Genomic DNA, 219,647 nt, shown 5'->3' with positions numbered 1-219,647 from the left:
GGAAGTCGGGGTTGTAGAGCTTGGAGGCGTAACGCGTGCCGTAGTCGCACAGGATCGTCACGATCGTGTGCCCCGGCCCCAACTCACGCGCCATCTTCATCGCGCCCGCGATGTTGATGCCCGACGAGCCGCCCATGCAGAGCCCCTCGTCGCGCAGCAGGTCGAACACGATGGGCAGCGCCTCCTCGTCCGTGACCTGGTAGGCGAAGTCCGGCACGAACCCCTCGAGGTTGGCGGTGATCCGCCCCTGCCCGATGCCTTCCGTGATCGAGCCGCCCTCGGACTTCAGCTCGCCGTGGGCGTAGAAGTTGAAGAGCGCCGCGCCCATCGGGTCCGCGATGCCGCACTTCACGCCCTTGGGCTGCAGCGCCATGCCCACCCCGGCCGCCGTGCCGCCCGAGCCCACCGCGCAGATGAACCCGTCCACCTGCCCCTGCGTCTGCAGGAAGATCTCCGGCCCCGTCCCGTCGACATGGGCCTGCCGATTGGCGACGTTGTCGAACTGGTTGGCCCAGATCGCGCCGTTCGGCTCCGTCTCGGCCAGCTTCTCGGCCAGCCGCCCGGAGTAGCGGACGTAGTTGTCCGAGTCGCGGTAGGGCTTGGCCGGCACCTCCACCAGCGTCGCGCCCGCCAGCCGAATCATGTCCTTCTTCTCTTGGCTCTGCGTCTCGGGGATGACGATGACCGTCTTGAACCCCATCGACGCGCCGACCAGAGCGAGCCCGATCCCCGTGTTGCCCGCCGTGCCCTCCACGATGGTCCCGCCGGGCTTCAGCTTGCCCGACGCCACGGCGTCCCGGATGATCCACAGCGCGGCGCGGTCCTTCACGGACTGGCCGGGGTTCAGGAACTCGCACTTGCCGAGGATCTCGCAGCCCGTCGCCTCCGAGGCGGCGTTCAGGCGGATCAGGGGCGTGTTGCCGATGGCCTCGGCGAGGTTGGCGTGGACCTGCATGGGGGCCTCCGGGCTCTTGCCCGCCCCGGATACGCGGGCGGCGCGACGGGGGCAAACGCGAAGGCGCGTCAGCGGGGATTGAGGCCCGCGCGCTCCAGCGCGATCCATTGCAGCGACAGCACCAGCGGCGCGTTCCCCACCGCCCCCGTCGGGATCATCGCAAGCGCCTCGTCCACCCCCAGCAGGCGGACGCGGATATCCTCGGACTCGTGCTCCAGCCCGCCGGTCCCCGCCACCTCGTCGGGCAGGTCGCACGGCGCGACGAAGGACCAGATCACCTGCGCCAGCCCGCCGGGCGACGGGTAGTTCCGCGACACCAGCCGCAACCCGTCCTCGGATAGGTCCACCCCCGCCTCCTCGCGGGCCTCGCGCACGGCGGTGGCCTCGGGGGCCTCGCCGAAGTCGATCAGGCCGGCGATCGGCTCGATCAGCCACGGGTCGGGATCGCCCTTCGCCAACGCGCCGACGCGCAGCTGCTCGACCACCAGCACCCTGTTGCGCGCGCGGTCCCACGGCAGCACGGCGGCGGCGTCCGTGACCGCCGAGATGGCGCGCTCGACCCTCCCGCTGCGCCCGCCCGCGTGGGTGGCGTGGTCCAGCGTCCAGACCTCGACGCGGTGGAAGCCGTCGAACGGATGGCGGACCTCGTGGACCGCGACGTCCTCCGCCGTCAGGGCGGCCCCCGCCGAGGCGCGGGGACGGGCGGCCGCGAGCTGCTCGTCCCAGCCCCGCGCGCGCACCACCCCGAGGCGGCGCCGCAGCCCGTCGAGGGGGGCCCCGATCGCGCGCATGATCTCGGCCGCGGCGGCGTGGGTTCCCTGCCCCACGGCGCCCCGCCACTCGTCCAGCGACCAAGGTGCGCCCGAGCCCTCCGCCCCGTCGCGGTAGGTGTCGGCGACCCCGCCGCTCGTCTCCACCGGAAGGCGCGCCAGCCCGAACACGGTCTCGTACCAGTCGAGCCGCGCGAGCGCAGCCCCGTCCAGCGGTTCGGTCAGGACGCCCTCGCACACGCCGCCCGGCAGCAGGACGGGCCAGTCCCCCGCCGCGGCCCGCTCGACGTGCCAGCCGCGCAGCGAGGCGGGCGCGACGGCGACCGCGCGTCCCGCCACGCGGGTCAGGAGGTCGGGCCAGAGCAGCGTGCCGTAGAGGAAGAGGCGCGGTCCCGCCGTCAGTGCCAGATCCGTCCCACCGCCCATGTCGTCATCCCCACCACGAGTCCGCCCCCGAAGATCGTCGCGAGCATCGGCTGGTTCGAGACATAGGCGAGATCCTCGACGAGGAAGGCCATCCACGCCTCCATCGCCATGTAGGGTTCGGTGTAGACCGACTTGAGCGACTTGAGGATCATCGTCCAGAACGAGTTGAGTACGAGGCAGAGGGCCGTCACGGTCACCGCCGCCCCGATCCCGGCGGTCGCGCAGACGCCGAACCGCTCGCCCTTGCCGATCTCGCCGGAGGCGGTCTTGCCGAGCATGAACCACCCGACGAGCGCGCCGCCGACGACGGCCAGCAGCGTGATCCCCCCCGTCTTGGCGTTCTCGTAAAGCACCGCCCACGTCAGCACTTGGATCGCGCCCCATGCGAGGGCGGCGAGGAGGATGGCGGCGGCGAGGCGCGCAGGGGTTGGCATGGAACGGACTCCGGGCGGATACGCGAACCGGTCCGGTCTGCCCCCGGAACGTGGCGAAAGGACGGCTACTCGGCGGCGGCCCGGGCGGAATACGCCTCCAATGCCCGCTCGCGGCCCGCCTTTAGGTCCACCACGGGATCGGGATACCGGTCGGACGGGGACAGGCCCCACGACCGCGGGATCGCCTCGAAGAAGGCGAGCGCGTCGTCCGGGGCATTGGACGCGCGGCTCTCGCGGGGGGCGCCGGACAGCTCGGCCACCCAGCGCCGGCGGTAGCGACCCTCGGGGTCGAACTTCTCCGCCTGCGTGTCGGGGTTGAAGACCCGGAAGAACGGCGCCGCGTCCGGCCCCGACCCGGCGGTCCACTGCCAGCCCATCGCGTTTGACGCCGGGTCCCAGTCGATCAGGCAGTCCGCGAACCAGTCCAGCCCGACCTTCCAGTGGGTCATCATGTGCTTGGTCAGCAGCGAGGCCACCAGCATCCGCGCCCGGTTGTGCATCGTCCCCGAGGCGTAGAGCTGCCGCATCGCGGCATCGACCACCTCGATCCCCGTCCGTCCCCGCCGCCATGCCTCGGCATCCTCGTTGTCGCCCCGCCATGGAAAGGCGTCCCACTCCTCCTTCCAGTTGTCGGAGGTCAGGCGCGGCGTGTGGTAGGCGAGGTGGTGGGCGAAGTCGCGCCAGACCAGTTCCTTCACGAAGGTCTCGGCCCCCGCCTTCCCCTCCTCGTGCGCGCGCCAGCCCGCGAACCAGCACTCGCGCGCGCTGATCTCGCCATAGGTCAGGTTCTCCGACAGGCCCGAGGTGCCCTCGTCCGCCAGCATGTCCCGCGCGTCGGCGTAGTCGGCCACGGGGCCGTCGCAGAACTCCACCAGCCGCGCCCGCGCCTCCAGCTCCCCGATGCGGGCGTAGCGCTCGACCACCTCCGCGCCGCGGACCATGCGGGCGGCCAGCTTCCAGCCCGTCAGGTCGTCCGACGCGGGCCACGCGGATGGGGCCTCCAGTGCCTCGACCGGGGCGAGCGGCGCGTCGAGGTCGCGGTCGCGCACCGCGCGCCAGAACGGCGTGAAGACCTTGTAGAAGCCGCCCGTCTTGCTCTCGACCTCCCACGGCTCGAACAGAGTGTGGCCGTGGAAGGACTTGGCCTCGATCCCGTCCTCCTTCAGCGCCGCCTTCACGCCCTCGTCGCGCGCCTTCTCGTCGGCCACGTAGAGGCGGTTCCACACGACCGTGTCCGCCCCGGTCTCCTCGATCAGAGCGCGCAGCGTGGGCAGCGCGTCGCCCCGGCGCAGGATCAGGCGCGAGCCGATCTCCTCCATGCGCTTGGCGTGGACCTCCAGCGAGCGTCCCATCCGCCACGACGGCGCCGCCCCCCAGCCCGCCATGCACTCGTCGAGAACGTAGACGGGGATCACCGGGCGCCCCTGCGCGGCGGCCCACGCCATCGCGGGATTGTCGGTCAGCCGCAGGTCGCGGCGCTGCCACAGGAGGATCGGTGCTGTCATGGCGCGCGACCTAGCGCGCGGCGCCGGAACGGAAACGGGGCCCCGCAGGGCCCCGCTCCGCCGGGTCGGGCGCAGGTCACTCGGCGGCGACGACGCCCTCCTTCTTGGCCTTCCGCTCGGAGGCGAGGCCCATGGCGATGGCCACCACGAGCACCACGAGGATACCGCAGAACAGGAACCCGGTAGAGATCACCATCGCCTGCAGCGACTGCAGCCCTTGCGTCCCCGCCGCGCCCAGCAGCAGCACGGCCGCCACCGCGCCCTCGAACACGCACCAGAACACCCGCTGGATGACCGGCGCGTCGACCTTGCCTCCGGCGGTGATCGTGTCGATCACCAGCGACCCGGAGTCCGAGGACGTCACGAAGAACACCACCACCAGCACGATCGCCAGCGTCGAGGTGATCGCCGCCAAGGGCAGCTCCCCCAGCATCGCGTAGAGCGCGATCTCCGGCTTGTAGGACGCGATCACGTTCTGGAACACGCTCGACGCCTCGCCCCCCTCGGCCACCTGGCTGATCGCCGTGCCGCCGAAGGTCGCCATCCAGAACACGCAGACGAGCGACGGGATCAGCAGGACGCAGACCACGAACTCGCGCACCGTCCGCCCGCGCGAGACGCGCGCGATGAACATGCCGACGAAGGGCGACCACGAGATCCACCACGCCCAGTAGAACGTGGTCCAGCCGTGCAGGAAGCCCGTGTCCTCGCGCCCGAACGGGTTGGACAGCGGCACGATCTCGCGCCCGTAGGCCATCAGCCCGCCGGCGAAGTCGCGGAGGATGTCGCCCGTCGGCCCGACGAGGAACACGAACAGCAGCAGCAGGGCCGCGAGGACCATGTTGAACTCCGACAGGACCTTCACGCCCCCGTCGAGGCCGCGCACCACCGAGACCAGCGCGATCAGCGTGATGACCGCGATGATGACCGCCAGCAGCGCCGACGAGTCGTTCGCCGTCTCCACGTTGCCCCACAGGAACCCGAGGAAGTTGCGCGTGCCGTCCTCAGGCACGCCGTCGCCGAACACCTCCGTCAGGCCCGAGGCCACCTGCGTGGCGCCGATCCCGAGCGAGGTGGCGAGGCCGAACAGCGTCGCGAACGCCGCGATCGTGTCGATCAGGTTGCCCCAGAAGCCCCAGACCCGCTCGCCGAGGATCGGGTAGAAGGCCGAACGCAGCGTCAGCGGCAGGCCCTTGTTGTAGGCGAAGAGCGCCAAGGCCAGCGCCACGATCGCGTAGATCGCCCACGGGTGCAGGCCCCAGTGGAAGATCGTCGCGGCCATCGCCATCTCGCGCGCGGCTTGGATCGTGGCGGCGTCCTGCACCTGCCCCTCGACCACGCCCAAGGGGCCGCCCAGCGGATTGTCGCCCCACGGCGTGCCGAAGTAGTAGACCGGCTCCAGCACCCCGAAGAACATCAAGCCGATGCCCATCCCGGCGGCGAACAGCATCGCCAGCCACGCGGGGTAGGTGTAGTCCGGCGTCGCCTCCGAGCCGCCGAGCCGCACGTTGCCCCACGGCGTCACGATCAGCAGGAGCGAGAAGACGACGAACAGGTTCGCCGACATCAGGAAGAACCAGTCGAACTCGCTCTTCACGAAGTTGCGGATGGCGGTGAACGTCTCCTGCGACCAGTCGGGGGCGAGCAGCGCGAGGATCACGAAGCCCACCACCATCGCGGCGGAGACGAGGAAGACCGGGTTGTGGAAATCGAGGGCGAAGGGCCCGACCTTCGTCTCGAGGTTGTCCTGCCCGATCTCGTATTCGGTCTCGATGGGGGCCGCGTGGCCCTCGGGGTCCGGGATGCCGGTCCCGTCCTCCACGTCGTTGCGTATGTCGGTCATTCCGATGGCCTCCCTGCCATGCTCCCTCGCGGGAGCGTGACACGAGACTGGCATACCAGAGGGGTTCGGGCGACTCCTTTGCGCCCGACTCCGACGTCCCGGGCCCCGCCCGCCGCCAACGGGCGGGCGGACGGATCAGATGTCGACGACCACCCGGCCCCGCACCTGCCCCTGCAGGATGTCCGCGCCCAGCCTCGGCAGGTCCTCCAAGGTCGCGGGCACGACCATCGCCTCCAGCTTGTCCATCGGCAGCAGCTCCGCCAGCCGCGCCCACGCCCGGACCCGGTTCTCGTAGGGCTGCATCACGCTGTCGATGCCCAGCAGGTTCACCCCGCGCAGCAGGAACGGGATCACCGTCGCCGGCAGGTTCGCCCCCCCGGCGAGTCCCACCGCCGCGACCGAGGCCCCGTACTGCATCTGGCCCAGCACGCGGGCGAGCATGGCGCCGCCCACCGCGTCGACGCAGCCGCCCCACGTCTCCGACTCGAGCGGGCGCTTGACCGTCTCGGCCAAGTCCCCGCGCGCGACGATCTGCGTGGCGCCTAGCGACCGCAGGTAGTCCTCCTGCTCCGGGCGCCCGGTCACTGCCGCCACCTCGCGTCCCATCGCCGCCAGTAGCGCCACGGCCACCGAGCCTACGCCGCCCGCCGCGCCCGTCACCAGAACGGGGCCATCCTTCAGCCCTTGGTCCTCCAGCGCCTGCACCGCCAGCATCGAGGTGAAGCCCGCCGTGCCCACCGCCATCGCCTGCCGCGTCGTCAGCCCCTCGGGCAGCGGCACAAGCCAGTCCGCCTTCACCCGCGCCTTCTCGGCGTAGCCGCCCCACCGCGCCTCTCCCACGCGCCAGCCGGTCAGCACGACCTTGTCACCCGGCGCGTAGCGGTCGTCGTCCGTCGTCTCCACGGTGCCGGCGAAGTCGATCCCCGGCACGTGCGGATAGCTCCGCACTAGCCCGCCCCCCGGTCCGATGCACAGCCCGTCCTTGTAGTTCACCGTCGAATGCTCGACCCGGACGGTGACGTCCCCCTCGGGGAGCCGGTCCTCGGCGATGTCCTGCACGGCGGCGGAGGTGGTGCCGTCCTCGGCCTTCTCGACGATCAGTGCGCGCATGGGGGCTCCTCGGATGCGTGGCGCCGCCCGGCGGGCGGCCGTCCCGTCGGCTACCACGACCGGCCCGGAATTCCAGCGCCGCGCGTTCCCTGCCCTAGTCGCGGTCCATCAGCGCGCGGTTGCCCACGGAGAAGCGGACGTCCTGGTGCCACTCCGTGATGACCCAGCGCCCGTCCCCGGCCTCCCGCAGCCGATGCAGGTACATGCCGTGCTGCACGAAGGTCCGGTCGCCCGGCTCGTCGGCGCGGTAGTGGTGGGCCACGAAGTTGGTCCGCACCGCCGCGCCGTCCGCGTCGAACACCACCGACGCCACGGAGTAGAGGTGCAGCGTCTCGTCGTACTTCTCGAACTCGCCCTTTGCGTTCGCGACGATCGCCTTGCGCGGCAGCTTCAGGTCCGGCGTCTCGCCCACGCGCGGGTCGAGGTCCATCAGCACGCGGTCGTCGAGGCAGGCCTCGAACATGTCCCAGTCCCGGAGGTCGATCCCGAGGCCGAACCGCTTGATGACGTCCTCGACGGCGAGGCGGGTGGCGGGGTCGGCGGGGCGCATCGCGGGGGCGTCGTCGGGCATCGGCAGGATCTCCAAGGCAACTGCGGACTGGTCGGCGAGCTAGCGGGCGCGCCGCCGCGGGCCACCCTCCCCCCTCCGCACGGCCGGAGCGACGCTCCTAGCGCCAGAACCGATCCCGCAGCTTGGCCGCCTTGGGGCCGTCCTGCGTATGGACGACCACCTCGCGGCCCGCGTCCCAGCGCCGGTCCACCATGCCGATCGCCACGCCGCAGCCGAACTCCTGGCTCCACACGGCGGAGGTGACGACGCCGCAGCGCTCCCCGTCCGCCGTGACCGGCCAGCGCCGGTCGCAACCGGGCACCGGCCCCTCCATCTCGACCGCCATCAGCCGCCGGTCCGACACGTGCTCCTTCAGCGCGGGGCCCCCGATGCAGTCGTGGCGCTGCACGAACTTGCCCAAGCCCACCTCGAAGGGGGTATCCCGCTCGTCCATGTCGTTGCCGTAGGACAGCATCCCGCCCTCGATGCGCTCGATCGTGTTCGGGCAGCCCGCGCGCACGTCCAGGTCGGCGCCCGCGTCGAACAGGTCGTTCCACAGCGCCGCCGCGTCGGCCTCGGACTCGACGTAGACCTCGAATCCGCCCTGCTTGGAGTAGCCGGTCCGGCTGACGATCATCTCGCCGTCGCGGAACGGGAACCGCCCGTGCCGGAAGAAGCGCAGGTCGCGCACGCCGTCCCCGAACACCCGCGCCGCCAGCTCGTCCGACAGCGGCCCTTGGATCGCCAAGGGCTGCACCTCGGCCTCGAACACCCGCAGGCCGTAGCCGCCCGCCTCGGCCATGCCCGCGATCCACAGCCGCAACTCCCCGTCCGCGAGGCTGACCCACCACGTGTCCGCGCGGGGCTTCAGCGCGACGGGATCGTTCAGCATCCCGCCGTCGTGGTTGCAGATCGGGACGTAGGCGCACTGGTTCAGGTCCAGCTGCGTCAGGTCGCGCGGCGTCAGCCGCTGCATCAGCGTGTCGGCGTCCGGGCCCGTGATCTCCACCTGCCGCTCGCAGGCCACGTCCCAGACCTGCACCGCCCGCTTGAGGTGGGCGCAGTCCACCTCCGGGCTGACGAACACCGCGGGCAGCAGCATCCGATTGTAGATCGTGTAGGCCGAGCATCCGGCGGCGTCCGTGGCGGACGTCCACCACGTGCGACGGGTGCGGTTGGAACGGGCGAGCGCGGTCATGGGCGGTCTCCGGGCATGAGAGGGGGGACGGGGGTCAGCCCCTGCCCGGCCCCGCCCGCTGCCGGTCCGACCGCCATGCCGTCACATCGCTCATGGCGCGGCATGTAGCGCCGCCGCCGCCGCCGTCCCCTCCAGATTCCGACCCTTCCGCCGCGTCAGGCGGCGTCGGGATCGGGCATGACGAACAGGTCCGTGTCCGGCACCCCCGCGCCCATCGCGGTCAGCATCGCGTGGACCTGCCCTCGGTGGTGCGTGCCGTGGTTGAACATGTGCGTCACGCACAGCGCCATCGGCTTGGTCACCTCGCGGCCTAGCGCGCCTGAATGCCACGTCAGGTCGGCGTCGAGCTCGGCCTGCGCGCACCGCGCCGCCCACGCCGTCATGGCGGCGTCCGTCTCCGCGCGCATCGTGGCCCAATCTTCGACGGTCGCGAGCCAGCCCGCGCTGTCGGCGATGCCCCCCGGCGGCTTCGGCAGGTCCGTCCACCGGCAGAGCCAGATGCGGTCGCCCCAGACGACGTGGCTCAGCGTCGCCAGCACCGACCCGAAGAACGCGCCGCGCTCCGCCCGCAGGTCCGCCTCCGGCAGTTCGCGCACGACCCCGGCCTGATTGCCGTTCTGCCACGCGCCGTAACGCGCCATCATACGCACCCAGTCCGGCGTGATCATGCTCTCACTTCTCCGTCGGCGCAGGGGTCAGCGCGGGATCTCCGGCCCCGACCAGTCGATCTGGCAGATCTCGGCCGACCGCCCCTCGAAGTCCCACACGCGCCCGTAGGCCCGCACGCGCCCCTTCGTCGCCGTGGCCACGGTGATGTCCGGTCCCATCCAGTACTCGGTGTTGGTCGCCACGATGTCCTCGCCCTCGCGCTTGCCCTTCACCGGCACGACCTCGCCCGCGATCTTCTTGCCCACGGTCAGGCGGCGCGTCTTGCCCTCGTTCTCGTAGCGGACGTGCTCGCGCTCGGCCCCGAGGAACTCCGACACGAGCACCTTGAACAGCCCCGTCGTCCCCCGCGCGCGCCCCGAGAAGATCTCGATCAGGCCTAGATACGCCCCGTGCGACGCCCGGTCGTCGATGAACGCCGCCGCCTTCCAGCCGCCCCGCGCCATCATCCCCGGAATCTCCAAGAGCAGCCCGACGTTCAGCCCCGACAGGTCTTCGTCGCCGTAATGGCCCTCGTCGATCCGCACGCCCGACCACGCCTGGCACATGCCCTCAGTCGGCGGATGCTTTCCGAGGCTCACCACGCAGGGGCAGAACACCGTGCAGTTGCAGTTGAGCACGAGCTCGCCCTTGATGCTCCACGGCGTCTGCGCGCTATTCAGCGGCTTGGCCATGGAGTGCCGCGACGACACCACCGGCGCGCTGATCTTCACCCGTTCGTTCATGCGATCCCTCCGATCATCCACCCGGCGCCCGCCACGCAGGCCACCGCCATCCCGCGCGAGAGCATCGGCCCCGCGCTCAACTTCTCCGCCGTCATCAACACCGTGGCCAGCGCCATGAACCCGAGCGACATCAAGCCGCCCACCAGCCCCAGCGCCATCAGCGCCCAGCAGCAGCCGAGGCAGACCGCGCCCAGCCGCAGGCCCATCCGCCACGGCCCCTCGTCCCAATGGCTCATCAGGAACGTCACCGGCTGGCGGCACTTCGACAGGCACGCCGCCTTCAGCGCGCTCACCTGATACCCCGCCGCCAGCAGCAGCAGCGCCGCCCCCAGCCACGCCGCGTCTAGCGCCCCGAGCGAGGACAGCGACAACTGCACCGCCGTCGCCACCCCGGCGAAGCCGATCCACACCGCCGAATACCCCGCCACGACCTTCCAGCCGTCGCGCGCGCCCGGCACCATGTCGTAGGCCGCGAGGGTCGGCACCGCCGTGGGCAGCATCATCGCCGCCCCCATCAGCACCCAGAGCGCCAGCACGCCGCCCGGCCCCGCATCCGCCGCCACCGCCCGGCACACGTCCGCCAGCCACGCCGCGCCCCCGGCGGATCCCTCCGGCACCGACGCCCAGAGCAGCGCCCACGCCCCGAGGATCGCGCCGTAGAGCGCCCACCAGTGGCCGCGTCGCAGATGGGACAGTCGCTCCATGCCGCCTCCCCGCGCCATGCGTTTCGCCACGGATGCCCGCGCGGCGGGCGCGCGGCAAGGGAAAGCCGGAACCCGGACGACGTGCCGCGCGCCCGACCTTGCGGCAACCGGGCCCGCGTCATAGCGAATGGGCCATACGACCCGTCAGAGGTCCAACCGGGAGACCACCATGACCATCCGCACCCTGCTGCTCGCCGGCACGGCGACCGCGCTCGCCCTGCCGGCCTTCGCCCAGTCGCTCACCGTGTCCGAGTATTCCGGCTACGAGCTGCCCGAGTATCACCAGACCTACATCGAGGCCCACGGCGGCTCGCCCGACTTCGCCTTCCACGGCGACGAGGAGGAGGCGTTCCAGAAGCTGTCCTCCGGCTTCACCGAGCCCGGCCTGACCCACATCTGCGCGGGCTCCGTGACCAAGTTCGCCGAGTCGGGCATCGTCGAGCCGTGGGACACCGCGCGCATCCCCAACTGGGAGAACATCTCTTCCGACCTCGTCGGCCAGGACGTCGCGCGCGGAGGCGAGGTCTACTTCGTCCCCACGGACTACGGCTCGACCGCGACCGCCTACAACACCGAGGAGGTCCCCGCCGAGGACGTGGCCACGCTGAACGTGTTCACCGACGCCAAGTACGCGGGCCGCATGACGATCCCCGACAACGTCGACGACGCCTATGCGCTGGCCTACCTCGCCACGGGCACGACGGACTGGACCTCGGCCACCGACGAGCAGTTCCAAGCCGCCTCCGACTGGCTGCGCCAGGCTCACCCGAACCTGCGCACCTACTGGCAGGACCCGGCCGAACTCGCGCAGCTGATGCAGTCGGGCGAGGTGCTGATCTCGTGGGCGTGGAACGAGACCTACCCGACGCTCGTGGACGAGGGCTTCCCCGTGGGCTTCGAGCGCGAGGCCGCCGAGGGCTCGTCGCTCTGGCTCTGCGGCTACGTCAACATGGCGGAGAGCACGTCCGACGAGGATCTCGTCTACGACTACATCAACGCGATCCTCGACCCATCGGCGACCGTGCCGCTCATGGAGAACGGCTTCGGCCACTCCAACGCGGCGGCCATGGCCGAGCAGATCACCGATGAGGACCGCGTCGCGGGGGGCCTCGGCGACATCGACGCCCCCGTGCTCGCGCAGCTGCCCATGGACGGGCGCCTGCGCGAGCGGCAGGCCGCCGAGTTCGAGCGCATCAAGGCCGGATTCTGAGGCCGCGGCGGGGCCGTCCTCCGGGCGGCCCCGCCCCCACCCGTCAGAGCGCCTTCGTCACCACCAGCAGCACGATCCCCGCGATCAGCACCGCCCCCGCGGGCAGGGCCGCGCGCGCGACCGGGTCGGCCTCGAGGCCGCCATCCCACGCCCGCCGCCGCAGCCGCCCGGTCAGCGCGCCGTGCAGCCCCGACAGGACCAGCACGAGCGCGATCTTCGCGCCCATCCACGCCTCGTCGAACCATCCGCCCCGCGTCGCGAGCACCAAGCCGAACCCCCACGCCGCCAGCATCGCGGGCGTCGTGACGCGCCGGTCGAACCGCTTGAGCGCGTCCAGGGCGCCCGCCGCCGGGAAGCGCAGGGCCATCGCCGCGACCGCCATCCCCGCGACCCAGACCATCACCGACAGGATGTGGGCCGCCTTCGCCAAATCGTAGGCCGTCACGCCGCCCCCTCCGCCATCCGCCGGAGCCATCGCTCGTTCCACAGCCCCGCGAAGGGGACGAACGCCCCGGCGATCAGCCGCGCCGCGCCGCCGCCACCCACGATCCCCTCGGCCCACGACCGGATCACCATCCACGCGAACAGCAGGAACGCCGCGCCGTGGACCGGCCCCATCACCTGCGTCCCGACGGGCCATCCGGCGAGGTGCTTCAGCGGGACCGCGACGGCCATCAGCAGGATCAGCGTCGCGCCCTCGGCCAAGGTGGCGAGGCGCAGTTCCCCGAGGCCGGTCATTCGACGTCCCGCAGCAGCGCCTCGACCCGGGCCACGCGCCGGTCGAGATCGCGGGTGCGCTCGTCGAGGCCGTCCAGCCGCGCCGACGCCTCGCCCTCTCGCGCCGCGACGCGCCGGTCGCGCAGGTACTGCGCCGCGTACTTCATCGCGAAGATCGCGACGATCGCCGCGAGGATGATCAAGGTCAGGGTGAACATCCGCGTTCCCGGATCGTGCATCTCAGTCTCCATCGGTGGCGCGCCCAGTGGCGACCGTCGGCGCGGCGCCGGCGATCACCTCGGGGGACAGGGTTTCCTCGAACGGCACGAGCCGGAAGAAGTTGGCCGACTTGCCGTTCTCCGCCGTGCCGATCTCGCCCGCGACGATCCCGGCATCCTCGAGCTTGCGGAGGTGCATCTTCAGCAGCGGGCGGCTGATGCCCGCCGCCCGCGCGAGCTCGCTGACGTAGCGGGCCTCGGCACGGTGCAGCTCGGCGACGATCCACAGGCGGACGGGGTTCGCCAAGGCGCGCAGGCGCAGGAGGAGTCGGTCGGCGTCGCTCATGCTGCGCGCAGCGTTGCGTCAGCTTTTTCTTACATGCAACGTTTTTCTTTCGAAGGCCGGCGGACCGGCACCGCCCGCATGCACGGGGGGCGACCGGGGGCACGGGAGGCGCCCCCAGCGGACGGTTGGTCCGAATTGATCCAAGCCCTTGCGCTCGCCGAAAGAATCCGACCTCCCGCCTCTGTCCTAAACCTCTCGCGCCGCGGCCCTCTTGATCGGCCCGCCGCGCTCGCCTACCTCTAGGACGTCCCTTCGGGGACTATGGCGATAAACGCGCTCGCAATAGACGGCTCGGACCCGGGGGCGGTACCCGGCGGCTCCACCAAGACCTCCCCGTTGTTGGCGGGACCTGTGGGGCCGAAACAGGATCGACGGACGTTCAAAGGGGTTAGCTTTCGCTCGGCGGGGTGCCACCGTATCGGCCCGTAAAGTATAGTTGCCAACAACAACCATGCTCCGGTGGCGATGGCCGCGTAAGCGGTCGGATCTACCGAAACCTTAAGTCCCTGGGCTTTGCAGCTCAGGGCGGGGTCCGCAGGCACCTGGCAACAGAAGCCTGCACTTCCCCCCTTTCCGCCGCCCCGACCGCCACCTGAGGCTTGCGGCGCGTCCGGCTCGGTGACACCCTCCCCCCGAGGGGGTGCCCGAATGACCGACGAGACGACCGAGGACGGCGCGGGTAGCGAGATCGACTACGGGTCGATGATGCACGACGCGATGCGCGGTCTGATCCGGCGCGTCCTCGACGGCATCGCGGCGGACGGCCTGCCAGGCACGCACCACTTCTTCATCTCCTTCGACACCACCCACCCCGAGGTCGCGATCGCGGACTGGCTGCGCGAGCGCTACCCGACCGAGATGACCATCGTGCTGCAGCACTGGTTCGAGGGGCTGGAGGTTCGCGACGACGGCTTCTCCGTCACGCTCAACTTCGGCGACGCCCCCGAGCCGCTGGTGATCCCCTTCGACGCGCTGCTCACCTTCGTCGACCCTTCGGTCGAGTTCGGCCTGCGCTTCGAATCGCGGCATCCGGGCGACGACCCCGACGCGCCGGAGGACGACGCCGACGCGCCCGACGCGCCCCCCGAGGAGGCGCCGCCGGTCGGCGGCGGAGGCGGGGGCGCCGAGGTCGTGAGCCTCGACCGCTTCCGCAAGTGACGTTGCCCCCCGCCGGGCGCGCGCGTAACACGCGCCCGTCAGGACGGAGGGACCCATGACCGAGACGCGCACCGAGACCGACAGCTTCGGCCCGCTGGAGGTTCCCGCCGACAAGTACTGGGGCGCGCAGACGCAGCGCTCCATCCTCAACTTCCCCATCGGGTGGGAGCGCCAGCCCGTCGCCATCGTCCGCGCGCTGGGCGCGATCAAGAAGGCGGCCGCCATCGTCAACGAGGGGTTCGGCGACCTCGACGCGGAGCGTTCGAAAGCGATCCAGCAGGCCGCCTCCGAGGTGATCGAGGGCCGGTTCGACGACAACTTCCCGCTGGTCGTCTGGCAGACCGGCTCGGGCACGCAGTCGAACATGAACGCCAACGAGGTCATCGCGAACCGCGCGATCGAGATCATGGGCGGGACCATCGGCTCCAAGGATCCGGTCCACCCGAACGACCACTGCAACATGGGTCAGTCGTCCAACGACACCTTCCCCACCGCGATGCACGTGGCCATCGGCACGATGGCCCGCGACGTCCTGCTACCGGGCCTGCGCCACCTCCACGCGGCGCTGGCGCAGAAGTCCGGGGACTTCGCCGACATCATCAAGATCGGGCGCACCCACACCCAGGACGCCACGCCGCTCACCCTCGGGCAGGAGTTCGGCGGCTACGCCCATCAGGTCGCGAAGGGGATCGAGCGGGTCGAGGCCTGCCTGCCGGACATCTACGAGCTGGCGCAGGGCGGCACGGCCGTCGGCACGGGGCTGAACACCCGCAAGGGCTTCGCCGAGAAGGTCGCCGCCGAGATCGCCGACATCACCGGCCTGCCCTTCGTCACCGCCCCCAACAAGTTCGAGGCGTTGGCCGCCCACGACGCGATGGTGATGTTCTCCGGCGCGCTCAAGACCGTGGCCGCCTCGCTCTTCAAGATCGCCAACGACATGCGGCTCCTGGGCTCCGGCCCCCGCTCGGGCCTCGGCGAGCTGATCCTGCCCGAGAACGAGCCCGGCTCGTCCATCATGCCGGGCAAGGTGAACCCGACCCAGGCCGAGGCGCTGACGATGGTCTGCGCCCACGTCATGGGCAACGACGCCGCCGTGGGCTTCGCCGGCAGCCAAGGCCACTTTGAGCTGAACGTCTACAACCCGATGATGTCCTACAACGTCCTGCAGTCCATGCAGCTCTTGGGCGACGCGGCGCGCAGCTTCACCGACAACATGGTCGTGGGCACGCAGGCCAACGTCGAGCGGATCGACAAGCTGATGAAGGAGTCGCTGATGCTGGTGACGGCGCTGGCCCCTACCATCGGCTACGACAACGCTACCAAGGTGGCGAAGACCGCGCACAGGAACGGGACCACGCTGAAGGAGGAGGCGCTGGCCCTCGGCCTCGTGGACGAGGAGACCTTCGACCGCGTGGTCCGGCCCGAACTGATGATCGGGCCGAAGTGACGGGCAAGGTCGTCAACCTCCGCGCGGTCCGCAAGGACCGCGCACGGGCGGATCGGCGGGCGGAGGGCGACGCCAACGCCGCGCGCCACGGGCGCAGCCGGGCGCAGAAGGCTGCCGAGGACGCCGATCGCGCGCGCGTCGAGCGGAACCTCGACCAGCACGAGCGCGAATAGTGGACGCCCGCCCCCGCAAGCGCTCCCTGACCCTGCACGGCCACCGCACGAGCGTCTCGATGGAGGACGCCTTCTGGGAGGCGTTCGCCCGGATGGCCGAGGCGGAGGGCCTGTCGCTCAACGCGCTGGCCGCGCGCATCGACCGGGAGCGGGGGGTGACGGCAGGGCTGGCCAGCGCGATCCGGGTGGCGGTGCTGCGCTGGACGGAAACGGGGCGTTAAGGGGTTCCGCGCAACGGTGGGCGCATGGACGATGCCTACCTCCTCCCGCCCTTCGCCGCGGAGTTCATCCGCCAGTTGTTCGACTCCAAGGCCGCCCGCGAGGGGGCGGTCATCCGCCGGAAGGCGCGCACGGTTGATCGGGTCGTCGGACGCGAGCCCTTCGTGGCCGAGATGAAGCGACGGGGCTACGGCGTCGTCGAGAACGCGGGCCAGTACGTGATTTTCTGCAACCGCGAGCCGCTCCGGCGCCTCGCCTGACAGTTGACGAACCCTTGGCAAGGGTTCGGCCTCCGGAGGCTTTCGAAGCCTCCGAACGCGAAGTCCTTCCATGACTTCGAATCAGCGGCTCACCGGCTAGCGTCCAGCACCGCCTCTACCGCCTCGCGCGGCACCTCCGCCGTGACGAAGGCCTCTCCGATCCCGCGCGCCAGCACGAAGCGCAGCCGCCCGTCGAGCACCTTCTTGTCCTGCGCCATCAACTCCACGAGAGCCCCCGCGCCGGGCAGCTCGCCCGGCACGTCGCGCAGGTCGCGCGGCAAGCCCATCGCGTCGAGATGGGCGCGCACGCGGCTCGGCTCCTCTTGGCTGCACAGGCCCAGCCGCGCCGAGAGGTCGAAGGCCAGCGCGCATCCCACCGCCACCCCCTCGCCGTGGAGCAGGCGGTCCGAGTAGCCGGTCGCCGCCTCCAGCGCGTGGCCGAACGTGTGGCCGAGGTTCAGCAGCGCGCGGTCGCCCGCCTCCATTTCGTCGCGAGCCACGATGTCGGCCTTCATCCGCACCGAGCGACGCACCGCCTCGGCCCGCAGCGCGGGGTCGGCGGCCAGCCCGGAGCCGTTCGTCTCCAGCCACGCGAAGAAGTCCGCGTCGCCCAGCAGGCCGTACTTGGCCACCTCGCCGTAGCCCGCGCGGAAGTCGCGCGGGGCCAGCGTCTCCAGCGCGCCCGTGTCGCAGAGGACCAGCGACGGCTGGTGGAACGCGCCCACGAGGTTCTTGCCGTGCCGTGTGTTGATCCCGGTCTTGCCGCCCACGGACGAGTCGACCTGGGCCAGCAGCGAGGTCGGCACCTGCACGAAGCGCAGCCCGCGCAGCACCAGCGCCGCCGCCGCCCCCGCGAGGTCGCCGATCACGCCGCCGCCCAAGGCCAGCACCACGTCCGCCCGCTCGGGGCGCTGATCGAGGATCCACTCGACCGTACGCCGCAGCCCCTCCCACGACTTCGTCCCCTCGCCCGGCTCCAGCACGAGCGCGGGGGCCCCCACGTCGCCCAGCCCCGTGCGCAGGCGGTCCAGCCAGAGGTCGGCGACCGTCGTCTCCGTCACTACGAGGACGCGGCCCCGGCGCAGGAGCGGCGCGACATGCGCGCCGGCCGCGTCGATCAGGCCCAGCCCGACGTGCACGTCGTAGGACCGCGCGCCCAGATCCACCCGGACGACGCTCATGCCAGCGCCTCCGCCCCGGCCAGCGCGTCGATCACCCGGTCCACCATGCCCTCCACCGTCACCTCCCCGTCCGAATCCACCACCACCGCGGCCGTGCCGTAGACCGGCGCGCGCTCCCGCGTCATCGCCTCCAGCGCGGCGCGCGCGTCCGGCCGGGCGAGGAGCGGGCGTCCCGCCTTGCCCTTCACCCGCGGCCACAGCACCTCGGGCGCGGCGCGCAGCCAGACCGACACCGCCGTCGCGGCCACCGTCTCCCGCGTGGCCTCCGACAGGAAGGCCCCGCCCCCGGTCGAGACGACGCCCGGCCCCTCGGCGAGCAGGCGGGCGATCACCTCGGACTCGCGGTCGCGGAAGAAGGCCTCGCCGTCGCGGGCGAAGATCTCGGCGACCGACATGCGGGCGGCGTCCTCGATGGCATGGTCGCTGTCGCGGAAGGGCACCTGCAGGCGCTCGGCCAAGGCCTGCCCCACGGCGGTCTTGCCCGATCCCATCATCCCCACCAGAACCACCGGTCGCCGCAACGCAGCATGCGTCCGGGGCGGCGCGCTGTCGCCGGTTGCCCCCATGCCCGCGTCCTGCCCTGTTGCGCCGGGGATTGCCAACGTTATCTCCGCACCGCATCACCGACGGGCCGGGCCGACGACCCGGGGAGGGAACCGATCCATGCTGCGCGCCTTGTTCTACCTGCTGATCCTCGTCGCATTGGCCGCGGTCGCGCTGTTCGGCTACTCCTACACGCTCGACCCGGCGGTGGAGCCGACTACCGAGACCATCACCATCGAGGCCGGATGATCCGCGCGGGCGCGTCCCTCGCCGCATGGATGGCGCTCGCCGCGCCCGCCGCCGCGCAGGGTGCGCCCGACTCGGCGATCCCGTGGCTCAGCGACTCGCTGCGCGCGAAGCCCGTCGCCCGCCCCGGCCCGGCGGAACCGGGAACGTCCGTGCGGACGGAGACCGCCATCACGACGACCTCGCTCGACGCGCCGCGCCGCGACGGGACGGGCCTGCTGCCCCCGGACCTGTCCGGGCTGCCCGCCGACACGTGGCTCGGGTCGGACCCCGCCGCGCTGGTCGCGGGGATCGGGGCACTGCCGCGGGACATGCCCGGGCCGCTGCGCGCGGTGATGACGAACCTCCTCCTCTCGGAGCTGGAGCCGCCCGCCGGCACCCCGCCCGACTCGCTCTTCCTCGCGCGGGTCGACGCGCTGCTGCGGATGGGGGCGCTGGAGGAGGCGCAGGCGCTGCTCGAGCGGGCCGGGCCAACCGAGCGGGACAGCTTCAGGCGCTACTTCGACGTGGCGCTGCTGACCGGCGTCGACGAGCCCGCCTGCGCGGCGATGGACGCCGATCCCGACCTCTCGCCCACCCTGCCCGCGCGGATCTTCTGCCTGACGCGCGGCGGCGACTGGGCGGCGGCGATGCTGGCGCTCGACACGGCCGCCGCGCTGTCGCTCATGGACCCCGACGAGGAGCGGCTCGTCGCGCGCTTCCTCGATCCCGAACTCTTCGAGGGCGAGGCGCCGCCCCCGGTGCCCGACCCTTTGACGCCGCTCGCCTTCCGCCTGCTCGACGGTATCGGCGAAAGGCCCGCCACGGCGGGGCTGCCCATCGCCTTCGCGGTGGCCGACCTGCGCGCCGAAGCCGGCTGGAAGCGGCAGATCGAGGCCGCCGAGCGGCTGACCCGGACGGGGGCGCTGGACCCGGCGCGCCTCGCCGACCTCTACCTCGAACGGCGGCCCTCGGCCTCGGGCGGGCTGTGGGAGCGGGCGGCGGCGGTCGGCGGGCTCGACGCGGCTCTGGCGGGGTCGGGCGACCTCGCGCAGGCGCTGTCGATCGCAGTGGAGCGCATGGCCGAGGCCGATCTGCTCGGATGGCTCGGCGCGGCCTATGGCGGCGCGGTGGGCGCGGCGGACGTCCCGCCCGACGCGATGGCCGACGCGATGCGGCTCGCCCTCCTCTCGGACCGGCCGGCCGCGCGCGCCCTCGTCTCCGAGGAGGCGCTGCCCGGCGATGCCCCGGCCGACCTCGCGCTGGCCTACGCCTTGGCGCGCGGCGAGGCGGCCCCCGCGGACGGCCCCTTGGCGCAGGCGGTGGTGGAGGGCCTGACCGGCCCGCTGGCGCCGGAGCAGGCCGAGATGGCCGCGGCGCGGCGGAGCGGGGAGATGCTGCTCGACGCCGCGCGCGCGATGGCCGATGGGGCCGAGGCGCCGCCGGGCGCGATCACGGGGGCGCTCCATGCGCTGCGGGCGGCGGGGCTCGACGTGGCGGCGCGACGGCTAGCGATGCACCTGCTGCTGACGTGACCGACGCGGGCCTGATCGAGCGCTTCCTCGAGGCGCAGGCGGCGGAGCGGGGCGCGGCGCTCAACTCGCTGCTCGCCTACCGGCGCGACCTGACCGCCTTCGCCGACCATCTCGCCGCGGCGGGCGGCGCCCTGCTCGCGGTGGACAAGCCCGCGATCGAGCGCTTCCTCGTCGCCTGCGAGGCCGAGGGGCTGGCCGCCTCGACCCGCGCGCGGCGGCTGTCCGCGATCCGGGGGCTCACGCGCTTCATGCACGAGGAGGGGCTGCGGCCCGACGACCCGGCCATCAAGCTGCGGGGGCCGACCAAGCCCAAGGCGCTGCCCAAGACGCTGTCGGAGGCGGAGGTGGAGGCGCTGCTCGCGGCGGCGGGGACGACCGCGCCGTCCGAGGAGGGCCGCCTGCGGGACTCCTGCCTGATGCAACTGCTCTACGCGACGGGGATGCGGGTGACCGAGCTCGTCTCCCTCCCCGTCTCGGCGGCGCGGGGCGATCCCCGGATGCTCCTCGTGAGGGGCAAGGGCGGGAAGGAGCGGATGGTCCCGCTCTCCGCACAAGCGCGGGCCGCCCTCGCGGCGTGGCTGCGGGCCCGCGATGCCGCCGACGACGCGGCGCGCGCGGAGGGACGCCCCGGCTCGGCGCGCCTGTTCCCCTCTCGCGGCAAGGCGGGCCACGTCACTCGGGCGTGGTTCCACGGTCGGCTCAAGACCTTCGCGGCCCGCGCCGGCGTGGAGCCGTCCAAGGTCAGCCCCCACGTGCTCCGCCATGCCTTCGCCACGCATCTCCTGCAGGGTGGGGCGGACCTGAGGGCGATACAGGCCATGCTTGGCCATGCGGACATCTCCACCACGGAGATCTACACGCACGTCCTGGAGTCGCGGCTGAGGGACCTCGTCCTCACGCACCACCCTCTGGCCGGTCCCTGAACGAGCGAAAGGCCGCCCGATGGGCGGCCCTCCTCGTCGATGCTGCTCGGATCAGGCGGCGCGGCCGCGCATCCGGGCGACCTCCTCGGGCGTGCGCGCGGTGTCGTAGGCGCGCAGGGTCCCGGCGTAGGTCGTGTCGCGGCGCCATTCCGCCCCGGTCGTCGTGCCGGCCGGCTCGATCAGCGCGGGGTCGTAGTCGGGGCGCCCGCGATACTCGGCCTCGTAGGCGTCGAAGTCGATCGCGTGGGCCGTCGTGTCGGGGTGGCGCATGATGTCGGTCACGGCCGAGACGTGGTCGTCGTCCACGTCGGCGGAGACGATGAAGTGCCCCTCGCGGATCGCCTGCTGATAGGTCCGCTTGTCGGCGTCGGGCACGTGCAGCGAATCCGCGTGGCGGATCGCGTCGTCGCTCCGCCGCGTGCCCTCGGCCAGCGGGGCCGGGTCGTCGGGCAGGATCGTCACGGAGGCACCGGATTCGCCGAGCGCCTTGATCTTGTCGCGCACGGTCGCGGCGATGGCATGGGTCCGGAAGATGGCGGTCACGGTCTTCGTCATGTCGTCCTCGCTTGGGTTTGGGTGGAGCGCCGGAGGCGGTCCGATGCGGGGCAAACGGGCACACCCGGGGGTTGGGTTCCGATCCCCCCCGCCGGACCCGGCGGTCGCCCGCCGACGCGGGCAACCCTTTGGAACAAAGGACGATCGCGGCGGTTCTGGGAGCATCGGACCTGCAACCGAAAGGCAACTCCCATGGCCAACAGCCAAGACTTCCGCGACCCGAAGGTCACCGACCACAAATCTGGCTCCAACTGGATCCTCTGGGCCGCCCTCGCCCTCGTCGCGCTGCTTGCGCTGGCGTGGCTTCTGGGCTGGTTCGGCACCGATGACGTGGCCGTCGCGCCCGCCGCGGACGACGCCGTGATCGTCACCGAGGAGGCGGACACCGCCGTCGTCACCACGACCGCCCCCGAGGCGATCGAGGACACGTCGGCGACCACCACCGCGCCGCTGGCGACCGACGGCGACACCGAGCTCGTCCCCGTCGTCCCGATCGAGAACTGAGTCCCGCCGGGGCGCGCGCTTGAACGGCGCGCGCCCCACCCCCATACGGCGGGGATGGACACAACCGTCACCGCCATGACCGCCGGGGCCGCATGGGGCATCGCCCTGTCGATCCTCGTGCTGCTCGCCCTCTCCGCCTTCTTCTCCGGCTCCGAGACCGCGCTCACCGCCGCCTCGCGCGGCAAGCTGCGCGCCCGCGCCGACAAGGGCGAGACCGGGGCCGCCCGCGCCCTCACCGTGACCGAGGACAACGAGCGCCTGATCGGCTCGGTCCTGCTGGGCAACAACATCGTCAACATCCTCGCCGCCTCGCTGGCGACCGCGCTGTTCACCGCGCTGTTCGGCGAGGGGGGCGTCGCGATCGCCACGCTGGTGATGACCGCGCTCGTGCTGATCTTCGCCGAGGTGCTGCCCAAGACCTACGCCATCACGAACCCCGAGCGCGCCGCCTCGCTCGTCGCGCCCGTGATCGCCGTCGTGGTCCGGGTATTCGCCCCCGTCGTGTCCGCCGTGCGCCTCCTGGTGCGGGCGGTGCTGCGCGTGTTCGGCGTCGACACCGACCCCGACGCCGCCGTGATGCACCCGCGCGAGGAGATCGCCGGCGCGCTGGCGATCGGAGCCGAGTCTGGCACCGTCGAGAAGGAGGACCGGGACCGGCTCCTCGGCGCGCTCGACCTCGCGGAGCGGACCGTGGAGGAGATCATGCTCCACCGCTCCGACATCGAGATGCTGGACGCGAACGCCGCCCCCGACGCGATCCTCGACCAGTGCCTCGCCTCGCCCCACACCCGCCTGCCCGTGTTCGAGGGCGAGCGCGAGAACGTCATCGGCCTCGTCCACGCCAAGGACCTGCTGCGCGCCGTCGACCGCCTCGTGCGGGCCGAGGGCGGCGGCGTCGAGGGGATCGCGGAGTTCGACGTCCGCGCCGTGATGGCCGAACCCTACTTCGTTCCCGAGACCACGACGCTCGACGATCAGATGCGCCAGTTCCTCGCCCGGCGCGCGCACTTCGCGCTGGTGATCGACGAGTACGGCGCGCTGCAGGGCCTGCTGACGCTGGAGGACATCCTCGAGGAGATCGTGGGCGAGATCGCCGACGAGTTCGACGAGGAGGAGACGCCGCGCCTCGAGCCGGACGCCGACGGCGCGTTCTCCGTGGACGGCGCGATGACGATCCGCGACCTCAACCGCGCGACCGACTGGTCCCTGCCCGACGAGGAGGCGAACACGGTCGCGGGCCTCGTGATCCACGAGGCGCAGACGATCCCCACGGTCGGGCAGGTGTTCAGCTTCCACGGCTTCCGGTTCGAGGTGACCGAGCGCGAGGCGAACCGGATCAGCGGGCTGCGCATCCGCCCCTTGGGCTGACGCGGGGGATCGGCGCGCGGCGGCTAGATCGCGAGCGGGCGGCGCGCTACCTGCCCCCCGAGGAGGAGCGACCATGCCCGACACCCGCACCGGAGGCTGCCTCTGCGGCGCCGTCACCTACCGCGCGGCGGGGCCGTTCCGGCCCGTCGTCGCCTGCCACTGCGGACAGTGCCGGCGGACCACCGGAAACTACGTCGCCGCGACCTCCGCGCCCCGCGGCGGCGTGACGGTCGAGGGCGAGGTGCGCTGGTTCGCGTCGTCCGCGGCGGCGCGGCGCGGGTTCTGCCCCGCCTGCGGGTCGAACCTGTTCTGGGACGGGCCGGGGGCGAACCTGTCGATCATGGCGGGGACGCTGGACGACGCCTCGGGCCTCGGGCTCGCCGGGCACATCTTCACGGACGGCAAGGGCGCGTGGGTCGACCTGCCCGCCGACGCGCGGACCGCGCCCGGGCGCGACGAGGCCCTGACCACGATGGTGTCCGCATGATCTTCACCGTCGCCATCGACGGCCCCGCCGCCTCCGGCAAGGGCACCGTCGCCCGCGCCGTCGCCGCGCGCTTCGGCTTCGCGCATCTCGACACCGGGCTGCTTTACCGCGCGGTGGGCCGCGCGACGCTGGAGGGGGCCGATGCCGTCGCGGCGGCGCGCGCGCTCGACCCCGACGACCTCGGCGATCCCGGCGGCCTGCGCGGCGCGGAGGTCGCCGCCGCCGCGTCCCGCGTCGCGGCGATACCGGAGGTGCGCGCCGCCCTCGTGGACTTCCAACGCCGCTTCGCCCGCCGCGCGGGGGGCGCGGTGGTGGACGGTCGGGACATCTGCTCGGTCATCTGCCCCGAGGCGGAGGTGCAGCTCTACGTGACGGCCGATCCGCGCATCCGCGCCGAGCGGCGCCACGCGGAGCTGTCGGCCAAGGGCGACCCGCGCGACTTCGAGGCGGTGCTGGAGGACGTGCTCGCCCGCGATGCCCGCGACATGGGGCGCGCCGACGCGCCGCTGACCAAGGCGGACCGGGCCGTGGAGCTCGACACGTCGCGGATGTCCGTGGAGGAGGCCGTGGGCGCGGCGGTCGCGATCGTCGGCTCCGCCCTGCCCGCATCGTGAGCGGCACCGTCGGCGCGCTGGTCCTTCTGCTGCCGTGGACGCTCCGCGCGGGGCCGACGTGGCGCCTCTGGGCTTTCGCCGCCGTCCTCTACCCCGCGGGCACGGCCCTTTCTGCGGCCCTCGTGCTGGCGCTGCCCGGCCTGTCGCTGGCGATCCCGCTGGAGCGGGTGGTCCTCGCCGCCGGGCTGGCCGGCCTCGTCGCATTGGCGTTGTGGGCCAAGGGCAGGGACGGTCCGGCACCCGCCTTCTGGATGGCCCATCTCGGGCTGGTCGCCGCGCTCGTCGCGGGCGGGTTCTCCGCGCAGGCGGAGGTGCTCCGCTTCGTCGGAACGATGGGCCTGCTGCTCGGCGCGCTCGGGGCCGCGATGACGGTCTGGCACCGGTCGTAACGGGCTCGTACATGGCGCGGCCCGGGGGGCGCCGGTTAGGCTCGCGCGCATGATCCGCCTCGCCCTCCTCCTCGCCGCCCTCGCCACGCCCGCGTGGGCCGAGGACATGACCCTCCCGCGCCTCGCCGAGATCCTCGGCCGGCTGGACCCGGAGGCCGAGCGGGCAGGACCCGCCGTGCGCCTGACCGTCGAGGACGTCCCCGTCCTCGTCGTCACCGACCCCCGGGCGGACCGGATGCGGGCCATGGTGCCGATTCGGTCGGTCGAGGGGCTGTCGGCGGAGGAGCTCACGCGGCTCCTGCAGGCGAACTTCGATTCGGTCCTCGATGCGCGCTACGCCGTGGCGGAGGGGCGGCTGTGGGCGGTGTTCATCCACCCGCTCTCGCCCCTGCGGGACGACCAGCTGGTCTCGGGCGTGGGGCAAGCGGTGAACGCGGCGCTGACCTACGGGACGACCTTCACCTCGGGCGAGATGCAGTTCGGGCGCGGCGACAGCCGGGGCGAGCAGCGCAAGCTCTTGGACCGCCTGCAGGAGCGTGGCCGGGACATCTAGGGGAATTCCGCCGAATCCCTTGCGGGACCAAACCGGGAACGGCAGCATGGGGGCATGACCGGATCCACCATCACCTGCCCGTCCTGCGGCGAGGCCGTCTCGCTGGAGGACCGCATCGCGGGCCAGCTCCGCACCCAGATCGAGGCCGAGATGGCCGCGCAGGCCGAGGCATTGGCGCAGAAGGCGGCGCGCGCCGCGACCGAGGAGGCGGAGCGCGCGGGCGCCGCGCGGCTCGCCGAGGCGCAGGCGGCGGCGCAGGCCGAGCGGGCGCGCCTCGCCGCCGTCGAGGCGGAGGCGAAGGCGCGGGCCACCGAGCTGGAGGCCGCCAAGCGGACCGCCGAGGAGGCCCGCGCCGCCCAGGTCGAGGCGATCCGCAAGGAGCGCGCCTTGGCCGAGCGGCAGGCGGCGATGGACCTGGAGGTCGAGAAGCGCCTGTCGGAGATGCTGGGCGCCGAGCGCACCAAGCTGGCCGAGCGGGCGCAGGAGACCGTCGACATCCGCCTGCGCGAGGACCGCGAGCAGCGCGCGCAGGAGATCGCGCAGAAGGACGAGGAGTTGCGCGCCCTCAAGGAGCAGATCGAGACGCTGAAGCGCCGCTCCGACAAGTCCTCGCAGCAGCTGCTGGGAGAGGCGGCCGAGATCGTGCTGGAGGCCCGGCTGGGCGAGGCGTTCCCCTCCGACGCCATCGCGCCGGTCGAGAAGGGGATGCGCGGCGCCGACTGCACCCAGACCGTCGCGGGGGCCGGCGCGATCCTGTGGGAGAGCAAGCACACCCAGCACTGGCAGCCCACGTGGCTGCCCAAGCTGCGCGAGAACCAGCGCACCTGCGGGGCGGAGGTGGCGGTGATCGTGTCGCGTGCCCTGCCCCCCGAGATCGAGACCTTCGGAACCGTGGACGGCGTCTGGGTCGCGGCGCCCGCCTATGCCGTACCCTTGGCGATGGCGCTGCGCGGCGGGCTGGTCGAGGTGGCGCGGGCCAAGGCGATGCAGGCGGGTCGTGCGACGAACGCCGAGCGGGTGTTCGATTACCTGACCGGAACCGGCTTCCGCCAGCGGGTCGAGGCCATCCTCGAGCATTTCGGCTCGATGCAGGCCGACCTCGACAAGGAGAAGCGCGCGATGCAGCGCGTCTGGGACAAGCGCGCCAAGCAGATCGAGGGCGTGATGACCGCGACCGTGGGCATGTACGGCGACATCCAAGGAATCGGCGGCAGCGCGGTGCCCGAGATTCCGGCGCTCGACTTGGATTTGCTGGGGGAGTGACGGGCGCGGGGACCACCCGTCCCGCCGGGGCCGTCGCGGCACGAGGCGAGCCCGCCTAGCCCGGAGGGCGGCGGCGGTCCCGTCCTGTCCGCGGTCGCGGAGCTTCGGGACCCCGGCGTGGCCTGGCCGAGGGCGGGGACGCCCGGTCCTGGACGGGGCGTGGATCAGGAGAAGCGCGCGCCCAACCCCTCCATCAGCGACCGGAACGCCGGGAAGGACGTGGCGACCGGCCCGGAATCGTCCACCGTGATCGCCCGCTTCGCCGCCATGGAGGCGACGAGGAACGACATCGCGACGCGGTGGTCGAGATGCACCGCCACAGTCGCGCCGCCCTCGACGCCGCCGGGGCCGCGCCCGTCGACCTCCCACCAGTCGTCCCCGTCGCGCACGGTCACGCCGCAGGCCTGCAGCCCGTCCGCCATCGCCGCGATCCGGTCGCTCTCCTTCACCCGCAGTTCCGCCACGCCCCGCATGACCGTCGTGCCGGACGCATTGGCGGCGACGACCGAGAGGATCGGATACTCGTCTATCATCGACGCCGCCCTCTCGGGGGGCACCTCGATCCCCCGCAGGTCGGGCGAGAACCGCGCGCGCAGGTCGGCGCAGGGCTCCCCCCCCTCCTCGCGCACGTTCTCGTAGGTCAGGTCCGCGCCCATGTCGCGCAGCGTCTCGAACAGCCCCGCCCGCGTAGGGTTCAGCCCGATGTTCGGCACCAGCACGTCCGAGCCCGGCACGATCAGCGCCGCGCAGACCGGGAAGGCCGCCGAGGACGGGTCGCGCGGCACGGCGATGGTCTGCGGGGTCAGGTCGGGCTGCCCGCGCAGCGTGATCACGTTCGCATCGCCCTCGATCCCGACCTCAAGGTCGGCACCGAAGCCCTTGAGCATCCGCTCGGAATGGTCCCGCGTGGCCTCGCGCTCCACGACCACGGTCTCGCCCGGCGCGGCCAGCCCGGCGAGCAGGACGGCCGACTTCACCTGCGCCGAGGGCACGGGCACCTCGTAGCGCACCGGCACCGGGTCGGACGCGCCCACCACGGTCATCGGCAGCCGCCCGCCCGACCGCCCGTGGGCGGCGGCCCCGAACAGCGCCAGCGGGTCCGTCACCCGCGCCATCGGGCGCTTCCGCAGGCTGCCGTCGCCCGTGTAGGTCACCGCGAACCCGTGCGTCGCCGCCGCCCCCATGATGAGGCGGACGCTGGTGCCCGAGTTGCCGCAGTCGATTACGTCCTCCGGCTCGAGGAACCCGCCGACGCCCACGCCGTGCACCGACCAGACGTCGCCCCGCTTCTCCACGGTCGCCCCGAAGGCCCGCATCGCGGCGGCGGTGGCCATCACGTCCTCGCCCTCCAAGAGCCCCGTCACCTGCGTCTCCCCCACCGCCATCGCGCCGAGGATGAGCGAGCGATGCGAGATCGACTTGTCGCCGGGGACGTGCGCGGCGCCGGTCAGGGCGCCGGCGGTGGCGGAGAGGGGCGTGGCGGGTCCGTGTGACATGGCCGCTCCCCTGCCCCCGCGCCGCGACATCCGCAACCGTTGCGCGCCCCGCGCGGACGGCTATGTGCTCCGGATGCCGAACCGCCGCCGCTTCCTCTCGCTCGCGGGCCTCGCCGGCCTCGCGGGCGCCGCCGCCTGCGCCGTCCGCGGCGAGCGCGCCTCCGCCAACCCCTACTACCAAGGCCCCGTCACGGACCATTTCGACGGGACCCGGTTCTTCAACCCCGACGGCATGGACCCGCGGGGCTTCGGCGACCTGCTCCGCTGGCAGCTGGGCGGCGGCAAGGCGACGTGGCCCGAGGGCGTCGCGGTCCGGCAGGCCGCCCCCGCCGCCGAGGTCTCGGACCTGCGCGTCACGATGGTCGGTCACGCCTCGATGCTGCTGCAGGTGGCGGGGCGGAACCTGCTGCTGGACCCGGTGTGGTCCAAGCGGGTCTCGCCGCTCTCCTTCGCCGGTCCCGCCCGCGTGACAGCACCGGGCATCGCCTTCGATACGCTGCCCCGCATCGACGCGGTGCTGGTCTCGCACAACCACTACGACCATCTCGACGTCGAGACGCTGGACCGACTGCACGCACGCTTCGGGATGCCGATCCTCGTGCCCTTGGGCAACGACGCCATCATCCGCGACCGCACGCCCGGCGCCGACGTCCGCACCGCCGACTGGAGCGAGGCGCTAGAGGTGGCGGGCCTGACCGTCCGCCTCGCGCCCTGCCACCACTGGTCGGCCCGGGGCGCGCGCGACCGTAGCATGGCGCTCTGGGCCGCGTTCCTGGTCGAGACGCCGGTGGGCCGGGTGTTCCACGTGGGCGACACCGGCTTCGACGGGGGACGCCCCTATCGCGGCCTCCCCGAGACGCGCCTCGCGATCCTGCCCATCGGCGCCTACGCGCCCCGCTGGTTCATGGAGCCGCAGCATCAGGACCCGGCGCAGGCGGTGGAGGGCTTCGCGCTCTCGGGCGCGCGGCACGCGGTCGGCCACCATTGGGGGACGTTCCAGCTGACGAACGAGGCGCGCGACGAGCCGCCCGCCCTCCTGCGCCGCGCGCTCGACGCGAAGGGCATCGACCCCGCCCGCTTCCGCCCGCTCGCGCCGGGCGAGGCGTGGGACGTGCCCGCTTGAGGCGACCCGCCCTCCACCACGGCCCGCCCTCGGACCATTTCGACGGGCGCCGCTTCTTCAACCCGTCGGGGCCGTCCCATCCCCCGCTGCGCGTCTCGCTGCGCTGGCTCGCCACGCGGCGCCGGGCGGCGTGGCCCCGGACGGTGGAGGTCGCGCCCGCCATGCCCGACGCCGCCGTCGCGGACCTGCGCGTCACGTTCGTCGGCCACGCGACGGTGCTGGTGCAGGCCCCCGGCCTGAACGTGCTGCTGGATCCCGTCTGGTCCGAGCGGGTCGGCCCCCGGGGCATCGGCCCCCGCCGCCACCATGCGCCCGGCATCCGGTTCGTGGACCTGCCGAAGATCGACCTCGTCGTCGTGACGCACGCCCATTGGGACCACATGGACGCCCCAACCCTCGCCCGCCTGCGCGACGGCCACGCCCCGCGGGTCGTCGCACCACTCGGCTGCGACGCGGTTCTGGCCCGCGAGGTGCCGGGCCTGCGCGTCGAGACGCTCGACTGGCATGGGACCGCCGACGGCGTGACCGCCCTGCCCTGCCGCCACTGGTCCGAGCGCTGGGGCGGCGACCGCGACCTGACGCTCTGGGCCTCGTTCCTGATCGACACGCCCGCCGGTCCCGTCTTCCTGATGGGCGACACCGGCTACGACGGCGGGCGCCCCTACGACCTGCCCGCCCGCCCCCGCCTCGCGGCGATCCCGATCGGCGCCTACGCGCCCCGCTGGCACATGGAGCACGAGCACCAGGATCCCGACGACGCCGTGCGCGGGTTCCTGCGCTGCGGGGCCGACCATGCCGTCGGCATCCACTGGGGCTGCTTCCGCATGACGGACGAGGCGCGCGAGGATCCGCCAGCCGCGCTCGCGGCGGCCAAGGCCGCCCACGGCGTCGCGCCCGACCGCTTCCGCGCGCTCCGGCCCGGCGAGGCGTGGGACGTCCCGCCCTGACGGCGCACCCGTGGCCGAGGTCGCCCCGTGCGTATTTGCGGAACGAAGAAGGCCCCCATGCCTCTGCGGTCACGTGGTGCCGGTGCATGGGGGCGGAAGCCCGAGGCTTCTCCGTTCGCGGTCATCGGCTCGCCAGCCTGTACCGCCCGGCCATCTCGGACCCCAAAGCGTGAACGGAAGGTTTCCGCGCCCTTCTTCGTTCCCGAAATACGCCGGGGGGCCGCGCGGCCCGCGCGGCGGGGGCGGAGCCCCCTGCCCCGTCAGCCCTCGCGCGCGAAGGTCAGGTAGTGGGGGACGCGCCCCTCCCGCACGGCCTTGGCCTCGTAGCGGGTGCGGGTCCAGTCGGCCCAAGGGCGGCGCCAGTCGTCGGCCCGCTCCGCCGTCCAGCGGAACCCGGCGCGCGGCACCTCGAGCAGCGTCTGCCGCACGTAGTCCTCGATGTCCGTCGCCACGCGCAGCTCCGCCCCCGGGCGCATCGCCCGCGCCAGCGGCGCCAGATGCTCCGGCGTCACGAAACGTCGGCGGTGGTGGCGCGCCTTGGGCCACGGGTCGGGGTAGAGGAGGAAGGCGCGTCCCAGCGCCCCCTCGGGCAGCACGTCCATCAGGTCGCGCGCGTCGCCCGCGTGGACGCGGACGTTGCCGCGGAGTGCCTCGCGCAGCTTGCCCAGCAGGGAGGCCACGCCGTTCATGTAGGGCTCGCACCCGATGATCGTGACGTCGGGGTGGAGGGCGGCCTGATGCACGAGGTGCTCGCCCGAGCCGAAGCCCACCTCCAGCCACGTCTCGCCGTCCAAGCGCAGCGGCGTCCGGTCGGGGTTCTCCTCCCAGCCAACCGCGCCCGGCGACAGGGCGGCGAGGTCCTCCACGAGGTAGCGCTGGTGCGAGTCCTTGAGGTGCTTGCCCTTTGTCCGCCCGTAGAAGTTGCGGTGCGGGCGGCTCACTTGAACGCCCCCGGCTGGACCTCGCGCGCCATCGCGTCGAGCACGGCGTTCACGAAGCCCGCCTCCTTGCCCTCCGGGAAGAAGGCGCGGGCGACCTCGACGTATTCCACGATCACCACCTTCGGCGGCGCTTCCTTCGCCACGAACTCCGCCCCGGCGGCGCGGAACAGCGCGCGCAGTACCGGGTCGATGCGCTTGATCGGCCAGCGGTCGGCCAGCGCCCGGTCGGTGGTCTGGTCGATCCGGGCCTGATGCGACACCGCGCCTTCGAGGATCGCCCGGAACGTGTCGACATGAGCCTCCGAGAACTCGACCCCGTCGACCTCCATGCCCAGCCGGTGGTCCTCGAACTCGACGCGCACGGCGTCGAGCGACTGGCCCATCGCCTCCATCTGGTAGAGCGCCTGCACCGCGTAGAGGCGGGCGGCGGAGCGCATCCGGCGGCGGAGCGCGCGGGCGTCGTCGGGGTTCGTGTTCGGCATGGGCGCGCAGGTAGGCGGGGCGCGGGGTGGGGTCAACGGGTCGCGAAGAACGAGACGCCGAACCGCTGGAACGGCCCGTCAGGGGTGGTCACGAACGGCTCGGGCGTGGTGCCCACGACCGCGTGGAGCCGCCCGAAGGGATCGGGCAGCGGGTCGAGGTCGAGCGCCGCGCCGATCTCCCGCGCCGCGTCCGGGTCGAAGGGCCCCGCGGGCAGGCCATACGCAGCGCGCGCGGCCACCCACGCGGCGCGGGCCTCGGCCACGTCGGGCAGGGCCGTGTAGCGCAGCGCGTCGTGAAGGCCGCCGACGCCCAGCCCCGCCGCCAGCACAGTTGCGAGGTCCAGCCCGACGACCGCCGCCTCGCCCTCGCTCGACAGGAGGGCGACCGCGCCCGAGGCGAGGCGCACATAGGCCCCACCGGACGAGTCGCCGCCGATGTGCACCGGGTCCGGGTCCACGACCGTGACGTCGTCGAACAGGAGCGCGCCTGCGGGACGCGGCTCCATCTCGACATGGTGGAGCATCTCGTCCCAGAGCCCCGCCGCGTCGAGCCGGGCGATGGCCTCGTCGAAGGTCACGCGACCGTCGGCCCGTCGGGCTTGGCCGCGGCGTCGTGGCGGAACCCGCCGGGGCGGAAGCCCAGCCCCTTCTCGGCCTTACCCATCGACCGCTGCAGCGCGATCAGGTGCAGCGCCGCCGCCGCCGCGCCCCCGGCGGTGTCGAGGCGCCCGGCATCAGCCCGCTCCTCGGCCTGCTCCATGTTCTCGACGGTGATGATGCCGTTGCCGATGCAGGCCCCCGCGAGGCCCAAGGTCGCGATGGCGCGCGCGCTCTCGTTCACGACCACGTCGTAGTGGGACGTCCGTCCCCGGATCACGCAGCCCAAGGCGACGTAGCCGTCGTAGTCGCCCTGCCGGTGGGCGATGCCGATGGCGGTGGGGATCTCGAGCGAGCCGGGCATCTCGACGGTCTCGTGGGTGGCGCCCGCCCCCTCGATCACCGCGCGGGCCGAGGCCAACTGCTGCGCCGCGATGGCCCCGTAATAGGGCGCGATCACGATCAGCAACTTGGTCGACTCCTCGAAGCGCGGAAGGTCGAGGACGTTGTCGCTGTGGCCGGCCATGGGTCGTCTCCTGTTCGCTGTCGTCCCCGGGCTCGGCCCGGGAATCTCTCTGGCCGGAGGTCCCGGGGCGCACCCGGGGAGGGCGGCCCTAGTCCTTCGGGATGGGGCGCGTGCCCGTGATGGTCAGACCGTAGGCGTCGAGGCCCACGACCTTCGGCTTGCCGGAGTTGGTGAGCAACTCGATCTCGTGCAGGCCGAGTGCCGCGAGGATCTGCGCGCCCAGCCCGTAGCGCCGCAGCGTCTCGGGCGAGACGCCGCCGGTGCCCAGCTTCATCTCCGTGTCGCGCAGCAGGACCACGACGCCGCGCCCCTCCTCGGCCACGATGCCCATCGCGCGGGCGAGGTCGCTGTCGCCGAGGCCCAGCACGTCCTCCAAGGGGTCCAGCGCGTGCATCCGCGTCAGCACCGGCGCCGGCGTGGACAGGTCGCCCATCGTCAGCACCACGTGCTCGGACCCCTGCGTGGCGTCTGTGAACACCCGCATCCGCCAGCGCCCGCCGTGGCGCGAGGCGACCTCCCGGCTCTCGGTCTCGCGCACGAGGTTGTCGTGGCGGCGGCGGTAGGAGATCAAGTCGCTGATCGTGCCGATCTTCAGCCCGTGGCGCTGCGCGAAGGCCACGAGGTCCGGCAGGCGCGCCATCTCCCCGTCCTCCTTCATGATCTCGCAGATCACCCCCGCCGGGATCAGCCCCGCCAGCCGCGCGATGTCGGTCGCCGCCTCCGTGTGCCCCGCCCGGACCAGCACGCCGCCGTCGCGGGCGCGCAGCGGGAAGACGTGGCCCGGCGTGGCGATGTCGGACGCGCCCTTGGACGCGTCGATGGCCACCGCGACCGTGCGCGCCCGGTCATGGGCCGAGATGCCGGTGGACACCCCCTCGCGCGCCTCGATCGAGACGGTGAAGGCCGTCTCGTGGCGCGAGGAGTTGTTGGACGCCATCAGCGGCAGGCCCAGCGCGTCGATCCGCTCGCCCGGCAGCGTCAGGCAGATCAGGCCGCGCCCGTGGGTCGCCATGAAGTTGATCGCGTCGGGCGTCGCCATCTGCGCCGGGATCACGAGGTCGCCCTCGTTCTCGCGGTCCTCGTGGTCCACCAGCACGAACATGCGCCCGTTGCGCGCGTCCTCGAGGATGTCCTCGATGGGGGAGATCACGTCCGAATGGTCGCGCTCGACCGGCCCGGGGGCCTCGAAGGGGATGGGGTCTGCCATGGCCTGCCTCCTACGCCCGCCACGCGCCCCGCGCCACCCGGCGACGCGCACGGCGACTGTGCGTCACTTCGTCTGCATGTCCCGGATCATCGCCATCATCGCGCGCGCCGGGGCCACCCGGCCCACCGTGTTGAGCATGAGCGCCAGCTTGCGGTCGTTGATGACCTCCAGCTTGCCCGCCATCGCGCCGTCGTAGCCGACCTTGGCCACGTCGGCTGGGGTCGCACCCGACTTGGTCAGCTTGGTCCCCTCGAGATCGGCGCGCGCGGCGAAGCCGGTCTCGACGTAGCCCGGGGCCAGCACGGTCACGGTCACGCCCTTGGGCCGCAGCTCCGCGTCCAGCGCGAAGGAGAAGGAGCGCACAAAGGCCTTCGTGGCGAAGTAGGTCGCCTGCAGCGGCCCCGGCATGTGCCCCGCCGTGGAGCCGACGTTGAGGATGCGGCCCCTGCCCCGGTTGGCCATGTCCCCCCCGACCGCATGGCACAGCGCCATGACGGCCTTCACGTTCAGGTCCACCATGGCGAGGTCGTCGTCGAGGGGCCGGTCCACGAACTCTCCCCGCCCGCCGAAGCCGGCGTTGTTCACCAGCAGGTCCACCTCCCGCCCCTCGGCGGCGGCGGTCGTCGCGGCGAGGCCCTCCGGCGTGCCGAGGTCGGCGGCGACGGTATCGACGCCGACGCCCTTCGCCTCCAGCTCGGCCTTCAGGTCGGCGAGCTCGGCCGCGCGGCGGGCCACGAGCAGGAGGTCGCCCCCCTTCGACGCGTGCAGTTCGGCGAGGGCGCGTCCGATGCCGGAGGTGGCGCCGGTGACGAGGGCGAGGTTGGGCATGGGCGTCTCCTTCGGCCTCTAGGTCGGGACGCCGGGCGACCCCTGCAAGCTCAGCCGCCGAAATACGCCTCGCGCGAGACCCAGCCCGCCGCGCGGGCGGCGGCGCACCATTCGCGCTCGACGGCGGTGGCGCCGACCATCACGACCCCGTCGCGCGGCAGGGCGCGGGCCGCGAGGACGCCGTCGAGGCGGCGGCGCATCGCCCCCCACGTGTCGGTGAAGGGCGGGGCGCGGGCGGCCCAGTCGAGCGGCGGCGGCGCGTCGTCGGGGAGCGGGAGATGGACGAGCACGCCGCGCTCCGCCGCGACCCCCGCGAGCTTCTCCAGCGCCGCCGGGGCCGGCGCGGGCCGCATGTCGAGCGCGTTGGACGAGAACAGCAGCGCGATCACGTCGCGCCCCGTGGTGGCCCGGATCGACGCGTAGGTCTTGTAGGGGAGGCCCAATGCTGCAGCGCGGCGAACCCGCATGCGGACGATCTCGATCGGCAGGCGCGGCGCGACGAGGTCGGCGCGGGCGCGGCGCCAGAGGTGAAGCCGGCCCGCGTAGCCGTCGGGGTCGTGGTTGGAGTTGTGGCCGATGCCGTGGGTCATATGCCGACGTTGCGCCGGCCGCGGCGCAGGAGCAAGCTTCGCGCATGGAGCTTCCGATCACCGACAGGCGCGTCACGCTGCGGCGGCTCGCGCCGGGCGACCTCGACTCCTTCCTCGCCTACCGCACCGACCCGGCGGTGGTGGGGCTGCAGTCGCACGGGGACATGACGCCAGCGGGGGCGGAGGCGATGCTGGCGGACGACGGCGCGCTCCTCGCGCCGGGGCGGTGGACGCAGATCGCCGTCGAGGTGGAGGGGCGGCTGGTCGGCGACATGGGGCTGCACCCGGCGCACGGGGCCGTGGAGATGGGGATCACGCTGGCGGCGGAGGCGCATGGCAGCGGCATCGCGCGGGCCGCCGTGGCGCTCGCGGCCGGATGGGTCTGGGCAGCGACGGACGCGGCGCGGATCGTGGCCATCACCGATCGGCACAACGGGGCCGCCCTCGCGGTGCTGGACCGGATGGGGTGGCGCGAGGCGGAGGTGGAGGCCGCCTTCGCCGTCGATCCTGCGACCGAACGGTCCTTCGTCCTCGACCGTCCACGCGTCTAGCCCCTCGTCCCGGGGGGGCGTGCCATCCCGGTGGGGCAATCGCGCTCCGGGCGGGCCGGGCGGCGTCAGGCGAGCCAGCCGACGCCGGCCCGCGCGCCCGCTTCCGCCGCCGCCCGATCCGCGTAGCCCCCGCGCGGCGGATGGAGCCTGCGCCAGCCGTGGGCGTCCTCGGGATCGCGGCGGCACTCGGCCCACGCCCACCCCTCGCCGCGGATCAGGTCGACGCAGCGGTCGCCGGTGGCGTCCTCGAGGGACGCCTCGACGACGCCCCTCACCCGAACTCCCGCAGGCGGGCGACGTAGCGGGCCAGCGTGTCGATCTCGAGGTTCACCCGGTCGCCGACCCCGCGCTCGCCCCACGTGGTCACGTCGCGGGTGTGGGGGATCAGGTTGACGCCGAAGCGCTCGCCCTCGACCTCGTTCACCGTGAGCGACGTGCCGTTGAGCGCGACGGAGCCCTTGGGCGCCACGAACCGCGCGAGGGCCTCCGGCGCCTCGAACACGAGCCGCAGGGAATCCCCCTCGGGCCGCGCCTCGACGATCCGCGCCACGCCGTCCACGTGCCCCGAGACGATGTGGCCGCCTAGCTCGTCGCCGACCCTGAGCGCACGCTCGAGGTTCACGCGCCGCCCCTCCGCCCAGTCGCCCAAGCTCGTCTTGGACAGGCTTTCGGCGGAGACGTCCACGTCGAACCATCCGCGCCCCCCGTCCCGTCCCCGGTCCACGACCGTCAGGCAGCACCCGTCGCAGGCGATGGACGCGCCGAGGTCGATCCCGTCGGGGTCGTAGCCCGTCCCGATGCGCGCTCGCAGGTCGCCGCGCCGCTCCAAGGCGCGGACGGTGCCGATGTCGGTGACGATGCCGGTGAACATGGGCGCATCTCCTTCGCGGCCCGGCCTAGCGGGACGCCGCCGAGGGGTCCAGCCGCCGCAATCGCGCCGCAATGCCGCCTTCCCTCCGCCCGGCGCCGTGGAAACAATGGCGCGGTCGCAAGGAGTCCGCCCGGATGCGCGAGCCACGCCGCATGATGTTCCTCCAAGGGCCGCACGGGCCCTTCTTCGCCCAGCTGGCGCGCTTGATGCGCGCGGCGGGGGCCGAGGTGCTCCGCGTGGGCTTCAACGCGGGCGACGCGGCGTTCTGGCCGGACCGCGCCACCTACGTCCCCTTCCGCGGGACGCCCGAGGCGTGGGCCGCCGAGGCGGGGGACCTCATGGACGCGCGACGGATCACGGACCTCGTGCTCTATGGCGACACCCGCCCCGTCCACGCGGCCGCGGTCTCGGCCGCGAAGGCGCGCGGCATCGCCGTGCACGTCTTCGAGGAAGGCTACCTCCGCCCGTGGTGGGTGTCCTACGAGCGCGGCGGCGCGAACGCCCATTCCCGGCTGATGGACCGCACCGTGCCGGAGATGCGGGCCGCGCTCGAGGCGCTCGACCTCGACCTGCCCGACCCGCCGGCCCATTGGGGGGACATGCGCCACCACGTGTTCTACGGCGCGCTCTACCATGCCTTCGTGCTCCTGGGCCGGGGCTATCCGAACTTCCGCCCCCACCGGGGCGTCTCGGTGGTGCGCGAGACGCGGCTCTACCTGCGCCGCCTCGTGACCATGCCGTTCACCGCCCTGTCGCGCCGGATCGCCCAGCGCCGCGTGACCCATGGCGGGTTCCCCTATCACCTGTGCCTGCTGCAGCTCGCCCACGACGCGAGCTTCACCGAGCACTCCGGCTACGCGCGAATCGAGGATTTCCTCTCCGAGGTCGTCGCCGCCTTCGCCGAGGGCGCGCCGCCCCACCACCATCTGGTGTTCAAGGCCCACCCCCTAGAGGACGGGCGCGCGAACGTGCGGGCCGCGATCCGCGACCTCACAGCGCGTCACGGGCTCGGCGGACGGGTGCACTACTTGCGGGGCGGCAAGCTCGGCGGCCTCCTCGACGAGGCGCGCAGCGCGGTGACCGTCAACTCGACGGCCGCCCAGCAGGCGCTGTGGCGCGGGCTTCCGGTCAAGGCGACGGGGCGCTCGGTCTACTCCAAGCCCGAGTTCGTCAGCGACCAGCCCCTCCCGGCGTTCTTCGCGGACCCCGCGCGCCCCGACAGCCGCGCCTACCGGGCCTACCGGCACTACCTCCTCGAGACGTCGCAGATCGCGGGCGGCTTCTACTCGGCCCGCGGGCGTCGCCAATTGTTGCGACAAGTGGGCGACATGATGCTCTCGGGACACGATCCCTACGACGCGCTGGACGCAGGGACTCCCGCGCCGCGACGGATGTTGAAGCTGGTGGGCGGCTAGGCCTACCGAAACGATGACGCGAGAGGCGGGATCAACCCGCCCGAGCAGAGGCAGAGGCGGCGCGACCGCGCCGGGACGAGCATGGCACGACTACTCAACACCACCGCGCTTGTCGCGCTGGTGGCGGCGACCGCCGCCTGCGACATCCTTCCCCGCTCGGGGCCGACCAAGCGCGAGATCTTCGCCGGATCGGTCATGCGCGAGGGCGACGCCTTCGTGGTCGACGTCAACGCCCGCGTGACGGCGGCGACCGCGATCACCCCGTCCCTTGGCTTCAGCCACGCGTTCCAGAACGCGGGCCTGCTCGGCCCGGACACGATCCGGCCCGGCGACTCCCTCGGGCTGGTGATCTACGAGAACGTGGAGGACGGCCTGCTGACCAGCGCGGGCGCCTCCGCCTCGCTGATCGACGAGGTCCAGGTCGACAGCGCGGGCTTCATCTTCGTCCCCTACGCGGGCCGCATCCGCGCGGCGGGCAACACGCCCGAGGGGCTGCGCCGGGTCATCACCCAGCGCCTCGACGAGCAGACGCCCGATCCGCAGGTGCTCGTCCGCCGTGTGGCGGGCGACGGCGCAACGGTCACGGTCGTCGGCCTCGCGGGCGGGCAAGGCGTGGTTCCGGTCTCGCGTCCGACGCGGATGCTGTCCTCCATCATCGCGGCGGCCGGCGGCGTCGCCGCGCCGCCCGAGGTCGTGAAGGTGACCGTGGTCCGGGGCGGCCGGAAGGAGTCGGTCTGGTTCAGCGACCTGTTCCACGACCCCCGCATGGACATCGCGGTGCGCGACGGAGACAAGGTCTTCCTCGAGCGCGACACCCGCGCCTTCTCGGTGCTCGGCGCCACGAACCAGCAGACCCGGCTGGAGTTCGAGACCCAGACGCTCTCGGCCATCGAGGCCATCGCGCAGGTCGGCGGCCTCTCGGCGCAGTTCGCCAACCCGACGGGCGTGTTCGTCTTCCGCAACGAGCCGGAGGCGGTGGCCCGCCGGGTGATGGGCCGCGACGACCTGATCGGCACGCAGCGCGTCGTCTACGTGCTCGACCTGACCGAGCCCAACGGCATGTTCGAGGCGCGCGACTTCCTGATCCGCGACGGCGACACCCTCTACGTCACCGAGGCGCCGATCGTCGCGTTCAACCGCACCGTTTCGGCCGCGCTCGGCACGCTGGGCGGCGCGACGCAGGGGGCGGCGGCGCTCGGCGTGCGCTGACATGCGCACCGCCCGCTTCGTTTCGGGCGGATTCCTCGACACGCGCATCCGCCGCATCGCGTGGCTCTCGGGCATCGACCTTCGCACCGGCCTCCCGCGTACGGGCGAGGCCGTCGCCGCGTGGGGCCATGCCGGCACCTCCCGCCGGGCCGAGGCGGTCGCCGCGCGGACGGGCGCGGAGATCCTGCGGTTCGAGGACGCTTGGCTGCGCTCCCTGCATCCGGGCCGCGCGCGCCCGAAGGAGCCGACGCTCGGCCTCTTGGTCGACCGGCGCTGCCACTTCGACGCGCGGGGGCCGTCCGACCTCGAGGACCTGCTCGCCCACCACCCGTTCGACGACGGCGACCTGATCGGGCGCGCCCGCGCGGCCATGGACGAGATGGTGCGCGCCAAGGTCACGAAATACGCGGCCACCGCCGGCGAAGCCCCCGCGCCCGGCTACGTGCTGCTGATCGACCAGACGAGCGGGGACGCGTCGATCGCGCTCGGCGGCGCGTCCGCCGCGACCTTCGGCACGATGCTCGCCACCGCGCGGGAGGAGCATCCCCACGCCCGGCTGCTGATCAAGACCCACCCGGAGACGGCGCGCGGCCACCGCGCGGGGCACTTCGCGGCCCCCCTGCCTCCGGACGTCGAGCTCTGGGACGCGCCGACGGCGCCCGCCGACCTCTTCGCGGGGGCGGTCGCGGTCTATTGCGTGACGTCGCAACTCGGATTCGAGGCGATCCTGCACGGTCACAGGCCGGTGGTGCTCGGCCAGCCCTTCTACGCGGGCTGGGGCCTCACGGACGACCGCAGGCCGGTCGACCGGCGCACGCGCCACCTCACCCGCGCGCAGCTCTTCGCCGGGGCGATGGTCCTCTACCCGAAATGGTACGACGCCCACCGCGACGAGCTCTGCGGCCCGGTGGAGGCGGTGCGCGCGCTGGAGGCGCGGGCGCGGGCGTGGCGCGAGGACCGCGACGGCTGGTCCGCGCCGGGGACGCGCCTGTGGAAGCGGCCCCACGTGAAGCGGTTCCTGTCGGGGCGGGTGTCGTTCGGCGCGGGGCGTCGGCCATTGGTCTGGGGCGACCGGGACGGGCCGGACGGGGCCGTGCGGATGGAGGACGGCTTCCTGCGGTCCAAGGGGCTGGGAGCAGACCTCGTGCCGCCGCTGTCGCTCGTGCTGGACGGGGCCGGGATGTACTACGACCCGACGCGGGGCTCGGACCTCGAGGCCTGCGTGATCGCCGCCTCCAAGCGACCGCCGGAGGCGCTGGCGCGGGCGCGGGCCCTGCGGTCGGCGGTAATCAAGGCGGGCCTGTCCAAGTACAACCTCGCGGGGGACGTGCCCGATCTGCCGGCGGACTACATCCTCGTGCCCGGGCAGGTCGCGGACGACGCGTCCATGCGGCACGGCGCGCCGGGGACCACGAACGAGGGGCTGCTGCGGGCGGCGCGGGCCGCGTTCCCCGAGGCCGTGCTCGTCTACAAGCCGCATCCGGACGTCGAGGCGGGCCTGCGCGACGGGGCCATCGACGCGGGCGACGCGGACCTCGTGGCGGCGGGCGCGCCCGCCGTTCCGCTGATCGCCGGCGCGGCGCGGGTGTGGACGGCCACGTCGCTGATGGGGTTCGAGGCCCTGATGCGCGGCGTGCCGGTGTCGTGCGTCGGCACGCCGTTCTACGCGGGCTGGGGGCTCACGGACGACCGCGGTCCGGTGCCCGCGCGGCGGCGGGCGGCGCGGCCGTCCTTGGACGCCTTGGTTCACGCGGCGCTGATCGCTTACCCGCGCTACTTCGATCCTGTGACGCGGACGGCCTGCCCGCCCGAGGTGGCGGTCGACCGCCTCGCGCATGGCCCCCTGCCCTGTCCGGGTCCGGCGAACCGCGGGCTCGCGAAGCTGCAGGGGGCGTTCGCGAGCGTGCCCTTCTGGCGATAGCCGCAGCGCCCGTCCCTAGACCCCGATCAGCCGCGCGGCCGTGTCGCCGTCGAGATCGGCCATCGCACCGGTCCAGACGTCGCGCCCCCGCTCGAGCACCACCGCGCGGTCGGCCACCCGCGACAGCTCCTTCAGCGACTTGTCCACGAGGAGGATCGCCAGGCCCTCGCCGCGCAGCCGGGCCACCGCGTCCCAGATCTCGGCCCGGACGAGCGGGGCCAGCCCCTCCGTCGCCTCGTCGAGGACGAGGAGGCGCGGGTTCGTCGCCAAGGCGCGCCCGATGGCGAGCATCTGCTGCTCCCCGCCCGACAGCGTCCCCGCGCGCTGGCCCATGCGCTCGCCGAGGCGGGGGAACAGGTCGGCCACCGCGTCCGCGTCCCACGGGCCGGGGCGGGCCACGCAGCGGAGGTTCTCCGCCACCGTCAGGCCGCCGAAGCAGCGCCGCCCCTCGGGCACCAGCCCGAGGCCGAGCCGCGCCGCCCGGTGCGAGGGCAGCCGGTGGAGGTCGCGCCCGGCGAACGCCAGCCGCCCCCGCGACGGCATCATCCGGCAGATCGCGCGGATGGTGGTCGTCTTGCCCATGCCGTTGCGGCCCATGAGGGCGACGGCCTCGCCCTCGGCCACCGCGAGGGTGACGCCGAAGAGCGCGGGGACCGGCCCGTAGGCGGCGGTGAGGCCCTCGACCGCGAGCATCAGCCGTCCCCGAGATAGGCCGCGCGCACGTCCGCGTCGGCGCGGATGGCGGACGGCGTCCCGGTGGCGATCGCGCGGCCCGCGACGAGCACGGTGATGCGGTCGGCGAGGGCGAAGACCGCGTCCATGTCGTGCTCGACGAGGAGGATGGGCGCCTCGGCGCGCAGCCCGTCGAGCAGAGGGGTGAGGCGGCGGGTGCCCTCCGCGCCGAGGCCCGCCATCGGCTCGTCCATGAGGAAGAGCCGCGGGCGCTGCGCGAGGGCCACGGCCACCTCGAGCTGGCGGCGCTGGCCGTGGGACAGGTCGGAGGCGGGGGTGCCGCGCGCCGCAAGGCCCACCCGGTCGAGGGCGGCGCGGGCCGCGTCGCGCAGCGCCGCGTTGCGGGCGGTGCGGTGCCGGAGGCCCCCGTCCCGGCCGAGCGCGCCAAGCATGACGTTCTCCTCCGCCGTGGCCTCAAGGGCGAGCGCGGAGACTTGGAACGTGCGGGCCAGCCCCGCCTTGGCGCGGCGCGCGACGGACCAGCGGGTGACGTCCGCGCCGTTCAGGCGGACGGTGCCCGCGTCGGGCGCGAGCGCGCCGGAGATCTGGGCGATGAGGGTCGACTTGCCCGCGCCGTTCGGCCCGATGACCGCGTGGATCTCGCCCGCCCTGACGTCGATCGACACGCCGTCCGAGGCGAGGAGCGCGCCGAACCGCTTGGTCAGCCCGTCGGCGGCGAGCACCTCAGACATGCGGCCCCGCCCGGCCCGTCAGGAGGCCGACCACCCCGCCCCGCGCGAAGAGCACGATGCCGAGCAGGATCGCGCCCAGCCAGACCAGCCAGAACTCGGTGAGGCCGCCGAGCCAGTGCTCCAGCGCGACGAAGAGCGCCGCGCCGATCACCGGCCCCGCCAAGCGGCCGGTGCCGCCCAGCACGATCAGCACGATCAGCTCGCCGGAGAGCTGCCACGAGAACATGCTGGGCGACACGAAGCGGTTGAGGTCGGCGAAGAGCGCGCCCGCGAGGCCCGTCAGCGCCCCGGACAACACGAAGGCCGCGAGCTTGAGGCGGCGCGGGGAAAGGCCCGCCGCCTCGACGCGGGCGGGGGCTTGGCGGGCGGCGTCGAGGGCGAGGCCGAAGCCGCTCGCGCGCAGGCGCCACTGCAGGGCGACCGCGAGGAGGAGGACCGCGCAGCAGAGCGCGAAGAACTGGATCGGGACCAAGGTGTTCAGGCCGGGGAAGCCGTTGCGGACGTAGATCGAGAGGCCGTCCTCCCCCCCGTAGGCCGTCCACGAGATCGCGAAGTAGAAGGCCATCTGCCCGAAGGCCAAGGTGATCATGATGAAGTAGATGCCGCTCGTGCGCAGGCTGAGCAGGCCGATCAGCCACGCGACGAGGGCCGACGCGGCGGTGGCGACCAGCCAGATGAGGGGCATCGACCGGGTGCCCGCGATGGTGAGCGGGCCGATCTCCAAGGGGGCGTAGGTCTGGGCGTGGAACGCGAGGATGCCCATCGCGTATCCGCCGATGCCGAAGAACACCGCGTGTCCGAGGGACACCAGCCCGCCGATGCCCAGCGCGACGTTGAGGCCCACCGCGGCCAGCGCGAGGATCGCGGCCCGGGTGGCGAGCGTGATCGTGAAGGGCTCGTCCGCCGCCCACGCCCACAGCGCCACGGCGGGCAGGAGCGCGAGCGCCGCCGCGGTGACCCATCCCTCCGGAAGCCTCATGCGGGGCGCCCGAACAGGCCGGCGGGACGCCAGATCAGCACGGCGGCCATCAGGAGGTAGACGGACATCGAGGCGAGGGCCGAGCCCGCTTGGGTCGCGGCGCCGTTCTCCATGAAGAGGGCCAGGAGGTCCGGCAGCAGCAGGCCGCCCAGCGTGTCGGTCAGCCCCACCAGCAGGGCGCCGACGAAGGCGCCCCGGATCGAGCCGATGCCGCCGATGACGATCACCACGAAGGCGAGGATGAGGACCGGCTCGCCCATCCCGACCTGCACCGACTGGATCGCCCCGACGAGGGCGCCCGCGAGCCCCGCGAGCGCCGCGCCCAGCGCGAAGACCACCGTGTAGAGGGTGCGGATGTCGACGCCCAAGGCGGCGACCATCTCGCGGTCCTCGGCACCCGCCCTGATCCGGAGGCCGAGGCGGGTCCGCGTCGTCAGCCACCAGAGGCCGACCGCGACGGCGAGGCCCGCCCCGATGAGGGCGAGCCGGTAGCGCGGGTATTCGATACCGCCGGGCAGCGTGACGGGACCGGAGAGCGCGGCGGGGATGTCGAGGAAGAGCGGGAAGGAGCCGAAGGCCCAGCGCGTGCCCTCGGAGAAGATGAGGATGAGGGCGAAGGTGGCGAGCACCTGGTCGAGATGGGCCGCGCGGTAGAGGCGGCGGATCACCGCGACCTCCACCAGCGCGCCCGCCGCGGCGGCGGCGGCGAGGGCGGCTGCGAGGCCGAGGGCGAAGCTGCCCGTCGCGCCCGCCACGGCGGCGGCGGCGAAGGCCCCGATCATGTAGAGCGAGCCGTGCGCGAGGTTGATGAGGCCCATCACCCCGAAGATGAGCGTGAGCCCGGCCGCCATCAGGAACAGCATGACGCCGAACTGCAGGCCGTTGAGGACCTGCTCGATGAGGAGGATGGGGGTCACGGGGCCGGCGGGGCCCCCGCCCGGAGGCGGGGGCCGGAGATCACATCCCGCACTCGGCGGCGTAGGCGTCGGAATGGTCCTCCAGCGCGGGGCCGATCAGGCGGTTGGTGAACACGTCGCCCTCCTGCACCACCTCGCGGGCGTAGATCGTCTGGACCGGGTGGTGGTTCGGGCCGAAGGCGAAGTCGCCGCGCACACTCTGGAAGTCGGCGGCGCGCAGCGCCTCGCGGAAGGCGTCGGCGTCCGAGACGTCCGCCGCGTCCAGAGCCGACAGCAGGAGGTTCGCGGTGTCGTAGCCTTGGGAGGCGTAGAGCGACGGCAGGCGCCCGTAGGCGGCCTCGAACGCCTCCACGAACTCGGCGTTGCCGGGCACGTCGAGGTCCTTGTTCCACTGGGACGTGTTCACCACGCCCAACGCGGCCTCGCCCACGGCCTGCAGGATGCCCTGGTCGAAGGAGAAGGCGGGCCCCACCACGGGGATGTCCACGCCCGAGTCGGCGTATTGCTTCAGGAAGCTGATCCCCATCCCGCCCGGCAGGAAGAAGAACACGCTGTCGGCGCCCGACGCCCTGATCTGCGCGATCTCGGCGGCGTAGTCGGTCTGGCCCAGCTGCGTATAGACCTCGTCCGCGATCCCGCCCTCGAAGAAGCGCTTGTAGCCCGTGAGCGCGTCCTGCCCCGCGGGGTAGTTCGGCGCGAGGATGAAGGAGTTGGCGTAGCCCGCCTCGTTGGCGTAGGCGCCCGCCGCCTCGTGCAGGTTGTCGTTCTGCCACGCGACGTTGAAGTAGTTCTCGTGGCAGCCCCGCCCCGCCATCGCGGACGGCCCGGCGTTGGGCGACAGGTAGAACTTGCCCTGCGCGGTGGCCGACGGGATCACCGCCATCGCGAGGTTCGAGAAGATGATGCCGGTCAGCACGTCGACGCGCTCGGACTGGATCATCTCGTCGGCGAGCTGCACCGCCACGTCCGGCTTGCGCTGGTCGTCGCGGATCACGACCTCCACGTCGTCGCGCCCCGACCGCTCGATGGCGAGCATGAAGCCGTCGCGCACGTCGATCCCGAGGCCCGCGCCCCCGCCCGACAGCGTGGTGATCATGCCGACCTTGGTGTCGGCGGCGGCCGCCGTGGCCGCCAGCGCGGCGAGCGCCGTCGCGCACAGGAATCGCGTCATGGGTCGTCCCTCCCTCTGTCCCTCGCGGGTTTGTGCGACGGGCCGGGACGGAAGGGAAGAGGCCGGCGGTCAGTCGACGAGCGCGCCCTTCGCGCCGATGACGCGGGCGGCGAGGGCCGCCCCGGCGCGGATGGCGGGCGCGGCCCCCTGCCCCGCGCGCCGCGCCGCGAGGTAGCCCGCGTTGAAGCTGTCCCCCGCCGCCGTGCTGTCGACGACCTCCGCCGGGGGGCACGGAACGGTCAGGTCCGCCCCGTCCACGTAGGCCAGCACCGGCGCGCCACCGTCCTTCACCACCACCTCCCCCGCGCCGAGGGACCGGTAGCGGGCGAGCGTCGCGGCGGGGTTGGCGTCGCCGAACCACGTCGCCTCGTCCTCGTGCGACGGCAGCACGACGTCCGAGACCTCCGCCGCCTCGGAGACCGCGGCGCGCATCGCGTCGGACGAGGGCCAGAGCGCGGGCCGCAGGTTCGGGTCGAACGCCACGCGCGCGCCCCCCGCGCGGGCGCGGGCGACCTCCGCCAGCAGGGCGGCGCGGGCCGCGCCTGCGAGGATGCCCAGCGTGATCCCCGAGAGGTAGAGCACGTCGGCCCCGGCGAAGGCGACGCGCAGCCGGGCCGGATCGTCGGCGAGGCGGCGGGCGGCGGACTGGCCGCGCCAGTAGGTGAAGGACCGCTCCCCGTCGCGGAGCGCGATGCGATAGAGGCCCACCGTCGCATCGTCGCGGCGCAGGACATGGGCGGTCCCGACCCCCGCCGCCGCCATGAAGGCCAGCATGTCGTCCGACAGCGCGTCCCGCCCGACCGCCGAGACGAAGCCCACCGGCTCGTCCAGCCGGGCGAGGTACCACGCCGTGTTGAAGGTGTCCCCCGCGAAGCCCTCGCGCAGGCGGCCCGGCCCGTCGGGGGACAGCTCGACCATGCACTCCCCGACGCAGAGGATCACGGGCGGAGCCCCAGGATCGCCCGCGCCTCGTCCGTCGTCGCGGGCCGCCGCCCGTGCCGGGCGGCGATCCCGACCGCCCGCTCCACGAGCGCCGCGTTCGACGGTGCCAGCGTCTCGCGGTCCATGCGCACGTTGTCCTCCAGCCCCGTCCGCAGATGCCCGCCCGCCTCCGCCGCCCAGTCGTTCAGCACGGCCTGCCCCGCCCCGATCCCCGCGGCGCACCAAGGCGCGTCGCCGAACAGGTGCCGCTTGGCCGTCAGCATCGCGTCGAAGGCCACCCGGTCCACCGGCATGGCGTTCCGAACGCCCATGACGAACTGGCAGTAGGGTCGCGCGGGCAGGCGCCCGTCCGCGTGCATCGCGGCCGCCTGATAGAGGTGGGAGAGGTCGAAGCACTCGATCTCGGGCACGACGTCGTGGGCGACCATCTCAGCGGCCAGCCAGTCCACGAGATCGGGCGGGTTCTCGTAGACGCGGGTCGGGAAATTGTTCGACCCCACCGACAGCGAGCACATGTCCGGGCGCAGCGGGATCATCCCGCCCCGTTCCCGCCCCGCCCCCGTGCGCCCGCCGGTCGAGAGCTGCACCACCATGCCGGGGCAGGCCTCCTCGATGCCCGCCTTGAGGTCGGCGAACCGGCCCGGATCGGCGGTTGGCGCGCCGTCGTCGTCGCGGACGTGGCAATGGGCGATGGCCGCGCCCGCCTCGAAGGCCTCGACCGTGCTATCGATCTGCTCGGCCACGGTGATGGGGACCGCCGGATTGTCGGACTTCCGCGGCAGGGATCCGGTGATCGCCACGCAGACGATCGCGGGTGTCATCCCGCCCTCCCGGAGAACATCGGCCCGCCGCGCCAGCGGGGGAAGCCGTAGCCGTTGATCATCACCACGTCGATGTCGTCCGCCGACCGCGCGATGCCCTCGGCCAGCACCGCCTCGGCCTCGGCGCGCATGGCGGCGAGCAGGCCGTCGACGATCTCCGCGTCCGTGAAGCGGCGCGGCGTGAGGCCCGCGTCCGCCCGCGCCGCGTCGAGGACGCGCGCGACGGTCTCGGATTCCACGGCCCTGCCCTCGGCGTAGTCGTACCACCCCGCCCCCGCCTTGCGCCCGAGGCGGCCCATCTCGCAGAGCCGGTCCGGCCCGTCGAAGTACCGCTCCCCCGGATCGCGCGTCGCCGCGCGGCGCTTCCGCATGGCCCATGCGATGTCGAGCCCGGCGAGGTCCTGCACCTCGAAGAGGCCCATCCGCCATCCGTGACCGCGCATCGCCGCGTCGACCTGCGCGGGCGCCGCCCCGTCGGCGACCATGAACTCCGCGGCCCGGCGGTAGGCCGCCATGATGCGGTTGCCGACGAACCCGTCGCAGACCCCGGCGGGCACCGCGATCTTGCCCAGCCGCTTGGCCAAGGCGAACCCGGTGGCGACCACGTCCGGGGCGCAGCCGTCGGGGATGACGACCTCCAGCAGCTTCATGACGTGGGCGGGCGAGAAGAAGTGAAGGCCGATGACGCGTTCGGGCACGCGGGCACGCGCCGCCAGCGCGTCGAGGTCGAGATAGGAGGTGTTGGAGGCGAGGATGGCGTCGTCGCGGACCACGGCCTCGACGCTCGACAGCACCCCGGCCTTCACCTCCATGTCCTCGAACACCGCCTCGATCACGAGGTCGGCGGGGGCGAGGGCCGCAGGATCGGTCGCCACCGCGAGCGCGTCGCGGAGCGCGGCGTGGCGCGCCGCGTCGACGAGGCCCCGCCGGTGGCTGTCCGCGAGGATGCCCTCGATCCGGCCCCGCCCCGCCTCCGCCGCCGCGTCGTCGCGCTCGAGCAGCGTCACGTGCAGGCCGCGCAGCAGGCAGGCGCTCGCGATGCCCGCGCCCATCGTCCCGCCGCCGACGACGCCCACCCGGTCCACGGGGCGGGGGTCCACGCCCTTCAGCTCGGGCAGCTTCGACGCCGCGCGCTCGGCTAAGAACACGTGGCGCAGCGCGGCGCTCTGCGGATCGTCCCTCAGGCGGACGAAGGCGGCGCGCTCGGCGGCAAGGGCGTCGTCCGCCCCGAGCCGCACCGCCCGGTCCACCGCCTCGGCTGCGGCGCGGGGGGCATGGACGGGGCCGGCCTCGGCCACAGCCCGCGCCACCCGATCCGGCCAGTCGTCGGACGCCGGCAGGGGCGCGCGCGCGGCCAACGGGACGGGGCGCGGGGCATCGGCGGCGCGCTCGGCCATCGCGGTCGCCGCCGCGTCGAGGTCGCCCTCGGCCACCGCGTCCACGAGGCCCAGCGCCGCGGCCTCCGTCGCGTCCACCGGCCGCCCGCCCGCGCAGAGGCCGAGGGCGGCGGCGGGGTCGATCAGGCGCGGCGCGCGCACCGTGCCGCCCGCCCCGGGGATCAGCCCGAGGTTCACCTCGGGGAACCCGAGCTTGGTGCCCGGCGCCGCGATCCGATGGGCGCAGCCGAGTGCGATCTCCAGCCCCCCGCCCAGCACCGTGCCGTGCAGCGCGGCGACCCACGGCTTCGCCGCCCCCTCCAGCGCGAGGACCACGTCGGGGAGGTGCGGCTCCCGGGGCGGCTGGCCGAACTCGCGGACGTCGGCCCCGGCCGTGAACGTCCGGCCCGCCGCGCGCAGCACGACGGCGGCGACCGCGCCGTCCGCCTCCGTCGCCGCCACGGCCTCCACCAGCCCGCGCCGCACCGCGTGCGAGGCGGCGTTGATCGGGGGGTTGTCGATGGTGACCCGCGCGATGCGGCCGGCGCGCTCGATGGTGACGGTCATGGAGCCTCCTCGGATCGCGCGTACCCTGCCCGCCCGGAGGCGGCGGCGGAAGACCGGAAGAGGGGAAAATGGCTGGGGTGGTAGGATTCGAACCTACGGTACACGGTACCAAAAACCGCTGCCTTACCGCTTGGCTACACCCCAACGCGGGGTGCGGGATAGACGGGGGCGCGGCGGGGCGCAAGCCCCTCGCGGCCCCTCCCGCGACCGGCTAGGGCGGGCCCATGTGGGACGTGATCGTTCTGGGCGGCGGGGCCGCCGGGCTCTACGCCGGGATCGAGGCGGCGCGACGCGGGCGGCGGGTGCTCGTGATCGAGGGCAACCGGCATCCCGGCGAGAAGATCCGCATCTCCGGCGGGGGGCGCTGCAACTTCACGAATCTCGGGATCTCGCGCGCGACGATCTCGGAGAGGTTCCTGTCGGAGAACCCCCGCTTCGCGCTCTCGGCGCTGTCGCGGCACCCGGCGCGCGCCTTCCTCGACCGGCTGGAGGCCGCGGGCATCGAATGGACGGAGAAGGCGCTCGGCCAGCTGTTCTGCGCGGGCTCGGCGCGAGAGGTGGTTGACTGGCTGGTGTCCGACCTGCGGGGCGCGGGCGCGGAACTGCGCCCGTCCACGACGGTCGGGGACGTGACGCGCGCCGAGGGCGGGTTCGCCGTCGCGACGTCCGGCGGGACCGAGCGCGCGGCCAAGGTGATCGTGGCCTTGGGCGGCAAGCCGATCCCCAAGATGGGCGCGACGGACCGTGGCCTGCGGATCGCGCGGGCGTTCGGCCTGCCCGTCGTCGACACCCGCGCGGCCCTCGTCCCGCTCACCTTCGAGGGCGGCCTGCGCGAAGAGATGGCGGCCTTGGCGGGCGCGTCCGTGGAGGGCGCGGTGCGCGCGGACGGGCCGGCCTTCGCGGACGGGCTGCTCTTCACGCACCGGGGCCTGTCGGGGCCGTCCGTGCTGCAGGCGTCGTCCTACTGGCGCGAGGGGGCGCCGGTGGAGGTGGACCTCGCCCACGGGACCGACCTCGCGGACGCGCTGGCCGCCCAGCGGCAGGCGGGGGGGCGCATGGGGGTGGCGACCGCGCTGGCGCGGCACATGCCGGAGCGGTTGGCGAAGGCCGTGATCGCGCGGGCCGGCATCGCCGGCAACCTCGCCGACCAGTCGAACGCCAAGCTCTCCGCGTTGGAGCGCGCGGCGCGGGCGTGGACCGTCCAGCCGTCGGGGTCGGAGGGCTACCGCACGGCGGAGGTCATGCGGGGCGGCGTGGCGACGGACGCGCTGGACCCGCGGACGCTGGAGGCGCGGTCCGTGCCCGGCCTGCACTTCGTGGGCGAGGTGGTGGACGTGACCGGCTGGCTGGGGGGCTACAACTTCCAGTGGGCGTGGGCCTCGGGCTGGGCGGCGGGACAGGCGGTCTAGCCCCCTGCCTCTTCGGGCGTCCGCCGTCGCGTCAGTACGGCAGCGGCCACGCCTTGTGCACCTCGTCCACCGCCGCGACGGTCTCGTCGGACAGGTCGACATCCACCGCCTTCAGCCCGTGCTGCAACTGCGCCAGCGTCGTCGCCCCGAGGATGGCCGAGCAGGCGAAGGGGCGGTGCCGCAGCCACGCCAGCGACAGGTGCACCGGATCGACCCCGTGGTCCGCCGCGAGCCGCAGGTAGGCGTCCACGGCCCCCTCGACCCGGTCGGACATGCGTCCGCCCAAGCCGCCGTTGATCGAGCGGCGCGACCCCTCGGGCACCGCGCCGCCTTGGTACTTGCCCGTCAGCAGGCCCGCCGCCAGCGGCGAGAAGGCGAGCATGGTGATCTCCTCGTGGACCATGCATTCCGCGAGGTCCGTGTCCGCGAGGCGGCAGAGCAGCGAGTACTCGTTCTGGATCGACACGGGACGCGCGGGCCCGTCCCCGGCGGCGTCGCACCAGCGCGCCATGCCCCATGCGGATTCGTTGGACGTGCCGAAGGCCCGGATCGTGCCGCGCTCGACCTCCCGCTCCAACGCGCCCACGCAGTCCGCAAGGTTCTGGACGACCTCCGCCTTTCGCGAGGCGCCGTCCCCGGTCGGCGCGTAGGTCCAGTTCTTGCGGAACATGTAGGAGCCCCGGTTGGGCCAGTGGAACTGGTAGAGGTCGATCGCCTCGACCTGCAGCCGCTTCAGAGACCCCTCGATCGCGCCGGGGATCGTCTCGGCGGTGATCGCCTCCCCCCCGCGCACCACGCCGCCCTCGCCCGCGTGCTTGGTCGCGATGCGCAGCTTGCCCGCGTTCCCCGCCGCGACCCAGTCGCCGATGATCTCCTCGGTCCGGCCCGCCGTCTCGGCCAGCATCGGGTTGACCGGATAGACCTCGGCCGCGTCGAGCCACGTGACCCCCGCCTCCACGGCGAGGTCCATCTGCGCGTGGGCGTCCTCGGGCGGGGTCTGGGCGCCGTAGGTCATGGTGCCGAGCATGATCTCGGTGATCGTGTCGTGGCGGCCGAGGGGAACGGTGCGCATGTCGCGGCTCCTTGGTGGCGGGCGCCGGGGGCTCTGCCCCCGGACCCCCGGGATATTTGCGGCAAGAGGAAGGGGCGTCAGAGGTCCAGCGTCAGCCAGACGGGCACGTGGTCCGACGGCTTGTCGCGCCCGCGCAGCTCCGCTTGGATCGTCACGTCGCGCATCCGGTCCGCCACGGCGGGCGAGAGCAGGAAGTGGTCGATGCGGATGCCGTCGTTCCGCTCCCACGCGCCCTTGGTGTAGTCCCAGAAGGTGAAGTGGTGCGGCGCGGGCGTGCGCGCCCGCAGCGCGTCCGTCAGCCCGAGGTTCACGATCCGCCGATAGGCGCCGCGCGTCTGCGGCAGGGCCAGCGCGTCGTCGTGCCAGCGCGCGGGCTGCAGCGCGTCGCGGTCGTCGGGGATGACGTTGAAGTCGCCGGTCATCAGGAACGGCGTCTCCTCGGCCAACAGTTCGCGCGCGCGCGCCTCCAGCCGCGCCATCCAGCCCAGCTTGTAGTCGTATTTCGGCCCCGGCGCCGGGTTGCCGTTGGGCAGGTAGAGCCCGCAGACCCGCACCGCGTCGCGCTCGCCGATCGCCGTCGCCTCGATGTAGCGCGCCTGCTCGTCCGCGTCGTCGCCCGGCAGGCCGCGCGTCACGTCGTCCAGCTCCACGCGGGACAGGAGCGCGACCCCGTTGAAGCCCTTCTGCCCGTGGGTGTGGATCGAGTAGCCCGTCCCGTCGATCAGCTCCTCGGTCGGGAAGGCCTCGTCGGTGGACTTGATCTCCTGCAGGACGGCCACGTCGGGCGCGTCCTCCTCCAGCCAGCGGCGCACGGTCTGGAGACGGGCCTTGATCCCGTTCACGTTCCACGTCGCGATCTTCATGGGGCGGTCTTCATCGGGCGGGGCGCGCGGTCGGGGTCATCCCCCTCCCCTACGGAGCGCGCGCCGCGATGTCAGCCCCGCTCGACCGCCAAGAGCGCCAGCATCCCGGCGAGGTCGGCCCCGCGCGCGGGCGGCGCGGCGCGCTGCGCCTCCAGCGCGGCGAGCAGCAGCGCCGCCTCGTCCGCCGCCCAGTCCAGCACCTCCGCGTCGGCGGGCGCCCGGCTGGCGCGGAGCGAGCGGAGCAGGTCGGCCATGCGGTCCGCCTCCGCGCGCAGGTCGTCGGAGGGGCGCGTGGCGGCCACCTCCAGCGCGGCGGCCCACGCGGCGGCGTCGCGCGCGATGGGCACCCAACGGTGCCAGCGGCCGGGCACCTCGCCCGCCTCCGCGGGCGGCGCGGCGCGCACGATCACCGGACGCGGCGCGAAGCGGGTCTCGCCCGCGGTCATCTCGATGTTCTCCAGCACGACGCGCCCGTCCGGCTCCGGCAGGACGGACCACGCCGCGACCATGCCGAGCTGCAGCGCCATCGCGCCGAGCCCCGCCATCCGCAGCGGCGCGAGGCGGGCCGGGCCGGGCCGCGCGGCGAGGCCCGCCCGCGCGGCGACCGCCGCGCGGCGCCCGCGCCCCACGAGGCGGCGGAGGTCGGCGCGGATGTCGGCTTCGGTGACGGGGTCGGACATGGGGGCCTCCGGATCGGTTGCCGGACACCTGCCGCCTTCAGATGGCGGATATGGGGCGGCCCTCGCGCATTCGCGTGGAATCGCCGCCTCGGCTCAGAGCGAGAAGGACACCCCGCAGCCGCAGGAGGACGAAGCGTTCGGGTTCTCGATGGTGAAGCGCGCGCCGATCAGCTCCTCGGTGAAGTCGATCGTCGCGCCGCCGAGGAACGGCAGCGACACCTCGTCGATCACCACGCACTCGCCCTGCCCCTCCAGCCTGAGGTCCGTCGTCTCCGGCTCGCCGAGGTCGATGCTGTACTGGAAGCCCGAGCAGCCCCCGCCCTCCACCGCGACGCGCAGGGCCTTGCCCTGCGCGGCCGCGCCGATCTCGGACAGGCGCTCGAAGGCGCGGGGAGTGACCTTGGGGGGCAGCGTGGACAGGTCCATGACGGGTCTCCGGGCACGGGGTAACATTCCGGCGTGGCGTCGATATATGGAGGAGAGGGCCGACCGCCAAGGGAGCGCACATGACCACCGCCCCCCGCAGCGACGCACGGACGGACGTCCGGTCCGGCACGCGCGTGCCCGGCGCCGCGCCCGCGCCCTCGCCGTCCTTCGCGCCCTACGCCTGCGACCCCTTGGCCACCCGCGGCCGCCTGCACCCCGAGGAGGAGAGCCGCCACCGCTCCCCGTTCCAGCGCGACCGCGACCGGATCATCCATTCCAGCGCGTTCCGCCGCCTCAAGCACAAGACGCAGGTCTTCATCGAGCACGAGGGCGACTACTTCCGCACCCGCCTGACCCACTCCATCGAGGTGGCGCAGGTCGCGCGGACCATCGCGGGGCACCTGGGCCTCAACGTCGCCCTGGCCGAGGCCGTGGCGCTGGCCCACGACCTCGGCCACCCGCCCTTCGGCCACACGGGCGAGGAGGCGCTGGACCGGCTGATGCAGCCCCATGGCGGCTTCGACCACAACGCGCAGGCCATCCGCATCGTCACATCGCTGGAGCGGCACTACGCCAGCTTCGACGGGCTGAACCTCACGTGGGAGACGCTCGAGGGCATCGCCAAGCACAACGGCCCCGTCCCCGAGCCCGCGCACTACGCGCTGCAGGACTACGCGGCGTGGCACGACCTCGAACTCTCGACCCATGCCTCCGCCGAGGCGCAGGTCGCCGCGCTGTCGGACGACATCGCCTACAACCACCACGACCTCCACGACGGGCTGCGCGCCGAGCTGTTCTCCACGGCCGAGCTGTCGGAGCTGCCCGTCCTCGACCGCTGCTTCGCCGAGGTGGACCGCACCTATCCCGGCCTCGACCTCTACCGCCGCCGCCACGAGGCGCTGCGCCGCTTCTTCGGGGTGCTGGTCGAGGACGTGATCGCGGTGACCGAGCGGAACCTCGCGGCCCTCGCCCCCGGCTCGGCCGAGGACGTGCGCCATGCGGGCCGCGCGATGGCACGGTTCTCCGACGGGCTGTGGGCCGACCTTCACGTCATCCGCCGCTTCCTGTTCGAGCGCATGTACCGCGCGCCCGACGTCGTGGCGATGCGCAAGCGGGCGACGCGCGTGGTGGACGAGCTCTTCCCCTATCTCTGCGCCCATCCCGCCGACCTGCCGAAGCAGTGGCGCAAGGACATCGACGCCGCCGACGGCGACACGGCCATCGCGCGGCTGGTGTCGGACTACATCGCCGGGATGACGGACCGCTTCGCGATCCAGACGCACGAGCGGCTGATCGGCGGGATCGAGGGGTTCGACGCCTGACCGCCCCCCCGCCCTTCACGCTTCCTTAACCGCTCGCCCTGATCACCCTTCCTGCGCGCACCGGGGGAGACCCCGGACAGGATCATGACGGACCCCGACGAGCATCGAGAGATGTCGCCTCGTCGGCCGGCCTCGAAGACGACCAGGCCACCTCAGCGTGGCAGGGCAGCAAGGTTCGTCCGTCCCCACCCCGGACAACGGGACGGGACGCGGCGCCGATCTTCCTTCCCCCACGGGGGACCGAGAGAGCGAGGGACGCGCCCGCGCGCCCCGCCCGAGGATCACACCCGTGCCAGCACCCGCGCCCACGACCGCATCCCCTTGTGGAAGCTGTCGAGGTCGTACTTCTCGTTGGGCGAGTGGATGCGGTCGTCGTCCTTGGCCCAGCCAGCCAGCATCGATTCCATCCCCAACTCCTCGCGGAAGTGCCCCGCGATGGGGATCGAGCCACCCATACCGGTGAACACCGCCGCGTCGCCCCACTCCTCCGACAAGGCCTCGCGCGCCGCGTCGAAGAGCGGGTGCGAGGTGTCCATCGCCGAGGCGGGCGAGGCGCCGTGCCCGTGGAACTCCACCCGGCAGTCGGCCGGGATCTGCGCCATCACCCAGTCGCGGAACGACTCGCGCAGGCGGTGCGGATCCTGTCCCGCCACGAGGCGGAACGACACCTTGGCCGACGCCTGCGCGGGCAGCACCGTCTTGAACCCCGCGCCGGTGTAGCCGCCGAGGATGCCGTTGATCTCCGCCGTGGGCCGCGACCAGATCATCTCCAGCGGCATCCGCCCCCGCTCCCCCGCCGGATCGGCGAGGCCCACCTCGCCGAGGAACGCCTCCGCCGCGAAGCCGAGATCCTGCCACGCCTTCTTCCGCTCCGGCTCCAGTTCGGGGACGCCGTCGTAGAAGCCCGGCACCCGCACGCGCCCTTCCGCGTCGTGCAGCCCGCCGAGGATCCGCGTCAGCACGCGGATCGGGTTCATCGCGATCCCGCCGTAGCTGCCCGAGTGCAGGTCGCGGTTCGCCCCGTGGATCACGATCTCCTCGCCCAGCAGCCCGCGCAGGGACGTCGCGATCGCGGGCACCCGGTCGTCGTAGAGGCCGGTGTCGCAGATGAGGGCGAGGTCGGCGCGCAGCTCGGCGGCGTTCTCCCGCAGGAACGGCACCAGCGAGGGCGAGCCCGACTCCTCCTCGCCCTCCAGGAGGATCGTCAGCCTGCAGGGCGGCGCGCCGTGCACCGCGATCCACGCCCGCAGCGCCTCGACGAAGGTCATCAACTGGCCCTTGTCGTCCGACGCGCCGCGCGCCCGGATCGCCCCGTCCTCCACCACCGGGTCGAACGGGTCGCGGCGCCACAGGTCGAGCGGGTCCACCGGCTGCACGTCGTAGTGCCCGTAGAACAGCAGGTGCGGTCCCTCCCCGCCCGGCGGCCCGTCCGCATGGGCCACCACCATCGGGCGTCCCGGTGTGTCCCGGCGCGAGGCGTCCAGCCCCATCGAGGCGAGGTCGGCCACCATCCAGTCGGCGGCGGCCGTGCAGGCGTCGGCATAGGCGGGATCGGTCGAGATCGAGGGGATGCGGAGCAGCTCCGACAGACGCTCGAGGGCGGCGGGCATCTGGTCGTCGAGGCGGTCGAGGACGGGGGCGGCGCGGTCGGTCATGGGATCTCCTGCTTTGCCGCCACGGTGGCCCGCGCCGCGCCCGGCGTCCAGCCGCGCCGCCCCGACTCCCCTTCCGCCGATCCTTGCGACATAACGGCCCCTGTGACATGCGCGTCGCCCGACCTATTTGCCCGGCACGCCACGACGAAGGACGCCCCATGACGGACCGCACCGCCGCGCTCGACGCCGCCCTCCAGCGGCTGCACGACGAAGGCCGCTACCGGACCTTCATCGACATCGAGCGGCGGCGCGGCCAGTTCCCCCACGCGACGTGGACGCGCCCCGACGGGACCGAGCGCGAGATCACCGTCTGGTGCGGGAACGACTACCTCGGGATGGGCCAGCACCCCGTCGTGCTGGGGGCGATGCACGACGCGCTCGACGCGACCGGCGCGGGCTCGGGGGGGACGCGGAACATCTCGGGCACGACCGTCTTCCACAAGGCGCTGGAGGTTGAGCTGGCCGACCTCCACGACAAGGAGGCGGCGCTGCTGTTCACCTCGGCCTACATCGCCAACGACGCGACGCTGAGCACGCTGCCCAAGCTCTTCCCCGGCCTCATCATCTACTCCGACGCGCTCAACCACGCCTCGATGATCGAGGGCGTGCGCCGCAACGGCGGCGCCAAGCGGGTGTTCCGGCACAACGACGTGGCCCACCTGCGCGAGCTGATGGCCGCCGACGACCCCGCCGCGCCCAAGCTGGTCGCCTTCGAATCGGTCTACTCGATGGACGGCGACTTCGGCCCGATCGAGGCGATCTGCGACGCGGCGGAGGAGTTCGGCGCGCTGACCTACATCGACGAGGTCCACGCGGTCGGCATGTACGGCCCGCGCGGCGGCGGCGTGACAGAGCGCGACCGCCTCACCCACCGGATCGACCTGATCAACGGGACGCTCGCCAAGGCCTACGGCGTGATGGGCGGCTACGTGGCCGCGAGCGCCAAGATGTGCGACGCCATCAGGAGTTACGCGCCGGGCTTCATCTTCACGACGTCGCTCCCCCCCGCCGTCGCGGCGGGCGCGGCGGCGAGCGTGCGGCACCTCAAGTCCGACCAGACCCTGCGCGACCTGCATCAGGAGCGGGCGTCCGTGCTGAAAACCCGGTTCAAGATGCTGGGCCTGCCCGTGATCGACCACGGAAGCCACATCGTCCCCGTGATGGTGGGCGACCCGGTCCACACCAAGCGCATCTCGGACATGCTGCTCGAGGATCATGGCATCTACGTGCAGCCGATCAACTACCCCACCGTGCCCCGCGGGACCGAGCGCCTGCGATTCACGCCTTCGCCCGTGCACGGCCCGCAGATGATCGACGGGCTGGTCCGCGCGATGGATTCGCTCTGGAGCCACTGCGGCATCAACCGGGCCGAGCTCGCGGGCTGACCCGCCCCCCGCGCCCGCGGCGCGGGCCGGGCCGCGCGGATTCGCGCCAATTCCCGCCTTAACCCCCCGTAGCATCTTTCCGTGCATTGTGGCCGCCGCGATGCTAGCGTAGCGCCAAGGCAGTGGAACGCCGTGGGGGAAGCGGGGTTCGAATCCGACGGGCGCACCCGGAAACCGGGGCACGCGGCGGGGAAAGGACGGGGCAGGTCCATGTTCGGACGCGGAAAGATTCGCACAAACGAACCGACGTCGACGGAGCGCGGCTACGACAGCTACGCGATGCGCCTCGGCGACGAGCTGCGCGGCGAGCGCGCCACCTTGGGCAAGTCGCTCATGGACGTGCAGCGCGAGCTCCGGATCAAGGCGTCCTACATCGCCGCCATCGAGAACACGGACCTCTCGGCCTTCGACTCCCCCTCCTTCATCGCGGGCTACGTGCGGTCCTACGCACGCTACCTCGGCCTCGACCAAGAGATCGTCTTCGCCCGCTTCTGCGAGGAGTCGGGCTTCGACGGCATCCGCTCGCTCAAGCCGATGGAGCGCGAGGTGCGCGTCAAGGAGGACCCGTTCGGCGTCATGGCCACGCCGTCCTTCGTCAAGGCCGCCGCGGGCAGCCGCCCCGCCGCCGACCCCTTGGGCGGCGTCGGCAACCCCTTCGCCCGCCGCGCCACCCCCGTGTTCGCCGGGTTCGAGCCGGGCGCGCTCGGCTCGCTGGCCGTGATGGCGCTGCTGATCGGCGGCATCGGCTACGGCGGCTGGACCGTGGTGCAGCAGGTGCAGCGCGTCTCCGTCGCCCCCGTCGAGACCGCGCCGACCCTCGTAGCCGAGCTCGACCCGCTGCAGCCCGCCTCCGCCGAGACCGCCGATTCGGCGGGCGTGACCCCGCCGACGGACGACGCGCTGGCGCGGCTCTACCGGCCCCGCGTCCTCGAGACGCCGATCCTGACCGAGCGCGACGCGCCGATCTCGACCATCACGCCGGGCACGATCGGCGCCCTCGCCTCCGCCGTGCCGCGCCCCGACCCCGCCGATCCCCGCACCGGGGCCGAGGCGCAGATCGCCGCCGTCGGCGAGGCGAACGCCGCGCCCGACCTCGCGTCCTCCGTGGACGCCGCCTTGGCCGCCGCGCTGGGCGTCGAGGCCCCGGCGACCGAGGGCCCCGCGCAGCCCGTGCTCTCCACCCGCCCCGAGCAGGTGGTCCTCGTGGCCGTGCGCGAGACGTGGGTCCGCGTCCGCGACGCGGGCGGCGCGACCCTGTTCGAAGGGGTGATGCAGGCAGGCGACACGTTCGACGTCCCCGTCGAGGAGACGCCGCCGACGCTGCGCACCGGCAACTCCGGCGCGCTCTACATGTCCGTCGCGGGCCAGACCTACGGTCCCGTCGCCCCCGGCCCGCAGGTCGTCTCGAACGTGGCCTTGGCCGCCGACACGGTGCAGGCGGACTTCGCGGTCGCCGACCTCGCCTCCGACGCCGACCTCGAGCGCGTGGTGGCCGAGCTCGCGCCCGCCCCCGCCCTGCCCGGGGCCGAGGTCGCCCCGACCGAGTGACGGCTCCCTGAAGCTCCGGTTGTAAGCCCCGCGCCCCCGGCCTAGGTCGAGGGCGCAGCACCGGAGGTTCCCATGTCGCTCCACGCCATCCGCCCTTGGCGCCAGATCGACCGCCGCCCCTCGCGCAAGATCATGGTCGGCGACGTGCCCGTGGGCGGCGACGCTCCGATCTCCGTGCAGACCATGACGAACACGGTCACCACCGACGTGGCCGGGACGATCGCGCAGGTGAACGCCTGCGCCGAGGCGGGCGCCGACATCGTCCGCATCTCCGTCCCCGACGAGGCGTCCTCGGCCGCCCTGAAGGAGATCGTGCCCGAGGTGTCCGTGCCGATCGTGGCCGACATCCACTTTCACTACCGCCGCGGCATCGAGGCGGCGGAGGCGGGCGCGGCCTGCCTGCGGATCAACCCCGGCAACATCGGCTCGGCGGACCGGGTGAAGGAAGTGATCGCCGCTGCCCGCGACCACGGCTGCTCCATCCGCATCGGCGTCAACGCTGGCTCGCTGGAGAAGCACCTGCTTGAGAAGTACGGCGAGCCCTGCCCCGAGGCGATGATCGAGTCCGGCCTCGATCACATCCGCATCCTGCAGGACAACGACTTCCACGAGTTCAAGATCTCCTGCAAGGCCAGCGACGTGTTCCTCGCGGCCGCCGCCTACCAAGGGCTGGCCGAGGCGACGGACGCGCCCATTCACCTCGGCATCACCGAGGCGGGGGGCCTGACCTCCGGCACGATCAAGTCGGCCATCGGGTTGGGCAACCTGCTCTGGATGGGGATCGGCGACACGATCCGCGTCTCGCTCTCGGCCGATCCGGTCGAGGAGGTGAAGGTCGGCTACGAGATCCTGAAGTCGTTGGGCCTGCGCCACCGGGGCGTCAACATCATCTCCTGCCCCTCCTGCGCCCGTCAGGGCTTCGACGTCATCAAGACCGTCGAGACGCTGGAGAAGCGGCTGGAGCACATCAAGACGCCGATGTCGCTCTCGATCATCGGCTGCGTGGTGAACGGGCCGGGCGAGGCGCTGATGACCGACGTCGGCTTCACCGGCGGCGGCAACGGCAACGGGATGGTCTATCTGGCCGGCAAGCAGTCGCACCGCATGTCGAACGAGCAGATGGTCGACCACATCGTCGAGCAGGTGGAGGCCAAGGCCGCCGCCCTGGAGGCCGAGCAGGCCGCGGAGAAGACCGCCGCCGAGTGACGCCCGTGGCCCGCGCGATCATGATCCAAGGCGCCGGCTCCAACGTCGGCAAGTCCGTCCTCGTGGCCGGTCTGTGCCGCCATTTCGCGCGGGCCGGGCTGCGGGTGCGCCCTTTCAAGCCGCAGAACATGTCCAACAACGCCGCCGTCACCGCGGACGGTGGCGAGATCGGGCGGGCGCAGGCGACGCAGGCGCTGGCCTGCGGCGTTCCGCCGGTCACGGACATGAACCCCGTGCTGCTCAAGCCCGAGACCGAGACCGGCAGCCAAGTGATCGTGCAGGGCCGCCGCGTGGCGACCGTGCGGGCGCGGAACTACTTCAAGATGAAGCCGCAACTCCTTGATGCCGCGTTGCAATCCTTCTCGCGCCTCTGCGCCGGCGCCGACCTCGTGATCGTCGAGGGGGCGGGCAGCCCGGCCGAGATCAACCTGCGCGCGGGCGACATCGCGAACATGGGCTTCGCCGAGGCCGCCGACCTGCCCGTCGTGCTGGCGGGCGACATCGACCGCGGCGGCGTGATCGCGCAGCTCGTCGGGACGCACGCGGTGCTCCCGCCGCGGGACCGGGACCGGATCGAGGCGTTCCTCGTCAACAAGTTCCGCGGCGACGTCTCGCTCTTCGCGGACGGCGCGGCGGCCATCGCCGGGCGCACCGGCTGGCACGACCTCGGGACGGTGCCGTGGTTCGCGGACGCATGGCGCCTGCCCGCCGAGGACGGGCTCGACATCGCGTCCACGCGGCGGGACGGCGCGTTCCGGGTCGTCGTCCCCCGGCTGGGCCGGATCGCCAACTTCGACGACCTCGACCCGCTCTCCGCCGACCCCGCCGTCTCGGTCGAGATCGTCGAGCCGGGGCGCCCCCTCCCGGTCTGCGACCTCGTCCTGATCCCCGGCAGCAAGTCCACCCTCGCCGACCTCGCAGCGTTCCGGGCGGAGGGCTGGGACGTCGACCTCGCGGGGCACGTGCGCCGGGGCGGTCATGTCATGGGGCTGTGCGGCGGCTACCAGATGCTGGGCCGGACGGTGTCGGACCCGGACGGGATCGAGGGACCGCCCGCTTCCGCGCCCGGCCTCGGCCTGCTCGACGTCGAGACGGTGATGCGGCCCGAGAAGCGGGTGCGGCTGTCGGACGGGCACGCGGACGGCCGCCCCGTCTCGGGCTACGAGATCCATCTCGGCGCGACGACCGGGCCGGACCGGGCGCGGGCATGGGCCGACGTGGGCGACGCGGCCGCGTCGCCGGACGGGCGGGTGCGGGGGTGCTACCTGCACGGGCTGTTCGGGGCGGACGGGTTCCGGCAGGCCTACCTCGCGCGGCTCGGGGCGGCGGCGACGGCGTTCGATCACGGCGCCTCCGTCGAGCGGACGCTGGACGCGCTGGCCGACCATCTCGCGGCGGCGCTGGACCTCGACGCGCTCGGCGGGATCGCGCGCGCGCCCGTCATCCGATAACCGCGACACATCCGCTGGTTGCGCGCCCGCCCCGCCCTGCTAGCCTGACGCCCATCGCACATCTGGGGGTCTTCACCATGCGCCGTCTGCTTCTCGCCCTGCCGTTCCTCTTCGCCACGCCCGCCCTCGCCGCCACCTGCGGCAACGACGCCTCCGGGTTCGAGCGCTGGAAGCAGGAGTTCGCCGCGGAGGCGCAGCGGGCGGGGATCGGGCAGCGCGGCCTGCAGGCGCTGGCCAACGCCTCCTACAGCCAAGGCACGATCAACGCCGACCGCAACCAGCGCGGCGTGCGCTACGCGCTGAACGACTTCATCCGCATCCGCCTCGGCTCGCTCGACAGCTTCGCCGCGCAGGCGCAGCGCCGGGTCGACCAGAACCGCAACCTCTTCAACGCGCTGGAGCAGCGCTACGGCGTGCCCGCCGGCATCCTCGCCTCGATCTGGGGAATGGAGACGGGCTTCGGCAACAACATGGGCTCGACGCCCGTGGTCTCGTCGATCACGACGGTCGCCTACGACTGCCGCCGCTCGGGGTTCTTCACCCCGCACGCCTTGGCCGCGCTGCAGATGGTCGATCGCGGGATGCTCTCGGCCAACCAGCGGGGCGCGTTCCACGGCGAGCTGGGCCACACGCAGTTCCTGCCGGGCAACGCGATGCGCTACGGGCAGGACATCAACGGGGGCGGCGTCAACTTCTACGACGCGGCGGACGCGCTGGCCTCGACGGCCAACTTCCTGCGCCAGAAGGGCTGGCAGCCGGGGCAGCCCTTCGGTCAGGGGACGCGCAACTTCCGCGTCCTGAACGAGTGGAACGCGGCCACGGTCTACCAGCAGGCCATCGCCTTGGCGGCCGAGCGCATCCGCTGAGGACAGCGAGCCCATCGCCCGAAGCGATGGGCTGACCCGACCTCGAGTAGCCCGCAGGGCGGGAGGCCAAAGGGTCGCGTACGGGCGGCGGGACTCGAACCCGCAAGGCACTGGGCCGGGCGATTTTAAGTCGCCTGCGTCTACCGGTTCCGCCACGCCCGCATGAGGGCGTGGCTACGGCGCGCGCCGTCCGAGGTCTAGAGTTCGATGCCGGAGGGGCGCTCGCCCGGCCGTCCCGGATCACGGTCGGGATCGAACAGCCCCGTCTCTGGGTCGAGCGACAGGATGCCCCGCTCCGCGAGCCACGGGTTGAGGTCGAGCGCGCGCCGGACGTCGGCCTGCGCCTCCTCGAACCGCTCGAGCTCGACCAAGGTCAGCGCACGCCCGGTGAGCGCGCCGAGGTGGCGGGGGTCCAGCGCGAGGGCGCGGTCGAGGTCCTCGAGCGCCGCCTCGTGCAGCCCGGCGAGGAAGGCGGCGAAGGCCCGCTGGTTCCAGCCCTCCGCGTAGTCGGGGCAGTAGTCCGTCAGCATCCCCAGCGTCGCGCGGCTGCCCAGCAGGTCGAAGGCCTCGCGCTGCCGCATCCCCCGGTCGAGGAGCGCCTGCGCCCGCTCGTCGGGGGCCTGCAGCCAGAGCGCCCAGAGGCGCCCCGACCCGTCCCGCGCCGCCGCAGCGTTGGGCGCGAGGGCGAGGTCGTCGTAGATCGGGTCCGCCGCCGAGAGGTCGGCGGCCGGGGGGCAGTCGGCCCCTGCGGGGGCGGCGAGGACGAGGAGGAGGGCGAGGCGACGCATGGGCGGGATGGTGCGTCCCCCGCCCGCCCGGTCAAGCCCCGCGCCCGGTCTCGGCCTGCAGCGTGTCGATGCGCTTCGACGCCTCCGCCTTGGTGAGGTCGGGGTCGAACGGCTCGCCCGCCTCCTCGCTCAGGGTCTTGAGGTAGGACGCCTGCGCGCCGGTCATGGCCTCGTCGCCTGTCGTCCAGTCGTCGGGATCCTTGTCGGCGTTGCCCGGTGCGTCCTGCTTCGGCGTGTCGATGGTCATGGTGTTCCCCTTTCGGTCCATGATGCCACAACTTCGCCGCATTCCGGATGTTCCCCTCATGTTCACACGAACGGGAGGCGAACATGGCCCATATGACAATTTTCTTCCTCGCGATGACCTTGGGCGGCGCGTTGGCCGTGGGCGTGGTCGCCTAGGCCGGCTGGATCAGGTCCCAGCGGTTGCCCCACGGGTCGCGCCACACGGCGACGGTGCCGTAGGCCTCGCGGCGCGGAACCTCCTCGAAGGTGCCGCCCGCCGCCTCGATCCGCATGGCGTCGCGGGCGAAGTCGTCAGTCTGGAGGAACAGGCCGACGCGCCCGCCGAACTGGTTGCCGATGGCGGCCCGCTGGTCCCCCTCGGCGCGGGCGAACAGGAGGTCCGAGCCCCCCTCGGGCCGGACGGTGACCCAGCGCTTGCGCCCTTGCTCCTCGTCCGCCGTGCAGGTCCAGCCGAGGCCATCGACGAAGAAGCGCAGCGCCTCGTCGTAGTCGGGGACGAGCAGCGCGACGAGGGCGAGCCTCACCGCGTGCCCGCGAACCGCGCCTGCCATTCCTCGCGCTGCGCGTCGTCGATCTTTGCGAAGAGGACGTCGGGCACCGTGAATCCGTGGCCGGGCTTCAGCGCTTCGAGGTCGATGGCGTCGGGCCACGCGGGCTCCGTCCCCATCGCCGCATGCATGGAAGCGGCGGCGTCGGGGATGAAGGGCGCCGAAAGGGTCGCGTAGAGCGGGATGAGGTTGAGCGCCGTGCGCGCGTGCATGGCGGCGGCCGCCGGGTCGGTCTTGAAGGCCGTCCACGGGGCGGTCTGCTGGAGGTACTCGTTGCCCGCGACCCAGAGGCCGCGCAGCGCCGTCGCCGCCTTGCGGATCTCGATCGCGTCCATGTGGCGCTGATACTCCGCGACGCCGGTGGTCAGGCGCTCCACCAACGCGGCCTCCGCGTCGCCCGGCGTCCCGCCCTCGGGCAGGGCCGCCGCATCGCCGTCGCCGAACTTGGAACGGGTGAACTTGGTGATCCGGCTAACGAAGTTGCCCAGCACGTTGGCGAGGTCGCTGTTCACGGAGGCTTGGAAGTCCTCCCACGTGAACTCGCTGTCGGACGACTCGGGCGCGTGGGACAGCAGCCACCAGCGCCAGTAGTCGGCAGGCAGGATGGACAGCGCTTGGTCCATGAAGACGCCGCGCCCCTGCGAGGTGGAGAACTGGCCGCCGTCGTAGTTGAGGTAGTTGAACGACTTGAGGTAGTCGACGCGCTTCCACGGCTCGCCCGACCCGATCAGCGTGGCGGGGAAGGAGAGCGTGTGGAACGGCACGTTGTCCTTGCCCATGAACTGCACGTAGCGGACGTCGTCCGCGCCCGCGTCCGTGCGCCACCAGCGGCGCCAGTCGGCCTCCGCCAGCCCGTTCGCCTCGGCCCATTCGCCCGCGCAGGCGATGTACTCGATGGGCGCGTCGAACCAGACGTAGAAGACCTTGCCCTCCATGCCGGGCCAGTCCGCCTCGCCCCGCTTGACCGGGATGCCCCAGTCGAGGTCGCGGGTGATGCCCCGGTCCTGCAGCCCTTCGCCGTCGTTGAGCCACTTCTTGGCGATGGAGGTGGTCAGCACCGGCCACTCCTCCTGCCCATCGATCCACGCCTCCAGCTCGCCGCGCAGCTTGGACTGGAGCAGGTGGAGGTGCTTCGTCTCGCGCACCTCGAGGTCGGTCGAGCCCGAGATGGCCGAGCGCGGCTCGATCAGGTCGGTGGGGTCGAGCTGCTTGGTGCAGTTCTCGCACTGGTCGCCGCGTGCGCGGTCGTAGCCGCAGTTGGGGCACGTCCCCTCGACGTAGCGGTCGGGCAGGAAGCGCCCGTCGGCGTTGGAGTAGACCTGCCGCTCGCTGCGCTCCTCGATGTATCCGTTGGCGTCGAGCGCGCCCGCGAAGTGCTGCGTCAGCGCGTGGTTCTGGGGGCTGGACGACCGCCCGAAATGGTCGAAGGACAGCCGGAACCCGTCCGCCAGTTCCTTCTGCACCGCCCACATCCGCGCGCAGTAATCGGCCACCGGCTCGCCCGCCTTGGCGGCGGCCAGCTCGGCGGGCGTACCGTGCTCGTCCGTGGCGCACAGGAACAGCACCTCGTCCCCCCGGGCCCGGCGGTAGCGCGCGTAGAGGTCGGCGGGCAGTTGGCTGCCCACGAGGTTCCCGAGATGCTTGATCCCGTTGATGTAGGGGATCGCGCTGGTGATGAGGGTGCGGGGCATGGCGGTCTCCGGGCGGTCGGCGCGCAGATAGGCCCCCCACGCGAGGACGCGCAACCGCCTCCCTCATCTTGGCGGAAATACCTCGGGGGTGCGGGGGCGGCGCACCCGCCGGTCGGACGCCGTCAGGCGTCCGACCCCGTCAGGTGAACTGCTCGCGCAACAGCCGCTCCTCCAGCCCGTGGCCCGGATCGAAGAGCAGGCGGTGGCAGACGGCAGGCTCGGTCGCCACCTCCACCCGCACCACGTCGCGCACGCTCGTGCCGTCCGCCTCGGCCATCATCGGGCGCTTCTCCACGTCCAGCACGTCGAACCGGACGCGCGCGGCGCGGGGCAGCAGCGCGCCGCGCCAGCGGCGGGGGCGGAAGGCCGCCACCGCCGTCAGGGCCAGCACCTCCGAGCCGATGGGCAGGATTGGGCCGTGGGCCGAGTAGTTGTAGGCGGTGGAGCCGGCCGGCGTCGCCACCAGCGCGCCGTCGCAGACCAGTTCCTCCATGCGGACCTTGCCGTCCACCGCGATCCGCAGGCGCGCGGCCTGCGGCCCGGTCCGCAGCAGGTTCACCTCGTTGATGGCCAGCGCCTCGACCTCGGTGCCGTCGGTGCGGGTGGCGTGCATCTTGAGCGGGTTGGTCACCGCCTCCTCGGCCGCGTCGAGCCGCCAGAGCAGGTCGTCCTCGGCATACTCGTTCATCAGGAAGCCGACGGTGCCGCGGTTCATGCCGTAGGTCGGCGCGTCGAGCGCCTGCGTCGCGTGCAGCGTCTCGAGCATGAAGCCGTCGCCGCCGAGCGCCACGACGATGTCCGCTTCTTCGGGGGCGCACTGGCCGTAGCGGTTGGAGAGGCGCGTTAAAGCCACCTGCGCGGCGGGGGCGCGGGAGGCGACGAAGGCGATGCGGCGGTGGGGCATTCGGCCTCCGGCGTGGTCTGCGCGCGACGGTGACGGGGGCGTCCCGGGATGGCAAGCCGAGTCGCGCCGCCCCACGCCTGCGTCGGTTTCGCCGCTTTTCGTCCGGCGGTGCGGGGCGTATGGGGCGCCGACCCCTGCCCCCCGGAGGCCCGCCATGAACGCCCCCCACCGCCAGCCCGGCTTCTTCACCCGCTCGCTCGCCGAGACCGATCCCGAGATCGCCCGCGCCACGGCGCAGGAGCTGGAGCGCCAGCGCGACGAGATCGAACTGATCGCGTCCGAGAACATCGTCTCCCGCGCCGTGATGGAGGCGCAGGGCGGCGTGATGACCAACAAGTACGCCGAAGGGTATCCGGGGCGGCGCTACTACGGCGGGTGCCAATACGTCGACGTGGCCGAGGAGTTGGCGATCGAGCGGGCCAAGACGCTCTTCGGCTGCGGCTACGCCAACGTGCAGCCGAACTCCGGCTCCCAAGCGAACCAAGGCGTGTTCACCGCGCTGCTGAAGCCGGGCGACACCATCCTCGGCATGTCGCTCGACGCGGGCGGGCACCTGACCCACGGGGCGCGGCCGAACCAGTCGGGTAAGTGGTTCAACGCGGTGCAGTACGGGGTGCGCGAGGACGACCTGCGCCTCGACTACGACCAGGTCGCCGCGCTGGCCGCCGAGCACAGGCCGCAGATGATCATCGCGGGCGGCTCGGCCATCCCGCGGCAGATCGACTTCGCCCGGATGCGCGAGATCGCCGATTCGGTGGGCGCCTACCTGCTGGCGGACGTGGCGCATTTCGCGGGGCTGATCGCGGCGGGCCACTACCCCTCGCCCTTCCCCCACGCCCACGCGGTGACCACGACGACCCACAAGACGCTGCGCGGCCCGCGCGGTGGCATGATCCTGACCGACGACGAGGCGCTGGCGAAGAAGTTCAACTCGGCCATCTTCCCCGGAATCCAAGGCGGCCCCCTGATGCACGTCATCGCCGCCAAGGCGGTGGCCTTCGGCGAGGGGCTGGCGCCCGAGTTCAGGGACTATCAGGCGCAGGTCATCTCCAACGCCCAAGCGCTGGCGGACGAGCTCATGCAGGGCGGGCTCGACATCGTCACCGGCGGCACCGACTGCCACGTGATGCTGGTGGACCTGCGCCCCAAGGGCGTGAAGGGCAACGCGACCGAGGCCGCCCTCGGGCGCGCCCACATCACCTGCAACAAGAACGGCATCCCCTTCGACGACGAGAAGCCGACCGTCACCTCTGGCATCCGGCTGGGCACCCCCGCCGGCACGACGCGCGGGTTCGGGGAAGAGGAGTTCCGCGAGGTGGGGCGCCTGATCTGCGAGGTCGTGGACGGGCTGGCCGCGAACGGGGCCGAGGGGAACGCCGACGTCGAGGCCTCCGTGCGCGAGCGGGCGACGGCGCTCTGCCGCCGCTTCCCGATCTACCCGGATCTCTGAGCCGGATGGACGGCGCGCGGGCGCGGCCCTAGGGTCGCGCCCGATGCGCGCCCTCGCCCTCCTCCTGCTCCCGCTCGCCGCCTGCTCGGACCTCCCGCCGCCGTCGATCCCCGCCGATTCCGCCGCCTTGGCCGGCCCGCCGCCGTCGCTCGTGCCGCTGGACGACGTCCTCGGCGCCGCCGACCGGCCGATCCGCGCGGCCTCCGTGGGGGCGGAGCTCGACGCCCGCGTCGCGCGGGTGAAGGCGCGCGCGCCGCAGGCGCCGCGCAACGCCGACCTGGTCCGCCGGGCGGTCAGGCTGCAGCGCCGCCTGCCCCCCTTGCCCCCCGAGAGCGACCTCGCCGCGCGCGGCGAACGGCTGCGCGCGCGGGCGGACGCGTTGCGGGCCGCGCCGCTCTGACGACGACCGGGGGACGGGGAGCCCCCGCCCCTTCGCGGCGGCACGACCGCGGCCTCCGCGCTCGTCCCGTGCCGCCCCCACGCGGCGGGGCGCGCGTTGCGCCCGCCCCGCCCCCGCGATAGCCCGTCCGGGCCATCACGGGGGACCACGCCATGACCACGCTTCGACTGGGGATCGCCGGGCTCGGGACCGTCGGCGCGGGCGTCGTGCTGATCGTGCAGGCGCGGGGCGACCTGCTGGCGGCGCGCTGCGGGCGGCGGATCGAGATCGCCGCCGTCTCGGCGCGCTCGCGCGACCGCGACCGGGGCGTGGACCTGTCCGGCTACGCCTGGGAGGACGACCCGGTCGCGCTCGCAAAGCGCGGCGACGTGGACGTGTTCGTCGAGCTGATGGGCGGATCGGACGGACCGGCGAAGGCCTCCGTCGAGGCGGCCCTCGCGGCCGGCAAGCCCGTGGTCACGGCGAACAAGGCGATGCTGGCGCTGCACGGGCAGGCGCTGGCGGAGGCGGCGGAGGCGGCGGGCGTCCCGCTGCGCTTCGAGGCGGCCGTGGCGGGGGCCATCCCCTGCGTGAAGGCGTTGGCCGAGGGGATGGCGGGCAACCGGGTCACGCGGGTGATGGGCGTGATGAACGGCACCTGCAACTACATCCTGACCCGCATGGAGGCCGAAGGCCTGCCCTACGACGAGGTGTTCGAGGAGGCCCGCGCGCTGGGCTACCTCGAGGCGGACCCCACGCTCGACGTGGGAGGGATCGACGCGGGCCACAAGCTGGCGCTGCTGTCGGCCATCGCATTCGGGACGCGGGTCGATTTCGACGGGGTGGAGCTGCAGGGGATCGAGCGCGTCTCGATCGACGACATCCGCCGCGCGCGCGACATGGGCTACCGCATCAAGCTGCTCGGCGTGGCGGAGGCGGTGGGCGACGGGGTCGCGCAGTCGATGCGCCCGACGCTGGTGCCCGCCGACTCGCCCTTGGGGGCCTTGGAAGGCGCGACCAACATGGTGGTGATCGAGGGCGACGCGGCCGGCCAGATCGTCCTGCGCGGGGCGGGGGCGGGCGCGGGGCCGACGGCCAGCGCGGTGATGGCGGACGTGATGGACGTCGCGCGGGGCCACGCGCTTCCGCCCTTCGGCCAGCCCGCGGCCGGATTGGCCGCTGCGAGCCGGGCGGTCGGCGGGACGGATCACGCGCACTACCTGCGCCTCTCGCTGCGCGACGAGCCGGGGGCGCTGGCGCGCGTGGCCACGGTGCTGGGGGAGGCGGGCATCTCCATCGACCGGATGCGCCAGTACGACCACCCCGGCGCCGACGCGCCCGTCCTGATCGTCACCCATCCCTGCGCGGCCGACGCGCTGGCCCGTGCGCTGGCGGGGCTGGAGGGGACCGGCGTCGTCACCGAGGCGCCCGTCGCGCTGCAGATCCAAGAGGTCTGAGATGGCCGATCCCGCCATCCCCTACGCCCCCGCCCCGACCCGCTACGACACGATGCCCTACCGGCGCTGCGGGCGCTCGGGCCTGACCCTGCCCGCGGTCTCGCTGGGGCTGTGGCACAACTTCGGGGACGACGCGCCCCACGCGACCAAGCGCGCGATCTGCCGGACCGCCTTCGACGCGGGCATCACCCATTTCGACCTCGCCAACAACTACGGCCCCGAGCCGGGCAGCGCCGAGCGCGCCTTCGGCGAGATCCTCCGCACCGACTTCCGCGGGCACCGGGACGAGCTCGTCATCTCGTCCAAGGCGGGCTACCGCATGTGGCCCGGACCCTACGGCGAGATGGGGAGCCGCAAGTACCTGATCGCGTCCTGCGACGCCTCGCTGCGGCGGCTGGGCGTGGACTACGTCGACATCTTCTACTCCCACCGCTTCGACCCCGACACGCCCTTGGAGGAGACGATGGGCGCGCTCGACGCGATCGTCCGGTCGGGCAAGGCGCTCTACGTCGGCATCTCAAGCTACAACGCCCGGCGGACGCGGGAGGCGGCGGCGATCCTGCGGGACCTCGGCACGCCCTGCGTGATCCATCAGCCGTCCTACAACATGCTCAACCGGTGGGTGGAGCGCGACGCGCTGCTCGACACGCTGGACGAGGCGGGGATCGGCTCGATCGCCTTCACGCCTCTCGCGCAGGGCCTGCTGACCAAGAAGTACCTCGGCGGCATCCCCGAGGGCAGCCGGGCGGCGCAGAACAAGTCGCTCGACCCGCGCACGGTGATGGACGGGATGATCGAGGCGCTGCGCGGCCTCGACGCGCTGGCGTCGGACCGGGGGCAGACGCTGGCGCAGATGGCCATCGCGTGGGTGCTGCGCGGCGGGCGCGTGACCTCCGCCCTGATCGGCGCGTCGCGTCCCGAGCAGGTGACGGACTGCGCGGGCGCGACGGCCAAGCTCGCGTTCTCCGAGGACGAGCTGGCGCGGATCGACGCGCTGACGTGCGAGTCGGGGCTGAACCTCTGGGCCACGTCCTCCGAGGGGGTGTGAGGGCACGTTAGCGCAACCGCCGGTTGCCCCCCCTCCCCCCGGCGTCTAGGCCGACGGCGATCCCCCACGGCGTCCGGAGAGCGACATGGCCAAGACCGACTTCAACGACCGGATGCTGTCGCTGGGCCTCGCCCGCGTGTCGGAGGCGGCGGCGCTCGCCTCGGCCTCGCTGATCGGGCGCGGCGACGAGAAGGCGGCGGACCAAGCGGCGGTCAACGCGATGCGCGACCAGCTCAACCTGCTCGACATCCGCGGCACCGTCGTCATCGGCGAGGGGGAGCGCGACGAGGCGCCCATGCTCTACATCGGCGAGGAGGTGGGCGGCGGGCATGGCGGCGACACGGCCCCGGAGGTCGACATCGCGCTCGACCCGCTGGAGGGCACGACGCTCACGGCCAAGGACATGCCGAACGCGCTCACCGTGATCGCCATGGCCCCGCGCCATTCGCTGCTCCACGCCCCTGACGTCTACATGGACAAGCTCGCCATCGGCCCCGGCTACCGTCCCGGCGTCGTGACGATGGACATGGATCCCGCTGAGCGGGTCAACGCGCTCGCCGCCGCAAAGGGCTGCTCGACCCACGACATCACCGTCTGCGTGCTGGAGCGCCCGCGCCACGAGGCGATGATCGAGGAGTTGCGCACCACCGACTGCGCCATTCGCCTGATCACGGACGGGGACGTGGCGGGCGTGATCCACTGCGCCGAGGCGCAGAAGACCGGGATCGACATGTACATGGGCTCCGGCGGGGCGCCCGAGGGCGTGCTCGCGGCGGCGGCGCTCAAGTGCATGGGCGGGCAGATGTGGGGGCGCCTGACCTTCCGCGACGACGACGAGCGCGGGCGTGCCGCCAAGGCGGGCATCACCAACCTCGACCGGGTCTACACCCGCGACGACATGGTGACCTCGGACGTGATCTTCGCGGCGACGGGCGTCACGGACGGCTCGATCCTGCCGGGCATCCGGCGCGAGCCGGGCTACCTGACCGCCGAGACCATCCTGATGCGCTCCAAGACCGGCAGCGTCCGGCGCATGACCTACCGCAACCCGACCTGACGCCTTGCCGCCCCCGCCGCCGCCCGGCTAGGGGCGGCGCATGGGGGACGCGTATCTCGGGGTGACGCGCTCGGCCACGGGCCGGGCGTGGGTGGGGCTGGACCCCGCGCAGGAGCGGCTGGCCGAGGCGATCGCGCAAGGCGGCCATCCCCATGTGCTCGCCCGCCACCTCGCCCGGCGTGGCGTGACGGCGGAGGGGGCCGCGGGCTTCCTCGATCCGAAGCTGCGCGACCTGCTGCCCGACCCGACCACCTTCCTCGACATGGACCGCGCCGCGGCCCGGCTGGTGGCGGCGGTGACCCGGCGCGAGCGGATCGCGGTGTTCGCCGACTATGACGTGGACGGCGGCGCCTCGGCCGCGCTTCTGATCTGGTGGCTGCGGCACTTCGGGCGGGAGGCCACGCTCTACGTGCCCGACCGGCTGTCGGAGGGATACGGCCCCAACGCGCCCGCGATGGCCGGGCTGGCTTCCGCGCACGACCTGATCCTCTGCGTCGACTGCGGGACCGTCGCCCACGAGGCGCTGGCCGCCGCCGCGGGCGCGGACGTGATCGTGCTGGACCACCATCTCGGGCAGGAGACGCTGCCGGACGTCCACGCCGTGGTGAACCCGTGCCGCGTCGACGAGGGCGGCGAGCACGCGCATCTCTGTGCCGCCGCCGTGGTGTTCCTCTGCCTCGTGCAAGCCAACCGGCGGCTGCGCGACGACGGCATGGCGGGGCCGGATCCGATGGCGATGCTGGACCTCGTTGCCTTGGCGACGGTCGCGGACGTGGCGCCGTTGGTGGGGGTGAACCGGGCGCTGGTGCGCGCGGGGCTGCAGGTGCTGGGGCGGCGGGCGCGGCCGGGGCTGGTCGCGCTGGCGGACGTGGCGCGGATGGACGGGCCTCCGTCGGCCTACCACCTCGGCTACCTCTTGGGGCCGCGCATCAACGCGGGCGGGCGCATCGGGGCGAGCGACCTCGGGGCCCGGCTGCTCTCGACCGCGGACGCGTCCGAGGCGGCGGCGCTGGCGGCACGGCTCGACGGCCTGAACCGGGAGCGGCGCGCGATGGAGGCGCGGATCACCGAGGAGGCGCTGGCGCAGGCGGAGGCGCGGGAGGGTCCGCTGGCTTGGGCCGCGGGCGAGGGCTGGCACCCCGGCGTCGTCGGCATCGTCGCGTCCCGGATGAAGGAGCGGACCGGCAAGCCGTCCGTCGTGATCGGCCTCGGCACCGAGGGCATGGCGACGGGGTCGGCGCGGTCGGTGGCGGGCGTCGACATCGGTGCTGCGGTGCAGCGTCTCGCGGCCGAGGGGCTCTTGGCGAAGGGTGGGGGCCACAGGATGGCGGCGGGCCTGTCGGTCCCCGTCGCGGGCGTGGGGGCGGCGATGGCGCGGCTCGAGGCGCTCGTCGCGCGGCAGGGGCCGTCGGACGGTCCCGCGCTGGCGGTCGACGCGACGCTGATGCCCCGGGCGGCGACCCGCGACCTCGTGGCGGCCCTGCAGGCGGCGGGGCCGTTCGGGCAGGGCGCCTCCGCGCCGCGCTTCGCCTTCCCGGCCCTGCGGGTCCGTCATCACCGCGCCGTCGGGGACGGGCACCTGAAGCTGGACCTGACGGACGGCGCGGCGCGGCTGGAGGGGATCGCGTTCCGCGCCGGGGGCAACGGGATCGCCGCGATGGTGGAGCGGGCGGCGGGGGCGCCGCTCCACGTCGCCGGTCGGCTGGAGATCAACCGGTGGCAGGGGCGCGAGACCGTCCAGGTCAGCGTCGAGGACGTCGCCCTGCCGGGCGACGGGGCCGCCTGACGGGGTGCGGCCGGGGGGTAAAAAACCGGTTGCGGCCTCTGGCCCCCTGCCCTAGAGAGCGCCTCACCGGCGGGCCCCGTTCGTCTATCGGTTAGGACGCCAGGTTTTCAACCTGGAAAGAGGGGTTCGATTCCCCTACGGGGTACCATCTTCCACAGCAGAGACAGGTGCTTGCGGCACGCCGGTTCCCCCTCGCAGGGGACGCTGCCGAGGGGCGGGCGGACCTTGCGTCCGTGCGTCGGCACCCCGTCCGGGACGCGTCGCCACCGCGATGGACCCGACGCCGCCGCGGTCCGTGATCGTTCGGGATGATTGGAGACAGGGCCCGCATCCGGCGGAAGCCCGTCCCCTAGGTCCACGACGGGACGGTCGCCTGCACCTCGCGCCTCGGAACGCCGAACGCCCCGGCCATCGCCTGCGGTCCGGCGTGGATGGATCGGGGGGCGGGGCATCGTCATCCGACCCGTAGGCAATCCGCCCTACCCGCCGACCGCTGCGGATCCCGCGCGCGGCAGGGACGCGGCGCGCGCGCCGTAGGCGTAGCCGTCGGGCGCGGCGGCGGGGAGGTCGCCCTCCTCCTCCTCGTCGCAGCGCGCGGCGCCCCATGCCGCGACCTCCACCTGCGACAGCAGGCCGTCCTCGGCGAGGCGGTGCAGCCTGCCCCGGAGGCGGGCGGCGACGGTGGCGACGGCGCCGTCCTCGCCGTCGGCGACGACGAGGAGCAGCCCATCGGGCGTGTCAAGGATCGTGTCCCGGTCCCGGAGGCTGCGGGCGGCCATCTCGCGCAGCCGCTCCCGCGTCTGGGCGCCCGGCTCGGCGGTGGAGATGCGCACGAACCCGAAGGCGGTGGAGTCCATCGCCCCCGTGAGCGCGGCGGCGATGGCGGACGCCTCCCCGGGCGCGGCGGGCTTGCGCGAGGTCCAGTCGGACGCGCGCGTGCCCCCGGTGGCGAGCCGCTCCAGCTCGCCGCGGACGAGGGCCTGCGCCTCGCACATGAAGAGCAGCTCGACGGACGGGTCGACGGGCGAGAAGTCGGTCGCGTCGAGGCCGTGGTCGCGCACCGTGCGGGCGAGGCGCACGCCCGGCGACAGGTGCAGCAGGGCGCCGCCCTGCGGCAGGGTCACCAGCACCGCGCGCAGCGGGACCGGGCGCCGCCCCTCGCCCGCGCCCAGCAGCTCCACCTGCAGGGCGCGACCCGCAAGCGGCGCGAAGGAGTCGGGCGTGGAGGCCGCGTAGGGGCGACAGAAGCGCAGCACCTCCTCCATCGGGCGCTTGGCGAGGGATCGCCCCGCGATCTTCTCGAGGGCGGGCCCGGCGTGGAGCACGTCGCCCTCCTCGTCGAGGACGAGGTGCATCGGCATCAGCCGGTCCGCGCCCGCGCGGCCGAGCCGCAACCCCATCATGCTCATGCAGCACCTCCCAGTGCGAAGCCCTTCGGGTCTTGGAATCCCTCGTCGAGCAGGCGGATCGAGAGCATCTCGACCCAGAAGCCCCGCGCCTCGCGCCGCCCCTCGTGGGCGACGACCGCGAGGGCGCCGTAGTCGTCCGCCAAGGCGCGCAGCACGCCGACGATGACCGATCCCGCCCCCTTGAGCGGCCAAGTCGACGCGACGCGGTAGCGCCCCTCCCCCTGCTCGACCAAGGAGAGTTCGGGCAGGTCGAGGTCGGGCACGGCCATGCGCGCGCGCTCGGGCACGTCGTCGAGCGAGTAGAGGAGGTCGGGGAAGGTCGGGCCGGTGAAGCGGAAGAGGCGGCGCACCGCCTCGTTCGCGGGGTCGGTGCAGAGCCACGTCCCCATGTCCTCCAGGAGGTCGGAGGGCGCGCGGCCGGTATGGGAGGCCGCCGCCGCGAGGAGCGCGGTCATCACCCGGTCCGGATAGGGCCGCATGGCGATGATGCCGTCGGGCGGGAGGTTGGCCGCCGCGGCGATCGCGGCCCAGCCGTCGGCCCCGCGGGTGGCGCGGAGGTACCCCTCGGCGGTCTTGAGGATGGTGCCGTGCATCGGAGGCCCCGACTCGTTGCTGTCGGACCCTCCCTCGCAGCCAAAGCTTACCGGGACGTGAACGCTAAAAGTCGGTCGGTGCCCCGCCCTCCTCCTTGCGCTTGGCGACGAAGGCGGCCAGCTCCTCGCGGACGGCCGCGTCCATCGCGGGCGGCTCGAAGGCCTCGAGGATGCGGCGCGACAGGGCGTAGGCCCGCTCGGCGGTCCAGACGCCGCCCGCCGCGTCCCACGCCTCCCAGTTGCGCCAGTCCGACACGAACGGCTGGTAGAAGGCCGTCTGGTACCGCTCCTGGGTGTGCTGCGTGCCGAAGTAGTGGCCGTCCGGCCCGACGTCGCGGATCGCGTCGATGGCGATGTCGTCCGGCGTCGTGGCCCATGTCGCGGGCTCGAAGTAGCGCTGGATCTGCTGGATCACCTCGCAGTCCATGACGAACTTCTCGGGGCTCGCGATCAGCCCGCCCTCCAGCCAGCCCGCCGCGTGGTAGACGACGTTGGTCCCCGACTGCACGGCGGCCCAGAGCGAGTGGCCGGTCTCCCACATCGCCTGCCCGTCCGGCACGTTGGCCGCGCACACGCCCGAGGAGCGGACCGGCAGGCCGTAGAACCGCGCCATCTGGCCGGTCATCTGGGTGGCGCGCATGTACTCGGGCGTGCCGAAGGCGGGGGCGCCGGACTTCATGTCGACGTTGGAGGTGAACGTCCCGATGACCACCGGCGCGCCGGGGTTCACGCATTGCAGCAGCGCGATGGCGGCCAGCCCCTCGGCCAGCGAGAGCGTGACGGCGCCCGACATGGTGACGGGCGCCATCGCGCCGGCCAGCGTGAAGGGCGTCACGATCACCGGCTGGTTGCGGCGGGCGTGGATCATCGCGCCCTCCAGCATCGGGAAGTCGTGCTTGAGCGGCGAGACGGAGTTGATGTTGGTGTACATGTGCGGCTCGGAGTCGAACTCCTCCCGCGTGAGGCCGCCCGCGATGCGGGTCATCTCCATCACGTCCTCCACCCGCTCGCGGCCCAGCGAGTAGGCATGCACGACCTTGTCGGTCAGCGTCAGCTTCTCGAACAGGCAGTCGAGGTGGCGGACGGAGGCGTGGACGTCGATCGGCTCGACCGGGTAGCCGCCCGCGAAGTGGATGCAGTTGAAGTGCTGCGTCAGCTTGATGAGGTCGACGTAGCGCTCCATCGAGCCGGATTGCTTGGGCGTGTGGACGTCCCAGTAGTTGGGCGGGCTCGACACGTTGCCGAAGGCCATCCAGTTCCCGCCGATCCGCAGGGCGCGCTCGGGGTTGCGCGGCGTGATCGTGAACTCCGCCGGGCAATGGGCGAGCTGCGCCATCAGGAAGTCCTCGTCCATGCGGACGTTGGTCCCCTCCACCCGGCATCCCGCGCGGCGCAGCACGTCGCAGGCCTCGGGGTTCAGGAACTCAATCCCGATCTCCTGCAGGATGCGGACCACGCCCGCATGGATCGCCTGCACGCCGTCGGCGTCCAGCGGCTCGGCCGGGCGGTCGGGGTTGCGGGGCTGGGACCACGGCATCTGCTCGTGCACGGCGGTGCCCGCCCGTTCGGCGTGGCCGCGGCGTCCGCCCGCGCGGCGGCGGCGGGGGGTGTCGTCGGTGTCCTTCATGGGCGCCTCCCTCGCGCCCAGAGTGCGGGGCGGCGGGCACCTGTAGATGGCGGGAGACGACCGGAGAGGTCGCTTTCAGGCGTTGGCGGAGAGCCAGCCGGGCAGCGCGGTCACGTCGTCGAGCACCGCGCGGGCGTGGGGCTCGAGGTCCGCGCGCGACAGTGTGCCGGTGAGGACGCCCACGGCGGGCATGCCCGCGCGGCGCGCGGCCTCCATGTCGGTCATGCCGTCGCCCACGACGAGGATCTCTGACGGATCGAGGCGCCGCTCGCGCGCGAAGGTCAGCGCGCCCGCGGGGTCGGGCTTCGGCCCCGCGACGTCGTAGCCGACGATCCGGACGAACAGGTCGCGCAGGCCCATGTGGCCGAGGTGGTGCGCGGCCTCGGCGGTGGTGGCGTTGGTCAGGATGCCCATGGTCCAGCCATCGGCGTGCAGCGCGGCGAGGGCGGCGTCGGCGCCGGGGACGCGCACCTGCTCCACCGCACGGGCCCGGTCCTCCACCCATTCGGCGAGGCGGTCGGCGGACCATCCCACGCGGGGCGCGAGGCGCTGGACGTGCTGCGCGTTCGACTGGGTGACGAAGGGGCCGTGGTCGTCGATGCGGTCGCGGGCGAGGTCGTAGCCCAGCGCCTCGGCCACGGCCTGCGGCGCGGTCCCCGCATCGTCGGCGAGGGCGTGGACGGCGTCGCGCAGCCAGTCGGTCCACGTCGCGCGGAAGTCGGTGAGCGTCCCGTCCTTGTCGAAGAGAATCGCGCGGATCATGGGGCGGGTGGTGACAGGCCCGGCCGCCGGGGGGAAGTCAGTCGACCGCCACGGCGCCCAGCACCGCGCCCGGCGCGCCGTCCGGACCGACGGCTTGGGCGACGACGACGCGCGCGAGCCCGTCGCGCGCGGGCGGCAAATCCATCGTGCCCCCCTCCCCGTCCCACGCGCCGAGATCGACGATCCCGCGCACGATCCGGTGGTAGGTCATGTCGCGCCCGGCGTTCTCGCCGTGGAGGATGGCCACCTCGGCGGAGGGGCGCACCTCGTAGAGGGTCAGCCGCCCCCCGCCCTCGGCCGGCTGGACGGTGAGGCGGTCGCCCTCGGCCGAGAGGAGGTCGGGGGTCGCGCCCGAATGCGCGACGATCGTGTCGGCCAGACCCATCCCGTCCGGCCCCGCCACCGTGTCCGACCCGCCGATCACGAACTGGGGCGTGAACACCATGTTCGAGTCGAAGGCAGCCGCGTAGGCGCGCTGGCGATCGGAGAAGGCGGGGTCGGCGAAGGTGTCGGCCCAGCCGATCCAGTCCCAGTAGTCGACGTGGAAGGCCAGCGCGACGACGTCGTCCCGATCCGCGATCTCGCCCATCAGCGCGTCCGCGGGCGGGCAGGACGAGCAGCCCTGCGAGGTGAAGAGCTCGACCACCACCGGATCGGCGAGGGCGGGGGCCGCGCCGGCGAGGGCGGCGAGCGCGAGGGCGAGGAGGGTCGGTCGCATGGATGGCCTTTGTCGGTCTGCCCCCTGCACCTAGTCGCGGCCGCCCCGCGGTTCCAATCACCTCCGGGTGAGAGCCGGACGACCTCGCGTCAGGCCCAGCGCCCGACCCGGTCGACATAGGCGCGGCCCTCGGCCCCGAACGCGTCGATCAGGAGCGCCTCCTCGGGGGCGGCGAAGCGCCGGTCGAGGACGTAGGCGAGCGCCGCGACCGGCAGCGTCGCCGCGAGCGGGCCGAGCCAGAGCGCGTAGCCCAGCGCGAGGCCCATCAGGCCGAGGTAGATCGGGTTGCGCGTGAAGGCGTACGGCCCGCCGGTGATGAGCGCGGTGGGCCGGTGGTGCGGCTCGATGGGCGTGCGCAGCCGGAGGAACGGCAGCGCCGCCCACGCGATCAGGCCCAGCGCGAACGCGACCTCCAGCGCGCCGAGCACGCGCCCGGCCGCGCCGAGGTCGGCGGCCGGCAGCAGGCGCGCGAGGAGCGCGGACATGGCCATCGTCCCCAGCGTCCAGAGCGGCGGGAGGTCCGGGAAGCCGCGCAGGTGGTCCGCGAGGGCCACGGACTCAGGGCTTCACGATCGCGTAGCCCGCCGGGGCCTCGCCCCGCGCGACCCGCTCCTCGTAGCGGGCCCGGTGGACGGCGAGCTGCGGCTCCCACGGGTACTGGCGATCCTCGGCGGCGGGAATCCACGTCAGCACCCCTCCCTTGCGCCACGGGTCGAGCACGAGGCCCTCCATCATGGCGGCCCCGCGCGCCGAGACGATCACCGAGGAGTGCTCGATGCGGAAGGCGCGGTCGTAGTTGGCGATGCCGCGGTGGAGGGTCATCGACCGGAGGTCCAGCCGCTCCAAGGCGGTCTCGAGATCCTCCGCCCAGTGCCAGCACAGGCCGCGCGGCTTGCGGCCGGTATTGACCTTCGCGTTGTGGACGAGGGCGGCATCCTCGATCCCGTAGGCGAGCGCGAGGCGGTGGGTCTCCGCGATGGCGAGGTCGGCGACCCGGCGCGCCTCGGCGGGATCGACGCCCGGGCCCAGCGCCGCGAGGGCAAGCGACAGCGTGGCCACGTCCCGCGCCGTCCCGCGCGGCGGCGGCCCGCCTCGGGCGGAGTTCACGCAGGCGGCCATCGGCAGGGCGGCGAGGGAGAGCAGGGCGGTGCGGCGGGTGGTGATCATCGGGGCTTCCGTTCGGCTGGGCCAGACATAGACCGGCGACCCTCTCCGGGCGAGCCGCCTCTGCACTGGGTCGGACGGCCGGAGCCGGGATCGGGCACCTGCTCCTCGCGGCGCTGGCCGTGGAGGTGGTCGTCGACGCCTTCCTGATCCCCGGCATGGCCCCGCGGCATCGGAACGCGTTGCGCCTCCCGATCCCGAACGCGGTCGCGTGGGGACCGTGAGGCCGAACGGGACGGGGGCGGAACCCAGACGGTCCCGCCCCCCTCGCCCCGCCTACGCGGTGGTCACTCGGCGGCCATCGGCGCCTTGGCGAGGTCGCGCAGCACGTAGTGCAGCACGCCGCCATGCTTGATGTACTCGATCTCCACCTCGGTATCGATCCGGCACTTCAGCGTGACGTCCTTGGTGCTGCCGTCGCCGTAGGTGATCGTCGCCTGCACCTCCTGCAGCGGCTTCACGTCCGACAGCCCGGCGATGTCGAAGGTCTCGTCGCCCTTGAGCCCCAGCGACTTCCGCGTATCGCCGCCCGTGAACTCGAACGGGATGACGCCCATGCCGACGAGGTTGGAGCGGTGGATGCGCTCGAAGCTCTCGGCGATGACCGCCTTGACGCCCAGCAGCGCCGTGCCCTTGGCCGCCCAGTCGCGGGACGAGCCCGCGCCGTACTGCTCGCCGCCCACGACCACGAGGGGGACGCCCTGCTCCTGCCACGCCATCGCGGCGTCGAAGATGGACGTCTGCTGTCCGTCCGGCCCGAGGGTGTAGCCGCCCTCGACCCCGTCGAGCATCTCGTTCTTGATGCGGATGTTGGCGAAGGTGCCGCGCATCATGATCTCGTGGTTGCCGCGCCGCGAGCCGTAGGAGTTGAACTCCCGCGGGGGCACCTGGCGGTCGAGCAGGTACTGTCCGGCGGGCGACGTCTCCTTGAAGGAGCCCGCCGGCGAGATGTGGTCGGTGGTGATCATGTCGCCCAGCAGCGCCAGCACCTTGGCCCCGCGCACGTCCTCGATGGTCCCCGCCTCCGACGACATGCCTTGGAAGTAGGGCGGGTTCTGCACGTAGGTGGACGAGGCGGGCCAGTCGTAGGTCTCCTGCTCCGTCACCTCGACGGCCTGCCACTTCTCGTCGCCCGCGAAGACGTCGGCGTACTTCTCCTGGAACGCCGCGCGGGTGACCGTCGCCTCGACCAGCTCCGCGATCTCGGCCTGCGAGGGCCAGATGTCCTTGAGGTAGACGGGCTGTCCGTCCTTGCCGGTGCCGAGCGGCTCCTTGGTGATGTCGACGTTCATGTCGCCCACCAGCGCGTAGGCCACCACGAGGGGCGGCGAGGCGAGGTAGTTGGCGCGCACGTCGGGGCTGATGCGGCCCTCGAAGTTGCGGTTGCCCGACAGGACCGAGGTGGCGACGATGTCGTTGTCGTTGATCGCCTTGGAGATCTCGGGGAGCAGCGGGCCGGAGTTGCCGATGCAGGTCGTGCAGCCGTAGCCCACGAGGTTGAACCCGATGGCGTCGAGGTCGTCCTGAAGGTTCGCCGCCTCGAGATAGGCGGACACGACCTGGCTGCCCGGCGCGAGCGAGGTCTTGACCCACGGCTTGCGCGTCAGCCCCTTCTCCCGCGCCTTGCGCGCCACCAGCCCCGCGCCGATCATCACGTAGGGGTTCGACGTGTTGGTGCAGGACGTGATCGACGCGATGACGATCGAGCCGTCGTGGATCTGGCTGCGGTCCGCGTCGCCGCCCGCCACGAGGCCCTTCATGTGGAAGCCCTCGTCGCCGGGGATGTCGACCGGCTCGGGCGCGCCGCCCTCGCCCTCCCAGCGCATCTCGGCCTTGGGGTTGGCGTCCTTGCCGGCGCGCAGGCCCTTGATGTACTGGCCGAACGCCTTGAACGCGTCGGTGAGCGCGATGAAGTCCTGCGGGCGCTTCGGCCCCGAGATGGCGGGCACGATGGTCCCCATGTCGAGATGCAGCGTGTCGGTGTAGACCGGCGCGTAGTCGTCGCCCCGCCACATGCCGTTGGCCTTGGCGTAGGCCTCGACCAGCGCGATGCGCGCCTCCTCGCGGCCCGTGGTCCGCAGGTAGCGCAGCGTCTCGCCGTCGATCGGGAAGAAGCCGCAGGTGGCGCCATATTCCGGCGCCATGTTGGCGATGGTCGCGCGGTCGGCCAGCGGCAGGTTGTCGAGCCCCGCGCCGTAGAACTCCACGAACTTGCCCACCACGCCCTTCTCGCGCAGCATCTCCACGACCTTGAGCACGAGGTCGGTGCCGGTCGTGCCCTCGACCATCTTGCCCGTCAACTCGAAGCCCACGACCTCGGGGATGAGCATCGAGATCGGCTGGCCCAGCATCGCGGCCTCGGCCTCGATGCCGCCGACGCCCCAGCCCAGCACGGCGGCGCCGTTGACCATCGTGGTGTGGCTGTCCGTGCCGACCAGCGTGTCCGGGTAGGCCACCTCGGCGCCCGACTGGTCGCTGTCGGTCCAGACCGTCTGCGCGAGGTACTCGAGGTTCACCTGGTGGCAGATGCCCGTCCCCGGCGGCACCACGCGGAAGTTGTCGAACGCGGTCTGGCCCCACTTCAGGAACTGGTAGCGCTCCATGTTGCGCTCGTACTCGCGGTCCACGTTCATCTGGAACGCGCGCGGGTTGCCGAACTCGTCGATCATCACCGAGTGGTCGATCACGAGGTCGACGGGGTTGAGCGGGTTGATCTTCTGCGCGTCGCCGCCGAGGCCGACGATCCCGTCGCGCATCGCCGCGAGGTCCACGACCGCGGGCACGCCGGTGAAGTCCTGCATCAGCACGCGGGCCGGGCGGTAGGCGATCTCGCGAGGGTTCCGGCCACCCTTGGCCGCCCATTCCGCGAAGGCCTTGATGTCGTCGGTGCTGACCGTGCGGCCCCCGTCCTCGAAGCGGAGCATGTTCTCCAGCACGACCTTCAGCGCGGCGGGCAGCTTCGAGAAATCGCCCAAGCCCGCCTCGGAGGCGGCGTCGATGGAGTAGTAGGCGATCTCGCTGCCGCCGGATGAGAGCGTGCGGCGGGTCTTGGCGGTGTCGGTTCCGACTTGGGTCGTCATGGGGCTTCTCCGCGAATGGGGTCTGGCTGCGCCGTCCCTACGCCCGTCGCGCCCGCGACGCAACGGTATGCGGTGGCATACCGGCGCGCGGATCGTCGCGGGCTGGCCCCGACCGATCCGCCGCGTCACAAGGCGCGCATGGAATGGGGCTGCCACGATCTTACCTGCCGCCGGGGCGAGGCCGTGGTGCTGGAGCGCGTTACGCTCGCCCTCCGTGCCGGCGAGGCGATCGTGCTGCGCGGCCCGAACGGCTCGGGCAAGACGACGCTGCTGCGGACGCTCGCGGGGCTGACGCCGCCGGTCGCGGGGACGGTGGGGTTCGGGGCGGACCTCGTGGCCTATGGCGGCCATGCGGACGGGCTGAAGGACCAACTCACCGTGTCCGAGAACCTGCGGGTCTGGGCCGACCTCTACGGCACCGGGCGGGACGGGGCCGAACGGGCGGCGGCGGCCTACGATCTCGCCCCCCTCGCCGAGCGCCGGGCGGCCGACCTGTCCGCCGGGCAGCGGCGGCGCGCGTCGCTCGCGCGCATGGTCGCCACGGGGCGGCCCGTCTGGCTGCTCGACGAGCCCACCGTGTCGCTGGACGCCGCGCAGGTCGCGCGGTTCGCGGCGGCGGTGCGCGCGCATCTGGAGGCGGGCGGCGCGGCGGTGATCGCCACGCATATCGACCTCGGGCTGGGCGCCGTGCGGGAAGTGGACGTGAGCGCCTTCGCGGCCCGCCGCGCGGTCGCGGTCGCGCACGACCCCTTCGCCGAGGCCGTGGAGTGAGCCCATGCTGACGCTCCTCCACCGCGACCTCCGCCTCGCGCTGCGCGCGGGCGGCGGGTTCGGGCAGGCGCTCGGGTTCTACCTGATCGTCGCCACCCTCGTCCCCCTCGGCGTCGGCCCGGATCGCGCGACGCTGGCCCCCACGGCGCCCGGCATCCTCTGGCTCGGCGCGCTGCTGGCCTGCCTGCTCTCCCTCGACCGGGTCTTCGCGCTGGACCGGGAGGACGGCACGCTCGACGGCCTCGTCCCCGCCCCTCTGCCCTTGGAGGCCGCCGCCACCGCCAAGGCCGCCGCCCACTGGCTGACGACCGCCCTTCCCCTCGTCGTCGTCGCGCCGGGGCTGGGCCTGCTGCTCTCGCTGCCCGCGCAGGCGATGCCGTGGCTCGCGGCGGCGCTGCTGGCCGGCACTCCGGCGCTGTCGTGGATCGGCACCTTCGGCGCGGCGCTGACCGTGGGCCTCAAGCGCGGCTCGCTGCTGCTCTCGCTCCTCGTGCTGCCGCTCTACGTGCCCACGCTCGTCTTCGGCGCCGACGCGGTGCGCCGCGCGGCGCAGGGGCTGGACCCGGCGCAGCCGCTCCTGCTGACGGCGGCCATCTCGCTGGGCTGCGTGGCGCTCCTGCCCTTCGCCACGGCCGCCGCGCTCCGGATCAACCTGCGGTGATCGGGCGCGGGTGGACGGCACCGGCCCGCCCCCATATCCATCCGCGCATGAGCCTGAGCGATCGCATCTGGGCGTGGGCCAACCCGCGCAAGTTCATGGCCCTTTCGGGGGCGATCCTGCCGTGGGCATGGGGCCTCGCCGCCCTGTGCCTCGGGGTCGGCCTGATCTGGGGCTTCGCCTTCACGCCCGACGACTTCCGCATGGGGTCGTCGGTCAAGATCATCTACGTCCACGTCCCGACCGCCTTCATCGCCATCAACGCGTGGTTCATGATGCTGCTGGCCTCGCTCGTCTGGCTGGTCCGCCGCCACCACGTCAGCGCGCTGGCCGCCCGCGCCGCCGCCCCCGTGGGCCTGGTCATGACCGTGGCCGCGCTGGCCACGGGCGCCATCTGGGGCAAGCCGATGTGGGGCACCTACTGGGCATGGGACCCGCGCCTGACGTCCTTCCTGATCCTCGCGCTGTTCTACGTGGGCTACATCGCGCTGTGGGAGGCGGTGGAGAGCCCCGACGCCGCCGCCGACCTGACCTCGGTCCTGTGCCTCGTGGGCAGCGTCTTCGCCGTGCTGTCGCGCTACGCCGCGCAGTTCTGGAACCAAGGCCTGCACCAAGGCGCGTCGCTGTCGCTGGATGCCGAGGAAAACGTGGCCGACGTGTTCTGGCAGCCGCTCGTCCTAACGCTCGTGGGCTTCGGCGCGCTCTTCGTGGCGCTCGTCCTGCAGCGCACCCGCACGGAGATCCGCGTCCGCCGCCTGCACTCGCTCAAGGCCCGCGCCCGGGCGGAGGCGCCCGCATGATCGACCTCGGGAAGTACGCCTTCGACGTCTGGCTCGCCTACGCGGTCTCGCTGGGCCTCGTGGGCGGCCTGGTCGTCCAGACGGTCCTGCGCGCCCGCGCGGTCAAGCGGCGCCTGGGGGAGGCCGAGGAATGAGGTGGCTCGCCCTCCTGCCGCTGGCGATCTTCGCGGGGCTGGCCGGGTTCTTCCTGTCGGGCCTGTTCCGCGAGAACCCCGACGCCCTGCCCTCCGCGCTGATCGGGACGCCCGCGCCCTCCGTCGCGGCGCTGACCGAGCTGCCGGGCCGCGCGTCCCTGACCGACGCCGTGCTGGCCGACGGCGAGGTGAAGCTCGTGAACTTCTGGGCGTCGTGGTGCGTGCCCTGCCGAGCCGAGCACCCGCAGCTCGAGGCGCTGGCCGCCGAGGTCCCGGTCTACGGCGTGAACTACAAGGACGCGCCCGCCGACGCGGTGGCCTTCCTCGAGGAGCTGGGCGACCCCTTCGCCGCCATCGGCGTGGACGCCACGGCGCGGACGGGCATCGAGTGGGGGCTCTACGGCGTGCCCGAGACCTTCGTGGTGGACGGCGACGGGGTGGTCCGCCTGCGCTTCGCGGGGCCCATCACCGAGAGCGTGGTCGAGGACACGATCCGCCCGGCGGTCGAGGCCGCGCGGTAGCGGACCCTTCCCAAGGGTCCGCCTCCCGAAATCCTACGAGGATTTCACCCCTCGTCTCTCGAACGGCGCCAGCACGACCCCCTCCGCCTCCAGCCCCGCCCGCACGCTGCGCGCGATGGCCAAGGCCGTCGGCCCGTCGCCGTGCAGGCAGATCGAATCGCAGGCCGCCTCGACGAACGCCCCCGTCCGCGTCACGACGCCGCCGCGCGACACGAACTCCACCATCCGCGCCGCCGCCTCCTCCGGATCCTCGACCATCGCGCCGGGGGTGCCCCGCCGCACGAGGGTCAGATCATCTTCATAGCCCCTGTCGGCGAAGATCTCGCCCGCCCACGGCAGGCCCAGCCGCTCGACCGCGCGCTGCTGCGCCGTGCCCGCGAGGACGAGCATGATGACCTCCGGCGGCGCCGCGTGGACGGCCGCGTCGTAGCAGCGAATCGCAAGCTCCTCGTCCTCCGAGGCCATGTTCGCCAGCGCGCCGTGCAGCTTGACGTGCCGCACCTGCGCCCCCGCCCAGCCCGCGACCCCGACGCTCGCGCCGACCTGCCACGCCACCAGCCGCCCCGCCTCCATCGGCGAGAGCGGGATGCGCCGCCGCCCGAAGCCCTGCAGGTCCGCGAAGCCCGGGTGCGCGCCGATGCCCACCCCCTTCTCGACGGCCATCCGCATGGTCCGGTCCATCACGTCCGGGTCGCCCGCATGGGCGCCGCAGGCGATGTTGGCCGAGGTCACGACCCCGAGGATCGCGGCGTCGTCGCCCATAGTCCACGGGCCGAACCCCTCGCCCATGTCCGCGTTCAGATCGACCCTCATGGCTCCCCCCACACCCCGTCGATGAGTTGGTAGCCCAGCAGGTCGGGCATGTCGCGGGGGTCGCGGACGAGCGGCTCGGTGCGGGGCGGCGGGGGCGTGGCGGCCAGCGCCTCGGCCCGGGTGACGAACCGCAGGCGGAGCGGCGCGCCCGGCGCGGCCTGCATCGCGCGGGGCAGGTCGGCGGGGATCACCGTCCCGATCCGGGGATAGCCCCCCGTCGTCTGGCATTCCGGCCCGAGGACGTAGGGCTCCCCCGCGCCGGTCATCTGCACGTCCCCGGCGCGCACGAAGTCCGACAGCAGCGTGAGCTGCCCCTCCGTGGCGAAGCCGTCCCCGCCGGAAAGCTTGATCCCCTGCCGGTTGCCGCGCGCGTCGCGGACGAAGGGCGTGGCCTCCAGCCGCGCGCGCGCCTCGCGCGGGAAGAGCCCCGTCTGCGGTCCGGGCAGGAGCCGCAGCTCGCCCCCGCCGAGCCGGCCCGCCGCGCCCTCGGCCAGCCGCGCCGCCGGACGGGGCGCGGCCGTCCCGACCTCCAGCCGGTCCCCCGCATTGAGCGCGCGCCCGATCCCCGCGATCAGATGGGCGCCGCGTCCGCCCATCACCTCCGGCGCGGCGATCCCGCCCGCGACGGCGAGATAGGTCCATGCGCCCCGCCCCGTGGGCCGCACCTGCACCTCCGCCCCGTCGGGCAGGTCGTGCGCCGCCTCCATCGCCAGCGCCCGGCCCTCCACCGTCACCGCCGCCGGCGCGCCCAGCACCGCGACCCGCATTCCCGCATGGAGACGCACCGTCAGCGGCGCGGGCGCGCTCTCGATCACTGCCCCCGGTCCGACCAGCGCCTCCGCCTCGTCCAGCGCCCGCAGGTCCGCCGCCCCGCCGGCGGCCAGCCCCCGCGCGAGGTGGCCGGGGCGGCCCCGGTCCTGCACCGTCGTCAAGGGGCCGGAGGCGAGGATCTCGATCACCCGACGGCCTCCACCTCGGCGCCGCCGAGGCGGCGCGCGTCCTCCGCCGCCCGGGCGTCCACCTCGTCCGGCGGCATCGCCCAGAGCCGCACCTCGTCCCCCGCCGCCAAGGCGACCGGCGCCTCGCGGTCGAGGTCGAAGGGCCGGAACCCCGTCCGCGCGACCTGCCGCCACCCGGTCGGCGCGCGCGTCCCGAACAGCACCATCTGGCGCACGGCGAGCACCAGCGCCCCCGGCTCCACCTCGGGCGTGAGCCCCGTCTGCCGCGGCAGGTCCCACTCGGGCGGCAGGATGCCGAGATAGGGCATCCCCGGCGCGAAGCCGAGCGCGAGCACCCGCATCGGCGCCGCCGCCAAGGCGTCCGCCGCCGCCCGCTCGTCCAGCCCCGCGGCGCGCGCGACCTCGCCCAGCTGCGGCCCGTCCGCGCCCCCGATGGCGCAGGGCAGGCGCCACAGCCGCCGGGGCGGCGGGTCGCCCCCGCCCCAGTCCCGCGCGGCCAGCCGCTCCCGGAGCGCCGCCTCCACCGCCTCCGCCGCCGCGGGATCGGACAGGCGCACGAGCACAGAGCCGAGCGACGGTGCCGTCTCCGCCACCCCGCCGGGCGGCGCGTCCTCCAAGGCGGCGCGGAACGCCACGCAGGCCCGGTTGGCCCGGTCCTCCAACCGGTCGGAGAACCGCACGAGGAGGGCGTCGAGGCCGAGGGGGTCGATGCGCGGAAAGCCCATTCCTGCGGGGTCGCAAGCCCCTCGCGTCCCGTCAACCGTGCGCTTGCGAATGGACCCCTGCCATGCCACGCCCGGCCCATGCGGCTGGGCTACACCACCACGACCGAGCGGGGCGCGCTCGACCCGCTCCTCGCGCGGCTGGCCGACGAGGCGGGCCGCGCGGGCCTGCGCCTCGCGGGGGTGGTGCAGGTCAACCGCGAGCGGCCCGGCGCGCGCTGCGACATGGACGTGCGCGTGCTGCCCGACGGGCCGCAGGTGCGGATAAGCCAGTCGCTCGGGCCCCACGCGCGCGGCTGCCGACTCGACCCGGAGGGCCTCGAGCGGGCCGTGGGCGCGGCGCAGGCCCGGCTCGACACCTGTGACCTGCTGATCGTCAACAAGTTCGGCAAGGCCGAGGCCGAGGGGTGCGGCTTTCGTCCCCTGATCGGCGAGGCGCTGGCCCGCGGGGTTCCCGTGATCGTCGGGGTGGGCGCCGCGAATGTCGGCGCGCTCGAGGCGTTCGCGGACGGGCTCGGCGAACGCATCGCCCCGGACGCGGGCGCCCTCCTCGACTGGGCGCGGCGCGCCGCCGAACCCGTCTGACCCGGCCCGGAGGCTTGCCCCCCGGCCCACGCTTGGGCAGAGGCGTCCCATGACGCACCGCCCTCCCCCTGCCGAGCCCGGCGAGGCGTCCGACCCCCGCCCGCCGCCGAAGAAGCGCCTCTGGCTCTGGCCCGCGATCCTCGTAGCCCTCGCGGTCGGGATGTGGCTGACCCCGTGGCGCGACTACGTGGTCCCGATGCGCGAATGGGTCGAGGCGCGGGGCGCGTGGGGCTGGGTGGCCTTCGTGCTCGCCTACGCCGTGGTCGTGATCCTGCCCCTCCCGGCCGTGGCCATGTCGCTCGTAGGCGGGCTGGTCTTCGGCCTCTGGGGCCTGCCGCTCTCGCTCACCGGAAGCCTGCTGGGCGCGCTCGTGCCCTACTGGATCGGGCGCCATTGGCTGCGGGACTGGGTGATGCGGCGCGTGGACGACGGGCGGGTGGACGCGGCGATGCGCGCGATGCGCGACGACCCCGCGCTCTTCGTCACGCTCCTGCGCCTCACGCCGATCCTGCCCTTCACGCTCCAGAACTGGCTCCTCGGCCTGACCCCGATCCGCCCCCTCCCCTACGTCTGGGCCACCGTCGCCGGGCTCTTTCCCGGCACGCTCGCGGTGGTCTGGATTGGCGCGCTCGGCGGGGTCGCCGCCCTCGGGCGGGGGAGCGCGGAGATCGGCGTGATGGCCGCGGGCCTCGCGGCGTTCGGGGCGCTGGTGGCGTGGCTCACGTGGAAGGCCATGCGCGCGCTCAAGGCGGCGGGCTTCCACGTCTGAGCGCGGCGCGCCGCGGGGAACCCCCGGCGCGGCGGGCGGTTGGCGGATCGACCGACCCGACACGATCCGAAGGACATCCCATGGACCTGCTCATCAAGGGCCGCACGGCCGTCGTCACCGGCGCCGCGGGCGACATGGCGCTGGAGACCGCCAAGATCCTGCAGGGCGAGGGCTGCAACCTCGTCCTGTCCGACATCGACGAAGACGAGCTGAAGGAGGCGGCGGGCAAGCTCTCCTCCGACGGCGTCGTCACCGTGGTGGCCGACCTCTCCGAGCAGGCGGGCGCCGACAAGATCGCCGCCGCTTGCGCGGACGCGGGCTGGGAGGCGGACATCCTCGTCCACGCGGCGGGCGTCACCGGGGCCAAGGGCGACCCCTTGGAGGACATCACCGAGGACGACTGGATGCACGCGTGGAACACGGACTTCATGACCGGGGTCCGCATGTCCAAGGCCTTCATCCCCGGCATGAACGCGCGGGGCTGGGGCCGGGTCGTGTTCGTCACCTCGGAGAACGTGGCCCAGCCCTATCCCGACGAGGTCGTCTACAACGCCTCCAAGGCCGCCGCCCTGACCTTCGCCAAGGGCATGAGCCAAGTCTACGCGCAGAAGGGCACGCTGATTAACTGCGTGGCCCCCGCCTTCATCGAGACCGACATGACCGACGGCATGATGGAGAAGCGCGCGAAGGAGAAGGGCGTCTCCTTCGAGGAGGCGATCGACAGCTTCCTCGACGAGGAGCGGCCCCACCTCGTCCTCGACCGGCGGGGCAAGCCCGAGGAGGTGGCCTTCGTCATCGCCTGCCTGTGCTCCGAGCGGGCCTCCTTCGTGAACGGGTCCAACTGGCGCGTGGACGGCGGGTCGGTCCAGACGATCAACGTGTGATGGACGGGCGGTCGCGCCCCCGCCCCGTGGTGACGACGCCCCTCTTCGACGGCCCCATCGACCGCGCGGCCATCGTCGCGCGGATCGAGGCGCATCCCTTGGGCGACACGCCCGAGGCGATGCGCCGCGACTTCTGCCGCCTCGTGCTCGGCGACGCGGGCGACGCCTTGGCCGACGGCTGGGACCCCGCCCTCGCCGACCACCCCGCCCTCGCGCTGCACGGGGTCGAGGTGACGGACGACCCCCTCGCCGTTGCCGCAGGCCCCGGCCCGCGCGTCGCATGGCTCCACGGCGGCGGCTACGTGTTCGGCGCCCCCGAGACGCACCTGCGCGCCGCCGCCCATCTCGCCCGGCTCTTGTCGGGGACGGTGGTGCTGCCGCGCTACCGCCTCGCCCCCGAGCACCGCTGGCCCGCCCCGCTGGAGGACGTGCTGGACGCCTGCCGCGAGGCCGACGCGATCGTCGGCGACAGCGCGGGCGGCCACCTCGCCCTCGTCGCGGGGCTGCGCCTCGCCGCCGAGGGCCGACCCAAGCCGCTGGTGCTGCTCTCCCCCAACACCGACCGCACCGGCCTCGCCCGCCTGCGCGGCCCGATGTCGGAGGTGGACCCGATGAACGACGACGCGGACGACCGGGCCTTGGCGCGGCTCTGCTTCGGCGACCGCCCGGACGCCGACCCGGACGTCTCGCCCGCGCTGGCCGACCTCTCCCGCCTGCCGCCGACATGGATCGAGGCGGGCACGCCCGAGGTGCTCCTCTCGGACGCCACCCTCCTCGCCGAGCGCGCCGGGCTCGCCGAGCGGGAGGCGCATCTCCACGTCGCGCCGGGCCTGCTGCACATGGGCCAGCTCTGGGCGCCGTGGTGGGACGCGGGCCGCGCGTCGCTGGAGCGGGCGGCGCGCTTCCTCCGCAATGTGCTTTAGGCCCGACCCGAGCGCATCGCAGGGCCGTGGCGCGGCGATGCGACGTCACCGAAGAGCGATTCATCCCTCACCCCCGCACGACGCCCCAGCGGCGCGCCAACGGAGAAGGATCGCCGGGCCGGGGGACGGCCCGGCGATGCGCGGCTCGCTAGCGCTCGCGTTCCGCGCGGGCGCTCAGCCCTTCGCGATCCGCGTCAGCACCCGGTCCAGCGCGTCCACGAACCGGCGCCGCGCCGCCGCGTCGAATGGGGCCGGCCCGCGTCCCACGTCCACGCCCGCGCCGCCCTCCACGCCACCCCGCAGCGCCTCCTTCAGGTCGCGCTGCGCCAGCGCCACGCCGACGTTCGAGGCGTCGAACTCGTGCCCGCGCGGGGTCAGCACCGCGCCTCCCGCCTCCACCGCCCGGTGGGCGAGCGGCACGTCCGACGTGATCGTCACGGTCCCCGGCCTCACTACGGCGGCGATGGCGTCGTCCGCGGCGTCGAACCCCTCGCCCGCGACGTAGAGCTTCACCAGCGGATGCTCCGGCAGGCGCAGGTACTGCCCGCTCACGAAGATCGCGCGCACCCCGCGCCGCACCGCCGCCTCGGTGATCTCCCGCTTCACTGGGCAGGCGTCCGCGTCCACGAGGATCGTCATCGCGCCGCGTCCAGCGCCGCTGCCAGCAGGGGCGCGTCGCAGCCCATCGACACGACCGTCGCCCCTTCCGCGATCCACCCCTCCGGGTCGGCGGCGTAGATGCCCGCCGCGACTCCCGCGCCTCGGATGCGCCGGATGGCGTCGCGCAGGGCGTCCTGCACGGACGGGTCCGACACCGGCATCCCCATGTCCCCCGCGAGGTCGGCGGGCCCGAGGAACACGCAGTCGACCCCCTCCACCGCGCAGATGCCCTCCAGCTCGGCTAAGGCCGCACGGCTCTCCGCCTGCACCCAAACCGAGACCTCACCGTCCGCCCGCGCGGCATAGCCGGCGTCCCGGCCCCAGCCGGAGGCGCGCGCGATGAAGCTGCCCTGCCCCCTCCCGCCGCCCACGTAGCGGCAGGCGGCGACCACCTCCGTCGCCTGCGCCGCCGAATGCACCATCGGCGCCAGAACCGTCCCGATCCCGAGGTCCAGCGCCTGCTTGATTACCCACGGCTCGGCCACCGGCACCCGCACGATTGTCGGGGTCCGGCGGCACGCGATCGCCCGCGCCCGCAGGTCCGCCGGATCCCACGGCCCGTGCTCGCCGTCGAGCATCAGCCAGTCGAACCCCGCCCCGTCCGCGATCTCCGCCGCCACCGGCCCCGGCAGGGTCTGCCACAGGCCCCGCAGCACCTCTCCCGCGCGCACGCGCTGCTTCAGCATGACGGTCTCCTCCCGCCCGTCGCCTACACGCGGCGCGGACCCGGCGGCAACGTCTCGCGCATGCGCGGGCGGCGTGGGAACCGGCGAAGCCCCGCCCCTTCCCCTCCCCCCCTGCGCTTCGATCCGCCACGCGGCGAAGACCCGCCCTTGCCGCGCGGGCGGGCGCCCACGGCCCCCGAGCGAACCGGCGACGCGCCGCACGATCGGGGGCCCTGCGGCGGCGGCCCGCGACGGGGCCGGCGCGACGCGCTCGAATGGATGTGGGCGATCGAGACGCCCCCAACAGGAGAAGAAACATGACCAAGATCACCCTTGCCGCGACGGCCGCCCTCATGGCCCTCGCGCTCCCCGTCACCGCGCAGGAGGCGCTCGACGCCGACGCGGATGGAAACGTCACCCTGGACGAGTTCCAGGTGGCCTACCCCGACACCTCGACGGACGTGTTCACCACGCTCGACAGCGACGGTGACGGCGTCCTGAACGCCACCGAGGTGCAGGCGGCGATCGACGCAGGCGTCCTCCCCGGCTGAGCCGGTCGTCCCAGCGGGCGGCCTTCGGGCCGTCCGCCCCGCCCGGACGCGGCGCTGCCCCGGCGCAGGCGTCCGGGCACCCCGCGCAACAATCGCAAAAAATCTCCCCCCGCGCGTGAAACTTCCTCCGGCCCGGTTGACCCGCCGGGCCCGGTCCGTATGGTGCCCCCCATGAACACGCTTATCGTAATCGTATCGGACGGGTGCATGGGTCGCTGACGCGACGGCCAGACCGGCCACCATGCGCCCCCGCAGCACCGCCTGCGGGGGTTTTTTCTTGCCAGACGACCGACGCGGACGACGACTCGGGAGACGACAGATGAAGCAGATGACCGGCGCGCGGATGGTCGTGAAGGCCCTCATCGACCAAGGGGTCGACACGGTGTTCGGCTATCCCGGCGGCGCGGTGCTGCCGATCTACGACGAGATCTTCCAGCAGAACGAGATCCGCCACGTCCTCGTCCGCCACGAGCAGGGCGCCGTCCACGCCGCCGAGGGCTACGCCCGCTCGACGGGCAAGCCGGGCGTGGCGCTCGTCACCTCCGGCCCCGGCGCGACCAACGCCGTCACGGGCCTGACCGACGCGCTGATGGACTCGATCCCGATCGTCGTCCTGACGGGCCAGGTGCCGACCTTCATGATCGGCTCCGACGCCTTCCAAGAGGCCGACACCGTCGGCATCACGCGCCCCTGCACCAAGCACAACTGGCTGGTGAAGGAGACGGACAAGCTGTCGCCCACGCTGCACGAGGCGTTCCACGTCGCCACCTCGGGCCGCCCCGGCCCCGTGCTGATCGACATCCCCAAGGACGTGCAGTTCGCGTCCGGCACCTATGTCGGCCCCAAGCAGGCCGACACCGGCCACTACCGCCCCCGCCTCAAGGGCGACCCCGAGATGATCGAGGCGATGGTCGAGGCCATCGAGACCGCCGAGCGGCCCTGCTTCTACACCGGCGGCGGCGTCATCAACTCCGGTCCCGCCGCCAGCCAGCTCCTGCGCGAACTGGTGGACGCCACCGGCTTCCCGATCACCTCGACGCTCATGGGCCTCGGCGCCTACCCGGCGAGCGGGGAGCGGTGGCTGGGCATGCTCGGCATGCACGGCACCTACGAGGCCAACATGTCGATGCACGGCTGCGACCTGATGCTGAACGTCGGCGCGCGCTTCGACGACCGCATCACCGGCGTGCTGGACGCCTTCTCGCCCAAGTCGAGGAAGGTCCACGTCGACATCGACCCGTCCTCGATCAACAAGGTGGTCAAGGCCGACATCCCCGTCCTCGGCGACGTGGGCCACGTGCTGGAGGACGTGCTGAACCTGTGGAAGGCGCGCGGCCGCAAGGTCAACCGCGAGGCGCTGCAGGCGTGGTGGGTCCAGATCGAGGCGTGGAAGGCCGTGAACTGCCTGCGCTACAAGCCGTCCGAGAAGACCATCAAGCCGCAATACGCCGTCCAGCGGCTCGAGGCGCTGACCAAGGACCTCGACCGCTACATCTGCACCGAGGTCGGCCAGCACCAGATGTGGGCCGCGCAGTATCTCGGCTTCGAGGCGCCGAACCGCTGGATGACCTCCGGGGGCCTCGGCACGATGGGCTACGGCTTCCCCGCCTCCATCGGGGTCCAGATCGCGCACCCCGACGCCTGCGTCATCAACGTCGCGGGCGAGGCGTCGTGGCTGATGAACATGCAGGAGCTGGGCACGGCGGTGCAGTACCGCCTGCCGGTCAAGCAGTTCATCCTCAACAACGAGCGGCTCGGCATGGTGCGCCAGTGGCAGGACCTGCTCCACGGCGGGCGCTTCTCGCAGTCGTGGTCCGAGGCGCTGCCCGACTTCGTCAAGCTGGCCGAGGCGTTCGGGGCCAAGGGCATCGTCTGCTCGGACCCCGCCGACCTCGACGACGCGATCCGCGAGATGCTCGCCCATGACGGCCCCGTCGTCTTCGACTGCCTCGTCGAGAAGCACGAGAACTGCCTGCCGATGATCCCGAGCGGCAAGGCGCACAACGACATGCTCCTCCCCGACGGCGAGATCGACGGCGCCATCGACGCGAAAGGGTCCGTGCTGGTGTGAGCGAGGGGGCCGACAAGCCCGGCCGCGCCCGCCCGCGCGACCCGTCCGCCGAGAAGGCGCGCGACCTCGGGCGCCAGCGCAAGATCGCGTCGAACGGCTCCGACAAGGCGGCGCGCCGCAACGCGCCGCGCATCAAGGCGATGGGCCACCGGACGGTGCGCCGGGCAGACAAGCTGGCGGTGGGCACCGACTACGAGGGGTCCGCCGACGACCGGACGGCCACGGACCGGCGGCGGGTCACCCATTGGGGCAGCGACCTCGCCGCCGACCGCCGCGCCGCCCAGGCCGAGCGGCAGCGCGCCTACCGCGAGGCGGGGGGGCGCAAGGCCGTGCAAGCCGCCGCGCGGGCGGCGTTCTGGGACCGGCTCGAACCGGCGGCGTTGGCGGCGAACGTCGCCCGGAGCCTGCTGGACGCGGGATGGGACGAGGCCACCGACGCGGAGCTCGCCGCCGAGGTCGAGGCCGTCATCGCCCGGCTTCGGCCATGACGCCCCACCTCGCGGCCGGATGGGGCGGCGCTGCGTCAGATGTCCAGCGGATAGAGCCCCGCCGCAGCCAGCCCACGCATGGCCTGCATCTCGGCGGGCTCCAGATACCCGCTGTCGTCGGCGTCGTAGAGGGCGAAGTAGCCTTGGCTCAGCTCGGTCGCCGACCACAGCCCGTCCCCGTCGAGGTCGAACCCCTCCGGGATGCGCCGCGCCGATCCGCCGAGCTCCTCGGGCGCGAACAGCCCGTCGCCGTCCCGGTCCACCCCGACGAGCGCGCGGCCCATCGCCCAGCCGACCGTCGCGGCCTCCTCCACGCCGGGGGCGCCCTCGGCGGCCTCCTCGGTCTGGCCCCATGCGGGCGCGGCGAGGGACAGGGCGGCGAGGATCATCAGGGGGCGCATGGCGGTCTCCGTTCTGGTGTCCCCGGGAGACCTAGGCCGCGCCCCGCCCCCGCCAAACGAAACGGGCGCCCCCGAGGGGACGCCCGCGCATCGAACGGCCTGCGATCAGGCGTCGATGAAGTCGATCTGCACGCCGACCGAGTCGAAAGCGGCCTCCATCGCGACCGCCTCGGACGGGTCGAGCGTGCCGTCGCCGTCGGCATCGAACATCGCGAAGAGCGCGGCGTGATACTCGGGGATCGAGATCGAGGCGTCGCCGTCCGTGTCGACGGTGCCGAACATGTCGGCGTCCATCAGGCGCGGCAGGTCGCCATTCAGCTCGCCCGCGAACTCGGAGGCGTCGAGCAGGTCGTCGCCGTCGCGATCGTAGAGCGTCAGCGGCGAGGCGTACTCGACGAACATGGTGTCGAACTCGTTCGAGGTCATGATGCCGTCGGCGTCCACGTCGTAGGTGGGCGACAGCGTCTGGGCGAGGGCGGGCCCGGCGAGCAGGGCGGCGGCGGCGGCGAGCGTGGTCATCGTCTTCATGTCGGTTCTCCTTCTGTGGTGTCCTCGGACACGCGATGCCCCCTCAACGACGACCCCGGCGGGGACCGTTCCACATCCGCCCAAAATACAACCTCGACGCGTAACCCACGGAAAGACCTCGCATCATGGCTGCACTGAAGATCAAGAAGGGGTCGAACTCGCACTCGGCCTACAACCTCCGCCCGACCTTCTCGGACGTGCAGGAGCGGCACACGCTGGCGGTGATCGTGGACAACGAGGCGGGGGTGCTCGCCCGCGTGATCGGCCTGTTCTCGGGCCGGGGCTACAACATCGAGAGCCTGACCGTGGCCGAGGTCGACCACAACGGCCACACCTCGCGCATCACCGTGGTCACCACCGGCACGCCGCAGGTGATCGAGCAGATCAAGGCGCAGCTGGGCCGCATCGTCCCCGTGCACGAGGTCCACGACCTCACCGTCGAGGGCAAGCCGGTCGAGCGGGAGCTGGCGCTGTTCAAGGTGCGCGGGTCGGGCGACCACCGCATCGAGGCGCTGCGGCTGGCCGAGATCTTCCGCGCCAACGTGGTGGACTCGACGCTGGACAGCTTCGTGTTCGAGATCACGGGCGACGTCGGCAAGATCGACGCCTTCGCCGAACTGATGCGCCCCATCGGCCTGGTCGAGATGGCGCGCACCGGCGTCGCGGCGCTCTCGCGCGGGGCCGAGTGAGGCGGGCGGCCGCGCCGGGGGCGTCCCCCGCGCGGCCCGGCCTTCAGCGCATGCCCAGCGCTTCTTTGTACATGTCGAGGATCGCCTCCTCCTCGGCGATGTCGTCCGCCTCGCGCTTGCGCAGCGCGATGACCTTCCGCATCACCTTCGTGTCGTAGCCACGCCCCTTCGCCTCGGCATAGACCTCCTTGACCTGCTCGGCGATGTCGGCCTTCTCGGCCTCCAGCCGCTCGATCCGCTCGATCAACTGGCGCAGCTCGTCCGCCGTCACCGCGTAGTCGCCACCCTTGGGCGCGCCGTCGTTCTCGACCACCGTCAATGCCATCTCTCTGCTCCCTCCAAGCGGGGCCGGGCGCGTTCGCCGCGCCCTTGTGTCCCCGGACCCGCCGGGGGTAGCCCCCGCGCGGACCCCGCGCAACGGGCGCGCGGCCACGGGACGGGGAGCGCGGCATGACGGCACTGGTGTGGATCGGCGCGGCGCTCGCCGTGGTGGGCGTGGCGCTGCTGATCTGGTGCATCGCGGTGGCCGTGGGCGCCAAGCGGGCCGGGCTGCAGGGCCCCGAGATGGAGGCCCGGCTGCGCCGCCTCGTGGCGGTCAACCTCGGGGCGCTGGCGCTCTCGGGGATCGGCCTGATGATGGTCGTGGTGGGCGTGCTGCTCGGCTGACCCTCAGACCCCCTCGAGGATCATGATCTGCGCCTCGCCCGCCTCCACGCGGTAGCGCTTCGCGGCCTGGTACTCGGCCGACTCGTAGCAGGCCAGCGCCGCCTCCATCGACTCGAACTCGATGACCACGTTGCGCGGACGGCTCTCGCCCTCCAGCCCCTCGACCCGCCCGCCCCGCGCGAGCACCTTCGCCCCGTGCGCCGCGAAGGCCGCCGTCGCGCCCTCCGCGTAGAGGGCGTAGGGGTCCGGGTCCGTCACGGTGACATGGGCGATCCAGTAGGCCTTGGGCATGGGCGGTCTCCTTCGCCGCCAGCCTTGCCCCTACCCGCCGCGCAGGTCCACCACCCGCCGCGCCTTGCCCTGCGACCGCTCGACACCGCCGGGGTCGCGGCACTCCACCACGCAGGACACGCCGACCACCTCCTTGATCCGCCCCGCCAGCGGCGCCTCGACCCCCGCGGATGCCCCCGGCGCGCGCTCCACCAGCACCCGCATCGCGTCCATCCGCCCCTCGCGCACCAACTCGATCTGGAAGTGCGGCGCCAGCCCCGCGACCGCCAGCACCTGTTCCTCGATCTGCGTCGGGAACACGTTGACGCCGCGCAGGATGATCATGTCGTCCGACCGCCCCGTCACCTTCTCCATCCGCCGCATCGTCCGCGCCGTCCCCGGCAGCAGCCGCGTCAGGTCGCGGGTGCGGTAGCGCACCACCGGCATCGCCTCCTTGGTCAGCGTCGTGAACACCAGCTCCCCGCGCGTCCCGTCGGGCAGCGGCGCGCCCGTCTCCGGGTCCACCACCTCCGGCAGGAAGTGGTCCTCCCAGACGTGCAGCCCGTCCTTCGTCTCCACGCATTCCTGCGCCACGCCCGGCCCCATCACCTCCGACAGGCCGTAGATGTCCACCGCGTCCATCCCGAACGCGCCCTCCACCTCGGCGCGCATCGCCTCGGTCCACGGCTCGGCCCCGAACACGCCCACCTTCAGCGGCGACGCCGCCGGGTCGCGCCCCTGCCGGGCATACTCCTCCAAGAGGTTCAGCATGTAGGACGGCGTCACCATGATCGTGGACGCCCCAAAATCCTCGATCAGGCGCACCTGCCGCTCGGTCATCCCGCCCGAGACCGGCACCACCGTGCAGCCCAGCCGCTCCGCCCCGTAATGCGCGCCGAGGCCCCCGGTGAAGAGCCCGTAGCCGTAGGCCACGTGCACCACGTCCCCCGCCCGCGTCCCCGCCGCGTGCAGCGACCGCGCCACCAGCCCGGCCCAGCGGTCCACGTCGCCCTTCGTGTAGCCCACCACCGTCGGCTGCCCCGTCGTCCCCGACGAGGCGTGGATCCGCGCCACCTGCGCGCGCGGCACCGCGAACATCCCGAACGGATAGGCCCCGCGCAGGTCGGCCTTGGTCGTGAAGGGGAACCGCGACAGGTCCGACAGGTCGCGCAGGTCGTCCGGATGCACCCCCGCCGCCTCGCATTTCGCGCGGTAGGTCGGCACGCCGTAGGCCCGCGCCACCGTCGCCTTCAGGCGCTCCAGTTGCAGCGCCTCGATCTCGTCGCGCGACGCCGTCTCGATCGCGTCCAGCCCCTGCCCCATCACGAACCCTCCTCGTAGAGCGCGCCGCGCACGGCCCGGCTCATCCCCCTGAACTGCGCGATCGGCCCCGCCGATCCCGCGACCTCCACGTCGTAGATCCCGTTGCGCCCCGCCAGATGCGTCTCCCGCGCCGTGGCCGTCAGCACGTCCCCCGCCCGCGCGGGCGCGAGGAAGCTGACCGTCGCGTGCATCGCCACCGTCGCTTGGTTGCGCGAGTTGCAAGCCACCGCGAAACCCGTGTCCGCCAGCGCGAAGATCACGCCCCCGTGGCAGGTCCCGTGCCCGTTGCAGTGATGCGCCTCGACCACGAGGCGGACCGTCGCCGCGCCCTCGCCGACCGAGACCAGCTCGAACCCCATCCACGCCGACGCCGCGTCGCGCGACAGCATCGCCCGCGCCGACCGCTCCGCCCGTGTGCGCCCCTCGTCCATGGCGCGCACGGTTGCGGCCCCCGCGCCGCCCGGTCAACCTCCGACCCGAAGGAGACGCCCATGACCGTGCATCCCATCCGCTCCCTGATCGCGGACCGCTGGATCGACCCCGGCCCCGAGGCCCGCCCCGTCCACGACGCGGTGACCGGCGCGCAGATCGGGCGCGCGGGCGGCCCGCTCGACGTGGATGCCATGCTCGCCCACGCCCGCGGCACGGGCGGCCCCGCGCTGCGCGCAATGGGCCTGCACGACCGCACCCGCATGGTGAAGGCCGTGGCCCTCCACCTGCGGGGCCACCGCGACGCCCTCTACGAGGCGTCCTACGCCACCGGCGGAACGCTCGCGGACCACAGGATCGACGTGGACGGCGGCATCGGCACCATGCTCGTCTTCGCCTCCAAGGGGCGGCGCGAGATGCCGGACCACGACCTCCACGTCGACGGCGGGTGGGAGCCGCTGGGCCGCACCGGCGCCTTCGGCGGCCTCCACGTCTGCACCCCGCTCACGGGCGCGGCGGTCCACATCAACGCCTTCAACTTCCCCGTCTGGGGGATGCTGGAGAAGCTGGCCCCCACACTGCTCGCGGGGATGCCCGCCATCGTGAAGCCCGCGACGGCGACGGCGCAGGTGACCGAGCTCTGCGTCCGGCTGATCCACGAATCGGGCCTCCTGCCGCCCGGCGCGCTCCAGATGGTCGCGGGCGGCCTCGGCGACACGCTCGACCGCCTCGGCTGCCAGGACGTCGTGACGTTCACCGGCTCGGCGGCCACCGCGCTGCACCTGCGCGCCAACGCCAACCTGCTCCGCAACGCCGTCCGCTTCACCGCCGAGCAGGACAGCCTCAACGCCTCGCTCCTCGGCCCGGACGCGGGCCCCGGCACGCCCGAGTTCGACCTCTACGTGAAGGAGGCCGCGCGCGAGATGACCGCCAAGGCGGGCCAGAAATGCACCGCCACCCGGCGCCTCATCGTGCCCGCGGCCCATGCCGACGCCCTGCAGGAGGCGCTGTCCGCCCGACTCGCGGAGGTCACCGTCGGCGACCCCCGCGCCGAGGGCACGCGCATGGGCGCCCTCGTCTCGCAGGCCCAGCGCGCCAACGTGCTGGAGAAGGTCGCCACGCTCCGCGCCGAGGCCGACCTCGTCCACGGCGCGACCGAGGGCTTCGCCGTCGCGGGCGCGGACGCCGAGGCGGGCGCGTTCCTCCCGCCCCTCCTGCTGCGGACCAAGGACGCCGACGCCGCCTCGCGCGTCCACGACACCGAGGCGTTCGGCCCCGTCTCCACGATCCTCCCCTACCGCGACCTCGACCACGCCATCGCCCTTGCCAACCGCGGCGGCGGCAGCCTCGTGACCTCGCTCGTCACCCATGACCCGGACGTGCTGGGCGCGGTGGTGCGCGGCGTGGCCCCGTGGAACGGGCGCATCTACTCCGTCGACCGCGACTCCGCCCCCGAGGCGACGGGCCACGGCGCGCCGATGCCCCACCTCGTCCACGGCGGCCCCGGCCGCGCGGGCGGCGGCGAGGAGCTGGGCGGCATCCGCGCCGTCCTCCACTTCATGCAGCGCACGGCCGTGCAGGGCAGCCCCCGGATGCTCTCCGCGCTGACCGCCCGCCACCTTCCCGGCGCGCCCACGCCCGCCGCCGACGTGCATCCGTTCCGCAAGCGCTACGGCGAGATGGCGATCGGCGAGACCCACCACGCCGGCCCCCGCACCGTCACGCTCGACGACATCGAGACCTTCGCCCACTTCACCGGCGACACCTTCTACGCCCACATGGACGCCGAGGCGGCGGCCCGGAACCCGTTCTTCCCCGGCCGCGTGGCCCACGGCTACCTGCTGCTCTCCTTCGCGGCGGGCCTGTTCGTCGATCCCGTCGAGGGGCCGGTCCTCGCCAACACCGGCCTCGACCGCCTGCGCTTCCTCAAGCCGGTCGAGCCCGGCACCCCCGTCTCCGTCCGCCTCACCGTCGCCCGCAAGACCCGCCGCACCGACGACTACGGCGAGGTCCGCTGGGACGTGGAGATGACGGATGCCGAGGGCGACGCGGTCGCGACCTACGAGCTGATGACGATGGTGCGATACTGACCCGCGGGGCCGGTCCCCGAGCCGGTCGGCGGACCGCGACCCCGTGCCCCTTGCTCCCGCCGCGCGACTCGCCCCTCATCCCCGCATGGCCCAGCGCACTTGGTCCCTGATCGTCACGCTCCTCGGCGACCGCACCCGCCACGACGGCTCCGCCGTGTCCGGCCAGGACATCGCCGCCGCGCTGGAGCCCGCCGGGATCACCCCGCAGGCCATCCGCACCGCGCTGCACCGCCTCCGCGCCGACGGCTGGATCGAGACGACCCGCGACGGGCGCGCCTCGCTCCACCGCCTCTCCGCCTCCGCCCTTGCCCAGACCCGCGCCGCCGCCCCCCGCATCTACGGCCCCGCGCCCGCCCCCGGCCCGCTCCACCTCGCCCTCACCGAGGCGCCGCCGCCCGGCGCGGCCACCCTCGCCCCCGGCCTCCACGTGGCCCGCGGCCCGCGCCCGGCGGCCACGCCCGGCCTCACCGGCACCGACCTGCGCCTGACCCCCGCGCAGGCCGCGTCCCTCTGGCCCCGGCCCCTCCGCCGGGACGCGAAGGCCCTCCTCGCCCGCGCCGCCGCGCCGCCCGACTCCCCGCCCGAGACGCACCGCCTCCTCGTCCTCCACGACTGGCGCCGCCTCGTGCTGCGCGCCCCCGACCTGCCCGACGCCCTCGCCCCCGCCGACTGGCCCGGCGACGCGCTCCGCCGCGCCGTCCACGCCCTGCTCGCCGCGCCCTGAGGGCAACGCCCCGGCGCCGATGGCGCGAACGAACCGCGAACGCCCTTCCGCTCGCCCCCCCGATGCCCTACCTAGAGCCCATAAGAAAAAGGGGCACGGGCACATGCCGGACGATCTGATGAGCCAAGGGGCCGAGACCTACGACGCCTCCTCCATCGAGGTGCTGGAGGGGCTGGAGCCCGTCCGCAAGCGCCCCGGCATGTATATCGGCGGCACCGACGAGCGCGCGCTCCACCACATGGTGGCCGAGGTGCTCGACAACTCCATGGACGAGGCCGTCGCCGGTCACGCCAACCGCATCGAGGTCGAGCTGCACGCCGACGGCGCCTGCACCGTGCGCGACAACGGGCGCGGCATCCCCATCGACCCGCACCCCAAGTTCCCCGGCAAGTCCGCGCTCGAGGTCATCCTCTGCACGCTCCATGCGGGCGGCAAGTTCTCCGGCAAGGCCTACCAGACCTCCGGCGGCCTCCACGGCGTCGGCGCCTCCGTGGTCAACGCGCTCTCGGACTCGATGGTCGTGCAGGTCGCCCGCGACCGCCAACTCCACGAGCAGCGCTTCTCCCGCGGCGTCCCCCTCGGCCCGGTCGAGAAGGTCGGCGCCGCGCCCAACCGCAAGGGCACGACCGTCACCTTCCACGCCGACCCGCAGATCTTCGGCAAGCACGCCCTCAAGCCCGCGCGCCTGCTCAAGATGGTCCGCTCCAAGGCCTACCTCTTCTCCGGGGTCGAGATCCGCTGGAAGTCCGCCATCGACGACGGCGAGACGCCCACGCAGGCCACCTTCCACTTCCCCGGCGGCCTCTCCGACTACCTCGCGGAGACGCTCGGCCCCGCCTCCACCTACGCCGACGCCCCCTTCGCGGGCACGGTCGACTTCCAAGAGCGGTTCGGCGTCCCCGGCAAGGTCGAGTGGGCCATCAACTGGACGCCGTCGCGCGACGGCTTCATCCAGTCCTACTGCAACACCGTCCCCACCCCGGAGGGCGGCACCCACGAGGCCGGGTTCTGGGCCGCCATCCTCAAGGGCATCAAGGCCTACGGGGAGCTGGCCAACAACCGCAAGGCCGCCCAGATCACCCGCGACGACCTGACGACCGGCGGCTGCGCCCTCGTCTCCTGCTTCATCCGCGAGCCGGAGTTCGTGGGCCAGACCAAGGACCGGCTCGCCACCACCGAGGCGCAGCGCCTCGTGGAGCAGGCCGTCCGCGACCGCTTCGACACGTGGCTCGGGCAGGACACCAAGGCGGCGGGCGCCATCCTCGACTTCCTCGTGCTCCGCGCCGAGGAGCGACTGCGGCGCCGCCAAGAGAAGGAGACCGCCCGCAAGTCCGCCACCAAGAAGCTCCGCCTCCCCGGCAAGCTGGTCGACTGCTCCCAGAACGCCCGCGAGGGGACGGAGCTCTTCATCGTCGAGGGCGACTCCGCCGGCGGCTCCGCCAAGATGGCCCGCGACCGCAAGACCCAAGCCCTCCTCCCCCTGCGCGGCAAGATCCTCAACGTGCTGGGCGCCGCCTCCTCCAAGCTCGGCACCAACGCCGAGATCAGCGACCTGACGCAGGCGCTGGGCGTCGGGCTAGGCACCCGCTTCGTCCTCGACGACCTGCGCTACGACAAGATCATCATCATGACCGACGCCGACGTCGACGGCGCCCACATCGCCTCCCTCCTGATGACGTTCTTCTTCACCCAGATGCGGCCCATGATCGACGCGGGCCACCTCTTCCTCGCCTGCCCGCCCCTCTACCGCCTGACCCAAGGGGCCAAGCGCGTCTACTGCGCCGACGACGCCGAGCGGGCGGAATGGGAGGCCAAGGGCCTTGGCGGCAAGGGCCGCATCGACGTGAGCCGCTTCAAGGGCTTGGGCGAGATGGACGCCAAGGACCTTAAGGAGACCACGATGGACCCGGCCTCCCGCAAGCTCATCCGCGTGACTGTGGACGAGGACCTGCCGGGCGAGACGGGGGACTTGGTGGAGCGCCTGATGGGGAAGAAGGCGGAGAAGCGGTTCGAGTATATTTCCGAGAATGCGCGGTTCGCGGGGGAGTTGGATGTTTAGGCGGCTATTTGGTTGGGCTGTCCTAGTCGCATTTTCCGGATTATTATTACTTGTCTTTCTTCGACTATCAGCGTTTGTAGCATATGTTTGGCGTGGAGCGCAGACCCTCGAACCAAGCGTGTACGTTCCACTGGCCGTCACGCTAGCTACCGCAGTTGCCGGATTGGCTGCGACTCTCTTTACACAATATCAGACAAAAAAACGAGAACGTGAAGCTTCCTATAGAGCACGCAAAGTCGAGGTCTATACAGATTTTCTCCGGATTGTGGAAACCCTGCTCAATCAGACCAAGGCCCAACTAAGCGATCCGAACTTTGACGAGAAGAAGCTGCATCTAGATTTTGCGACCGTCCGATCGAAAGCAGTTCTCTGGGCCTCACCGTCGGTACTGAAGGAGTTTTCTGAATTCACTAAGCTTGGTCCGGGCAATCCGTTTGCGGCGGTGGAAGTTCTAGAGAGGATCCAGAGGGCGATGCGGGAAGATCTAGGGCTAAGTAACGGCGGTCTAGATCAGGGTTTTTTTGTCCATCTGCTCCTCAACCGTGATGGCTCGAGGGATTATGCTTCAATAGTAAAGAAACGGGAGTAGACGCTTCCGGCGCAGAATTTACGTATGCCGCCCTCGGAACCCGTAGGGTGGGCGAAAGCCCACGCGTTCCGCGCCCCGCCACCCGCGCCGCCGCGTGGGCTCTTGCCCACCCTACGGCCCGCCCCGCGCCGCCGCCCGGCCCCTATGGCCCCTCCACCGGCAACCGCCCCGCCGCGATCTCCCGGTGCACCGACGACCACGGCCATTCCACCGCCCACTCCACCAACCCGTGCTTCACCGGGTTGCACCACACGTAGCGCAGACATGCCGCCAACTCGGCCTCGTCCCGCACCTGCCGCTCCCAGAACCGCCGCTGCCAGACCCCGGCCTCCCCCTTCCGCCGCTTCGACGCGGATGGCCGTAGGGTGGGCGGAAGCCCACGCGTCGCGCCATCCGCCACCGGCGGAACGCGTGGGCCTTCGCCCACCCGACGCGACACCCCCGCCTTGATCCGCCGCCACCGCCCGGAGAAATCCGCGTCCCCCTCCGGCAAGGTCCACACCGCATGGAGGTGGTCCGGCAGCATCACGATGGCCTCCGTCCGGAACGGCCGCTCCCGCGCGCAGCGGCCGTAGCAGTCCCGCAGCACCTCGACATGGTCGCGCAGATCGACCCCCGTCCCGAGCTGCAGCCGGACGGTGAAGAAGAACGTCCCGCCCGGGACGAGGCGCCGACGATACCACGACATGCGCCCCGGATGACATGCGCACCGTTAACCGCCGATGAACCCGTAGGGTGGGCGAGAGCCCACGTGTTCCGTCGTCCTCCACCGGGGCGACGCGTGGGCTTTCGCCCATCCTACGCCAGCCCTACGCTCCCCCCATGCGCCTCGCCCTCGCACTCCTCCTCGTCCTCGCCGCCTGCGGGCGGCCCCTGACCGAGGCCGAGCGCGCCCTCCTCGCCCCCATCCACGGGCCTAGCCTCGACACAGCCCCCATCCGCATCCAGTCCAGCCCCACGGTCGGCGTGTTCCCCATCACCTACCCCGCCCGCCCCCGCACCACCTGCCGCGAGCGGATCGGCCCGCCGCCCAAGACGGATGTGATCACGGGCCGGACGGCCGGTATCGTGTTGTTCCAGCGTCTCTTCCTGCGCCCCGACATCGCCCGCCCCGACTGGGCCGCGCTCGATCCCGCGCCCGAGGGCTCCGACGAGCCGCCCGCCCTGAACCTCGCCGCCGCGATGTTCTTCGTCCACGAGATGACCCATGTCTGGCAGTGGCAGAACCGCGCCGTGACCGGCTACCACCCGTCCAAGGCCTTCTCCGAGCACCTGACCACCGACGACCCCTACCTCCTCGACGGCGAGGGCACGGCCCGCTTCCTCGACTACGGCTACGAGCAGCAGGCCACGCTGGTGGAGGAATACCTATGCTGCGCCACGCTCGACCCCGATGGCGCGCGCACCGCCCGGCTCCACGCTCTCGTCGGGCAGGCCCTGCCCGTGGCCCCGCCACGGAGCTTCCCCCGCGATGTCTGGCTCCCCGAGGGGGGCGACGACCCCGCCACGATCTGCTCGGACCCGGCGGGTTGAGCGAGCGAACCGACGCCCGTCTTACCGAAGTGTTGACGCGCGTATGAACGCGCGTATGCACGGTGTATGCACGGCATCTGCACGGGGGGTGCACGCCTATTCGGCGCGCTCCGCGAGGGTCAGCCACTCCTCCTCGGCGGCCCCCAAGGCGGCCTGCCGGGCGGCCAGCATCTCGGTCGCCTTGGCGAACTTCACCGGCTCCCGCGCATAGAGGTCGGGGTCCGCCAGCAACTCCCCCAGCTTCCCGATCTCCGCCTCCAGCCGCTCCATCTCGGCGGGCAGCGCGTCCAGCCGGTGGCGCTCCGAGAAGGACAGCCCGCCCCCCTTCGGCGCGGGCTTGGCCTCCGCCTTCGGCGCCGGATTTCTCTTTTGTGGCAACGGCTTGTCCGCCGCTCGCTCGGGCCGCTGCGCGAGGTAGTCGGTCCAGCCGCCCGCATAGGCCTGCCACCGCCCCCCGCCTTCCGGCGCGATGGTCGTGGTCGCCACCCGGTCGAGGAAGTCGCGGTCGTGGCTGACCAGCAGGACCGTGCCCTCGTAGTCGCCGATCACGTCCTGCAGCAGGTCCAGCGTCTCCACGTCGAGGTCGTTCGTCGGCTCGTCCAGCACCAGCAGGTTGCTGGGCATCGCCATGATCCGCGCCAGCAGCAGCCGCGCCTTCTCGCCCCCCGACAGCGACCGCACCGGCGCCTTCAACCGCCTGTCGTCGAACAGGAAATCCTTCAGGTACCCCGCCACGTGCCGCGGCGTTCCGCGCACCATGACCTGATCCGACGCGCCCGAGACGCCCAGCTGCGGATCCAGCGTCAGCGTGTCCCACAGCGTCGCCTCCGGCTCCAGCCGCGCGCGGGCTTGGTCGAACACGGCCGGCTCCAGCCCCGTCCCGTGCTTGACGGACCCCTCGTCCGGCGCGACCTCGCCGGTCAGGAGCTTGACCAGCGTCGTCTTGCCCGCCCCGTTGGGGCCGACGAACGCCACCCGCTCGCCGCGCCCGACGCGCAGGTCGAAGTCGCGCACGATCGTCCGATCGCCATAGGCCTTCGACAGACCCCGCGCGTCGATCACCCGCTTGCCCGACTGCGGGCCGCCGTCCAGCTCCAGCGCCGCCGTCCCCTGGCGCCGGATCTGCCCCGCGCGCTCGGCCCGCATCGCCTGCAGGGCCCGGACCCGGCCTTGGTTGCGCTTGCGCCGGGCCGAGATGCCCTCGACCGCCCAGCGCGCCTCGGCCTTGATGCGCCGGTCCAGCTTGTGGCGCTGCATGTCCTCCTCGGCGAAGGTCGCGTCGCGCCACTCCTCGAACCGGTCGAACCCCCGCTCCTGCCGCCGCACCGCGCCGCGATCGACCCAGAGCGTCGCGCGGGTCAGCGCCCGCAGGAAGGCCCGGTCGTGCGAGATCAGGACGTAGGCGGTCCGCGTCGCGGCCAGTTCGGACTGCAGCCACTCGATCGCCTCGATGTCGAGATGGTTCGTCGGCTCGTCCAGCAGCATCAGCTCCGGCGCCTCGCCGAGCAGCTTGGCCAGCGCCGCCCGCCGCCGCTCGCCCCCCGAGGCGCGCGCCGGGTCGAGGTCGAGGCGCAGCTTCAGCCCCTCGGCCGCCGCGTCGACGCGCCAGCCCTCGGCCGGCCCGAGGTCCGACGTGGCGTAGTCGCCCAGCGTGGCGAAGCCCTCCATCGTCGGATCCTGCTCCATGTAGCCGACGGAGACCCCCTGCCCCAGCACGCGCTCGCCCGCGTCGGGCTCGACCAGCCCCGCCATCACCTTCATCAGCGTCGACTTGCCCGCCCCGTTGCGGCCCACGAGCGCCACGCGGTCGCCGGGCTGCACCACGAGGTCGAGGCCCGCGAAGACCGGGTCGCCCCCGTAGGTCAGCGCGATGCCGTTGAGTTGCAGCAGCGGCGGTCGGGCCATCAGGCGGGCTCCAGCAAGGCGGCCAGCAGGCGGCGGCGGGGGGCGGGGATGTCGGCCACGGGCAGGCCCGCGAAGACGTGGGTGGTCCCGAGGTCGCGGTCGATCACGGCGTGGTCCGAGATGCACGCGCCCATCGCCAGGTAGCCGCGCAGCATGGGCGGCAGCGGCGCGGGCGGCGCGTCGGGGAGGTCCGCGATGGCCACGGTCTCGGGCGCGCGGGGCGCGGGCCGCCACGCGTCGGGGGCGATCTCCGTGCGCAGGGCGGCGAGCGCGCCGGGCTGCGGGTGCGCGCCGGGGAAGGAGGCGCAGCCGAAGAGCGCCGCGGCGCCCTCGTCCAGCACCACGCGGGCGAGAACGGCGAGGAGCAGGCGCGGGAGGTCCGGGGCCCGGCGCTCGGGGGCGAGCGCCACGCGGCCGACCTCCAGCGCGACGGGGAAGCGGGCGGCGAAGGCGGCGAGGTCGTAGCTCTGCCCCGTGTAGCCCGACGCGATGGCGGAGCCGCGCAGGACCATCAGCCGCGCGCAGGCGGCGGGCCCCGCGGCGTCGGAGATCGCCAGATGCGTCGCCGCGTCGTCGAACGCGTCGCGGTCGGCCCGCCCGCCGCGGAACACGGACGCCCGGAGCGCGAGCGCGTCCGCCTCCGCGCCCGGGCCGGTCGTCACCCGCCATCCGCCGACCTGCATCTCCACGGGCGTCTCCAAAGCCTTGGCGGACCCCATCGGGACGCCTACGTCACGGGGCAACCGAATGGAGAAAGGTCGCGCGATGGACAAGGTGGTCAAGTCGGACGACGAGTGGCGCGCGCAGCTGGGCCCCGAAGCCTACAAGGTGCTGCGCAAGCACGGGACCGAGCGGGCGGGCACGCACGAGGACTTCCCCAAGGAGCCGGGCACCTACATGTGCAAGGGCTGCGGCGCGCCGCTCTTCGACCAAGCCGCCAAGTTCGAGAGCGGGACGGGCTGGCCGTCGTTCTACCAGCCGGTCGACGGGGTGCAGAGCGAGCGGGTCGGCGAGTCCGAGGACAACTCGTGGTTCATGCGCCGCACCGAGGTGCATTGCGAGCGCTGCGACGGCCATCTGGGCCACGTCTTCCCCGACGGGCCGCAGCCGACGGGGCTGCGCTACTGCATCAACGGGGTGGCGCTGGAGTTCGAGCCGGAGGGTTGAGGCGCGCCTCACCTCCCACTTGCACGACATGAGCATTGCGCGCGGGCGACGCCCGCGCGAGGGGGGCGCATGACCCGTGCCCCCCGCTCCGACCGCCTCTCCCACCTCCTCGCTACGCGCGACTGGCTGCTGGCCGACGGCGCGACGGGGACGGCCCTGTTCAACATGGGGCTGGAGAGCGGGGACGCGCCGGACCTGTGGAACGAGGCGCATCCCGACCGGGTGGCCGCGCTCTACCGCGGGTCGGTGGAGGCGGGGGCGGACCTGTTCCTGACCAACACGTTCGGCGCGAACGCCGCGCGGCTGAAGCTGCACGACGCGCAGGGGCGCGCGCGGGACCTCAACCGGATGGGCGCCGAGATCGGGCGGGACGCGGCCGACGCGGCGGGCCGTCCCGTGGTCGTGGCGGGCAGCATGGGGCCGACCGGCGAGATCATGGAGCCGATGGGGCCGTTGTCGCACGCGGGCGCGGTCGAGATCTTCCACGAGCAGGCCGAGGGGCTGCGCGACGGCGGCGCGGACGTGCTGTGGGTCGAGACCCTGTCTGCGGCCGAGGAGTTGCGCGCGGCGGCCGAGGCGGCGGCTCGTGCCGACATGCCGTGGTGCGTGACGATGTCCTTCGACACGGCGGGGCGCACGATGATGGGGCTGTCGGCGCCGCAGCTTGCGAAGGTCGTCGCGAGCCTGCCGAACCCGCCGGTGGCCTTCGGCGCCAACTGCGGCGTGGGCGCGTCCGACCTCGTGCGGACGATCCTCGGGTTCCCCGCGGGGGCCGGCCCGCTGATCGCGAAGGGGAACGCGGGCATCCCGAAATACGTGGACGGGCACATCCACTACGACGGCACGCCGGACCTGATGGCGGACTACGCGGTGCTGGCGCGCGACGCGGGCGCGCGGGTGATCGGCGGATGCTGCGGCACGACGCCGGAGCACCTGCGCCGGATGCGCGCCGCCTTGGAGACGGCGCCGAAGGGCGCGCCGCCCTCGCTGGAGGAGGTGGCCGCACGGCTGGGCGGGTTCTCATCCGCGGGGGACGGCGTAGCGGGCGCGGCACCGCGCGAGCGCCGGTCGCGGCGGCGCGCGCGGGCCTGACCCGTCGGCGGGGACGGAGAGCCGCGCCCCCGCCCCCGCCTATCCCCGCCGCAGGGCAGTCGCGGCGGGGTGTCCCTCAGAACAGCGCGAGCTGGCCGGTCTCGGCCTCGGGCACGCGGAACAGGTCGGTGCGCAGCTTGGGCAGGTGCGTGGCCAGCCCGGCAGCGGCGACGGCGCGCTTGAACCGCTGCTGCAGCAGGTCGGCATGGACGCCGCGCCCCCGCATCCGCACCCCGAAGCCCGCGTCGTAGAGCTTGCCGCCGTGGAACTCCCGCACGCGGGACAGCACCTTGCGGGCGCGGTCGGGGACGTGGGCGCGCAGCCACTCCTCGAAGAGCGGCGCGACCTCCAGCGGCAGGCGCAGCGGGATCATGGAGGCGGCGACGGCGCCCGCGTCTGCGGCGGCCCGGACGATGGACTCGACCTCGTGGTCCGTGAGGCCGGGGATGGTGGGCGAGACCATGACGCGCACCTGCACGCCGCGCTTGGCCAGCCGCTCGATCGCGGCGAGGCGGCGGGACGGCACGGGCACCCGCGGCTCCAGCTTGCGGGCGAGGTCGTCGTCCAGCGTCGTGACCGACAGGCCCACGCGGCACAGCTCCGGCCCCATCTCCCCCAGGACGTCGGCGTCGCGCTCGACCATCACGCCCTTGGTCGTGATGCCCACGGGATGGCGGTGGTCGCGCATCACCTCCAGCAGGCGCCGGGTGATGCGGCGGTCGCGCTCGACCGGCTGGTAGGGATCGGTGTTGGTGCCCAGCGCGATCATGCACGGCTCGTAGCCGCGGCGTGCGAATTCCTTGGCCAGCGCCTCGGGGGCGTTGGGCCGCGAGATGAGCTTCGTCTCGAAGTCGAGCCCCGGCGACAGGCCCAGCCACGCATGGGTCGGGCGGGCGTAGCAGTAGATGCAGCCGTGCTCGCAGCCCCGGTAGGGGTTGATCGAGCGCTCGAACCCGAGGTCGGGCAACTTGTTGGTCGAGATGACGGTGCGGATCGCCTCCTCCCGCACCTCCGTCCGCACGCGCCCCGGCAGCGGCGCGTCGTAGGAGTAGGGGTCGTAGCGCGACGCCTCGTTGGACAGCGCGCCGCGCCCCGGCAGCGCGACGGGCGTCGCGTCGGCGAGATGGTCGCCCCGTTCCCAAGCCTGTCCCATGCGGTGTTCCCCCACCCGGATGAATGAGAACATAAATAGAACATCGGGGGAATCACCGCAAGGGGCGGCCCGTTTCCGTCGCCGCCTCACGTCGTGTTGTCGCATTCTTCACTGTCATTCCGCGTCCCGCGCGGCAGATGTGGGCGGAGCACCACCGCGCAGGGGAGTCCGCGCCCATGTCCGACGAAGACGACATCGTCCTTGCCGACCTGCCGGACGACGAACTCGTCCAGCAGATGTTCGACGACCTCTACGACGGCCTGAAGGAGGAGGTCGAAGAGGGGGTCAACATCCTGCTTGAGCGCGGATGGACGCCCTACGACATCCTGACCAAGGCGCTGGTCGGCGGCATGACCATCGTCGGACACGACTTCCGGGACGGCATCCTCTTCGTGCCCGAGGTGCTGCTGGCCGCCGGGGCCATGAAGGGCGGCATGGCGATCCTGAAGCCGCTCCTCGCCGAGACGGGCGCGCCGCGCGTGGGCAAGATGGTGATCGGCACCGTGAAGGGCGACATCCACGACATCGGCAAGAACCTGGTGTCGATGATGATGGAGGGGGCCGGGTTCGAGGTCGTGGACCTCGGGATCAACAACGCGGTGGAGAAGTATCTCGAGGCGCTGGAGACGGAGCAGCCGGACATCCTCGGGATGTCCGCCCTGCTGACGACGACGATGCCCTACATGAAGGTCGTGATCGACACGATGGTCGAGAAGGGCATCCGCGACGACTACATCGTGCTGGTCGGCGGCGCGCCGCTGAACGAGGAGTTCGGCAAGGCCATCGGCGCGGACGCCTACTGCCGCGACGCCGCCGTGGCGGTCGAGACGGCGAAGACCTTCGTCGCGCGCAAGCACAACCAAATGGCCGCGGGCTGATCGTCTCGGCCCGCCGGGGCGGGCCGACCCGCCGGGGGCGCCGCCCCCGGACCCCCGGAGTATTTCAGGAACATCGAAGGGCGCGACCGGGGACGGGGCCGCGTCGGGCGGCCTAGGTCCGCTCGTGCTCCGCCAGCCGCGCCCAGTCGAAGGACACCCCCGTGCCCGGCACGTCCGGCGCCAGCGCCCTCCCCTCCCCGTCGATCTCCAGCGGGCGGGTCGTGTAGCGGTCGATGGGGAAGGCGTGGACCTCCATCGAGCCCGGCCTCGCCTGCGCGCTCACGAGCGAGACGTGCAACTCCTGCATCCCGTGGGAGCAGGCGGGGATGCCCGTCGCCTGCCCGAGGCGGGCCGCGCGCAGCCACCCGGTGATGCCGCCGCAGTTGGAGGCGTCGGGCTGGAGGAAGGAGAGCTTGGACCGCTCCACCGCCATGCGAAACTCGTGCAGGGTGTGGAGGTTCTCGCCCATCGCGAGGGGGCAGCCGGTGGCGTCGGCGATGCGAGCGTAGGCGTCGTAAAGGTCCGGCTCGACCGGCTCCTCGAACCAGACGACGCCCATGTCGTGGAAGGCGCGGGCGCGCTGGGTCGCGGTGTCGACGTCCAGCGCGTAGTTGGCGTCCACCATGAAGTCCGCGTCCCCGAGCACCGCCTTGACGGCGCGGGCGCGCGCGAGGTCGTCGTCGCGGCCGACCTTGATCTTCACGCCCCGGAAGCCGCGCTCGAGATGGCCCTCGGCGGAGGCGACGAGCTTGGGCAGGTCGTAGCCGAGGTCGATGCCGCCCACGTAGCAGCGGCAGCGGTCCGACACGCCGCCCGCCGCGGCGAGAAGCGAGCGGCCGTCGCGCTTGAGCGTCAGGTCCCAGAGTGCGATGTCCACCGCCGAGATGGCGAAGGCGGCGATGCCGCCGCGCCCGACGTAGTGGAGGTGCCAGCCCATCTCGTCGTGCAGGTGCTCCGGCTCGGGCATCCGTCCGAGCAGCCACGGGGCGAGGTCGTCGCGCAGCATCGCCGCCACCGCCGTGCCGCCGCGCCCGCCGGTGTAGGTGTAGCCCGTCCCCTCCGCCCCGTCGGCGTCGCGGACCGTGCAGGTGATCAGCTGGAAGTGCGAGTGGTCGCCATGCTTGGCGTCGACCAGCACCTCGTCCAGCGGCACGTCGAAGAGGCGCACCGTCACCGCCTCGATCGCGGCCTGCCCCCCGCCGGGGGACGGGACGGCGGCGGCCTCGAACCCGATGTCAGCCATTGAGCGACCGGCACTCGGGCACCGGCGTCTCGACGGTGCCGTCGTCGAGCCAGCGCGTGAGGTTGCGCACCACGAGGTCGCCCATCGCCTGCCGGGTCTCCATCGTGGCCGATCCGACATGGGGGGTCAGCACGACGCGCTCGGGCATGTCCTTGAGGGCCTGGGGGATCTTCGGCTCCTGCTCGAACACGTCGAGGCCGGCGCCCGCGATGGTCCCGTCCTGGAGGGCGTCGATCAGGGCGCCCTCGTCCACGACCGAGCCGCGGGAGACGTTGATGAGCGTCCCGCCCTTGCCCAGCGCCTTCAGCACATCGGCGTCCACGAGGTGCTTCGTCTCCGGCCCGCCGGGGGTGATGACGATAAGGACGTCGACCGCCTCGGCCAGCGCCTCCGGGGTGGCGTGATAGGCGTAGGGCACGTCCTTCTCGGAGCGGGAGTGGTAGTGCACCTCGGCGCGGAAGGCCTGCACCATCTGGGCGATGGTCTCGCCGATGCGGCCCATGCCGAGGATGCCGACGCGGCGGTCCATCGGCGAGCGGGTGAGCGGGAAGCCCTTCTCCTCCCACGCGCCCGAGCGGGCGTGGGCGTCGGCGGGGACGAGGCCGCGATAGACCGCGAGCCAGAGCATGACGGCGGTGACGGCCACCTCGTCGTTCAGGACGTTGGGCGTATGGGCGATGAGGATGCCCCGCTCGGCGAAGGACGGCGCGTCGATGGCGTCGTAGCCCACGCCGTAGCTGCTGACGACCTTGAGGTTCGGGGTGGTGGCGGCGACGTCGGCGGGCACGCCCCAGTGTCCGTCGGTTAGGATGGCGCGGAAGTCGGCGCCGCGGTCGCGGAGGAAGGCCGCGCGGTCGGGCTGGTCGAAGAGGACCGTGCGGTCGAACTTCGCGTCCAGCGCGTCGGCCATGCGGTCGGTGATGGTGCCGATCTGGAGCAGGGGTTCGTTGGGCATGGGGCGGTCCTTCGGCTGGTCACGCCCCGGGCTCGACCCGGGGCCTCATGGGGCGATGCGTCACGCGTGGCGCGTCGCGGGTCTGCGCCCCGGCTGAGGGCCGGGGCGTGGCGCGCTACTGGTCGGCGCGCACGGTCTGGCGCTGCGACCCGAGCTTCTCGATCGACAGCTCCATCACGTCGCCCGCCTTGAGGTAGACCGGTTCGGGCTTGATCCCCATGCCGACGCCCGGCGGCGTGCCGGTGGAGATGACGTCGCCCGGATGCAGCGTGAACATCTGGCTGAGGTGGCTGATGCACTGCGTCACGGTGAAGATCATCGTGGAGGTCGAGCCGGTCTGCATCCGCTTGCCGTTCACGTCGAGCGACATCGCGAGGTCCTGCACGTCGCCCACCTCGTCCTTCGTCACCAGCCACGGGCCGGTTGGGCCGAACGTGTCGCAGGACTTGCCCTTGGTCCACTGGCCCGTGAGCTTGGTCTGGAAGTGCCGCTCGGAGACGTCGTTGATCACGCAGTAGCCCGCGACATGATCCAGCGCGTCCGCCTCGGAGACGTACTTGCACGTCGTGCCGATCACGACGCCCAGCTCCACCTCCCAGTCGGTGTGCTCGGACCCGCGCGGCATCACCACGTCGTCGTTGGGGCCGACGATGGCGGAGTTGGCCTTCATGAAGAGGATCGGGTGCTCGGGGATGGCCGCGCCCGTCTCGGCGGCGTGGTCGGAGTAGTTCAGGCCGATGCACATGAACTTGCCGATGGCGCCCACGCAGGGGCCGTAGCGCGGGTCACCCGCGACCATGGGCAACGAGGCCGGGTCGATCTTGGACAGTCGGTCCAGCGAGGAGGCCGAGAGCGCGTCGCCTGCGATGTCGTCCACCTCGCCAGACAGGTCGCGGATGCGGCCGTCGGCGTCGATCAGGCCCGGCTTCTCGGCGCCGGGTTCACCGTAGCGGCAGAGTTTCATGTCGTCTTCCTTCCCCGCCCGCTCAGGCGTTCAGATATCCCAGCAGCAGGGACAGGAACGCCCCCACGTGCACGACCATGATGGCCTTGTCGTTCCACATCGCGCCCACCGCGAACCACAGGGCGATGCCCGCGAAGAAGGCCCACACGTTCCACGGCGTGGCCCCCAGCCCGGTCAGCCCGTAGCCCACCAGCTGCACGGCGGTGGCGATCCACTTGACGGTGTCGACCGTGCGCCACGGCCGCGGCTCAGTGGTTGTCACGCGCCACCCCCTTGCCGGCGGTGTCGCGGTAGTCGGTGGCGCCGCGCAGCGTCATGCCCTCGGCCAGCTGGCCCGCCCGCTCGCGGAAGATCTCCTGCCACGGGGTCTGGCTCTCGGGGATGAGCGGGGACGGGTCGAAGGCCGCGCGGCGGCGCTCCCACTCCTCCGGGTCCACGAGCGCGTTCGCGGTGCCCGCGCGCAGGTCGATCCGAACCCGGTCGCCCGTCCGCACGAGGGCGAGGCCCCCGCCCGCCGCCGCCTCGGGCGAGGCGTTGAGGATGGAGGGGCTGCCGGAGGTGCCCGACTGCCGCCCGTCGCCGATGCAGGGCAGCGCGTGGACGTTCTTGCGGAGCAGGTAGGCGGGGGGCCGCATGTTCACGACCTCCGCCGCGCCGGGGTAGCCGATGGGGCCGGCGCCCCGCATGATGAGGATGGACTCCTCCGTGATCCCAAGGGCCTCGTCGTCGATCTTCGCGTGGAAGTCCTCGGGGCCGTCGAACACCACGGCCGTGCCCTCGAAGGCGTCGGGGTCGTCGGGGTTCGACAGGTAGCGGTCGCGGAATTCCGGGCTGATGACGGAGGTCTTCATGATCGCCGAGTCGAAGAGGTTGCCCTTGAGGTTCAGGAACCCGGCCTCGGCCTTCATCGGGGCGGAGACGGGCTTGATGACGTCCGGCAGGTCCGAGCGGCGGTCGCCGCAGTTCTCGCCCATGCTGCGCCCGTTGACCGTCGGCGCGTCCGGGTGGGGCAGCATCCCCTCGGCCATCAGCTCGCCCACCACCGCCGGGACGCCGCCCGCGTGGAAGTAGTCCTCGCCCAGATACTCCCCCGCCGGCTGGAGGTTCACGAGGAGCGGCACGTGGTGGCCCAGCCGCTGCCAGTCGTCGTTGTCGAGCGCGACGCCCATGTGGCGCGCGATGGCGTTGAGGTGGATCGGCGCGTTGGTGGAGCCGCCGATGGCCGAGTTGACGACGACGGCGTTCTCGAACGCCTCCCGCGTCATCACGTCCGAGGGGCGCAGGTTCTCGCGCACCATCTCCACGATGCGCTGGCCCGTCTGGTAGGAGACGTGGCCGCGCTGGCGGTAGGGGGCGGGGATGGCGGCGGAGCCGGGCAGCTGCATGCCCAGCGCCTCGGCCAGCGAGTTCATCGTCGTCGCCGTCCCCATCGTGTTGCAGTAGCCCACCGAGGGCGTGGAGGAGGCCACGATCTCCATGAAGCCCGCGTCGTCGATCTCGCCCGCGGCGTGCATCTCCCGCGCTTTCCAGACGATCGTGCCCGAGCCCGTGCGCTCGCCCTTGAACCAGCCGTTGAGCATCGGGCCGACCGAGAGCGCGATGGCGGGGATGTTGACCGTCGCGGCGGCCATGAGCAGCGCGGGCGTGGTCTTGTCGCAGCCGATGGTGAGGACCACGCCGTCCAGCGGGTAGCCGTTCAGCGTCTCGACGAGGGACAGGTAGGCGAGGTTGCGGTCGAGCGAGGCGGTAGGCCGCTTGCCCGTCTCCTGGATCGGGTGGACCGGCACCTGCAGCGGCACTCCGCCCGCCTCGCGGATGCCGTCGCGGACGCGGCTCTCGAGGTCGAGGTGGTGGCGGTTGCAGGGGCTGAGGTCGCTGCCCGTCTGGGCGATGGCGATGATCGGCTTGTCGCCCTGCAGCTCCTCACGGGTCAGGCCATAGTTGAGATAGCGCTCGAGGTAGAGCGCGGTCATCTCGCGGTTCTCGGGGTTGTCGAACCACAGGCGGGAGCGGAGCTTGGTCATTCGGCGGCGTGCTCCGAGGGTCGGGGATCGATACGGTCGGCGGCGCGGCGCAACTCCTCGGCGTCGGCGGCGAGACGGTCGGCCATGCGGCGAAGGCGGTCCGCCTCGGCGACGTCCGGCGCGACCCGGCGGGCAGGGCGGGCGCGGGCGAACTCCTCCTCCGTCATCGGGGGATTGTCGCGCACCTCATCGAAGTCAGGGGGCATCGGGGGTCGGGTCGTATTCGTCATGGAACCGCTCCTCTCGCCGGTTGGCCTTGCGGAGGGAGATGACCCGGCGCCGGTCGTCCCGCCATGTGAAGATCATCATGTGGAGGCGCCCCCCAATCTTGCCGAGGACGCGCCACCGCGTCTCTCCGTAGTCGTATCGCCGGTCCTCGAACTCAAGGGCCGTCGAGAAGTCCATCCCGACCGCATCCGCGAAGGAGACGCCATGCACGGCGAGGTTCGCCTCCGCCTTCCCGTCGTCCCACTCCCATCCGTCCGGCGCCGTCACTGCCCCGACCACCCGCCATCCACGATATGCGGATGGCCGGTGGTGAAGGCGCTCTCGTCGGAGGCGAGGTAGGTGGCGAGCGCGGCGATCTCGCGGGCCATGCCCACGCGGCCCATCGGCTGGCGGGCGACGAACTGGCGGTGCGCCTCGTCGTAGCCGCCGACCTGCTTGCCCAGTTCCTCGACGCGGGCGCGCCACGAGGGCGACTCGACGGTGCCGGGGCAGATGCAGTTGCAGCGGATGCCCTTGGTGATGAAGTCCACGGCCACCGACTTGGTCAGGCCGATCACGGCGGCCTTGGTGGTGCCGTAGACGAAGCGGTTGGGCGCGCCGATCACCGAGGAGCAGGCCGAGGACATGTTGACGATGGAGCCGCCGCCCGCGTCGAGCATGTGCGGCAGCGCGGCGCGGATCGTGCGGAACATCGACTTCACGTTGACGTCGAAGCCGAAGTCCCACTCCTCCTCCGTCGCGGCCTGCGCGTCGCCGTGATGGACGAAGCCCGCGCAGTTGAAGAGCACCGTGGGCCGCGCCCGGTCCACGCCCGCGCGCACCGCGTCGCCGTCGGTGACGTCGAGCGCGAAGGTCTCGCAGTCGAGTCCCTCCAGCAGCGCCGCGTCCCGGTCGGTGGCGAAGACCTCCGCCCCCTCGGCCGCGAACATCTCGGCCGTGGCGCGTCCGATCCCCTGCCCCGCCGCCGTCACCAGCGCGCGCTTGCCCGTCAGTCGTCCCATCGAAATCCTCCCGCCCTGCGGCCTAGCCGCCCCCGCCCCACCCGTCTAGGCAAAGGCGCATGACACATCCCATCGCCCTCATCGGAACCGGCCTCATGGGCGCGCCCATGGCGCGCAACCTCGTCGCCGCAGGCCATACGCTCACCGTCTGGAACCGCACCGCGTCCAAGGCCGAGGGCCTCGGCGCGACGGTCGCCACCTCCCCGCGCGAGGCGGTGGCGGGCGCGCCCATCGTGATCTCCATGCTGTCCGCCGGACCGGCGTCGAAGGCGGTGCAGGAGGAGATCGGCGACGGGTTCGCCCCCGGCGCCACGTGGGTCGAGATGGGGTCGATCAAGCCCTCCGAGGCGCGCGAGGCGGCGGAGCGGCTGGCCGATCGGGGGGTGGCCTATGTCGACGCGCCGGTCTCGGGCGGAACCAAGGGGGCCGAGGGCGGCACGCTCGCGATCATGGCGGGCGGGCCGTCCGACGACTTCGCAAAGGTCGAGGCGGTGCTCTCCGTGCTCGGCAACCCCGTCCATGTCGGCCCGACCGGCGCGGGGCAGTTGGCCAAGCTGGCCAACCAAGCGATCGTGGCCTGCACCATCGGCGCCGTCGCCGAGGCGATGCTGCTGCTGGAGCGGGGCGGCGCGGACCCGGCGGCGGTGCGCCGCGCACTGAAGGGAGGCTTCGCCGATTCGACCATCCTGCAGCAGCACGGCGCGCGGATGACCGAGGGCGACTTCGTGCCCGGGGGCCTGACGCGGTTCCAGATCAAGGATCTCGACAACGTCGAGGATGAGGCGCGCGGGCTGGGGCTGGACCTGCCCGCCGTCACGGCCGTCAACGACCGGTTCAAGGTGCTGATGGACGAGATGGACGGGGCGGACCTCGACCACTCCGCCCTCTATCTGGAACTGCGGCGGCGCAACGGGCTGGACTGACCCCTCAGACATGGCGGGCGAAGTGGCGCGCGATGGCCGCGCGCAGCGCGGCGGGATCGCGGGCCAGCGCGGCGGCGAGGACGGCTTGGTGCTCGGCGACGATGACGGGGAAGTAGTCCGGCGTCAGCTCGTCCGAGGGAAGGAGCTGCTGGCGGAACTGCGCGTAGATCCCGCCCCACGTCTCCAGCAGCACGGGCGATCCGCAGTCGGACAGCATCGTCTCGTGAAAGTTGCGGTCGCTGCTGGTCCAGAGTTCGATCAGCGGGGTCGGGTCGGCGGCGGCCACGATCTGCCGCTCGATATGGACGAGCCGGTGATGCGCGGCGGCGAGCCGGGCCTCCCAGTCGATCCCGCCCGCGGCCATCGCGGCGCAGGCCCCCTCCTGCTCCAGCAGCACGCGCATCCGCGCGAGGTCGGCCAGCCGTGCGGGCGTGGCCTCGGCGGCGCGGAAGCCGCGCTGCAGTTCGAACCGGACGACGCCGGTGCGCGACAGCTGCAGCAGCACGTCGCGCACGGTGCCCGCCGAGCAGCCGTACTCGCCCTGCAGGTCGGCGGGCTTGATCCGGGTGCCCGGCGCGATTCGCGCGGTGGTGAGGCGGGCGAGCATATCCTCGTAGATGGCGTCCGTGCGCCACCGCCCGGCGGTCGCGGCCTCGTCGTGCAGGGCGTCCGGCATCGATCCTCCCCCCGCGCCCCCTCCTCCCCGAGTCGGCGCGGAATTTCGAAAATCATGCCAGATCGTGAGAATGCGTCAATCCGCACAAATCGCTTGCGCGGCTTCGCGGGGCCGTGCCACGCTCCGCCGCAGATGACGCGTGGGCGCCGTGGAGGCGGGGTCCGGGACGGCATCCCAAGGGAGGAAAGACATGAAGACGACTCACCTGACGGCGATGGCCGTCGGTGCCACGCTGCTGGCCGGCACCGCGATGGCGCAGACGACCACGCTCCGCATCCAGACCCATTACGGCCCCGAGACGACGTCGGGCGAACTGCTGACCGAGATGGTCGAGAACATCGAGCTGATGTCGAACGGCGAGATCGACATCGAGATGTTCTACTCCTCCTCGGTCGTCTCCTCGGTCGAGACCTTCGACGCGGCGGCCACGGGCATCCTCGACTGCGACGCGACGGGCGGCGGCTACCAGACCGGCAAGAACCCGGCGTTCCAGTTCGTCGGCGATATCATGGGCGGCTACGAGACGCCCGCCCAGCAGCTGTCGTGGCTCTACTACGGCGGGGGCCGCGAGGCCGCGCAGGAGCTGTACAACCAGTACGGCATGGAGCTGATCGGCTGGATCGTCTACGGCCAGGAGAGCTTCGCCTCGACCAAGCCGATCGCGTCCATCGAGGACCTGCAGGACTGGAAGTTCCGCTCGCCCCCGGGGATGGAGACGAAGATCTTCGAGAAGCTGGGCGCCTCGCCCATCGTGATGGACTTCACCGAGATCTTCACCGCGCTGGAGACCGGCATCATCGACGGCGCCGACGCGTCGGGCCTCGCGAACAACGTGGGCCTCGGCCTCTACGACATCGCGGGCTACGCCAACTACCCGGGCTTCCACTCGATGCCGTCCGACCACCTCGCCTGCAACAAGGCGGTGTGGGACGCGATGCCCGAGCATCACCGCGCCATCATGCTGACCGCCGTGTCGGACATCGCGCTCAAGTCGGCGCTGATCTTCGAGAAGCGCAACGCCGAGGCCGTGGCCCAGCTCACCGAGCAGGGCGTGCAGATCGACGCGTGGTCCCCCGAGGACCTCGCCGAGTTCCGCGCCGCCGCGCAGGCGACGTGGCCCGAGTTCGCCACGACCCCCGAGGCCGAGGCGCTGGTCGAGAGCCATATCGCCTACCTGACGCAGCTGGGCATCGTCGACGCCGCCGAGTGATCGGCTGAGACGCGCGGCGCGGCCCCCCTGCGGGCCGCGCCGACTTCTTCCGGGGCACCCATGCAGATCACGCGCATCCAAAGCCACGTTCTGCGCTGCGACATGCCCGAGACGCTGGGCTACTCCCAGCAGTTCTATTCCCAGCGGACGTGCCATCTCGTCGAGGTCTCGACCTCCGAGGGGCTGACCGGCTGGGGCGAGTGCTTCGGGCCGGGCAACGTGGCCCGCGCCAACGCCCGCATCGTCGAGGATGTCATCGCGCCGATGATGGTGGGCGAGCGGGCCTTGGACCGCGACCGGCTCTGGCATCGGGCCTACAACCTGCTGCGCGACCACGGGCAGAAGGGGATGCCGATCCAAGCGCTGTCGGGCATCGACATCGCGCTGTGGGACGTCGCCGGGCAGGCCGCGGGCCTGCCGCTGTGCGACCTGATCGGCGGGCGCCACCGGGACGCGGTGGGCGTCTACGGCTACGGGATGATGCTGCGCCCCGACATGGATGCGGCCGCGATGGCGGACCAATTCGCGGACGAGGCGGCGGCCATCGCGGGCGCGGGCTTCGCCGCCGTGAAGATGAAGGTGGGCTTGGGCGTCCGCGACGACGTGCGGCTGGCGACGGCGGTGGCCGACGCAGTCGACGTGCCGTTCATGGTCGACGCCAACCACGCCTACGACGTGAACGACGCGCTGGAGGTGGGCCGCGCGCTGGACGACCTCGGCGCCTACTGGTTCGAGGAGCCGGTCGCGCCGGAGGACCGGGACGGCTACGCCACGCTGCGCCGCAGCCTCAGGACCCGCATCGCGGGGGGCGAGGCGGAGTTCACGCGCTGGGGCTGGCGCGACCTGATCGCGTCCGGCGGCCTCTCCATCGCGCAGCCCGAGGTCTGCGCCCTGGGCGGGGTCTCGGAATACCTGCGCGTCCTCGCGCTGTGCCACGCGCACCACCTGCCCGTGGTCAACCACGTCTGGGGCGGTGCCGTCGCCGTGGCCTGCAACCTGCACCTCTCGGCGTCCATGCCGCCGCTGCCCGGCGGCCTGCACCCGCGCCAGCCGTGGCTGGAGTTCGACACGACCGAGAACCGCTTCCGCGACGACCTGCTGGAGGCGCCCCTCGACATCCAGGGCCAAGTGGCCCGCACCGGGACCGCCGCCGTGCCGGACGGCCCCGGACTGGGCGTCGCGCCCGACCGCGAATTCATCGCAGCACACCTGTGGGAGTGAGGACATGAGCACCCGACCCGCCGAGCCGACCTCCACCCCGCTGGAGTGGATCGCGCCCCTTCTCTTCATCGCCGTCATGGGCTGGGTGACGTGGAACGGCGCCCACTACCTGATCGCGGCCCCCGGCGCCGAGGCGACCGAGGCGGCGCTCCTGCGCCGCTACGGCGAGCCGGTGGTCTGGGACTGGGTGGCGCTGGCGCTGCTACCCTTGGCGCTGCTGTTCGGGCTGGCGACCGTGCGCCGCGCGCCGATGGAGTGGGAGGACTTCTCCCTCGCCGACCGCCTCGCGGTGTTTATCGGGCGGGTGGCGATGATGCTGATCGCGATCCTCGTCTGCGTCATGATCTTCGAGGTGATCGCCCGCTACGTGTTCGAGAAGCCGACGCTCTGGGCCAACGAGATGTCGCTGTGGCTGGCGGTGTTCATCTTCCTGCTCGCCGGCCTCTACGCGATGCAGCAGCGCAGCCACATCCGCATCTTCCTGCTCTACGACGTGATGCCCCGCGCGGTGCAGCGCCTCTTCGACGTGATCTCCACGGTGCTGATCTGCCTCTTCGCGTTCATGCTGTTCTGGGGCGGCTTCGGCGAGGCGCGCGACAAGCTGCTGCGCTGGGAGACGTTCGGCACGGCCTTCGACCCGCCGATCCCGGCCACGACCAAGCCGGTGATCCTGCTGGTCGTGGCGCTGGTGGCGCTGCAGGCGATCCTGAACCTGATCCGCGACTGGAACGCCGAGCCGGTGATCCATACCGCCGCCGACGACATCGACCAGGACGAGCTGGAGCGGCTACGCCGCGCGGTCGGCCAGGACGGGGTGGGCGAGATGGACGTGACCCGCGACCCGATCCAGAACCACCACCCCAAGCGCGAGGACTGAGCCCGTGGATATCGGAACCATCTCCCTCGTCCTCTTGATTGCGCTGATGCTGCTGCTCGCGATCGGGATGCCGCTGGGCCTCGCCTCCGCCGTGCTGGCGGTCCTCGTCCTCGTGATGAAGTTCGAGCCCGCCCTGCTCACCGCCCCGTGGGAGTTCGGGGAGGGCCTGCTGACCGGCAGGTTCGGGTCGGGACCGCTGAACATCCTCGCGCAGAAGGTCTACGGCACGCTCACCAGCTACGTGCTCATCTCCATCCCGCTCTTCATCTTCATGGCGGCCCTGCTGGAGCGGTCGGGCATCGCCAAGTCGATGTACGACAGCCTCAACGTCTGGCTGTCCAAGACGCGGGGCGGCATCGCCATCGTGACCTCCATCATGGCCGTCATCATGGCCGCCATGTCCGGCATCATCGGCGGCGAGGTCGTGCTTCTCGGCCTGATCGCGCTGCCGCAGATGCTGCGGCTGGGCTACAACCAGGACATGGCCATCGGAGTGATCTGCGCCTCCGGGAGCCTCGGCACGATGATCCCGCCCTCGATCGTGCTGATCATCTACGGCCTCATCACCGAGACCTCGATCGTCGCGCTCTTCACGGCGGCCTTCCTGCCGGGCTTCATGCTGGCCTCGTTCATCATCATCTACATCGTCGTCCGCACGCAGCTGAACCCGGCGCTGGCCCCCCTGCCCCCGGCCGACCCGAACGAGCCGGAGCCGCGCGAGAAGAAGCTGCTGTTCCTGTCTTTCCTCGCCGTGCTCGGCGCGGGCTTCGCGGCGGCGCTGTTCATCCGGGCCGCGTTCTTCACGCTGACCGGGCAGAACGGCTCCGAGGTCGAGGACCAGCTGATCGCCTTGGGCGAGCCGCATCACGTCCTGTGGATCGGGATCGCGCTCGCGGCCTTCCTCGCGCTGATCTTCCTCGCCTTCGGCCGCGCCCGCTCGGCCAAGGGCTGGGCAATGGGCAAGGGCCTCGTCGGCCCCATCGTCGTCATCGGCGTGGTCATGGGCTCCATCTACGGCGGCATCTCGGGCATCACCGAGGCGGCGGCGATGGGCGTGGTGGCCGTCTTCCTGCTCTCGCTCTTCCGGGGCGAGGCCAGCTTCGACCTCGTCTGGGACAGCCTGATGCGGACGCTCAAGTCGACCGGCACGATCATCTGGGTGACCATCGGCGCCGCCGCGCTGGCGGGGGCCTACACCATCGCGGGCGGCCCGACCTACGTGGCCAACCTCATCATCGGGACGGACCTGCCGACGATGGGCATCCTTCTGGTGATGATGCTGATCCTGCTGATCATGGGCGCGTTCATGGACTGGGTGGGGATCGTGCTGCTGATCATCCCCGTCTTCCTGCCCATCGTGCAGCGCCTGCCCATCGAGGAGATCGGTTTCTTCGGGCAGTTGGAGCCCAAGTACCTCGCGGTGTGGTTCGGGGTGCTGTTCTGCATGAACATGCAGGTCAGCTTCCTCAGCCCGCCCTTCGGCCCGGCGGCCTTCTACCTCAAGTCGGTGGCGCCGCCGCACATCTCGCTGACGGACATCTTCAAGGGCTTCCTGCCCTTCATCTGCCTGCAGATCTGCGCCTTGGCCGTGCTGCTGTCGTGGCCCGGCATCATCCAAGTGTTGCTGGACTAGGAGGACCCCATGCGTCTCGCAACACTCGCCCTTGCGGTCTCCACCACCTCGGCACTTGCCCAAGCCGACCGGGTCGGGGCCGACGATCCGGCCGCGCTGCTGCAGCTGATGCGGGACGCGGGCGTCAAGTCGAGCCTCGGCATCGATGGCTGGGGCGATCCGACGATCGAGGCCCGCTCGGGCGACGTGGCGTGGGAGGTGCTGTTCCACGGCTGCACCGACGGCGCGGGCTGCACCAACGTCATGTTCGCCGCCGGGTTCGCGTCGCCCGGAGCCACCCCGGACCGAGTGAACGAGTGGAACGCGGCGCAGCTCTACAGCCGCGCATTCGTGGACGACACGGGCGAGGCCGTGCTGGAGCTGCCGATCAACACAACGGGCGGCATCTCGACCGCCGCCTTCTCGGACGGGCTCGACTGGTGGCTGACCCTGCTGCCGGAGTTCCGGGATCATGTCCAATGAAGCGGATGCTGTTGCGGCGATGACCGCCTCCGCCACCATCCGCCTGTCCCCGGACGACAACGTCGTCACCGCCACCCGCGCGCTGGAGGCGGGCATGGCCGTCGAGGGCGTCACGACGCGGGGCCTGATCCCCTCGGGCCACAAGATCGCGACGCGTCCCATCGCGGCGGGCAAGCCGGTGGTGAAGTACGCCCAACTGATCGGGCTGGCGACGCGGGACATCGCGGCGGGCGAGCACGTGCACACGCAGAACCTCGGCTTCACCGCCACGCCGGGCGAATACGAGTTCGGCACCGACCTGCGCCCCGTGTCCATGGGGACGACGGACAGATTCATGGGCTTCCGCCGCCCGAACGGGCGCATCGGCACGCGGAACTTCGTCGCGGTGATTACGAGCGTGAACTGCTCCGCCACCGCTGCCCACCGCATCGCGGACCACTTCACGCCCGACCGCCTCGCGGCCTTCCCCAACGTGGACGGCGTGGCTGCCTTCACCCACGGCACCGGCTGCGGGATGCAGGGCGACGGCGAGGGGTTCGAGGCGCTGAGCCGCGTCATGTGGGGCTATGCCAGCCACCCCAACTGCGCGGGCGTGCTCATGGTGGGGCTGGGCTGCGAGATGAACCAGATCGACTGGCTGCTCGACGCGTGGGGGCTGGAGCAGGGCCCGCTCTTCCGGGCGATGAACATCCAGAACGTCGCCGGGCTGCGCCGCACCGTCGAGAAGGGGATCGAGGCGGTCGAGGCGATGCTGCCATTGGCGAACGAGGCGGTGCGCGAGCCCTGCCCCGCCTCGGCGCTGACCGTGGCGCTGCAATGCGGCGGGTCGGACGCGTGGTCGGGGATCACCGCGAACCCGGCGCTGGGCCATGCCTGCGACCTGCTGGTGGCGCAGGGCGGGACCGGCGTGCTGGCCGAGACGCCGGAGATCTACGGGGCCGAGCACCTGCTGACCCGCCGCGCCTCCGAGGCGGTGGGCCGCCGCCTGATCGACCGGATCGCGTGGTGGACGGACTACACCGCGCGCAACCGCGGCTCGATGGACAACAACCCTTCCCCCGGCAACAAGGCGGGCGGGCTGACGACGATCCTCGAGAAGTCGCTGGGCGCCGCCGCCAAGGGCGGGACCACGCCGCTGACGGGCGTCTACCGATATGCGGAGCGGGTCACGCAGCCGGGCTTCGCCTTCATGGACAGCCCAGGCTACGACCCCGCCTCCGTGACGGGCCAGATCGCGTCGGGCTGCAACCTCGTGGTGTTCACCACCGGGCGCGGCAGCGCCTTCGGGTCCAAGCCCGCGCCGACGATCAAGGTGGCGACGAACGCGGATCTCTACGGCCGCATGGAGGAGGACATGGACGTCGACGCGGGCCGCATCCTCTCGGGCGCGGCCACCGTCGAGGAGGTGGGGCGGACGATCTACGGCCTGCTGCTGCGGGTCGCGTCGGGCGAGCGGACCAAGTCCGAGGCGCAGGGCTTGGGCGACCACGAGTTCGTCCCGTGGCAGATCGGGGCCGTGATGTGACCCGCCTCCTCCTCGCGGGCACCGGCCTGATCGGCGCGCGCCACCGCGACCACATCCTCGCCCATCCGGACCTGACGCTGGCCGGCATCGTCGATCCCGACCCCGCGCGCCATCATCCGGGCGTGCCCGGCTTCGCCTCCCTCGCCGAGGTGGACGTGGAGGCCGACGGCATCGTCCTCGCCACGCCGACGGGCACCCACGCCCCGCTGGCCGTCGAGGCGGCGGCGCGGGGCCTGCACGTCCTCGTCGAGAAGCCCGTCGCCGACACGCTGGAGAACGCGGAGGTCATGGCGCGGGCCGCCGACGACCACGGCGTCCGCATCCTCGTGGGCCACCACCGCCGCCACCACCCCCGCGTGCAGAGGCTGGCGGAGATCGTCGCCTCCGGCACCATCGGGCGCCCCCTCGCCGCCTCGCTGATGTGGCTGATGCGCAAGCCCGACGACTACTTCGACGTCGCGTGGCGGGCGGGCATCGACGGCGCGCCGATCAAGCAGAACCTGATCCACGACGTCGACACGCTGCGGATGCTGTTCGGCGAGGTGACGGATGTCACCGGTCTGGCGCAGGCCACCCGCGATGCCGCCCGGCCCGACACCGGCGGTTGCGTGTTACGCTTCGATGCCGGTGTCATCGTCACCGTCGCGTGGTCGGACGCGACCCCGACGCCGTGGGGCTTCGAGGCGGGTACGGGCGAAAGCCCGCACATCCCCCACACCAAGCAGGATTCCTTGCGCATCGCGGGCACCCACGGCGCGGTCGAGTTTCCCTCCCTCACGGTCTGGTCCGGAGCGGCGCACTGGAACGAGGAACCCACGCCGCAGGTCCACGCGGCGGAGGACGGCATACCCTTGGTCCGTCAACTGGAGCACTTCGCCGACGTCGTCGCGGGGCGGGCCGATGCGGTCGTGGACGCCCGCTCCGCCGCCCGCACCCTCGCCGTGATCCTGGAGATCGAGCGCACATGGTCCGCGTGACGGTCATCCTCGCGGCGCTCGCCGCCCCGGCCGCCGCGTCCGACCTGTGCGACGATCTCTGGCTCGCCCGGAACGCCACGTTCGCCAAGCACGGCCATTGCTTCGCCTCGCCCCTCGCCCGGGCGACCTTCGGCGCCGCCTGCCCCGGCGCCGCGACGCTTCCGCCGCGCGACGCCGCGACGGTCGCGATGGCGCGCGCGGAGGAGCGCCGTTGGGGCTGCGCCGTCGATACGTCGGTCGTGCGGCCGCTCCGGGTCGACGCCCTCCCCCTGCGTCTGCGGTTGGAGGACCAGCCGATCGCCGATGGCCTCGAGTCCGCATGCATCGGCTGGCGCGGCCCCGCCTTTCCCCTCCGCGCCGGCGCGCGTCCGGGCGCGGACATCGTCGCACGGGCCGAGCGTGGCGCGGTGATCGGCGTCGCCCATGCCAGCGCGGTCCCCGGCTGGTCCTACTACGTCGTCGACCTTCCGGACGGCCGAGAGGTCCAGGGATGGACGGAGACGAACGCCTTCTCGGACGCCGATCTGTGCGACGTGGTGGTTGGATGAGGATGCTGCGCTGCGGCATGATCGGCGAGAACATCGGCCGATCCAAGTTCCCCAAGGCCATCGCCCTGCTTTGCGCGCGACACGGCCTTGCGCTGGACTACCGGGTCGATGACACGCGTGATCGTGCGGGGTCCGCCGCGTTCGATTTCGAGGAGACGGTCGCCTCGCTGGCGGCGGAGGGGCGGGACGGGGTGACGGTCACGCACCCGTTCAAGACCCACGCGGCCCGGTGGGCGGGCAATGGGATGGACGCCGAGGCCGCGCATCTTGGCGCGGCGAACACCCTGCTCTTCGCGACCCGGCGGGGCACGAACACGGACTACTGCGGCTTCCGGGCGGCGTGGGCGGAGACGGGCCTCGCCCCCGGTCGCGTCGCGGCCGCGGGCGCCGGGGGCGTGGCGCGGGCCGTGGTGCCCGCGCTGGCGGGCCTCGGCGCGGAGGTGTCCGTGTGGGACGTGGACCGGGCGCGGGCGGACGCGCTCGGGGCCTTGGGCGCGACGTCCGTGCCGATCGAGGCGGCCGAAGCCACCGCGCGAGCCGCCGACGGGCTCGTCAACTGCACCCCGCTGGGACACGCGCCCGACATGCGGTCCGCCTTCGACCCCGCGTGGATCGGCCCCCAGTCGTGGGCCTTCGACGCGGTCTACACCCCCATCGACACCCCGTTCCTGACCGCCTGTGCAAGCGCGGGTCTGCGGACGCTGACGGGTTTCGACCTCTTCCGGCACATGGTCCTGCGGTCCTTCGAGGCCTACACGGGGATAGCCGACCCCGAGGCCATGCCCTTGCTGGAGGAGTTGCGACCATGACCGAGGTGCTCACGCAAGAGCAGGTCGCGCGCTACCGCCGCGACGGCTACCTCATCCTCGAACGCCGCCTCGACGCGGGGACGCTGGCGGCCCTCCACGCCGAGATCGAGCGCTACACCGCGAAGGCCCGTGGCCTGACAGAAGGGACCGACGAACTGGACCTCGAGGACAGCCACACCCCGGACGACCCGCGCGTCCGGCGGATCAAGCTGCCGCACACCCATTCCGAGGTGGTCCGCGACCTCATGTATTCGGACGCGATCCTCGCACCCGCACGCGACCTGATCGGTCCGGACATCCGACTTCACACCACCAAGCTGAACATGAAGGAGGCGGGCCACGGCGCCGCCGTGGAGTGGCACCAGGACTTCGCCTTCTACCCGCACACCAACGACGACGTGCTCGCCATCGGCGTGATCCTCGACGACATGACCGAGGAGAACGGCCCGCTGATGGTCTTTCCGGGATCGCACCGGGGGCCGGTCCACGACCACCACGCCGACGGGATGTTCGTGGGCGCGATGGACTTGGGGCGGGACGGCTACGACATGGCGGATGCGGTGCCCTTGGTCGGACCGGCCGGATCGATCAGCATCCACCACGGCCGCATCGTGCACGGCTCGGCGGTCAACACCTCGAACCGCGCGCGACGCGTCCTGTTCTACGAGATGATGGCGGCAGACGCCTTCCCGATCATGGGGTCGATGACGAAGTTCCCCGACATCCACGACTACGACGCGCGAATGCTCTGCGGGGCACCGACGCTGACGCCGCGGCTCGAACCGGTGCCGGTGCGCATCCCCGCGCCGCATCCGCCCATCGGAAAGACGATCTACGAGATACAGAAGGGCGCGGGATCGCGCAGCTTCGACACGGTCTGAAGACAAACGGGAGACCACCATGGCGAATATCGGATTCATCGGCCTCGGCCTCATGGGCAGCGCGATGGTGCAGCGGCTCTTGGACAGGGGGCATACGCTCACGGTGCTGGGCAACCGCGACCGGACCGGCCTCGACGCCGCCGTGGAGCGCGGCGCGACCGAGGCGGCGAGCGCGCGCGCCGTGGCCGAGGCGGCCGACGTGGTCATGCTCTGCATGGGCACCTCCGATCACGTCGAGGGCCGGATGCGCGGCGCGGACGGCGTGATCGCCGGCCTGTCGGAGGGGATGGTGGTGATCGACTTCGGCACCTCCCTCCCCGGCTCGACGCGGGCGCTGGCCGAGGAGGCGGCGGCGAAGGGCGCTGCCTATCTCGACGCGCCGCTCGGGCGGACGCCGAGCCACGGACGCGAGGGGCAGCTCAACATCATGGCCGCGGGCGACCGCGCGGCCTTCGACCGGGCAAAGCCGCTGCTGGACGACCTCGGGGAGAACGTCTTCCATCTGGGCGAGGTCGGTTCGGGCCATACGGTCAAGCTGATCAACAACTTCTTCGGCATGACCGTCGCCAACGCCGTCGCGGAGGCCTTCGCGATGGCGGACGTGGCGGGCGTGGACCGCGCCGTGCTCTACGACGTGATGTCTGCGGGTCCGCTGCACTCCGGGATGATGGACTTCGTGAAGGCCTACGCGGTCGAGGGGGACGCGACCAAGCTCGCCTTCTCGATCGCCAACGCGGGCAAGGACGTGGGCTACTACCGGCGCATGGTGGCGGATGCCGGGCACGAGTCGATCATGTCCGCCTGTGCCGACCGCGCGCTCCAGGACGCCAAGGCCGATGGGCGCGGCGGGGACATGGTATCGCAGATGGTGGACTTCTACGCGGCCCGGTTCGGGAAGGGCTGACCACCCGTGCCCGCGCCGGTCTCCCACCTCGCCGTCGCCCGGAGGGACGACGCGGCGAAGGGCATCGCGCTGATGCTGGCGGCGTGGGCGGCGTTCTCGCTCGTGGACACGACGGTGAAGTGGCTGTCGGTGGCGGGGCTGCCGGCGCTGCAACTGGCCTTCATGCGCTTCGCCTCGCACCTCGTGCTCTCCACGGGTCCGATGCTGGGGCGCGACCATTCCGGCTGGACCGCGCCCCGGTCGCAGGCGTGGCCGATGCTCGCGCGCGGCGCGCTCCTGCTGACGGCGACGACCTGCAACTTCTTCGCGCTGCGCCACCTCGACCTCGCCGTCGTGGCGGCGATCACGTTCGCCTCGCCCGTCGTGGTCTGCCTGCTCTCGGTCCCCCTGCTGGGCGAGCGGGTGGGCCGCTGGCGCTGGGGGGCCATCGCGGTCGGCTTCGTCGGCGTGCTCATCGTCGTGCGCCCGTGGGGCGCGGCGTTCCATCCGGCGATGCTGCTCTCCTGCGTGGTGCCCGTGGCCCTCGCGCTGTTCTCCATCCTCACGCGCCGCCTCGCGGGCGTGGCCGCGCCGCGCACGATGCAGCTCTACGCGGGCGTGGTCGGCGCGGTGGCCCTCGCGCCCTTCGCCGCGCTCGTCTGGGTGCCGCCCGCCTCCCCGACCGAATGGATCCTGCTCCTCGCCATCGGTGGCTTCGCGTGGTTCGGCCACGGCCTGTTCGGCGCCGCCCACGGCTACGCCCCGGCGAGCGCGCTGATGCCGTTCTCCTACTCGTTCCTCATCTTCATGGCCCTCACGGGCTACCTCGTGTTCGGCGACGTGCCGGACGCGGGCACGCTGGTCGGGGCCTGCGTGATCGCGGGCTCCGGGCTCCTGATCTGGTGGAGGGAGACGCGGTGAGGGTCGGGCTGATCGGGCTGGGCATGGTGGCGGAGACCCATGTCGCGGCGGTGCGCGGCGCGGGGCTGGAGCTCGCATGGGCGATGGGGCGCGATGCGGCGAAGGCGCGGCGCCTCGCGGCGCGGTGGGGCTGCCGCGCGGTCGGCGCGCCCGAGGCGGCCGACTTCGTCATCCTCGCCACGCCGCCGGACGCCCGCGCCGACCTGATCGACGCCTGCGTCGCGGCCCGCCTGCCCGTCCTCTCGGAGAAGCCGCTGGAGCGCGACCTGCCGCGCGCGCGCGCGCTCGTCGAGCGGATGGAGGCCGCCGCCCTGCCCTTCGGCGCGGTGCTGCAGCACCGGATGCGGGGGGCGGCGCGCGCCCTCGCCGCGCGCCTCCCCGCCCTCGGCCCCGTCCGCACGGTGGACCTCCGCGTGCCGTGGTGGCGCCCGCAGGGCTACTACGACGCGCCGGGCCGCGGCACCTTCGCCCGCGACGGCGGCGGCGTCCTGATCACGCAGGCGATCCACGCGCTGGACCTCATGCTCCACCTCTGCGGCCCGGTCGAGGCCGTCTCCGCCCTCACCGCGACGGCCGCGCACGACATGGAGGCCGAGGACTTCGCCGCCGCCGCCCTCCGCTTCCGCTCCGGCGCGGTCGGCAGCGCGATGGCGTCGGTGACGCACTATCCGGGCGGGACGGAGAGCCTGACGATCAACGCGGCGGGGGGGTCGGCGGTGCTGGAGGGGGACCGCCTGACCGTGACCACCGAGGCGGGGGCCGAGACCCTCGGCGGCGGCGGCGGCACCGGGGGCGGCGCGGACCCGTTGGCCTTCTCCCACGAGTGGCACCAAGCCGTGATCGCGGACTTCGCCGGAGCCCTCCGCGACGGACGGGCGCCGGCGATCCCCGCCCGCGACGCGCTGCAGGTCCACGCGCTGATCGACGCGGTCCAGCGCGCGGGACGCGAGCGGCGGGAGGTGGCCGTGTGATCCGGATCGGCGTGATCGGGATCGACCACCGGCACATCTACACGATGGCCGGGCACCTCGTGGATGCGGGCGCGGCCTTGGTCGCGTGGGCGACCGAGGGCGAGCCGAACACCTTGCCCGGGTGGGTCGAGCGGTTCCCCGGCACCCCCCGCCGCGACGCGGACGCGATCCTCCGGGACGCCTCCCTCGACCTCGTCCTGCTCGCGGGCGTCCCGTCCGAGCGGGCCGCGATGGCGGTGCGCGCGATGGAGGCGGGGCACGACGTGCTGTCGGACAAGCCCGGCGCGCTGACCGGCGCGGAGCTCGACCGCGTCCGCGCGACGGCGGAGCGGACGGGGCGCATCTGGTCCGTCGACTTCTCCGAGCGGTTCGAGACGCCCGGCTCCACCCTCGCCGCCCGGCTGGTGGTGGAGGGGCGGATCGGCGAGGTGCTCCACCTGACCTCGCTCGGCCCGCACCGGCTCAACGCCGCGACGCGGCCCGGCTGGTTCTGGGACCGCCGCCGCAACGGCGGCATCCTCGCGGACATCGGCTCGCACCAGATCGAGCAGGCGCTGTTCTACGCGGGCGCGGACACGGCGGAGATCCTGCATGCGGAGACGGCCTGCCTGACCCGGCCGGGCTTCGAGGACTACGGGCTGGTCTCGCTCCGCGCGGGCGGCATGCGGGCCGTGATCCGGGTGGACTGGCACACGCCCGGGGGCCTGCCGACATGGGGGGACGGGCGCCTGTTCCTGACGGGGACCGCCGGAACCCTCGAGCTGCGGAAGTACGTCGATCCGGGCGGGCGCCCGGGCGGGGACCACGTGATCCTCGTGGATGGCGAGACGGTCGCGCGGCTCGACGGGGCGGACGAGCCGCTCCCCTTCTTCGCGGCCCTCGTCCACGACGTCCGCCACCGCACGGAGACCGCCCATCCCCGCGCCCGGCCCTACGAGGTCACGCGCCTCGCCCTCGCCGCGCAGGAGATGGCGACGTGATCGCCTACGTCACGGCGATCCTCCTGCTGATCGTCACCCCCGGCCCCGGCGTCCTGTCGCTCGCGGGCGTGGGCGGCGCCTTCGGGATGGCGGCGGGGCGGCGCTACCTCGTGGGCCTCTGGCTCGGGACGAACGTGGTGCTGGCGATGGTGCTGACCGGCCTCGCGGCGCTCGTGCTGGCGGACGGGCGGGTGCGGACCGTCCTGCTGCTCGCCTCGGCCGCCTACCTGCTGTGGCTCGCGTGGCGCGTGGCGACCGCCGCCACCGGACCCGGCGCCGAGGACGCCGCCCGCGCACCCGGCATCCGCGACGGCATCGCGCTGCAGCTGGTGAACCCCAAGGGCTATGCGGTGAACACCACCCTGATGGCCGGCTTCCCGCTCGGCTGGGCCGCCGGCGAGACGCTCGCCAAGGTGGTGGTGCTGAATCTGCTCTGGCTCGGCATCCACTACCTGTGGCTGCTGTTCGGCGACGGCCTGCGGCGCATGGAGCCCTCGCCGGGGGCGCAGCGGTGGATCAACCGCGCGATGGGCGCGTCGCTGGCGGCGGTGGTGGCGCTGGCCTTGGCCGCGACGCTGCGCGCCTAGATGATCTGACGGGACTCGGCCACGCAGAGCAGGATCTGCGTGCGGGTCAGCGCCGCGCCGCGCGTCTGCCGGAAGTCGGCGGGCGCGCGCAGCCACGTCGCCACGTCGCGCTTCACGTCGCCGTCCGTGAGGGACACCGACTCGCGCAGGTACCACGCGGTCACCTCCGCCTCGGTCAGGCCGACGATCGGCGCGTGGTCCGCCGCCCAGCCGTTCGGGCAGACCGCCGCGTCGAACCCGGCCTCCGCGACGAGGGCGCGCAGGTCGAACTCGATCTCCGCCTGCTCGGCGCGCTCGGCCATCATGTCGCCCACGCCGAAGCCCACGCCGATCGAGAGCAGCAGCGCCGCCGCCCCGAGGACCGCCCCCTCGAACGCGCTGAGGCCGTCCGCGAAGGCGCGGTCGGTCAGGGTCCGGATCTTGGAGAAGGTGGCGGTCATGGGGCGCATCGGCTCAATTCAGGGCAAGTTGTGGAGGTTGTGAAGCCAGAAGCCGGCAGGAATGGGGCAGATTGTGGCGACACCCTTTCGAGTGTGGCGACGATGCACCCGATCCGCCGTGGACCGTCGCCGCGACCCCCGGGTTTCGGGCGGTCCGGCCCGAATCGCGCGCACGCGCTGGCGGCCCGATTCAGGGCGTGAAATGTGGCGGCATGCCGCTCTGGATCGCCGCCACCCTCTTCGCCGCCGCCATGCAGGCGACGCGCATGCTGCTGCTGAAGCGGCTGTCGATGACGGGGATGGGCGCGGCGGCCGCGACCTTCGCGCGCTTCGTCTGGGCCCCGCCGCTGATCGCGCTGGCGCTGGCGATGTGGGGTGTCGCCGGCGGCCCGGCCCTGCCCGCGCCGCCGCCGGGCTTCTGGCCGTGGGCCGTCGCCGGGGGCGTCGCGCAGATCTGCGCGACCGCGCTCGTGGTCCTGCTGTTCGGGCAGCGCAGCTTCGCGGTGGGCATCGCCTTCTCCAAGACGACCGTGCTGATGACGGTGGTGGCGGGCTGGATCGCCTTGGGCGAGACGGTGTCGCCCGCCGCGCTCGGGATGATGGCGGTCGGGACGGGGGCCGTGGTGCTGATCTCCGCCCCGCCCGGCGGCGGCTGGTCGCCGTGGAGCCGGGCCACGCTCTACGGCCTCGGCTCCGGCGCGTTCTTCGCCGTCTCGGCCGTGGGCTACCGCGCCGCCTCGCTCACGCTCGCGGCGGACGACCCGCTCGCCCGCGCCGCCGTGACGCTGCTCGCCGTGACGGCGCTCCAGACGGCGATCCTCGGCGGCTGGCTGCTGTGGCGCGACCGCGCGGGACTCGCGGCGGTCCTGCGGGGCTGGCGCCGGACCTTCCCGATCGGGCTGACCTCCGTGCTCGGCTCCATGGGGTGGTTCACCGCCTTCACGCTCCAGACGGCGGGCCTCGTCAACGCGGTGGGGCAGGTCGAGCTCGTCCTCTCCGTCGCCATCTCCGTCCTCCTGCTGGGCGAGCGCATCACCCCCCGCGAGGCGGTGGGCCTCGTCCTCCTGAGCCTCAGCGTCGTGGGATTGGTCACGATCGCCTGACGATCGGGACGCGCGGCGGGGCATCGTCCCCACGGTGTCCGGAAACGTCCCGCAATGGCCCCATTCCAGGAGCGATGTCGCCACGGGGCGGCGTCACACCGCTCCCATGCCGATCCGAGTCCCACACCCCGCCCCTCGTGCGACCGACGCCGCGCCGGAGGGCCGCCGTCCGCGCCTCCGCGACCGGCTGCGCCGCGCGCTCCGCCCCGAGGGCGGCGGCGCGTCGGTCGAGTTCGTCATCGTCTTCCCCGTCTTCATGACGCTGTTCTTCAGCAGCTTCGAGGCGTCCATGCTGGCCGTGCGCCACATGATGCTCGAACGCTCGCTCGACATCACCGCGCGCGAGATGCGCATCACCACCGGCGCCAACTGGAGCCGGGAGGTCGTGGCCCAGCGCATCTGCCGCAACGCGCGCATCCTCGCGGACTGCCAGGACCGGCTGGTGCTCGAGATGACCGAGATCGACCGCAGCACCTACAACCTCCCCGCCGCGGACCAGCAGTGCGTCGACGACTTCACCGGCGTGACGCCGACGACCCAGTGGGACAACGACACCGACGAGGAGATGGTGCTGCTGCGCGCGTGCTACCTTGTCGACACGTTCTTCCCCGGCACGGGCCTCGGGGAGCGGCTCGTGGCGGGCAACGAGGACACCGACGGCGACGGCGTGCCGGACACGGACACGCTGCGGATGCTGGCCTCGACCGTCTTCGTCCGCGAGCCGGAGGACACGCCCTCGGCGACGGGCACCTCCACGGCGCCCGCCACGGGCGCGGCCGAGGCGTCGATGGAGGTGACCCTGTGATGTGGCCGTTCGACCGGATCCGGTCCGCCCGCGCGGACTTCTGCGCCGAGGAGCGCGCGTCCATCTCGATGGAGACGGCGATCGTGCTGCCGTTCCTCGCCTTCGTCTACCTGCAGACCTTCACCTACTTCGACGCCTACCGGAAGCAGGCCCAGCTGACCAAGGCGGGCTACGCCATCGGCGACCTGCTGTCGCGGCAGACGGACATCGACGTCAACGACATCGAGGGCCTGCGCAGCGTGTTCGGGTACATCACCTCGACCGGCGAGGACTCGTGGATGCGGGTGTCCGAGTTCCGCAAGGACGAGGACGACGGGTTCTCGATCGTCTGGTCCAAGACCACCGGCGGCAACCCGAACCTCACCGACGCCTACATCGACCGCGTGCAGGACGACCTGCCGAACATCCGCCCGAGCGAGCGCGTCGTGATGGTGGAGACGTACACCCGCTATCGCCCGCCGTTCAACGTCGGGCTGCCGAACCGCATCATCAAGAGCAGCACCATCACGCGGACCCGCTTCGCCGGGCGCCTGAACTTCGACGACGGGGTCGCGCGGGAGGTCCGCTACGACAACCCGGACATCAACGCGGCCTACCGCGAGGATCCCGATCCCGAGCCCGCAGAGACCAACTGACCGGAGCCGACGCCGTGAAGACGCATCGCATCATCCCCACCGTTCTCCGACCCGCCGCCTTCGCCCGCGACGAGGCGGGGGCCATGTCGATCTTCTCGGTCATGGTCTTCGTGCTCATGCTGATGACGGCGGGCATCGCGATCGACACGCTCCGCCACGAGGAGGAGCGCGCCGAGCTGCAGGGCGCGCTCGACCGCGGCGTGCTCGCGGCGTCCTCGCTAATCCAGACCGAGGATCCCGAGACGGTCGTGCTCACCTATGTCGAGGCGGCCGGCTTCTCCCGCGACGACGTGGAGATCGAGGTCCACGAGGAGGGCCCCTCCGACGACCTCACGCTTCGCCGGGTCACCGCGCGCACCACGCGGGAGGTCGACACCCTTTTCCTCCCGCTCCTCGGGATCGACGACCTGTCGGTGCCGGGGCGCGCCAAGGCCGAGGACGAGAAGCGCAAGGTCGAGATCGCGCTCGTCCTCGACGTGTCCGGGTCCATGGGCGACAACAACCGGATCGAGAACCTGCGCGAGGCGGCCGACAAGTTCGTCGACATCATGTCCGACAACGAGTCGATCGAGCTGACGATGTCGATCGTGCCATACCACTCGATGGTGAACCTCGGGGACACGCTGGACGGCCCGATCCGCCTCGACGACAGCCACGACCGCAGCAGCTGCGCCCGCTTCGGCAACCAGCCGTCGATCTACGCGATGACCGGCCTCCCCGGCCCGTCCGATCCGGCGGTCGGGATCGCCCGCCACGCGATCGAGCGCGTCGCCCATTTCGACATGTGGTCCACCAACAGCGAGACCCCCGGCGTCCTGCCCAACCCGGAATGCGACGTGGACGACGCGCGCGCGATCCTGCCGTGGACGAACGACGCGGCCGCCCTGAAGGCCCGCATCGCGTCCCTCTACCCGGACGGCTGGACCGCCATCCACCTCGGCCTGAAGTGGGGGGCCGTGATGCTCGACCCTTGGTCGCAGGACGTGGTCGACCATCTCATCGACGCCAACGTCGTCTCCGACGACCACGAGGGGCGCCCCTACGACTACGGCACCGACGGGACCGAGAAGTTCCTGCTGCTCATGACCGACGGCAGCAACAACATCGAGGTCGACATGCGCGCCGACTGGAAGGGCAACGTCGGGTCGAACGCCTACGTCCACCACGACACGTGGCCCGGCATCGGCTACACGTCCGCCATCGACGGCGGCGACGACTACGGCGACGCCGGCTCGCCCCAGTACAGCTTCTACTTCCAGTACCGCGCGGACCGCGGGTGGAACCCCTACTGGGACGTGCAGGCCAAGGTGTGGCGGTCCCAGCCCGTGGGCGGCGCCCTCGCCCGCGAGCTGACCTACGAGCAGCTCTACGCCCGGTTCGGGGCCGGCTACATCGCCACCGAGATGCTGACCGGCGGGAGCTACCAGCCGTGGTGGAGCCAGCGGCGCCCCTACTACTACCCCGAGGAGGGGTTGGACGCCTCGACCACGAACAACTTCTACTCCGGCATCTGCTCGGCGATGAAGAACGCGGGCGTGACGATCTACACGGTGGGCTTCGAGGCGCCGACGGCCACGGCCGGCATCCTCGAGGGCTGCGCCTCCTCCACGTCGCACTACTACACGGCGGTGGGGAAGGAGCTGACCGACCGCTTCGCCAACATCGCGCTGTCGATCACGCGGCTCGGCCTGCGGCAGTGACCCCCGGCGCACCGAAGTGACGCGCGGCCCCGCTGGACTCTCGGCGGGGCCGACACGACATACGGAAGATGCGCCTGCCCGACAGCTTCCTCGACGAGATCCGCACGCGGCTGTCCCTCAGCCAAGTGGTCGGGCGCAAGGTCACGTGGGACCTCCGGAAGTCGAACCAAGGCAAGGGCGACTGGTGGGCGCCCTGCCCCTTCCACCAGGAGAAGACGGCCAGCTTCCACGTCGATGACCGGAAGGGGTTCTACTACTGCTTCGGCTGCCAGGCGAAGGGCAACCTCTTCGGCTTCGTGATGGAGACCGAGAACCTCCAGTTCATGGAGGCGGTGGAGTTGCTCGCCGGGGAGGCCGGCATGACCATGCCCGCCCGCGACCCCCGCGCCGCCGAGGTGGCGGACCGCAAGACCAAGCTGATCGAGGTGACCGAGGAGGCGGCCCGCTGGTTCCGCAACCAGCTCTCCACGAACGCCGCCCGCGAGGCCCGCGCCACGCTCCAGCGCCGGGGCCTGTCGCCCGAGACGGTGGAGCGGTTCGAGCTCGGCTTCGCCCCCAACCACCCCACGGCGCTGTCGGACCACCTCGTCAACGCGGGCCATTCGGCGGACGCCATCTCCGAGGTCGGCCTCGACGCCGAGTACGAGGGCGGGCGCCGCGACAAGTTCCGCAACCGCATCATGTTCCCGATCCGCGACGCGCGCGGGCGCTGCATCGCGTTCGGCGGGCGGGCGATGACGGAGTACGGGCCGAAATACCTGAACTCGCCGGACACGCCGCTCTTCGACAAGGGCGCGAACCTCTACAACCTCGCGCCCGCGCGCACGGCGGCGGGCAAGGGCGGACGCCTCGTGATCGCCGAGGGCTACATGGACGTCATCGCCCTGTCGCAGGCCGGGTTCGAGGCCGCCGTCGCGCCCCTCGGCACGGCCGTCACCGAGACGCAGCTCCGCCTCGCGTGGCGTGTCACCCCCGAGCCGGTCGTCGCCCTCGACGGCGACGCGGCGGGGCTGCGCGCCGCGCTTCGCACCGCCGACCTCGCCCTGCCGATCATGGAGGCGGGCCAGTCGCTGCGCTTCGCCATCCTGCCCGAGGGCCTCGATCCCGACGACCTGATCCGCGCGCAGGGCCGCGGCGCGATGGAGGCCGTCCTGGACGGGGCGCGGTCCATGCTCGCCGTGCTGTGGGACCGCGCGATCGAGGGCAAGGTGATCGACAGCCCCGAGCGCCGCGCGATGCTCGACCGGGAGCTGCGCGAGATGGTGGGCCGCATCGGCGACCCGCAGCTGCGCCGCCTCTACGGCGCCGAGGTGAAGCGCCTGCGCGCCGACCTCTACGGCCCCGGCTACGAGGACGCCGCCCCCCCGCCCCGCCGGGACGAGCGCGACTTCGGCGGCCCGCGGGACGACCGGCGCGAGTGGCAGCCCCGGCGGGACTGGCAGCCCGGTCGGCCCAAGGCGCCCGCCGGCCCCTCCGCCGCCGCGCGCGCCGCCGCGCAGGCGGGCACGCCCGCGCCCGACATCCTGCTCGAGCAGGTGGCGCTGGCCGCCTACCTGCTTCACCCGACCCTGCTGGAGGAGTTCGCGGACGCGCTGGAGACCGTGGACTGGCGCGGGGCGGGCCACATGGATCTCGCGGCCGCCCTGCTCGACGTCGATCCGGTGGAGGACCGCGCGGAGGTGCGCGCCGCGCTTGAACGGCGCGTTTTCAGCGCCACCCTTGAAGGGGTGCTGACACCCGCCCATGTGCGCCTCTCCCCGGTGACGCGGGGCGATGCCGAGGCCGCCCGCCCCTGCCTGCGCGACGCGCTGGAGCGGCTGGCCGCGCGGCGGGGGGAGGAGGCGGAACTGCGCGAGGCCATCGAGGATTTCTCCGATGGCGCCGACGAGTCCCTGACCTACCGCCTCGCGCAAGCGGCGCGGCGGCGGGCGCAGGCGGAGCGGGGCGCGCGCGACGAGACGGGCGCCACCGCCGAGGCGGAGGCCGAGGCGGCGCGCCGGCTAAGCGACCTCGCGGCAACGGTGCTGCGGTCGAAGACGTGATTCGGGGTGTGGCCCCAAGTGATTCGGGGTAACGATTCGCCGGAACGACCGATCGAGCGAATCGACGCCCCCGCCGGACAGGAGCGACGCATGGCAGCCAAGGACACGACCGAGGATCGGCGCGACGATCAGGACGGCGCCCACTCGCTCGACATGAGCCAAGCCGCGGTCAAGAAGATGATCGCCGAGGCCCGCGCCCGCGGCTACATCACCTACGACCAGCTCAATGCGGTCCTCCCCCCCGAGCAGGTGTCCTCCGAGCAGATCGAGGACGTCATGTCGATGCTGTCCGAGATGGGCATCAACATCGTCGAGGACGAGGAGGCCGAGGAGGACGGCGACAAGAAGGACGAAGGCTCCACCGCCCTCGTCGACGCCTCCAAGGGCAAGGACGTCGCCACCACGGAGGCGACGAACGCCAAGCTCGACCGCACCGACGACCCGGTCCGCATGTACCTGCGTGAGATGGGCAGCGTCGAGCTGCTCTCGCGCGAGGGCGAGATCGCAATCGCCAAGCGGATCGAGGCGGGCCGCAACACGATGATCCTCGGGCTCTGCGAGAGCCCGCTGACCTTCCAGGCGATCACGATCTGGCGCGACGAGCTCCTCGCCGAGGAGATCCTGCTGCGCGACGTGATCGACCTCGAGACGACCTTCTCCGGCCAGATGGAGGAGGACGAGCCGACCCCCGTCGTCGGCGCCGCCGCCCCGGCCAACGACAACAAGGCCACCGACTCGAAGCCCGAGCTCGACGCAGACGGCAATCCCATCGCCAAGGACGACGACGAGGACGAGGACGACGGCGCGAACCTCTCGCTCGCCGCGATGGAGGCCGCGCTCAAGCCCCGCGTGCTCGAGACGCTCGACGACATCGCCGAGGCCTACGCCCGCCTCGCCGACATGCAGGACCTCCGCATCTCGGCCACGCTCAACGAGGACGACAGCTTCTCCAAGGGCGCCGAGGAGGAGTACCAGTCGCTCCGCTCCGAGATCGTGGAGCAGGTGAACTCGCTGCACCTGCACAACAACCGGATCGAGGCGCTGATCGACCAGCTCTACGGCATCAACCGCCGGATCATGTCGATCGACTCCGCCACCGTGAAGCTGGCCGACCAAGCGCGCATCAACCGCCGCGAGTTCGTGGACGCCTACCGCGGCCGCGAGCTGGATCCGACGTGGCTCGACGAGATGTCGGACAAGGACGGGCGCGGCTGGCAGATGCTGATGGAGCGCTCCCGCGAGAAGCTGGAGGAGCTGCGCGGCGACATGGCCCAGGTGGGCCAGTATGTCGGCGTCGACATCTCCGAGTTCCGGCGCATCGTGCAGCAGGTCCAGAAGGGCGAGAAGGAGGCCCGGCAGGCCAAGAAGGAGATGGTCGAGGCCAACCTCCGCCTCGTGATCTCCATCGCCAAGAAGTACACGAACCGCGGCCTGCAGTTCCTTGATCTCATTCAGGAAGGCAACATCGGCCTGATGAAGGCCGTCGACAAGTTCGAGTACCGCCGCGGCTACAAGTTCTCGACCTACGCGACGTGGTGGATCCGCCAAGCGATCACCCGCTCCATTGCCGACCAGGCGCGCACGATCCGCATCCCGGTCCACATGATCGAGACGATCAATAAGCTGGTCCGCACCGGCCGCCAGATGCTCCACGAGATCGGCCGCGAGCCGACGCCCGAGGAGTTGGCCGCCAAGCTGCAGATGCCGCTCGAGAAGGTCCGCAAGGTGATGAAGATCGCCAAGGAGCCGATCTCGCTGGAGACGCCCATCGGCGATGAGGAGGATAGCCAGCTCGGCGACTTCATCGAGGACAAGAACGCCGTCCTGCCGCTGGACTCCGCCATTCAAGAGAACCTCAAGGAGACGACGACCCGCGTCCTCGCCTCCCTGACCCCGCGCGAGGAGCGCGTGCTGCGGATGCGCTTCGGCATCGGCATGAACACCGACCACACGCTCGAGGAGGTCGGCCAGCAGTTCTCGGTCACGCGCGAGCGCATCCGGCAGATCGAGGCCAAGGCGCTGCGCAAGCTCAAGCACCCGAGCCGGTCGCGCAAGCTGCGCAGCTTCCTCGACCAGTGAACGGCGCGGCGTCGTGAGCTGGCTGTCGAGGATCTTCGGCGGGGGTGCCCCCCCTGCCCCCGACGCCATCGCCTACGAGGGCTTCGCGATCACGCCCGACCCCCAGAAGGCCGACGGCCAGTGGCGCATCGCGGCCACTATCGAGAAGGACGGGCGCACCCACCGGATGATCCGCGCCGACACGATGGCCGACCGCGAGCAATGCGCCGAAGCCTCCGTCGCCAAGGCCAAGCAGATGATCGACGAGCAGGGCGACCGGCTGTTCGGGTGAACGCCACCTTCACCATCCACACCGACGGCCCCGGCCTCACCGAGTTCACGCGCGAGGTCGCGGCGTGGCTGCCGCCGCGCGACGGGCTGCTGACGCTCTTCGTGCGCCACACCTCCGCGAGCCTGCTGGTGCAGGAGAACCACGACCCGGAAGTGCGCGCCGACCTCCAGACCTACCTCGCGGGCCTCGTCCCCGAGGGGGACCATCCGTCGATGCGGTGGCTCACCCACACCTACGAGGGGCCGGACGACATGCCCGCGCACATCCGCGCCGCGCTGCTGCCCGTCAGCCTCTCGATCCCGGTCGAGGCGGGGCGCATGGCGCTCGGCACGTGGCAGGGGCTCTATCTCTGGGAGCACAGGCGCAGCCCCCATGCCCGCACCATCGCGGCCCATTTCGGCTGACGGTCAGGCGTCCGGAGGGGCGTCGCCCGGCATCCCGTCCCCGTCCTCCGGCCCGCAGGCGGCGAGGATGGCCTTCACCGCTCCCTGCGCCCCCTGCCCGAGGCGGCGCATCTCGCCCATCTCCTGACGGACCTCCTCGATGGCGCCGTCGATCTGGCGCAGCCGCCCCGCAACGAGGCGGCGCTCCGCCTGCACGTCGGCGCAGCGGTCCGCCATGCGGCCCGCCACGTCGCGCAGGCCCGCGGCCATGCCGGGCAGGGCGGAGATCTCCGCCCCCATGCCGCCCGCGCGCCGCCCGAAGGCCGCGACGTCGCGGCGGATGCGCGCGCTCGCCTCCTGGAACTCGGTCGCGCGCGCCTCGCATGCGGCGCTCATCTCCTGCATCCGGGCGGCGACGACCGCGAACCCCGCCGCCGCGTCGCCCGCGCGCGCGGCCTCGACCGTCGCGCCGAAGGACAGCAGTCGCATCGCGCGCGCCGTCCGCGTCATCTCCCCGGCCGTCTTGGCGCTCTCCTCGATGTCCGCGACGAACGCCTCGCGCGCGCGCCGCAACTCGCGGATGGCGTCGTCCACCTCGATCAGCGCATCGCGCAGGTCCATCGCCCCGCCGACCATGCTGCGCGCCTCGCCCTCCAGCCCGGCGACGGCGTGGGTCATGCCGTCGGACTCGACGTGCACCCGCCGCATCACGCGCCGCCCCAGATCCGCGAGCCGCCCGATCCGTCGCACCCGCTCCGCCCGCGTCTCGATCCCCTCCGAGAGGTCGCGCGCGGCGCGGCGGACGCGCGCCGGGTCGGGCGCGGCGCGGTCCGTCCGGTCGGGGCGCGGCGGCGGAGGGGGCGGGGATCCGTCCATGGACGCCCTCCTGCCACGCCGGGCCTGAAGGGGACGTTAACGGCGGGGGCCGGGCTTGCGCCCCCACGGGTGGGGGGGCATGGTCCGCGCGACGCCACCGCTGCGACGATCCCCAACATCTCGCGGCCCGCCCGGACGACGCCCCCGGAGGACCCGATGCGCTGCCCCTTCTGCTCAAACGTCGACAGCCAAGTGAAGGACTCGCGCCCCGCCGAGGACCACGTCGCGATCCGGCGGCGCCGCCTCTGCCCCGCCTGCGGCGGGCGGTTCACCACCTACGAGCGGGTGCAGCTGCGCGACCTCGTGGTCATCAAGACCAACGGCCGCCGCGAGGAGTTCGACCGCCCCAAGCTGGAGCGCTCGATCCGCATCTCGATGCAGAAGCGCCCCGTCGAGCCCGAGCGCATCGACCAGATGATCTCCGGCATCGTGCGGCGGCTGGAGAGCATGGGCGACACGGACGTCCCCTCCTCCGTCATCGGCGAGATCGTGATGGAGAGCCTCGCGCGGATCGACACCGTGGCCTACGTGCGCTTCGCCAGCGTCTACAAGAACTTCCAAGCCGCCGACGACTTCGAGGACTTCGTCTCCGAACTGCGCCCGCCCGCGCCCGAGTGACGCGCCCCGACGACGCCCGCTGGATGGCCGCCGCCCTCGCCCTCGGGCGGCGGGGCCAAGGCCGCTGCGCGCCCAATCCGGCGGTGGGCTGCGTGATCGTCGCGGACGGACGCGTCGTGGGGCGGGGCCGCACCGCCGACGGGGGCCGCCCCCATGCCGAGACGGTCGCCTTGGCGCAGGCCGGGGATGCGGCGCGCGGCGCCGCCGCCTACGTCACGCTGGAGCCCTGCGCCCATCACGGCGCCACCCCGCCCTGCGCCGGCGCGCTCGCGGCGGCGGGGGTGGCGCGTGTCGTGGTCGCGCTGCGCGACCCGGACCCGCGCGTCGATGGCGGCGGCCTCGCCCGCCTCCGCGCCGCCGGGGTGGAGGTGGTCGAGGGCGTGGGCGCCGACGCGGCGGCACGCGACCTCTCCGGGTTCCTGTCCCGCGTCACGCGGGGCCGCCCCGCGCTGACCCTCAAGCTCGCCACCACGCTCGACGGGCGCATCGCCACCGCCTCGGGCGAGAGCCGCTGGATCACCGGCGCGGCCGCCCGCGCCCACGTCCACGCCCAGCGCGCGCGCCACGACGCGGTGATGGTCGGCGCGGGCACGCTGCGCGCCGACGACCCGCTCCTGACGGTGCGCGGGATGGGCGACGTGCCGCAGCCCGCACGCGTCGTCCTGTCCCGCCGCCTCGACCTGCCGCCGGGGCGGATGGAGGCGGGGGCGGGAAAGGTGCCGATGCACGTCCTCTACGGCTCCTCGCCCGATCCGACCGCCCACGCGCGCCTCACGGCGGCGGGCGCGATCCCGACCGAGGTAGCGGAGGGCGACGGCGGCCTCGACCCGCAGGCCGTCATGTCCGCCTTGGGCGATCTCGGGTTCACCCGCGTCTATTGCGAGGGCGGCGGCACCCTCGCCGCCGCGCTGCTGCGCGCGGGCCTCGTGGACCGGCTGGACCACTACGTCGCGGGTGCGGCCATCGGGGCCGAGGGCGTGCCGGGCGTGGGGCCGCTGGCCCTCGCCGCGCTCGCGGACGCCCCACGGCTCGAACTGGTCGACGTCCGCCGCATCGGCGCGGACGCCCTGCTGCGCTGGAAGGCGAAATCCTCCTAGGATTTCGCCGCGCGTTTCCTTGCAAGGAAACGCCTCACCCGTCCGACCGCGTCCGCCGCACGGCGTCCTGCCAGCGGTCGTAGCGCCCCGCGCGCTCGTCCCCGGCCATCGCAGGCTCGAACCGCGTCTCCGCCGCCCACGACGCCGCGAACTCCTCCATGCCGGGGCAGACCCCCGCCTTCATCCCCGCCAGCCACGCCGCCCCCTTGGCCGTCGTCTCCAGCACGGCAGGCCGGTCCACCGGCGCGCCGAGCACGTCCGAAAGGAACTGCATCGCCCAGTCCGACCCGCTCATGCCGCCGTCCACGCGCAGCACCGCGTCGCCGAGGTCCGGCACGTCCGCCCGCATCGCCTCGTAGAGGTCCTTCGTCTGCCAGCCCACGGACTCCAGCGCCGCCCGTGCGATCTCCGCCGGACCGGTCCCGCGCGTCAGCCCGAACATCGCGCCCCGCGCGTCCGGATCCCACCACGGCGCGCCGAGGCCGGTGAAGGCGGGCACCAGCGCCACGTCCTGCTCCGGGTCCGCCTTGGCCGCGAGGTCGCCCGTCTCCGCCGCCGACCCGATGATCCCCAGCCCGTCGCGCAGCCATTGCACCACCGCGCCCGCGACGAAGATCGCCCCCTCCAGCGCGTAGGTCGTCCTGCCGTCCAGCCGGTAGGCGATGGTCCCGAGCAGCCGGTTCGTCGACGTCACCGCCGTCGTCCCAACGTTGAGCAGCGCGAAGCAGCCCGTACCGTAGGTCGACTTCAGCATCCCCGGCTGGAAGCACGCCTGCCCCACCGTCGCCGCCTGCTGGTCGCCCGCGACCCCGAGGATCGGCACGGGCGTGCCCAGCAGGTCCGTCGTCCCGAACGCGTCCGCGCAGTCCAGCACCTCCGGCAGCATGCGGCTCGGCACGCCCAGCAGACGGCAGATGTCCTCGTCCCATCGCCCCTCGTGGATGTCGTAGAGCATCGTGCGCGCCGCGTTGGTCGCGTCGGTGACGTGCCGCCCCCCCTCCGTCCCGCCCGTCAGGTGCCAGATCAGGAAGCTGTCGACGGTCCCGAACAGCAGGTGCCCCGCCTCAGCCGCCTGCCGCGCGCCCTCCACCTCGTCCAGGATCCACGCCGCCTTGGTGCCCGAGAAGTAGGGGTCGAGCAGAAGCCCCGTCCGCGCCGTCACCAGCGCCTCATGCCCCTCGGCCTTGAGCGCGCGGCACCGCTCGGCGGTGCGCCGGTCCTGCCAGACGATGGCGTTGTGAACTGCCTCGCCCGTGCGCCGGTCCCAGATCACGGTCGTCTCGCGCTGGTTGGTGATGCCGATGGCCGCGACTGTCTCCCCCTCGGCCACTTGGGCCGTCCGCCGCACCGTGTCGATCAGGTCCGACGCCCGGTGCTCGACCCAGCCGGAGCGGGGGAAGTGCTGCTCGAACTCCTCCTGCCGGGACGCGCCCGGCGTGAGCGCCTCGTCGAACAGGATCGAGCGGGTCGAGGTGGTGCCTTGGTCGATGGCGAGGATGGTCATGGCGTCGTCTCCCTTGCGCCCATCGCTGCCACGCTTGGCGCGGGGGGCCAAGCATGGCCCGAGTATTTGTGGAACATCGAAGGGGGCGCGCGCGCTCTGTCCCATGCGACACGCCCTGCCCCTCCTGCTCCTCGCCGCGCCCGCCTTGGCGCAGACCGCCGACGACCGCGCGCTGGCCGTGGCCGAGGCCCTGCTTGGCGCGGGCCCGCTGGATGCCGCCGATCCCGGCCCCGCGCTGGTGGCCGCGCTCGACGCGGACGGGGACGGCATGGTCAGCCGGGGCGAGTGGATCGCCATGGCCCCCGGCGGCACGCCCCTCGTCGCGCCCGAGGCCCGGACGGCGGCCACGGACGAGGGCCTGACCCAGATCTTCGACCGCATGGACGCCGACGGCGAGGTGGCGGGCGCATCGGTGGAAGGCGGCGGCGCAGGCGACGGGGTGCTGACGGCGGAGGAGTTGGGCGCGGCGGCCGCGGTCGGGCTGGCCGAGGCCGACCTCGACGCGGACGGGCGCGTCACCGCCGCCGAGGCCGCGCTGGCATGGCCGCTGGCGATCGACCTCGCCCCGATCCTCGCGCTCGCGGAGTGACGGGACCGTGACCTCCCGCCCCATGCCCCTTGGCAACGTCCCGCCGCGCCCCATCTGCCGGGACCAGCGACGGATGGAGGGCACCATGCCCCGCCTCACGGCCAAGGAGATGCTGATCGTGCTGCTCGTCGCGGCTCCCTTCGCCGTGCCGCTCCTGCTGTCCGTCGAGGCGCCGCAGGGCGCGCTGGCCGCGCCCGCGGACTAGCTCTCCGGCTCGGCCACCGCGGCCAGCTCGGCCACGCGCGGCCCGATCGCCTCGACGATCACCTCCACCCCCTCGGCGTTGGGATGGATGCCGTCGCCTTGCATGTAGCGCACCCGCGCCGTCCCGATGTCGACCTCCGCCACCAGCGGCCCGAGGAAGGACGGCGCCAGCAGCGCGCCGTGTTCCTCCGCCAGCTCCGGATACATCGCGTCGAACGCCGCCTTGTAGGCCGCGCCGTAGTTCCCCGACGCCTCCATCCCGATCACCAGCGCGGGCACCCCCCGCGCCGCCAAGGCCTCCAGGATGCCGTCGAGGTTCGCGCGGCTCACCGCCGGGTCCACCCCGCGCAGCAGGTCGTTGCCCCCCAGCGCCACGATCACCGCGTCCACCTCGGGCGTCAGCGTCCAGTCCAGCCGCGCCAGCCCGCCCGCCGTCGTGTCCCCCGACACGCCCGCGTTCGTCACCTCCGCCGCGACGCCCGCCGCGTCCAGCCAGCGGTTCAGCGCGGGAACGAACCCGTCCTCCTCCGGCAGTCCGTAGCCCGCCGTCAGACTGTCCCCCAGTGCCGCGATCGTGACCTCCTGCGCCGCCGCGGGCGCGGCGAACAGTCCCAAAGCGACCGCCGCCACCTTGAGGCCGCGCGCCACGGTGCCATATGCGACTGAACCGAACGGTTCGGAGCTTTCCATGGTCCTCTCCCTCAACGACGCCGCGCTCTCGCTCGACGGGGCGGCGGGGCGCGTCGACATCCTGCACGGCATCACGCTCGACATCGCCGAGCGGCAGACGGTGGGGCTGGTGGGGCCTTCGGGATCGGGCAAGTCGTCGCTCCTCATGCTCATGGGCGGGCTGGAGCGCGCCACCGGCGGCACCGTCGAGGCCTTGGGCCGCGACCTGACCGCCTTGGACGAGGACGCGCTGGCCCGCTTCCGCCGCGATCATATGGGGGTCGTGTTCCAGTCCTTCCACCTGATCCCGACGATGACCGCCTTGGAGAACGTCGCCACGCCGCTCGAGCTGGCCGGCAAGCGGGACGCCTTCGACCGCGCCGCCGAGGAGCTGGACGCCGTGGGCCTCGGCCACCGCAAGGGCCACTACCCCGCCCAGATGTCCGGCGGCGAGCAGCAGCGCGTGGCGCTGGCCCGCGCCGCCGCCCCCCGCCCCGACATTCTCTTGGCCGACGAGCCCACGGGCAACCTCGACCAGTCCACCGGCGAGCAGATCATGGACCTCCTCTTCGGCCTGCGCGACCGCCACGGCGCCACGCTGGTGCTGGTCACCCACTCCATGGACCTCGCCAACCGCTGCGACCGGACGATCCGGCTGGTGGACGGGCGGCTGGAGTCCGAGGCGGTCCGGGAAGCGGCGGAATGACCCCCGCCGCCACCATCGCGCTGCGCGAACTGCGGGGCGGCCTGTCGGGCTTCCGCATCTTCCTCCTCTGCCTCGCCCTCGGGGTGGCGGCCATCGCCGCCGTCGGCTCCGTCCGGGTCTCCATCTCCGAGGGGCTCTCCCGTGAGGGCCGGACCATCCTCGGCGGCGACGCGGAGGTCGAGTACGACTACCGCACCGCCACCCCCGAGGAGCGCGCCTACTTCGAGAGCATCGCCACCCGCGTCTCCGAGGTGGTGGACTTCCGCTCCATGGCCGTCGTCGGCGACGAGCGCGCGCTCACGCAGGTGAAGGCCGTCGACGACGCCTACCCCCTCGTGGGCGCCGTCCGGACCGACCCGCCCCTGCCCTTGGACGAGGCGCTGGACGGCGACCGCGTCGTGATCCACCCCGTCCTCGCCGCGCGCCTCGGGCTGGAGGTGGGCGACGAGATGCGCTTGGGCGACAAGCCGTTCACCGTCGCGGCCCTGCTGGAGTCGGAGCCGGACTTCGGCGCGGGCGGCTTCGGCCTCGGCCCGCGCACGCTCGTCCGCGCGGAGGCGCTCGACGGGACGGGTCTCCTATCAGAGGGGTCGCTCTTCGAGTCGCTCTACCGCATGGAGCTGCCCGCCACGACCGACCTCGACGCCGCCGAGGCTGCGCTCGCGGCCGCCTTCCCCGACAGCGGCATGCGCTGGCGCGACCGCCGCAACGCCGCCCCGCAGGTCGAGCGGTTCGTGGACCGCGTGGGCAGCTTCCTCGTCCTCGTGGGGCTCGCGGGCCTCGCCGTGGGCGGCATCGGCGTCTCGGCCGCCGTCCGCACCTACCTCGCCCGCAAGACGCCCGTGATCGCCACGCTCAAGACCGTGGGCGCCACCGGCTCCACCATCTTCGCGGCCTACCTGATCCAGATCGCCGTGCTGGCCGCCGTGGGCATCGCGCTGGGCCTCGCCCTCGGGGTGGTCATCCCGCTCATCGCCGGCCCGATCATCCAAGCTCGCCTGCCGATCCCGGTGGCGCTGGGCATCCACCCGTTGCCGCTCATGGAGGCGGCGCTCTACGGCGCGCTCACCGCCCTCATCTTCACGCTCTGGCCGCTCGCCCGCACGCGCGACCTGCGCGCCGCGTCGCTGTTCCGCGAGGCGACGGGCACGGGCCGCGCCCTGCCCCGCCCCGCCGACCTCGCGGTCATCGCGGGCCTCGTCGTCCTGCTGGTGGGCCTCGCCGCATGGCTGTCGGGCATTCCCGACCTCGCCCTCTGGGCGGCGGGTGGCATCGTCGTCGCGCTGCTGGTCCTCGTGGGCGCGGCGTGGGGCGTCCGCGCCCTCGCCCGCCGCTTGGCGACGAGCCGCTTCGCCCGCGGCAAGCCCGCGCTCCGCCTCGCCCTCGGCGCCGTGGGCGGCCCCGGCGGCGACGCCACTTCCGTGGTCCTGTCCCTCGGCCTCGGCCTCACGGTGCTGGCCGCCGTGGGCCAGATCGACGCCAACATGCGCGCCGCCATCGACCGTGACCTGCCCGAGCGCGCGCCCGCCTACTTCTTCGTCGACATCCAGACCGACCAGCTCGACCGCTTCCTCACCACGCTGCGCGAGGATCCGCAGGTCGAGCGCGTCGACACCGCGCCCATGATGCGCGGCGTCCTGGCCCGCATCAACGGCGTCGACGCGCGCGAGGTGGCGGGCGACCACTGGGTCGTGCGGGGCGACCGGGGCATCACCTACGCCGACCAGCCGCCCGAGGGCACGCAGGTCGTCGCCGGCGAATGGTGGCCCGAGGACTACGCCGGCCCGCCGCAGGTCTCCTTCGCCGAGGAGGAGGCGCTGGAGATCGGGATCGAGCTGGGCGACGAGGTCACGGTCAACATCCTCGGCCGCGACATCGACGCGACGGTCACCTCCTTCCGCAACGTCGACTTCTCGACCGGCGGCCTCGGATTCGTGATGACGCTCAACCCGGCGGCCGTCGCGGGCGCGCCCCATACCCACATCGCCACCCTCTACGCCGAGGAGGAGGCCGAGGCCCGCCTGCTGCGCGCCGTGGCGGGCGACGCGCCCAACATCACCGCGATCCGCGTGCGCGACGCCATCGACCTCGTGACCGAGGCGCTGGGCGCGCTGGCCGCCGCCACCTCGTGGGGCGCGGGCGCCACGCTGCTCACGGGCTTCGTCGTCCTCATCGGCGCGGCGGCGGCGGGCGAGCGCGCGCGCGTGTTCGAGGCCGCCGTCCTCAAGACCGTGGGCGCCGCGCGCGGCACGATCCTCGCGTCCTTCGCGCTGCGCTCAGCGCTCCTCGGCGCCGCCGCCGGGATCGTCGCCATCGCGGCGGGCGCGACGGCGGGCTGGGGCATCATGACCTTCGTGATGGAGGCGCCCTACCGGTTCGAATGGGTCTCCGCCCTCGTGATCGTGGTGGGCGGCGCGCTCGCCACGGTGCTGGCGGGCCTCCTCTTCGCGTGGCGCCCGCTGGCCGCCCGCCCCGCGCGCGTGCTGCGCTCGGCGGACTGACCGGAGGCCGCCGCCTCCGGGGCGGCGGCCCGGGTCGTCAGACCTTCGCGGCGTCCGGCTCGTCGTCCTTGATGACGGGGATGAACCCCTCCGCGTCTCCGAGGAACAGGCCCAGCTTCCGCAGGCGGGGCACCGCGTCGCAGACGATCTTGAGCACGACGAGCGTCGGGACGGCGACGACCATGCCCATCACCGACCAGATCCATGCGAAGAACGCGACGGACAGGAACACCATCGTGACGTTGAGGCTCAGGCGGCGGCCCACCAAGGTGGGCGTGACGAACTGCCCCTCGATCGAGGTCAGCAGGTAGTAGGTCCCCGCCGCGCCCAGCCCGAACCACAGGTCCATAGAACCCGTGAAGGCGACGAGGCCCGTCACCAGCGCTCCGATCACCGCCCCGACGAAGGGGATGAAGTTCAGGAACGTCGCCATGATCCCGATCAGCCACGGGCTCGGCAGGCCCCACCACCACATCGCCGCGCCGATGGCGACGCCGAGGCCCACGTTGATCAGGGTGATCGCGCCGAGGTAGTTGCCCAGCCGCTCCTCGATGGCGCGCACGGTCCGCACCGTCCGGCGCTTGTCCTCGAAGCGGTCCATCGACTGGACCGCCTTCTGGGTGAACATGTCCCCCGACGACACGAGGAAGAACAGGAGGCAGACCGAGAACACGATCTGGCCCAGCACGCCCGGCGCCACCGACACGAGCGAGTAGGCGATCCCGGAATCGGAGACCATCTCGACGGGCACCGGCTGCTGCGCCCCGGTCTGCGCCACCACCTCCTCGGTCGCGTCCGCCGCCACCGCGAAGGCCTCCAGCGGCCCGCCCGGCGCCGTCAGCGACGACAGGCTCCGCTCCAGCAGGGTCGGGATGTCCGCGACGAACTTGGTGACCGGGTCGGCGAGGACGATCCCCGCGAACACGATCGCCCCGATCAACAGGGCCGTGACGCCCAAGGCCGTGACCGGCGCGGGGATCCCGATCCGCGCCAAGGCGCGGCGCGGGGCCGACAGGATGAAGTAGAACAGGACCGCCGTGGTCACCGGCAGCAGGAACGGCGCCGCCCAGACCAGCGCCGCCACCAAGGCCATCAGGAACAGCCCCCAGATCGGGACCGTGAGCGGGTGGCGCGGCGGGCGCGTCGGGAGGCCCGGCCGCGGATCCTCCACGACGGGCGCCTCCAGCGGCGCCGCACCGTCGGCGGGGGTCACTTCGCGGCCCCCAGCGTGTCGGCCTTCACCGCCCCGCGGTGGCCCATCGGCTCCCGGACGCCGGTGGTCGTGTCGCGCGCGGTCTGATGCTCCAGCTCCGAGTTCAGCTCCGCGCCCACGAGGATCACCAGCGCGCTGATCCACATCCACATCAGCAGCACGACCACCCCCGCGATGGACCCGAACGTCTCGTTGTAGGAGCCGAAGGTCTGCACGTAGATCGAGAACGCGATCGACGCGACGAGCCACAGCGCCCCCGCGATCAGCGTCCCCGTCGTCAGCCACCGCCACTTCGCCGCGTCCCGGTCGGGCGAGTAGCGGTAGAGGATCCCGAGGCCGACCAGCACGATCAGCGCGAGCGGCACGTACTTCAGCACGGAGATCGCCGTCTCCATCCCCGGCGCCCACGACACCACGGCCAGCACGATGGGCACCACCACGACCAGCGCCGCCGCGAGGATCACGCCGACGATCATCCCGACCGTCATCAGCAGGATCATCCCCTTGCGGCGCACGAACCCGCGGGTCTCCTCCTCGTCGTAGGCCACGTTGATGCCCGTCACGAGCGCGTCCACGCCCGCCGAGGCCGACCACAGCGCCAGCGCCACGCCCACGATCAGGCCGAGCGTCAGCCCCCCCTCCGCCGAGGACGCGACCGCGCGCGCCTGGTCCAGCAGGATCTCCGACACGTCCGGCGGCACCACCGCCGTCACCCCCTCCAGCACCGACACCAGCTCGTCGGGGGAGTAGAGCAGCCCCGTGATCGACATCAGCGCCGTGATCGCCGGAAACACCGCGAGCAGCCCGTAGAACGCCACCCCCGCCGCCACGAGCATCACGTTGTCGTTCGAGATCTCCGCGAAGGTCCGCTTGAGCACGTCCGACCACCCCTTCGCGGGGATCTCCGTCGGCTTGGTCGCGTCCCGCCCCCGTCCCGGCTGGAGGCGCGCGGCCTCCTCGGGCGAGGCGGCGGAACGGATATCTTCGGTGGTCGAGGCCATGAGGGGCTCCGTGGTGCAGGTCGCGCCGGAAACGCCCCGACGGCGCGGTTGTTCCCCCTCCGGTCCCGCTCAACCCCCGGTGGGCGACACCTCCAGGATGACGGGGAAATGGTCCGACCCGACGTCCCGCCCGATCTCGAACCGGTGCACCGTGAGCCCCTCGGTCACCAGCGCCTGGTCGATCGGGAAGCGCAGCCACCACGACCGGGCGTCGAACGACGCCGCCACGCCGCGCCCCTCGCGCGGGTCGAGGAAGCCGCCGATCTCGCGGTAGCGCACCGAGGCGCGCGTCCACACCACGTCGTTGAAGTCCCCCACCGCCGCCACCGGCAGTTCGAGGTCGTGGCCCAGCTCGGCCGCCAGCTCGATCTGGCGGTCGCGCTCCTCCACCGTGGTCATCGGGACCGGCGGATGCGGATGCACGCCCACCACCACGAAGGGGCCGCCCTCCGCCTCCAGCCGCGCGACCACGGCCGGCTCGTCGTCGCGTGAGGGGAACACGATCTCCGCCTCCCCCGGCAGCCGCGAGGCGAAGATCATGCCGTAGAAGTCGTCCGCGATCCGCTCGGCCCGCAGGTCGTAGCCTTCCAGCGCGGGCGCCACCGCCTCGGCCCAGACCGCGTCCGTCTCCATCAGCAGCAGCACGTCCGCGTCCACCTCGGCGATCCAGTCGCGCACCGCCGCGTGCCCGTCGTTCGTCTGCAGCACGTTGAGCGCCGCGATCCGGATCCCCGCGCCGTCCGCGATCTCCACCGTCTCCGGCGCGAAGGGGAGGTAGCGCCACACCCACGACGTCTGCCACGCGCCCGCCGCCAACAGCACGAGCAGGGTCCAGCCCCGCACCCCGCGCGGCAGCGCCCACCACGCGAGCGGGAGCAGCAGGACGGCCAAGGCGAGGACGTGCAGCCGCGGGAAGTCCCACATCCGCACCCACCATGCCGAGGACACCGAGAACGGCAGCAGCGTCGCCACCGCGACCCCCGCCGTCAGGAGCAGGACCAAGCCGCCGAGCACCCGGCGCATCACGGACGCGCGTCCTCCACGGCCGGCGGGAAGGGCGCGGGGCCGTGCACCCGTTCGAGATGGGCGCGGATCGCGGCCACGTTGCGCCGGTTCGACTTGATGCCGACGTCGAGCAGGTCGCCGATCAGCGGCACGGAGCCGACGGCCCAGTCCAGCGCCGTCCAGCCGGCCATCTTCGCCTTGCTTGGCCCCGGCATCCCCAGCCGGTGCCCTTCGAGCAGGATGTAGCCCGCAGGCCCGAGGGGCGCGATGTCCCCGATCCCCGGCACCAGCCCGAGGATCGAGTCCCAGCCGAAGCGGATCGACGTGCCGGGGATCCGATACCGGCTGTCGAGGTTGTCGGCGAGCCGCTCCAGCCGCCGCAGGCGCTCCCACGGGGGCGGGGTCGGCGTGGCGTAGGCCGCCGCCGGGTCGGGGGCGACGCCCGCCTCGGCGGGCCTGTCGGTCATGGGACGTCCGTATGTCATGCCCGATCAGCGCGCGGCCCGCCCGACTTGTTCCCGGCGCGCGCTGCTGCCACCCATCGTGCAACACGTTGACCGGAGATGCGCTCATGGCCCCCGCCCGCAACCGAATCGACCTCACCGGGCGCCGCGCCGTCGTGACGGGGGGCGCGCAAGGCATCGGCCTCGCCGTGATGGACCGCCTCGTCGCCTCGGGCGCCGCCGTCGCCTCGTGGGACGTGAACCCCGCCAACGAGGACGCCTGCGCCGCCCGCGGCACCCTCGCCGTGGCCGCCGACGTCTCCTCCGAGGGATCGCTCGCCGACGCCCTCGCCGCCACGGAGGCCGAATGGGGCACCGGCCCCGACATCCTCGTGAACTCCGCCGGGATCGCCGGGCCGAACATGCCCGTCGCGGACTACCCCGTCGACGACTGGCGCCGCATCGTGGAGGTGAACCTCACCGGCACCTTCCTCGTGAACCGCTGCGTGGTGCCCGGCATGGTCGCGCGCGGCTACGGGCGTATCTGTAACATCGCCTCCGTCGCCGGCAAGGAGGGCAACCCGAACGCCTCCGCCTACTCCGCCTCCAAGGCGGGCGTGATCGGCCTGACCAAGTCGCTCGGCAAGGAACTGGCGGGCCACGACGTCGCGGTGAACTGCGTCACCCCCGCCGCCGCCCGCACCCCCATCTTCGACCAGATGTCCGAGGACCACACCGCCTACATGCTCTCCAAGATCCCGCGCGAGCGCTTCCTCGAGGTGGACGAGGCGGCGGCCATGATCGCGTGGATTGTCTCCGCCGAGAACGCCTTCACCACCGGGGCGGTGTTCGACCTGTCGGGCGGCCGGGCGACCTACTGAGCGCCGGCCCCGCCCCCCGCCCGCATGAGGGACGCCGGTCAAGCCACTGATCCACCGAGGAGATGCCACCCGAGGGCCAGCAGCGCGCAGAGCAGCAGCGTTTCTACGAGGCCGCGGCGCAGCCCCAGCAGGAGCGCCCCCGCCACCACCGCCAGCGCCAGCGCGACCGGGTCCAGCCCGTCCGGCCAGATGGTCGCGCGCCCGAACCAGACCGCCAGCGCCGCGATCACCCCCAGCACCGCCGCCGTGATCCCCCGCAGCGCGCCCCGGACCTTCGGCATCGCCGTCAGCCGCTCCACGTGCGGCGCGCCCGCGAAGATGAACAGGAAGCATGGCGCGAAGGTCGCCCACAGCCCCGTCGCCGCCGTCGCCAGCGCCATCGGCCACCCGCCCGACGCCGCCCCGCCCAGCCACGCCGTGAACGTCGTCACGAGGATGAGCGGCCCCGGCGTCGTCTCCGCCAGGCCCAGCCCGTCGATCATCTGCGCCTTGGTCAGCCAGCCGTATTGCTCCACCGCCGTCTGCGACAGCGCGGCAAGCACGGCGTAGGCCCCCCCGAAGCTGACCGTCGCCAGCCACGAGAAGAACACCGCCGCCTCCGCCGCCGCCGTGCCCGGCGCGAACGTGATCACACCCAGCAGCGGAACCCACCACACGAGCCCCCATGTGATCACGACCCGGACCGTTCCCGCCACCGCCTCGGGTCGAATCGCCGGATGCTGCGCTGCAGCATCCCCGAACCCCTTGAGCAGGCCCGACAATCCGCCCGCGATCAGCACCGCCCAGAACGGGACGCCGAGCAGGAGCGCGGCGAACGCCCCGGTGGCAATTGCCAATTCCAGCGGTCCGCCCGCGACCTTGTCCCAAAGTTTCACGAGCGCGTTCAACACGATGGCCAGCACCGCGGCCTTCACCCCGAGGAATGCGGCCTCCACCGCCGCCAACCGCCCGTAGGTCAGGTAGGCTGCCGCGAGCCCCATCATCACGACCGCCCCCGGCAGCACGAAGAGCAGCCCCGCCGTCAATCCCCCCAGCGTCCCCCGCACCCGCCACCCGGCATAGGTCGCCAACTGCATCGCCTCCGGCCCCGGCAGCAGCGTGCAGAAGGCCAGCCCGCGCAGGAATCCCTCCCCGTCCAGCCACCCGCGCCGCTCCACCAGCTCGCGCTGCATCACCGCGATCTGCGCCGCCGGCCCGCCGAAGGACATGACCCCGATCCGCCCGAACGAGGCCCAGACCTCCCGCCACGCGACGGTCATGCCGCCACCCACGCATCGACGGCCTCGATCGGATCGCGCCCCAAGACCTTGATTCCACGCACGAACCGCTCGCACCCCTCCGCCGCCGCGAGCCGATCGACCGCCGGATGCACGAGCCCCGCGTCCCGCGCCAGCCCCGCCGGATCCCGCGGCACCGCCCGCGCCGACCAGACCTCCGCCGCCGCCGCGACCTGGTCCCGCTCCACCTCGACGATCTCCGCCCCGCGATCGATCAGCCGACGGACGAGCCACGCGGACGCGACCTCGCCCCATGTCGGCGTGGCCGCGATCACCCAGCGCCGCGCGGGCCGCTCGAGCGCCACGACCGGCCCCTCCCATCCCAGGTGGCCCCCTTCCAACGCCCAAGCCCGCCCGCCCCGCCGCCGCAGCAGCGAGGCGGCGATCTGGCTGATCTTGCCGCCCTTCTGGCAGTAGCAGACGGCGTCGCGGACGGCCTCGGCCTCCGCGATCTGGTCGAGCGTCGCGCGCCGTGCGCCGGGCAGCCGCGTGGGCGCCTCGGCCGCGTCCTCGGGCGTGCGGACGTCCCAGATCGTCGGCGCGTCGGGTCGGTGCAGGCGGTCGCCGATCGCCGCCGCGGTGATGAGAAGGTCGGTCATGGGGCATCCCTCCGTCGAAACGGTGAAGACGCGCTTGGGCGGGATGCCTGACGGGGCGCGCGCCGCCCCGTCCGCGACGGCTACCGGCACGGGGGGCGCGGATCAAGCGGGGTGGACGAGCGACCCGAAGAGATGCGTCTCCAGCGAGCCGGCCGCGAAGAGGTCGCCTCGCGTCAGGACGGACACCGCATCGTGGCTGTGCAGCGATTCCTGATGGGACGCGGCGACCCGGAAGTCCCCCGTCCCGGGCACGCCCCGGATCGCCTGCGCGAACAGCCGGGCCGCGTCCTCGACGAAGATCGGGTTCGCGGCGTTGAGTTCGGCGAAGGCCTGCTCGTCCTCGCGCTTCACCATCACCTGCGTCTCGGTCGGCACGGCGGCGCGGCAGGCGTCGATCAGGTCCTCGACGCCCACGTCCCCGACCTCGACCGAGAGGCGTGCGACGGACCGCTGCGAATGCGGCGTGGCCAGCTGCCCGCGGGTCCGGCGCGCGTGCTCGGAGAGTTCGAGCGAGCACGGGCAGGTCGAGGAGTAGACGTAGTCGAGGTGCAGAATGCGGCGGCGGATGCCGCCCGAGCGCACGACCTCCATGGCGCAGTCGTAGTACTGCCACCCGGTCAGCCCGGAGCGCAGGCTCTCGACCTGCAGCGGCAACGCGAAGCGGATCAGGATCCGCGCGTCGCCCGCGTCGAGGTCGGTGAGGTAGGCGTCGAGCGCCCGCTCGACGGCGTCGAACCCCATCGTCTCGCCGGCGGCGGCGTAGAAGGAGCGCATGATGCGCGACATGTTGATCCCCTTGCGCCCCGCCTCCAGCGAGACGGTGCCCGTGACGGCGGCGTCGACGGCGCGGGGGCCGCCGCGCGTGGGGATGGTCAGCGGCAGGCGGAAGTTCGAGATGCCGACATGCTGGATCGCGCGGTCCTCGCCGCGGATCGAGCTGGCGGGGCCGTTCTGCAGGTCGGGCAGCGTCGCGCGGTAGGCCGCGTCGGCGACATGGGTCGCCGGATAGGTCGCGGAGAGCACGGGATAGCGGGACGGCATGGCCGCCTCGATCGCCGCGCGCGCGGCGGGCGCGGCCGTGTCGGCGTAGCGCCGCAGGAGCGCGAGGGCGGCCTGCGCCTCGGCCTCGGTGGGTCGGCGGTCAATGTCCGGTGCGTGGACGTCCATGCGCCCCTCCCTTCGGTTCGCGCTGCCGGGAGGATATGGGGCGGAGCCGGGCGCGGAGCAAACGGCAAAACGCCAAACGGCTGACCGGGTTCCCTATTCTGGCGCAGGAAGTCCCCGCCCGCGACGTGCGCGGACGGGGCGGAGACGGACCGGGGCCCGAACTCAGGCGGCGATCACTCGGCCGGCAGCGTCGAGGCGTTGTTGTTGAAGCCCAGCGCGGTCGTCGTGGTGACGGCGTCGTCGCCGGTGCCCGTGGTGGTGGTCGACTGCTGGAAGGTCGACTGGATCAGCGTGTCGGAGGACAGCGCGCCGCCGATCTGGTTCGAGGCGGACTGCACGCCGGTCGACACGACGCCCATGACGGCGAGGCCGAGGCCCACGAGGGCGGCGGTCAGCACGACCCAGTCGACGGTGACGGCGCCGGATTCGGAGGCGATAAAGTTCTTGATCATGGTCTTGTCTCTCTTGGTTGCTTCGTTCCCGAGGCGCCGGTCCGTGCCGCCGTCCTTCGATGGATCCGTTGTGGTGGGAAGTCGGGGCATGATCAGGGCATGTCCGCGCTCTTTGAGAGAAATCGTGCGTTCAATCCGGGGCGCGGCGGCGGATGCGGTCGGTATCGGGGCGAAGCCGCTCCATTGTCTCCGGTGTCCCCGGACGCGACCCCGCCGTCGCCAGGCGTTCCGCGACCGTCCGGCCCCGTCGAGATCGCCCGTGGGCCCCGCGCCGGACGCCCATCCCCGGGGAGCGGAGAACGAGAAGGGCCGCCCGCGCTGTGCGCGGGCGGCCCCTGCCGGCCCCCGGAGGGCCGATCGGATCGGGATCAGTCGTCGGCGATCGTCGAGGCGTTGTTGTTGAAGCCGACCGCGTTGCCGTCGGCGTCGTTCAGGAAGCCGCTGTTCGTCGACACGGTGTTCAGCTCGTTCGCGATGGCGTTGGAGGCGTTCTGCACGCCGGTCGACACCACACCCATGACGGCGAGGCCGAGGCCCACGAGGGCGGCGGTCAGCACGACCCAGTCGACGGTCACGGCACCGGATTCGGAGGCGATGAAGTTCTTCAGCATTGGAGTGTATCCCTTGGTTAGCTTCGTTCCCGAGGCGTCGGTCAGTGCCGCCGTCCTTCGATGGGGACGGTTTGATGGTGGGGCTGGGCGATTCCGGGGCGTGTTCGGGCAATTCGCGCGAAATGATCGGGACGTGGGCGCCCAGTGCGGAAACAGAGACGCCCCGCCCACGGAGATCGTGGACGGGGCGCGGAAGATGGGGGGCCGGGCGCGCGGCCCGGACCGGTCTGCGGGTCAGTTGTTCTCGGCGCCGTTGCCGAAGCCGTTCGCCTGCCAGTCGGGATCGTCCGCCGTGCCCGCGTTCGTGTTCTCGAACCGCGAGTCGATCAGCCCCTCGGCGCTGAGCTCCGTGGCGATGGAGTTCGACGCGTTCTGCACGCCGGTCGACACCACGCCCATGACGGCGAGGCCAAGGCCCACGAGGGCGGCGGTCAGCACGACCCAGTCGACGGTGACGGCGCCGGATTCGGAAGCGAGGAAGGTCTTGAACATGATGGTTCTCCTTGGGTGATCTGGTCGGAAGTGAGGGACGGGGCCGCCTCGGCGGCCCCGCCGCCTTGGGTCAGTTGTTCTCGGCGCCGTTGCCGAAGCCGTCCGCCTGCCAGTCGGGATCGTCCGCCGTGCCCGCGTTCGTGTTCTCGAACCGCGAGTCGATCACCGTGGTGTTGAGCTGCTCGGCGATGGAGTTCGACGCGTTCTGCACGCCGGTCGACACCACGCCCATGACGGCGAGGCCGAGGCCCACGAGGGCGGCGGTCAGCACCACCCAGTCGACGGTCACGGCGCCGGACTCGGTGGATAGGAAGGTCTTCAGGGTGTTCATCTCTGGTCTCCGTTCTCGTTCGGACAGCGGCGGGGCCGCGTCGTCTGGAACCGGAGATGCAGATGATTCCCGGCCCGGCCTGCCCCCCGATGGGGCGCGACCGGGCCGTTTCGCTCGAATGCGCCGGGTCTAGGCGGTGGCGAGGGCCGCCATCAGGTCCGCGCGGAGATCCCCCGCGTCCTCCAGCCCGGCGGACAGGCGGACGAGGCCGGGCGTGATGCCCAGCGCGGCCTTCGTCGCCTCGGGGAGGCGCTGGTGCGTCGTGGTGGCCGGATGGGTGACGATCGACTTGGCGTCCCCGAGGTTGTTGGAGATCGTCCACACCCGCAGCGCGTCGAGGACGCGGAAGCAGGCGTCCTTGCCGCCGCGCACCTCGATGCAGAACACCGTGCCGCCGATCGCCATCTGGCGGCGCGCGACGTCGTGCTGGGGGTGGCTGGGGAGGTGGGGGTGCAGGACACGCGCCACGGCCGGGTGCCCTTCGAGGTCGCGCGCGAGCGTCAGCGCCGTCTCCGCTTGGGCGCCCACCCGCAGGTGCATGTGCTCCAGCCCCTTGAGCATCACCCATGCGTTGAACGGCGACATGGCCCCGCCGGTGTGCTTGAGGAACGGCTCGGCGGTTTTGCGGACGAACTCCCGCGTCCCGAGGATCACCCCGCCGAGGCAGCGCCCCTGCCCGTCCACGTGCTTGGTGGTCGAGTAGATGACCACGTCCGCCCCGAGGTCGAGCGCGCGGCTGTCGACGGGGGTGGCGAAGACGTTGTCGACGACGACCGTCGCGCCGACTGCGTGGGCGAGCGCCGAGACGGCCTTGATGTCGACGACCTCGAGGCCGGGATTGGAGACGGATTCGAAGAAGACGGCCTTGGTGCCCGGCGTGATCGCGCGCTCCCACGCGGCGGGGTCCGTGCCGTCGACCAGCTCCACCTCGACGCCGAAGCGGGGCAGCACGTCCTCGAGGACATAGAGGCAGGAGCCGAAGAGCGCGCGCGCGCCGACGATGCGGTCGCCTGCGGAGAGCATGGACAGGAGCGCGCCGGACACGGCGGCCATTCCGGAGGCTGTGGCGAAGGCGTCCTCGGCCCCCTCCAGCGCGGCCATGCGCCCCTCGAACATGGCGACGGTGGGGTTGCCGTATCGGGCGTAGATGAACTCGTCGTCGCCCAAGCTCTCGAACCGCGCCTCGGCCGAGGCGCTGTCGGGATAGGCGAAGCCTTGGGTGAGAAAGAGCGCCTCGGACAGCTCGCCGTACTGGGAGCGGCGGGTGCCGGCGTGGACGGCCCGCGTCCGGGGATGGAGGGGACGGTCGGTCGAGTCCTTCATGTGGATCTCCTGTCGGGGGCGCGCCCCCGTGGCGTGGCGCCGGCGATGGGAGAGGCCGGTCGCCATCTGACCGGACGCACCTCTTTAGCGGTTCGTTTAACGAGGGCCGCAATCCGGCTCAAATCCCCTCGGTGGCGCGTGGAATACCGGGCGCGCGGGGTGGCGGCAAGCCGGGACGGCTTGGCGCGGGGGGTTCCGCCGGTCACGATGCGGCGAGCAGGAGGACCCGCATGATCGACTTCTACACGTGGCCCACGCCGAACGGCTGGAAGGTCGCCATCGCCTTGGAGGAGATGGGGCTGCCCTACGCGGTGCATCCCGTCGACATCGGGACGGGCGCGCAGAAGGCGCCGGACTACCTCGCCGTCAACCCGAACGGGCGCATCCCGGCGATCGTCGATCCCGAGGGACCGGACGGCGCGCCGATCGCGGTGTGGGAATCGGGCGCCATCCTGCAATACCTCGCGCGCAAGACGGGCCGGTTCGGCGGATCGACCGAGCGGATGCGGATCGGCGTGGACTGCTGGCTGCACTGGCAGATGGGGGGCGTCGGGCCGATGGCAGGCCAGGCGCACCACTTCCTCAAGTACGCCCCCGATCCGATCCCCTACGCGCAGGACCGATACGTGGCCGAGACGGCGCGGCTCTACGGGGTGCTGGACCGGCAGTTGGCCGGACGCGCCTTCGTGGCGGGGGAGGAGTACACCATCGCGGACATGGCGATCTGGCCGTGGGCCTCGCTCTGGGAGGGGCAGCGCCACGACCTCGACGCCACGCCGCACATGGCGCGCTGGCTGGAGGAGGTGGGCGAGCGGCCCGCCGTGCGGGCGGGCCGCGCGCTGCTGGCCGAGCGGCGGCGCGACCCGACCTCCAAGCCCAACGAGCACCTGCACCCCTCCCGGCGCTAGGGCCGCGACCGGCACGATCCCGGAACCGGGGCGCCCCGTGCGGCGTCGGGCTGGCGAGGACGGGCCCGCCCCGCTAGGGTCCGCCGCGCAACATGGGGAATCCGCGCCGATGCAATCCACCGGGGTCCAGAAGGTCGCCTTCGCCGCGCTCGCCGTGCTGGTCGCGCTGGCCGGCGCGGGCGTGCTGGACGGGGGCATGCTGTAGATGGCCAAGCGGTTCGGCGGCGAGTTCTCCCCCGAGGGGCGGCGCGACCCCGCCACCCCCCTGCCCCGCACGGGCGCGCGGCGCCCCGAGTTCAAGCCGCCCCTCGTGGGCCGGGCGCGCACGACGATCCTGATGGCATTGGGCGCGGTGCCGGTCGTCTTCGGCTTCGTCGGGCCGGGGGCCGCCTCGCTGGTGACCAACCTGCTGGCCGGGGCCGCCATCTTCGGCGCGGGCTACCTGACGCAGGAGGGGCTGCGCGCCGAGGCCGAGTGGACCGTCCGCAAGGTCGCCCGCCGCCCCGCCATCCCGCGCAAGATCTTCGGCGCGGCGCTCTCCGGGATCGGCGTGACGCTGGCGGCGATGTCGGGCCTCGACGGGGTCGTGGCGGGCGCGCTCTACGGGATCGCGGCGGCGGGGCTGCACCTCGCCTCGTTCGGGATCGACCCGATGCGCGACAAGGGGATGGAAGGGGTCGACGCCTTCCAGACCGAGCGCGTGGCCCGCACCGTCGAGGAGGCCGAGCGCCACCTCGCCGCGATGCGCGACGCCGTGCTGCGCGCCCGCGACCGCACCGCCGAGGCGCGCGTCGAGGCCTTCGCCCAGACCGCGCGCAAGATGTTCCGGCAGGTCGAGGACGACCCCCGCGACCTGACGGCGGCGCGCAAGTGGCTGGGCGTCTACCTGCAGGGCGCGCGCGACGCGACGGTCAAGTTCGCGGACCTCTGGGCGCGGACCAAGGACGCCGAGTCCCGCGCCGAGTGGGAGCGCATCCTCGCCGAACTGGAGCAGGGCATGGACGCCAAGCGAGAGACGCTGCTCATCTCCGATCGCACCGATCTGGAGGTCGAGATCGAGGTCCTGCGGGACCGCTTGAAGGCCGAGGGCCTGAGGATGGAGAGGGACTGATGGACACGAACACCCGCGCGCAGGCCGCCGCGATGACCGCCGAGGTGGAGGCCGCCGCCATCCCGCCCGCCCCCGTGCCGTCCGCGAATGCGCTCGTCACCATCGACGCCGCCCCCGCCGACAAGAAGGCGAAGATCGAGGAGCGGATGGCCCAGATCGACATGGAGAACACCCAGTCGATCGTCACCTTCGGCTCGGCCGCGCAGGCGGAGCTGCAGGAGATCAGCCAGGCGATGCTGGCCGACGTGAAGAACAAGGACGTCGGCCCGGCGGGCGACTCGCTCCGCGGGATCGTCAGCACGATCCGCGGCTTCTCGGTCTCCGAGCTGGACGTGCGGCGCAAGCGGTCGTGGTGGGAGAAGCTGCTCGGCCGCGCCGCGCCCTTCGCGCAGTTCGTCGCCCGCTACGAGGACGTGCAGGGCCAGATCGACCGGATCACCGACGAGCTGCTGCGCCATGAGACGGTGCTGCTCAAGGACATCAAGTCGCTCGACAAGCTCTATGACAAGACGCTCGACTTCTATCACGAGCTGGAGCTCTACATCGCCGCCGGCGAGGCGAAGCTGGCGCAGCTCGACGAGGAGACGATCCCCGCCAAGGAGCAGCAGGTCGCGAACGCCACCGACGACGAGATGCTCCTCGCGCAGGAACTGCGCGACCTGCGCGCGGCGCGCGACGACCTCGAGCGGCGCGTCCACGACCTGCGGCTCACGCGGCAGGTGACGATGCAGTCCCTGCCCTCGATCCGCTTGGTGCAGGAGAACGACAAGAGCCTCGTCACCAAGATCAACTCGACGCTCGTGAACACCGTGCCGCTGTGGGAGACGCAGCTGGCGCAGGCGGTGACGATCCAGCGGAGCCGCGAGGCGGCCGAGGCGGTGCGCGAGGCCAACGACCTAACGAACGAGCTGCTGACGTCCAACGCCAAGAACCTGCGCGAGAGCAACAAGATCGTCCGCGAGGAGATGGAGCGCGGCGTGTTCGACATCGCCGCGGTGCGGCAGGCCAACGAGGACCTGATCGCCACCATCCAGGAGTCGCTCCAGATCGCCGACGAGGGCAAGGCCGCCCGCGCCTCGGCCGAGCAGGAGCTGGAGGAGATGGAGGCCAAGCTGCGCGAGACGCTCGCCTCCGCGTCCGCCCGCCGCGACGGGGTCGGCGACAACGCGGGCACCTCGGTCCCGCCCGCCTGACGATGCGCGCGCTGGCCGCCCTCGCGCTTGCGGCGCTGGCCGCCTGCGCGGCGCCGCCCCCGCCGCCCGACCCCGAGCCCGTCCCGCGGGCCCGGCCCGCCGCGCCCGCCGCGGCGCCGGGTCCGTCGGCGGCCAGCCGGGCGGCGGCGGCCTACTACCGCGACATCCGCGACCGGCGGCTGGCGCAGGGCCTGCTGCGGGTGGACGGGGGCGCGGGCGTGCCGTTCGACGCGGGCGACCTCATCGCCAACTTCGAGCGGATCGCGCTGTTCAGCGAGTACGACCTCGTCGCGGGGCGCTACGTCGCCTCCCAGGTGCAGGCGCGGCTGCGCCGCTGGGACCAGCCCGTGCGCGTGCAGATGCACTTCGGCGCGTCCGTCTCCGCGGAGGACCGCCAGCAGGACCGCGCCCGCGTCCGGGCGCTGCTGGGGCGTATCCGCGCCGCCACGGGCCATCCGGTCGCGCTGGTCGAGCGGGGCGGCAACTACCACGTCTTCGTCGTGTCGCTGGACGAACAGGCGGCGCTCGCCCCCGCCCTGCTCGACGTCCGCCCGACCCTGTCGCGCGATCTCGCCCGCGAGATCACGACCCGCCCGCGCAGCACGTTCTGCGCCAACTACGCCTTCCCCTCGCGCGCGAACCCGAGCGTCTACGACGGATCCATCGCGCTTATCCGCTCCGAGCACCCGGACCTGATGCGCCTCGCCTGCTACCACGAGGAGCTGGCGCAGGGGATGGGCCTGCCCAACGACAGCCCTGCCGCGCGCCCCTCGATCTTCAACGAGGACGACCAGTTCGCCACCCTGACCCGCCACGACGAGATGCTGCTGCGCATCCTCTACGACGACGCGTTGCGCCCCGGCATGACGCCCGAGCAGGCGCGGCCCGTGGTGGCGCGGATCGCGAACGGGCTCCGGGCGGGGCCGTCCTAGACCTCCGGCCCGCGTCCCCCTACCCTCTCCCCCGTCCCACGGAGTCCCCCATGCCCATCTTCGACTTCCTCTCCGGCCAGTTCATCGACGTCATCGAGTGGACGGACGACAGCCGCGACACGCTGGTCCACCGGTTCGAGCGGCACGGCCACGAGATCAAGTACGGCGCCAAGCTGACGGTGCGCGAGGGGCAGGCGGCGGTCTTCGTGCACGAGGGGCAGCTGGCGGACGTGTTCATGCCCGGTCTCTACATGCTCGAGACCAACAACATGCCGATCATGACGACGCTCCAGCACTGGGACCACGGGTTCAAGTCGCCCTTCAAGTCCGAGATCTACTTCGTCGCCACCCGCCGCTTCACGGACCTCAAGTGGGGCACCAAGAACCCGATCACGCTGCGCGACCCCGAGTTCGGGCCCGTCCGCCTGCGCGCCTTCGGGACCTACGCGATCAAGGTCGCCGACCCCGCGCTCTTCCTGCGCGAGATCGTGGGCACGGACGGCGACTTCACCCAAGACGAGATCCAGTTCCAGATCCGGAACATGATCGTCCAGTCGGCGTCCCGCGCGCTGGCGCAGTCGCGCATCCCCGTCCTCGACATGGCCGCCAACACCGACGAGCTGGGCCGCATCGTGGCCGAGCAAGTGTCCGTCACGCTGGGCGAGTACGGCCTGTCGGTGCCGGAACTCTACTTCGAGAACGTCTCGCTGCCCCCGGCGGTGGAGGCCGCGCTCGACAAGCGGACCTCGATGGGGGTGATCGGGGATCTCGGCAAGTATCAGCAATACGCCACCGCCGAGGCGATGCAGACCGCCGCCGGCACGCCGAACTCGGGCATGGGCGCGGGGCTCGGCATGGGGATGGGCATGGGCATGGCCAACTCGATGGCGCAGGCCGGGCCTTGGGGTCAGATGGGGGGGCAGCAGCCGCAGCAGCCCCAGCGCGCCGCCCCACCGCCCCCGCCGGTCGAGCACGTCTGGCACGTCGCCGAAGGCGGCGCGACCAAGGGCCCGTTCTCCAAGGCCCGCCTCGGGCGCATGGTCACCGACGGCGAGATCACGCGCGAGACCTACGTGTGGACGCAAGGGCAGGACGGCTGGATGAAGGCCGAGGACGTGGACGAGCTGGCCCAGCTCTTCACCGTGATGCCCCCGCCCCCGCCGCCGGGCGCCTGACATGGCCGCCCGCGGCCCCGCGATCCTGCGCCCCGTGGTCATGGCGCTCCACTGGACCGCGCTCCCGATGATCGTGGGCTGGCTCTTCGGGGCGGTCCCGCCGGTCCTGATCGCGGGTCACGCGGCGCTTTGGGGGACCATCACGGTGCTGTGGGGGCTGCGGGGCGGCCCCTCCCCGGCGCTCCGGGGCGCGATGCGCACCGCCGCCCATCTCAGCCACGCGGCGCTCCTTGGGCTCTACCTCGTGGGCGCGGCCTTCGCGCTGACCGATCCGTCCCTCGCGCGCCCGGTCCTTCTCGCCACCCTCGCGGCCTCGGCCCTCCACGCCGTCTGGAACCTCTACCGCGCGGGCGTGCTGGGCGACGGCGCGTTCCGGCGGATGCTGCCGAAGGCCCTCCATTGAAGGCCCCGAACCGCCGCACGAGGATCAAGGCGCTCCACTGGATCGTGCTGCCCTTCTTCGTCTGGTTCCTCGTGGTCCAGCCCGCCGACGTGAGCCGGTGGGGCGCGCGGTGGGTCGACCTCCATTCCGTCTTCGGCCTCGTCTTCGTCACCCTCTCGCTGCTGTGGTTCGGGGAGTACCTGCGCCACGGCCTCCTTTCCCGCCCCGGGCCGAAGCTGCGCGGCGCGCTGCGCCCGGCGCACCGCTGGCTGCACCTGACGCTGATCTGGGGCCTCCTCGCCGTCGTGGTGGGCGGCTTCCTCCTCGGCCTCACCTCAGCGCGCCTGCTCTGGGCGGGCGACGTCGTGCCCATCGCGCCGCCGCTCGGACTGCCGCGCCTGAACGACCTCGTGGGCGTCTTCCACGAGGTGCAGTTCTACCTGCTGGGCGCAGTCGCGGCCCTCCACGCGGGCTTCCACCTGTGGCGGCACCTCCGGCTGCGCGACAACGCCTTGCGGATCATGGCCCCGAAGGCGCTACACCGCTTCCTATGACGAGCATCCCCCCCGTCGGCGGCACGGACCGCCCCGCCGAGGTCCCCGCGACCCAAGAGCACCGCTTCCCCTGCGACACCTGCGGCGGCGACATGCGGTTCGACCCCGGCGACGACCGGATGATCTGCGACCACTGCGGCAACCAAGAGCCGCTGGCCCCCGCCAACCCCCGCGCCATCCGAGAGATCGACATCCGCGAGGGCCTCTCCTCCGCGCGGGGCGGCGCGGAGATGGAGGAGACGCGCGTCCTGTCGTGCCCGAACTGCGGCGCGCAGGTGGAGTTCGACCCCGCCATCCATTCCGCCGAATGCCCGTTCTGCGCCACGCCCGTCGTCACCGACACCGGCGTCGACCGCCACATCAAGCCCGCCGCCGTCGTCCCCTTCGCCCTCGAGGAGCGGGAGGCGCACGACCGCATGGACGGCTGGTTGGGCAACCTGTGGTTCGCGCCCAACGGCCTGACGAAATACGCCCGCAAGGGGCAGAAGATGAACGGCGTCTACGTGCCGTTCTGGACGATCGACGCGCAGACCGACACCGCCTACACCGGCCAGCGCGGCGACGTGTACTACGTGCAGCAGCGCGTGATCCGCGACGGCAAGCCGGTCGTCGTCAACGTCCCCAAGGTCCGTTGGACCCCCCGCCGGGGCCGGGTGCGGCGCTTCTTCGACGACGTGCTGATCCTCGCCTCCACCTCGCTGCCTAAGTCCCACACCGACGCGCTGCAGCCGTGGGACCTGTCGGGCCTCGCCCCCTACGCCCCGCAATACCTCGCCGGCTTCCGGGCCGAGGCCTACCGGGTGGAACTGGACGACGCGCTGCAGGAGGCCCGCGCGCGCATGGACGCGGTGATCGCCCGCGACATCCGGCTCGACATCGGCGGCGACCAGCAGCGCATCACCTCGGCCGAGACGCGGCTGTCGGACGTGACCTTCAAGCACGTGCTGCTGCCGGTCTGGGTCGCCGCCTACAAGTATCGCGGCAAGTCGTTCCGCTTCGTCGTCAATGGCCAGACCGGGCGCGTGCAGGGCGAGCGGCCCTACTCGGCAGTCAAGATCGCCCTCGCCGTCCTCGCCGCGCTGATCGTCGCGGGCGTGGCCCTCTTCCTCTACGCGGGGGCGCAGGGAGCGTCGCTCGACGGCCTCTCCTTCCCCGAGGGCGGCACCCTGACGGTGCCGGGGCGCGAGACCATCGTCATCCCGCGCGGCGGGACGCTCGACGGTCCCTCGTGGCTGGGCGACTAGGCGCGGATCCCCCTCCTCCGTCCGCGCGTTGCCCCCCGTCACCAGAGGAGCGACCGCGATGGCCGACACCACCTTCACCGCCGAGGAGGCGATGGCCGCGCGCCGCCGGATGCGCGAGGAACTGGGCATGGGCGAGGAACGCCTGCCCCCCTCCGACCTCGCGCGGATGATCGGCGACGAGATGGAGAAGCTGGGCGATCTCACGCGCGCCGCCCGCATCGTCGAGGAGGTCACCGGCAAGGCCGTGGACCCCGCCGCCCTCGCGCCGCCCGAGCGCGGCTAGGCCGGAAATCCCGGGCGGGGGCCTTCCCCCGCACCCTCCGCCGCAATACTCCTCGGCCCGACGATCCAAGACGGGACGGACCGATGATCCTCTGCGCGGGCGAAGCCCTCATCGACATGCTTCCCCGCGAGACGGCGGACGGCCCGGGCTTCTACCCGGCGGTGGGCGGCGCGGTCCTGAACACGGCCGTGGCCTTGGGCCGCCTCGGCGCGCCCGTGGCGATGCACACGGGGCTTTCCACCGACCTCTTCGGCGACCTCATCGCCGCCCGCATGGCCGAGAGCGGGGTGGAGGACCGCGCCGCCCGCGCGGACCGACCCACCACGCTGGCCTTCGTCAAGCTGACCGACGGGCAGGCCGAATACGCCTTCTACGACGAGAACACCGCCGGCCGCCTCCTCTCGCCCGAGGACGCGCCCTCCCTCGACGGCATCGACACGCTCTTCCTCGGCGGCATCTCCCTCGCGGTCGAGCCCTGCGCCGACACCTACGAGGTGCTCGCCGCGTCCACCGACCTGCCGCTGATGATCGACCCCAACGTGCGCCCCGGCTTCGTCGCCGACGCCGAGCGCTACCGCGCCCGCATCCGCCGCCTCTTGGCGCGGGCGAGCGTGGTGAAGCTCTCGGACGAGGACATGGACTGGCTCGGCACGACCCCGGCGGAGGTGCTGGCGCTGGGGCCGCACACCATCTGCCTGACCGAGGGGGCCAAGGGCGCGACTGCCATCACCGCGCGCGGCGAGGTGCGGGTGCCCGCCCGCAAGGTCGAGGTCGTGGACACCGTCGGCGCGGGCGACACGTTCAACGCGGGCGTCCTCGCCGTCCTCGCCGAGGCCGGGCTGGGCGAGCCCCCCTCCGACGAGACGCTGCGCGCGGCCCTCGACCTCGGCGTGGCCGCCGCCGCCGTCACCGTCTCCCGCGCGGGCGCCAACCCGCCGCGGCGCGACGAGCTGTGAGGGCGCTCGTCCAGCGCGTCACGGAGGCCCGCGTCGACATCGCGGGCGAGACCGTGGGCCGCTGCGGCGCGGGCCTGATGATCCTCGTCTGCGCGATGCGCGGCGACGGCGAGGGGAACGCCGACGACCTCGCCGCGCGCGTGGCCAAGCTGCGGGTGTTCCGCGACGGCGAGGGCCGCATGAACCGCGCGCTCCTCGACGCCGGCGGCTCCGCCCTCGTGGTCAGCCAGTTCACCCTCGCCGCCGACACCTCGCGCGGCAACCGCCCCGGCTTCTCCGACGCCGCCCCGCCCGAGGAGGGCGAGCGCCTCTACGAGCGGTTCGTCGAGGCCCTGCGCGGCCACGGCGTGCCCGTGGAGACGGGGCGCTTCGGCGCGGACATGGCGGTGCATCTGGTCAATGATGGCCCCGTCACGATCATGATGGACCGATGAGCGCGATGGTCATGGGGCGCCACCTCCTGCTGGAGCACGCGGGCGGGCGCGGCCTGACCGATGCCGCCCTGCTTGAGCGCGCCATGCGCGCGGCGGCCGCGGCGGGCGGCGCGACGGTGCTGTCGGCCCACCTCCACCCCTTCCCCGGCGGCGGCGTCACCGGCGTCCTCCTGCTCGCCGAGAGCCACGTCACCGTCCACACGTGGCCCGAGCACGGCTACGCCGCCTTCGACCTCTTCCTGTGCGGCGCGGCCGAGGTGGAGCGGGCGGCCGACGCACTGGACGCGATGCTTGCGCCCGAGCGAAGCGTTCGCCGCGTAGTCGAGCGGGCCGTCCCGGCCCTGCCCGCCCCGGTCTAGCGCCGCTTCTACTCGAACCACTCCGACCACCCGCGCTCGTAGGCGCGGGGCAGCGGATGGGCCGACAGGCGGTTCACCTCGCCCGCCGCCACGTCCACCCGCGCGCGCGTCCAGACCTCCGGCGTCAGATGCGTCAGCCCCGCCGGATAGGCCGCCTGCCGCCCGGCCAGCCCCGGCATGCCCATGACGAAGCCCCACATCCCGAAGCTCGGCACGTAGGCGCGGTAGGGCGCCGCGTCCCACACCGCGCCCACCGTCCCGGCCACGATGCCGTAGGCCTCTGGCGCGAAGACGGGCGATCCGGCCTGCGTGACCATCACCCCTTGCCCGCCCAAGGCGCGCCGCAACCCGCGATAGAACTCGACGGTGTAGAGTCGCGACAGCGACAGGTTCTTGGGATCCGGCAGGTCCAGCACCGCCACGTCGAAGGGCGCACCGTCCCAGTCGCGCACCCACGCGAAGGCGTCCGCATGGACCACCTCCACCCGCGGATCGCGGAACGCGAACCCGTTGAGCGCCGCCAGATCGTCCCGCTCGCGGAACAGGCGCACCACCGCCGGGTCCAGATCGACCACCACCACCGCCTCCGGCTCCCAGCGCAGCACCTCGCGCACCGCCATCCCGTCGCCGCCGCCCAGCACCAGCACGCGGGCGCGCCGCGGGGCCTGCGCCATCGCCGGGTGGACCAGCATCTCGTGATAGATCGCCTCGTCGCGCGTATCGAACTGGATCGCCCCGTCGAGGTAGAGCCGCGTCCGCCCCCGGTGCCGCGTCACCGCGACCGCTTGGTAGGGCGTCCGCTCCGCGAGGATCACCTCATCCGCGTAGAGGCGCGCGTCGAGCACGCCCTGCAGCCGCGGCGCGACCGCGAGCAGCCCCGCCACCGCCACCACGGCCACCGCCCATGCCGCCCGGTCGAGGCCGCCGACCCGATCCCGGAACAGCCACAGCGTCCCCCCCGCGACCGCGAGGTTCAGCAGCCCGAAGGCCAGCCCCGCCTGCACCAGCCCGAGGTTCGGCACCACCAGCACCGGGAAGGCCAGCGCCGCCACCAGCGCGCCGAGGTAGTCGAAGGTGAGCACGTTCTCGAACCGGAACCGCGTCCCCTCCAGCAGGCGGGCCAGCAGCGGGATCTCCAGCCCCGACAGCACGCCCACCGCGAAGAGCGACCCGTAGAGCGGCAGCGCCACGATCCCCGTCGCCGCGTAGGAGAAGAACGCCACCAGCGCCCCGCAGCCGCCGATCACCCCCAGCCCCACCTGCGCCCGCAGGAACCCGGCCACCGGGTCCTCCACCCAGCGCGACACCCATGCACCCACCCCCATCGCCGACAGGAACAGCCCGATCACGAACGAGAACTGGCGCACGCTGTCGCCCAGCAGGTAGGACGAGGCCGCCCCCGCGATCAGCTCGTAGGTCAGCCCCGCGACCGAGACGACGAGCGTGGCCGCGAGCAGCCACGCCGCCTCGCCCCGGCGCGCCGCGCTCAAGAGCGCAGCACCGCCGAGATGATGATCGCCAGCGCGATGAACAGCCCCGCCATCAGGATGCCGATGGCGACGTTCTGGTCCTCCTCCAGCTCCTTGCGGAGCGAGAAGGGCGTGAACAGCTCGATCAGCGCCCAGCAGCCCATCAAGAGGACCAGCCCGAAGAAGGTGTAGAAGATCGTCGAAACGACCTCGGAGAAGAGGATGCCCTCGAATATCATTGTCTCGTCCTTTCCGTCATTTCACCCGCCGCGCCCCGCCCACGAAGGCGCCGCCCGTCGATCCCGTCCGCGCCGAGGGCGCGGCGTCGGACGACACCGCCCCCACGCCCGTCCACGACGCCCAGCCCGCCGCGCCGAGGATCGCCAGCGACCCCACCATCAGCACCACGCGCGCCATCAGTCGTCATCCTCGTCGGTCCAGTCGCCGCCCGCCCAGCGCCGCTTGCGGTGCCGCAGCGCGGCCGAGGCGAACCACGCCGCCGCCAGCCCGAACAGCAGCGCCGCGCCCAGCAGCCACGTCGCGTTGGTCTGCCGCTCGCGCAGGAACACCCGCACCCGCTCGGACGCGCGGTCCCCCTCCTCGACGGCGAGGCGCAGGACGTGCGGCCCCGCCGCGCCGGGGACGAAGCCGATCGCGGTGCGCCGCGACCCCTCGGACCACCGGTCCTCACCCGAACCGCCCGAGTAGTAGCCGACCTCGCGCCCGGTCCCGAAGACCGGCCCGTCCGGCCCCTCGACCTCGACCCCGAGCCACGTCCACGACTGATCGACCTCCGTCTCGATCCGCAGGCGCGCGGGCCGGTCCGTCGCGGTCAGCTCGAACGGCACCATCACGCCGCCCGCGTCCGCGACGCCCTCCCACAGCAGCCGCTCCGCCCCGCGCGCCCCGAGGACCACGATCGCGCCCAACAGCGCCGCCGCCACCAGCCCGCCGAACCACGCCGCGAGGAAGCCGGTCCCCGCGCGCGGCACGTAGGGCTGGAGCGGATGGGTTCCCTGCGGGCGCGGCGCCTCCGCCCCGAAGGCCGCCGCCAGTTCGGGCGCGTAGCGCGACACCTCCACCTCGCGCTCTCCCGCGCCGTGCGCGCCCTCGACGAAGTGCAGCATGTCGACCGCGCGGCCCCCCGGCATCATCGACACGGTCGTGCCCCGGTCCCCCACGGCGGGGCGGAAGTTGAACGCCCCCTCGACGTAGTCCGTCCGCCAGTTCGACGTCGCGTAGTACTGGTAGGACCGCCCCCGCCAGTGCCGCCCCGGCCGCTGCTCCGACCGCTCCACGGCGGCCGAGGTCAGGAACGTCCCGTCGAAGTCCCGCACCTTGCGCGTCAGCAGGACATGCCCGTCCTCCACGGTGATCCACGCGTAGCCGTGGGTCGGCGAGTAGATCATGTGGTCCACCCACGCCCACGTCTCGCCGCCCCACGTCTCGGACTGGCCCAGCGTGCCGATCACCGTGAACGCCACGCCCCGCACCTCGCCCGACATGCCGAGGGAGAACGGCGAGGCCGGGCGCGGCAGGTCGCCGAACACCTTGAGCACCCGGTAGGCGTCCGATGCGTCCAGCTGCGCGCCGCAATAGCCGCAGACCTGCGTGACCACCCGGCCCCCGCCCAGCACGTCCAGCCCCGCCCCGCAGTTCGGGCAGTCGATCGCGCGGACGGCATCGGCGGCGGTCACCCCGTCACCTCGAACGGGTCGATCCACTCGCCCACGAACCACGCCTCGCCGCCGGGCCACGACTCGCCCGACAGGATCGCGCCCCCCGGCCCGGTGAAGTTCGCGTAGAGATGCACCTCGCCCACCGCCATCGGCTCGGGCAGCTGACCGCGATAGGCGACCAGCGTCGCGTTCTCCACCTCGGTCGCGCGGTAGGACCGGCCGCCCACCTCCACCTCGGCGCCCAGCCGGAACAGCGCCCGCCCCCCGCGGGGCTGCAGGCCGGGATCCAGCGCGTGCTGGATCGCCATGTCGCCCTCGTCGACCGACACCCACGCCGGCTCGCCGTCGAGCAGCCCGTGATACTCGTCCCAGTGCCCGCGCCCGTAGTCGTAGCGCACGTGCCCCGCCGCCTCGAAGGACCGCCCCGCGAGCGAGACCGCCCCGCCCAGCCGGATCAGCTCGGGCGCGTCCAGCATCTCGCCGCTCGACCCCGCGTTCTCGACCACCGCCCCGTCCAGCACCACGGAGGTCCCGCAGAACGCGCAGGACACCATGCGCGCATGGGCCAGAAGCTCCGGCAGCGCGGCGCCGCAATTGGGGCAGGAGCGGTCCATGCCCCTCCCCTAGCCCGCGCGGTCGAGGAGGTCGAACGCCTCCGCGAAGAACCGGGGGCCGCCGAAGTTGCCCGACTTCAGCGCGAGCGCGGTGCCGCCGTCGAAGCACCACGGCACGCCGGGCGCGATCTCGGGTCCGATGCGAAGCCGCTCGGTCCCGAGCGCGCTTACCACCGCGCCCGAGGTCTCGCCGCCCGCGACGACGATCCGCCCGATGCCCGCCTCCCGCGCGTCGACCGCCAGCCGGGCCAGCGCGTCCTCGACCACCGCCCCCGCCCGCGCCGCGCCCAGCGTCTCCTGCGCCGCGGCCACCTGCGCCGGCGCCGCCGTCGCGTAGACGACCTTCGCCGCGTCCGGCCGCTGCTCACGCAGCCAGCGCCGCGCGTCGTCGAGCGCGCCCGATCCCGGCTGCGCCAGTTCCAGCGGGTCGAGCCGGTACCCCGCCGCGCCCGCGTCGAGATAGGCCGACACCTGCCCCCGCGTCGCCTCCGAGCACGAGCCCGACAGGACCACCTGGCCTGCGGTCGCGGGCAGCGGCGCCACCTCCGCCGCGCCCAACGCCCCGGACGCGCGCCAGAGCGCGGGCAAGGGCGCCGCCACCGCCGAGCCGCCGCAGATCAGGGGAAGGTCGCGCGCCGCCTCCGCGAGCACGGCGAGGTCACCGTCGTCCAGCGCGTCGGCGATCAGATGCGCCGCCGCGCCCGGCGCCTCCAGCGCGTCGCGCACCGCCGCCGCGCCCCGACGCACCGCCGGCCAGTCGATCAGCCCGACCGACCGCGCGACCTGCGGCGCGAGCAGGCGCGTCAGCGACGAGTCCCGCATCGGGTTCAGCGGATGGTCCTTCAGCGGGCTCTCGTCCAAGGGCTGGGCACCCACGAACAGGTGGCCCATGAACACCCGCCGCCCGTTCTCGGGGAAGGCCGGGCAGTGGATCGTGCGCTCGGCGCCGGCGAGGTCCATGAGCGCCTCGGCCACCGGGCCGATGTTTCCCTGCGGCGTCGAGTCGAAGGTCGAGCAGTACTTCCACATCAGCCGCCGCGCGCCACGCGCGCGTAGCCAGCCCGCGGCGGCCTTCGCCTCCGCGACGGCCTCCGCGACGGGGACCGAGCGGATCTTGAGCGCCACCACCTCGAAGGCCGAGACCTCCGCCTCCTCCGACGGGACGCCCAGCCGCAAGGTCACCGGCACGCCGCCACGCGAAAGCATCGCGGCGAGGTCGGTCGCCCCGGTGAAGTCGTCGGCCACCGCGCCGAGGAACACGTCGTTCATGTCGGAATCTCCCCTCGCGCGGACCATGCCGCCCCCCCGCCCGGAGGCCAACCCCACGCGGGGCCGCCGCCCCAATCCCGCCGCAATCGAGCGCCACATGCGGGGCCATGCCGCGCGCCCGACCCATCCCCTTGCGATGACACCCACGATCTGGGCCGCCGCCGCGACGGGCGCTCTGGTCGTCCTCGTCCTGCTGCACCTGCACGCCCGCGTGACCCGCGCGCTCCGCGACCGCGCCGCCGAGGGCCGGGCCACCGCCCATGCCCTCGGCGCCTTGGCCGAGCGGCTCGACGCGGTGGACCGGGCGCAGGCGGGGCTCGACCGCCTCGCCACGGGCGTCACCGACCTGCACGCGGTCCTCTCGGACAAGCAGACCCGCGGCGCGTGGGGCGAGGCGCAGCTCGAGGCGATCCTCGCCGACGCGCTGCCCGCCGGCACGTGGACCCGGCAGACGACGCTCTCCAACGGTCGCCGCCCAGACGCGCTGATCTCCATGCCCGGCGCCCCGGTCCCCGTGGACGCGAAGTTCCCACTCGAGGCGTGGCGCGCGATGCGGGCCGACCCCGAGGACCGCGCCGCGCGCACCCGCTTCCGCGCCGACCTGCGCGGCCACGTCCGCGCCGTGGCCGAGCGCTACGTCGCCGCGCCCGAGACGGCGGACGGGGCGCTGCTGTTCCTGCCGTCCGAGGCGATCCACGCGGAACTGCACACGTCCCACGGCGACATCGCAGCCGAGGCGGGGCGCTTGGGCGTGTGGATCGTCGGCCCCGCGACCTGCATGGCGGTGCTCACCACGCTGCGGATGGTGCTGCGCGACCACCACCTCGCGGCGCGGACGGCGGACCTGCGCGCCGCCGTGGGGGCGCTGGTGACGGAGGTGGAGGCGGTGGCGGCGCGGACGGGGCGGTTGGCCGCCCATCTGGACCGGGCGCGGCGCGACTGCGACGGGATCGGCGCGGCGGCCGAGCGGGCCGTGCGCGCCGCCGAGCGGATGCGCGAACCGGTCTTGGAGGCCGAGCCGGAGATCCGGCCCGCCCCCCGCATCGTGCGCTAGGCGCCGGCGGCGCGGCGGGCCTTGTTCTTCTTGCTGCTGGGCTTGCCGCGCGGCGGCATCGGCCCCTTGCGCTTCGGCCCCCGCGGCCCCGCCCCGCGCGGCGCGGCGTCGTGCGGGAGGGCGTCCATGCGGGTCATCTCGCCCACGTAGCCCGCCTCCAGCGCGTCGATCGCCCCGTCGCGCACCTGCACGTCCGTGCGGTCGGGCCGGACGCGGATCGCCCCGATGTCGTCCTTGTCGAGGCCCCCGGCCTTCAGCAGCGCGGGCAGGACGCGGCGCGGCTCGGCGCCCGCCTTGCGCCCGCCGGGGATCGACACCCAGACCGACGCCCCGAAGGCGGGCCGCTCGCGCTTGGGCGCGGGCGCGTCGGCGGGGGCCAGCACCTCCGGCGCGGGGCCGCCGGCCCGGTGCATCCGCAGCACCGCCGCCGCCAGCGCCTCGGGTCCGTGCGCGGCCACCAGCGCGGCGACGGTCGCCGCCTCGCCCGCGTCCACCTCCGCCGTCCAGACCGGATCGGTCCACAGGCGCGCGTCGTGGCGCGCGGCCACGGCCTCAGCCGAGGGGGCCGTCGTCCAGTCGGCGTGAAGCTTCGCCTCGCGCAGCAGGCGCTCCGCCTTCCGCCGCGCCTTGGGCGGCGCGACGAGGACGGAGGCACCCTTGCGCCCCGCGCGCCCCGTCCGGCCCGAGCGGTGCAGCAGCGTCTCATGCCCCGAGGGCAGCTCGGCATGGATCACCATCTCCAGCCCCGGCAGGTCGATGCCCCGCGCGGCCACGTCCGTGGCGACGCAGACCTCCGCCCGCCCGTCGCGCATCGCGGCCAGCGCCCCGGTCCGCTCGGCTTGGCTCAACTCGCCGGAGAGCGTCACCACCTTGAACCCGCGGCCCGACAGATGCGCCGACAGGCGTGCGACGGCGGCGCGGGTGTTGGCGAAGACGATGGCCCCCTGCCCGTCGTGGTCGAGCAGCAGGTTGACCACGGCCGCGTCCACATCGCGCTCGGCCACCTGCGCCACGCGGTAGGCGATGTCGGCATGGGCCGTCGCGCGGTCGCCCACCTCGACGCGGGCGGCGTCGCGCTGGAACCGGTCCGCGAGGCGCACGATCGGCGCGGGCAGCGTGGCCGAGAAGAGCAGCGTCCGGCGGTCCTCGGGCGCGGCGGCGAGGATCGTCTCGAGATCCTCGCGGAAGCCGAGGTCCAGCATCTCGTCCGCCTCGTCCAGCACCACCGCGCGCAGGGCCGACAGGTCGATGGCCCCCCGGTTCAGGTGGTCCACCAGCCGCCCCGGCGTCGCCACCACCACGTGCGCGCCCCGGGCCAGCGCGCGCCGCTCGTCGCGCCCGTCCGTGCCGCCCACGGCGGTGGCGATCCGCACCCCCGCCTCGCGCAGCAGCCACGCCAGCTCGCGCTGCACCTGCAGCGCCAGCTCCCGCGTCGGCGCGATCACGAGGCCCAAGGGCGCGCCCGGCTTCTCGAAGGTCCCCGCTGAGCCGAGTAGCTGCGGCGCGACCGCGAGCCCGAACGCCACCGTCTTGCCCGACCCCGTGCGGGCCGACACCAGCAGGTCGCGCCCGTCCAGCGCGGGGGCGAGCACCGCCTCCTGCACGTCGGTCAGGGTCGAATAGCCGCGCGCGTCGAGCGCGTCTCTCAGGACGGTCTTCATGGGGGGCCTTTCGGTGGGGCCGGACGCGGCGCGCGCCGGAGGGCGGCCTATGGACCCGCAGGCCCGCGAGGTAAAGCCGATGCCTGCCTTCGCCTCCCCGGGATCGCGTGCTACCTGCCCGCGCATGAGCCAGCTCCCGACCCGCGCAGAGATCCTCCAGTGGATCGAGGACAACCCCGCCAAGGCCACGAAGCGCGACATCGCCCGCGCCTTCGGCGTCAAGGGCGCGGCCCGGATCGACCTCAAGGCCATGATCCGCGAGCTGCAGGACGACGGCCTCATGGAGTCCCGCAAGAGGACCCGCCGCGATCCCGACACCCTGCCCCCGGTGGCGGTGCTCAAGGTGGTCGAGGTGGACCGGGACGGCGACCTCTTCCTCGCGCCGCACGAATGGCGGGGGGAGGCACCGGAGCCGCGCATCCTGCTCCAATCCGACGGCGAGCCCCTCGGCGTCGGCGACCGCGCCCTCGTCCGCACCACGGAGGCGGAGGCCGACGACCACACCCACACCGGACGGCTGATCCGCCGCCTCCAAGCGGGGCCGAAGCGCCTCCTCGGCATCTTCCGGGCGTCCTCCGACGGCGGGCGCCTCGTGCCCGTCGGCAAGAAGGAGAGCCGCGAGTGGCGCATCCCGGCGGGCGCGACCCACGGCGCCCGCGACGGTGAGCTGGTCGAGGCCGAGCAGCGCGGCGCCGCGGGCCGCATGGGCCTGCCGAAGGCCGAGGTGGTGGAGCGTCTGGGCGATCCCGGCGCCGCGCGCTCCGTCTCACTCATCGCGATCCACGAGCACGGGCTGCGCGACGCCTTCCCCGACGAGGTGATCGAGCAGGCCGAGGCGGCGGAGCCCGTCACCGAGCTGGGCGACCGGGAGGACCTGCGCGACCTGCCGCTGATCACCATCGACCCGGCGGACGCGCGCGACCACGACGACGCGGTCTATGCCCACCCCGACGACGACCCGAAGAACGAAGGCGGCCACGTGGTCTGGGTCGCCATCGCGGACGTCGCCCATTACGTCACCCCCGGCTCGCCGCTGGACCGGGAGGCGCGCGAGCGCGGCAACTCCACCTACTTCCCCGACCGGGTGGTGCCGATGCTGCCCGACGCGCTGTCGGGCGACCTCTGCTCGCTGCACGAAGGGGTCGAGCGGCCCTGCATCGCCGTCCGCATGGTGATCGGCGCGGACGGCGAGAAGCGGTCCCACCGCTTCGTGCGCGGCCTGATGAAGTCACCCGCCGCGCTGGTCTACGAGGAGGTGCAGGCCGCCCAGGACGGCGACGTCACCGACCGGACCGCGCCGTTCCGGCAGGTCATCGCCGACCTCTACGCCGCCTACGCCGCGCTGCGCGCCGCCCGCGAGCGGCGCGAGCCGCTGGACCTCGACCTGCCCGAGCGGCGGATCGAGCTGGACGAGGACGGCACGGTCACCTCCGTCGCCTTCAAGGACCGCCTCGACGCCCACCGCCTGATCGAGGATTGCATGATCCTCGCCAACGTGGCCGCCGCCGAGGCGCTGCACGCGGCGCGCACCCCGCTGCTCTACCGCGTCCACGAGGAGCCGGACCCGGACCGCCTCGACGCCCTGCGCGAGACGGCGGAGGCATCGGGCTTCTCGCTGCCGAAGGGGCAGGTGACGCGCACGTCCTCGCTCAACCGCCTGCTGCGGCAGGCGCGCGAGACGGACCTGTCGGACCTCGTGTCGCTCGCCACGCTGCGCTCGATGCAGCAGGCCTACTACGCGCCCGGCAACCTCGGGCATTTCGGCCTCGCGCTGCGCTCCTACGCCCACTTCACCTCGCCCATCCGCCGCTACGCCGACCTCGTCGTGCACCGCGCGCTGATCACCGCGCACGGGTGGGGGGACGACGGGCTGTCGGCGTGGGACGTCGAGCACCTCGACGCCACCGCCAAGGCCATCTCCGAGGCCGAGCGCCGCTCCATGGTGGCCGAACGCGACACCAACGACCGCTACCTCGCCGCCTTCCTCGCCGACCGCGTGGGCACCGACCTCGAAGGACGGATCTCCGGCGTGCAGGCCTTCGGCGCCTTCGTGAAGCTCGACGAGACCGGCGCGGACGGGCTCGTGCCCGTCCGCTCCATGGGCGCCGAGTACTTCCGCTACGACCGCGAGGCGGAGACCCTCACCGGGGCCGACACCGGCCAGACGATCGGGCTGGGCCAGCGCGTCCTCGTGCGGCTGGTGGAGGCGGAGCCGCTGACCGGTGGCCTGATCCTCGAGTTGCTGGAGGTGCAGGGCGAGCCCCTCCACCGCGCCAAGGCCTCGTCTTCGAAGTCCCTGCGCGGCGGCCCCCGCAAGGGCAAGCGCCGCAAGGCCCCGCCCCGGCGGGGCCGCTAGGCGCGGACGGGCGCACCGCCGTATCGGCGCGCCGGCCGCGCCCCCTTCCGCCGCCTCCGCGACGGGCGTAGCGTCGCCCCCGAGGAGGCACCCAGACCATGCCCGACACCGTTCTCCCGAACTCGTGGGACGCCCGCGCCAAGGCGACCAGCTTCTTCGGCTTCACCGACCTGCCCACCATCGACGCGCGCGGCACCGTGATCCTCGAGCGCGGCGAGGGCAGCCACGTGATCGACGTGGACGGCAACCGCTACCTCGACGCCAACTCGGGCCTGTGGAACATGGTCGCGGGCTTCGACCACCCTGCCTTGGCCGAGGCCGCCAAGCGGCAATACGACCGCCTGCCCGGCTACCACGCCTTCTTCGGCCGCATGGCCGACTCGGCCGTCGAGCTGTCCGAGAAGCTCGCCGCCATCTCCCCCTTTGATACGGCCAAGACCTTCTACACCAACAGCGGGTCCGAGGCGAACGACACCATGGTCAAGATGCTGTGGTTCCTCCACGGCGCCGAGGGCCATCCCGCCAAGCGCACCATCCTCACGCGCGGCAACGCCTATCACGGCGTCACCGCCGTCTCCGCCTCCATGACCGGAAAGCCCTACAACTCGGTGTTCGGCCTGCCGCTGCCGGGCTTCATCCACCTCACCTGCCCGCATTACTGGCGCGAGGGCCGCGAGGGCGAGAGCGAGGCGCAGTTCACCGCCCGCTTGGCCCACGAGCTGGAGCAGGTCATCGCCCGCGAGGGCGCCCACACCATCGCCGGCTTCTTCGCCGAGCCCGTTCAGGGCGCGGGCGGCGTCATCCCGCCGTCCGAGGGCTACTTCGACGCCATCCTCCCCATCCTCCGCCACCACGGCATCCCCGTCATCTCCGACGAGGTCATCACCGGGCTGGGCCGCACGGGCGAGACGTGGGGCTGCCAGACCTACGGCTTCACGCCAGACGCCATCATCTCCTCCAAGGCGCTGACGGCGGGCTACTTCCCGATGGGCGCCGTGATCCTCGGCCCCGAACTGGCCGACCGCCTCGAGCGCGCCACCCGGACCATCGACGAGTTCCCCCACGGCTTCACCGCCTCGGGCCACCCCGTCGGCTGCGCCATCGCCGCCAAGGCCATCGAGGTCGTGGTCGAGGGCGGCCTCATCGACCGCGTCCGCCACCTCACGCCCCTGTTCGAGAAGGGCCTCCGGGACCTCGCCGCCCACCCCATGATCGGCGAATGGCGGGGCAAGGGCCTCATGGGCGCACTGGAGGCCGTGATGGACCGCGACACCCGCGCCCCCTGGCCCGGCCACCTCTCCGTCTCCGAGCGCATCGCCAACGCCTGCACCGACCGGGGCCTCATCTGCCGCCCCCTCGGCCAGAGCATCGTCCTCTGCCCCCCCTTCGTCATCACGGAGTCGGAGATGGCGTGGATGTTCGACCGCATGCGCGAGGCCGTCGATTCCGTCCACGCGGAGGTGCGCCCCCTCGTCTGACGCGCTACGATCCCTCCGATCAGATCGGAGATGTTCCATGCGCGCCACGTCCGCCCTCGCCCTCCTCCTCGCCACCACCGCAGGCGCATCCGCGCAGGACGCCCCGGCCTGCGGGGGCCTCGGCGCCGAGGGCGCGTGGATCGGCGGCGGCGCGGACGCGTCCGACGTCGCCACCGCCCAAGCGCCGCTGACCCTCGACGTCACCGTGCCCGTCGCGGGCCGCGCCGTCGCGCTCCTGCGGCTGTCGGAGCCCGCCGGGATCCGCGTCGAGGCCGCGAGCGCCGACGGCGACCCCTACCTCGCGCTCTACGACGCCGAGGGGGCCGAGGTGGCGGCGGACGACGACTCCGCCGGGAACCTCGACGCCCGCGCCGAGGCCGACCTGCCTGCCGGGGACTACTGCCTCGTGGCGCGCTCCTACGCCGCCGCGCCGCTCGCCGTGACGCTGGCGGCGGGCACCGTGGACCAGCCCCCCCTCGCCCCCGCGCGGGACGACGCGGCGGACGCCGCCGTCGCGGACGCTGCCGCCGACGTCGCCGACAGCGCGCCGGACGGCACCGACTACGCGGCGGGATGCGCCGCCGGCGCCCCGCGCCTGCCCTTCGGCGAGTCCCCCGTCGACGCCGCGGCCCTCGCCACCGGCCTCGAGATCCCCACCACCGTGGCGACCGGCCCCGTGTTCGGCTTCACCCTGTCCGAATCCGTCCCGCTCACCGCGACCGCCCGCTCCGAGGCGGGCGACCCCGTGCTCGGGCTGTACCGCGCCGACGGCACGCTGATCGCCGAGAACGACGACTTCGACGGCCTCAACAGCCGCGTTGACACGCCCGACGCCCTCCCCGCCGGGGACTACTGCCTCGCGCTGCGCGACCTCAACGGCGACACGAACCCCATCGCGGTGGGGCTGACGCGCTTCGATCCGGCTGCCGACCGCCTCCGCCGCATCGGCGAGGCCGAGTTCCCGCCCCTCCCCTCCGACGCCGTCGAGATCGAGGATCTCGGCCCGCTCGACTCCGAGCTGCTGACCGAGGTGCGGTCCGCCTCCACCGCCGAATGGCTCGCCTTCGACGTGCCCGCCGGCGGCGTCCTCATCGTCGAGGCGGTGGCGGGCCGCGACGGGCTGGACCCGGCCGTCCGGCTGTTCGACCGGCTGGGGCGGCTCGTGGCCGAGAACGACGACCGCCCCGACGGCGGCCTCGACAGCTTGCTCGTCACCCGCATCCTGCCGGGGCGCTACACGATGGCGGTCCGCCTCGTGGGCGACGGGGCGACCGGGCCGGTCCGCGTCCTGTTCGAGCGCTACGTCCCCGCGAGATGAGCGCGGCGGGCCTCGGCCTGCGCGAGGGCACCCTCGCCCTCGCGGCGCCCGATCCCCGCTGGGCGGCGGCCTTCGCCGCGCTGGCGGACCGCCTCCGCCCGGCGCTGCCGCCGACGACGGCGATCCACCACATAGGCAGCACCGCCGTCCCCGGCCTCACCGCCAAGCCCATCCTCGACGCGGTGATCGTGTCGCCCGACCGCCCCGCCGCCTCCGCCGCGCTGGAGGGCGCGGGCTTCCCCTACAGCCACGACCGCTCCGGCTGGCTCCACGTCGGGCGGGCGGCGGGCGCGCGCACCCACAACCTGCACCTCCACCTCCCCGACGACCCCGAATGGCCCCTGCAGATCGCCTTCCGCGACCGCCTCCGCGCCGATCCCGCGCTCCGCGACGCCTACGCCGCCGAGAAGGCCCGCATCGTCGCCGCCGGCACCCCGCGCGGGGGCTACGCCGAGGCCAAGTCGGCCTTCATCCGCGCCGCGCTCGCCTGACGCGCGCCCGCGCCGCGCGCCGTCAGCCCTTGTTCATTTTCGACAGCACCGCCTGCATGTCGGCCAGCTGCTTGCGGATCGCGTCCAGTTCCTCGCGCGATTCCTCGCCCGAGGGCTCGGCCGGGGCCTCCGGCTGCGGCGCCGCGGCGCCCCATCCGGGCAGCCCGCCCGTCATCGCCTCGAAGAACGCGCGCTGGCTGTCCTGCATCGCCTTTACCCCGGGCATCTGGGCCATCGGGTTGATCGCGGTCAGGTTCTCCATCATCTTCGACTGCCCCGAGCGCAGCATCTCGAACGACGCCTGCAGGAACTCCGGCACCACCGACTGCGCCGCGCCCGTGTAGGACCGCACGAGGTCGGTCAGCACGCCCAAGGGCAGCACCGACTCGCCCCGGCTCTCGTGCTCCGAGATGATCTGCAGCAGGTAGGAACGGGTCAGGTCGTCGCCCGACTTGAGGTCCACGATCCGCACGTCCCGCCCCGCGCGGATGAAGGCCGCGATGTCGTCGAGCGTGACGTAGTCCGACGTCTCGGTGTTGTAGAGGCGGCGGCTGGCGTAGCGCTTGATGAGCAGCTCCTGCCCGTCCCCTGCCCCCCCGGCGGTCTTCGATGCGGCCACGGTGCCCTCCCAAGCTCTTGCTGCGGTGCAGCTTACAGGGGGAGCGCGGAAAGGGAACCGCGAAGCGTCACGTCGCGGGCTCGACCCCCTCGAGGGCCTGGATGCGCTCCTCGTGGTCGTGATGGCTGGCGTAGAGCATCCGGACCATGTGGGTCAGCGCGTGCAGACTGGTCGTCGTGTCGGATTGGAACTCCCGCATCTCCGCGCGGAACGAGTCCATCTCCCGCCGGAACTCGCGGTTCTCCTCCCGCATCTCGCGCAGCAGATGGATCGTCTGGCTTTCCACGTTCTCGCTCATCCCGAATGTCTCCGTCGACGCATCCTACCACATGGGGCGCCCTCCGCCGAACCCAATACCGGGGCGCGGTTAACGGACCCTCACCAGCGCACGAGAAAGGGCGGCGCCTCGCGGCACCGCCCCCAACTCTCCGGTCCGCCCCGAGGGGCGTCCGATCAGGCCGCCTTGGCGGTCTTCTTCGCGGCGGTCGACGCCTGCGCGGTGGCCTTCTGCATCACCTCGGTGGCGTCGGACTGCACCTCGCGGCCGGCGGCCAGCATCAGCTCGACGGTCTCCATCTGGACCTTCTTGGCGACCTCGGCGAAGGCCGACATGTTCTCGGCCGACACCTCGGCGGCGGAGGACGCGAAGTCCGTCATCGCCTTGGCGTAGTCGGCGGCGTCGTCCTTGACGGTCGCGACGGGGGCCATCTTGGCGAGGGTCTCGCGGGTCCACTTGTGCTGGATCTCGGCCGAGCGCTCGGCGGCGTCCAGCGCCACGCGCGACATGCGCTCGGCGAACAGGGCCTGCGTCTTGAACGCGTCGGTCATGGCGGCGGTGTCCACGGGGAACATGCCCATCATGTCGGTCATCGTCTTGGTGAAGTCGGTCGGGGTGGCCATGGGGCTCTCCTTGGGTTCGTGTTTCGCGGCACCGGATCGCTGGAGGGTCGTTCCCGACCCGGCGTTCTGCGGATGCGAAGGAGATACATGCTGCAGTGCGGCATGTCAAGCCGGATGCTGCACTGCAGCATAGCCCCCGCCTTTGCGGAAACGCTAACCTTTCGGTAGCACGTAGGTGCCCGGCGCGGGGCAGATCGGCGGGTGCGCCTTCGATCCCGGCTCGCGCGCCGGGACCATCTTACCCGACCGCTCCGCAAGCCATGCCGACCAGCGCGGCCACCACGATCCCTCGTGGAAGGTCGCCGCCTCGAACCAGTCCTCCGGCGCCCCCTCGACGCGCCCGTCGCGGGTGTAGTGGCCGTACTTCTTCTTGGACGGCGGGTTCACGATCCCCGCGATGTGCCCCGATTCCGACAGCACGAAGGTCTTGTCCTCCGACCCCATCGCCTTGACCGTCTCGAAGGCCCCGCGCCAGTGGGCGATGTGGTCCGTCTCGCAGGCGATCGACATCAGCGGCACGTCCACGTCGCCCAGAGTCACCGTCTCCCCGCAGAGCGCCCAGCCCCCGTCGGCCAGCCGGTTCTCGACGCACAGTTCGCGCAGGTAGCGCGACACCATCGGGCCGGGCAGGTTCGTGCCGTCCCCGTTCCAGTGCAGCAGGTCGAAGGCCGGGGGCGCCTCGCCCATCATGTAGGCCTTCACCGCCGGCCCGTAGACGAGGTCGCGGGCGCGCAGGTAGCTGAACGTCCGGCCCATGAAGAACTTGTCGAGGAAGCCCTTCTGCGCCGCCTCGCGCTCGATCCCCTGCACGAAGTCCTCGCCGAGGAAGACGCCCATCTCGCCGGGGTCCGAGAAGTCGGCCAGCGTCGTGAAGAACGTGGCCGAGCGCACCCGGTCGTCGCCCCGCTTCGCCAGCAACGCCAAGGTCGCCGACAGGGTCGTGCCCGCGATGCAGTAGCCCACCGCGTTGACCTGCCCTTCGCCCGTGATCTCGCGGGCGACGTCCATCGCCTGCAGGAACCCCTCCTGGACGTAGTCGTCCATGCCGACGTCCGCGTAGGTCTCGTCCGGGTTCACCCATGACACCACGAAGAGCGTGTAGCCCTGCTCGACGATCCACCGGACGAGGGAGTTCTGCGGCTTGAGGTCGAGGATGTAGAACTTGTTGATCCACGGCGGGAAAAGCACGATCGGCGTGGCCCGCACCTCGTCCGTGCGCGGCGCGTACTGGATCACCTCGATCATGCGGTTGCGGAACACGACCTCGCCCGGCGTCGTGGCGAGGTTCTCGCCCAACTCGAACGCGTCCGGATCCGACAGGGTGACCAGCCAGTCGCCTTGGTTCGCCTCGATGTCGCGCACGAGGTTCTCCAGCCCCGTCACCAGCGACGCGCCCTCGGTCTCCACGGCTCGGCGCATCGCCTCGGGGTTGGTGGCGAGGAAGTTGGTCGGCGAGAACAGGTCCACGATCTGCTGGCTGAAGAACTGCACCCGCCGCGCCTCGGACGCGTCGAGGCCGGACAGGTCGGCCACCGCGTCCCGCACCGCCTCGGCCCCGATCTCGTACTGGCGGCGCAGATGGGCGTAGTAGGGGTGCTCGCTCCAGAGCGGATCCTTGAACCGCTTGTCCTTCGACGGCGCGACCTCCGGGTCGCGCGCGCCCAGCATCGCCTGCTGGGCGTCGAACGCCTCGCGCAGCGCGCGGCCCCAGTAGCCGACCTGCCGCTCGATCATCTTGCCGGGGTTGGCGGCCATCTCGGCCCAGTAGGCGGCCATCGCGCGGGCGTAGAGGTCCGCCCCCGGCCCCTGCAGCCCCGGATCGTGCGCCTCGCGTCGTCCGAGCGCGGCCACCAGCCGCTTGGTCAGCTCGTCCACGCGCGACAGGTTGGCGTTAAGCCGCTCAAGCGCGGCCCCGTCCGTGGGGTCGGCGCTCCGGTCACGCCCTTCTCCCGTCGTCGTGTCCTTGGCCGCCATTCCCTTGCCTTCCCCCCATCGTGCTGCACATGCTCGGTCGAACGGGACCGGATGCCGCACCTGCTCGGTCACCCCATCTTAACGCGCGGAGCCGCGAATCGCTCCGCGACGGAGGGTATCATGCGCTTCATGGCCGCCTACGACTTCATGGAAACCACGCGCAACACCTACGCGTGGCTGGGCGCCTCCGCGCGCACGTGGGGCACCTACCCCGCCTTCGCGCTCGCGCCGCACCCGGCGTTCCGGATGATGGCCGCGTGGGGCGAGGTGACGGAACGCGCCTTCCAGCGCATGGTCGTCAAGCCCGACTGGAACATCCCGCCGCTGGCCGCCGAGGACGGGACCGAATCGCTCGTGGGCACCGAGGTCGAGGTGGCGCGCCCCTTCGGCGACCTCGTCCGCTTCACCGTCGCGGGCCGCGCGCCGATGGCGCGGCGCATCCTGATCGTCGCGCCGATGTCCGGCCACTACGCCACGCTGTGCCGCTCGACCGTGGCCTCGCTGCTGCCCGACGCGGACGTGTGGGTCACCGACTGGCACAACGCCCGCGACATCCCGGTCAGCGCGGGCAAGTTCGACGTGGAGGACTACACCCTCTACCTCGCCGACTTCATGCGCCACCTCGGCCCCGACACCAACGTCATCGCCATCTGCCAGCCCGCGCCGCTGACCTTGGCCGCGACCGCGCTGCTCGCCCAGCGGGAGCCCGCGGCCCAGCCCCGCACGCTCACGCTGATTGGCGGGCCGATCGACCCCGACGCGGCGGCCACCGAGGTCACCGACTTCGGGCGCCGCGTCACCATGGGCCAGCTGGAGCAGTCCATGATCCAGCGCGTCGGCTTCCAGCACGCGGGCGCGGGCCGCAAGGTCTATCCCGGCCTGCTGCAGCTCGCGTCCTTCGTCTCGATGAACGCCGAGACGCATGGCCAAGCCTTCTGGGACCAGATCAACCGCGTGGCGCGCGGCGAGGCGTCGGACCACGACAAGCACAACCGCTTCTACGACGAGTACCTCGCGGTCATGGACATGACGGCGGAGTTCTACCTCTCGACCGTCGAGCGCATCTTCAAGGGGCTGGAGATCGCGCGGAACCGCTTCGCCGTCGCGGGCGAGGCGGTGGACATCGGCGCGATCACCACCGTGGCGGTCAAGACCGTCGAGGGCGGCAAGGACGACATCTCCGCGCCGGGGCAGTGCGTCGCCGCGCTCGACCTGCTGACCGGGCTGCCGGACGCCAAGAAGGCCTCGCATCTCGAGCCGGAGGCGGGCCACTACGGCATCTTCGCGGGCGGCGCGTGGCGGCGGAACATCCGGCCCCTCGTGCTGGACTTCATCGACGCGAACGCGGGCGGGCCCAAGCCCAAGCGGCGCAGCCGGATGGCGCGCGCGACCGCCGCCTCGGTGGCGGCGACGCAGCCCGCCAACGACCTGCCGGTCTGATCACGACGGGAGCGCATCGCAGGGCCGTGGCGCGGCGACCCGACCTCGGTGCGGCGCGCTTTATCCCTCACCCCCGTGAGACGCCCGACCGTCGCAGAACTTCGGACCAATCGCCGGGCCGGGGGGCGGCCCGGCGAGGCGCGGCTCGGCTGCGCCTCGCGTACCGCGCGGGCGCCCCGCTCGACCGCGCCCGATCCAAGGGATGACGCCCCCACCCCGCCCCGCTAACCTCCCTCCGACCCGAACGGAGGACCGGCCCATGGGCACCCTCGGCTTCAAGTGCCGCTGCGGCGAACTGGCGGGCGAACTCCGCCCCGTCGAGCCGCGCGACTACACCCACGTGGTCTGCCACTGCGCGGACTGCCGGTCGCACTACACCCATCTCGGCCTCGCCGACCCGGAGAAGGTCGGGATCGTCCAGACCAGCCAAGACCGCGTCCACATCACGAAGGGCGGCGAGAACCTCCGCGTGTTCCGCCTATCGCCCAAGGGCGCGCTGCGCTGGTACGCCACCTGCTGCGACACGCCGCTCTTCTACACCCCTGCCGCGTCGCCGCGCATGACCCATGTGGGCGTGATGACGGATGCCGTGACCGAGTCCGTCAAGCCCGTCGAGGTGCGCGGCTACGTCCCGGCGGGCGACGGCAAGGTCACGCACGAGGGCGTGGCCCGCATGGGCCGCGCGATGCTGGGCCGGATGGCGGCGGCGAACCTGTCAGGCCGGTGGCGCGACAGCCCGTTCTTCGAGGACGGCGCGCCCGCCGTGCCGCCGCAGGTCCTCACCCGGGAGGAGCGGGCCGCCGCCCTCATGGGCGTGCGCGCTTAAGGCGGCGGCGGCAGCGTCACGGGCTGCGGGTCGTCGGCGTCCCGGATCACCCCGTCCCACACCGGGGCCGCGGGCGCGGGCCGGGTCGCGCCGATGGGCGTCGGCGTCGGGGCCTGCGCGACCGAGGGCGACGCGCCGAAGGGCGTGACGGGGCGCCCGTCCTCGCCGACCTGCGGCCCGGGCTGCGGCGGCTCGCAGGCGGCCAGGAGGACCGCCGCCGCGAGGCCCGCCGCGCGCAGCGCGCCCCTCACGACGAGGGGGGCAGCAGGATCACGGGATCGGGCTCCGGCTCCGGCGGCGGGGCGGGCTGGAAGCAGGCCGCCAGCAGGGCGACGGGCAGCAGGACGGCGATCAGGCGGGGCATGGCGGTCTCCGAGGTGGTCTCGCCCCCCGGATATGACCCCCGCCCCCCCGGGGTAAAGCCCGCTCGGCCCCGATGCGGGCACGCGGGGCGCGCGGGCGGGGCCCCGCCCCCTCAGCCGGGACGGTAGCGCAGGGGGCCGCCCAGCTCCCGCGACAGCACCAGCTCGCCCGGCGTCAGCGACAGCACCCGGTAGCAGAGGGCGCCGTCCGCGCCGACGGTGAAGGATCCGCTGTCGGCGAGGGCCGGCGCGCGGGCGTCGCAGTCGGACACGAAGCGCAGCGGCTCGACCGAGTCGGTCAGCCCGTCGGTCTGCGTCCCGAAGGTGTGGCCGTCGACGCTCCGGTCGATCGTGATCGCCCGCGCGGGGTCGTCGATGCTGACCCACCGCCGCTGCAGCGCGGTGCCCACCGCGTCGGCCCCGGCGATGCCCCCCGCGATGCCGGGGGCGGGCCCGCCCGCGGCGGCGGGCGCGGGCGCGGGCGTCTCGACGGCGGGCGCGCAGGCGGCCAGCGCGGCGGTCAGCAGCAGGGGGCGGATCATCGGCATCTCCTCGGGCGATGCCCCGGTGCTGGCCCATCCCCGCCCCCCGCGCAAGCGGGGCGCGGAGCCGCCCCCAGCGACCGATGCCCGGATCGGGAGGACCGCCCGCCCGCGCCACGATCCCGCCGACGCGCCGCCTCACACCGGCAGCGCCGTCTCCGCCTTGATCTCCTCCATCGACAGCAGCGCGGTCACGTTGAACACGCGCACCTCCGCGATCAGGGCCTGGTAGAACGCGTCGTAGGCCCGCGCGTCCGCAACGCGCACCTTGAGGATGTAGTCGATCTCCCCCGCCAGCCGGTGCGCCTCCTGCACCTCGGGGCGCGCGCGCAGGGCGGCGAGGAAGCGGTTCTGCCACTCGGCCTCGTGCTCGCTGGTGCGGATCAGCACGAAGAAGCAGGCGTCCAGCCCGATGGCCTGCGGGTCCACGATCACCGTGTCCGGCCCGATCACCCCGCCGTCGCGCATCTTGCGGATGCGATTCCACACCGGCGTCTTCGACGAGCCCACGATCCGGGCGATCTCGTCGAGCGAGCGGCCCGCGTCCACCTGCATCTCCCGGAGGATCTTCCGGTCGAGCTCGTCGAGCCGGACGCCCCTTCCCCCTTTCGTCGCCATTCGGACCACCTTCCCATCCCGGAGCGAAAATCTCGCGTTACGTCCCTGTTACCGGCCTCGGGGTGGCCCGGCAACGGAACGGTGTCCTATCTCTGGGTAACGCACCGGAGGCCCCGCCATGGATCATTTCCCCGTCTTCCTCGCCCTCTCCGGCCGCCGCGTCCTCGTGGCGGGCGGCGGCGACGCGGCGGTGGCCAAGCTGCGGCTGCTGCTCAAGACGACGGCGCGGATCACCGTGGCCGCCGAGGCGGTCGACCCGCTCATCGAGGGCTGGGCCGCCGAGGGCCGCGTCACGCTGCTGCGCCGCTTCCCCGAGCCGGGCGACGCGCTCTGCTGCCCCATCGCCTACGCCGCCCACGAGGACGATGCGCTCGACGCGGCGGCGCTGCGCGTGATGACCGCCGACGGCGCGCTGGTGAACGTCGTCGACGACCTCGCCCGCTCGCAGTTCATCACCCCCGCCATCGTGGACCGCGACCCCGTGACCATCGCCATCGGCACGGAGGGCACCGCCCCGGTCCTCGCGCGGATGCTCAAGAAGGACCTCGAGGAGCGCCTCTCCCCCGCGCTCGGCCTGCTGGCCCGCATCGGCGCGCGCCTCCGCCCCGCCGCCGAGGCGCTGCCGAAGGGCGCGCCCCGCCGCCGCTTCTGGTCCGACTGGTTCGAGGAGGTCGGCCCCCGCGAGGCGACCGAGGCGGCGCTGGAGGCCCTGCTCGACGACCACCTCGCTGCCGATTCCCGCCCCGGCCACGTGGACCTCGTGGGCGCGGGCCCGGGCGACCCGGACCTGCTCACGCTGGCCGCGCGCAAGGCGCTGCACGAGGCGGACGTGGTGATCCACGACGCGCTCGTCCCCCAAGCCATCCTCGAACTGGCCCGCCGCGAGGCCACCATCCTCGCCGCCGGCAAGCGCGGCTTCGGCGCGTCCACCCCGCAGGCCGAGATCGACGCGCTGCTGGTGGAGCACGCCGCGAAGGGCGCCCACGTCGTCCGGCTCAAGTCCGGCGACCCGACCGTGTTCGGACGGCTGGACGAGGAGATCGCGGCGCTCGACGCCGCCGCGATCTCGTGGCGCGTCGTCCCCGGCATCACCGCCGCCTCCGCCGCCACCGCCGCGCTCGGCCAGAGCCAGACCAAGCGGGGCCGCAACGGCTCCGTCCGCCTCGTCACCGCGCACGACATGGCGGGCTTCGCGGACCAGGACTGGCGCGGCCTCGCCGCCCCCGGCGCGGTGGCCGCCATCTACATGGGCAAGCGCGCCGCGCGCTGGCTGCAGGGCCGCCTGATGATGCACGGCGCGGACCCCGCGACGCCGGTGAGCGTGGTCGAGAACGCCTCCCAGCCCGGCCAGCGCATCGTCGCCGCGACCCTCGCCACCCTGCCCGACGCCGTGCGCGGCGTGGACGGCCCGGCCGTCCTGATGCTCGGCCTCGCGCCGAGAGGGGCGGAGGCCGCGTCCCCCGCCCCTCATCTTGGCGGAAATACCTCGGGGGAGGCCGAAGGCCGGGGGCAGAGCCCCCTCCCCCTCGAAGCATCGGAGGCCTGACCCATGCCGCGCCCCTTCACCCCCAAGGTCGTGACCGCCAACCTCCTGCGCGAGGGCGACGTCGTCTGGCTGACCGCCGACGACCGCTGGACGCTCGACATGGCCGAGGCCGAGTTGATCGAGGACGAGGCCCACGCGGCCGTCCGCCTGCTCGACGCGCATCAGCCCCTCGTGGTCGTGGGCGAGTACCTCGCCGACGCCACGCGCGGGCCGGGCGGCCCCGAGCCGACCCACTTCCGGGAGCGGTTCCGCACGACCGGCCCCACCAACCGTGATCACGGCAAGCATGCCGGGCAGCGTCCCGGACCGGAGGCCTAGGCCATGTACCAGTACGACGACTTCGACACCGCCTTCCTCGCGGAGCGCAACGCCCAGTTCCGCGCCCAGGTGGAGCGGCGCCTCGACGGCTCGCTCACGGAGGACGAGTTCAAGCCGCTGCGCCTGATGAACGGCGTCTACCTGCAGCTGCACGCCTACATGCTGCGCGTCGCCATCCCCTACGGCACGCTGTCGTCGGACCAGATGCGCGCGCTCGCCCACCTCGCGCGGACCTACGACAAGGGCTACGGCCACTTCACCACGCGCCAGAACATCCAGTTCAACTGGCCCAAGCTGGTCGACATCCCCGACATGCTCGACCACCTCGGGACCGTCGGCCTGCACGCCATCCAGACGAGCGGGAACACGATCCGCAACGTGACCGCCGACCATTTCGCGGGCGCCGCTGCCGACGAGATCGCCGACCCCCGCCCCGTGGCCGAGCTGCTGCGCCAGTGGTCCACGGACCACCCGGAGTTCCAGTTCCTGCCCCGCAAGTTCAAGATCGCCGTCACCGGCTCGCCCAACGACCGCGCGGTGACCAAGGCCCACGACATCGGGTTGCGGATGACCCTGCGCGACGGCCGGCCCGGCTTCGAGGTGATGGTCGGCGGCGGCCTCGGGCGGACGCCGATGATCGGCAAGACGATCCGCGAGTTCCTGCCCGTGGCGGACCTGCTGCCCTACTGCGAGGCGATCGTGTCGGTCTACAACCGGCTCGGGCGGCGCGACAACAAGTACAAGGCGCGCATCAAGATCACCGTGCACGAGACCGGGCTGGAGGAGTTCTCCCGCCTCGTCGAGGCCCGGTTCGCCGAACTGCGCCCCCTCTTCGGCGGCGCGGACCAGGATGTGCTGGCCCGCATCGAGGGCATGTTCGCCGACCCCGCCTTCCGCGACGGCGGCGCCGCCCCGTCCGGCCCGCCCGCGTTCCGGTCGTGGGTCGACACGAACACCGTGGCCCACAAGCGCGCCGACCACGCCATCGTCACCGTCTCGCTCAAGGCCCACGGCGCGACGCCGGGCGACGCCTCCGCCGACCAGATGGACCTGCTGGCCGACCTCGCCGACGCCCACGCCTACGGCGAGCTGCGCATCAGCCACGAGCAGAACGTCATCCTCCCCCACGTCCCGCAGGACGCGCTGCCCGCCGTCTACGACGCCCTGCGCGACGCGGGGCTGGGCACGGCCAATGTCGGGCTGGCCTCCGACATCATCGCCTGCCCCGGCATGGACTACTGCGCGCTGGCCACGGCGCGCAGCATCCCGGTCGCGCAGGGCCTCGCGACGCGGCTGGACGAGCTGAAGCTGGAGCACGAGGTCGGGGCGCTGAAGATCAAGATCTCCGGCTGCATCAACGCCTGCGGCCACCACCACGTGGGCCATATCGGCATCCTCGGCCTCGACCGCGCGGGGGTGGAGAACTACCAGATCACCTTGGGCGGCGACGGCACCGAGACCGCAGCCATCGGCGAGCGGACCGGTCCCGGCTTCGCCTACGATCAGGTCGTTCCCGCCGTCGAACGCATCATCCTCGCCTATCTCGCCCTCCGCGCAGGGCCGCAGGAGACGTTCCTCGATGCCTATCGCCGCCTCGGCATGGCACCGTTCAAGGCGGCGCTCTACCAGACGGAGGAAGCCGATGCCGCTTGACCTCTCCACCCTCCGCGCGCGTCAGGCGGCGGACCTGAACGCCGCCCACGCGGGCTCGGACGCCGAGACCGTCCTCCGCGCCGCCTTGGCCGAGGGCGACGTCGCCCTGACCTCCTCGTTCGGCGCGGACTCGGTCGTGCTGCTGCACATGCTGTCCCGCGTCGCGCCGGCGACGCCCGTGCTGTTCCTCGAGACCGGGATGCTCTTCCCCGAGACGCTGGCCTACCAGCGCGGCGTGGCCGAGCGGCTGGGCCTCGCGGACGTCCGCACCGTCCGCCCCGACCCCGAGGACCTGTTCCTCCACGACCCGGAGGGCGACCTCCACGGGCGCGACCCCGACCTCTGCTGCACGCTGCGCAAGGTCCGTCCCTTGGAGCGCGCCCTCGCCGGGTTCGACGGCTGGATCACCGGGCGCAAGCGGGTGCAGGGCGGCGCGCGCGCCGACCTGCCGGTGTTCGAGGCCGAGGGCCAGCACCTCAAGGTGAACCCGCTCGCCACGTGGTCCGGCGCCGACCTCGCCGCCTACATGGACGCCCACGACCTGCCCCGGCACCCGCTGGTGGAGCGGGGCTACCCGTCGATCGGCTGCGCGCCCTGCACCGCCAAGGTCGCGCCGGGCGAGGATCCCCGCGCCGGGCGCTGGCGGGGCCGCGAGAAGACCGAGTGCGGCATCCACTTCGCCGGGGGCGTCGCCGTGCGCCCCGACGGCACGATCGCGAACGGAGGCCGCTGATGCCCATCATCCGTGACGACGGTTTCCACGCCGACGACCTGACCGCGACCTTCGTCCCCTCGGACGAGATGCCCGCCAACGGCCCGCTCGCCGTCGACGTGGCCCCCGACGCCGACCTCGCGCCGCTCATGGACCGCTTGGGCGACGTCACCGCGATCCGCGTCGCCTTCCCCTCCTTCGCGGACGGGCGCGGCTTCACCATCGCGTCGCAACTGCGCCGCGCCGGCTACGCGGGCCGCCTGCGCGCGGCGGGCCACGTCATCGCCGACCAGTACGCGATGGCCCGGCGCGCCGGCTTCGACGAGGTGGAGATCGGCGACGACCTCGCCGCCCGCCAGCCCGAGGCCCAGTGGCGCGCCCGCGCCGACTGGCGGGCGCATTCGTATCAGATGCGGCTCCGGGCCTGACAAACTACGTGGGCTTTCGCCCACCCTACGGGCCGACGCGTAGGGTGGGCGAAAGCCCACGTCTTCCGGCGGGGTTCACCCCGCCGCGCCCCCGACATAGAGGACGCGGGACCCGCCCGCGACGAACGTGATGAACCAGATGACCGCCGCCCCCGCCGTCCCGACCCTGCCCGACGCCCAGACCGTCACGTCCGTCACCCACTGGACCGATCGGCTCTTCTCCTTCCGCTGCACCCGCCCCGCCAGCTTGCGCTTCCGCTCGGGCGAGTTCGTGATGATCGGCCTCATGGGCGACCCCGATCCCAAGACCGGGCGGAGCAAGCCGCTGCTGCGCGCCTACTCCATCGCGTCCCCCTCGTGGGACGACGAGCTGGAGTTCTACTCGATCAAGGTCGAGGACGGCCCGCTCACCTCCCGCCTGCAGCACATCCGGCCGGGCGACGAGATCATCCTGCGCCCCAAGCCCGTCGGCACCCTCGTGCACGACGCCCTCCTGCCCGGCGAGCGGCTGTGGTTCTTCGCCACCGGCACGGGCTTCGCCCCCTTCGCCTCGCTGCTGCGCGATCCTGAGACCTACGAGCGGTTCGAGCGCGTCATCGTCACCCACACCGTCCGCGACGTGGCCGAGCTGGAGTATGGCCGCCAGCTCATCGAGTCGCTCCGCACCGACGAGATGATGCTGGAGCTCCTGGGCGAGGAGAACCTCGCCAAGCTGACCTACTACCCGACCACCACCCGCGAGGCGTCGCCCAAGATGGGGCGCATCACGACGTTGTTGGAATCGGGCGAGGCGCTGCGCGACCTCGGCGTCGAGTCCATCCGCCCCGAGACCGACCGCGCCATGGTCTGCGGCTCGATGGGCCTGAACACCGACATTAAGGCGATCCTCGAGGGGTTCGGCTTGGAGGAGGGCGCGAACTCCGACCCGAAGCACTACGTGGTCGAGAAGGCGTTCGTCGGCTAGGCCCGGTGCCCGCCGCAGGCGGGCACGGCTCGATCCGGTAGATTGAGTCGAGGGCCGATGCCGCGCGCTCTCGCGCGCGGTCCGACGGGTCCCCCCATCCCCTCATCCCCGGGCCCGACGCGGGGACCTCCATCCACCGGGATCCCCGGGTCGGGCCTGAGGATGACGGGCTCGGGTCCTAGCGCATGCGCATCGCTAGCCCGGCCGCGCCTCGCGCACCGCGTGCGCGCACGGCCCGAACCTTGCCTTCCGCCCCGAGCGCCGCACCTGCACCGCAATGACCCCGACCCCCGCCCCCACCCTCGTCCTCCTCCACGGCGGCGGCACGGACCACCGCTGCTGGGCGCCGCTGCTGCCGCACCTGCCCCGGCGCCTCCGTGTGCTGACCCCCGACATGCCCGGCCACGGCGACCGTCCCGCGCCGCGCCGCTCCACGGCGGAATGCGTGGCCGAGACCCTCGCGCCCGAGTTGCGCGACGCCGTGGGCGGCGCCCCCTTCGCCCTGCTCGGCCACTCCTTCGGCGGCATGGTGGCGATGGTCCTCGCCGCCGGCCCCCTGCCGCCCGCGCGGCTGATCCTCGCCGACACCTTCTCCAAGCCCGCCGACACGCCGGTGAACTGGCTCCGCATCGTCGCGATGGGCGCGGGCGCCGCCGCCGTGGGCCACGAGCGGGCCACGCGCGTCGTGCTGCGGGACTGGGACATCGGCACCGAGGGCGCCGACGCGCAGGTCCGCGCCTCCATGCTGCACGAGCACGCGATGACGCTGCCGCGCCTGATGCGCGCCGTGCGCCGCTTCGACGGGCGGCCCTACCTGCCGCGGATCGCCTGCCCCACCCTCTGCCTCATGGCGGGCGGCAACCCCGCCACCGACGGCGCGGGCGAGCGGATGGCCCGCCGCCTGCCCGACGCCCGGGTCGAGGTGATGCCGCGGGCGGGCCACATGCAGATGCGCGACGACCCCGTGGGCATGGCCGCCGCCATCGCCCGCTTCCTCGACGGCTGGCCCGCCGCGCGCTAGGCCCCGCCCCATGCCGATCACCCCCGCCCTGCCCGTCCTGCACGACCAGCCCTTCGACGAGGTCATCGACGTCCGCGCCCCGTCCGAGTTCGCCGAGGACCACGTCCCCGGCGCGATCTCCCTGCCCGTGCTCTCGGACGCCGAGCGCGCGACCGTCGGCACCATCTACGTCCGCGAGGACCGCTTCCGCGCGCGCAAGATCGGCGCGGCCCTCGTCGCCCGCAACGCCGCCGCGCATCTCGAAGGCCCGCTCGCCGACCGCACCGGCGGATGGCGCCCCCTCGTCTATTGCTGGCGCGGGGGCCAGCGCTCGGGCTCGTTCACCACGATCCTGAGCCAAGTCGGCTGGCGCGCCGACACGGTGGCGGGCGGCTACAAGGCCTACCGCGCACAGGTGAAGGCCTTGCTCTACGACGCGGCCCTGCCCCACCGCCTCGTGCTGATCGACGGGGGCACGGGCACCGCCAAGACCCACCTGCTCCACCACCTCGCGGCGGCGGGCGCGCAGACGATCGACCTCGAGGGCATCGCCGTCCACCGCGGCTCCAACTTCGGGTCGTGGCCCGGCGAGCCGCAGCCCTCGCAGAAGTGGTTCGAGAGCCAGCTCGCCGACGCCCTCGTCCGCGCCGACCCCGCGCGGCCCCTCTTCCTCGAGGCCGAGTCCACCGCCATCGGGCGCATCCGCCTGCCGCCCTCGCTCTGGGCCGCGATGGGCACGGCGGAGGTCGTACGCCTCGACGCCCCGGCCCATGCCCGCGCCGCCCATCTCGTGCGCGCCTACCCGGACCTCTCCGACCCCACACTCCTGTGCGAGCGGATCGATTCCCTGCGCCCCTACAACCCCCGCGACCGGATCGAGGCATGGCACGCCATGGCCGCCGAGGGCCGCCTCGAGCCCCTCGCCGCCGCCCTGATCGAGCACCACTACGACCCCCGCTACCGCGACCACGGCGGCGCACGGCGGGAGGTGCTGCGGCTGCGGCTGGAGGACCTGTCGGACGGCGCGCTCGCGGGCGCGGCGGAGCGGATCGTCAACGAAATATAGCGCGCGGGAGCGCATCGCAGGGCCGTGGCGCGGCGATCCACCCGTCCGCTGCGCACTTTATCCCTCACTCCCGCACGACGTCCCCGTGTCTCGCCCACGATCGACCAATCGCCGGGCCGGGGGACGGCCCGGGGATGCGCGGACCGCTACGCGGTCGTATCGCGCTGGGTGCCTCGCCCGAAGATCCCCCGCCCCGGCCCTGAGCCGGGGCCTCGACCCGTAGACGTGACCATCTAAACCACCCGCACCCCGCTCCCCTCGATCACCCGCCCGATCACCGTGGCCCCCTCCGGCGCCACCTCCACCGCCGCCAGCAGCCCGCCCGACGTCTGCGGATCCCACAGCAGGTCCCCCAGCGGCCCCGCCGCCGCCGCCACCGGCGCCGCCCGCCGGTTCGCCGCCCAGAGCGACGAGGCGACCCCCGCCTCCACCGCCGCGAGCGCGCCCGGATGCACCGGCACCGCGTCCGGATCGACCTCCGCGCCCACGCCCGACGCCCGGCACATCGCCGCCAGATGCCCCGCCAGCCCGAACCCCGTCACGTCCGTCATCGCATGCGCCCCGGCCAGCCGCCGCGCCATCGCCCCCTGCGGCGTCGCCATCGCCTCCAGCACGGCCAGCACGTCGCGCCCCCGCGCCACGCCCGCCATCTCGGCCGCCAGCACCACGCCCGTCCCCACAGGCTTCGTCAGCACCAGGAGGTCGCCCGCCCGCGCCCCGCCCAGCCCCACCGGCTCGCCCTCCAGAAGCCCCGTCAGCGACAATCCATAGGTCGCCTCCGCCCCCATCGTCGTGTGCCCGCCCACGAGGTCCGCGCCCTCGGCCCCCAGCACCTCCGTCATCGCGTCCAGCACCACCCGGAGCGACCGCCGCTGCAGCGCCTCGCTCATCCGCGGCAGCACCAGCGACGCCAGCGCCGCCTGCGGCACCGCCCCCATCGCCCACACGTCGCCCAGCGCATGGACGCAGGCGATCCGCGCCATGAGCGCCTCGTCCCGCGTCACCGCCCGCAGATGGTCCGTCGTCCAGACCTGCCGCGCGCCCCCCACGCGCAGCACCGCCGCGTCGTCGCCCGGCCGCGTCAGCACGTCCTCCCGCGTGACCGGCACCGCCGACAGCGCCTCGGCCAGCGCGTCGCCCCCCACCTTCGCCCCGCACCCGGCGCAGAGCGGCTTGGCCACCTCCTCGCCGCCCAGCGCCGCCACCGCAGGCGCCTCGACGCGCATCGCGGGCAGGACCGTCAGCTTGTCCATGAACGCCCGGTCGATCCGGTCCTTCCACCGCCAGAGCCACGGCCCCGCGACCGTCACGCCCTTCTCCGCCAGCGCCGACTTGCCGCCCAGCGAGACCAGCTTGAGGTAGCTCCGCTGCGGTCGGAACGCCCGCATCCGCCCGCCCGCCAGCGCCGCGCGCAGGTTGTCGTGCAAAACCGGCGCCTCGCGCACCGCGAAGACGCCCGCCTTGGGGCGCGGCGCGTGGGTCAGGTGGGCGCAGTCCCCGGCGGCGAAGAGGTCCGGATGCCCCTCCACCTGCAGGGTCGGCCCGACCCGGACGAACCCTTCGTGGAGCGGCAGGCCCGTCTCTCCGATCCAAGCGTGGGGCCGCGCCCCCGCCGCGCCGACCGTCAGCGCGGCAGGCACGCGCGTCCCGTCCGTCAGCACCACCGCATCCGCCTCGACGCGCTCCACCGTCGCGCCGGTCCGCAACGCCACGCCCAGCCGGTCCATCGCCTGCCGCAGCAGGGCCTTCGCCCGCGCGCCCATCCCCGTCAGGTCGGCCTCGGCCTCGATCACCGTCACGCCGTCGCCCGGGCGGGCATGCGCCATCGCCATCGCCAGCTCGACCCCCGCCACGCCGCCCCCGATCACCGCGACCGGCCCGCCCGGCCCGTCCCGGTGCGCCCGCCACGCCCGCGCGAAGACGTCCAAGGGCTTGGCCCCCACGCCATGCGCGGCGAAGCCGGGGAGGGACGGCATCTCGGCGTGGATGCCCACGTCCAGCGAGGCCACGTCGTAGTCCAGCCACCCGGGCCCCTCGACGCGCACGCGCTTGGCCGCCGCGTCCACATCCGTCGCCTTCGCGTCGATCAGCGCGGCGCCGGCGAACCGGCACAACCGCACGAGGTCGATGTCCAGCTCGTCGCGCGTGTAGTGCCCCGCCACGTGCCCAGGCAGCATCCCCGTGTAGGGCGCCGTCGCGCCGGGGTTGATCACCGTCAGCCGCGCGCCCGGCAGCGGGTCCATCCCCCAGCGGCGCAGCACGAGCGCGTGGGCGTGACCGCCGCCGATCAGGATGAGGTCGCGGGTGAGGGGATGGTCCTGCATGGGGGCGTCGTCCCCCGCCGGGAGCGGAGGTTCAAGTCACGCGCGCGTCAGGACGCTCCGACATGCGCCGTCGTCGAACGCAGGGCCAGCGCCGACCCGTGGGGTGGCGCATCCGACCCATCCGCGAAGCACTTGATCCCTCCCACCGTCGGAGGACAGCTCCTTCGGCGCGCGGACGGAGACGAAGCGCCGCCCCGTGGGGCGGGTCGGCGCTGGCCCTGCGGGGGCTGCGCCCCCGCGCACCGGGCCAAGGCACGAAGCGCGAGCCGTGCCCCGCTATCCGATCACCACGTCCGCCGCCCGCGACCGCTCCACCATCCGGCGCGCGTTGGGCAGGTCGTTCGCCTCGATCCACGCCGCCCCGTCCGCCCGGTCGGCCCACCGCTCGGACAGCCGCTCCCGCAGCACCGCCTCCGACACGTCCAGCCGCACCGACAGGTTCCATTCCAGATCACGCCACCCCGGCTCGTCCAGCAGCAGCCAGTTCCCCTCGACCACCACGTGCCGCGCCTCCGCCGGGACCACCGCCGCCCCCGCGATGGCGATCTCGCGCGCGCGGTCGAACACCGGCAGGTACACGACGCCCCCCGCCCGGACCGCCGCCAGCGTCCGCGCCAGACCGCCCAGGTCGAACGTCTCCGGCGCGCCCTTGCGCGACCGCAGGCCCATCGGCCCCAGCAGCCGGTCGTCCAGATGCCACCCGTCCATCGTCACGAGCGCGCCCTCGGCCCCCAGCGCCTTCACGATCCGCTTGGACAGCGTCGACTTCCCCGACGCGGGCGGCCCGACCAAGGCGGTCAGCGTCCGCCCACCCTCGGGCACCGGCAGCGCGCGGATGCGGTCCGCCACGGCCTCGGGCGTCATGCCGCCTCCGGCTCCATCGCCCCGGTCATCAGCGCGACCGCGTCCGACATCGTGTGCGCCTTCGGATCGATCACCGTCAGCCGCCGGCCCAGCCGGTGCACGTGCACCCGGTCCGCCACCTCGAACACGTGCGGCATGTTGTGCGAGATCAGGATGATCGGGATGCCCCGCGCCCGCACGTCCTGGATCAGGTCCAGCACCCGGCGCGATTCCTTCACGCCCAGCGCCGCCGTCGGCTCGTCGAGGATGATGACCTTGGACCCGAACGCCGCCGCCCGCGCCACCGCCACCCCCTGCCGCTGCCCGCCCGACAGCGTCTCGACCGCCTGGTCGATGTTCTGGATCGTCATAAGCCCGAGATCGGACAGCTTCTCGCGCGCGAAGGCCCGCATCCGCGGCTTGTCCAGCTGGCGCAGCCACCGCCCCCGGAACCCCTCCCGGCGCAGCTCCCGCCCCATGAACATGTTGTCCACGATCGACAGCGCGGGCGACACGGCCAGCGTCTGGTAGACCGTCTCGATCCCCTGCTCCCGCGCCGCCGTGGGCGAGGCGAAGGAGACCGGCGCGCCGTCCAGCTCCATCACCCCCTCGTCCGGCGTCACCGCCCCCGACAGGCACTTGATCAGCGTCGACTTGCCCGCCCCGTTGTCGCCGATCACCGCGAGGATCTCGCCGGGGCGCAGCTCGAAGTCGCAGGCGTCCAGCGCCACCACCTTGCCGTAGCGCTTCGTCAGGCCCTTGGCCGCGAGGACGGGGGTCATGCCGCCACCTTCCTGATCCACTGGTCCACGCCCACCGCGCCGATGATCAGCGTCCCGATCAGCAGGTAGGTCCACTGCGCGTCCGCCCCCGCCATCCTGAGGCCCAGCTCGAACACGCCGACGATCAGCGCCCCGAAGAACGCCCCCCAGATCGAGCCGCGCCCCCCGAACAGCGAGATGCCCCCGATGACGACGGCGGTGATCGACTGGATGTTGCCCAGCACCCCGGTCGAGGCCGATGGCGACACCGATCCGAACCGCCCGATCATGATCCAGCCCGCGACGGCGCAGATCGCGCCCGCGATCACGTAGACGCTCATCAGCGTCCGGCGCACGTCCACGCCCGCCAGCTCCGCCGCCTCGGGGTCGTCCCCCACCGCGTAGACGTGCCGCCCCCACGCGGTCGCCCGCAGCGCATAGGCCAGCACGGCGAAGAGCAGGACCATCACCACCACGCCGTAGGTGACGTTCGTGGCCCAGAGGAAGTCGAGGAACGCGCTGTCCGTCTCGGCGGGCCGCCGCCGCTCCCACTCGATCCCGCGCGACGCCTCGATCCACCGGACGATCTGCTCGTTGGGCTTCGCGCCCAGCCATTGCAGCATCGGCGCCTCCTCGCGAATCTCGCGCGAGCGGATCGTCTCGTTGCGCGAGTAGAGGTAGTTCGTCGCCAGCACGATCTGCCACATGCCCAGCGTCACGATGAAGGGCGGCAGCTTGGCCCGGCTCACCAGCCAGCCGCTGGCCGCGCCGATCGCCGCGCCCACGGCCAGCCCCGCCGCGATGGCCGCCGCGGGCGGCACCCCGTAGCGGAAGCTGACCTGCCCGATCACCACGGAGGTGAAGACCGCGATGGCCCCCACCGACAGGTCGATCCCGGCGGTCAGGATGATGAGCGTCTGCGCGGCGGCCAGCACGCCCACGATCTGCACCTGCTGCATGATCAGCGGCAGCTGCTGCAGGAAGCGCGGACCCAGCCACCACGTGAACCCGAGGACGGCCACCGCCAGCACGATCAGCGGCACCAAGGCGGGCGTGACGTGCAGCGCGTGCTGCACCCGGTCCACCACGCCCCGCCGCTCCGCGAAGCGCGCCACGTCCTCCGCGCGCCGCGCGCGCACCGCCCCCTCGTGATCCGTGCCCAAGTGATCCGTGCCCGTCATCGCGCTCCCCCCGGCCCGAGCGTCGTCCGGGCAGGCGGCCCGCGTCAAGGACGGTCCCCGGGGATCCCCGGCCGGATCGCCCTCCCGAGGCCTCTCAGGTATGGTCCCGCCGCGCCGCGTCGACCGCGTCGTCGCCGAGCGGCCCATCCCCGCGCGAGCCGTCGCCGACCGCGCGCCCATCGACTATGCCCCCGCCGACCGTGCCCCCGCTGACCGTGCCCCCGTCGAGCAGCGCGGCCAGCCGCGCCTCCTCGGTCTCCGACAGCCCGTCCTCCGCGCGCGGCGCGCGCCGCGAGATGTAGACCGCCGAGCCGGCGCCCCCGAGCAGCAGCAGCGCCAGCGGCGCGCCCCAGAGCAGCGCGTTCGCCCCGCCCCGGGTCGGCTCGAGCAGCACGTACTCCCCGTAGCGCCCCACGAGGTAGTCCAGCACCTCCGCGTCGCTGTCGCCCGCGACCAGCCGCTCGCGCACGAGCAGCCGCAGGTCCCGCGCCAGCCCCGCGTTGCTCTCGTCGATCGACTCGTTGCGGCACACGAGGCAGCGCAGCCCCTCCGACAGGTCCCGCGCCCGCTGCTCGAGGACCGGGTCGTCCAGCACCTCGTCCGGAAGCACGGCGAGGGCCGGCGCGGCGGCCAGCACGAGCGGCAACGCCCACCTCATTCCGCCGGCACCGCCGCGCGCGGCGCCCGCCGCGCGCCCGCCGCCACCCGGTAGCGCCGGTCCGACAGCGACACGAGGCCGCCCAAGGCCATCAGGATGCACCCGCCCCAGATCCAGTTGGCGAAGGGTTTGATGTAGACCCGCACGGCCCAGCCCCCGCCCACCTGCGGGTCGCCGATCACGGCGTAGAGGTCCCGCGTGATCCCGTTGTCGATGCCGGCCTCCGTCGTGGGCATCCGCGCCACGGGGTAGACCCGCTTCTCCGGGCGCATCACGCCGACCACGTCGTCGCCCTCGGTCACGTAGAGCGTCGCCACCGTGGCCACGTAGTTCGGCCCCTCGACCCGGTCGACCGCGTCCAAGCGCGCCTCCACGGACCCCACAGTCAGCGATTCGCCGATGGCGAGCGCCGCGATCTCCTCCTGCTCCCACGCGGTCAGCGCGCCGACCCCGAAGATCGTCACGCCCAGCCCCGCATGGGCGATCGCCTTGCCCCAGTCCGCCCGCGGCAGCCGCGTCAGGCGCCCCAGCCGCGCGGCCGCCTCGCCCCGGCCCGTGCGCGCCCACAGGTCGATCGCCGCCGCGACCACGAGCCATGCGCCCAGCCCCGCCCCAACCGGCCCGGCCAGCGAGCGCCCCGTGTTCAGCGCCCACGCGAGCCCCGCCACCGCGACCGCCAGCAGCGCGGCCGGCCAAAGCGCCTTGGCGGCGCGGTCCAGCTTGCCCCGCTTCCACGGCAGCAGGGAGCCGAACGGCAGGATCACCGCCAGCGCGACCACGAAGGGCGTGAAGGCCGCGTCGAAGAACGGCGGCCCGACCGACAGCTTCCGCCCGAACGCCATCTCGGCCACCAAGGGCCAGACCGTTCCGACGAACACCACCAGCGAGGACACCGCCAGCAGGAGGTTGTTCGCGACCAGCGCCGACTCGCGGCTCATCAGCGCGAAGACGGCGCGCGTCTGCATCGCCCCGGCGCGCCACGCGAAGAGCGCGAGCGCGCCGCCCATGAACACCGCGAGGATCACGAGGATCCACCGGCCCCGCTCCGGGTCGTTCGCGAAGGCGTGGACGGAGGTGATCACCCCCGAGCGCACGATGAACGTGCCTATCAGCGAGAACCCGAAGGCGAGGATGGCGAGCAGGATCGTCCACGCCTTCAGCGCCTCGCGCTTCTCGACCACGATGGCGGAGTGCAGCAGCGCGGCGGCGAAGAGCCACGGCATGAACGACGCGTTCTCCACCGGATCCCAGAACCAGAACCCGCCCCAGCCCAGCTCGTAGTAGGCCCACCACGACCCCAGCGCGATGCCCACCGTCAGGAACAGCCACGCCGCCAAGGTCCACGGGCGCACCCACCGGCCCCACGCCGCGTCCACCCGCCCCTCGATCAGCGCGGCGACCGCGAAGCTGAACGCCATGCTCAGGCCCACGTAGCCGAGGTAGAGGAACGGCGGATGGAACGCCAAGCCGGGATCCTGCAGCAGCGGGTTCAGGTCCTCGCCGTTGAACGGCGGCACCTCCAGCCGGGTGAACGGGTTGGAGGTGAACAGGATGAACAGGTAGAACGCCACGCCTACGGCGGCCTGCACCGCCAAGGCCCGCGCCCGGAACGTCTCGCGCAGGCCCCCGTCGAACCACGCGGCGGCGGCCCCGAAGAGCGCGAGGATCAGCACCCACAGCAGCAGCGAGCCCTCGTGGTTCCCCCACACGCCCGTAACCTTGTAGAGCAGCGGCTTGTCCGTGTGCGAGTTCAGCACGACGAGCCGCAGGCTGAAGTCGCTCGCCACGAAGGCGTAGGTCAGCGCCGCGAAGCTGACCGCGACGAGGAGGAACTGCATCGTCGCGGCGGGCCGCGCAATCGCCATCCAGCCCGCCCAGCCCTTGTGGGCGCCCACCAGCGGCAGCGTCGCCTGCACCACGGCGCAGGCGAGGGCGAGGACGAGGGCGAGGTGGCCGAGTTCGACGAACATGCGCCCGTCCTACGCGCTCCGGGGCCGCCGCCCAAGGGGGGTGCGGCGCACGGGCGCGTCAATCTGCGGGGCATTCGTGTCGAATCCCGGTCAAGCGCCCTCGCGCCGCCACGCCTCCAACGCGGCGTTGCCCTCGGGGGCGTCGAATTCCCCGGCATGCCACCCGCTCACCACCGGCTCGGGCAGGGCCGTCCGCGCCGTCCGCCGATGGTGCAGCTCGCGCGCCCCGAAGTAGAACCCGACGATCGCGCCCAAGAGCCACCACAGCGGCTCCGGCACCACCGCCAGCCCCGCCATGCGCGGCGCGAACCCCACGGGGTCCACCATCGCGTAGACGAACAGCCCCAGCGTCCCGAAGGCCAGCAGGGGCCGCGGCAGGCGGTTCACGCCGTCCACGAACCGGTCGAACCACCCGGCGGGCGCGCCGTCGAACTCCGCCCCCAGCTGGTCCACCGCCGCCCGCCGCGCCGCGTGGGCCAGCCGCTGCCCCTCCGACGCGTCGGCCCGGAACACCCGTGCCGCGCCCGTCGCCGCCCGGGTCAGCGCGCCCACCGCCCGCGTGGCCTCCGCGAAGCGCGGGACCACCGACATCACGCCCACCCCTTGGTGCGCGTCCGGTGCTCCGCGTCCGACAGGCGGTAGCGCGCCGCCATGAACTCCTCGGCCCGCGCGATCCAGCCGCCCTTTCCGCCGTCGCGGCGCTTGGCGAACTTGCGCAGCGCGGGGCGCCGCTGCGCGAGGCGGTAGTACCATTCCCGCCGCGCGATGGCGTAGGCGTCCGCGATGTGCGCCGGCGCTTCGGAGGCGGCCGCCTCGGCGGCGGCCTCCGTGCGCGGCCCGATCGCCCCGTCCACGGCCACCGGATGCCCCATCCGACCCAGCAGCCGCTGGAGGATGCGCACCGCGTTGGACCCCGCGTTCACCTGCATGTCGAACACCTGCGCCCAGAGCACGGAGGGCAGCCGCCCGATCCCCGGCTTCTGGAAGTAGTCCCGGACGTAGACGTCGGCCGCCTGCGCCGGCGTGATGCGCCGCACGTCGTCCGCGTCCACGTCGCCGTCGCCGTCGAGGTCCAGCCCGAGCCGTCGCGCGGTATGGATCGTCACGCCGTGCTTCGTCGCACCGCCCGGGTCGTCCGGGTCGTCCACGAAGCCTCCCTCGCGGGCCACGATGGCCTCGGCGATCTGTCGAACGGTCTGCATGGGTCGGCCCTCCCTGCGGTCTGGGAGGATCGAAGCTCCGGTTGAGCGCCTAACGAAGCGTTAACGCCGCCGCCCGCCCCTCATCTTGGCCGAAATACCTCGGGGGAGGCCCGCAGGGCCGGGGGCGGAGCCCCATGCCGCACCGCAGCAATCGTTCAACATCATAAGTTTACGGCGCGACCTTGAAGCCGCTACCCTTCGACGGCGGCGGGCCGGTAGACCCCCTGCGCCTCCAGCGCGTCGATCACCTCGGCGGGCATGTAGGTCTCGTCGTGCCGCGCGAGGATCTCCGTCGCCCGGAACGTGCCGTCCACGAATCGGCCCGTCCCGACCATGCCCTCGCCCTCGCCGAACAGGTCCGGCAGCACGCCGACGTAGGAGACGGGCACCGACGCGCCGCCGTCGGTTACGCTGAACGTCACCTCCGTCCCCTCGCCGCGCACCAGCGTCCCCTCCTCGACCAGCCCGCCGATCCGGAACACCTCCGACGGCGCAGGCGGCGCCTCGACCACCTGCGAGGGCGAGCGGAAGAAGTTGATCCCGTCCCGCATCGCGTAGCCGACCAGCGCCGTGGACCCCGCCAGCGCGACGACCGCCAGCGCAATCACTTGAATCCGCCGCGTTTTCCTCAAGCTTCTCATGTCACGCCCCCTCGAACCGCAGGGGCCGCTTCAGGAACTGCGTCGCCCGCTGCGACACCGTCTCCGGATCCCCCGTCGTCACCATCCGCGCCCCGCCGTCGCCCCGCATCCCGGGGCGCCGCTCGAGGTAGTCGGCCAAGCTCTCGGCCACGATGTCCGCTTGGCTCAGCACCCGCACCTCCGGCCCCAAGGCCCGCTGGAACGCCTCCGCCACCAAGGGGTAGTGCGTGCAGCCCAGCACGGCGGCGTCCGGCGCCGGCATCTTCCGCCGGAGCGCCGCGACATGCGCCTGCACCAGCGCCTCCGCCAAGGCCTCGTCCCCGTCCTCGATGGCGTCGACCAAGCCGCCGCAGGCCTGCGCCTCGACGTCCACCCCGATCGCGCGGAACGCCAGCTCCCGCTGGAACGCGCGGGACGCCACGGTGGCGGGCGTGGCGAACAGCGCGACCTGCCGGACCCCCACCTCGCGCGGGGGGGTGTTGTCGCCCCAGCCGCGCTCGGTCAGCGCCTCGATCATCGGCACGAACACGCCCAGCACCCGCTTGCCCTCGGGCACCCCCGCCTCCTGCATCCGGCGCAGAGCTGCGGCCGAGGCGGTGTTGCAGGCCAGCACGACGAGGTCCGACGTCTCCCACATCGCGTGCACCGCGTCGCGGGTCAGGCCGTGCACGTCCTCCATGGTCCGCGTCCCGTAGGGGGCATGCGCGCTGTCGGCATAGTAGGAGAAGGCCACGTCGGGCAGGCGCCGCGTCAGCGCGTCCCACACGGTCAGGCCGCCCAAGCCGCTGTCGAAGACGCCCACGCTCATGCCCATCCCTCCACGGACGCTAGATAGGGGGCGACGCCGTCCCCCGCAAACGACGAAGGCGCCCCGGAGGGCGCCCTGTCAGCGTCAGCCGATCACATGGGGATCAGCTGTTCTCCTTGATGAACTTCACGGCGTCGCCGAAGGTCTGGATCGACTCCGCGGCGTCGTCGGGGATCTCGATCCCGAACTCCTCCTCGAAGGCCATGACCAGCTCGACCGTGTCGAGCGAGTCGGCGCCCAGATCGTCGATGAACGAGGCGTTCTCGGTCACCTTGTCCTCTTCCACGCCCAGGTGCTCGACGACCTTCTTGCGGACGCGATCTTCGATGTCGCTCATGATTCACCTCTTCGTTCGCCCACGCGGGCCGTTCCAATCGGACCGGCGGTCCGGTCGGCGTGCGGCCCTATATCGCGGGGCCTTGGCGGTGGCAAATCCCTTCGAAGGGATTCGCGAGTTCCTCCGAAGGAACTTGGCGTTACACCATCGCCAGCCCGCCGTTGACGTGCAGCACCGTGCCCGTGACGTAGGCAGCCTCGGGCGAGGCGAGGTAGAGCGCGGCGGCGGCGATCTCCTCGGGGGTGCCCATGCGGCCCGCCGGGATCTGATCGTCGATCTTGGCCTTCTGGTCGTCGGTCAGCTTGTCGGTCATGGCCGTCGCGATGAAGCCCGGCGCGACCGCGTTCACGGTGATCCCGCGGGACGCCACCTCGTAGGCCAGCGACTTGGACATGCCCACGAGCCCCGCCTTCGACGCGGCGTAGTTGCCCTGCCCCGGGTTGCCCGTCGTCCCCACCACGGAGGACACGTTCACGATGCGGCCCCAGCGGGCCTTCATCATCCCGCGCAGGACGCCCTTGGACAGGCGGAACGCCGCCGTCAGGTTCACCTCGATGACCTGCGACCACTCCTCCTCGGACATGCGCATGAACAGGTTGTCGCGCGTCACGCCCGCGTTGTTCACGAGGATGTCGACCGCGCCCATCGCCTCGGCGGCCTGCTTGGGCAGCGCGTTCACCGCGTCGGCGTCCGACAGGTTGCAGGGCAGGACGTGCGCCCGCTCCCCCAGTTCGTCGGCCAGCGCGCGCAGCGGATCCTCGCGGGTGCCCGAAAGGCCCACGGCGGCGCCCTGCGCGTGGAGCGCGCGCGCGATGGCGGCGCCGATGCCGCCGGAGGCCCCGGTCACGAGGGCAGACTTCCCGGTGAGGTCGAACATTCAGTCGTCTCCTTGCGGCTCGATCACGGGCGCGGTCAGCAGGCCGTAGCGCGCGATCTCCTTGGGGGTGAGGGTGTGGATCCGGCTGGCCGGGGCGGCCTTGACCGCGAACCAGTAGAAGTCGTCCGAGCCCAGCATCGTGCGCACGTAGCCGCGCGAGTTGCGGTGCGTCCGGTCGGTCAGGCCGTAGTCCGTGGCTTGGCCGTTCGCGTCGGACCACGCGTGCACGCCGATCCGCGCGCCCGCCTCCATCCGGCGGCGGACGCCGGACAGGAACAGGTCGACGCCGCCCGAGAAGATGGCGGAGTCGGACGTCAGGTAGGTGTCGAAGCCCCCCGCCCGGAGCCACCGCCCCAGCTCCAGCGTCCGGTCGAGGTCGACCGAGCCGGGGATGCGCCCGAGGACGACCTCGTCCACCTCGGGATGGGCGGCGAGGGCCGCCCGCACGCGCGGGCCGGTGGTGGCGTCGAGGTCGCCCGCGATGTGCAGCCGACCGTCGCGCACCTCGACGCGGGTGAGCGCGGGCTTGTCGTCCGCGTGGCCCGGACCCGCGACGCCCAGCGCGAGGAGCGCCGCGAGGACCGCGCGCCGGATCACAGCGACGCCGCCGCCTCGGCCACCTCGGCGGGCGTGCCGACCTGCCGGGTCGCCAGCGCCCGGTCGATGCGGCGCACCATCCCCGACAGCGCCTTGCCCGCGCCGATCTCCCAGACCTCCGTGACGCCGTCGGCCGCCATGCGCGCCACGCTCTCGCGCCAGCGGACGGCCCCGGTGACCTGCTCCACGAGCAGCGACCGGATTGTGTTCGGGTCGCTCACCGGCCCCGCCTCGACGTTGGCGACGACGGGCACGACGGGGCGGTGCAGGTCCACGTCGTCCAGCGCCTCGGCCATCGCGCGGGCGGCGGGCTCCATCAGGGCGCAGTGGAAGGGCGCGGAGACCGGCAGCAGCACGGCGCGCTTGGCGCCGTGCGCCTCGGCGATCTCCGTGGCGCGCGCGACGGCGGCGCGGTGGCCGGAGACGACCACCTGGCCGGGGTCGTTGTCGTTGGCGGCCTCGACCACCTCGCCACCCTGCGCGGCCTCGGCGGCGACCGCGCGCACCGCGTCAAGGTCCAGGCCGAGGATCGCGGCCATCGCCCCCTCGCCCGCCGGCACGGCGGCCTGCATCGCCTCGCCGCGCAGGCGCAGGAGGCGGGCGGCGTCGCCGAGGTCCAGCGCGCCCGCCGCGACCAGCGCGGCGTACTCGCCGAGCGAGTGGCCCGCGACCATCGCGGCGTGGTCGGCGACCGAGACGCCCTCGGCCTCGAGGGCCCGGAGGGCGGCGATGGAGGTGGCCATCAGCGCGGGCTGGGCGTTGCGGGTCAGGGTCAGGGTCTCGGCGTCGCCGCCCCAGATCAGCCCCGACAGGTCCTCGCCCAAGGCGGCGTCCACGGCGTCGAACACGGCCCGCGCGGCCGGGTAGGCCTCGGCGAGGTCGCGGCCCATGCCGATGCTCTGGGCCCCTTGGCCGGGGAAGACGAAGGCGCGGGACATGGGTGCACTCCAGACGGTCCGTTTGGCGCGACATAGCGCGCGCGCGCCGCGGAGGGCCAGCCTCCCCGCCTTCATTCTGCCGCAGCCCGGTGGCATCGTCGCGCCCCAGGAGACCACCGAGATGCCCCACGCCCCCCTCTTTCCCGGCGAGCCGGCGCCGTTCTTCCGCGCCGCGACGCGCGGCAACCCGCGCTTCGCCTTCGACACGGTGGCGGGGCGCTGGATCGTGCTCGCCTTCCCCGCGCCGGGCGGGGAGGCGGCGCTGCACGACGCGCTGGCGGCCGAGGCGGCGTTCGACGACGACCACGCCTGCGCGTTCCTCGTCGCGCCCCATGCCGATCCGGGCGGGCGGCTTGCGGGGCGCATCCCGGGGCTTCGGGTGTTCCTCGACGCGGACCGGGCGGTGGCCCGCCTCTACGGCGTGGCCGCGGAGGGGGCGGCGGACCGGCCCGCGCTGGTGCTGATCGACCCGGAGATGCGCGTCGAGGCGATCGTGCCGGTCGACCGGCTCGCGGACCTAGCGGCGCGCCTCCGCCGCCTGCCGCCCGCGGGGGCGCACGCGGGCGCGGCGCTGGGGGCGCCGGTGCTGCTGCTGCGCAACGTGCTCGAGCCCGCGCTCTGCCGCCGGCTGATCGACCTCTACGAGGACCATGGCGGGCAGGAGTCGGGCTTCATGCGCGAGATCGACGGGCGGACGCATGCCGTCATGGACCCGTCCCACAAGGTGCGCCGGGACGCGCCGATCGACGACCCCGGCCTGCGCGCGACGCTCCAGTCGCGGATCGCGCGGCGCGTGGTCCCGGCCATCGCCAAGGCCCACCAGTTCCACGCCACCCGGATGGAGCGCTACATCGTCTCCTGCTACGACGCCGCCGAGGGCGCGCATTTCAACGCGCATCGGGACAACACCACGTCCGGCACCGCGCACCGGCGCTTCGCGGTGTCGATCAACCTGAACGACGGGTTCGCGGGGGGCGAGGTGTCGTTCCCCGAATACGGGCCGCGCGGCCTGAAGGCCCCGGCGGGGGGCGCGGTCGTGTTCTCCTGCTCGCTGCTCCACAGGGTGTCGAAGGTGACGGAGGGGCGGCGCTACGCGTTCCTGCCGTTCCTCTACGACGACGCGGCGGCCCGCGTGCGCGCGGCGAACCTCGGCCGGCTCGCCCCCGCGGGCTAGGGCGCGGCCCGCGCATGGGGGGCGTGCGGGAATGCGCGTTGGCGGCGGGGCGGGATCGGGTAGATTGGGGCCGTCCCGTCCCGGAGGCCGCCATGTCGACCCGCGTTACCACCGCCACGAACACCGACCGCGCCTATGGCTGGGTCGAGCGCGCGCTGCACTGGGCCATCGCGCTGCTGATGCTCACGGTGATCCCCTTGGGCGTGATCGCCCATGACGGCGCGGCCGCGATCGAGGCGGGCGCGGCCTCGCCCGAGCAGGTGGCGCGCACGGTCACGCTGTTCTCGGTCCACAAGACGGTGGGGATCGCGATCTTCGCCCTCGCGGTCGTCCGCGTCCTCTGGGCGCTGGCGCAGCCGCGCCCGCAGCCGATCCAAGGCGGGTGGGAGGCGACGCTCGCGGCGATCGTCCACTGGCTGCTCTACGGCTCGCTGATCCTCGTGCCCCTGCTCGGCTGGACCCATCATGCCGCGACCGAGGGCTACGCCCCGATCCTCTGGCCGCTCGGGGACGAGCTGCCCTTCGTGCCGAACGACGCGTGGCTCGCCGACCTGCTGGGCACGCTGCACACAACCGCCGCCAAGGTGCTGGCCGTAGCGCTGCTCCTGCACGTCGCCGGGGCGCTGAAGCACGCGGTGATCGACCGGGACGGGACGCTGGCGCGCATGGTGTCGGGCCGGGTGCCGGCGCATGTCGAGCGGCCGCATGGCAAGGCCCTGCCCGCCTTGGCCGCCGCCGCCGTCTGGGCCGCCGCCCTCGGCGTTGGGCTGTGGCTGGCGCCGCCCCCCGCGCCCGCCGTGGCCGCGGGCGCCGCCTCGGTCGGGGCCGCCTCGAACTGGACCGTCGAGGAGGGCAGCGTCTCGATCACCGTGACGCAGCTCGGCAGCCCCGTCACCGGGAGCTTCGCGGACTGGCAGGCGGCCATCGACTTCGACCCCGCGCCGCGCGCGGACGGGACCGTCGGCTCGGTCGAGGTGTCCGTCGGGACCGGCTCCCTCGCCCTCGGCACGGTGTCGCAGCAGGCCACCGGCGAGGCGTTCCTCGCCTCCGCCGCCTTCCCGACCGCGACCTACGTGGCCGACCTGCGCCCGGAGGGGGACGGCTACGTCGCCGAGGGGACCTTCGCGCTCCGGGGCGTGGAGGTGCCGCTGACCCTGCCCTTCACGCTCGAGATCGACGGGGACCGCGCCGTCATGG

Annotated in this window: 237 protein-coding genes, 3 tRNA genes, 1 other RNA gene, 1 pseudogene and 1 riboswitch (2 of these 243 cut by a window edge); of the genes and pseudogenes, 118 read left to right on the top strand and 124 right to left on the bottom strand. The window is 73.0% G+C overall.

Annotated elements, in window-relative coordinates; translation table 11 throughout:
• From JQC91_RS16855 to JQC91_RS16805, 11 genes are all read right to left on the bottom strand, one after another.
• Positions 1–955, bottom strand: the 5' portion of a protein-coding gene (locus JQC91_RS16855; RefSeq protein WP_203288605.1) for a cysteine synthase A. 71 nt of this gene lie to the left of the window's left edge; only the first 955 of its 1,026 coding nucleotides appear in the window; the start codon lies at positions 953–955; its stop codon lies off the left edge, out of view.
• Positions 956–1,023: 68 nt separating this feature from the next.
• Complete coding sequence (locus JQC91_RS16850; protein ID WP_203288603.1) at positions 1,024–2,151, bottom strand: NUDIX domain-containing protein; 1,128 nt, start codon at positions 2,149–2,151, stop codon at positions 1,024–1,026.
• Positions 2,124–2,585 carry a TrgA family protein gene (locus JQC91_RS16845; protein ID WP_203288601.1) on the bottom strand — a complete coding sequence of 154 codons (462 nt, stop codon included), beginning with the start codon at positions 2,583–2,585 and terminating at the stop codon, positions 2,124–2,126. The genes JQC91_RS16850 and JQC91_RS16845 overlap by 28 nt, the downstream gene beginning before the upstream one ends.
• A gap of 65 nt (positions 2,586–2,650) precedes the next feature.
• Positions 2,651–4,090: a deoxyribodipyrimidine photo-lyase gene (locus tag JQC91_RS16840; protein WP_203288600.1), complete on the bottom strand. Its 1,440-nt coding sequence runs from the start codon at positions 4,088–4,090 to the stop codon at positions 2,651–2,653.
• Between the two features lie 76 nt (positions 4,091–4,166).
• Positions 4,167–5,933: a BCCT family transporter gene (locus JQC91_RS16835; RefSeq protein ID WP_203288598.1), complete on the bottom strand. Its 1,767-nt coding sequence runs from the start codon at positions 5,931–5,933 to the stop codon at positions 4,167–4,169.
• A 135-nt stretch (positions 5,934–6,068) separates the two neighbouring features.
• Entirely contained in the window at positions 6,069–7,043 is a 975-nt protein-coding gene (locus JQC91_RS16830) for an MDR family oxidoreductase (protein ID WP_203288596.1), read from the bottom strand.
• Between the two features lie 94 nt (positions 7,044–7,137).
• Positions 7,138–7,614 (bottom strand): nuclear transport factor 2 family protein, encoded by a 477-nt coding sequence (locus tag JQC91_RS16825; RefSeq protein ID WP_203288595.1) that lies wholly within the window; start codon positions 7,612–7,614, stop codon positions 7,138–7,140.
• A 97-nt stretch (positions 7,615–7,711) separates the two neighbouring features.
• The gene (locus JQC91_RS16820) at positions 7,712–8,791 is read right to left on the bottom strand and encodes a dimethylsulfoniopropionate demethylase (RefSeq protein ID WP_203288594.1); all 1,080 of its coding nucleotides are present in this window, start codon (positions 8,789–8,791) and stop codon (positions 7,712–7,714) included.
• Positions 8,792–8,946: 155 nt separating this feature from the next.
• Positions 8,947–9,459 carry a DinB family protein gene (locus JQC91_RS16815; protein WP_203288593.1) on the bottom strand — a complete coding sequence of 171 codons (513 nt, stop codon included), beginning with the start codon at positions 9,457–9,459 and terminating at the stop codon, positions 8,947–8,949.
• Positions 9,460–9,486: 27 nt separating this feature from the next.
• Positions 9,487–10,131: a DUF1326 domain-containing protein gene (locus JQC91_RS16810; protein WP_238941645.1), complete on the bottom strand. Its 645-nt coding sequence runs from the start codon at positions 10,129–10,131 to the stop codon at positions 9,487–9,489.
• Between the two features lie 47 nt (positions 10,132–10,178).
• Positions 10,179–10,886, bottom strand: coding sequence for a DUF2182 domain-containing protein (locus JQC91_RS16805; RefSeq protein ID WP_203288591.1), 708 nt, complete (start codon positions 10,884–10,886; stop codon positions 10,179–10,181).
• A gap of 169 nt (positions 10,887–11,055) precedes the next feature.
• Between JQC91_RS16805 and JQC91_RS16800 the strand changes: the two genes are divergently transcribed.
• A complete protein-coding gene (locus tag JQC91_RS16800) occupies positions 11,056–12,096 on the top strand; it encodes an extracellular solute-binding protein (RefSeq protein WP_203288590.1) in 1,041 nt (346 codons plus the stop codon).
• 43 nt (positions 12,097–12,139) lie between these two features.
• Here the strand turns inward: JQC91_RS16800 and JQC91_RS16795 are convergent, their stop codons facing one another.
• Genes JQC91_RS16795 through JQC91_RS16780 form a run of 4 tightly spaced genes read right to left on the bottom strand, consistent with a single transcriptional unit; the run spans position 12,140 to position 13,377 of the window.
• A complete protein-coding gene (locus tag JQC91_RS16795) occupies positions 12,140–12,541 on the bottom strand; it encodes a CopD family protein (protein ID WP_343070004.1) in 402 nt (133 codons plus the stop codon).
• A complete protein-coding gene (locus tag JQC91_RS16790) occupies positions 12,538–12,834 on the bottom strand; it encodes a DUF3817 domain-containing protein (protein WP_203288588.1) in 297 nt (98 codons plus the stop codon). Before JQC91_RS16790 ends, JQC91_RS16795 begins: the two co-directional genes overlap by 4 nt.
• Complete coding sequence (locus JQC91_RS16785; protein WP_203288586.1) at positions 12,831–13,052, bottom strand: hypothetical protein; 222 nt, start codon at positions 13,050–13,052, stop codon at positions 12,831–12,833. Before JQC91_RS16785 ends, JQC91_RS16790 begins: the two co-directional genes overlap by 4 nt.
• Position 13,053: 1 nt before the next feature.
• Positions 13,054–13,377, bottom strand: a complete 324-nt coding sequence (locus tag JQC91_RS16780) for a winged helix-turn-helix domain-containing protein (protein ID WP_203288584.1) — start codon at positions 13,375–13,377, stop codon at positions 13,054–13,056.
• Positions 13,378–13,584: 207 nt separating this feature from the next.
• Between JQC91_RS16780 and ssrA the strand changes: the two genes are divergently transcribed.
• The 6 genes from ssrA to JQC91_RS16750 all read left to right on the top strand — a co-directional run bounded on the left by ssrA (position 13,585) and on the right by JQC91_RS16750 (position 16,634).
• Positions 13,585–13,940, top strand: a transfer-messenger RNA (tmRNA) gene (gene ssrA / locus JQC91_RS16775).
• 85 nt (positions 13,941–14,025) lie between these two features.
• Complete coding sequence (locus JQC91_RS16770; RefSeq protein WP_203288582.1) at positions 14,026–14,535, top strand: ClpXP protease specificity-enhancing factor SspB; 510 nt, start codon at positions 14,026–14,028, stop codon at positions 14,533–14,535.
• A gap of 55 nt (positions 14,536–14,590) precedes the next feature.
• Positions 14,591–15,982 carry a class II fumarate hydratase gene (gene fumC, locus JQC91_RS16765; RefSeq protein ID WP_203288580.1) on the top strand — a complete coding sequence of 464 codons (1,392 nt, stop codon included), beginning with the start codon at positions 14,591–14,593 and terminating at the stop codon, positions 15,980–15,982.
• A complete protein-coding gene (locus JQC91_RS16760; RefSeq protein WP_203288578.1) occupies positions 15,979–16,155 on the top strand; it encodes a DUF4169 family protein in 177 nt (58 codons plus the stop codon). The genes fumC and JQC91_RS16760 overlap by 4 nt, the downstream gene beginning before the upstream one ends.
• Positions 16,155–16,376, top strand: a complete 222-nt coding sequence (locus tag JQC91_RS16755) for a ribbon-helix-helix domain-containing protein (RefSeq protein WP_203288576.1) — start codon at positions 16,155–16,157, stop codon at positions 16,374–16,376. Before JQC91_RS16760 ends, JQC91_RS16755 begins: the two co-directional genes overlap by 1 nt.
• 24 nt (positions 16,377–16,400) lie before the next feature.
• Positions 16,401–16,634: an N-(5'-phosphoribosyl)anthranilate isomerase gene (locus JQC91_RS16750; RefSeq protein ID WP_203288574.1), complete on the top strand. Its 234-nt coding sequence runs from the start codon at positions 16,401–16,403 to the stop codon at positions 16,632–16,634.
• Between the two features lie 89 nt (positions 16,635–16,723).
• Here JQC91_RS16750 and aroB read toward each other — a convergent pair whose 3' ends face one another.
• Positions 16,724–17,815 (bottom strand): 3-dehydroquinate synthase, encoded by a 1,092-nt coding sequence (aroB, locus tag JQC91_RS16745; RefSeq protein ID WP_203288572.1) that lies wholly within the window; start codon positions 17,813–17,815, stop codon positions 16,724–16,726.
• Positions 17,812–18,381, bottom strand: a complete 570-nt coding sequence (locus JQC91_RS16740) for a shikimate kinase (RefSeq protein ID WP_203288570.1) — start codon at positions 18,379–18,381, stop codon at positions 17,812–17,814. The genes aroB and JQC91_RS16740 overlap by 4 nt, the downstream gene beginning before the upstream one ends.
• A gap of 97 nt (positions 18,382–18,478) precedes the next feature.
• On the opposite strand from JQC91_RS16740, the gene JQC91_RS18175 reads away from it, so the two are divergent.
• From JQC91_RS18175 to JQC91_RS16735, 3 genes are read left to right on the top strand one after another with little or no spacing between them, the layout of a single operon-like run.
• Positions 18,479–18,607 (top strand): hypothetical protein, encoded by a 129-nt coding sequence (locus tag JQC91_RS18175; protein ID WP_275297023.1) that lies wholly within the window; start codon positions 18,479–18,481, stop codon positions 18,605–18,607.
• Positions 18,604–20,118 carry a hypothetical protein gene (locus JQC91_RS18050; protein ID WP_238941585.1) on the top strand — a complete coding sequence of 505 codons (1,515 nt, stop codon included), beginning with the start codon at positions 18,604–18,606 and terminating at the stop codon, positions 20,116–20,118. The genes JQC91_RS18175 and JQC91_RS18050 overlap by 4 nt, the downstream gene beginning before the upstream one ends.
• Positions 20,115–21,041 (top strand): tyrosine recombinase, encoded by a 927-nt coding sequence (locus JQC91_RS16735; protein WP_343070003.1) that lies wholly within the window; start codon positions 20,115–20,117, stop codon positions 21,039–21,041. Before JQC91_RS18050 ends, JQC91_RS16735 begins: the two co-directional genes overlap by 4 nt.
• A gap of 51 nt (positions 21,042–21,092) precedes the next feature.
• Here the strand turns inward: JQC91_RS16735 and JQC91_RS16730 are convergent, their stop codons facing one another.
• Entirely contained in the window at positions 21,093–21,596 is a 504-nt protein-coding gene (locus tag JQC91_RS16730; protein ID WP_203288560.1) for a hypothetical protein, read from the bottom strand.
• A gap of 192 nt (positions 21,597–21,788) precedes the next feature.
• On the opposite strand from JQC91_RS16730, the gene JQC91_RS16725 reads away from it, so the two are divergent.
• From JQC91_RS16725 to JQC91_RS16695, 7 genes are all read left to right on the top strand, one after another.
• Positions 21,789–22,100 carry a hypothetical protein gene (locus JQC91_RS16725; protein WP_203288559.1) on the top strand — a complete coding sequence of 104 codons (312 nt, stop codon included), beginning with the start codon at positions 21,789–21,791 and terminating at the stop codon, positions 22,098–22,100.
• A gap of 54 nt (positions 22,101–22,154) precedes the next feature.
• Complete coding sequence (locus tag JQC91_RS16720; protein ID WP_203288558.1) at positions 22,155–23,468, top strand: HlyC/CorC family transporter; 1,314 nt, start codon at positions 22,155–22,157, stop codon at positions 23,466–23,468.
• 73 nt (positions 23,469–23,541) lie between these two features.
• On the top strand, positions 23,542–23,955 hold the full coding sequence (locus JQC91_RS16715) for a GFA family protein (RefSeq protein WP_203288557.1): 414 nt from the start codon (positions 23,542–23,544) through the stop codon (positions 23,953–23,955).
• Positions 23,952–24,569 (top strand): (d)CMP kinase, encoded by a 618-nt coding sequence (locus JQC91_RS16710; RefSeq protein ID WP_203288556.1) that lies wholly within the window; start codon positions 23,952–23,954, stop codon positions 24,567–24,569. The genes JQC91_RS16715 and JQC91_RS16710 overlap by 4 nt, the downstream gene beginning before the upstream one ends.
• Positions 24,566–24,958, top strand: coding sequence for a hypothetical protein (locus tag JQC91_RS16705; RefSeq protein WP_203288555.1), 393 nt, complete (start codon positions 24,566–24,568; stop codon positions 24,956–24,958). The genes JQC91_RS16710 and JQC91_RS16705 overlap by 4 nt, the downstream gene beginning before the upstream one ends.
• Positions 24,959–25,007: 49 nt before the next feature.
• The gene (locus JQC91_RS16700; protein WP_203288554.1) at positions 25,008–25,511 is read left to right on the top strand and encodes a hypothetical protein; all 504 of its coding nucleotides are present in this window, start codon (positions 25,008–25,010) and stop codon (positions 25,509–25,511) included.
• Between the two features lie 54 nt (positions 25,512–25,565).
• Positions 25,566–26,774: a DUF2130 domain-containing protein gene (locus tag JQC91_RS16695; protein ID WP_203288553.1), complete on the top strand. Its 1,209-nt coding sequence runs from the start codon at positions 25,566–25,568 to the stop codon at positions 26,772–26,774.
• 164 nt (positions 26,775–26,938) lie between these two features.
• Here JQC91_RS16695 and aroA read toward each other — a convergent pair whose 3' ends face one another.
• Positions 26,939–28,270 (bottom strand): 3-phosphoshikimate 1-carboxyvinyltransferase, encoded by a 1,332-nt coding sequence (gene aroA / locus JQC91_RS16690; protein WP_203288552.1) that lies wholly within the window; start codon positions 28,268–28,270, stop codon positions 26,939–26,941.
• Positions 28,271–28,343: 73 nt separating this feature from the next.
• On the opposite strand from aroA, the gene JQC91_RS16685 reads away from it, so the two are divergent.
• Together JQC91_RS16685 and JQC91_RS16680 are read left to right on the top strand one after the other, a co-directional pair.
• Positions 28,344–29,393, top strand: a complete 1,050-nt coding sequence (locus tag JQC91_RS16685; protein ID WP_203288550.1) for an MBL fold metallo-hydrolase — start codon at positions 28,344–28,346, stop codon at positions 29,391–29,393.
• The gene (locus JQC91_RS16680; RefSeq protein WP_203288548.1) at positions 29,390–30,340 is read left to right on the top strand and encodes an MBL fold metallo-hydrolase; all 951 of its coding nucleotides are present in this window, start codon (positions 29,390–29,392) and stop codon (positions 30,338–30,340) included. The genes JQC91_RS16685 and JQC91_RS16680 overlap by 4 nt, the downstream gene beginning before the upstream one ends.
• A gap of 260 nt (positions 30,341–30,600) precedes the next feature.
• Here JQC91_RS16680 and JQC91_RS16675 read toward each other — a convergent pair whose 3' ends face one another.
• From JQC91_RS16675 to JQC91_RS16645, 7 genes are all read right to left on the bottom strand, one after another.
• Positions 30,601–31,281, bottom strand: coding sequence for a tRNA (guanine(46)-N(7))-methyltransferase TrmB (locus JQC91_RS16675; RefSeq protein WP_203288546.1), 681 nt, complete (start codon positions 31,279–31,281; stop codon positions 30,601–30,603).
• Positions 31,278–31,763, bottom strand: coding sequence for a transcription antitermination factor NusB (nusB, locus tag JQC91_RS16670; RefSeq protein ID WP_203288545.1), 486 nt, complete (start codon positions 31,761–31,763; stop codon positions 31,278–31,280). The genes JQC91_RS16675 and nusB overlap by 4 nt, the downstream gene beginning before the upstream one ends.
• A 32-nt stretch (positions 31,764–31,795) precedes the next feature.
• Positions 31,796–32,341 (bottom strand): hypothetical protein, encoded by a 546-nt coding sequence (locus tag JQC91_RS16665; RefSeq protein ID WP_203288544.1) that lies wholly within the window; start codon positions 32,339–32,341, stop codon positions 31,796–31,798.
• Positions 32,338–32,886, bottom strand: a complete 549-nt coding sequence (locus JQC91_RS16660) for a 6,7-dimethyl-8-ribityllumazine synthase (RefSeq protein ID WP_203288543.1) — start codon at positions 32,884–32,886, stop codon at positions 32,338–32,340. Before JQC91_RS16660 ends, JQC91_RS16665 begins: the two co-directional genes overlap by 4 nt.
• Before the next feature lie 88 nt (positions 32,887–32,974).
• Positions 32,975–34,093 (bottom strand): 3,4-dihydroxy-2-butanone-4-phosphate synthase, encoded by a 1,119-nt coding sequence (gene ribB, locus JQC91_RS16655; RefSeq protein ID WP_203288542.1) that lies wholly within the window; start codon positions 34,091–34,093, stop codon positions 32,975–32,977.
• 63 nt (positions 34,094–34,156) lie between these two features.
• On the bottom strand, positions 34,157–34,921 hold the full coding sequence (locus JQC91_RS16650) for an SDR family oxidoreductase (RefSeq protein WP_203288541.1): 765 nt from the start codon (positions 34,919–34,921) through the stop codon (positions 34,157–34,159).
• A 50-nt stretch (positions 34,922–34,971) separates the two neighbouring features.
• Positions 34,972–35,511 carry a hypothetical protein gene (locus JQC91_RS16645; protein WP_203288540.1) on the bottom strand — a complete coding sequence of 180 codons (540 nt, stop codon included), beginning with the start codon at positions 35,509–35,511 and terminating at the stop codon, positions 34,972–34,974.
• A 44-nt stretch (positions 35,512–35,555) separates the two neighbouring features.
• On the opposite strand from JQC91_RS16645, the gene JQC91_RS16640 reads away from it, so the two are divergent.
• The gene (locus tag JQC91_RS16640) at positions 35,556–36,062 is read left to right on the top strand and encodes a GNAT family N-acetyltransferase (protein ID WP_203288539.1); all 507 of its coding nucleotides are present in this window, start codon (positions 35,556–35,558) and stop codon (positions 36,060–36,062) included.
• A gap of 65 nt (positions 36,063–36,127) precedes the next feature.
• On the opposite strand, the gene JQC91_RS16635 is transcribed toward JQC91_RS16640, so the two are convergent.
• Together JQC91_RS16635 and JQC91_RS16630 are read right to left on the bottom strand one after the other, a co-directional pair.
• The gene (locus JQC91_RS16635) at positions 36,128–36,337 is read right to left on the bottom strand and encodes a hypothetical protein (RefSeq protein WP_203288538.1); all 210 of its coding nucleotides are present in this window, start codon (positions 36,335–36,337) and stop codon (positions 36,128–36,130) included.
• The gene (locus JQC91_RS16630) at positions 36,334–36,933 is read right to left on the bottom strand and encodes a riboflavin synthase (RefSeq protein ID WP_203288537.1); all 600 of its coding nucleotides are present in this window, start codon (positions 36,931–36,933) and stop codon (positions 36,334–36,336) included. The genes JQC91_RS16635 and JQC91_RS16630 overlap by 4 nt, the downstream gene beginning before the upstream one ends.
• A gap of 134 nt (positions 36,934–37,067) precedes the next feature.
• On the opposite strand from JQC91_RS16630, the gene JQC91_RS16625 reads away from it, so the two are divergent.
• The 3 genes from JQC91_RS16625 (at position 37,068) to JQC91_RS16615 (ending at position 41,478) form a co-directional block, all read left to right on the top strand.
• The gene (locus JQC91_RS16625; RefSeq protein WP_203288536.1) at positions 37,068–38,348 is read left to right on the top strand and encodes a capsule biosynthesis protein CapA; all 1,281 of its coding nucleotides are present in this window, start codon (positions 37,068–37,070) and stop codon (positions 38,346–38,348) included.
• An 81-nt stretch (positions 38,349–38,429) separates the two neighbouring features.
• Positions 38,430–39,557, top strand: coding sequence for a polysaccharide biosynthesis/export family protein (locus tag JQC91_RS16620; RefSeq protein ID WP_203288534.1), 1,128 nt, complete (start codon positions 38,430–38,432; stop codon positions 39,555–39,557).
• A gap of 1 nt (position 39,558) precedes the next feature.
• Positions 39,559–41,478, top strand: a complete 1,920-nt coding sequence (locus tag JQC91_RS16615; protein ID WP_203288533.1) for a capsular polysaccharide biosynthesis protein — start codon at positions 39,559–39,561, stop codon at positions 41,476–41,478.
• A gap of 15 nt (positions 41,479–41,493) precedes the next feature.
• Here JQC91_RS16615 and JQC91_RS16610 read toward each other — a convergent pair whose 3' ends face one another.
• The 9 genes from JQC91_RS16610 to JQC91_RS16570 form a co-directional block, all read right to left on the bottom strand.
• On the bottom strand, positions 41,494–42,171 hold the full coding sequence (locus tag JQC91_RS16610; RefSeq protein ID WP_203288531.1) for an ABC transporter ATP-binding protein: 678 nt from the start codon (positions 42,169–42,171) through the stop codon (positions 41,494–41,496).
• A complete protein-coding gene (locus JQC91_RS16605) occupies positions 42,171–42,902 on the bottom strand; it encodes an ABC transporter ATP-binding protein (RefSeq protein ID WP_203288530.1) in 732 nt (243 codons plus the stop codon). Before JQC91_RS16605 ends, JQC91_RS16610 begins: the two co-directional genes overlap by 1 nt.
• Positions 42,895–43,881, bottom strand: coding sequence for a branched-chain amino acid ABC transporter permease (locus JQC91_RS16600; protein WP_203288529.1), 987 nt, complete (start codon positions 43,879–43,881; stop codon positions 42,895–42,897). The genes JQC91_RS16605 and JQC91_RS16600 overlap by 8 nt, the downstream gene beginning before the upstream one ends.
• Complete coding sequence (locus JQC91_RS16595) at positions 43,878–44,798, bottom strand: branched-chain amino acid ABC transporter permease (protein WP_203288528.1); 921 nt, start codon at positions 44,796–44,798, stop codon at positions 43,878–43,880. Before JQC91_RS16595 ends, JQC91_RS16600 begins: the two co-directional genes overlap by 4 nt.
• 40 nt (positions 44,799–44,838) lie before the next feature.
• Positions 44,839–45,969 (bottom strand): ABC transporter substrate-binding protein, encoded by a 1,131-nt coding sequence (locus JQC91_RS16590; RefSeq protein ID WP_203288527.1) that lies wholly within the window; start codon positions 45,967–45,969, stop codon positions 44,839–44,841.
• 69 nt (positions 45,970–46,038) lie between these two features.
• Positions 46,039–46,911 carry a sugar kinase gene (locus tag JQC91_RS16585; RefSeq protein WP_343070002.1) on the bottom strand — a complete coding sequence of 291 codons (873 nt, stop codon included), beginning with the start codon at positions 46,909–46,911 and terminating at the stop codon, positions 46,039–46,041.
• Complete coding sequence (locus JQC91_RS16580; RefSeq protein ID WP_203288526.1) at positions 46,908–47,732, bottom strand: 3-keto-5-aminohexanoate cleavage protein; 825 nt, start codon at positions 47,730–47,732, stop codon at positions 46,908–46,910. Before JQC91_RS16580 ends, JQC91_RS16585 begins: the two co-directional genes overlap by 4 nt.
• A complete protein-coding gene (locus tag JQC91_RS16575; protein ID WP_203288525.1) occupies positions 47,729–49,675 on the bottom strand; it encodes a 3-hydroxyacyl-CoA dehydrogenase NAD-binding domain-containing protein in 1,947 nt (648 codons plus the stop codon). The genes JQC91_RS16580 and JQC91_RS16575 overlap by 4 nt, the downstream gene beginning before the upstream one ends.
• A gap of 69 nt (positions 49,676–49,744) precedes the next feature.
• Positions 49,745–49,819, bottom strand: a tRNA-Gln gene (locus JQC91_RS16570).
• Between the two features lie 80 nt (positions 49,820–49,899).
• Between JQC91_RS16570 and JQC91_RS16565 the strand changes: the two genes are divergently transcribed.
• A complete protein-coding gene (locus JQC91_RS16565) occupies positions 49,900–51,084 on the top strand; it encodes an aminoacetone oxidase family FAD-binding enzyme (RefSeq protein WP_203288524.1) in 1,185 nt (394 codons plus the stop codon).
• 31 nt (positions 51,085–51,115) lie between these two features.
• Here JQC91_RS16565 and JQC91_RS16560 read toward each other — a convergent pair whose 3' ends face one another.
• From JQC91_RS16560 to JQC91_RS16545, 4 genes are all read right to left on the bottom strand, one after another.
• The gene (locus JQC91_RS16560; RefSeq protein ID WP_203288522.1) at positions 51,116–52,156 is read right to left on the bottom strand and encodes an aldo/keto reductase; all 1,041 of its coding nucleotides are present in this window, start codon (positions 52,154–52,156) and stop codon (positions 51,116–51,118) included.
• 77 nt (positions 52,157–52,233) lie between these two features.
• On the bottom strand, positions 52,234–53,019 hold the full coding sequence (xth, locus tag JQC91_RS16555; RefSeq protein ID WP_203288520.1) for an exodeoxyribonuclease III: 786 nt from the start codon (positions 53,017–53,019) through the stop codon (positions 52,234–52,236).
• Between the two features lie 71 nt (positions 53,020–53,090).
• Positions 53,091–53,699 (bottom strand): hypothetical protein, encoded by a 609-nt coding sequence (locus JQC91_RS16550; protein ID WP_203288518.1) that lies wholly within the window; start codon positions 53,697–53,699, stop codon positions 53,091–53,093.
• A gap of 93 nt (positions 53,700–53,792) precedes the next feature.
• On the bottom strand, positions 53,793–54,125 hold the full coding sequence (locus JQC91_RS16545; protein WP_203288515.1) for an iron-sulfur cluster assembly accessory protein: 333 nt from the start codon (positions 54,123–54,125) through the stop codon (positions 53,793–53,795).
• Between the two features lie 80 nt (positions 54,126–54,205).
• Here JQC91_RS16545 and JQC91_RS16540 point away from each other — a divergent pair, with 80 nt between their 5' ends.
• On the top strand, positions 54,206–55,447 hold the full coding sequence (locus tag JQC91_RS16540) for a deoxyguanosinetriphosphate triphosphohydrolase (RefSeq protein WP_203288513.1): 1,242 nt from the start codon (positions 54,206–54,208) through the stop codon (positions 55,445–55,447).
• 281 nt (positions 55,448–55,728) lie between these two features.
• On the opposite strand, the gene JQC91_RS16535 is transcribed toward JQC91_RS16540, so the two are convergent.
• Complete coding sequence (locus JQC91_RS16535; protein WP_203288511.1) at positions 55,729–57,102, bottom strand: M20/M25/M40 family metallo-hydrolase; 1,374 nt, start codon at positions 57,100–57,102, stop codon at positions 55,729–55,731.
• A 158-nt stretch (positions 57,103–57,260) separates the two neighbouring features.
• Here JQC91_RS16535 and hemA point away from each other — a divergent pair, with 158 nt between their 5' ends.
• The 5 genes from hemA (at position 57,261) to JQC91_RS16510 (ending at position 63,558) form a co-directional block, all read left to right on the top strand.
• Positions 57,261–58,487 carry a 5-aminolevulinate synthase gene (hemA, locus tag JQC91_RS16530; protein ID WP_203288509.1) on the top strand — a complete coding sequence of 409 codons (1,227 nt, stop codon included), beginning with the start codon at positions 57,261–57,263 and terminating at the stop codon, positions 58,485–58,487.
• Between the two features lie 210 nt (positions 58,488–58,697).
• The gene (locus tag JQC91_RS16525) at positions 58,698–60,035 is read left to right on the top strand and encodes a helix-turn-helix domain-containing protein (protein WP_203288507.1); all 1,338 of its coding nucleotides are present in this window, start codon (positions 58,698–58,700) and stop codon (positions 60,033–60,035) included.
• Positions 60,036–60,107: 72 nt separating this feature from the next.
• Positions 60,108–61,241 (top strand): flavodoxin-dependent (E)-4-hydroxy-3-methylbut-2-enyl-diphosphate synthase, encoded by a 1,134-nt coding sequence (gene ispG, locus JQC91_RS16520; RefSeq protein WP_203288505.1) that lies wholly within the window; start codon positions 60,108–60,110, stop codon positions 61,239–61,241.
• Positions 61,242–61,246: 5 nt separating this feature from the next.
• Positions 61,247–62,692, top strand: a complete 1,446-nt coding sequence (locus tag JQC91_RS16515; protein WP_203288700.1) for a cobyric acid synthase — start codon at positions 61,247–61,249, stop codon at positions 62,690–62,692.
• Positions 62,693–62,769: 77 nt separating this feature from the next.
• Positions 62,770–63,558 carry a lytic murein transglycosylase gene (locus JQC91_RS16510; protein ID WP_203288503.1) on the top strand — a complete coding sequence of 263 codons (789 nt, stop codon included), beginning with the start codon at positions 62,770–62,772 and terminating at the stop codon, positions 63,556–63,558.
• A 79-nt stretch (positions 63,559–63,637) separates the two neighbouring features.
• Here JQC91_RS16510 and JQC91_RS16505 read toward each other — a convergent pair.
• From JQC91_RS16505 to JQC91_RS16480, 6 genes are all read right to left on the bottom strand, one after another.
• Positions 63,638–63,720: transfer RNA gene (locus JQC91_RS16505), tRNA-Leu, on the bottom strand.
• 35 nt (positions 63,721–63,755) lie between these two features.
• Entirely contained in the window at positions 63,756–64,346 is a 591-nt protein-coding gene (locus JQC91_RS16500) for a tetratricopeptide repeat protein (RefSeq protein WP_203288501.1), read from the bottom strand.
• Positions 64,347–64,377: 31 nt separating this feature from the next.
• Positions 64,378–64,593, bottom strand: a complete 216-nt coding sequence (locus JQC91_RS16495; RefSeq protein ID WP_203288498.1) for a DUF3072 domain-containing protein — start codon at positions 64,591–64,593, stop codon at positions 64,378–64,380.
• Positions 64,594–64,744: 151 nt separating this feature from the next.
• On the bottom strand, positions 64,745–65,143 hold the full coding sequence (locus JQC91_RS16490) for a VOC family protein (protein WP_203288496.1): 399 nt from the start codon (positions 65,141–65,143) through the stop codon (positions 64,745–64,747).
• Positions 65,113–66,831: a methionine--tRNA ligase gene (gene metG / locus JQC91_RS16485; protein ID WP_203288495.1), complete on the bottom strand. Its 1,719-nt coding sequence runs from the start codon at positions 66,829–66,831 to the stop codon at positions 65,113–65,115. The genes JQC91_RS16490 and metG overlap by 31 nt, the downstream gene beginning before the upstream one ends.
• A gap of 139 nt (positions 66,832–66,970) precedes the next feature.
• The gene (locus JQC91_RS16480) at positions 66,971–67,735 is read right to left on the bottom strand and encodes an NAD kinase (protein ID WP_203288493.1); all 765 of its coding nucleotides are present in this window, start codon (positions 67,733–67,735) and stop codon (positions 66,971–66,973) included.
• 154 nt (positions 67,736–67,889) lie between these two features.
• On the opposite strand from JQC91_RS16480, the gene glyA reads away from it, so the two are divergent.
• The 7 genes from glyA to JQC91_RS16445 all read left to right on the top strand — a co-directional run bounded on the left by glyA (position 67,890) and on the right by JQC91_RS16445 (position 75,060).
• Positions 67,890–69,185 (top strand): serine hydroxymethyltransferase, encoded by a 1,296-nt coding sequence (gene glyA / locus JQC91_RS16475; protein ID WP_203288491.1) that lies wholly within the window; start codon positions 67,890–67,892, stop codon positions 69,183–69,185.
• 43 nt (positions 69,186–69,228) lie between these two features.
• Positions 69,229–69,585 (top strand): hypothetical protein, encoded by a 357-nt coding sequence (locus JQC91_RS16470; RefSeq protein WP_203288489.1) that lies wholly within the window; start codon positions 69,229–69,231, stop codon positions 69,583–69,585.
• Between the two features lie 152 nt (positions 69,586–69,737).
• Positions 69,738–71,021: a homoserine dehydrogenase gene (locus JQC91_RS16465; RefSeq protein ID WP_203288487.1), complete on the top strand. Its 1,284-nt coding sequence runs from the start codon at positions 69,738–69,740 to the stop codon at positions 71,019–71,021.
• A gap of 1 nt (position 71,022) precedes the next feature.
• The gene (mgrA, locus tag JQC91_RS16460; protein ID WP_203288485.1) at positions 71,023–72,069 is read left to right on the top strand and encodes an L-glyceraldehyde 3-phosphate reductase; all 1,047 of its coding nucleotides are present in this window, start codon (positions 71,023–71,025) and stop codon (positions 72,067–72,069) included.
• An 85-nt stretch (positions 72,070–72,154) separates the two neighbouring features.
• Positions 72,155–73,126 (top strand): class II fructose-bisphosphatase, encoded by a 972-nt coding sequence (gene glpX / locus JQC91_RS16455; protein ID WP_203288483.1) that lies wholly within the window; start codon positions 72,155–72,157, stop codon positions 73,124–73,126.
• 40 nt (positions 73,127–73,166) lie between these two features.
• Positions 73,167–74,912 (top strand): single-stranded-DNA-specific exonuclease RecJ, encoded by a 1,746-nt coding sequence (gene recJ / locus JQC91_RS16450; protein ID WP_203288481.1) that lies wholly within the window; start codon positions 73,167–73,169, stop codon positions 74,910–74,912.
• Between the two features lie 73 nt (positions 74,913–74,985).
• A tRNA-Glu gene (locus JQC91_RS16445) sits at positions 74,986–75,060 on the top strand.
• Between the two features lie 331 nt (positions 75,061–75,391).
• On the opposite strand, the gene JQC91_RS16440 is transcribed toward JQC91_RS16445, so the two are convergent.
• From JQC91_RS16440 to acnA, 8 genes are all read right to left on the bottom strand, one after another.
• A complete protein-coding gene (locus JQC91_RS16440; RefSeq protein WP_203288479.1) occupies positions 75,392–76,321 on the bottom strand; it encodes a hypothetical protein in 930 nt (309 codons plus the stop codon).
• Complete coding sequence (locus JQC91_RS16435; protein ID WP_203288477.1) at positions 76,318–76,914, bottom strand: heme NO-binding domain-containing protein; 597 nt, start codon at positions 76,912–76,914, stop codon at positions 76,318–76,320. The genes JQC91_RS16440 and JQC91_RS16435 overlap by 4 nt, the downstream gene beginning before the upstream one ends.
• A gap of 64 nt (positions 76,915–76,978) precedes the next feature.
• Positions 76,979–78,541, bottom strand: a complete 1,563-nt coding sequence (locus tag JQC91_RS16430) for a trimethylamine methyltransferase family protein (protein WP_203288475.1) — start codon at positions 78,539–78,541, stop codon at positions 76,979–76,981.
• Between the two features lie 75 nt (positions 78,542–78,616).
• Entirely contained in the window at positions 78,617–79,303 is a 687-nt protein-coding gene (locus JQC91_RS16425; RefSeq protein WP_203288473.1) for an HAD family hydrolase, read from the bottom strand.
• Positions 79,304–79,340: 37 nt separating this feature from the next.
• Positions 79,341–80,021, bottom strand: a complete 681-nt coding sequence (locus JQC91_RS16420) for a DUF1223 domain-containing protein (RefSeq protein WP_203288472.1) — start codon at positions 80,019–80,021, stop codon at positions 79,341–79,343.
• Between the two features lie 89 nt (positions 80,022–80,110).
• On the bottom strand, positions 80,111–80,575 hold the full coding sequence (locus JQC91_RS16415; RefSeq protein ID WP_203288470.1) for an isoprenylcysteine carboxylmethyltransferase family protein: 465 nt from the start codon (positions 80,573–80,575) through the stop codon (positions 80,111–80,113).
• Positions 80,576–80,579: 4 nt separating this feature from the next.
• The gene (locus JQC91_RS16410; RefSeq protein WP_203288468.1) at positions 80,580–81,188 is read right to left on the bottom strand and encodes a hypothetical protein; all 609 of its coding nucleotides are present in this window, start codon (positions 81,186–81,188) and stop codon (positions 80,580–80,582) included.
• Positions 81,189–81,472: 284 nt separating this feature from the next.
• Positions 81,473–84,265: an aconitate hydratase AcnA gene (gene acnA, locus JQC91_RS16405; RefSeq protein WP_203288466.1), complete on the bottom strand. Its 2,793-nt coding sequence runs from the start codon at positions 84,263–84,265 to the stop codon at positions 81,473–81,475.
• 138 nt (positions 84,266–84,403) lie between these two features.
• Here acnA and ccmA point away from each other — a divergent pair, with 138 nt between their 5' ends.
• Genes ccmA through JQC91_RS16380 form a run of 5 tightly spaced genes read left to right on the top strand, consistent with a single transcriptional unit; the run spans position 84,404 to position 87,149 of the window.
• Positions 84,404–85,036 carry a heme ABC exporter ATP-binding protein CcmA gene (gene ccmA, locus JQC91_RS16400; protein WP_203288464.1) on the top strand — a complete coding sequence of 211 codons (633 nt, stop codon included), beginning with the start codon at positions 84,404–84,406 and terminating at the stop codon, positions 85,034–85,036.
• Between the two features lie 4 nt (positions 85,037–85,040).
• Positions 85,041–85,697, top strand: coding sequence for a heme exporter protein CcmB (gene ccmB / locus JQC91_RS16395; protein WP_203288462.1), 657 nt, complete (start codon positions 85,041–85,043; stop codon positions 85,695–85,697).
• A 47-nt stretch (positions 85,698–85,744) separates the two neighbouring features.
• Entirely contained in the window at positions 85,745–86,494 is a 750-nt protein-coding gene (locus tag JQC91_RS16390) for a heme ABC transporter permease (protein ID WP_203288460.1), read from the top strand.
• Positions 86,491–86,628, top strand: coding sequence for a heme exporter protein CcmD (ccmD, locus tag JQC91_RS16385; RefSeq protein ID WP_203288458.1), 138 nt, complete (start codon positions 86,491–86,493; stop codon positions 86,626–86,628). The genes JQC91_RS16390 and ccmD overlap by 4 nt, the downstream gene beginning before the upstream one ends.
• On the top strand, positions 86,625–87,149 hold the full coding sequence (locus JQC91_RS16380) for a DsbE family thiol:disulfide interchange protein (protein WP_203288456.1): 525 nt from the start codon (positions 86,625–86,627) through the stop codon (positions 87,147–87,149). Before ccmD ends, JQC91_RS16380 begins: the two co-directional genes overlap by 4 nt.
• Positions 87,150–87,182: 33 nt before the next feature.
• Here the strand turns inward: JQC91_RS16380 and JQC91_RS16375 are convergent, their stop codons facing one another.
• From JQC91_RS16375 to JQC91_RS16365, 3 genes are read right to left on the bottom strand one after another with little or no spacing between them, the layout of a single operon-like run.
• Positions 87,183–87,962, bottom strand: a complete 780-nt coding sequence (locus JQC91_RS16375; protein WP_203288455.1) for a 5-oxoprolinase subunit PxpA — start codon at positions 87,960–87,962, stop codon at positions 87,183–87,185.
• On the bottom strand, positions 87,959–88,921 hold the full coding sequence (locus JQC91_RS16370) for a biotin-dependent carboxyltransferase family protein (protein ID WP_203288453.1): 963 nt from the start codon (positions 88,919–88,921) through the stop codon (positions 87,959–87,961). The genes JQC91_RS16375 and JQC91_RS16370 overlap by 4 nt, the downstream gene beginning before the upstream one ends.
• The gene (locus JQC91_RS16365; RefSeq protein WP_203288451.1) at positions 88,918–89,646 is read right to left on the bottom strand and encodes a carboxyltransferase domain-containing protein; all 729 of its coding nucleotides are present in this window, start codon (positions 89,644–89,646) and stop codon (positions 88,918–88,920) included. Before JQC91_RS16365 ends, JQC91_RS16370 begins: the two co-directional genes overlap by 4 nt.
• Positions 89,647–89,724: 78 nt before the next feature.
• On the opposite strand from JQC91_RS16365, the gene JQC91_RS16360 reads away from it, so the two are divergent.
• The 4 genes from JQC91_RS16360 (at position 89,725) to JQC91_RS16345 (ending at position 92,804) form a co-directional block, all read left to right on the top strand.
• The gene (locus JQC91_RS16360) at positions 89,725–90,228 is read left to right on the top strand and encodes a DUF2478 domain-containing protein (RefSeq protein ID WP_203288449.1); all 504 of its coding nucleotides are present in this window, start codon (positions 89,725–89,727) and stop codon (positions 90,226–90,228) included.
• 49 nt (positions 90,229–90,277) lie between these two features.
• Entirely contained in the window at positions 90,278–90,997 is a 720-nt protein-coding gene (locus tag JQC91_RS16355) for a TVP38/TMEM64 family protein (protein WP_203288448.1), read from the top strand.
• 80 nt (positions 90,998–91,077) lie between these two features.
• Positions 91,078–91,881 (top strand): SDR family oxidoreductase, encoded by an 804-nt coding sequence (locus JQC91_RS16350; RefSeq protein WP_203288447.1) that lies wholly within the window; start codon positions 91,078–91,080, stop codon positions 91,879–91,881.
• Positions 91,881–92,804, top strand: coding sequence for an alpha/beta hydrolase fold domain-containing protein (locus JQC91_RS16345; protein WP_203288446.1), 924 nt, complete (start codon positions 91,881–91,883; stop codon positions 92,802–92,804). The genes JQC91_RS16350 and JQC91_RS16345 overlap by 1 nt, the downstream gene beginning before the upstream one ends.
• 174 nt (positions 92,805–92,978) lie before the next feature.
• Here the strand turns inward: JQC91_RS16345 and JQC91_RS16340 are convergent, their stop codons facing one another.
• Positions 92,979–93,443 (bottom strand): DUF188 domain-containing protein, encoded by a 465-nt coding sequence (locus JQC91_RS16340; RefSeq protein WP_203288445.1) that lies wholly within the window; start codon positions 93,441–93,443, stop codon positions 92,979–92,981.
• A complete protein-coding gene (locus tag JQC91_RS16335) occupies positions 93,440–94,150 on the bottom strand; it encodes an aldolase/citrate lyase family protein (protein WP_203288444.1) in 711 nt (236 codons plus the stop codon). Before JQC91_RS16335 ends, JQC91_RS16340 begins: the two co-directional genes overlap by 4 nt.
• 296 nt (positions 94,151–94,446) lie before the next feature.
• On the opposite strand from JQC91_RS16335, the gene JQC91_RS16330 reads away from it, so the two are divergent.
• The 3 genes from JQC91_RS16330 to JQC91_RS16320 all read left to right on the top strand — a co-directional run bounded on the left by JQC91_RS16330 (position 94,447) and on the right by JQC91_RS16320 (position 97,239).
• On the top strand, positions 94,447–94,680 hold the full coding sequence (locus JQC91_RS16330) for an EF-hand domain-containing protein (protein WP_203288443.1): 234 nt from the start codon (positions 94,447–94,449) through the stop codon (positions 94,678–94,680).
• Positions 94,681–95,008: 328 nt separating this feature from the next.
• Complete coding sequence (locus tag JQC91_RS16325; RefSeq protein ID WP_203288698.1) at positions 95,009–96,751, top strand: acetolactate synthase 3 large subunit; 1,743 nt, start codon at positions 95,009–95,011, stop codon at positions 96,749–96,751.
• Complete coding sequence (locus tag JQC91_RS16320) at positions 96,748–97,239, top strand: hypothetical protein (protein ID WP_203288442.1); 492 nt, start codon at positions 96,748–96,750, stop codon at positions 97,237–97,239. Before JQC91_RS16325 ends, JQC91_RS16320 begins: the two co-directional genes overlap by 4 nt.
• Positions 97,240–97,274: 35 nt before the next feature.
• On the opposite strand, the gene JQC91_RS16315 is transcribed toward JQC91_RS16320, so the two are convergent.
• Positions 97,275–97,640 (bottom strand): hypothetical protein, encoded by a 366-nt coding sequence (locus JQC91_RS16315; protein ID WP_203288441.1) that lies wholly within the window; start codon positions 97,638–97,640, stop codon positions 97,275–97,277.
• A 105-nt stretch (positions 97,641–97,745) separates the two neighbouring features.
• On the bottom strand, positions 97,746–98,168 hold the full coding sequence (locus JQC91_RS16310; protein WP_203288440.1) for a hypothetical protein: 423 nt from the start codon (positions 98,166–98,168) through the stop codon (positions 97,746–97,748).
• Positions 98,169–98,293: 125 nt separating this feature from the next.
• Between JQC91_RS16310 and ilvN the strand changes: the two genes are divergently transcribed.
• Positions 98,294–98,857 carry an acetolactate synthase small subunit gene (gene ilvN / locus JQC91_RS16305; protein ID WP_203288438.1) on the top strand — a complete coding sequence of 188 codons (564 nt, stop codon included), beginning with the start codon at positions 98,294–98,296 and terminating at the stop codon, positions 98,855–98,857.
• A gap of 43 nt (positions 98,858–98,900) precedes the next feature.
• Here the strand turns inward: ilvN and JQC91_RS16300 are convergent, their stop codons facing one another.
• On the bottom strand, positions 98,901–99,182 hold the full coding sequence (locus JQC91_RS16300) for a DUF2312 domain-containing protein (RefSeq protein ID WP_203288429.1): 282 nt from the start codon (positions 99,180–99,182) through the stop codon (positions 98,901–98,903).
• A 125-nt stretch (positions 99,183–99,307) separates the two neighbouring features.
• Here JQC91_RS16300 and JQC91_RS16295 point away from each other — a divergent pair, with 125 nt between their 5' ends.
• Positions 99,308–99,523, top strand: a complete 216-nt coding sequence (locus JQC91_RS16295; protein WP_203288427.1) for a hypothetical protein — start codon at positions 99,308–99,310, stop codon at positions 99,521–99,523.
• A gap of 3 nt (positions 99,524–99,526) precedes the next feature.
• On the opposite strand, the gene JQC91_RS16290 is transcribed toward JQC91_RS16295, so the two are convergent.
• Genes JQC91_RS16290 through paaI form a run of 3 tightly spaced genes read right to left on the bottom strand, consistent with a single transcriptional unit; the run spans position 99,527 to position 101,547 of the window.
• Entirely contained in the window at positions 99,527–99,814 is a 288-nt protein-coding gene (locus JQC91_RS16290) for a DUF1330 domain-containing protein (RefSeq protein WP_203288425.1), read from the bottom strand.
• A gap of 30 nt (positions 99,815–99,844) precedes the next feature.
• Positions 99,845–101,116, bottom strand: coding sequence for a phenylacetate--CoA ligase PaaK (gene paaK / locus JQC91_RS16285; RefSeq protein ID WP_203288423.1), 1,272 nt, complete (start codon positions 101,114–101,116; stop codon positions 99,845–99,847).
• On the bottom strand, positions 101,116–101,547 hold the full coding sequence (paaI, locus tag JQC91_RS16280; RefSeq protein ID WP_203288421.1) for a hydroxyphenylacetyl-CoA thioesterase PaaI: 432 nt from the start codon (positions 101,545–101,547) through the stop codon (positions 101,116–101,118). The genes paaK and paaI overlap by 1 nt, the downstream gene beginning before the upstream one ends.
• 60 nt (positions 101,548–101,607) lie before the next feature.
• On the opposite strand from paaI, the gene paaZ reads away from it, so the two are divergent.
• The 4 genes from paaZ (at position 101,608) to JQC91_RS16260 (ending at position 107,007) form a co-directional block, all read left to right on the top strand.
• Complete coding sequence (paaZ, locus tag JQC91_RS16275) at positions 101,608–103,635, top strand: phenylacetic acid degradation bifunctional protein PaaZ (RefSeq protein WP_203288419.1); 2,028 nt, start codon at positions 101,608–101,610, stop codon at positions 103,633–103,635.
• Positions 103,636–103,720: 85 nt separating this feature from the next.
• Positions 103,721–104,359, top strand: a complete 639-nt coding sequence (locus JQC91_RS16270; RefSeq protein WP_203288417.1) for a PaaX family transcriptional regulator C-terminal domain-containing protein — start codon at positions 103,721–103,723, stop codon at positions 104,357–104,359.
• Positions 104,360–104,462: 103 nt separating this feature from the next.
• Entirely contained in the window at positions 104,463–106,418 is a 1,956-nt protein-coding gene (gene parE, locus JQC91_RS16265; RefSeq protein WP_203288415.1) for a DNA topoisomerase IV subunit B, read from the top strand.
• A gap of 118 nt (positions 106,419–106,536) precedes the next feature.
• Positions 106,537–107,007: a hypothetical protein gene (locus JQC91_RS16260; RefSeq protein ID WP_203288413.1), complete on the top strand. Its 471-nt coding sequence runs from the start codon at positions 106,537–106,539 to the stop codon at positions 107,005–107,007.
• Between the two features lie 142 nt (positions 107,008–107,149).
• Here JQC91_RS16260 and JQC91_RS16255 read toward each other — a convergent pair whose 3' ends face one another.
• Positions 107,150–107,695 carry a transposase gene (locus JQC91_RS16255; RefSeq protein ID WP_203288411.1) on the bottom strand — a complete coding sequence of 182 codons (546 nt, stop codon included), beginning with the start codon at positions 107,693–107,695 and terminating at the stop codon, positions 107,150–107,152.
• A gap of 134 nt (positions 107,696–107,829) precedes the next feature.
• On the opposite strand from JQC91_RS16255, the gene JQC91_RS16250 reads away from it, so the two are divergent.
• On the top strand, positions 107,830–108,540 hold the full coding sequence (locus JQC91_RS16250; protein ID WP_203288409.1) for a hypothetical protein: 711 nt from the start codon (positions 107,830–107,832) through the stop codon (positions 108,538–108,540).
• Between the two features lie 96 nt (positions 108,541–108,636).
• Here the strand turns inward: JQC91_RS16250 and JQC91_RS16245 are convergent, their stop codons facing one another.
• Together JQC91_RS16245 and JQC91_RS16240 are read right to left on the bottom strand one after the other, a co-directional pair.
• On the bottom strand, positions 108,637–110,445 hold the full coding sequence (locus JQC91_RS16245; RefSeq protein ID WP_203288408.1) for an ATP-binding cassette domain-containing protein: 1,809 nt from the start codon (positions 110,443–110,445) through the stop codon (positions 108,637–108,639).
• The gene (locus JQC91_RS16240; RefSeq protein ID WP_203288406.1) at positions 110,445–111,164 is read right to left on the bottom strand and encodes a GNAT family N-acyltransferase; all 720 of its coding nucleotides are present in this window, start codon (positions 111,162–111,164) and stop codon (positions 110,445–110,447) included. The genes JQC91_RS16245 and JQC91_RS16240 overlap by 1 nt, the downstream gene beginning before the upstream one ends.
• A gap of 46 nt (positions 111,165–111,210) precedes the next feature.
• On the opposite strand from JQC91_RS16240, the gene msrB reads away from it, so the two are divergent.
• Both msrB and bmt read left to right on the top strand, forming a co-directional pair.
• Positions 111,211–111,612, top strand: a complete 402-nt coding sequence (msrB, locus tag JQC91_RS16235; RefSeq protein WP_203288404.1) for a peptide-methionine (R)-S-oxide reductase MsrB — start codon at positions 111,211–111,213, stop codon at positions 111,610–111,612.
• Positions 111,613–111,681: 69 nt separating this feature from the next.
• Positions 111,682–112,704 (top strand): betaine--homocysteine S-methyltransferase, encoded by a 1,023-nt coding sequence (bmt, locus tag JQC91_RS16230; protein WP_203288402.1) that lies wholly within the window; start codon positions 111,682–111,684, stop codon positions 112,702–112,704.
• A 76-nt stretch (positions 112,705–112,780) separates the two neighbouring features.
• Here bmt and JQC91_RS16225 read toward each other — a convergent pair whose 3' ends face one another.
• The gene (locus JQC91_RS16225; protein ID WP_203288400.1) at positions 112,781–113,857 is read right to left on the bottom strand and encodes a PA0069 family radical SAM protein; all 1,077 of its coding nucleotides are present in this window, start codon (positions 113,855–113,857) and stop codon (positions 112,781–112,783) included.
• A gap of 176 nt (positions 113,858–114,033) precedes the next feature.
• Between JQC91_RS16225 and JQC91_RS16220 the strand changes: the two genes are divergently transcribed.
• Entirely contained in the window at positions 114,034–114,735 is a 702-nt protein-coding gene (locus JQC91_RS16220; RefSeq protein ID WP_203288398.1) for a B12-binding domain-containing protein, read from the top strand.
• A gap of 112 nt (positions 114,736–114,847) precedes the next feature.
• Here the strand turns inward: JQC91_RS16220 and JQC91_RS16215 are convergent, their stop codons facing one another.
• The 8 genes from JQC91_RS16215 to JQC91_RS16180 form a co-directional block, all read right to left on the bottom strand.
• Entirely contained in the window at positions 114,848–115,978 is a 1,131-nt protein-coding gene (locus tag JQC91_RS16215) for a mandelate racemase/muconate lactonizing enzyme family protein (protein ID WP_203288397.1), read from the bottom strand.
• Entirely contained in the window at positions 115,971–116,933 is a 963-nt protein-coding gene (locus tag JQC91_RS16210) for a 2-hydroxyacid dehydrogenase (protein WP_203288396.1), read from the bottom strand. Before JQC91_RS16210 ends, JQC91_RS16215 begins: the two co-directional genes overlap by 8 nt.
• 115 nt (positions 116,934–117,048) lie before the next feature.
• Positions 117,049–117,897 (bottom strand): fumarylacetoacetate hydrolase family protein, encoded by an 849-nt coding sequence (locus JQC91_RS16205; protein WP_203288395.1) that lies wholly within the window; start codon positions 117,895–117,897, stop codon positions 117,049–117,051.
• A gap of 22 nt (positions 117,898–117,919) precedes the next feature.
• Positions 117,920–118,159, bottom strand: a complete 240-nt coding sequence (locus tag JQC91_RS16200; protein WP_203288394.1) for a DUF6552 family protein — start codon at positions 118,157–118,159, stop codon at positions 117,920–117,922.
• Positions 118,146–119,921 (bottom strand): IlvD/Edd family dehydratase, encoded by a 1,776-nt coding sequence (locus JQC91_RS16195; RefSeq protein WP_203288393.1) that lies wholly within the window; start codon positions 119,919–119,921, stop codon positions 118,146–118,148. The genes JQC91_RS16200 and JQC91_RS16195 overlap by 14 nt, the downstream gene beginning before the upstream one ends.
• Complete coding sequence (locus JQC91_RS16190) at positions 119,918–120,106, bottom strand: hypothetical protein (protein WP_203288392.1); 189 nt, start codon at positions 120,104–120,106, stop codon at positions 119,918–119,920. Before JQC91_RS16190 ends, JQC91_RS16195 begins: the two co-directional genes overlap by 4 nt.
• A gap of 10 nt (positions 120,107–120,116) precedes the next feature.
• Positions 120,117–120,416, bottom strand: a complete 300-nt coding sequence (locus JQC91_RS16185) for a BrnT family toxin (RefSeq protein ID WP_203288391.1) — start codon at positions 120,414–120,416, stop codon at positions 120,117–120,119.
• A complete protein-coding gene (locus tag JQC91_RS16180; protein ID WP_203288390.1) occupies positions 120,413–121,150 on the bottom strand; it encodes an SDR family oxidoreductase in 738 nt (245 codons plus the stop codon). Before JQC91_RS16180 ends, JQC91_RS16185 begins: the two co-directional genes overlap by 4 nt.
• Before the next feature lie 59 nt (positions 121,151–121,209).
• Between JQC91_RS16180 and JQC91_RS16175 the strand changes: the two genes are divergently transcribed.
• On the top strand, positions 121,210–122,073 hold the full coding sequence (locus tag JQC91_RS16175) for an NAD(P)-dependent oxidoreductase (protein ID WP_203288389.1): 864 nt from the start codon (positions 121,210–121,212) through the stop codon (positions 122,071–122,073).
• Between the two features lie 4 nt (positions 122,074–122,077).
• On the opposite strand, the gene JQC91_RS16170 is transcribed toward JQC91_RS16175, so the two are convergent.
• Positions 122,078–122,749 carry a GntR family transcriptional regulator gene (locus JQC91_RS16170; RefSeq protein WP_203288388.1) on the bottom strand — a complete coding sequence of 224 codons (672 nt, stop codon included), beginning with the start codon at positions 122,747–122,749 and terminating at the stop codon, positions 122,078–122,080.
• A gap of 190 nt (positions 122,750–122,939) precedes the next feature.
• Between JQC91_RS16170 and JQC91_RS16165 the strand changes: the two genes are divergently transcribed.
• Genes JQC91_RS16165 through JQC91_RS16095 form a run of 15 tightly spaced genes read left to right on the top strand, consistent with a single transcriptional unit; the run spans position 122,940 to position 137,234 of the window.
• Positions 122,940–123,959 carry a TRAP transporter substrate-binding protein gene (locus JQC91_RS16165; RefSeq protein WP_203288386.1) on the top strand — a complete coding sequence of 340 codons (1,020 nt, stop codon included), beginning with the start codon at positions 122,940–122,942 and terminating at the stop codon, positions 123,957–123,959.
• Between the two features lie 60 nt (positions 123,960–124,019).
• Positions 124,020–125,180, top strand: a complete 1,161-nt coding sequence (locus tag JQC91_RS16160; RefSeq protein WP_203288384.1) for a mandelate racemase/muconate lactonizing enzyme family protein — start codon at positions 124,020–124,022, stop codon at positions 125,178–125,180.
• Between the two features lie 4 nt (positions 125,181–125,184).
• Positions 125,185–126,057, top strand: a complete 873-nt coding sequence (locus JQC91_RS16155; protein ID WP_238941584.1) for a TRAP transporter small permease — start codon at positions 125,185–125,187, stop codon at positions 126,055–126,057.
• Between the two features lie 4 nt (positions 126,058–126,061).
• Positions 126,062–127,690, top strand: coding sequence for a TRAP transporter large permease subunit (locus tag JQC91_RS16150; protein ID WP_203288382.1), 1,629 nt, complete (start codon positions 126,062–126,064; stop codon positions 127,688–127,690).
• Positions 127,691–127,699: 9 nt separating this feature from the next.
• A complete protein-coding gene (locus JQC91_RS16145) occupies positions 127,700–128,152 on the top strand; it encodes a YbjN domain-containing protein (protein WP_203288380.1) in 453 nt (150 codons plus the stop codon).
• Between the two features lie 19 nt (positions 128,153–128,171).
• Entirely contained in the window at positions 128,172–129,677 is a 1,506-nt protein-coding gene (locus JQC91_RS16140; RefSeq protein ID WP_203288378.1) for an altronate dehydratase family protein, read from the top strand.
• Positions 129,674–130,654, top strand: a complete 981-nt coding sequence (locus JQC91_RS18265; protein ID WP_203288376.1) for a Gfo/Idh/MocA family oxidoreductase — start codon at positions 129,674–129,676, stop codon at positions 130,652–130,654. Before JQC91_RS16140 ends, JQC91_RS18265 begins: the two co-directional genes overlap by 4 nt.
• Positions 130,642–131,202, top strand: a complete 561-nt coding sequence (locus JQC91_RS16130; RefSeq protein WP_203288374.1) for a DUF4453 domain-containing protein — start codon at positions 130,642–130,644, stop codon at positions 131,200–131,202. Before JQC91_RS18265 ends, JQC91_RS16130 begins: the two co-directional genes overlap by 13 nt.
• Positions 131,199–132,011, top strand: coding sequence for a shikimate dehydrogenase (locus JQC91_RS16125; protein WP_203288372.1), 813 nt, complete (start codon positions 131,199–131,201; stop codon positions 132,009–132,011). The genes JQC91_RS16130 and JQC91_RS16125 overlap by 4 nt, the downstream gene beginning before the upstream one ends.
• Positions 132,008–132,892, top strand: coding sequence for a phytanoyl-CoA dioxygenase family protein (locus tag JQC91_RS16120; RefSeq protein ID WP_203288370.1), 885 nt, complete (start codon positions 132,008–132,010; stop codon positions 132,890–132,892). Before JQC91_RS16125 ends, JQC91_RS16120 begins: the two co-directional genes overlap by 4 nt.
• A gap of 19 nt (positions 132,893–132,911) precedes the next feature.
• Positions 132,912–133,796 carry an NAD(P)-dependent oxidoreductase gene (locus tag JQC91_RS16115; protein WP_203288368.1) on the top strand — a complete coding sequence of 295 codons (885 nt, stop codon included), beginning with the start codon at positions 132,912–132,914 and terminating at the stop codon, positions 133,794–133,796.
• Between the two features lie 6 nt (positions 133,797–133,802).
• Positions 133,803–134,696 carry a DMT family transporter gene (locus tag JQC91_RS16110; protein WP_343070001.1) on the top strand — a complete coding sequence of 298 codons (894 nt, stop codon included), beginning with the start codon at positions 133,803–133,805 and terminating at the stop codon, positions 134,694–134,696.
• Positions 134,693–135,667 (top strand): Gfo/Idh/MocA family oxidoreductase, encoded by a 975-nt coding sequence (locus JQC91_RS16105; RefSeq protein WP_203288366.1) that lies wholly within the window; start codon positions 134,693–134,695, stop codon positions 135,665–135,667. Before JQC91_RS16110 ends, JQC91_RS16105 begins: the two co-directional genes overlap by 4 nt.
• Entirely contained in the window at positions 135,664–136,647 is a 984-nt protein-coding gene (locus tag JQC91_RS16100; RefSeq protein ID WP_343070000.1) for a Gfo/Idh/MocA family oxidoreductase, read from the top strand. Before JQC91_RS16105 ends, JQC91_RS16100 begins: the two co-directional genes overlap by 4 nt.
• Complete coding sequence (locus tag JQC91_RS16095; protein ID WP_203288364.1) at positions 136,644–137,234, top strand: LysE family transporter; 591 nt, start codon at positions 136,644–136,646, stop codon at positions 137,232–137,234. The genes JQC91_RS16100 and JQC91_RS16095 overlap by 4 nt, the downstream gene beginning before the upstream one ends.
• Here the strand turns inward: JQC91_RS16095 and JQC91_RS16090 are convergent.
• A complete protein-coding gene (locus JQC91_RS16090) occupies positions 137,231–137,683 on the bottom strand; it encodes a hypothetical protein (protein ID WP_203288362.1) in 453 nt (150 codons plus the stop codon). The genes JQC91_RS16095 and JQC91_RS16090 overlap by 4 nt on opposite strands.
• 203 nt (positions 137,684–137,886) lie before the next feature.
• Between JQC91_RS16090 and JQC91_RS16085 the strand changes: the two genes are divergently transcribed.
• The 8 genes from JQC91_RS16085 to JQC91_RS16050 all read left to right on the top strand — a co-directional run bounded on the left by JQC91_RS16085 (position 137,887) and on the right by JQC91_RS16050 (position 146,713).
• Positions 137,887–138,777, top strand: coding sequence for a DMT family transporter (locus JQC91_RS16085; RefSeq protein WP_203288361.1), 891 nt, complete (start codon positions 137,887–137,889; stop codon positions 138,775–138,777).
• Between the two features lie 106 nt (positions 138,778–138,883).
• The gene (locus JQC91_RS16080; RefSeq protein WP_203288360.1) at positions 138,884–139,582 is read left to right on the top strand and encodes a TadE family protein; all 699 of its coding nucleotides are present in this window, start codon (positions 138,884–138,886) and stop codon (positions 139,580–139,582) included.
• Positions 139,582–140,217, top strand: a complete 636-nt coding sequence (locus JQC91_RS16075; protein WP_203288359.1) for a hypothetical protein — start codon at positions 139,582–139,584, stop codon at positions 140,215–140,217. Before JQC91_RS16080 ends, JQC91_RS16075 begins: the two co-directional genes overlap by 1 nt.
• A gap of 14 nt (positions 140,218–140,231) precedes the next feature.
• Positions 140,232–141,917 (top strand): pilus assembly protein TadG-related protein, encoded by a 1,686-nt coding sequence (locus JQC91_RS16070; protein WP_203288358.1) that lies wholly within the window; start codon positions 140,232–140,234, stop codon positions 141,915–141,917.
• A gap of 68 nt (positions 141,918–141,985) precedes the next feature.
• A complete protein-coding gene (dnaG, locus tag JQC91_RS16065) occupies positions 141,986–143,959 on the top strand; it encodes a DNA primase (protein WP_203288357.1) in 1,974 nt (657 codons plus the stop codon).
• A gap of 90 nt (positions 143,960–144,049) precedes the next feature.
• Positions 144,050–146,038, top strand: coding sequence for an RNA polymerase sigma factor RpoD (rpoD, locus tag JQC91_RS16060; RefSeq protein WP_203288356.1), 1,989 nt, complete (start codon positions 144,050–144,052; stop codon positions 146,036–146,038).
• 13 nt (positions 146,039–146,051) lie between these two features.
• The gene (locus JQC91_RS16055; protein ID WP_203288355.1) at positions 146,052–146,309 is read left to right on the top strand and encodes an HlyU family transcriptional regulator; all 258 of its coding nucleotides are present in this window, start codon (positions 146,052–146,054) and stop codon (positions 146,307–146,309) included.
• Positions 146,306–146,713 carry a secondary thiamine-phosphate synthase enzyme YjbQ gene (locus tag JQC91_RS16050; RefSeq protein WP_203288354.1) on the top strand — a complete coding sequence of 136 codons (408 nt, stop codon included), beginning with the start codon at positions 146,306–146,308 and terminating at the stop codon, positions 146,711–146,713. Before JQC91_RS16055 ends, JQC91_RS16050 begins: the two co-directional genes overlap by 4 nt.
• Positions 146,714–146,716: 3 nt before the next feature.
• Here JQC91_RS16050 and JQC91_RS16045 read toward each other — a convergent pair whose 3' ends face one another.
• Entirely contained in the window at positions 146,717–147,568 is an 852-nt protein-coding gene (locus JQC91_RS16045; protein ID WP_203288353.1) for a hypothetical protein, read from the bottom strand.
• Between the two features lie 156 nt (positions 147,569–147,724).
• Here JQC91_RS16045 and nrdR point away from each other — a divergent pair, with 156 nt between their 5' ends.
• On the top strand, positions 147,725–148,186 hold the full coding sequence (gene nrdR / locus JQC91_RS16040) for a transcriptional regulator NrdR (RefSeq protein WP_203288352.1): 462 nt from the start codon (positions 147,725–147,727) through the stop codon (positions 148,184–148,186).
• Positions 148,183–149,283, top strand: a complete 1,101-nt coding sequence (gene ribD / locus JQC91_RS16035; RefSeq protein ID WP_343069998.1) for a bifunctional diaminohydroxyphosphoribosylaminopyrimidine deaminase/5-amino-6-(5-phosphoribosylamino)uracil reductase RibD — start codon at positions 148,183–148,185, stop codon at positions 149,281–149,283. The genes nrdR and ribD overlap by 4 nt, the downstream gene beginning before the upstream one ends.
• A 34-nt stretch (positions 149,284–149,317) precedes the next feature.
• Here the strand turns inward: ribD and glpK are convergent, their stop codons facing one another.
• Positions 149,318–150,787, bottom strand: coding sequence for a glycerol kinase GlpK (gene glpK / locus JQC91_RS16030; RefSeq protein ID WP_203288350.1), 1,470 nt, complete (start codon positions 150,785–150,787; stop codon positions 149,318–149,320).
• A gap of 103 nt (positions 150,788–150,890) precedes the next feature.
• On the opposite strand from glpK, the gene JQC91_RS16025 reads away from it, so the two are divergent.
• On the top strand, positions 150,891–151,376 hold the full coding sequence (locus JQC91_RS16025) for a hypothetical protein (protein ID WP_203288348.1): 486 nt from the start codon (positions 150,891–150,893) through the stop codon (positions 151,374–151,376).
• A 201-nt stretch (positions 151,377–151,577) separates the two neighbouring features.
• Here the strand turns inward: JQC91_RS16025 and JQC91_RS16020 are convergent, their stop codons facing one another.
• Positions 151,578–152,270, bottom strand: a complete 693-nt coding sequence (locus JQC91_RS16020) for an arylesterase (protein WP_203288346.1) — start codon at positions 152,268–152,270, stop codon at positions 151,578–151,580.
• On the opposite strand from JQC91_RS16020, the gene JQC91_RS16015 reads away from it, so the two are divergent.
• A complete protein-coding gene (locus tag JQC91_RS16015; RefSeq protein WP_203288344.1) occupies positions 152,269–152,955 on the top strand; it encodes an ATP-binding cassette domain-containing protein in 687 nt (228 codons plus the stop codon). The two genes, JQC91_RS16020 and JQC91_RS16015, sit on opposite strands and share 2 nt — an antisense overlap.
• Complete coding sequence (locus tag JQC91_RS16010) at positions 152,952–155,456, top strand: FtsX-like permease family protein (RefSeq protein ID WP_203288343.1); 2,505 nt, start codon at positions 152,952–152,954, stop codon at positions 155,454–155,456. The genes JQC91_RS16015 and JQC91_RS16010 overlap by 4 nt, the downstream gene beginning before the upstream one ends.
• Before the next feature lie 37 nt (positions 155,457–155,493).
• On the opposite strand, the gene JQC91_RS16005 is transcribed toward JQC91_RS16010, so the two are convergent.
• The 4 genes from JQC91_RS16005 to JQC91_RS15990 all read right to left on the bottom strand — a co-directional run bounded on the left by JQC91_RS16005 (position 155,494) and on the right by JQC91_RS15990 (position 159,142).
• Positions 155,494–156,669: an AI-2E family transporter gene (locus JQC91_RS16005; RefSeq protein ID WP_203288342.1), complete on the bottom strand. Its 1,176-nt coding sequence runs from the start codon at positions 156,667–156,669 to the stop codon at positions 155,494–155,496.
• Positions 156,666–157,670, bottom strand: a complete 1,005-nt coding sequence (locus JQC91_RS16000; protein ID WP_203288341.1) for a YihY/virulence factor BrkB family protein — start codon at positions 157,668–157,670, stop codon at positions 156,666–156,668. Before JQC91_RS16000 ends, JQC91_RS16005 begins: the two co-directional genes overlap by 4 nt.
• A 69-nt stretch (positions 157,671–157,739) precedes the next feature.
• Positions 157,740–158,693, bottom strand: a complete 954-nt coding sequence (locus tag JQC91_RS15995; RefSeq protein ID WP_203288340.1) for an endonuclease/exonuclease/phosphatase family protein — start codon at positions 158,691–158,693, stop codon at positions 157,740–157,742.
• Positions 158,693–159,142: a DUF4112 domain-containing protein gene (locus tag JQC91_RS15990; RefSeq protein ID WP_203288339.1), complete on the bottom strand. Its 450-nt coding sequence runs from the start codon at positions 159,140–159,142 to the stop codon at positions 158,693–158,695. The genes JQC91_RS15995 and JQC91_RS15990 overlap by 1 nt, the downstream gene beginning before the upstream one ends.
• A gap of 104 nt (positions 159,143–159,246) precedes the next feature.
• Here JQC91_RS15990 and JQC91_RS15985 point away from each other — a divergent pair, with 104 nt between their 5' ends.
• Complete coding sequence (locus JQC91_RS15985) at positions 159,247–159,999, top strand: SDR family NAD(P)-dependent oxidoreductase (protein ID WP_203288338.1); 753 nt, start codon at positions 159,247–159,249, stop codon at positions 159,997–159,999.
• A 38-nt stretch (positions 160,000–160,037) separates the two neighbouring features.
• On the opposite strand, the gene chrA is transcribed toward JQC91_RS15985, so the two are convergent.
• The 8 genes from chrA to metZ form a co-directional block, all read right to left on the bottom strand.
• Positions 160,038–161,258 (bottom strand): chromate efflux transporter, encoded by a 1,221-nt coding sequence (gene chrA / locus JQC91_RS15980; RefSeq protein ID WP_203288337.1) that lies wholly within the window; start codon positions 161,256–161,258, stop codon positions 160,038–160,040.
• Positions 161,255–161,875, bottom strand: a complete 621-nt coding sequence (locus tag JQC91_RS15975; protein ID WP_203288336.1) for a rhodanese-like domain-containing protein — start codon at positions 161,873–161,875, stop codon at positions 161,255–161,257. The genes chrA and JQC91_RS15975 overlap by 4 nt, the downstream gene beginning before the upstream one ends.
• Before the next feature lie 102 nt (positions 161,876–161,977).
• Entirely contained in the window at positions 161,978–163,042 is a 1,065-nt protein-coding gene (gene folE2 / locus JQC91_RS15970; protein WP_203288335.1) for a GTP cyclohydrolase FolE2, read from the bottom strand.
• Between the two features lie 173 nt (positions 163,043–163,215).
• Positions 163,216–163,494, bottom strand: coding sequence for a hypothetical protein (locus JQC91_RS15965; RefSeq protein WP_203288709.1), 279 nt, complete (start codon positions 163,492–163,494; stop codon positions 163,216–163,218).
• A 368-nt stretch (positions 163,495–163,862) separates the two neighbouring features.
• Entirely contained in the window at positions 163,863–164,105 is a 243-nt protein-coding gene (locus tag JQC91_RS15960) for a hypothetical protein (RefSeq protein ID WP_203288708.1), read from the bottom strand.
• A gap of 234 nt (positions 164,106–164,339) precedes the next feature.
• The gene (locus JQC91_RS15955) at positions 164,340–164,597 is read right to left on the bottom strand and encodes a hypothetical protein (protein WP_203288707.1); all 258 of its coding nucleotides are present in this window, start codon (positions 164,595–164,597) and stop codon (positions 164,340–164,342) included.
• 70 nt (positions 164,598–164,667) lie between these two features.
• On the bottom strand, positions 164,668–164,928 hold the full coding sequence (locus JQC91_RS15950) for a hypothetical protein (RefSeq protein ID WP_203288706.1): 261 nt from the start codon (positions 164,926–164,928) through the stop codon (positions 164,668–164,670).
• A 129-nt stretch (positions 164,929–165,057) separates the two neighbouring features.
• Positions 165,058–166,251, bottom strand: coding sequence for an O-succinylhomoserine sulfhydrylase (gene metZ, locus JQC91_RS15945; RefSeq protein ID WP_203288334.1), 1,194 nt, complete (start codon positions 166,249–166,251; stop codon positions 165,058–165,060).
• Between the two features lie 63 nt (positions 166,252–166,314).
• Positions 166,315–166,391: riboswitch (SAM riboswitch) on the bottom strand.
• A gap of 90 nt (positions 166,392–166,481) precedes the next feature.
• Here metZ and JQC91_RS15940 point away from each other — a divergent pair.
• The 12 genes from JQC91_RS15940 (at position 166,482) to speD (ending at position 175,782) form a co-directional block, all read left to right on the top strand.
• Positions 166,482–167,159, top strand: a complete 678-nt coding sequence (locus JQC91_RS15940; protein WP_203288333.1) for a glutathione S-transferase N-terminal domain-containing protein — start codon at positions 166,482–166,484, stop codon at positions 167,157–167,159.
• Positions 167,160–167,364: 205 nt separating this feature from the next.
• Positions 167,365–168,270, top strand: coding sequence for a 5-bromo-4-chloroindolyl phosphate hydrolysis family protein (locus JQC91_RS15935; RefSeq protein ID WP_203288331.1), 906 nt, complete (start codon positions 167,365–167,367; stop codon positions 168,268–168,270).
• Positions 168,270–169,463 (top strand): toxic anion resistance protein, encoded by a 1,194-nt coding sequence (locus JQC91_RS15930; RefSeq protein ID WP_203288330.1) that lies wholly within the window; start codon positions 168,270–168,272, stop codon positions 169,461–169,463. Before JQC91_RS15935 ends, JQC91_RS15930 begins: the two co-directional genes overlap by 1 nt.
• 2 nt (positions 169,464–169,465) lie before the next feature.
• Positions 169,466–170,395, top strand: a complete 930-nt coding sequence (locus JQC91_RS15925; protein WP_203288329.1) for a DUF2927 domain-containing protein — start codon at positions 169,466–169,468, stop codon at positions 170,393–170,395.
• Positions 170,396–170,445: 50 nt separating this feature from the next.
• Entirely contained in the window at positions 170,446–171,570 is a 1,125-nt protein-coding gene (locus JQC91_RS15920) for an SPFH domain-containing protein (RefSeq protein ID WP_203288328.1), read from the top strand.
• A 1-nt stretch (position 171,571) separates the two neighbouring features.
• Positions 171,572–171,973, top strand: coding sequence for a hypothetical protein (locus tag JQC91_RS15915; RefSeq protein ID WP_203288327.1), 402 nt, complete (start codon positions 171,572–171,574; stop codon positions 171,971–171,973).
• Positions 171,970–172,506 carry a cytochrome b/b6 domain-containing protein gene (locus JQC91_RS15910; protein ID WP_203288326.1) on the top strand — a complete coding sequence of 179 codons (537 nt, stop codon included), beginning with the start codon at positions 171,970–171,972 and terminating at the stop codon, positions 172,504–172,506. The genes JQC91_RS15915 and JQC91_RS15910 overlap by 4 nt, the downstream gene beginning before the upstream one ends.
• The gene (locus JQC91_RS15905) at positions 172,503–173,750 is read left to right on the top strand and encodes a TFIIB-type zinc finger domain-containing protein (RefSeq protein ID WP_238941583.1); all 1,248 of its coding nucleotides are present in this window, start codon (positions 172,503–172,505) and stop codon (positions 173,748–173,750) included. Before JQC91_RS15910 ends, JQC91_RS15905 begins: the two co-directional genes overlap by 4 nt.
• Before the next feature lie 58 nt (positions 173,751–173,808).
• A complete protein-coding gene (locus JQC91_RS15900) occupies positions 173,809–174,033 on the top strand; it encodes a hypothetical protein (RefSeq protein ID WP_203288325.1) in 225 nt (74 codons plus the stop codon).
• Between the two features lie 83 nt (positions 174,034–174,116).
• Complete coding sequence (locus JQC91_RS15895; RefSeq protein WP_203288324.1) at positions 174,117–174,989, top strand: carbohydrate kinase; 873 nt, start codon at positions 174,117–174,119, stop codon at positions 174,987–174,989.
• Positions 174,986–175,423, top strand: coding sequence for a D-aminoacyl-tRNA deacylase (gene dtd, locus JQC91_RS15890; RefSeq protein WP_203288323.1), 438 nt, complete (start codon positions 174,986–174,988; stop codon positions 175,421–175,423). Before JQC91_RS15895 ends, dtd begins: the two co-directional genes overlap by 4 nt.
• Positions 175,420–175,782, top strand: a complete 363-nt coding sequence (gene speD / locus JQC91_RS15885) for an adenosylmethionine decarboxylase (protein ID WP_203288322.1) — start codon at positions 175,420–175,422, stop codon at positions 175,780–175,782. The genes dtd and speD overlap by 4 nt, the downstream gene beginning before the upstream one ends.
• An 8-nt stretch (positions 175,783–175,790) precedes the next feature.
• Here the strand turns inward: speD and JQC91_RS15880 are convergent, their stop codons facing one another.
• The 6 genes from JQC91_RS15880 to otnK are packed head-to-tail and all read right to left on the bottom strand — an operon-like array spanning position 175,791 to position 180,813.
• Positions 175,791–177,272 (bottom strand): polyamine aminopropyltransferase, encoded by a 1,482-nt coding sequence (locus JQC91_RS15880; RefSeq protein WP_203288321.1) that lies wholly within the window; start codon positions 177,270–177,272, stop codon positions 175,791–175,793.
• Positions 177,269–177,490 (bottom strand): DUF350 domain-containing protein, encoded by a 222-nt coding sequence (locus JQC91_RS15875; RefSeq protein WP_203288319.1) that lies wholly within the window; start codon positions 177,488–177,490, stop codon positions 177,269–177,271. The genes JQC91_RS15880 and JQC91_RS15875 overlap by 4 nt, the downstream gene beginning before the upstream one ends.
• A gap of 16 nt (positions 177,491–177,506) precedes the next feature.
• Entirely contained in the window at positions 177,507–177,668 is a 162-nt protein-coding gene (locus tag JQC91_RS15870) for a hypothetical protein (RefSeq protein ID WP_203288317.1), read from the bottom strand.
• Positions 177,668–178,948, bottom strand: coding sequence for a DUF4178 domain-containing protein (locus JQC91_RS15865; RefSeq protein WP_203288315.1), 1,281 nt, complete (start codon positions 178,946–178,948; stop codon positions 177,668–177,670). The genes JQC91_RS15870 and JQC91_RS15865 overlap by 1 nt, the downstream gene beginning before the upstream one ends.
• Entirely contained in the window at positions 178,945–179,544 is a 600-nt protein-coding gene (locus JQC91_RS15860) for a DUF4178 domain-containing protein (RefSeq protein ID WP_203288313.1), read from the bottom strand. Before JQC91_RS15860 ends, JQC91_RS15865 begins: the two co-directional genes overlap by 4 nt.
• A 9-nt stretch (positions 179,545–179,553) precedes the next feature.
• Positions 179,554–180,813, bottom strand: a complete 1,260-nt coding sequence (otnK, locus tag JQC91_RS15855; protein WP_203288311.1) for a 3-oxo-tetronate kinase — start codon at positions 180,811–180,813, stop codon at positions 179,554–179,556.
• 136 nt (positions 180,814–180,949) lie between these two features.
• Here otnK and rmuC point away from each other — a divergent pair, with 136 nt between their 5' ends.
• On the top strand, positions 180,950–181,867 hold the full coding sequence (gene rmuC, locus JQC91_RS15850) for a DNA recombination protein RmuC (RefSeq protein ID WP_203288309.1): 918 nt from the start codon (positions 180,950–180,952) through the stop codon (positions 181,865–181,867).
• Here rmuC and JQC91_RS15845 read toward each other — a convergent pair.
• Positions 181,864–183,528 (bottom strand): DEAD/DEAH box helicase, encoded by a 1,665-nt coding sequence (locus JQC91_RS15845; RefSeq protein ID WP_203288307.1) that lies wholly within the window; start codon positions 183,526–183,528, stop codon positions 181,864–181,866. The two genes, rmuC and JQC91_RS15845, sit on opposite strands and share 4 nt — an antisense overlap.
• A 124-nt stretch (positions 183,529–183,652) precedes the next feature.
• Here JQC91_RS15845 and rnr point away from each other — a divergent pair, with 124 nt between their 5' ends.
• The 4 genes from rnr to JQC91_RS15825 all read left to right on the top strand — a co-directional run bounded on the left by rnr (position 183,653) and on the right by JQC91_RS15825 (position 189,171).
• Complete coding sequence (gene rnr, locus JQC91_RS15840) at positions 183,653–185,884, top strand: ribonuclease R (RefSeq protein WP_203288305.1); 2,232 nt, start codon at positions 183,653–183,655, stop codon at positions 185,882–185,884.
• 98 nt (positions 185,885–185,982) lie between these two features.
• Complete coding sequence (locus JQC91_RS15835; protein ID WP_203288303.1) at positions 185,983–187,362, top strand: aminotransferase; 1,380 nt, start codon at positions 185,983–185,985, stop codon at positions 187,360–187,362.
• A 37-nt stretch (positions 187,363–187,399) separates the two neighbouring features.
• Positions 187,400–188,680: a hypothetical protein gene (locus JQC91_RS15830; RefSeq protein ID WP_203288301.1), complete on the top strand. Its 1,281-nt coding sequence runs from the start codon at positions 187,400–187,402 to the stop codon at positions 188,678–188,680.
• A complete protein-coding gene (locus JQC91_RS15825) occupies positions 188,677–189,171 on the top strand; it encodes a GrpB family protein (protein ID WP_203288299.1) in 495 nt (164 codons plus the stop codon). Before JQC91_RS15830 ends, JQC91_RS15825 begins: the two co-directional genes overlap by 4 nt.
• A 22-nt stretch (positions 189,172–189,193) precedes the next feature.
• Here the strand turns inward: JQC91_RS15825 and phaR are convergent, their stop codons facing one another.
• From phaR to phaC, 4 genes are all read right to left on the bottom strand, one after another.
• Positions 189,194–189,790 (bottom strand): polyhydroxyalkanoate synthesis repressor PhaR, encoded by a 597-nt coding sequence (gene phaR / locus JQC91_RS15820; RefSeq protein ID WP_343069996.1) that lies wholly within the window; start codon positions 189,788–189,790, stop codon positions 189,194–189,196.
• 67 nt (positions 189,791–189,857) lie between these two features.
• Positions 189,858–190,088 carry a hypothetical protein gene (locus JQC91_RS15815; protein ID WP_203288297.1) on the bottom strand — a complete coding sequence of 77 codons (231 nt, stop codon included), beginning with the start codon at positions 190,086–190,088 and terminating at the stop codon, positions 189,858–189,860.
• Between the two features lie 155 nt (positions 190,089–190,243).
• The gene (locus tag JQC91_RS15810; protein WP_203288295.1) at positions 190,244–190,690 is read right to left on the bottom strand and encodes a Phasin; all 447 of its coding nucleotides are present in this window, start codon (positions 190,688–190,690) and stop codon (positions 190,244–190,246) included.
• Positions 190,691–190,843: 153 nt separating this feature from the next.
• On the bottom strand, positions 190,844–192,664 hold the full coding sequence (gene phaC / locus JQC91_RS15805; RefSeq protein WP_203288293.1) for a class I poly(R)-hydroxyalkanoic acid synthase: 1,821 nt from the start codon (positions 192,662–192,664) through the stop codon (positions 190,844–190,846).
• A gap of 120 nt (positions 192,665–192,784) precedes the next feature.
• On the opposite strand from phaC, the gene phaZ reads away from it, so the two are divergent.
• Together phaZ and JQC91_RS15795 are read left to right on the top strand one after the other, a co-directional pair.
• Entirely contained in the window at positions 192,785–194,104 is a 1,320-nt protein-coding gene (gene phaZ / locus JQC91_RS15800; RefSeq protein WP_203288291.1) for a polyhydroxyalkanoate depolymerase, read from the top strand.
• A gap of 259 nt (positions 194,105–194,363) precedes the next feature.
• A complete protein-coding gene (locus JQC91_RS15795) occupies positions 194,364–194,930 on the top strand; it encodes a DUF6151 family protein (protein ID WP_203288288.1) in 567 nt (188 codons plus the stop codon).
• Here JQC91_RS15795 and JQC91_RS15790 read toward each other — a convergent pair.
• From JQC91_RS15790 to JQC91_RS15780, 3 genes are all read right to left on the bottom strand, one after another.
• Positions 194,927–195,181: a hypothetical protein gene (locus JQC91_RS15790; protein ID WP_203288286.1), complete on the bottom strand. Its 255-nt coding sequence runs from the start codon at positions 195,179–195,181 to the stop codon at positions 194,927–194,929. The genes JQC91_RS15795 and JQC91_RS15790 overlap by 4 nt on opposite strands.
• A 224-nt stretch (positions 195,182–195,405) precedes the next feature.
• Positions 195,406–195,834 carry a hypothetical protein gene (locus tag JQC91_RS15785; protein ID WP_203288284.1) on the bottom strand — a complete coding sequence of 143 codons (429 nt, stop codon included), beginning with the start codon at positions 195,832–195,834 and terminating at the stop codon, positions 195,406–195,408.
• A gap of 138 nt (positions 195,835–195,972) precedes the next feature.
• The gene (locus JQC91_RS15780; RefSeq protein ID WP_203288282.1) at positions 195,973–196,452 is read right to left on the bottom strand and encodes an Lrp/AsnC family transcriptional regulator; all 480 of its coding nucleotides are present in this window, start codon (positions 196,450–196,452) and stop codon (positions 195,973–195,975) included.
• A 118-nt stretch (positions 196,453–196,570) separates the two neighbouring features.
• On the opposite strand from JQC91_RS15780, the gene cysG reads away from it, so the two are divergent.
• From cysG to mnmH, 8 genes are all read left to right on the top strand, one after another.
• Complete coding sequence (gene cysG, locus JQC91_RS15775; RefSeq protein WP_203288280.1) at positions 196,571–197,998, top strand: siroheme synthase CysG; 1,428 nt, start codon at positions 196,571–196,573, stop codon at positions 197,996–197,998.
• 3 nt (positions 197,999–198,001) lie between these two features.
• Positions 198,002–198,316, top strand: a complete 315-nt coding sequence (locus JQC91_RS15770) for a DUF2849 domain-containing protein (protein ID WP_203288278.1) — start codon at positions 198,002–198,004, stop codon at positions 198,314–198,316.
• Positions 198,317–198,319: 3 nt separating this feature from the next.
• A complete protein-coding gene (locus tag JQC91_RS15765; RefSeq protein WP_203288276.1) occupies positions 198,320–199,969 on the top strand; it encodes a nitrite/sulfite reductase in 1,650 nt (549 codons plus the stop codon).
• On the top strand, positions 199,959–200,702 hold the full coding sequence (locus tag JQC91_RS15760) for a phosphoadenylyl-sulfate reductase (protein ID WP_203288274.1): 744 nt from the start codon (positions 199,959–199,961) through the stop codon (positions 200,700–200,702). The genes JQC91_RS15765 and JQC91_RS15760 overlap by 11 nt, the downstream gene beginning before the upstream one ends.
• Positions 200,699–201,109 (top strand): DUF934 domain-containing protein, encoded by a 411-nt coding sequence (locus JQC91_RS15755; protein WP_238941617.1) that lies wholly within the window; start codon positions 200,699–200,701, stop codon positions 201,107–201,109. Before JQC91_RS15760 ends, JQC91_RS15755 begins: the two co-directional genes overlap by 4 nt.
• Before the next feature lie 130 nt (positions 201,110–201,239).
• Positions 201,240–202,073 (top strand): ferredoxin--NADP reductase, encoded by an 834-nt coding sequence (locus JQC91_RS15750; protein WP_238941582.1) that lies wholly within the window; start codon positions 201,240–201,242, stop codon positions 202,071–202,073.
• A gap of 277 nt (positions 202,074–202,350) precedes the next feature.
• A complete protein-coding gene (locus JQC91_RS15745) occupies positions 202,351–203,094 on the top strand; it encodes an alpha/beta hydrolase (RefSeq protein ID WP_203288270.1) in 744 nt (247 codons plus the stop codon).
• A gap of 10 nt (positions 203,095–203,104) precedes the next feature.
• The gene (mnmH, locus tag JQC91_RS15740; RefSeq protein WP_203288268.1) at positions 203,105–204,139 is read left to right on the top strand and encodes a tRNA 2-selenouridine(34) synthase MnmH; all 1,035 of its coding nucleotides are present in this window, start codon (positions 203,105–203,107) and stop codon (positions 204,137–204,139) included.
• A gap of 233 nt (positions 204,140–204,372) precedes the next feature.
• On the opposite strand, the gene selD is transcribed toward mnmH, so the two are convergent.
• The 14 genes and pseudogenes from selD to fabD form a co-directional block, all read right to left on the bottom strand.
• Positions 204,373–206,463 (bottom strand): selenide, water dikinase SelD, encoded by a 2,091-nt coding sequence (gene selD / locus JQC91_RS15735; RefSeq protein ID WP_203288267.1) that lies wholly within the window; start codon positions 206,461–206,463, stop codon positions 204,373–204,375.
• A gap of 276 nt (positions 206,464–206,739) precedes the next feature.
• A complete protein-coding gene (locus JQC91_RS15730) occupies positions 206,740–207,327 on the bottom strand; it encodes a nucleoside/nucleotide kinase family protein (protein ID WP_203288265.1) in 588 nt (195 codons plus the stop codon).
• Positions 207,324–208,088: an ATP-binding cassette domain-containing protein gene (locus JQC91_RS15725; RefSeq protein ID WP_203288263.1), complete on the bottom strand. Its 765-nt coding sequence runs from the start codon at positions 208,086–208,088 to the stop codon at positions 207,324–207,326. The genes JQC91_RS15730 and JQC91_RS15725 overlap by 4 nt, the downstream gene beginning before the upstream one ends.
• Positions 208,085–209,248: an ABC transporter permease gene (locus tag JQC91_RS15720; RefSeq protein ID WP_238941581.1), complete on the bottom strand. Its 1,164-nt coding sequence runs from the start codon at positions 209,246–209,248 to the stop codon at positions 208,085–208,087. The genes JQC91_RS15725 and JQC91_RS15720 overlap by 4 nt, the downstream gene beginning before the upstream one ends.
• Before the next feature lie 226 nt (positions 209,249–209,474).
• Positions 209,475–209,906: pseudogene (locus tag JQC91_RS15715) on the bottom strand (cytochrome c-type biogenesis protein); the annotation flags it as partial.
• Positions 209,903–211,876, bottom strand: a complete 1,974-nt coding sequence (locus tag JQC91_RS15710) for a heme lyase CcmF/NrfE family subunit (protein ID WP_203288260.1) — start codon at positions 211,874–211,876, stop codon at positions 209,903–209,905. The pseudogene JQC91_RS15715 and the gene JQC91_RS15710, both read right to left, overlap by 4 nt.
• Before the next feature lie 90 nt (positions 211,877–211,966).
• Complete coding sequence (locus JQC91_RS15705) at positions 211,967–212,467, bottom strand: holin family protein (protein ID WP_203288258.1); 501 nt, start codon at positions 212,465–212,467, stop codon at positions 211,967–211,969.
• Positions 212,467–213,078, bottom strand: coding sequence for a holin-associated N-acetylmuramidase (locus JQC91_RS15700; RefSeq protein ID WP_203288256.1), 612 nt, complete (start codon positions 213,076–213,078; stop codon positions 212,467–212,469). Before JQC91_RS15700 ends, JQC91_RS15705 begins: the two co-directional genes overlap by 1 nt.
• A gap of 191 nt (positions 213,079–213,269) precedes the next feature.
• Positions 213,270–213,719: a cytochrome c maturation protein CcmE gene (gene ccmE, locus JQC91_RS15695; RefSeq protein ID WP_203288254.1), complete on the bottom strand. Its 450-nt coding sequence runs from the start codon at positions 213,717–213,719 to the stop codon at positions 213,270–213,272.
• Position 213,720: 1 nt separating this feature from the next.
• On the bottom strand, positions 213,721–214,527 hold the full coding sequence (locus JQC91_RS15690; protein ID WP_203288252.1) for an aspartate/glutamate racemase family protein: 807 nt from the start codon (positions 214,525–214,527) through the stop codon (positions 213,721–213,723).
• 103 nt (positions 214,528–214,630) lie between these two features.
• A complete protein-coding gene (locus JQC91_RS15685) occupies positions 214,631–214,864 on the bottom strand; it encodes an acyl carrier protein (RefSeq protein ID WP_203288250.1) in 234 nt (77 codons plus the stop codon).
• Between the two features lie 139 nt (positions 214,865–215,003).
• A complete protein-coding gene (gene fabG, locus JQC91_RS15680; protein ID WP_203288248.1) occupies positions 215,004–215,741 on the bottom strand; it encodes a 3-oxoacyl-[acyl-carrier-protein] reductase in 738 nt (245 codons plus the stop codon).
• Positions 215,742–216,338 (bottom strand): hypothetical protein, encoded by a 597-nt coding sequence (locus tag JQC91_RS15675; protein WP_203288246.1) that lies wholly within the window; start codon positions 216,336–216,338, stop codon positions 215,742–215,744. It abuts the gene before it with no gap.
• Positions 216,335–217,276, bottom strand: coding sequence for an ACP S-malonyltransferase (fabD, locus tag JQC91_RS15670; protein ID WP_203288244.1), 942 nt, complete (start codon positions 217,274–217,276; stop codon positions 216,335–216,337). Before fabD ends, JQC91_RS15675 begins: the two co-directional genes overlap by 4 nt.
• Positions 217,277–217,397: 121 nt before the next feature.
• Between fabD and JQC91_RS15665 the strand changes: the two genes are divergently transcribed.
• Complete coding sequence (locus tag JQC91_RS15665; protein WP_203288242.1) at positions 217,398–218,450, top strand: 2OG-Fe(II) oxygenase; 1,053 nt, start codon at positions 217,398–217,400, stop codon at positions 218,448–218,450.
• A gap of 92 nt (positions 218,451–218,542) precedes the next feature.
• A protein-coding gene (locus JQC91_RS15660) for a cytochrome b/b6 domain-containing protein (RefSeq protein ID WP_203288240.1) crosses the window boundary here: on the top strand, positions 218,543–219,647 show its 5' portion. It continues 119 nt past the right edge of the window; only the first 1,105 of its 1,224 coding nucleotides appear in the window; the start codon lies at positions 218,543–218,545; its stop codon lies off the right edge, out of view.

The organism is Jannaschia sp. Os4 (assembly GCF_016820245.1).
In the GTDB taxonomy this organism is placed as follows: domain Bacteria; phylum Pseudomonadota; class Alphaproteobacteria; order Rhodobacterales; family Rhodobacteraceae; genus Jannaschia.
Note: the sequence above shows the minus strand (reverse complement) of the source record. Positions and strands in the feature narration are given on the sequence as shown.

Coding starts and splice junctions, on each gene's coding strand:
- JQC91_RS16850 (WP_203288603.1), bottom strand. CDS start 2,151: ATGGGCGGTGGGACGGATCTGGCACTGACGGCGGGACCGCGCCTCTTC.
- JQC91_RS16845 (WP_203288601.1), bottom strand. CDS start 2,585: ATGCCAACCCCTGCGCGCCTCGCCGCCGCCATCCTCCTCGCCGCCCTC.
- JQC91_RS16840 (WP_203288600.1), bottom strand. CDS start 4,090: ATGACAGCACCGATCCTCCTGTGGCAGCGCCGCGACCTGCGGCTGACC.
- JQC91_RS16835 (WP_203288598.1), bottom strand. CDS start 5,933: ATGACCGACATACGCAACGACGTGGAGGACGGGACCGGCATCCCGGAC.
- JQC91_RS16830 (WP_203288596.1), bottom strand. CDS start 7,043: ATGCGCGCACTGATCGTCGAGAAGGCCGAGGACGGCACCACCTCCGCC.
- JQC91_RS16825 (WP_203288595.1), bottom strand. CDS start 7,614: ATGCCCGACGACGCCCCCGCGATGCGCCCCGCCGACCCCGCCACCCGC.
- JQC91_RS16820 (WP_203288594.1), bottom strand. CDS start 8,791: ATGACCGCGCTCGCCCGTTCCAACCGCACCCGTCGCACGTGGTGGACG.
- JQC91_RS16815 (WP_203288593.1), bottom strand. CDS start 9,459: ATGATCACGCCGGACTGGGTGCGTATGATGGCGCGTTACGGCGCGTGG.
- JQC91_RS16810 (WP_238941645.1), bottom strand. CDS start 10,131: ATGGCCAAGCCGCTGAATAGCGCGCAGACGCCGTGGAGCATCAAGGGC.
- JQC91_RS16805 (WP_203288591.1), bottom strand. CDS start 10,886: ATGGAGCGACTGTCCCATCTGCGACGCGGCCACTGGTGGGCGCTCTAC.
- JQC91_RS16800 (WP_203288590.1), top strand. CDS start 11,056: ATGACCATCCGCACCCTGCTGCTCGCCGGCACGGCGACCGCGCTCGCC.
- JQC91_RS16790 (WP_203288588.1), bottom strand. CDS start 12,834: ATGACCGGCCTCGGGGAACTGCGCCTCGCCACCTTGGCCGAGGGCGCG.
- JQC91_RS16785 (WP_203288586.1), bottom strand. CDS start 13,052: ATGCACGATCCGGGAACGCGGATGTTCACCCTGACCTTGATCATCCTC.
- JQC91_RS16780 (WP_203288584.1), bottom strand. CDS start 13,377: ATGAGCGACGCCGACCGACTCCTCCTGCGCCTGCGCGCCTTGGCGAAC.
- JQC91_RS16770 (WP_203288582.1), top strand. CDS start 14,026: ATGACCGACGAGACGACCGAGGACGGCGCGGGTAGCGAGATCGACTAC.
- fumC (WP_203288580.1), top strand. CDS start 14,591: ATGACCGAGACGCGCACCGAGACCGACAGCTTCGGCCCGCTGGAGGTT.
- JQC91_RS16750 (WP_203288574.1), top strand. CDS start 16,401: ATGGACGATGCCTACCTCCTCCCGCCCTTCGCCGCGGAGTTCATCCGC.
- aroB (WP_203288572.1), bottom strand. CDS start 17,815: ATGAGCGTCGTCCGGGTGGATCTGGGCGCGCGGTCCTACGACGTGCAC.
- JQC91_RS16740 (WP_203288570.1), bottom strand. CDS start 18,381: ATGGGGGCAACCGGCGACAGCGCGCCGCCCCGGACGCATGCTGCGTTG.
- JQC91_RS18175 (WP_275297023.1), top strand. CDS start 18,479: ATGCTGCGCGCCTTGTTCTACCTGCTGATCCTCGTCGCATTGGCCGCG.
- JQC91_RS18050 (WP_238941585.1), top strand. CDS start 18,604: ATGATCCGCGCGGGCGCGTCCCTCGCCGCATGGATGGCGCTCGCCGCG.
- JQC91_RS16730 (WP_203288560.1), bottom strand. CDS start 21,596: ATGACGAAGACCGTGACCGCCATCTTCCGGACCCATGCCATCGCCGCG.
- JQC91_RS16725 (WP_203288559.1), top strand. CDS start 21,789: ATGGCCAACAGCCAAGACTTCCGCGACCCGAAGGTCACCGACCACAAA.
- JQC91_RS16720 (WP_203288558.1), top strand. CDS start 22,155: ATGGACACAACCGTCACCGCCATGACCGCCGGGGCCGCATGGGGCATC.
- JQC91_RS16715 (WP_203288557.1), top strand. CDS start 23,542: ATGCCCGACACCCGCACCGGAGGCTGCCTCTGCGGCGCCGTCACCTAC.
- JQC91_RS16710 (WP_203288556.1), top strand. CDS start 23,952: ATGATCTTCACCGTCGCCATCGACGGCCCCGCCGCCTCCGGCAAGGGC.
- JQC91_RS16700 (WP_203288554.1), top strand. CDS start 25,008: ATGATCCGCCTCGCCCTCCTCCTCGCCGCCCTCGCCACGCCCGCGTGG.
- JQC91_RS16695 (WP_203288553.1), top strand. CDS start 25,566: ATGACCGGATCCACCATCACCTGCCCGTCCTGCGGCGAGGCCGTCTCG.
- aroA (WP_203288552.1), bottom strand. CDS start 28,270: ATGTCACACGGACCCGCCACGCCCCTCTCCGCCACCGCCGGCGCCCTG.
- JQC91_RS16685 (WP_203288550.1), top strand. CDS start 28,344: ATGCCGAACCGCCGCCGCTTCCTCTCGCTCGCGGGCCTCGCCGGCCTC.
- nusB (WP_203288545.1), bottom strand. CDS start 31,763: ATGCCGAACACGAACCCCGACGACGCCCGCGCGCTCCGCCGCCGGATG.
- JQC91_RS16660 (WP_203288543.1), bottom strand. CDS start 32,886: ATGGCCGGCCACAGCGACAACGTCCTCGACCTTCCGCGCTTCGAGGAG.
- ribB (WP_203288542.1), bottom strand. CDS start 34,093: ATGGCAGACCCCATCCCCTTCGAGGCCCCCGGGCCGGTCGAGCGCGAC.
- JQC91_RS16650 (WP_203288541.1), bottom strand. CDS start 34,921: ATGCCCAACCTCGCCCTCGTCACCGGCGCCACCTCCGGCATCGGACGC.
- JQC91_RS16645 (WP_203288540.1), bottom strand. CDS start 35,511: ATGACCCACGGCATCGGCCACAACTCCAACCACGACCCCGACGGCTAC.
- JQC91_RS16640 (WP_203288539.1), top strand. CDS start 35,556: ATGGAGCTTCCGATCACCGACAGGCGCGTCACGCTGCGGCGGCTCGCG.
- JQC91_RS16630 (WP_203288537.1), bottom strand. CDS start 36,933: ATGTTCACCGGCATCGTCACCGACATCGGCACCGTCCGCGCCTTGGAG.
- JQC91_RS16625 (WP_203288536.1), top strand. CDS start 37,068: ATGCGCGAGCCACGCCGCATGATGTTCCTCCAAGGGCCGCACGGGCCC.
- JQC91_RS16620 (WP_203288534.1), top strand. CDS start 38,430: ATGGCACGACTACTCAACACCACCGCGCTTGTCGCGCTGGTGGCGGCG.
- JQC91_RS16615 (WP_203288533.1), top strand. CDS start 39,559: ATGCGCACCGCCCGCTTCGTTTCGGGCGGATTCCTCGACACGCGCATC.
- JQC91_RS16610 (WP_203288531.1), bottom strand. CDS start 42,171: ATGCTCGCGGTCGAGGGCCTCACCGCCGCCTACGGGCCGGTCCCCGCG.
- JQC91_RS16605 (WP_203288530.1), bottom strand. CDS start 42,902: ATGTCTGAGGTGCTCGCCGCCGACGGGCTGACCAAGCGGTTCGGCGCG.
- JQC91_RS16600 (WP_203288529.1), bottom strand. CDS start 43,881: ATGAGGCTTCCGGAGGGATGGGTCACCGCGGCGGCGCTCGCGCTCCTG.
- JQC91_RS16590 (WP_203288527.1), bottom strand. CDS start 45,969: ATGACGCGATTCCTGTGCGCGACGGCGCTCGCCGCGCTGGCGGCCACG.
- JQC91_RS16580 (WP_203288526.1), bottom strand. CDS start 47,732: ATGACACCCGCGATCGTCTGCGTGGCGATCACCGGATCCCTGCCGCGG.
- JQC91_RS16575 (WP_203288525.1), bottom strand. CDS start 49,675: ATGACCGTCACCATCGAGCGCGCCGGCCGCATCGCGCGGGTCACCATC.
- JQC91_RS16565 (WP_203288524.1), top strand. CDS start 49,900: ATGTGGGACGTGATCGTTCTGGGCGGCGGGGCCGCCGGGCTCTACGCC.
- JQC91_RS16560 (WP_203288522.1), bottom strand. CDS start 52,156: ATGCGCACCGTTCCCCTCGGCCGCCACGACACGATCACCGAGATCATG.
- xth (WP_203288520.1), bottom strand. CDS start 53,019: ATGAAGATCGCGACGTGGAACGTGAACGGGATCAAGGCCCGTCTCCAG.
- JQC91_RS16550 (WP_203288518.1), bottom strand. CDS start 53,699: ATGTCCGACCCCGTCACCGAAGCCGACATCCGCGCCGACCTCCGCCGC.
- JQC91_RS16545 (WP_203288515.1), bottom strand. CDS start 54,125: ATGGACCTGTCCACGCTGCCCCCCAAGGTCACTCCCCGCGCCTTCGAG.
- JQC91_RS16540 (WP_203288513.1), top strand. CDS start 54,206: ATGACCACCGCCCCCCGCAGCGACGCACGGACGGACGTCCGGTCCGGC.
- JQC91_RS16535 (WP_203288511.1), bottom strand. CDS start 57,102: ATGACCGACCGCGCCGCCCCCGTCCTCGACCGCCTCGACGACCAGATG.
- hemA (WP_203288509.1), top strand. CDS start 57,261: ATGACGGACCGCACCGCCGCGCTCGACGCCGCCCTCCAGCGGCTGCAC.
- JQC91_RS16525 (WP_203288507.1), top strand. CDS start 58,698: ATGTTCGGACGCGGAAAGATTCGCACAAACGAACCGACGTCGACGGAG.
- ispG (WP_203288505.1), top strand. CDS start 60,108: ATGTCGCTCCACGCCATCCGCCCTTGGCGCCAGATCGACCGCCGCCCC.
- JQC91_RS16510 (WP_203288503.1), top strand. CDS start 62,770: ATGCGCCGTCTGCTTCTCGCCCTGCCGTTCCTCTTCGCCACGCCCGCC.
- JQC91_RS16500 (WP_203288501.1), bottom strand. CDS start 64,346: ATGCGTCGCCTCGCCCTCCTCCTCGTCCTCGCCGCCCCCGCAGGGGCC.
- JQC91_RS16495 (WP_203288498.1), bottom strand. CDS start 64,593: ATGACCATCGACACGCCGAAGCAGGACGCACCGGGCAACGCCGACAAG.
- JQC91_RS16490 (WP_203288496.1), bottom strand. CDS start 65,143: ATGGCAGGCGCGGTTCGCGGGCACGCGGTGAGGCTCGCCCTCGTCGCG.
- metG (WP_203288495.1), bottom strand. CDS start 66,831: ATGCCCCGCACCCTCATCACCAGCGCGATCCCCTACATCAACGGGATC.
- JQC91_RS16480 (WP_203288493.1), bottom strand. CDS start 67,735: ATGCCCCACCGCCGCATCGCCTTCGTCGCCTCCCGCGCCCCCGCCGCG.
- glyA (WP_203288491.1), top strand. CDS start 67,890: ATGAACGCCCCCCACCGCCAGCCCGGCTTCTTCACCCGCTCGCTCGCC.
- JQC91_RS16470 (WP_203288489.1), top strand. CDS start 69,229: ATGCGCGCCCTCGCCCTCCTCCTGCTCCCGCTCGCCGCCTGCTCGGAC.
- JQC91_RS16465 (WP_203288487.1), top strand. CDS start 69,738: ATGACCACGCTTCGACTGGGGATCGCCGGGCTCGGGACCGTCGGCGCG.
- mgrA (WP_203288485.1), top strand. CDS start 71,023: ATGGCCGATCCCGCCATCCCCTACGCCCCCGCCCCGACCCGCTACGAC.
- glpX (WP_203288483.1), top strand. CDS start 72,155: ATGGCCAAGACCGACTTCAACGACCGGATGCTGTCGCTGGGCCTCGCC.
- recJ (WP_203288481.1), top strand. CDS start 73,167: ATGGGGGACGCGTATCTCGGGGTGACGCGCTCGGCCACGGGCCGGGCG.
- JQC91_RS16440 (WP_203288479.1), bottom strand. CDS start 76,321: ATGAGCATGATGGGGTTGCGGCTCGGCCGCGCGGGCGCGGACCGGCTG.
- JQC91_RS16435 (WP_203288477.1), bottom strand. CDS start 76,914: ATGCACGGCACCATCCTCAAGACCGCCGAGGGGTACCTCCGCGCCACC.
- JQC91_RS16430 (WP_203288475.1), bottom strand. CDS start 78,541: ATGAAGGACACCGACGACACCCCCCGCCGCCGCCGCGCGGGCGGACGC.
- JQC91_RS16425 (WP_203288473.1), bottom strand. CDS start 79,303: ATGATCCGCGCGATTCTCTTCGACAAGGACGGGACGCTCACCGACTTC.
- JQC91_RS16420 (WP_203288472.1), bottom strand. CDS start 80,021: ATGCGACCGACCCTCCTCGCCCTCGCGCTCGCCGCCCTCGCCGGCGCG.
- JQC91_RS16410 (WP_203288468.1), bottom strand. CDS start 81,188: ATGATCACCACCCGCCGCACCGCCCTGCTCTCCCTCGCCGCCCTGCCG.
- acnA (WP_203288466.1), bottom strand. CDS start 84,265: ATGACGACCCAAGTCGGAACCGACACCGCCAAGACCCGCCGCACGCTC.
- ccmA (WP_203288464.1), top strand. CDS start 84,404: ATGGAATGGGGCTGCCACGATCTTACCTGCCGCCGGGGCGAGGCCGTG.
- ccmB (WP_203288462.1), top strand. CDS start 85,041: ATGCTGACGCTCCTCCACCGCGACCTCCGCCTCGCGCTGCGCGCGGGC.
- JQC91_RS16390 (WP_203288460.1), top strand. CDS start 85,745: ATGAGCCTGAGCGATCGCATCTGGGCGTGGGCCAACCCGCGCAAGTTC.
- ccmD (WP_203288458.1), top strand. CDS start 86,491: ATGATCGACCTCGGGAAGTACGCCTTCGACGTCTGGCTCGCCTACGCG.
- JQC91_RS16380 (WP_203288456.1), top strand. CDS start 86,625: ATGAGGTGGCTCGCCCTCCTGCCGCTGGCGATCTTCGCGGGGCTGGCC.
- JQC91_RS16375 (WP_203288455.1), bottom strand. CDS start 87,962: ATGAGGGTCGATCTGAACGCGGACATGGGCGAGGGGTTCGGCCCGTGG.
- JQC91_RS16365 (WP_203288451.1), bottom strand. CDS start 89,646: ATGGGCTTTCCGCGCATCGACCCCCTCGGCCTCGACGCCCTCCTCGTG.
- JQC91_RS16360 (WP_203288449.1), top strand. CDS start 89,725: ATGCGGCTGGGCTACACCACCACGACCGAGCGGGGCGCGCTCGACCCG.
- JQC91_RS16355 (WP_203288448.1), top strand. CDS start 90,278: ATGACGCACCGCCCTCCCCCTGCCGAGCCCGGCGAGGCGTCCGACCCC.
- JQC91_RS16350 (WP_203288447.1), top strand. CDS start 91,078: ATGGACCTGCTCATCAAGGGCCGCACGGCCGTCGTCACCGGCGCCGCG.
- JQC91_RS16345 (WP_203288446.1), top strand. CDS start 91,881: ATGGACGGGCGGTCGCGCCCCCGCCCCGTGGTGACGACGCCCCTCTTC.
- JQC91_RS16340 (WP_203288445.1), bottom strand. CDS start 93,443: ATGACGATCCTCGTGGACGCGGACGCCTGCCCAGTGAAGCGGGAGATC.
- JQC91_RS16335 (WP_203288444.1), bottom strand. CDS start 94,150: ATGCTGAAGCAGCGCGTGCGCGCGGGAGAGGTGCTGCGGGGCCTGTGG.
- JQC91_RS16330 (WP_203288443.1), top strand. CDS start 94,447: ATGACCAAGATCACCCTTGCCGCGACGGCCGCCCTCATGGCCCTCGCG.
- JQC91_RS16325 (WP_203288698.1), top strand. CDS start 95,009: ATGACCGGCGCGCGGATGGTCGTGAAGGCCCTCATCGACCAAGGGGTC.
- JQC91_RS16315 (WP_203288441.1), bottom strand. CDS start 97,640: ATGCGCCCCCTGATGATCCTCGCCGCCCTGTCCCTCGCCGCGCCCGCA.
- JQC91_RS16310 (WP_203288440.1), bottom strand. CDS start 98,168: ATGAAGACGATGACCACGCTCGCCGCCGCCGCCGCCCTGCTCGCCGGG.
- ilvN (WP_203288438.1), top strand. CDS start 98,294: ATGGCTGCACTGAAGATCAAGAAGGGGTCGAACTCGCACTCGGCCTAC.
- JQC91_RS16300 (WP_203288429.1), bottom strand. CDS start 99,182: ATGGCATTGACGGTGGTCGAGAACGACGGCGCGCCCAAGGGTGGCGAC.
- JQC91_RS16295 (WP_203288427.1), top strand. CDS start 99,308: ATGACGGCACTGGTGTGGATCGGCGCGGCGCTCGCCGTGGTGGGCGTG.
- JQC91_RS16290 (WP_203288425.1), bottom strand. CDS start 99,814: ATGCCCAAGGCCTACTGGATCGCCCATGTCACCGTGACGGACCCGGAC.
- paaK (WP_203288423.1), bottom strand. CDS start 101,116: ATGGGGCAGGGGCTGGACGCGATCGAGACGGCGTCGCGCGACGAGATC.
- paaI (WP_203288421.1), bottom strand. CDS start 101,547: ATGGACGAGGGGCGCACACGGGCGGAGCGGTCGGCGCGGGCGATGCTG.
- paaZ (WP_203288419.1), top strand. CDS start 101,608: ATGACCGTGCATCCCATCCGCTCCCTGATCGCGGACCGCTGGATCGAC.
- JQC91_RS16270 (WP_203288417.1), top strand. CDS start 103,721: ATGGCCCAGCGCACTTGGTCCCTGATCGTCACGCTCCTCGGCGACCGC.
- parE (WP_203288415.1), top strand. CDS start 104,463: ATGCCGGACGATCTGATGAGCCAAGGGGCCGAGACCTACGACGCCTCC.
- JQC91_RS16255 (WP_203288411.1), bottom strand. CDS start 107,695: ATGTCGTGGTATCGTCGGCGCCTCGTCCCGGGCGGGACGTTCTTCTTC.
- JQC91_RS16250 (WP_203288409.1), top strand. CDS start 107,830: ATGCGCCTCGCCCTCGCACTCCTCCTCGTCCTCGCCGCCTGCGGGCGG.
- JQC91_RS16245 (WP_203288408.1), bottom strand. CDS start 110,445: ATGGCCCGACCGCCGCTGCTGCAACTCAACGGCATCGCGCTGACCTAC.
- JQC91_RS16240 (WP_203288406.1), bottom strand. CDS start 111,164: ATGGGGTCCGCCAAGGCTTTGGAGACGCCCGTGGAGATGCAGGTCGGC.
- msrB (WP_203288404.1), top strand. CDS start 111,211: ATGGACAAGGTGGTCAAGTCGGACGACGAGTGGCGCGCGCAGCTGGGC.
- bmt (WP_203288402.1), top strand. CDS start 111,682: ATGACCCGTGCCCCCCGCTCCGACCGCCTCTCCCACCTCCTCGCTACG.
- JQC91_RS16225 (WP_203288400.1), bottom strand. CDS start 113,857: ATGGGACAGGCTTGGGAACGGGGCGACCATCTCGCCGACGCGACGCCC.
- JQC91_RS16220 (WP_203288398.1), top strand. CDS start 114,034: ATGTCCGACGAAGACGACATCGTCCTTGCCGACCTGCCGGACGACGAA.
- JQC91_RS16215 (WP_203288397.1), bottom strand. CDS start 115,978: ATGGCTGACATCGGGTTCGAGGCCGCCGCCGTCCCGTCCCCCGGCGGG.
- JQC91_RS16210 (WP_203288396.1), bottom strand. CDS start 116,933: ATGCCCAACGAACCCCTGCTCCAGATCGGCACCATCACCGACCGCATG.
- JQC91_RS16205 (WP_203288395.1), bottom strand. CDS start 117,897: ATGAAACTCTGCCGCTACGGTGAACCCGGCGCCGAGAAGCCGGGCCTG.
- JQC91_RS16195 (WP_203288393.1), bottom strand. CDS start 119,921: ATGACCAAGCTCCGCTCCCGCCTGTGGTTCGACAACCCCGAGAACCGC.
- JQC91_RS16180 (WP_203288390.1), bottom strand. CDS start 121,150: ATGGGACGACTGACGGGCAAGCGCGCGCTGGTGACGGCGGCGGGGCAG.
- JQC91_RS16175 (WP_203288389.1), top strand. CDS start 121,210: ATGACACATCCCATCGCCCTCATCGGAACCGGCCTCATGGGCGCGCCC.
- JQC91_RS16170 (WP_203288388.1), bottom strand. CDS start 122,749: ATGCCGGACGCCCTGCACGACGAGGCCGCGACCGCCGGGCGGTGGCGC.
- JQC91_RS16165 (WP_203288386.1), top strand. CDS start 122,940: ATGAAGACGACTCACCTGACGGCGATGGCCGTCGGTGCCACGCTGCTG.
- JQC91_RS16160 (WP_203288384.1), top strand. CDS start 124,020: ATGCAGATCACGCGCATCCAAAGCCACGTTCTGCGCTGCGACATGCCC.
- JQC91_RS16155 (WP_238941584.1), top strand. CDS start 125,185: ATGAGCACCCGACCCGCCGAGCCGACCTCCACCCCGCTGGAGTGGATC.
- JQC91_RS16145 (WP_203288380.1), top strand. CDS start 127,700: ATGCGTCTCGCAACACTCGCCCTTGCGGTCTCCACCACCTCGGCACTT.
- JQC91_RS16140 (WP_203288378.1), top strand. CDS start 128,172: ATGACCGCCTCCGCCACCATCCGCCTGTCCCCGGACGACAACGTCGTC.
- JQC91_RS16130 (WP_203288374.1), top strand. CDS start 130,642: ATGGTCCGCGTGACGGTCATCCTCGCGGCGCTCGCCGCCCCGGCCGCC.
- JQC91_RS16125 (WP_203288372.1), top strand. CDS start 131,199: ATGAGGATGCTGCGCTGCGGCATGATCGGCGAGAACATCGGCCGATCC.
- JQC91_RS16120 (WP_203288370.1), top strand. CDS start 132,008: ATGACCGAGGTGCTCACGCAAGAGCAGGTCGCGCGCTACCGCCGCGAC.
- JQC91_RS16115 (WP_203288368.1), top strand. CDS start 132,912: ATGGCGAATATCGGATTCATCGGCCTCGGCCTCATGGGCAGCGCGATG.
- JQC91_RS16090 (WP_203288362.1), bottom strand. CDS start 137,683: ATGCGCCCCATGACCGCCACCTTCTCCAAGATCCGGACCCTGACCGAC.
- JQC91_RS16085 (WP_203288361.1), top strand. CDS start 137,887: ATGCCGCTCTGGATCGCCGCCACCCTCTTCGCCGCCGCCATGCAGGCG.
- JQC91_RS16080 (WP_203288360.1), top strand. CDS start 138,884: ATGCCGATCCGAGTCCCACACCCCGCCCCTCGTGCGACCGACGCCGCG.
- JQC91_RS16075 (WP_203288359.1), top strand. CDS start 139,582: ATGTGGCCGTTCGACCGGATCCGGTCCGCCCGCGCGGACTTCTGCGCC.
- dnaG (WP_203288357.1), top strand. CDS start 141,986: ATGCGCCTGCCCGACAGCTTCCTCGACGAGATCCGCACGCGGCTGTCC.
- rpoD (WP_203288356.1), top strand. CDS start 144,050: ATGGCAGCCAAGGACACGACCGAGGATCGGCGCGACGATCAGGACGGC.
- JQC91_RS16045 (WP_203288353.1), bottom strand. CDS start 147,568: ATGGACGGATCCCCGCCCCCTCCGCCGCCGCGCCCCGACCGGACGGAC.
- nrdR (WP_203288352.1), top strand. CDS start 147,725: ATGCGCTGCCCCTTCTGCTCAAACGTCGACAGCCAAGTGAAGGACTCG.
- glpK (WP_203288350.1), bottom strand. CDS start 150,787: ATGACCATCCTCGCCATCGACCAAGGCACCACCTCGACCCGCTCGATC.
- JQC91_RS16025 (WP_203288348.1), top strand. CDS start 150,891: ATGCGACACGCCCTGCCCCTCCTGCTCCTCGCCGCGCCCGCCTTGGCG.
- JQC91_RS16015 (WP_203288344.1), top strand. CDS start 152,269: ATGGTCCTCTCCCTCAACGACGCCGCGCTCTCGCTCGACGGGGCGGCG.
- JQC91_RS16020 (WP_203288346.1), bottom strand. CDS start 152,270: ATGGAAAGCTCCGAACCGTTCGGTTCAGTCGCATATGGCACCGTGGCG.
- JQC91_RS16010 (WP_203288343.1), top strand. CDS start 152,952: ATGACCCCCGCCGCCACCATCGCGCTGCGCGAACTGCGGGGCGGCCTG.
- JQC91_RS16000 (WP_203288341.1), bottom strand. CDS start 157,670: ATGGCCTCGACCACCGAAGATATCCGTTCCGCCGCCTCGCCCGAGGAG.
- JQC91_RS15995 (WP_203288340.1), bottom strand. CDS start 158,693: ATGCGCCGGGTGCTCGGCGGCTTGGTCCTGCTCCTGACGGCGGGGGTC.
- JQC91_RS15990 (WP_203288339.1), bottom strand. CDS start 159,142: ATGACCGACAGGCCCGCCGAGGCGGGCGTCGCCCCCGACCCGGCGGCG.
- JQC91_RS15985 (WP_203288338.1), top strand. CDS start 159,247: ATGGCCCCCGCCCGCAACCGAATCGACCTCACCGGGCGCCGCGCCGTC.
- chrA (WP_203288337.1), bottom strand. CDS start 161,258: ATGACCGTCGCGTGGCGGGAGGTCTGGGCCTCGTTCGGGCGGATCGGG.
- JQC91_RS15975 (WP_203288336.1), bottom strand. CDS start 161,875: ATGACCGACCTTCTCATCACCGCGGCGGCGATCGGCGACCGCCTGCAC.
- folE2 (WP_203288335.1), bottom strand. CDS start 163,042: ATGGACGTCCACGCACCGGACATTGACCGCCGACCCACCGAGGCCGAG.
- JQC91_RS15965 (WP_203288709.1), bottom strand. CDS start 163,494: ATGATCAAGAACTTTATCGCCTCCGAATCCGGCGCCGTCACCGTCGAC.
- JQC91_RS15960 (WP_203288708.1), bottom strand. CDS start 164,105: ATGCTGAAGAACTTCATCGCCTCCGAATCCGGTGCCGTGACCGTCGAC.
- JQC91_RS15955 (WP_203288707.1), bottom strand. CDS start 164,597: ATGTTCAAGACCTTCCTCGCTTCCGAATCCGGCGCCGTCACCGTCGAC.
- JQC91_RS15950 (WP_203288706.1), bottom strand. CDS start 164,928: ATGAACACCCTGAAGACCTTCCTATCCACCGAGTCCGGCGCCGTGACC.
- metZ (WP_203288334.1), bottom strand. CDS start 166,251: ATGAAGGACTCGACCGACCGTCCCCTCCATCCCCGGACGCGGGCCGTC.
- JQC91_RS15940 (WP_203288333.1), top strand. CDS start 166,482: ATGATCGACTTCTACACGTGGCCCACGCCGAACGGCTGGAAGGTCGCC.
- JQC91_RS15935 (WP_203288331.1), top strand. CDS start 167,365: ATGGCCAAGCGGTTCGGCGGCGAGTTCTCCCCCGAGGGGCGGCGCGAC.
- JQC91_RS15930 (WP_203288330.1), top strand. CDS start 168,270: ATGGACACGAACACCCGCGCGCAGGCCGCCGCGATGACCGCCGAGGTG.
- JQC91_RS15925 (WP_203288329.1), top strand. CDS start 169,466: ATGCGCGCGCTGGCCGCCCTCGCGCTTGCGGCGCTGGCCGCCTGCGCG.
- JQC91_RS15920 (WP_203288328.1), top strand. CDS start 170,446: ATGCCCATCTTCGACTTCCTCTCCGGCCAGTTCATCGACGTCATCGAG.
- JQC91_RS15915 (WP_203288327.1), top strand. CDS start 171,572: ATGGCCGCCCGCGGCCCCGCGATCCTGCGCCCCGTGGTCATGGCGCTC.
- JQC91_RS15905 (WP_238941583.1), top strand. CDS start 172,503: ATGACGAGCATCCCCCCCGTCGGCGGCACGGACCGCCCCGCCGAGGTC.
- JQC91_RS15900 (WP_203288325.1), top strand. CDS start 173,809: ATGGCCGACACCACCTTCACCGCCGAGGAGGCGATGGCCGCGCGCCGC.
- JQC91_RS15895 (WP_203288324.1), top strand. CDS start 174,117: ATGATCCTCTGCGCGGGCGAAGCCCTCATCGACATGCTTCCCCGCGAG.
- speD (WP_203288322.1), top strand. CDS start 175,420: ATGAGCGCGATGGTCATGGGGCGCCACCTCCTGCTGGAGCACGCGGGC.
- JQC91_RS15875 (WP_203288319.1), bottom strand. CDS start 177,490: ATGATATTCGAGGGCATCCTCTTCTCCGAGGTCGTTTCGACGATCTTC.
- JQC91_RS15870 (WP_203288317.1), bottom strand. CDS start 177,668: ATGGCGCGCGTGGTGCTGATGGTGGGGTCGCTGGCGATCCTCGGCGCG.
- JQC91_RS15860 (WP_203288313.1), bottom strand. CDS start 179,544: ATGGACCGCTCCTGCCCCAATTGCGGCGCCGCGCTGCCGGAGCTTCTG.
- otnK (WP_203288311.1), bottom strand. CDS start 180,813: ATGAACGACGTGTTCCTCGGCGCGGTGGCCGACGACTTCACCGGGGCG.
- rmuC (WP_203288309.1), top strand. CDS start 180,950: ATGACACCCACGATCTGGGCCGCCGCCGCGACGGGCGCTCTGGTCGTC.
- JQC91_RS15845 (WP_203288307.1), bottom strand. CDS start 183,528: ATGAAGACCGTCCTGAGAGACGCGCTCGACGCGCGCGGCTATTCGACC.
- rnr (WP_203288305.1), top strand. CDS start 183,653: ATGAGCCAGCTCCCGACCCGCGCAGAGATCCTCCAGTGGATCGAGGAC.
- JQC91_RS15835 (WP_203288303.1), top strand. CDS start 185,983: ATGCCCGACACCGTTCTCCCGAACTCGTGGGACGCCCGCGCCAAGGCG.
- JQC91_RS15830 (WP_203288301.1), top strand. CDS start 187,400: ATGCGCGCCACGTCCGCCCTCGCCCTCCTCCTCGCCACCACCGCAGGC.
- JQC91_RS15825 (WP_203288299.1), top strand. CDS start 188,677: ATGAGCGCGGCGGGCCTCGGCCTGCGCGAGGGCACCCTCGCCCTCGCG.
- JQC91_RS15815 (WP_203288297.1), bottom strand. CDS start 190,088: ATGAGCGAGAACGTGGAAAGCCAGACGATCCATCTGCTGCGCGAGATG.
- JQC91_RS15810 (WP_203288295.1), bottom strand. CDS start 190,690: ATGGCCACCCCGACCGACTTCACCAAGACGATGACCGACATGATGGGC.
- phaC (WP_203288293.1), bottom strand. CDS start 192,664: ATGGCGGCCAAGGACACGACGACGGGAGAAGGGCGTGACCGGAGCGCC.
- phaZ (WP_203288291.1), top strand. CDS start 192,785: ATGCGCTTCATGGCCGCCTACGACTTCATGGAAACCACGCGCAACACC.
- JQC91_RS15795 (WP_203288288.1), top strand. CDS start 194,364: ATGGGCACCCTCGGCTTCAAGTGCCGCTGCGGCGAACTGGCGGGCGAA.
- JQC91_RS15785 (WP_203288284.1), bottom strand. CDS start 195,834: ATGATCCGCCCCCTGCTGCTGACCGCCGCGCTGGCCGCCTGCGCGCCC.
- JQC91_RS15780 (WP_203288282.1), bottom strand. CDS start 196,452: ATGGCGACGAAAGGGGGAAGGGGCGTCCGGCTCGACGAGCTCGACCGG.
- cysG (WP_203288280.1), top strand. CDS start 196,571: ATGGATCATTTCCCCGTCTTCCTCGCCCTCTCCGGCCGCCGCGTCCTC.
- JQC91_RS15770 (WP_203288278.1), top strand. CDS start 198,002: ATGCCGCGCCCCTTCACCCCCAAGGTCGTGACCGCCAACCTCCTGCGC.
- JQC91_RS15765 (WP_203288276.1), top strand. CDS start 198,320: ATGTACCAGTACGACGACTTCGACACCGCCTTCCTCGCGGAGCGCAAC.
- JQC91_RS15760 (WP_203288274.1), top strand. CDS start 199,959: ATGCCGCTTGACCTCTCCACCCTCCGCGCGCGTCAGGCGGCGGACCTG.
- JQC91_RS15750 (WP_238941582.1), top strand. CDS start 201,240: ATGAACCAGATGACCGCCGCCCCCGCCGTCCCGACCCTGCCCGACGCC.
- JQC91_RS15745 (WP_203288270.1), top strand. CDS start 202,351: ATGACCCCGACCCCCGCCCCCACCCTCGTCCTCCTCCACGGCGGCGGC.
- mnmH (WP_203288268.1), top strand. CDS start 203,105: ATGCCGATCACCCCCGCCCTGCCCGTCCTGCACGACCAGCCCTTCGAC.
- selD (WP_203288267.1), bottom strand. CDS start 206,463: ATGCAGGACCATCCCCTCACCCGCGACCTCATCCTGATCGGCGGCGGT.
- JQC91_RS15730 (WP_203288265.1), bottom strand. CDS start 207,327: ATGACGCCCGAGGCCGTGGCGGACCGCATCCGCGCGCTGCCGGTGCCC.
- JQC91_RS15725 (WP_203288263.1), bottom strand. CDS start 208,088: ATGACCCCCGTCCTCGCGGCCAAGGGCCTGACGAAGCGCTACGGCAAG.
- JQC91_RS15720 (WP_238941581.1), bottom strand. CDS start 209,248: ATGACGGGCACGGATCACTTGGGCACGGATCACGAGGGGGCGGTGCGC.
- JQC91_RS15710 (WP_203288260.1), bottom strand. CDS start 211,876: ATGTTCGTCGAACTCGGCCACCTCGCCCTCGTCCTCGCCCTCGCCTGC.
- JQC91_RS15705 (WP_203288258.1), bottom strand. CDS start 212,467: ATGTCGGTGGTCCCGCGCTTCGCGGAGGCCACGCGGGCGGTGGGCGCG.
- JQC91_RS15700 (WP_203288256.1), bottom strand. CDS start 213,078: ATGCAGACCGTTCGACAGATCGCCGAGGCCATCGTGGCCCGCGAGGGA.
- ccmE (WP_203288254.1), bottom strand. CDS start 213,719: ATGAGAAGCTTGAGGAAAACGCGGCGGATTCAAGTGATTGCGCTGGCG.
- JQC91_RS15690 (WP_203288252.1), bottom strand. CDS start 214,527: ATGAGCGTGGGCGTCTTCGACAGCGGCTTGGGCGGCCTGACCGTGTGG.
- JQC91_RS15685 (WP_203288250.1), bottom strand. CDS start 214,864: ATGAGCGACATCGAAGATCGCGTCCGCAAGAAGGTCGTCGAGCACCTG.
- fabG (WP_203288248.1), bottom strand. CDS start 215,741: ATGTTCGACCTCACCGGGAAGTCTGCCCTCGTGACCGGGGCCTCCGGC.
- fabD (WP_203288244.1), bottom strand. CDS start 217,276: ATGTCCCGCGCCTTCGTCTTCCCCGGCCAAGGGGCCCAGAGCATCGGC.
- JQC91_RS15665 (WP_203288242.1), top strand. CDS start 217,398: ATGCCCCACGCCCCCCTCTTTCCCGGCGAGCCGGCGCCGTTCTTCCGC.